Source organism: Chryseobacterium sp. HNCC26DJ240, assembly GCF_057180485.1.
In genome coordinates this window covers 57,672-288,357 of record NZ_JBXUGK010000001.1, presented here as the reverse complement: position 1 = coordinate 288,357, position 230,686 = coordinate 57,672, and the positions used below count along the sequence as shown (strand labels likewise).

The following is a 230,686-nucleotide window of genomic DNA, read 5'->3' as shown; positions in this document are numbered from 1 at the left end:
CAGGCATTTTTCGCGGTCTCCCGGCATTGCCTGCGCCGTAACAGCAACCACCGGAATTTTGGAAATTTCAGGCATTTCTTTAATGATATTTAAAGCTTGGTAACCATCCATTTCAGGCATCATCATATCCATCAAAACCACCGTAAGATTGGGATTGGCTTTCATTAATTCAATCGCTTCATGTGCCATTGATGCGTCAATCACCTCAAAACCTTTGGCTTGTAAAGTTAGTTTTAAGGCAAAAATATTTCGTGGGTCATCGTCAACAATTAAGATTTTCTTTTTCATTTCTGCCGGGTTTTAATTTTCGTACAACCAAACTCTCAGCAGTGACAAAAGCTGATCGAGGTCTACAGGTTTTGAAATATAATCAGACGCCCCGGCATCAATACATTTTTGTCTGTCTCCGACCATAGATTTTGCAGTCACGGCAATAATTGGCATTCGGGAATACTTTGGCTGTTTTCTGATATGTCTTATAGCTTCATATCCGTCCATTTCAGGCATCATCATATCCATCAGAACAACGTCTATATCTGGATTTTGTTCCATCTGTTCGATAGCCTGTTTTCCGTCCATTGCCACAATGACCTCCACCTGATATTTTTCTAATGCCTTGGTGAGCGAGAATATATTTCTTGCATCATCATCCGTTACTAACATTTTTTTTCCATGCAGAACTTCAGAAAGCGAACCGAGATTTTTGCCTGTCGAGACATTTTCCTTTACATTCTTTTCTTTCACCAAATGAAGGAAAAGCCCCACCTCATCTAAAATTCTCTGATAAGAATGTGCGGTTTTCACCACGATAGAATCTGCATATTCTCTGATTTTCAGTTCTTGTGCTGCAGAAAGACTTCTTTCTGTAAAGATGATGATTGGGAGATTTTCTAAACCTTCGTAGCTTTTTATTTCTTCGATAATTTGATATTCATTTCCTTTAGAAGCTCCGGTATCAAGTATTACGCAGTCTGCATCGTTTTTGATAAGTGCATTTACACTATCCAGTACATTATTTTCTACCGACAGAGAGATATTAAAATTACTCAGAAAGTACGACAGTGCCGAGGCGTGTTTGGCATTTTCTTCTACAATTAAAACTTTAGGAGATTTTTTCAAAGCCTCTTCCAGTTTACTGAAAACACTGGTCATCTGGTCTAAAGCAAGAGGTTTGGAGATAAAATCTATCGCACCCTTCATCAGACTTTCTTTTTTCACCTGAAGTACCGACATCATGTGCACCGGAATTTGTTTTACCGAATTCTCAGTTTTCAGAGCCGACATTACCTGCCAGCCATCCATCATAGGAAGCTGAATATCCAGCAAAATTGCCAAAGGCAAGTATTTCTTAGCTGCTTCTACCGCATGATCTCCCCGTACTACAACTACTGCTTTGTAGCCGTTTCTTCTGGAATATTTTAATAAAGCTTTAGCAAAATTGGTATCATCTTCAACGATAAGAATTACCTTGTCTTCTGCATTAATATCGTTCCTGTCATCTTCAATCTCATCCGGAATTTCATACACTGGGTTTGTAATGACTTTGATGGCATCTTCAGAACCTTCTGCGAGGCTGATAATTTCCTCAACATCCTGATGAATAACGTCCAAAAGCTCTTCCTGTGCATTCTGATGCGTCTCTGCTTTTGAACGGTGTACAGGAATCACCAAGCTGAATTCACTTCCTACATTCGGTTCACTTTCCAGACTGAGTTCTCCACCAAGAAGTTTGGCAATCTCGCGACTGATTGAAAGACCAAGACCAGTACCTCCATATTTTCTTCGGGTAGAGCCGTCTGCCTGCTGGAAAGCTTCAAAAATGACCGCCTGTTTATCTTTAGGAATACCAATTCCGGAATCTTTAACATTAAAAACAATGAATTTTTTCTTCTGAGGATGTGGATGAATTTTAAATTCTATACTTCCGGATGTTGTAAACTTTAAGGCATTAGACAATAAATTTCTCAAAACCTGATCAAGTCTCATGCGGTCGGTTTCTATTTCCTTGCCTGTATTTTCGGCCACAGAAACTTTAAATTCCAAACCTCTCTCACGAATCAGTGGCTGAAACAGTTTTTGCGTATCTTTCACCACTTCATCTATGATAACCGGCAGATATTCCAAAGTCATTTTTCCGGATTCTATTTTTGCCAAATCCAGAATTTCGTCAATCAACTGCAAAAGACTTGTTCCAGAACTTTGAATCACCTTGGCCGATTCTATCTGGTCTTCGCTCAGATTTTCTTCTGTATTTTCAGACATTAACCTTGACAGAAGGAGAATGGAATTAAGCGGTGTTCTCAGCTCATGAGACATATTTGCCAAAAACTCAGACTTATATTTCGTACTCAAAGCCAGTTCTTCAGCTTTTTTCTGAATTTCAATATTTCTTTCTGCAATAAGATGGTTTTTTTCTTCAAGACTTCTCGATCTTTCTTCAAGTTCTGCATTGATCTGCATTAATTCTTCCTGCTGCACTTTCAGTTCCTCTTCAGAAGCCTGCAGTTTTTGGGTTTGGGCTTCCAATTCAGTATTCAAAGATTCAAGTTCAGAGTGCTGTACCTGAAGTTCTTCGGCCTGAGTCTGGGTTTCTTCGAGCAATCGTTGCTCTTTCTCACGACCTCTTGCTGCAATAACGGCAGTCGCAATATTTTCTGTACTTTCTGTAAAATAATGAAGGGTATTTTCATCAAAATTTTCCGATGCCGAAAGCTCAATTACACCATAAATATGCCTTCCCGACATAATCGGCAGCAAAGCAATACTTTTAATTTTCAAATCGGTTCCGGCGAAAGATGCTGTGAAGTTTTCATCCTGCAGATTATGGAACACCTTCATTTCTTTTTTTATAAAAGTTTGCCCCACCATGCCTTCACCCGGCTCGAAGATTGGCTTCATGCTTTTTTCAAGACCGAAAGCGTAAGAAAGTTTCAAGACACCGTCTTCCAGAAGATAAATTGCACCGTTTAAGCATTTTCCGTAACCAATGAGTTGACTTAATGATTCCTGAGAAACATCTCTGAGGGTTTTATTTCCTACCAAAGATTCGTTGAGGGCGGCAAGACCTTTTGTACGCCAGTCGCTTGCATTAATTTTATCGAAAGAATCTTTCAGAGAGCCTGTCATAAAATTTAGAGACTCTGCCAATTCTCCAAGATCATCCTGTGCATGATCGATTGCCTTAACGGTGTAATCTCCGTTGGCAACACGGTTTGCAATCTCTTTTATCGCGGTAACTCTTCGTGAAATTTCGTGGTCTTTTGCTTTAAGCTGCCTTTCCAGTTTTTCTCTTCTTAAAAGGTCATTTTTAAGTTTAAAATAAAAGAAAATCGTCACTACTACTGCAGCGAATGTGGAAAAAAGAATAAAAATAATCGTTGTGGTAGTCGACGTATTGAGGTTTTTGTCTTTTTTGGTAAGAATACCTTCTTCATATTTCACAAATTCTCTTACGATTTTCCGGCAGTTATCCATATCCACTTTGCCGGTCAGCATTTCGGCTTCAGACATCTGAATACCATTCTTTCTTCGGTCTACAAACTGTTTTAATTTGCTGATTCTGTTGTTTACATTATCTTCAAGCGAAGCAATTCTTTTTTGCTGATTTACATCTGTTATTTCCTGTGCAGCAGCATTTTCCATTGCTTTTGGAAGTGCAACCATACTTGCATTATAAGGTTCAAGAAAACTTGCTTTTCCTGTGAGCTGATAACCTCTGTTCCCGGTTTCGGCATCTAAAAGCGCAATCATCACGTCCTTCATCGCCGTGATAGCACGTTTGCTTTTTGAAAGTTCTTCTCTGTTATTGATCTGACGCTGGTAACTGAAAAACGAAGCTACTGAACTCAAAATCAACACTAAAAGTGAAAAACCAACACCGTATTGTAAATTTCTCAGGAATTTTTTAGCCATAAAATTAATTTAAAGGAAGTGTAAAATAAAATGTGGAACCTTCGTTTACAATGCTGGAAAGACCGATATTGCCGTGATGTTGCTTGATGATTTCAGCACAGATATAAAGCCCGATTCCCATACCCTGAAACTGCACAGAAGATTCTTCAACCCGATAAAATTTCTTAAAAACCGCATCCTGTTTAAATTCAGGGATACCGATTCCAAAATCTGTGACGCTTACTTTTACTTCTTCGTCATCTGCAAATGTGCTGATGATAATCTGATTGTTTTTTGGTGAATATTTGATGGCATTGGTCAAAAAATTAATGATTACCTGCTCAACTCTCACAGCGTCAAAAGGAAAAGGTTGACTTGGTCTTTTCCCATGCCAATCGATTTTTAAAGCTAAATGATCATGCGTTTGAATAATTGTATCGATAGCATTCTGAATCACACTTTCGAGATTGGCAGGCTGACTGTTGATTTTGAGTTTTCCGTTATCGATTTTTGAAACATCAAGAAGATCGGTAATGAGGTTATTGAGTTTTTCGATTTGGTCTTGGGTTTTGCTGAGATAACCAGCTTCGGCTCGCTCGGGATCGAGTTTTAGTTTTCTATCCAACAATTGAATATAAGCTTTGATGCTCGTAAGCGGAGTTTTAAGCTCATGGCTTGCAATGCTCAAAAACTCATCTTTTTCTTTTTCTATTTTTTTCTGATCCTCAATATCAGTAAAGGTTCCTACCCAGTTTTTCACCACTTCATCTTCGAGCACCGGAGACATTTTAAGCAAATGATATCTGAAGTCGCCAGAATGAAGATTCTTTATCCTTGCTTCCAGCTCAAACGCTTTTTTTTTCTTTCTGAACCTTTGAAATTCTTCATCAATATTGAGATCATCAACGTGAGTTTCTGGAAATTCTGTTTCTTTATGAGAATACTGATACCATTTTCCGTTCACGAAATCAACATCTCCGTTTTGGTTTAAAGTAAATGCAATCTGGGGAAGCGCTTCAAGCATCAGATGAAAATGATCAATCCTTGATTTCATGCTCACCTGCATTTCCCGACGACCTTTGATCTCAAGTTCAAGACTTTGCTGATTTTTTTTGAGTGCCACACTCTGCTCCTGAAGATTGTTGAAGGTTTTCACTTTCAGCATCAGAATTTCAGGATCTACAGGCTTGGTTACATAATCTATTCCACCTGAGGCGTAGCCTTTTGCTATAAATCTTTTGTCGGTATTGACTGCGGAGAGAAATATAATAGGAATTTCTTTGGTTTTACTGTATCCTGAGAGAGTTTCAGCCACTTCAAAGCCATCCATATCAGGCATCTGAACATCTAAGATGATAAGCGAATATGTTTTTTTTAAAGCTTTGGTGAGTGCCTCTTCTCCTGATGATGCCGTATCCACAGGGAAATCCTGAGATTGCAGCAGTCTTTTCAGTGAGAAAAGATTATTTTCATTATCATCTACAATTAAGATCATAAGTATTAATTCTGATTGGGAGTGTGTGGCTTTGTCATCAAAAATAGTGCTAAAATTCGGAAAACCTCGAGCTTTTTTCAAGCGACTACATTCTTGCGGTATGTTATTTTCTCTTTTAAAACGAATTTATTTATTTTTAAAAGAGAAAATAACATCTGATAAACATCATTTTAAATAAAATTTAGCATTTTCATAATTCAAAAATCAAACTTATATCCTTAATTTTGAGGCGCAATTTTGTATGAAAAGTTTTTTCACATTTCTTTCTTTATGTATGATGATTTTTGGTTATTCTCAATCGAAGAGCAAAACCGTAAAGTCTGAAAACGAAAAAATTCAGGAAATCGAAATAGTGATTCTGGAAAACAAAAGTGATCAAAAAGCACTTGAAATTCTACGAAAAGCAGACCGACTTTATTACTTCAATTCCCCTCGCAGCCTTGATTCATACAGTTACAAAGCCTACGAAAAGGTTTCTCTGGATATTGATCAAGACAGTATTTCCAATTTTAAGGAAGCTTTCAATAAAAACATCCATATTTTCAACAAAAAGAAGCGTGATTCACTAAGTGATATTTCGGCAAGACAGATTTTCTCCAAAAGCAAACTTTTCCTCTGGGAACGGGCACAGGAATTTAAATATTCTAAAAGATTTGGCGAAAAAGTAAATATTTTGGACAACAGAATTTCAGGTTTAAAACAACCCATCAATGAGCTGATTACGCTTCAGAGCAACAGAAATAAAATTCCGCATCAGATCACTCAGGAGAACCGAAGTCTTTATCATTTTTTCCTTTCAGATACAATCGAACTGGACGGCAGAAAAACTTTTGTTATTAATTTCAGGGAAGTAAGCTACAAAAAGCCCATCAAAAAGAGAAAATTTACCGGAACCGTTTACATTGACACAGAGACATTCGGAATTAAAAAAATTGAAACCCTCAGCAGGGAAAATGATGAAAGCAAAATCTCCAGTACATGGACGTATTTCAATTCTAAATGGTTTCTTATCGAAGAAAGAGCAAAGCTCGAAATGAGTAGAATGGTAATGGAAGAAGATGCCGAACAAGACAAAAGTTCGGAGAAGCGTACACAAAAAAAAATAAGAAAAAGCTTCGGAACGTACGCCTATCTTTATGCTGAATATTTTGATTTTCAGTCGCCGACTGAGGAAAACAAAAATGACTTTAAAGGGTACACTTTCAATCTTAAAAATGCTGACGGAGAAACCCTTGACAAATACAGAACCAGACCTTTAAGCGACCGTGAAATGCGTACTTACAAGACCATCGACAGTCTCGGAAAAATTTACAGAATAGACAGCAAAGCCAAATTTGCAACAGGACTCATCAACGGGCAAATCAGAATAAAAAGTCTGGATTTTGATGTAGGTGAACTGGTAAATTATAACCTTTATGAAGGGATGAGACTTGGATTGAAGGCTAAAGTAAACGAAAACTTCGATGCTTACGTCTCACCAGATTACTATTTTGCTTATGGTTTCAAAGACGACAGCTGGAAATATGGTTTGGGAATAGATTTTAAAACCACACTAGAAAAAAACTCCTTTTTTAGAGTAGAATACAACGATGATGTCTATGCCTCAGGAGAATTCCACCGCAGATTATGGAATTTTAAAATGCGGATGATGAATTATGGAAACAACATCAACAACGACCGATATTACCATTACAAAGGCGTTTCTGTTTCTTATCTCAATGACGTTTCCAATGGCTTGACTTTAGCTTTTGCAGCAAGAAGAAATTACGAAGAGGCAAAATTTAATTACAATTTTAGAGACGAAGGTGCGGGGTTTCATAATTTCAACACGCTTTTTACGCTGAAATATTCCCCTAATTCAACGAATATCATGACACCCCAGGGAAAATCGATTGTAGAACAAAGAAATCCTGAGCTTTATTTTAATTTTGAAAAAAGTTTCAATGCTTTTGGTGGAGATTTCAATTATACCAGATTTGATGCGCTTTTCATCCATAATTTTAAAACTTTAATCGGAACTACAGGTTTCAGACTGTACGGAGGGATGGTTTTTGGCGACGCTCCGATCTGGAAAAACTTTACGATGAACGGGATGGCTTCCAACAGTCGGGATCTTAATTTTAACCTCACCTCATTCCTGGGTTTTGCTACTTTGGAAGGTGGAAAATATTATAACGACCGATTTTTAGCTTATTATTTTACACATCAACTGCCTTGGTATTTTAAAAGTTTCGGGCAGAATGTTTCGAGTGTAGATTTGGTTTTGAGAGGAACAATTGGGGCTATGAAAAGACCCCAAAATCATCAGTTTGAGTATCAGCAACTCGATAAACTCTATCAGGAAGTGGGTATGGAATGGAATAATTTCCTGTCAAGCTTTTTTAATTTAGGACTTTTCTACCGCGTCGGATATTATACGACAGGAAATTTTAAAGAAAATTTTGCAATTCAGTTTAAGCTTAAGCTTTTGCAATTTTAAATTTGAAATGAAATTTTTAGCTTTGCACTCAATACAATCTACAATGAAATCAATAGAAATAAAGGCCGACCCGTTTTTTGAAACTTTAAAACTGAGAGATGTTTCGATGTGGGAAATTTTCGCTCAGATGATTGATGGCGAAGAAAAAGAAATTATTTTTTTAAATGAAGACGACACCCTTCTGTTCAACTATGTTTTACCTGAAACCAAGGAAAAACTGGATGAAGACCGTAAAGAATTTTCAAAACAGTTCACTGAAAAACTTTCTCATTTAAACTAAAAATTCAGTTTAAAACTATCACTCCTATTTTGTGGCATTGTTTTTTCTTAGGCAAGAGGTAGGTCTTTCAGCAGAAAGATTTACTTAAACACCTTCAAAAAATTTATGCAAAAAATCTTTATTTTCATGTTTGCGGTATTCTGTGCGTCTCTCTATTCGCAATCCAGAATCATTGTAAAAAATGCAGCAAACCAACAGCCGATTTCCGGCGCGACCGTAAAATGCGGGAAAACCATTCTGGGAAAAACAAACGCATCCGGAGAACTTGAATTTAAAACCAAATGCAAGAAAGCTGATGTTTCGGCAAAAGGATTTTACGAAGACGAAGTAGTGGTAGACAAAGTGATGGAGGTTTTTCTAAGTACGGAAGACCCCAAAACAAAAAACATACAGACTGTAGTTCTCGAAAATAAAAGTGACCCAGAAGCGCTTAGAATTTTGCGTGAAGTCAACAACAGATATTCTGAAAATTCACCAAAAAGCCTTCCCTCCTATTCTTTTAAATCGTACGAGAAAATCTCTCTCGACATCGATGAAGACAGCATAAAAGCATATAATTCTTTTATCACAAGAAGAATTGATTCTTTGCAAAATCTTCCTGAAAAACCAATGAAAGCCGATGAGAAAAAAGATTCTCTGGAGTCTGTCAACATCATGAAACTGATCGGCACAAGCAAAATGTTTCTTTGGGAAAGAGCTTCCGAATTTTTATACTCTGAAAAACATGGCGAAAAAATAAATATTCTCGACAATAAAATTTCGGGGATGAAAGAACCGATTTATGAGCTGATCGCCTTCAGATCAAACAGGGACGACATTCCGAAAGAAATTAAAGAAGAAAACAGAAATCTGTATAGATTTTTCCTGACTGATTCTATTGAGATTGACGGAAGACAGAATTATGTTATCAGATTTAGAGAAGTTGGTTACAAAAAAATTCAGGATAACAGAAAATTCAACGGTTATATTTATGTTGATAAAGAATCTTATGCTTTGAAAAAGATTGAAAGTAATTCTAAAGTAAAAACCGACGGAACCATCACCAGCATCTGGAAACCAATTGACGGTAAATGGTTTTTAATTAAAGAAGATTTTAAACTCAAAATGGGTTCTGCAGCCATCAATTTTGATGGAACTACCAGTAAAAAAGATACCGAAGAAACAAAAGACCTCAAAAAGAAATTCGGAACTTATGCTTTTGCAACCGCTGATTATTTTGATTTTAAAACCAATACAGAAACCAATCCTAAAAATTTTAAAGGATACAGCATCAGCGTAGAAAATACAGATGGCAGCACGATAAATCAGTACAGAACCGAAGAACTTTCTGATCGTGAAGAAACGACTTACACCAAAATCGACAGCCTTAGTAATAAATACAAACTTAATCAAAAAGCAAAAGCATTAGCTGGATTGGTTCGTGGAAAACTTCGCTTGGGAATGGTGGATTTTGACCTTTCTAAAATTGTCGGATATAACAAATATGAACATTTCAGACTGGGAGCAGGAGCAAAACTGAACGAAAGATTCAACAAATACATTTCTCCAGATGCCTATTTTGCCTATGGAATTTACGACAAAGACTTCAAATTCGGTGCTGGTGTAGACATTAGAACAACGCTTGAAAAAAACTCATTCTTCAGAGTTGAATATTTTGATGATGTGATGGCGGCTGGACGTTTTTCAGAAAATCTCTGGAATTTCAGGATGAAACTGATGAATTCCGGAGTAGCAATCAACAATAATGTTTTCAACGGTTACAAAGGTTTTAAAGTAAGTTATGAAAATGATTTAACTAATGGTTTGACCTTAAATCTTTCAGCGAAAAGGACGACTGAAGAAGCACTTTTTGATTATAATTTTAACAATATGGGAAGGGAGTTTGATATGACATCTTCCACAATTACTTTAAAATATTCCCCGAACTCCAAAAATATTATGACTTCACAGGGAAAATATACTTACGATCAGCAGTTTCCTGAATTTTATTTTAATTATGAACAGGGCTACAAAACTTTAGGCGGAGATTTTAATTTCAGCAGATTGGATGCCTTGATTTCGCATAATTTCAAAACAAAATTAGGAGTTACTGGAGTTAGACTTTACGGAGGAATTATTACAGGAGACGCACCAATCTGGAAAAACTTCACCATGAACGGATTGGCAAATGGCCGCACAGGTTTCAATTTTAATCTGACTTCATACATTGGTTTTGCCACAATGGAGGGCGGAAAATACTACAGCGATAAATTTGTCGGAACGTATATTACACACAGAATTCCGTGGTACTTTAAAAGTATCGGTAAAAATGTATCAAGTTTTGATTTGATTTACCGTGGAATCATCGGCGATATGAAAAATCCTGAATTCCACCAGTTTGATTTCCAAAAACTGGATCACTTGTACAATGAAGTCGGTTTGGAATGGAATAATTTTCTTTCATCTCAATTCAATTTAGGTTTCTTTTATCGGGTAGGTCACTACAACACTCCAGGATTTAAAGATAATTTTGCAGTGCAGTTTAAATTTAAAATCTTAGGATTTTAAAATATGAGTAATGAGTAATTGGTAATGAGTAATATGAAAGCCTCTCGGAATTTAATTTTGAGGGGTTTTTATTTGAACTTTAAGGTCAGGAGGTTTTTGAGATGGATTAAGAATTTGCAGGCAAATTTAAGGAGTCTGTTTAATTTATATTTTACATTAAAAAATCTTAACAATTTAAATTTCTTAAGGTATCAATTTTTCCTGATCCTGAAAAATCTCAATCGTTTTTTTAGCTTCAGCAACATCGTGGACCCGGAGAATCTTCGTACCTCGTTCTAAAACTTTTAAGTGTAATTTCTGCGTTTCTACATTAATATCTAAAGGCGATTTCCCCAACGGTTTGTAGATAAAAGATTTTCTGGAAATACCGATGAGCAAAGGATATTTACCAAAACCAAAATATTCTGTTTCATCAATCATTTTCATCTGATCTTTCACCGTTTTTCCAAAACCAAAACCTGGATCTAAGATAATGTCTTTCACTCCTAAACTGAGAAGTTCAGCAGTTTTTTCAGAAAAATATTGGTTGATAGAAAGTGTGATATCCTGAAAATTAATTTTGTCATGCATCGTTTCATAAGACGGGTTCACATGCATCAAAATATATGGAAGTCCGGTTTTTGCGACTGTTTTAAACATTTCAGAATCAAACTGTCCGCCTGAAATATCATTCACTAAATCGATTCCTTCATCAAAACCAAACTTAACCGTTTCAGAATAAAATGTATCTATAGAAATCAAGGCTTCCGGAAATTCTTTTTTGATAGAAGAAATGATTTTTCCTAAACGTTTGATCTCTTCACTAAAACTCAAAAATTCCGCATTCGGCCTTGTTGATTGCGGACCGATATCGATGATTTCTGCTCCATCTTTCAGTAACATTTCTGCGTGTTTCAAAGCAGAAATTTCATCATTAAATTTTCCTCCGTCTGAAAAAGAATCAGGTGTGAGATTCAGGATTCCCATGATTTTGGGAGAACTTAAATCAATTAATTTTCCACTGCAATTTAATGAATGATGATTGATTGATGATGAATGATTTTGCATACTGCAAAAATACTAACTTCTGTTTAAAAAAATAAGTTGCGACTCCTGTTACCTAAAACCTAATTTGTATCTTTGAAAGATTAAGAAAATTTATGTCAAAAACTTCAGAGCAGTTCGGTAAAATCATCAGTGAATGCCGTGATCTTTTCAGTAAAAAAATGCACGATTACGGTGCAGCATGGAGGGTTTTACGACCGAGTTCTATTACCGATCAGATTTACATTAAAGTCAACAGAATCCGCACGTTGCAGATGACAGATGTGAAGATGATTGACGAAAGTGAGGAAGGAGAATTTATCGCCATCGTCAACTATTCCATCATCGGATTGATTCAGCTGGAGAAAGGTCTTTCTAACGATTTTAATGAAAATCCTGAAGAAATTTTAAGTCTTTACGACAAATATTCTGCCGAAGCCAAAGCTTTAATGGAAAAGAAAAACCATGACTACGGCGAGGCATGGAGAGATATGAGAATTTCTTCCATCACAGATTTAATCTACCAAAAAGTTTTACGCACCAAGCAAATAGAAGACAACCAGGGAAAAACTTTGGTTTCCGAAGGTTTGGACGCCAATTATTTTGACATGTTGAATTACGCTGTTTTCTGCCTGATAAAATTTTCTGAAACTCAACAAAAAGCTGAACTCAAATAATACAAAATATGATTAAAGGTTTACTGCGCATCGTTATCGCCATCATTTTCATTCTTTCAGGATTTGTGAAAGCCGTCGATTTGGTCGGTTTTTCCTTTAAAATGGAAGAATATTTTGAGCCCAATGTTTTCAACATGCCATTTTTAGAAAAATTTGCTTTGCTTTTTTCTATAATTATGGTCGTGCTGGAACTTTGGCTGGGATTGATGCTTTTGCTGAAGCTCAAACTAAAATTCACACTTTCTGCGCTCATCGCTTTGTGTGTTTTCTTTGGATTCCTGACATTCTATTCTGCCTATTTCAATGTGGTAACCGATTGCGGATGCTTCGGTGATGCTATTAAATTTACGCCTTGGCAAAGTTTTATTAAAGATATTGTTCTTTTAGTAGGATTAATCATTGTGTTTATAATGTATCGTAAAGAATTCAGAAAGACGGATGAGTACAGCTTTAATGAAACGAAAAGATCCTATGCTAAATTAAAATATGCTGTTTTAGGCGTGTGCTCTGTGGTTTTGATTTATTTTATGACGATGGGGATATTGAAGGAACCGTTAATCGACTTCAGAGACTATAAAATCGGTACAGATCTGAAAGCCGAAAAGAAGAAAATTGCTGCAAATCCTTTTGAATACAAAACGTTTTACTCAATGAAAAACGAAAAAACAAAAGAAGTAAGAAAAGTAAATCAGGACGATTACATCAAGCAGACAGAATATTGGGCAGAAAATACGCCGTGGAAAATTGAAGAGGGAAAAAATGAATCTGTTTTGGTGAAAGAAGGCTACAAATCTGAAATCGCAAAATTCAAAGTTGAAGATCCTAATGCTGTAGTGCTTACAGACGAAATCTTGAATGCTCCAGAGGCTATTATTATTTTCTCGTATCATCCAAATGAAGTTTCGCCAGAGCTTTTAAAGCAGGTGGAAGCAAAAGTGAATTTAAACAAAAACGCAGTAAAATACGGTGTTTCGACAATTCCAACGACTTTTAAAACTGTAAAAAATGCAATCATGGATGAAACTGCAATAAAAACTATTGCCAGAAGTAATCCTTTCGTTTTAACTTTAAAAAACGGAAAAATAATCGACAAACAACCTGCAAAAGATTATATCAAATAGCAGAAATTTGTTAAACTTAAATCTTGAATTTTAAATCTTAAATTATTAAAGCATGCAAAAATCTAATAAATCAATCGCCGGATATCACTTGTTAATGATCCTTTCATCTGTGGACGGCGAGTTTGCTCCCGAAGAAGGAATGTTGGTACAGCAATATTTGGCTGACGAATTTCCGTTTAAAATGAACTTAGATAACGAACTAGAAACCATCGCCCTGCTTCAACCTGAAGAATGGAAAGATCATTTTGAGTTTCACGGAAGATGTTTCCTTGAAGATTCTACTGAAAAGGAACGTTTAAATTTCATTCAGTTCGCTAAAACATTGATTAAAGCTGACGATATTGTGACCGACGAAGAGCACACTTTCTACGTTCTTCTGAAGAATCTTTGGAATTTAAACTAACACCAGAAGACAAATATTAACATGAAAAAAACTTGCCTGTCCCTCTTAATAATGAGTACAACAATGTTTCAGTCTCAGATTTTCCCTGAAATGAAAGCTCCGATTGCTGATAAAAAACAGCATCTGAGAAATATTCACGGTGACAAAGTGAACGATCCTTATTACTGGATGATTGATTATTTTAAAAAAGGAAAAGATTCTACGGAAGTTGTTGATTATCTTAAATCTGAAAATTCTTATTGGGAAGGAATGATGAAAGATACAGAACCTTTCAGAGAAAACCTTTTTAAGGAGATGAAGGCAAGAATCAAAGAAAAAGATGAATCTGTACCGGTTTTCAGAAAAGGATATTACTATTACACCCGAACTGAAACCGGAAAACAGTATTTTAAATATTGCAGAAAAAAAGACAATCTAAGCGCACCTGAAGAAATTCTTTTGGATGTAGATCAACTTGCGGAAGGTCATGCTTATTATTCTGCGGCAGGTTTCAGTATCAGTCCGGATAATTCTAAAATGATTTACGGAGTTGATGATGTTTCCAGAAGACAGTACAAATTATTTTTAAAAGACCTGAATACAGGGAAAACAACTGATTTAGGTATTAAAAATACTGCAGGTTCTGCAACTTGGGCCAATGATAACAAAACCATTTTCTACGTCGGAAAAAATCCTGAAACGCTTTTAACGGAGAAAATTTTCAGACATTCTTTAGGAACTGACTCGTCGAAAGACGTAATGGTTTATGAAGAAAAAGACAAAACCAATTACATTGGCGTTGGAAAATCGAAGAACGGAAAAATCATTATGATTGTTTCTTCGGCAACTACTTCTTCCGAAACAAGATACATCAATGCCGATGAGCCTAATGCAGCTTTCAAAGTTTTTCAGCCAAGGATGAAAGATGTTTTATATAATGTGACTGCTTTGGAAGACAAATTTTTAATCACAACCAACAAAGACGCACTGAATTTCAAAGTGATGGAAACTCCTTTGGATAAAACAGGTGTTGAAAACTGGAAAGATTTCATGCCACACCGAAAAGATGTTTTGATGGAAGGAATCAGTGAGTTTAAAAACTATTTGGTTTTCAGCGAAAGACAAAACGGACTTTCACAACTGGTAATCATTGACAGAAGAACGCATAAAAGAGAATTTTTAAAATTCGACGAAGCTGCTTACACCGTTTATCCATCAGGAAATCCTGAATATGATACAGATTATTTCAGATTCGGATATACTTCGATGATAACTCCGAGTTCACAGTATGAGCAGAATTTGGAGACAGGAAAAAGAACTTTATTAAAACAACAGGAGATTTTAGGCGGTTATAACAAAGCCAATTATGTAACGGAAAGACTTTTTGCCACAGCAAAAGACGGCACAAAAATCCCAATTTCTATTGTTTATAAAAAAGGATATAAAAAAGACGGCAACAGTCCGCTTCTACTCTACGCTTACGGTTCTTACGGAAGCTCGATGGATGCCACTTTCAGCAGTACAAGACTAAGTCTTTTGGATAGAGGTTTTGCTTTTGCCATTGCACACATTCGTGGCGGTCAGGAAATGGGAAGACAATGGTATGAAGACGGAAAAATGATGAAAAAGAAAAACACATTTACCGATTTCATCGACGCCGGAGAATTTTTAGTGAAAGAAAAATACACGTCACCAAAACATCTGTACGCTCAGGGAGGAAGTGCAGGCGGACTTTTGATGGGTGCTGTTGTCAATATGAAACCAGAACTTTGGAAAGGAGCAATTGCTCAGGTTCCGTTTGTAGATGTTATTAATACAATGTTGGATGAAAGTATTCCTTTGACAACCAATGAATACGATGAATGGGGAAATCCTAACAATAAAGAAGCATACGATTATATGAAATCTTATTCTCCTTATGAAAATATTGAAAGAAAAAACTACCCGAATTTATTGGTAACAACGGGTTTACATGATTCTCAGGTACAGTATTTTGAGCCAGCAAAATGGGTAGCAAAATTAAGAGATTTAAAAACCGATAAGAATGTTTTATTCTTAAAAACGGATATGGAATACGGTCATGGTGGTGCTTCCGGAAGATTTGATTACCTGAAAGATATTGCGCTTGAATATGCTTTCATGTTTAAACTGGAGGGAATTAATAAATAATTTAGCTCACGCAGATTAAAATTTGATTTAAAATAAAAAAACAAAAAGATAATATAGAACTATGAGACGTAAAATAGTTGCAGGAAACTGGAAAATGAACAAAAATGTGATTGACGCACAAAAATTGATGACAGAACTGCGTGATTACAAAAACAATAACACAACAAATTGTGAAGTTTGGATTGCTCCGCCAGCGTTATATCTGATGATGGCAAAAGATGTTTTTGAAAATGACGAAATCGGAGTTTTTGCTCAGGACATCAGCACTCACGAAAGTGGCGCTTACACAGGAGAAATCTCTGTCGATATGCTTGAATCTATCGATGCGGAAGGAACTTTAATCGGTCACTCAGAAAGAAGACAGTATCACGGTGAGAACGATGAGAGCTGTAACAAAAAAGTAAAACTGGCTTTGGATAAAGCCTTAGTTCCTGTCTACTGTAACGGAGAAACTTTAGAACAAAGAAAAGCCGGACAGCATTTTGACGTTGTAAAAGCACAGACTGAAACTGCTTTATTTACCTTGTCTGCAGAAGAAATTAAAAAAGTGGTAATCGCTTACGAACCTGTTTGGGCTATCGGTACAGGTGAAACTGCTACTCCTGCACAAGCTCAGGAAATTCACGCGCACATCAGAGGAATTATCGCAGAAAAGTACGGACAGGAAGTGGCTGACGAAGTGTCAATTCTTTACGGCGGTTCTGTAAAACCTGACAATGCAAAGGAAATTTTCTCTCAACCGGATATCGACGGTGGTTTGATCGGCGGTGCAGCGTTGAAAGTGGAAGATTTTTCTAAAATTATTGAGGGATTTAATTCTTAATTAAAATTTGGCTAAAGCCATCTGAAATTATTGTTCTAAAAACGGGCTGAAGCCCGTTTCTATTGAATAAAAAAAACACGTCAATCGACGTGTTTTTCTCTATTAATATTTCAGAAAATTTACCATTTTTCTTTCGATCTCTGTAAAACTTCATCCACCATTCCAAATTCTTTGGCTTCAGTAGAAGTCATCCAGTAATCTCTGTCAGATGCTTTTTCTACCCACTCATAAGTTTGTCCGGAATGCTCAGAAATGATGTCGTACAATTCTTTTTTCAGTTTCAACATCTCTCTCAGGTTGATTTCCATGTCAGAAGCAACACCCTGTGCACCACCGCTTGGCTGGTGAATCATCACTCTTGAATGCTTTAATGCTGAACGCTTTCCTTTTTCACCTGCAACTAATAATACAGCTCCCATTGAAGCGGCAATTCCTGTACAGATCGTTGCAACGTCCGGCTTAATGATCTGCATCGTGTCATAAATCCCCAAACCAGCGTAAACGCTTCCACCAGGAGAATTGATATAGATCTGAATATCTTTTGAAGGGTCAGCACTTTCTAAGAATAAAAGCTGCGCTGTAACGATATTCGCCACCTGATCGTCAATACCTGTTCCAAGGAAGATGATTCTGTCCATCATCAAACGTGAAAACACGTCCATTTGGGCAACGTTTAATCTTCTTTCTTCCATGATATATGGCGTAAGGTTAGTCGGGCCGTACATTCCCATATACTGATCGGTCACAAGACCACTGTTTCCTAAATGTTTTGTAGAGAAATCTCTAAATTCTTTTTTAATATCCATAGGTAATTAAATTATCTTTTCCTTTTGAGTGACTAATTTCGTTCCAAACAAATGTAAGGACATTATGGCAGATAGAGAAAATTTTAAATGAAATTTTTCACAAAAAGGCTCAATTTTCAGATTCAAAAATCACCTGTTTTTATAAGCTTTTTCCGTGGCGTTTTTGATTTTTTCGATGATTTCGTTGTGAGTAAAATCACTGTCAGCTTTTTCTGTCTTCAATAAAACGCCATTATCATAAAACCGCTCTGTAGACTCTTTGGTTTTTACAAAAATAATATCATTGGTCTTCTTCAATCTGTCTGCAGTTTCGTAGCATTCTGATCTCTCAATTTTTTGAATAAGAGAATCACTTTTCAGATCAAATGTGTACATTTTTTCACTATCACAAAGTTCGCCACTTGATTTAAGAACCAGATATTTCAATTTTCCATTGATGAAATAAGATTTTTGAGGCAGAAGACTATCATAGTTAAAATCAAATTCTTCAGCGTTATATTTTTGAATTGAATCTTTAAAATCACTTTTAAAATCAGAAAAAAGACTGTCATTCTTATTTCCACAATTGTACACTAAAAAAGCAAAAATCAGCACGTAAATTTGTTTCAATTTAATCATACCAATACACCTTTTTAATCGGAAATCCGGCTTTGGCAAAGGCTTTCACAAGATCGTTCCCAACATGTTCATTGTTATTAAAATGCAGATAGGTAAAAAAAGTTTCGCTGTTGGTGCTTCGGGTTTGCTGATTGTTGTTTTCGTCAATGCTTTTAGACTTGATCATGACTTCTCCCCCATCAGAATTCATGACAATATTAATGTCTTTTCCAATACTTGAAATTTTGGACAGATGAACTTCCTGTCTTTCCGTATAAGTCCGAAAACCGTTCTGCTTCCTGATTTCCACGCTCAGAATTTTATTTTTATCGATAGAAAATTCTTTTGTCAGCGTCAAGGTATCGCCATCAAAATTGGGATACTGAAATTGATTTTCGACTTCTTTCTTCAGTTCATCATTGAGGATTTTTACAATTTCTTTTTCCTGTGAAAAGCAGAATGAACTTATTAGAAGAAAAATTAAGATTGGTTTCATGGTTTTCAGTTTTAAATCAGAGATGTAATTTACTAAAAACGAAACAAATGCAGAGATATTATTTTTAGAATTAAAATTGAAAAATTACTTTCCGATTTCCTTCATCAGTTCAAAACAAAGCTGATCAATATTTCCCATTTTCGGGTTGAAAGCCGAAACATTGGATAAAATTACGACTGCCGTTTTGCTGTCAGTATCGATCGCCATTGACGAAGAATAGCCGCCTGTTCCCCCATTGTGCCAAAAGAGATCTTTGCCATTTTGGGATTTTAAAATATGCCATCCCAAACCCATTTTCATTTTTTCACTGACAGTAAAAGTGGGCGTTCTCGTCAGCGCAAGTTCTTTATTTTCTGAGTTAAACTGTGCTGCGGCAAACTTTGAAAGATCTTCAGTCGTTGATAAAATACCGCCGCCACCAAAGAGCACATCGAAATCCCAATTGGAAACCTTCTGTCCATCTGCATTCAGTCCGTCAACCAGTTTTGAACCTAAATCTTTTGAACTGGTGTAAGAATTATTCATTTTAAACCTGTCAAAAATTCTTTTCTGAAACAGTTGTGTAAACGTAGTTTTTTGCGACACAGCCATTGTATGTCCCAGCAATCCCGCTCCCAGATTGGAATACGCGTACTTTTTCTCTGCGTCAGGTTTTACATTTAAAACATTTTTCAGATAGTCATAAAGCTGCTCGCTTCCATAATTTTTGTAGGGATTGGAAATATCCGAAAGGTTAATATTTTCGGGAAGTCTCGGCAATCCAGAGGTGTGATTGGCTAAACTTTCAAAAGTAAATCGTGTATTATTTTTAAATGGAAACGGATAAAATCCGTTGATTTCCTGCGACAGTTTCAATTTTTTATCTGTAACCAAAGATGCCAGTACGGTGGAAGTAAAAACTTTCGTAAGCGAACCGATTTCAAAAACTTTATTCTGATTTTCAAATGGTTTCACGGTTTTATCTGATTTTAAAATTCCGTAATAATTTGTTTTTCCATCTTTAATGACAGCAATTGAAACCTGAGTGTTTGCGGGAAAATCTTTTGTTTTTGAAAATATAATCTCCGAAATTTCTTTTGGATAAACATTTAAACCATTTGCAGCCTGACTTTCAATGACATTATTTTTCTCAGTCACAGGCTGTATCAGAAGTCCGCTGATTTTATTGCCGGCATCCAGTGAAAGATGAATTTCCAGCTGAGCTCTATCAAAATCGGTTTTGTAAATTGCTGTTGCACCTTCTTTGGTGGTCAGCTCTTTTGAAGTGATTTTTCCGGCCTGGGATTTCAGTCCTGCAAGAAACTGTTTTGTACTTTCTAATGGCAATGCTTTCTGCATTTCAGCAGAAAACGATTTGAAAACAGCATCGTACTGATCAGAATTATACTGATTCTGAAAATTATTAATCGCTGTGGAATAATTGTCAGATTGTGCAGACAGAATATTTGACGTTAAGATCAAAACCAGTAAGAAAAACAGTTTTTTCATTGAGATTTATTTTGAATAAATTTAAACGCCAAAGATAAAATTATTTCAAAACAGAAAGAAATAATTTCAGCGATTAACATTTGATTTTTACTTTAAAATCAGACTTTCGTAATCTGCGACCACTCCAGTTTTGTAGCCATTTATCTTGAAAATTCTTTAAGGATCATAATCTTTTTACAGATTTTTTTTTCAAAGTCTAATCATTGTCTTGTTTAAAACCTTTTTATGTTGTTTTATACAGATACCACCCTTCCCCGATTTCCCGAATCATGATGATTCTACTCGGATTGGTTTCAGGAATTTTGGTCTTATCAGGTTCAAAAAAATATCCAACAGTGTTATCAAGCATTCCACCAATGGTAAATATAAAGCAACTTTCACAACGTAAATGATTATTCCCAAATGAGTTTAAATAGAGATTTTTAAGTTGGGTATTAAATTTTGAATTAAGATCTTTATTTGTCAGATGTGAATTTTTCTTTCTAAAAAGTTCTATCTCGTTTTTAAGGGCGACAATTTTTTCTTTATTTTCAGTAAAAAATTTTATCAGAAGATCGTCAGATTGAAGTGTTAATTTTGCATTCTCAATAATAAGTTTGAAATCATTTTTACTAGTTAAAGCACTATTCCCAATCTTTTTTTCAGCCTCGGCAAGTTTTTTGAAAATCACTGTCGGTCATTTTTTCAGATTCAAGAATCATCTGCTCCAGCATACCTGTCATGGCAAGCGACCGAAATGCAGTAATTTTCCAGATGCCTTCTTTTTCGAAATGAAGATAAGCATCAAAAGCTTTACCCAGCTTATCAGTTACGGTCACATTAACCACAGCAATACTGTCATTTTGATTTAATATTTTGAAATTGAGTTTTGCGTTTGGATCCAAATCACTTTTGTTGGGATGTCCCTCAAATTCATCTTTAGAATATTTTTTAATATCCGGAAAATCTGACAAAAGGAGTTTTTTCGCCAAATCTATCGGCTCATAATCCTGCCCGAAAACAACTACTGAATTCAAGATAATAAAAAGAAAAACCAACTTTATTTTCATTTCATTCCTGTTTTTAAAATTTTTATAAAAGATATAAAATTGTGACAAACATTATTTTAATCTCAGAGTTTTCTGAAATCTCAGATTTTGAAGAACAAGATTTTGAAAGAGATCAGTTTACACTTTCGTAATCGGCGACCACTCCAGTTTTGTAGCCAACTGTCTTGAAAATTCTGTAAGCATCATGATTTTCTTTAAAGAATCAAAATACTTTGCAGTATCATTTTCACCGTAGGTTTCCAGCTCTTTAGTCAGTTTTCTGATCAACAGATGAATGTAATAGTATTTGTGAATAAGGATGTTGGCTTCCACTTCATCCGCAAGATGATCACCTATGGCTGGCGGAAAAATATTTCGGGTAGACCAATCGCTGAGTTCGTCCGGAGAAAGCAATGCATCGGCAACTTTCAAAGTAATATCTTCATCCATTAAAGTGATAAAGAAGTTTCCGGCGCGGATTTCTTCATTTTCAATTCCTTCTTTAATATTTTCGATTATTTTCTGATTGGTAGGAATTTGAAATTCATAGTTTTCATCTTCAAAATGATGCAGAATCTCTTCAATTACACTGATTTCATATTTCTCATTATTAGCATCTTCTCTTTCCAGAACCATATCGCCAAACATCAGCATCGTATCAATCAGTTTATTTTCCTGGTGAATAATATTAAACTGAACAGAATCTTCCAGCTCCGTCTGCTGAGGAACGACTTCCAGCTTTGTTGGTTTCTGTTGCTCTTTCGGTTGATGCTGAGTCTGATTTTGCGTGATTTGCTTCTGAATATCCAGCTCATTAAAAAGACTCTGTTCTGAAAGTCCGAATTTACTGGAAACTTCCTTCAGGTAAACCTCTTTTTTTAAAGCGTTTTGCACAAAAGACACCGATTTTACGATGTTTCTGATGGCTTCTGCTTTTTTTATCGGGTCATTTCCGGCGTCTTTAAGAAGAATTTCAGCTTTAAAATCGATGAAATCTGTGGCTTCACTTTCGATGAATTTCTCCACATATTCCTGAGGATGTTTTCTGGCAAAAGAATCGGGATCATCACCGTCGGGGAAGAGAAGAACACGAATATTCATCCCTTCCGTCAAAAGCATATCGATACTTCTGAAACTTGCTTTTATCCCCGCATTATCGCCGTCAAAAAGAATGGTAACGTTTTCTGTAAGCCTTTTAATGAGCTTAATTTGCTCCGTAGTCAAAGAAGTTCCGGAACTTGCCACCACATTTTCAATCCCCGAAAGATGGAGTGAAATCACATCCATATACCCTTCCACCAAAAGACAGACATTCTTCTTTGAAATCGCCTGTTTGCTTTGGTTTAAACCATAAAGAACATTTGATTTATGGTAAATTTCCGTCTCCGGAGAGTTGAGATATTTGGCAGTTTTGACATTGCTTTTCAGAATTCGGGCTCCAAAACCTAAAACCCTTCCAGAAAAACTGTGAATCGGGAACATTACCCTCTCACGGAAACGGTCAAGTCCGTTCGGTGCATTTTCAGGAAAGATTGCCAAGCCGGATTTTTCTAAAATTTCTTTTGAATACCCTTTTTCAATGGCATATTCGGTGAAAGAATTTTTCTTTTCGGGAGAATATCCCAACTGAAACTTTCTGATGATATCATCTTTCAGTTCACGTTCTCTGAAATACGAAAGTCCGATACTTCTGCCTTCCTGATTTTCCCATAAAATATTCTGGAAATAATCGTTGGCAACTTCATGTATTTTATAGAGTAATTCGCGGTCGGTTTGTGCCTGTTTTGCTTCCTCTGAGAATTCCTGTCGGTCTTCTTCGATGTCTATACCATATTTTTTGGCAGCATGACGCAACGCTTCAGGATAAGTAAAATTTTCGATTTCCATTAGAAAAGAAATCGCAGTACCACCTTTCCCGGTGGAGAAATCTTTCCAGATTTGTTTACTCGGAGAAACTACAAAACTGGGCGATTTTTCTTCATGAAACGGACTCAGTCCTTTAAAATTAGACCCTGCTCTTTTCAACTGCACATATTCGCCCACAATTTCTTCAACGCGAATTGTGGAAAATATTTTATCTATGGTCTGTTTGGAAATCATTGGGGCAAAAATAGGTAAATTTATTCACTGTGATTTACATTTAGATTCACAGTTACCGAGCCATCTTCTGATAATTTCAATTGAGAAGCACATCTTTTTAAATAATCGCCTTTTTCATTTTTTGCATCAGAAGTAAAAAAAATCTCAAGTAGAAAAATAGAATTTGACAGCTTTTTTGACGAAAGATCTCTGCCACCAAAACCCGTTCTGAAATTTTCATGACCTAAAAACATTGAAACGATTTTATCATCTATCTGATTTATAATATACAGAGAAGAGTTTTTACCGGCATTCAGTTCTGCAACTATGTATTGTTTAATCTTACTCTTTTGAAAATATCCCAATACATACAGAGGAATTTCTCCGGTCATATTAGATCTTTCATAAAACTCTTCTTTAGGAATAAAAATAATTTTATCCTTTTTGATTTCTTCTAAACTTGCTCCCTCACTCAAATACCAATTAAACGATTCTTCACTTATTTCTTTTACATCAGGAATATTTTTTAATTTATTCAACTCCCTGACTGTATTATAATTGAAATACAATAAGTTCACACTTTCGCAGTTACCAATGGTAATTTTTTTCGAGCTTAAACAGGAAATATTTAAACTTATCATAAGTAGTAAAACTGTAAAACAAATATTTTTCATACATAAATCCATTTAATTTTTTGCTGAGGAAAGCTGATAATTATTAGAAATAACTTTAAGATTTTACTTCATTTTGTCATCCTGAAAGGATCTCAGCATCAACATAAATTTATATAGATTCTTTCAGAATGACAAATTAAAAGCTTAATTTACCTTAAATTTGGATATCATTAAATAAAAATTTCTGAAATGAGAAAAATCCTTTTGCTAACCCTTTCTATATTATCATTCACAAAAATTTACAGCCAGGAAATCATACCGCTTTGGGGTGAACAGATTCCCAATCAGAAAATAACTCAGGAGAAAGAAACATCCGTTGAGAAAACAATTGTGTGGATTGAAAATATTCAGAAACCGACTTTGGAAATTTATTTACCTTCCAAAAAAATTGCGACGGGAAAAGCTGTGGTGATTTGTCCGGGAGGAGGTTATAGAGGTTTAGCATATGACGGAGAAGGAACTGATATTGCCAAATGGTTTAATTCTAAAGGTATCGCAGCGTTTGTTTTAAAGTACAGAGTTCCAGCCTCGAAATCATTGATCATTCCTCACGAAGCACCGTTGCAGGACGCAAAAAGAGCAATCAGACTGGTAAGAAGCAACGCCAAAAAATGGAATATTTCAGAAAACCAGATTGGGATTATGGGATTTTCCGCAGGCGGTCATCTTGCATCCACTTTGGGAACTCATTTTGAAAGTGAAGACAAACTGCCAAAATCAGACATAGAAAGCATCAGCGCAAGACCCGATTTTATGATTTTAATTTATCCTGTAATCACAATGGAAGCTTTTGGCCATCAAGGTTCAAGAGAAAATTTACTGGGAACAAAACCGAGTCAGGAATTGGTACATTATTATTCTAATGAGCTTCAGGTGACGAATAAAACACCTCCCACTTTTCTATTGCATTGCTCTGATGACAAAACCGTTCCTGTAAAAAACTGTCTTGTTTTCTATGAAGCATTACAGAAAGAAAAAGTAGAATCAGAGATCCATATTTTTCCAAAAGGTGGCCACGGTTTTGGTTTAGCTATTGGAAAAGGTCATTTAGAAAATTGGACAGATAATCTGTATGAATGGATTTTGAGTTTAAAGTGATTTCCATCCTAAATATTGCTTATTTGAACCATTAAGAATCATTAAATTGTTAAGCTTATTAAGTAAATATCTGAAGATATTTATTAAGATGACTTCATAAATTTTGATAATTTTAATTTTGACAACCTTAACCTTAACCTTAACCTTAACCTTAACCTTAACCTTAACCTTAACCTTAACCTTAACCTTAAAATACATTTCCCTTCTTTCATAAAATATCAACCTCTAAAAGTTTTGAAAGATTAAAACGTTTCCTAATTTTACAGCCTCAAATAAATTGCATGCATTTCGAGATAAGAAATTTAGAACAATGGCAGGATGTGGTAAACGAAATTTTGCCACAATTGAAACACAATATTCTTTTACTTAAAGGAAATTTAGGTGCGGGAAAAACTACTTTCACACAGGTTTTACTGAAAAACTTAGGCAGCGAAGACGAGGTCAATTCTCCCACTTACTCGATTGTAAATGAATACAGTTCGCCAAAAGGAAAAGTTTTCCATTTCGATTTGTACCGTCTGAAAAACATCAATGAAGTGTATGACATCGGTATTGAAGAATACCTCGACAATTCGTTCCTGTGTATTATTGAATGGCCTGAAGTGTATGAAGAAGAGCTCGAAGGACTTGGCTTCCACAGCATGAATATTGAAAATAATGGCGAAAGCAGAAATATTTCTTTCGAATAATGAAGGGTTTGAAATAATTCTATAATTATTTAAATTTAAAATACTGATTTAAAACCAATAGCAAAAAGCCAATTGCCATCAGCGAGTTAATCTGTATATTTGCCCTGTGAAACCGATTGATTTTTAAATTATCAATCAAAAAAAATCATCCTGAAAAATGAGCACCACCAATATTTTCACTCCGTTTACCGAAGAAGAACTGATGCCTAAAGAAGAAAAACTTGAGGTCATTAAAAAAGGTAAACAGTTTAGTATAGGAATCCCCAAAGAGACTTGCCTCAATGAAAGGCGTACGTGTATCACACCCGATGCCGTGCAGGTTTTGGTAGAGCATGGCCACGAAATCATTATAGAATCGGGAGCGGGACAGGGATCTTTTTTCACCGATCTTCAGTATTCTGAGTCGGGAGCGAGAATTACCAATGATCCTAAAGAGGCTTTTGGGCAGGATTTAGTTTTAAAAATTAATCCGCCAACTGATGAGGAAATTGAGTATTTCAAGCCTAATACTTACCTGGTCTCTGCACTTCAAATTAATCTTAGAGACAAAGACTATTTCTGCCGACTTGCCGAGAAAAAAATTAATGCCATTGCTTTTGAATTTATCTTTGATGAGTACAAACAACTGGCTTTAGTAAGATTAATCGGCGAAATCGCAGGAACAGTTTCTATTTTATATGCTTCAGAACTTCTTGCACTTTCCAACGGTTTGATGCTGGGCGGAATTACAGGAGTAAGACCTACAGAAGTAGTCATCATCGGAGCCGGAATTGTAGGAGAATTTGCTACAAAAGCTGCTATCGGATTGGGTGCAAGCGTAAGAGTTTTCGATAATTCACTTTCAAAACTGAGAAGACTTCACACTTTGGTCGACAGCAGAGTTCCAACTTCTATTATTGACCCGAAAGAGCTTAAAAAAGCATTGAGAAGAGCCGATGTAGTGATTGGAGCACTTCCGAGAATGAATATGACGCCGATTGTGACCGAAGAAATGGTTTCAAAGATGAAAAAAGGTACTGTAATCATTGATATTACAATTGATAATGGTAAAGTGATTGAGACTTCTGAACTGACTACTATGGAAAATCCTTATATCATTAAACACGGTGTAATTCACTGCGGATTGCCAAATCTCACGTCAAAAATGCCAAGAACAACTACCAAGGCAATATCGAATTTCTTTCTGTCTTATGTTCTGAATTACGACGAAGAAGGCGGTTTCGAAAATATGCTTCTCCGTAAAAACGAAATGAAACAGAGCCTTTACATGTACAAAGGCAGACATACCAAAAAAATCATTTGTGACCGCTTCGGGCTGACGTATCATGATATCAATCTTTTAATTTTCTAAATGAGAAAAATCAAATTTTTTGCATTCGGGCTTATTCCCGGATTAATCGTTGTATTTTTTGTTCTAAATAAAAAAGGTGCAAGCTGCAGCGGATACCTTCCCAACAGCCGCGTCATCGCCGAAACCTTGTCCAAAGATTTTAAATATTCTGAAAGTTTCAAAACTGAAATGAATACTTTAAAAGTAAATGAGAAATTCTTAAAAGACAGCATTATCACTTTGGGAAAAATAGATTTTGACCGAAGCAAAGCTCAGCAAAAGCCCTGCCCGAGCTATCTGATGACGTATCCTGAGAAAAATCCGAGGTATGAAATTACGTTTGAGAAATGTGAGGAAAATGCAGTTTTGAACTCTTTGAAAAAGCTTAGGTAAATCATCTGAAATTTACTTTAAAATATGGACGGCAACCTCTATCTCATTCAGGATTATCTGATTTTTATCGGAGTTTTTGCCATTTTCATTTTTTTAACGGCTTCCATTTATCTTTTCAGTCAAAATCAAAGGCTTAAAAATAAGAATATAAAACTTTCCGAAAGCAACAAACTGATTCAGAGTAGATTGAATGAAGTTCAGCTTGAACATATCGGAACGAAACTGAATCCGCATCTGTTTAAAAACATCCTCAATTCCGTTCAGTCACATGCCTATCAGACTTACATGTCGCTTGACAAACTGGCGAATGTTCTGGATTATATTCTCTACGAAAGCAATAACAAATTTGTAAGTCCGAAAGAAGAACTGAGTTTTGCTTTAAGTCTTATCGAAATCAATAAAATCAAGGTCAATCCACTTTTTGACTTCAGAATTAAATCTAAAATTGATAAATCGGATTCCGTTTTTGAAGAAAAAGTTTTTGCTCCGCTGATTTCTGTCGATTTAATTGAAAATGCTTTTAAACACACAGATTTTCTGGCACATGATTCTTTTATCTCAATTCAATTGGAGCTCAATGACGGAATTTTCATGATGAAAGTAAGCAACAAGGCTTCACTTAAAAATGTACTTCATAAAGACCACAGCGGTTTTGGAAGCCAGTCTTTAGATCAGAGGCTGAAAATGATTTACAATAATTTCTATACCCTTCAGAAAAACTCAAAAAACGGTATCTTCACCGCAGAATTAACAATCAATTTAGGCGAATTCTATGATAAAATGCGTTATTCTTGATGATGAAATACTGGCGATAAGCTATCTGAAACTTCTGTGCGAACAAATAGAAAACGTGGAAGTTGTAAAGGCTTTCAACGATCCTAAAATCTTCCTCAGCGAAATAGAAAACATCGATTGTAACCTCTGTATTTTAGACATAGAAATGCCGGGAATGACTGGTCTGCAGGTTGCCGAACTGATTTCCGGTTCAAAAAAAATTATTTTTACCACCGCCTACAAAGAATATGCTGCCGAAGCTTTTGACCTGAATGTGGTGGATTATGTGAGAAAACCCATCAAAAAAGAAAGACTGGTTCAGGCTTTCGAAAAAGCTGCGGATCTTATGGTCACAACCCAAAGAAAAGAATTTATTGAATGGAATACCAACATCGGGAAATCCACGATTTTCACGGAGCAGATTGCCTACATCAAAACCTCTGAAATCGACAGCCGCGACAAAGATATTATTCTGAAAGACGGAACGGTGATTGTTTTGAAAAATTTAAATTTTAAATCTCTTTTGGAAATGCTTCCGGCAAAAGATTTCGCACAGGTTAACAAAAAGGAAATCATTGCCTTATCTTCTGTTAAGGTTTTATCCACCAACGAAATTATCACGACTATTTCTACAGAATCTGATCATTTTTTGAAACTGCAAATTGGGGAAACATACAGAAATTCTTTGATGGAAATGTTTGGGAAATGATTTTTGATTTTTTTTATGAATGTATGTTATTAGTAATAAATTAGTTTTAACTACTTGTTTGTCATTCCTAGGAATTTAAACTGCTTTATATTCAGCATGTTGAGATTCCTAGGGAATGACAAAATGAATGCTGATTTTTGTGTTATTATTAGAAACGGAAATTTATATTTTTTTTAAAAAATTGCGGGAATTTTTAACACAAAGTGCACGAAGTTTTCTTCATCATCTTAATGTTTTCAAGGTTTACAAAGTCGTAAACCTTGAAAAAACATGAGGTTTCACAATTAATACTTAAGAGAAATTTTACCTGTAAATAAACCGAAAATTTATACTCTCCTATATCAAAATCATTTTCATTACATTATTCCAATCATTCATTACATTTCAAGTAAAACAGGTTAAAACATCCGTTTATTCTTAAGAAATTTGCACTTTAATAAATAGACTGAATGATTATGGCGAAGTATAGAAATATTATTTTTTATGTAGCAACGATTGTCTTTTTCTCCGGATTGATGTACTGGTTTTTTGTGGAAGGTAAAACGCTTGAAATTGGTGAAAATATTCCACCTGCAAAGGCTTCGGGAAACACAATGTGGGAAACGTTTACTGATTCCTTTTTATCAAATCTTCATCATCCGTTGGCACTTTTGCTTACCCAAATTGTCACAATAATCATGGTGGCAAAACTGTTCGGCTGGATTTGTGTGAAACTGAAACAGCCTTCCGTGATCGGAGAAATGATTGCCGGAATCGTGCTGGGACCATCGCTTTTCGGAATGTATTTTCCTGAAATCTCCGCCTTTCTTTTTCCTAAAGAGTCCTTGGGAAATCTCCAGTTTTTAAGTCAGATCGGTTTAATTCTGTTCATGTATATCGTAGGAATGGAGCTTGATTTAAGTGTTTTAAGAAAAAAAGCACATGATGCGGTGGTTATCAGTCATGCAAGTATTATTATTCCGTTTGCTTTGGGTGTTGGACTTTCTTATTTCATCTATAAAGAATTTGCTCCGGAAGGCATTCAGTTCAGTTCGTTTGCTCTGTTTATAGCCATTGCGATGAGTATTACGGCTTTTCCCGTTCTCGCCAGAATTGTTCAGGAACGGAATTTACATAAAACCAAAATCGGAACCGTCGTTATCACCTGTGCAGCAGCCGATGACATTACGGCATGGTGTATTTTGGCAGCGGTTATTGCTGTGGTAAAAGCCGGATCTTTTTCGGGTTCAATTTTCGTCATCATTATGGCAATTGTGTACGTTTTCATTATGATCAAAGCGGTAAGACCGTTTTTACACAGAATTGCAGAGTCTCAGAAAGGAAAAGGTTTTATCAGCAAAGGACTTGTTGCTGTGTTTTTCTTAATCTTAATTATCTCGGCTTACGCAACAGAAGTGATTGGAATTCACGCTTTATTCGGAGCTTTTATGGCAGGAGCGATTATGCCTGAAAATGTGAAGTTCAGAAACCTTTTCATCGAAAAAATAGAAGATGTTGCCTTGGTTTTACTGCTTCCATTATTCTTCGTATTTACAGGTTTAAGAACACAAATTGGATTATTAAATGACCCGCATCTTTGGAAAATCGGTGGATTTATTATTTTGACTGCAGTTGTCGGGAAATTTGTCGGAAGTGCATTGACGGCAAAATTTTTAAAACTCAGCTGGAAAGACAGTCTCACCATCGGAGCCTTGATGAATACGAGAGGCCTGACTGAATTAATTGTTTTAAATATTGGTTATGATTTAGGTGTTTTAGGCCCTGAACTGTTTGCGATGCTGGTCATCATGGCATTATTTACCACATTTATGACGGGACCTTGTCTTGACCTTATCAATTACCTATTTAAAGGAAAAAAATCTTCATTGGAAGAAGAAGATAATCATGAAGATAACGATGTAAAATACAGAGTTCTTTTATCTTTTGAAACGCCGGCTTCAGGAAGTACTTTGTTGAAACTCGCAGATAATCTGACCAATAAAATGAACGGCAACAAAAGCATCACAGCAATGAATATCGCTCCTGTAGACGAGTTGCACGCTTTTGACATTGAAGATTTCGAAAAGGAACAGTTTAAAAACGTTATTGAAACTTCTGAGGAGCTTTCACTCGAAGTGACAACACTTTTCAAGGCTTCTACAGATTTGGAAAATGATTTAACAAATATTTCAAACAAAGGAAATTATGATTTGCTCTTAATTATGCTCGGGAAATCGATGTACGAAGGAAGTTTGCTCGGAAGACTTTTAGGTTTTACCACAAAAATCATCAATCCTGAAAAGTTACTGAATACCGTAAAAGGGAAAAGCAATATTTTCAACAATTCGCCATTTGACGATTCTACGTTGCAGATTCTGGATAATACCAATATTCCTGTAGGTGTTTTGGTGGACAGAAAATTTGATTCAGCCGACAGGGTTTTTATTCCGATTTTTAATTTAAGCGATTTTTATCTGCTTGAATACGCTAAGAGGCTGATTAATAATAACAATTCTCAAATTGTCATTTTGGATGTTGCAGGACAGATCAGAAATAATATTGAAGTAAAAGAATTGATCAGAAGTATCGAGCAGGTTGCTCCCAATCACATCACTTTATACAACGAAAAACAGATTGAGAAAGAATTTCTTGATGCTCAGAATCTGATGCTGATCAGCAAAAAAAGCTGGCGTGGGTTAATTGATTCAAAGAGTCTTTGGCTATCTGATATCCCTTCCACTCTGATTATTTCGAATCCTTAATTTTAGTTTCATATTTTCATAGAAAAGCATTCTTTTTTAAATTTAAAAGAATGCTTTTTTTATTTTTAAAAACGTTGAAAACTTTAGAGAATATTCACCTCTCTTTCCAGTTCGATCCCGAATTTTTCTTTTACAGAATTGATAATCAGCGTTGAAAAATCGTAAATTTCTTTACCTGAAGCGTTTCCTGCTGCGTTGACAATCACCAGCGCCTGAAGTTTGTGAGATGCCACATTCCCAATCTGCTTTCCTTTCCAGCCGCACTGTTCGATGAGCCAGCCTGCAGGAACTTTTACAAAATCACCGTTCGGATAACCTTGAATATTTTCAAATTTTGATTTTAAATCTTCAAACTGAGCCAAAGGAATTGTTGGATTTTTGAAAAAGCTTCCTGCGTTCCCAATCTCCTTAGGATCAGGCAATTTACTTTGTCTGATATTGATGACCGCTTTGGAAACATCCTGGATGGTGGGATTTAAAATTCCCAAATTTTCCAGTTCAGTTTTGATGGCTCCGTATTCGGTTTTGATGGCGTGATTTTTTGAAGTTAATTTAAAAGTAACCTCCAAAATGACATATTTTCCTTTTCCTTCCTGCTTAAAAATAGAATCTCTGTAGCCAAATCTGCATTTTTCAAGATCAAAAGTTTCTATCTGACGTGTTTCAAGATTTAAAACTTTACAGCTCACAAAAGCATCCTTGATTTCCGTTCCGTAAGCACCGATATTCTGCATTGGCGATGTTCCCACATTCCCTGGAATTAATGAAAGATTTTCCAGTCCGCCATAGTTTTTACTTAAACAAAAGAGAACAAATTGATGCCAGTTTTCGCCCGCCTGAGCCGTGACAAGAACTTCATTTTCATTTAAAACCTCTTCAGAAATTCCTTTTAAATTTAATTTAATAACCAATCCGTCGTAATCTTTGGTAAACAAAATATTGCTGCCACCACCAAGAAATAAGGGCTGGAGTCCTGCGACAAGCTCAGGATGACCAGTTGGAGCGTTTGAGGGTTGGGGAGTTGGAGCGTTGGAGCGTTGGAGCGTTTCAATGAGTTCTTCTGCAGAATTTACTTCCACGAAATATTTTGCTTTAGCTTCTACACCAAAAGTAGTGAAAGGTTTTAAAGAGAAATTTTCTTTCATAATGGTTTAAATTCTTTGGGAATTAATTTTTCTAACTGTGTTTTAAAATTTTTGAGCTGACGGTAATTGTATTCGTCGTTGTAGGCGTTTACAAATACATAAGAAGTTCGGCTGGTTTTGATCTGAAAAGTTTCATCTAAGCCATCGTTTGCCTGAAGGCTTTCAGAACTTTTAATAAAGGATAATTGATTAATTTTAAGACTGTTAAACAATTGCTTTTGACCATGTCTAGCTAAAGCAGTTTTCCAGAATCTGTGTGTATTTGTAGAAGTTTTACCTACATCCAAAAATAGGGAATCCTGAGTGATTTTTACAGTCTTGTAATTCCCTTCATCACCTCCAACTTTTGAAAAAATTATATATTCAATGACTTCTTCGCCAATTGATATTTTCTTTGAATCTGCAGGATTTGAACAAGAAAAAATCAGCAATAAAAACACTGGAAAGAAGATTTTCAAACCTGATATTTTTATTGCTGACATGTATTTTAAATCAAAAATTATTTCTCCTGATTGTATTTTTCAAGTGCATCTCTTAAGATTTCCGCACTTCTTCTAAGATCCTGTTCTTTAAGAACATAAGCAATTCTCACTTGCTTTTTGCCTAATTCAGGGTCAGAATAGAAACCTCCTGCAGGAGCAACCATAATTGTTTCTCCTTTGTTGGTATATTTTTCCAATAGCCACTGTGCAAAAACCTCGGTATCATCTACCGGAAGCTCGGCAACGCAATAGAAAGCGCCTTTTGGTTTCGGGCAAATTACTCCAGGAATAGCGTTCAACTGCTCTACCAAAACATTTCTTCTGTGTGTATATTCTTCTCTCACGGCTCTGATGTAAGCACCGTCATTCTGATGAGCGGCCGCTGCTGCAATCTGACCCAATAAAACAGGACTCAGTCTTGCTTGTGCAAAAAGCATCGCAGCATCATGAATTTTCTTGGAACGAGTAACCAGACAACCGATTCTTACTCCACACATTGAATAACGCTTAGATTCTGAATCGATGATGATGCAGTTTTCTGCCAGTTCAGGGAATTCCAACATTGAAATTTGCTGTTTCCCGTCATAAACATACTCTCTGTAAACCTCATCTGAAATCACAACAATATCGTATTTCAAAGCAATCGCTGCCAGTTGCTGAAGTTCTTCACGCGTATATAGATATCCTGTAGGATTTCCGGGATTACAAATCACGATGGCTCTTGTTTTTGCTGTAATTTTTTTCTCAAATTCTTCAATTGGAGGAAGTGCAAAACCCGTATCAATTGTAGAAGGAACAGCCACAACATTCACATTAAATGTGCTTGTAAAACCATTATAATTAGCATAATATGGCTCTGGAATGATTACTTCATCGCCATCATCGCAGAGTGTTGAAATAGCAAAATTTAAAGCTTCAGATCCACCATTGGTCACAATAAAATTATCAACTGTAAGATCTGTAAAATCAAGAGAATGGTAATAATCTCTGAGCGCAGTTCTGTATTCTAAATTACCTTCAGAAAGTGCATATTCTAAAACTTTAAGATCGATATTTTTTAAAGCATTAAGTGCTGTTTCCGGAGTTTCAATATCTGGCTGACCGATGTTTAAATGATAAACTTTTGTACCGTTTTGTTTTGCTTTCTGAGCAAATGGAACCAATTTTCTTACCGGTGACGCCGGCATATTCTGAGCTCTGTTTGAGATGTTAGGCATTGTTAGGATTTTGTATGCACAAAAATAGCAAATTATTTTGTCTTGCTTCAAATTTAAAATCGCAATGAAACATATACAATGCTTCACATAGAAATTATGACTAAACTGTTAATAATTACTTATATCAAAATATTTTCACAATGCAAATGATTACACGTTATTTATAATACATCATTATTGAAAAATATTTAAAAATATTTAAATTTAAAACTCATCGTATTGATATATTTCATAGTTTTACGGCAAACTTAATAAACTGTATTTTATGAACAAATTTCAACCAGCTCGTGTGTTGGGTGCATTGGGTATTGCTGTAAGCTCCCTTGCATTTGCACAGAACTATCAGACAATGCCGATTGCTTCAGGTCTCAATGCAGACGTAATCGCCAACGGTGTAGGCTCTTCAATGACATCAACTTCTACTGACGTAGATGGTGTTTCATTTGCTTTTATTTCAAGAGATTTTCAGCTCACATCCTCAAGCACAGCGCTCACTTATGGTCTACCGGTAAACCAAATTATTAATTCTGTAGTAGCCAGCACACCTGGATTAAGTTACATTTTACCAAGCTATAGCGGCAATAATTCTTTAAAGCTTTCCAATCAAAACGACAGCGGAACAATTGTTTTCACAACTCCTAAAGCAGCATTTAAACTGTACATGCTTGCCACAACAGGAAGTGGTTCTTCAACAGTAAATGTTGTGGTTAATTTCACAGACAACACTTCTCAGACATTTACAGATGTTGGAGTTTCAGACTGGTATAACAATACAGGATTTGCAGTTCAGGGCTTTGGAAGAATTAATAGAACTAATGATACTCTGGAATCCGGAAGCGGAACAAACCCAAGATTATATCAATCTTTATTAAACATTGATGCAGTAAATGTAAGTAAGCCAATTCAAAGTGTAACGATTACAAAAACCTCTTCAGCACAAGGGCATGCCAATATTTTCGCATTTTCTGCAGACGAGTTTTCTACTTGCGCTCCTCCAACCTTAAACGCTACAGGAACTCTTACTGATAATACGGCATCAGTTTCATGGACTCCTGCCGTAGGTACTACAGCGACAAGCTACGACATTTACTACAGTACCACCAATACGACTCCAGCAGCTAATGCAACACCTAACATTACTGGTGTTAATGGAACTTCTACAACAATTCCAGGATTAAATGCAAATACCACGTATTATTATTGGGTAAGAGCGAATTGTAGTGGAGCAACCACTCAAAGTACATGGTCTTTTTCCGGAACTTTTAAAACACTGTGTGGAGACATGACAACAATGTTTGAAAACTTTGATTCTTACGGTACTGGGAACATTGTGCCCGATTGCTGGGTGAGATTAGCAGGATCGGGATCTCAGACCATAACTTCAACTACACCAGCTTCGGGAACGAGGAATATTTATCAATTCACTTCCTCTACTGCAACACCTACTTATACAGTTCTTCCAACATTCAGTAATGTGAATGCAGGAACAAATCAGCTAAGATTTAAGGCTAGAGTGAGCAGTGGAGCTCCTGGCTCTATGATTGTGGGGTATGTTACCAACACTTCCGATGCCAGTACTTTTGTCGCAATACAGACATTGACTATTACCAATACAAGTTATACTGCTGCCGGGTCTGAATACATTGTGCAGATACCAAACACAGTACCTGCAGGTGCCAGACTTGCTATAAGAGGTGCAAATGACTCAAAATCATATTATTGGGACGATATTTACTGGGAAGCTGGCAACCTTTCAACGAGTGAGACCACCCGCAAAAATCAACTGAATGTATATCCGAATCCGTTCAATGATGTGATCTATATATCCGAAACAAAAGATATCAGATCAATTTCAGTATTCGACCTTTCAGGTAAAATAATTAAATTGCAGGAAGACGTATCTAAAGAAATCAATCTGAACAGCTTAAAACAGGGAATATATTTATTAAAAATTAATTTCAAAGACGGTTCTCAATCTGCGACAAAAGTCATTAAAAAATAATATTATTTTTGAATTATTATTTTCAAACGGCTGTACATTTCTGTGCAGCCGTTTTTTGTTTGATTTAAATTTTGTTAATTTGAAAAAAAATACCCGCTATGCAAATTCCGGCAGATTCTGTTGAAGAATATATTTTAAAATTACCTGAAGAAAGACAGGAAGCTTTTAGAAAACTTTACACAACAATAAGAGAAAATTTACCTGAAGGCTTTGAAGAATCCATCAGCAGTGGAATGATCAACTGGAATGTACCTTTGGAAGCGTATCCCTCAGGATACCACTGCACGCCGGGCAAATCTCTTCCATTTATCAGTCTGGCATCGCAGAAAAATTTTATTGCGCTGTATCACATGGGAATGTATGCCAATCCTGAACTTTTGAATTGGTTTACCGAAGAATTCCCGAAACATTCAAAGAGAAAACTTGATATGGGAAAATCTTGTGTAAGGTTTAAAAATATGAATGAAATTCCTTTTGAACTGATTGGTGAACTGAGCAAAAAAATGACTGTACAAAACTGGATCGAGCTGTATGAGAAAAATCTTAAACGTTAAGCTTTTTGCTTTTTTAATTCTGATTTTATCATTAATCAGCTGTGCTTCTCATCTGAAATCTAATTTAAAAAATGGTGATCTGCTTTTTGTAACGGCAAAAAACTCTGGTTTATCAGGAGCAATCAATAATGTTACTCAAAAAAATGAAACTGAAAAGTTTGATCACATCGGAATTTTAGAAATTAAAAACGGGCATTATTCTGTTCTTCACGCTTCTCCTAAGAAAGGTTCAAACAGACAGAATCTGAAAGATTTTATTAAGGATCAAAAAAAAGATCAGCAAAATATTGTAATCTACCGTTTGAAAGCTGAATTTCAGGAAATGATTCCAAATGCTTTGGCAAAGGCAGATTTAATGCTGGGCAAGCCTTACAATTTCGATTATATCTTAGACGAAAATTCTTACTACTGCTCAGATTTTATTGAAAGAGCTTTTAGAGAAAATCAAATTTTCAAACTTGAACCGATGACTTTCATCGATCCTAAAACCGGAAAAACGAATGAATTCTGGCAGGATTTCTACAACAAAAAAAATCTGAAAGTTCCCGAAGGTGAATTGGGCTGTAACCCTAACGGACTCGCCGGTTCAGATAAACTGGTACGAATCAAAGCACTGTAAATACTAAAGAAATCCAACCTGGGTTTCTTTTTTTGTTAAATTTCGTAAATTATTAGTCTACAAATTTGGTGGACTAATAATTTTTTATATTTTTGCTAAGTATTTAAAACAAAATAAAACTTTATGTACACAGGAATTGAGTCATTAATCTAAAAAAAATCACCAAAACATGATTACACGAAATCTGCAGCCTTTACCGCAAAACCTGACCATCAGCAAAAAAGAAATTGTTCTTGAAGTAGAATTGAACGGGAAAATGAAATTTGATCATCTCCTCAATGTAATTTGCAATCAGATGGGAATGTGCTACAAAGTTTTAAACGCAGACGTGGAATACATCAACGGAATCGATTTTGGCTCTTTTCAGCTTTATCTGAATACGACGACGGAAGAATTTCAAAATCTGGAGTACTTCCTCAATAAAAACAAATTACTGAATACCAATGTAGAGTACATCTGCAGAAGATATTCCTAATTAAATTCCATATAATTTGATTGAAGCGCTCGTCATCCATTTGTATGAGCGCTTTTTTTATTTTTCCCCAAAAGAGTTTCCGTTCCAAAGATAGGTTTTTGACGAACGTTTGAATTTCTCATGGTCTTTTTCATCCTTTTCCATTTCTTCCATTTTAAAAACAAAAGCATTCGGAATTCCGCCTTTATCATTAGGAAAAATAAACTTTTCTGAATGATAATATACATCTGCATCGCCCACATTCATCAGTTGAGGCAAAGTAATGAGTTTTTTATTTTTAAACAGAACATATTGGTCATAACTCGCAATACCACAGGCCTCACCGGAAACCATTGCCTTCAAAGTAAAGTCTACATCTTTCAGTTTATGATTGCTTTCAACGACGAAAGTTCCATAGCTTAAACTTTCACCTGAGCCGGTTTCAAAAGAAACTTCATCAATTAGGCTATTTCCCTCGATTACTTTTACTGAAGCATAATTTTGAGGAAATGAACCATCAAAATCAGGATTTTTTTTATTGATTGTTTTGGTTAAACCAAACAGAAAATCGTAACCATTTTTATTTCTGAAACCTACCGCAAGATTTCCGCCCCAGATAAATCCTTCGAAATTCTGATTGTCCTTCTGATACGATACTTTGTACCAGTTGGCACCTCTTTCACCTAATTTCAAAACCTTTTCTTCTTTTCTGAGAATTAAAATTTGTTGATTGGTTTTAAGAGAATCCAAAATCTGAGCGTTCACATCCGGAGATTGCCTCACTCTCGTGTAATCGGTAAAAACCTTCTGCGTTTTGTTGTCTTCAAAATGAAAAACACCGTTCGCATAAACATCATTATCCTGAGCGGAAATGGTTTGGAAAAAACAAAAGAAAAGTGTGGTGAGGAAGAGTTTCATTTTGTGAGGTTGAGGTTAAGGTTGAGGCTGAGGTTGAATTTGAATTTGAATTTGAGGTTGAGAATGAATCATTGCGGTAGCGCTTAGACTGTGCTCAGCGTGACAGCGATTACCAAAAGAATTTCAGATAATATTATCACGCTAAGCACAGATAGATTGTCTACAAACGAAGTTTACAAAGCCTCTGCAATTTCGTAAATCTATTTTTCAAGAAGAAGGCTTACCCATTCTTCACGCTGTAGTTTCTTTTTCAATTCCAGATTATTCTCTTTGCAAACTTCCAGAATATCATCCACATCAAAGAAACAAAGGCCTGAAAGCAACAATTTCCCACCTTCATTCAAGACATTAACGTAAGTTGGAATGTCTGAAATCAGAATATTTCGGTTGATGTTGGCTAATATAATATCGTAGTTTTCTTTTCCTAAATTATCGGCAGTTCTCAATTCGATATCCAGCTCTACCCCATTTCTTACAGCGTTTTCTTTTGAGTTTTCCACTGACCATTCGTCGATATCGATCGCTTTGGTATTGCCCGCTCCGATTTGTTTTGCATAAATTGCCAAAACGGAAGTTCCGCAACCCATATCCAATACTTTTTTGTCTTTAAAATCAATATCCATCATCTGCTGAATCATCAGATGTGTTGTAGGATGATGACCTGTTCCGAAGGACATTTTGGGCTGAATGATGATTTCATGCATCCCTTCCACAGAATCGTGAAATTCTGCTCTGATTAAAACTTTATCATCGATATTGATCGGTTCAAAATTCTTTTCCCATTCTTCGTTCCAGTTGATGTTGGGCATTTCCGTGAAAGTATATTCAATCTTTACTTCCTCATTCTGAAAAAGAGGCAAAGCTTTAAGGTCTTCTTCTTTAAATAAATCTTTCTGAATATATCCTAAAATACCATGAATTTCTTCTGTGAAACTGTCGAAACCAATCTCAATCAGTTCAGCCATTAATATATCTCCCCAAGGTTGAAGCGGCTGTATTTTAAAATCAAATTCCAAATAATTTTGCATGTGAGTAATTTGTTGCAAAAATAGGGAATTTGATTTGAGATTTGAGGTTTGAGATTTGAAATTAGTGAGCGGGGTGCAGGATAGGAGATTAAGGTTGAGGCTGAGGTTGAGGCTGAAAATATAAGTAGCTTGATGAGTGACGATAAATTTTGTCATTTTGTCAGTGTCTTTTATGTGCTATCGAGATACACTCGAGATACCCTTTGTATACCCTAAACTATTTTTACAGATTTCTACTACTGAACGTGATATGACAAATTGACTGAAGATGTTAAGGTTTTAAAATAGCTTTCGCAGGCAATGCCACGTGAAATTTTATAATTATGTTTGTGTAGTGGATTGACGTTTTTTTTAAATTCCAAACAGAGTAGGAAGACTTTTCGAAAACGAACGGTCACGGATTGCAAATGTGCGACATCGATCAAGACGACTTTCTATGCTCGCATCTACTTTACTATAAATAATAAAACATTATGGAAAATAAAAATATAGTGACGATAAATTTCATTAAAGAAAGTGAAAATTTATTTCATGAATGGCTATTAAGAAATCCTGATCAAGAAAAAATTGTCGAAGAAGCAATTCGAAAAAGTTGTTTTATAAAAAGAAATAATTCTGATTATATTTTTTTTGAAGATCCGATACTTGACTTAATCAAAAATTATAATGTGAATTTTTTTGATATTGGAATGATAAATTTCTATAGTGAAGATCGTATTGAATCCGGTGGCAACTTTATAATTGTAGGTCATGATGGAGCTGGTGACCTTATCGCGATAGATCGTAAATCAAATAAAATCTTTAGTTTAGATGGTGATTATGATGTTGTAGCATTCTGTAGTAATTCATCAGAAGAATTTTTGCAATATCTTATCAAAATCGGTAAAGCAAATACTGAAGATTGGTCTGAAGAAGATAGGATAAATTTAGCTAAAAGTATGGGAGATCAATCTAGTGAAGGATTTTATCTTGAGGCATTAGGTGTATTTTAAATAAATTCCCACTGCGCAAATTCTCCCGACTTTGAGCAACCTCACTTTCGTAAGATTTTATTTAAATTAAAACATTATCTAAAACCTCTTCACATAAAACAAAAAACCACAGCAAAAGCCGTGGTTTCATTTATTTTAAATTAAAAGATTCTACTTAGACGCCTCATCCGGAATCTGCAGATACTCATATCAAAATACATATAAATGGTTAAAAAATAGAATATGAAAAATTTACTTATTATCATAATTATACTATTTAGTTGCTCAAAAAAAGAGCAAAGCGAAAATTTCAATTCATTCCAAATAACTATACAATATTCAGGTCCACAAGATGCTCCATCCCCAATAATTGTTCTTAAAAACAGCAATCCAACTGAAAACATTTTTCCAGTTACAAAATGCAAAAAGAAGATTTGAAAAAAATTGAAAAAATTTGCTATTCCGAACAAACGGTAAAAAAAGGTACGCACCCACTGGTATTAGTAGAAGTAAAAAGGGATAACAATGTTCAAACATATCTTTACAATAAAACAAACGGAATGAAAATTTTAAATAAGATTGAAAAAATAATTTCCGCTTATAGCGATAAACGGTTGAATGATAATTTTTTTGGGATAAAGAATGCAACCCAACAAAACTGACATGGTGACGGAGAGATTATAGGGCAATAATTTTATATGAAGAATTTTTAAGATTTATCTAAATTAAATATCATCAAAAACCTCTTCACTTCAAAACAAAAAACCACAGCAAAAGCCATGGTTTCATTTATTTTAAATTAAAAAAATCTACTTCGAAGCCTCATCCAGAATCTGCAGATCTTCACTATCCAGATTTAATTTTGGTGCAGCAAACAAAGTTTCCAGCTGGTTTTTACCTGTAGCACTTACGATGGGTGCCGTGATGAGCGGATTGGCCAGCAGCCACGCCAGAGAAACCGTTGCCTGACTGGAATTGTGTTTTGCACTCACCTCATCCAAGGCCTTGAGAACTGCTTTTCCTTTGTCATCAAAATATTTTCTTACGCCTTCACCTCGGGTTGTTTTAGCAAAATCTTCCTCGCTGCGGTATTTGCCTGTGAGAAATCCGGCTGCCAGCGACCAGTACGTGAAAACGCTCAGGTCAAAATCTTTGACCAACTGTTCATATTGATTTTCAAATTTTTCTCTTTCCACCAGATTGTAGTGAGGCTGGAGGGCGACGTATTTCGGGAGTCCGTTTTTCTCGGCTGCTTCAAAAGATTCTTTGAGTCTTTCCGGAGACACATTGGACGCAGCGATGTAGCGTACTTTTCCGGCTTTGATGATTTCGTCGTACGCTTCAAGAGTTTCTTCCACAGGAGTTTTGTTGTCGTCAAAATGCGTGTAGTACAGATCGATGTGATCGGTCTGAAGGCGCTGCAGAGATTCGTCTACAGATTTCAGAATATGCTTTTTACTGATGTCAAAACCGTGTTCCTTTGTTTCGGAACCGACTTTGGTTGCAATCACAAGATCGTTTCTGTTGTTGCGTTCTTTCATCCACTTGCCGATGATTTCTTCGGATTGCCCGCCCTTTCCGTTGACCCACCATGAGTAGGTATCTGCAGTGTCGATAAAATTAAATCCCGCATCGGTAAACTGATCGAGAATATCAAAAGACTCTTTTTCATTAAGTGTCCATCCAAAGACGTTACCTCCAAAATTGATCGGTGCTACAGAAAGGTCTGTGTTTTTGATTGTTTTCTTTTGCATAATTATTTTTTATGATTTAGTGGTTTAGTGGTTTAGTGGTTTAGTGGTTTAGTGGTTTAGTGTAAAGTTAAGGATGAATGTGAGAACACTAAAGAAAAGACCATTGATAAAGGGTTTTGGAGTGATAGATAATAACGTTTATTGATGAGCTTATGGTTTAAACTGAACACTGAGGGCACGGAGTTTTTTTTTACCTGCTGTATGTTTTTAAGCTTCACAGAGCCGTAAACTTGTAGAAGACCACAGAGATATTTAGAATAATATTTTTGATATCGATTCTATTATATAAATTAATTCACAATATGTAATGAAAAAAAAATAGCGGACAAACTGCCCGCTACTCCTTTATAAACAATTCAAGTCTGAAAAAATCTTAAATCTTGAATTTTAAATCTTGAATCTTGAATTCTTTACGGATTAGTAGAGAAAATAGAACCGTTCGCAATCAGCGCTCTTCTGTTCATTTTCAGAATATCTCTTACCCATTCTGCGAAGTCTTCCGGCTGAAGAACTTTGTCGGGATTTCCGTCTGTTAAGCCACCTTCAATAGACATGTCAGAAGCAATTGTACTTGGCGTCAGAGTCACCACGCGGATGTTCTGTTTTCTCCATTCTGCCATCATGGATTGTGATAGTGAAACCACTGCCGCCTTGGATGCTGCGTAGGCCGACATATTCGGACCACCTTTCAAACCTGCTGTTGATGCTACATTGATGATATCGCCCTCTCCTTTTGCTTTCATAAAAGGCTGAACTGCTTTTGCTGCATAATAAACTCCGAAAAGATTGGTCTTTACTACCTGTTCCCAAACTTCGGAAGACATTTCTTCGATTGAACCAAAATCTCCGATTCCTGCATTGTTGATGAGAATATCAACACCTCCCAATTGCTCTGCGATCTGTTCGATTCCTGCTTTCACATGAATTTCGTTATCTATACTGAAAACTGCGTACGTTGCATTTACACCTAATTTCTGAATTTCGTCAATGGTCATTTTAAGATTTTCCTCATTCCTTCCGGTAATCCCAATATTTACACCTTCATTGGCAAGGATTAAAGCAACTGCTTTCCCCAAACCTCTTCCACCACCTGTGATGATAGCATTTTTTCCTTTTAAATTCATTCTTTAATTTTTGAAGGTACAAATTTACGAAACCTATTTTTTAAACACGTGTTTATGTTTTTGATTTCATAAAAATGTATTATGTTGAAATTCTATTTGGAATTTTAATGTTGATAAAAGCAGGGATTTTTGCTGAATATTGTAAGGCTTAAACGCAAGGACAGACAAAGTTTTTTTTGAGATTGATCGTGTTGATTTAAAGATAGACAAAGGCGTAAACTTATTTAGAAATACCAAGATCTAAAAAGCAGATTAATGTTAATTCAAAAGGTCTTCGACAGGCTCAGACTGACACTGCTGATAAAATTATTTACTAAAAACCATTTTCATTAAAACATCAAAACCGGCAACATTGCTGAAGCCGGTTTTGACTGAAGTATAGTAAAAAATGAAATAATTTAAGGAATCAGAACAGAATTCTGAACCTCAAATTCTTCCGTTGCGGTAAATTCGTTTCCGTACATATCGTGGGCTTTAACCTCAACTTTATGCTTACCAAGGGTTAATTTATTTCCAAATCCGCCAACCCAAATATGCTTTGACTGTTCCGGGTTTGAAGGTCTTCTTCCAGCAAAAAGTGTTTCTGTAGAATCCCATTTGAAAACCGACTGGGCAAAATTCGGGTCGATGGTTTCGTTGTACTCCATTTCTTCCCATTTTCCGCCGTCGATTCTATATTCTACTTTGTCTTTCTTGCTTCCCATGAAGAAGTTTGCCAAAACTTTAGCAGAAGTTTTTGATGGATAAGGAATCACTTTCGGAACATACAATTGAATCTGATAATCTTCAGGTTTCCCCGCAGTTTTGTATTTAACTTTATACTGATTATCACTAAAACTGATGAATGAATATCCTTTTGCAGTTCCGTCTCTCATGGTAGAAGTCGGCAAACCGATTTCGTCTGAAGTACCTGACCACCAGTCGCCGCATGTAGTTCCAACGTTGTATTCGTGCAGATCTTTTGCACCCGTCCAGCCTTGAGCTTTTCCGTAAAAAATCTGTTGCTGAATGTGCGTGTGAGCCGACAACATCAGTGCATTTTTGAAAGGTGACAAAGCATCAAACAGTTTCTGACGGTCAGCATTTCTGAAATTATCTTCATTGTTGTGTTCCAAAGGAATGTGGAACGAAATAACGATCAGTTTTTCTTTATCAACCAGTTTTAAATCATTCTGAATAAACTGAATCTGATCTTCTCTGAAACCTCCCCAATAGCCTTTTCCATCTCTCGGATCCGGATAAAGGATATCGTCAAGCACCATGAAATGTACATTTCCATAATTGAACGAATAGTTTGCCGGTCCGAAAGTAGCTTCAAAAGTTTCGTCTGAAAGCATATCTTCTTTAGCATCATAATTCATGTCGTGATTTCCCATCACGTTGTACCAAGGCAGACCAATTTCTTTCATAATATCCGCGTAAGGTTTTTGTAAACTCAAATCATCGCCTACCAAATCTCCCAGACTGATTCCGAAAACTGCATTTTTCTTATTTCTTTTCACCTCATTCACAATGGCTCTTTTGAAATAGTCCAGTTGTTTTTCTGTGTAAGGCTGCGGATCTCCGAAAACCAGAATGTCGAAATTTTTGCTTTCGTTTTGTTTAAACAATCCAAAATTCAACTCTTTTGGAAGCGTTCCCGTTGGTGCAGTTCCTTTATACTTAAAATCTGCCGGCGAACCTTTCGGCTTGTACTGGTAATAATATTGTGGAAGATTATTCTGGTTTAAACCCATCATATAACCTGAAGGTTTAATGACGAAAATCGTTTGTCCGTCTGCAATTGGCAAGCTGTACTTTCCGTTTTTATCCGTAGAAACTACTTGTGCTCCGTTGGAAACCGAAACACCTTCAATCCCTTTTTCTTTGTTATCTCTCTTGCTGTTCTTGTTACTGTCTTCGAAAACGTATCCTGAAACTGAAGTCTGTGCCAAGGCCATCGATGAGATAAGGAGTGACGGAATGATATATTTTAAATTCATTTTAATTTTAATTAAATTTTAGATAGAAAAATTATTTGTTCCACCACATTTTAGAGTTGATATTATCTCCACCCAAAGCCTGACTTGCAGCGACGTAATTGTCATAATTCTGGATTTTGGTCTGGGTAGGATACATCATTCTCTGTGGCATCTGCCCGTTGTTGAAAAGGCCACCGTTATTCGGCAATACCGGGAAACCTGTACGTCTCTGCTCATACCACTGCTGGTGATCTACAAAGAACAATCCAACATATTTCTGAAGCATGATTCTTTCTAAAGTACCATTGTATGCCACTTTCGGATTAGAAAAATACGTTGCTGGAACCGTGGCTCCCCATTGCTCTAAAGTAGCTTTCACACCATTCTCATAAAAAGTCTGGGCATTTCCGGTAATAATTCCTTTAAATGATAATTCTGAAAGGATAAACTGCAATTCTGCATACGGCATTACCAAAATCTTCAGCGGAGCTTTAGCTAAATTCTGATTCAGATTCGAAGGCTGATAATTGAAAGTTGATCCTAAAGCATATCCAGACGGAGCACCTTTATATCCAATATTGGCATTGGCCGGAATCGATTTAGCCTGAGTAAAAAACATACTAAGTCTCGGGTCATTATTATCAACCAAAGTCTGAGTGAAAAATTCTCCCGAAGCTCTGTAAGCAGTAAAATCCTGCGGTCTCGCAATTGGCGGCAAAAGCGGTGCAACACCCGAAATATCCAGTAGAGCTCCATCTGCATTGTTCTGAAATATCGGATAAACAGCTGGATTATTTACGATCTCAGCGATTCTTTGATGCACATTTACTTCACCGTTTCTTTTTAAAATTCTTGTAAGAAGTCTTAGAGACATAGAATTACAGAATTTTTTCCATTTCAGAATGTTGGCAGCATTGGAATTGGCCTGATAGAAAAGATCACCTTCGCTTAGCGCCTTAGTGGTATCAAAGAGTGCGTTTGCAGTTTTTAAATCGTCTAAAAGCGAGATATAAATATCTTTCTGCGAATCATATTTAGGTCTCATAATATCATCTTCCAGCCTTAGAGCTTCTGTCATAGGCACATCTCCGAATGCATCAGTAAGGTTAGCCATAATCCAGGCATTCAACACTTTTGAAATTGCCAGATAGTTATTATTATTTTCTTTTGTGGCAGCCTCATTAAGCTCTTTTACCTGCTTGAGCCATTTGTAGCTGGTATTCCAGTACCCGTTTCCGGTAGATTCTGTCATATAATAACGGCTCACAGTATTTCCTTCACTTGGAAAATCTAAAGCAATCTGCATGATATCAAAAGTGAAATCGTCGGCTCTGTTGTACCCATACGAACCCATTTCGTATTGAATAGGGATAAGAAAACTTCCGACAGACGGTGTTTTTATTTTACTGGTATCTGTGTTGATCTCTTCAAAACTTCTGTCGCAGGAATTTAAACTGAAAACAGACAATGCTAATGCGGTTGATAAAAGTATTTTTTTCATAATGATGATCTTAGAATTTTAAGTTAAGTTGAAAACCTACCGTTCTGGCTGTAGGCAACTGCCCGATTTCTGCTCCAGGAGTGATTGTAGAATCGTTGAGCGCAGCAACTTCAGGGTCAAACATTGGGAAGTCTGTCCACATCCAAAGATTTTTACCGAAAACTGCTATCGTAAGTTCTGTAAGTTTAAGTGGCGCAATGACATCTTTCGAGAATGAATAGGCAATTCTCGCATCTCTGAGTTTCACAAAAGAGGTATCGAAAGTGTTGGTTTCGATGTTGGCTCTTCTGTAGTAATCGCCGTAATATGCAGCCAAACCGACAGATTTGGTATTTGGGCTGTAAGTACCGTCTGAATTAAGTACAACACCATCACCTATGATCATTCCATTTGCATTTTCTCTACCCATCAACGTATGCCCCAATTTACCCTGTTCAGACATTTTGTGGTGGGTTTGCGAATAAGCTACCCCACCGTACTGTCCATCAAATGAAAAGCTGAGCTGCCAATTTTTAAACTTAAAATCATTTTGCAGACCTGCTCTCCATTTCGGAAAGGCATTTCCTACTTTTTCAATTTTATCGGGTCTTGACGGTAATCCGGTTGTAGCATCATACACTACTTCTCCGTCGGCGTTTCTTACTAATTTAAAGCCATACAAATCTCCCAAAGAACCACCCACAACTGCATTATAATATAAAACTCCCGCTACAGTAGAAATGGTATAATAGTTATCACCAGAATATTCTTCAGGTAGCGACATTACTTTATTTCTGTTCATAGACCAGTTTGCAGAGACATTCCAACTGAAACTCTGGGTCTTTACAGGATTGGCATTCAAGCCCATCTCAATACCACGGTTTCTGATTTCTCCGGCATTAATGATGCGACTTGAATATCCTGATTCTACAGGAGTGGTTACAGCTAAAATCTCATCAACTGTGGTGTTTTGGTACAAAGTAAAGTTGTAGCTCAATCTGTTTTTTAATACAGACAAATCCATCCCTGCTTCAATATTGGTATTTTCCTGCGGTCTCAGATTGGGAGTTACGAAAGTTGTAGGAGTAAGCACTGATCCTACAAAATCACTTGGTGTGTAGTATTTGTCAATATTATACGGTGTTGTTCCCAATCCTACTTTAGCCCAAGAAGCTCTCAGTTTCCAGTAATTGAATTTTGAACTGGATAAATTAAATATATCCGAAAGAATAAAACTTGTACTTACCGATGGATAAAAGAATGAACGGTTATCTTTATTTAGTGTACTGCTCCAGTCATTTCTTCCTGTGACATCTAAGAAAATCTTATTGTTATAATTGGCACTTAACAACCCGTAAACACTGTCCATCTGCTGATCGTTTGGTTTAGGAACTTTGGTAATGAGAGCCAAAGCATTATTGAGACTGTAATCTCCCGCTACTTTTAAGCCTTCAGCACGGAAATCTGTCATTACATACTGGTTGTAACGGATACTTCCTCCAGCATTAGCACTAATATTAAACTTACCGATGTCTTTTTTGTAGGTGATCAGTAAATCATTATTAAATTCATTGTTTTTAATGTACTGCTCTCTGTAGAAACCTTTCAGGTAATTAGCAGAACTGTACGGTCTTTTTACGGTTCTTTCTTCATCCAGAAGTTCCATCCCTGAACGCAACATCACACTTAAATTTTTACTAAAATCATAGGTTGCTGTTACATTTCCGGTAATCAGTTTCTTGTCTACTCCATTCAACATATTATAAGCAATCAGATAAGGATTATCGATAAATGAACTGAACGGATGTATCTGATCCACCTCTACCTGTCCCGGTTTCCAGATGGGTCTGTACCAATCCAGATCTACATTGGGATTCTGGAAAATCATGAAGTAAGAAATCGACTGATTATTATAGCCTGTCGCCGGAAGATTATCACTTTTTGTATTAGCGTAGTTTATTTTGGTGGAAATTCTGAATTTATCTGTCACCTTATGATCTAATGACACTTGCGCATTAAAACGGTCAAAACCTGTGTTTGGCATCATCCACTTATTATCAAGATAAGAAAGCGACGCTCTGAAACTCGTTTTATCTGTACTGCTTTCCACAGCAACGTTGTTGGAAGACGTCACTCCGGTTTCCCAGAAACCTTTTATGTTGTCTTTGTAAGGTCTCCACAATTGTCTTTCTGCACTTTGGCCACCTGTTGCCGGATCATACTGAAAGTAATACTGACCATTAAATTTTGGTCCGAAAGCACTACTCGTTCCCCCTGTACTGACCCCATCAGGAGATGCACCGTAGGAATAGAAAAACTGACCTGCTGTATTTTTCGCCAGTGTTCCCTGACCATACTCATACTGATAATCCGGCCATTTCAGGACTGAATCATAGCTCAAAGAACTGTTAAAAGAAACTCTAAGGCTTCCATTTTTACCTTTTCCGGATTTTGTAGTGATCATTAAAGCACCGTTGGCAGCGCGTGAGCCATAAAGAGCGGCTGCAGAAGCACCTTTCAAAATAGTAACCGACTCAATATCATCAGGATTAATACTGTTGAGACCATCACCCAAATCGACAGGTAAGTCACCTCCTGTACCTGCTCCATAAGCAGCTGTTCCGGTACCTGTGGTAGAATTGCTCAGTGGTATACCATCTACAACAATCAACGCATAGTTTCCGGCAAAACCAAATGTTTTTTCACCTCTTAAAGTAATTCGGGAAGAACCAAGAGGTCCGGCATTGGTACCCTGAACCTTTAAGCCGGCAACCCGTCCTTCCATACCCTGTGCCCAGTTGTTGTTCTGAATATTTTCAAAAACTTCCGCATCTACCTTCTCAGCAACGTAACCAAGAGATTTATCCTGTCGTTTAATCCCCAAAGCAGTGACTACCACTTCATCAATTGTTTTTATACTGTCCTGCTTTGCCGTTTCCTGTGCCGCAACATTGAGACTGATAAGTCCTAAGAGCGACAACATTATAACTTTCTGAGTCGTTTTACGCATATCCAATTTTTGTTTGCGCAAAATTAGAAAGCTATGGTGAGCATAAGTTTAATAGCGTTTTAACATATTTTAAAGGATTTTTAAACACCATATTAATTTATGATTAACGGATATGCATAAACTTTTAGCAGACAGCAGTTTAGAAAAATGAATATTTTTTAATGCAAAAAACGAGTTGTTTTGCCATATCTTTATTGTCTTTTCCTGAGAAATAAAATATACCACACGCATACCTCAAACGGAGCTTCATCGGAATTTTTTAAGTATTTAGACAAAAAAATCTGCCCTAAAAAAGGCAGATTAATCTTATTTGAAAATGATAAGTTTATTGATTTTTCAATTTATCAGGAATATTGGTGGTTACGAAATCGATTCCCTGAGCTTTTAGATCTTCGAAAATAATAAGTTCATTTACCGTCCACGAATTGGTAATTAATCCTAAAGCATTCGCTTCTGCAATCCACGTTGGGTTTTTCTGAAAAACGCTGTAGTGATAATCCATTCCGTCCAAACCATTTTCTTTGATCTGCTGAGGAGACAACTCTCCATTCAGGTATTGTACTTTAAATTCGGGAGCCAGTTTTTTGATTTGCTTGCAGATATTTAAACTGAAAGAGATGTATTCACACTGATTTTCAAGTTTCATTTCACGGATCATTTTGATGGTTTTTTCCACCATTTCATTTTCAAGCTCCGGCGTTTTGGCAGGTTTTATTTCTACAATAAGTTTCAGGGATTTATCCAGTTTTCCGGCCCTCAGATAATCTTTCAATGTTGGATATTTTTCACCATTCGAAAGTTTTACTTTTGCCAAATCTTTAAAATTCGTTTCTGAAATTTCCATTTCACCGTGATGCTCGTCGTGATTGATCACCAAAACACCATCTTTAGACATTCTCACATCGAATTCTGAACCATAAATCTTCAGACCCTGAGCATTCTGCAAAGCTTTAATTGAATTTTCGGTAGTCGGTGGATTAGTCTGGAAATAACCTCTGTGAGCGATAATTTGAGTCTGTGCATTCATAAAAGCTGTCGTTAAAACTGCAAACCCTAAGATAAACTTTTTCATATGTAAATATTCTTCTTCATTAAATTTTTCTGATCAATATAAATTTCATTTTTAAAATAAATCTAAAACCGTCAGACAAAATTAAAGTAATTGAGCGCAAAGGTAACAAGAGATTTTTTGATGTTCTCTAAAATCAGTTTAAACAATAGTTAAATTTAATCTTAATTTTTTTGCATCTGAATAGATGGTTTAGAAAAGAGGCCATAAAAAAAAACAAAAGCCGAAGCTTTCACCCCGACTTTCAAAATATATTTCAGATAATTCAGTTTAAAAAAGGATAATCTGTATATCCTTTTTCTCCTCCGCCGTACATCGTAGCTTTGTCGGCTTCGTTTAATTCCGCATTTTGTTCAAAACGTTCAGGTAAGTCAGGGTTTGCTAAAAACAAAGTTCCGTATGAAATCATTTCCGCAATACCTTTTTCCAGTTCAGCTTCGCCAGATTCTTTGTTGTAACCGCCATTTGCGATAACTTTGTTTGTAGATAGTTTTCCGAAAGTTTCCATCACATCTTTTGGATAATGTTTCAGTTCATCAATTGGGAAAAGCGGATTCATTAACTGAATATATGCCAAAGGAAGTTTGTTTAATTCCTCAATCAACTCAGAAAACTGCTCTGTCGGCTGATTGTGAATAATGCTGTTGTAAGGAATCGTTGGCGATAATTTAATTCCGGCTTTGTCCGCTCCTGTTGCATCGGTAATTTCCTGCATAATTTCCAAAACAAAACGGTTTTGATTTTCAAGGTTTCCTCCATATTCATCTGTTCTTTGGTTTGAGCTTTCCGCTAAAAACTGATTCGGCAAATATCCAAACGCAGCGTGAAGTTCTACACCATCAAAACCAGCTTCAATAGCATTGACAGCCGCCTGTCTGTAATCCTGAACAATTTGTTTTACTTCCTCTGTTTTCAAAGCTCTTGGCGTTTCATAATCTTCCATTCCGGTTCCTGTGAAATGTTTTTGCCCTTCAATTGCGATAGCAGATGGAGCAACGGGAAGTTCTCCGTTTCTCACAGAAGAATGGCCGACACGACCTGTATGCCAAAGTTGAGCGTAAATGACACCGCCTCTTTCGTGAACCGCTTTGGTTACTTTTTTCCACGCTTCGATTTGTTCCTGAGTATAAACTCCCGGCGTGTACGGACTTCCCAAAGCCTGCTCAGAAATATTGATACCTTCCGAAATAATCAAGCCTGCACCTGCTCGCTGTTCGTAATACAATACCGTCAAATCGCTGACAACGCCATTATCATCAGCTCTACTTCTGGTCATTGGCGCCATCGCCATTTTATTTTTCAGGGTAATATTTCCCAACTGTATTTCTTCTGACTGTCTCATATTTTTGTTTAATAATTTAATTTATAATTTGTTTCCGCTGTACATTCCTCCTTTAAAAACTTCCGCATTTTCGTCTGTCACAAACAAAACCAATTCAGAATCTTCACTGGCTTTAATGGTAATATTTTCATTTTTGATTAATAGGCTGTCTTTTTTTTCTAAATTTAAATCTGAATTGACGATTACATTTCCTTTAAATACATACAGCAACATTGTTAACCTTTCTTTTGCTGACTCAGGAAGGGAAAGTGTGTTTTCTTCTGATAATTTGGCATCGTACAACCACGTCTGGCTGCTGAACTGAAATGTAGTTTCAGCGTCTGGTGAAGCAAGTAATCTCCATTTATTTTCACTGTGAATTTCATCCAGTTCAAGAAAAACAACTTCCGGTTTTAAATCCTTTTTACCCGGACGGATGAATATCTGTAAACCTTCCATTGGTTCTTTATCACCAAAAATTTTCTCTTCGTGCTGAAACATTTTCCCGGCTTTCATCAGCATTAATGTCTTTTTTGCCGATTGTCTTTACGAAACCTTCAGAATCGCTGTGTTCAGCAGTTCCGGTTCTGAAATAAGAAAGAATTTCGTCATTAATGTGTGGATGCATTTTTATAATCGTGTTTCCGTGAATTTCAGGATGGTCGATTCTACCTATGCTGCCAATTCCGGTATCTTCTTTTGAAATTTCAAGACCTGGATACAGTATTTTAATGGGACCGTGACCGGTAAATTTTGTGTTGCTTATTTTGTGTAACATTGTCTTTTTTGTTTAAATGCTATTGCAAATTTAGATACAATACTTTACTTTTGCAAGTAGTTACACATTTGTACAGTAGTAACAAATTGTAAAGCATTAAGCAAAATCAACGGTTATGGCGGTAAAAAAAAATAAAAATATTGAATTCAAGTGTTCTCTGAAAGATGTTTTAGATATTGTGGGAGGCAAGTGGTCGATTCCTATCATTTATACCTTATTCGATGGAAAAAAACGTTTCAGCGAACTGGAACGCACAATTCCCAACATCAACACGAGAATGCTCGTAAAGGAACTGAAAAAATTGGAGGAAAGCAGAATTGTGAAACGTGAAGCCTTCGCCACCGTTCCCCCAACTGTAGAATATTCGCTGAACCATAAAGGAATGATGCTGAAACCCATCATTATGGATTTACACAAATGGGGCGAGGAATTTGTCGACCAATAGCCAACGTTTTTCACAAAATACTTTTAGTTCAAAATTCACTTTTGAACTTTTATTCTAATTACTACATTTGTAAAAATTGATATCCAATGTCCGAAAACATTCAGCAAAAAATAGAACAGCTCCGCAAAGAACTCAACCAGCACAATGAAAACTATTATCTGATGGATGAGCCGGGCATTTCTGACCTTGAATTTGATTTATTATTAAAAGAACTTCAGGATCTGGAAGCCAAATATCCCGAATTTCATGATGACAATTCCCCGACCGTGCGTGTTGGTGGCGGTGTGACAAAGATTTTCCCGACCATTCAGCATCAGTTCAGAATGTATTCTCTGGATAACTCTTACGATTATGATGATTTGGCAGACTGGGAAAAACGCATCATTAAAACCATCGATGAACCTGTAGAATTTGTTGCTGAATTAAAATACGACGGTGCCTCAATTTCTATTTTATACGAAAACGGAAAACTGGTTCAGGCAGTGACGCGTGGCGACGGTTTTCAGGGAGATGAAATTACTTCCAATGTTAAAACCATTTCAGATATTCCCGTGAAACTGAACGGTGATTTTCCTGAGCGTTTTTTTATGCGGGGTGAAATTTATCTTACGAGAAAAAACTTCGATAAAATCAACAAACAGCGTGAAGAAGACGGTCTTGACCTCTTTATGAACCCTAGAAATACGGCAAGCGGAAGTTTAAAAATGCAGGACAGCGCGGAGGTGAGAAAACGCAGGCTGTCTTCGGTTCTCTACCAGTTTGTTTCGCAGGAAGTTCCGGCTGAAACCCATTGGGAACTGCTTCATCAGGCAAATGATTGGGGTTTTACAATTTCGGCTCAGGCAAAACTCTGCAAAACACTTCAGGAAGTTAAAGATTTCATCAGCTTTTGGGATACAGAAAGACATAATCTACCTTTTGAAATTGACGGAATTGTACTGAAAGTTAACTCATTGAAGCAACAGAGACAGCTCGGTTACACGGCAAAATCTCCCCGTTGGGCGATGGCTTATAAATTTAAAGCCGAAAAAGTAGAAACTGAACTTGAAAAAGTAACTTATCAGGTGGGAAGAACCGGAGCAATTACTCCTGTCGCTAATCTGAAACCTGTGTTATTAGCCGGAACAACCGTGAAGCGTGCTTCTCTTCACAACGAAGACATTATTAAAAAACTCGGTCTGCACGAGCACGATTTCGTTTACGTGGAAAAAGGCGGTGAAATTATTCCTAAAATTATTGGCGTTAATGAAGAAAAAAGAACTTCTGACAGCAAAGAAATTGAATACATCAAAAACTGTCCGGAGTGCGGAACTGAATTAATAAAACTGGAAGATCAGGCGATTCATTTTTGTCCGAACGATTTGCATTGTCCGCCACAGGTTGTAGGAAGAATGATTCATTATGTTTCAAGAAAGGCTTTGAATATTGATAATTTGGGAAGTGAAACGATTGAGCAACTTTATAATTCAAAACTTATTGAAAATCCTGCTGATTTTTATGCTTTAACGAAAGAACAGATTCTGCCTCTGGAAAGAATGGCTGAAAAATCGGCTCAGAATATCATCGACGGAATTGAAAAATCGAAAGAAATTGCTTTTGAAAAAGTGTTGTTTGGAATTGGGATTAAACACGTTGGGGAAACGGTTGCGAAGAAACTGGTAAAGAACTTCAACACCATTGACGATTTGAAAAAAGCGACTGCTGAAGAATTGTGTCAGGTGGAAGATATTGGGATGAAAATCGCGGTGAGCATCGTTGACTTCTTCAATAATCCTGAAAACATTTTAATGCTTGAAAGATTAAAATCTTACGGCGTTCAGCTGGAAAAAGGCGAAAACACCAATGAAGTTTTATCGAATACTTTAGAAGGAAAAACATTTTTGTTTACAGGTAAATTATCCCTTTTCACAAGAGAATCTGCAGAAGAAATGGTGGAAAAACACGGCGGAAAAAATATTTCTGCGGTTTCTAAAAACTTAAATTATCTTATTGTAGGCGAAAAAGCTGGAAGCAAACTGAAAAAAGCACAGGATATCGGGACAATCGAGATTTTGGATGAGCAACAGTTTTTGGATTTGATAGAAAAATAATATAATCCTTAATAATTTAACATAATATATCATTGAGTTTCAATCTTAATGGTATATTTTTGTTTTTCACGCTGTAAAGAATTTAAAATTAACCATTTATATGAAAAAAAACTACTTCCTGATTTTACTATTGCTGTTTTCTGTATTTCAGGCACAAATTGTAAGCATTCCCGATGCAAATTTGAAGGCAAAACTTCTTGCAGCAGATATCTCAAATACTATCGCAAAAGACAATAATCTGAACAATATCAAGATTGACATCAACGGTAACAACGAAATTGACATCAACGAAGCTCTTGCTGTTTATAATCTAAATCTTTCTGCATCACAAAACCAAGGAGTTAATTTAATTTCAAACATTTCAGGACTAAATGCATTTTCAAATCTAAAATCTCTGAATCTGGACTTTAATAATCTAACTTCAGTTGATGCTACTCCTTTTACCAATTTGCAGATATTGCATGTTTCATTTAATCAAATTACTTCTTTAAACGCAAATAACCTTCTAAACCTGAAGACTTTTTGGTGTCGCGGTCCTATGAATCTGACCACCTTGGATATTTCCAACTTACCAAATCTGGAAGATTTTCGCTGTAACAATAATCAGTTAACTTCACTAAATCTCAGCAATAAACCAAACTTAAAATACCTCTACTGCTCAAATAACAATTTCACCAGTCTTGATGTGAGTGGTCTTACCAATCTGGAATATTTGGATATCGGCAACAATCCCATTTCTTCTATAGATTTGTCTGGCATATCAAAAATTAAAACATTCGGCTGTATGTTTACCAATATACAGACCGTTAATGTAATGGGACAACACAATTTACAGGATCTTCTGGTAGGAAATAACCCAAATTTGGAATATGTTTTTATGAAAAACGGCAGTTATGAAAGCGGTCGCAATTTTGAATATCTGCCTAACTTAAAATACGTCTGTATAGACAGCAATAATTATCTGGAAAATTACTACATGCAACTCATTTCTACCACAGGCGGAAATAATTTTGTTGTAAATTCTTACTGTAATTTTTCGCCTGGTGGCGCCTCAAACCTTCTTAACGGTAATGTAAGATATGACATCAATAATAATGGTTGCGATATAAATGATCTGAACAAAGCATTTCAAAAATTCAATATTTCAGGTTCAGGTGGAAGCGGCAGCTTTTTTTCTAACTACGCAGGGAGTTATTCATTAGCTTTGCAATCAGGCACACACACCATTACTCCTGTTTTGGAAAACCCTAACTATTTTACTGTTTCACCAACTACGTTAAGTTTAAATTTCCCTGCCCAGACAAGTCCGGTAAATCAAAATTTCTGTTTATCTGCCAATGGAAATCACAATGATTTGGAAGTTGTAATCATCCCGATAAATGCTGCAGCTCCCGGTTTTGATGCAAAATATAAAATTATTTATAAAAATAAAGGAACAAACTCGCAGTCTGGTACAATCGCTTATAACTTTGATGATAATCTGATGAACTTTCTGAGTTCTACTGTCAATACAAATTCTCAGTCATTTGGAGTTTTAAACTGGAATTTCACCAATCTTCTTCCATTTGAAACAAGAGAAATCACAGCTACATTTACTTTAAATACACCAATGCAAACTCCACCTTTAAATGGAGGTCATGTTTTAAATTACACTGCGCAAATTAATGGTTTAACTGACGAAACTCCCGCAGACAACTCGTTTACTCTAGCTCAAACGGTTGTAAATTCTTTTGATCCGAATGATAAAACCTGTCTCGAAGGAGCCACTATTGCGACTACAAAAGTTGGAGATTATGTACATTATTTAATTCGTTTTGAAAATACAGGAACCGCAAATGCCCAGAACATCGTTGTGAAAGACGTGATTGACACTGCAAAGTTTGATATTACTACTTTACAGGCCTTGTACGGAAGTCACAGTTTTTTAACCAGACTTACCAACCCAAATACGGTAGAATTTATATTTGAAAATATTCAGTTGCCGTTTGATAATGCCAATAATGACGGTTATGTAACTTTCAAAATCAAAACAAAATCTACTTTAACAGCAGGACAAAGTTTCAACAATACAGCAAATATTTATTTTGATTATAATCATCCGATTGTTACCAATACGTACACTACAACTGTTGAAAGCATGCTGGGAACATCCGAAAATATTAAAAATGATTTAGAATTGGTTATTTACCCAAATCCGGTAAAAGACATTTTACATTTTAAATCAAAAGAGAAAATACTGAAAGCTGAAATTTTTGATTCATCGGGACGGATTTTAAAATCTCAAAGTCTAAATGATGACTCAATCAACGTTTCCGAACTCTCAAAAGGAAATTACATGATTAAACTTTGTACAAAAGATCGGTTTATCACTCAGAAATTTATAAAAGATTAATCTTAAATTTTATACGAAATAAGACTGCCAATGATGACAGTCTTATTTTTTTATACTGAAAAATAATTATCTAAAAATAAAATCTATCTTTCTGAAAACACCAAACTTTTAGCAAAATTAAAGAGTTCAAAACTTTAAAGCTCTCGAATAACTTTACATGGATTACCAACTGCCAGAACATTTGCCGGAATATCTTTCGTAACTACACTTCCTGCACCAATAACGGTATTATCACCAATTGTAACGCCCGGAAGAATGCTGCATCCAGCACCAATCCAAACATTATTCCCAATGGTAATTGGATATGCGTATTCCAAAGCTTTGTTGCGGTCTTCCACATCGAAAGGATGTCCTGCAGTGTAAAACCCACAGTTGGGAGCGATGAAAACGTTGTCGCCAAAAGTTACTTTTGCACAGTCTAGAATCACGACGTTGACATTGGTGTAAAAATTTTCTCCAATCTCAATATTGTAGCCGTAATCACAGTAAAATGGTTGCTCGATATGGAAATTTTCTGTGGTTTTGCCGAAGAGTTTTTTTATTAAAGTTTTTCTTTCCTCAATTTTTGAAGGCCGAAGATGATTGTAATCAAAACATAAATCTTTGGAAATGTTTCTTTCATGTGTTAAAACTTCGTCTGTGGCATCGTAAATTTCTCCACGCAGCATTTTTTCTTTTTCGTTCAGATTTTTCATTGTATTTTTACTTTTATTGAAACAAATTTATGGTCTTTAAATCAATAATTGTTGTAATTTTAAATTAAACAAATCAAAAAATGGATTTCCTGAAAGACCACTCCATCCAAAACGAACTCGTGCTGATCTTCATTTCGGTATTTCTCGGTCTTTGCATCGGTGCAGAAAGGGAATACAGAAATAAATCTGCAGGATTGAGAACTTTTATTCTGGTTTGTTTTGGCTCTTGTCTTTTCACAATTCTTTCCATCAAAATAGGAGTTAATGATCCCGACCGTCTTGCCGCCAATATTATTACGGGAATTGGTTTTCTGGGAGCAGGAGTCATTTTTAAAGGTGATAACAAAATCGACGGAATCACCACCGCAACCACGATTTGGGCAACAGCTTCTATCGGTATGGCGATAGGTGCGAGCTATGTTTATTTATCACTTTTGGGAACAGTCTTGGTCTTGCTGATTCTAAGCTCTCTTACTTATTTCCAAAATTTTATCGATCAAAATCATAAGATACGGGAATATAAAATTGTGGTTTCCAAACAAAAAGACATTCAGTATTGTGAAGATTTGTTTAAACAGAATAACCTGAGATTCACTGTGGTAAAACAGTTATTTACAAAAGAGAACTCAAGTACAAGTTGGTTGTTGACGGGTAAAAACAAAAACCATGAAATCCTGATTCAGCAGATGATGCAGGACGAAAAAATCAGTTCTTTTCAATTTTAAATTACACTGAAAACTCCATTCCGAAAGTGGCTTAAAAAACATTTGCGAAAAATTTTAACTGAAAAGTAAAAATTAATGAAAATTTTTGTAGTTTTAAATTATTAGAATTATTTTTGCTGTTCTAAAACACCACATTCATCATTCTTTCATGCAAAAATTACTAAGTATTTACAACAGTATCAAAGACATATCTCAGGAAGAAGCTCAATATCATGTGAGTAAATTTAAAAAAATCATTTTTCCGAAGAAACAGCTGATACTCACAGAAGGAATGACGGAAGATTATCTCTACTTTATTGACAGGGGAATCATTCGGTTCTTCGTTAATAAAAAACATCCCACAGAACCATCAAAGCAAGTTACTTTTTCATTCATTGCCGAAAACATGTTTTGCAGCGCATACGATTCATTTATTACAAGAACTCCCTGTGCTTACAATGTAGAAACGGTACAGGAAACAACTGCTTACAGAATTCATTTCGATGATTTGCAGGAACTGTACAAAAGATCTGCAGTTGGAAACTATGTGGGAAGAATTTCAGCAGAAAATCTATACGTGAGAAAAACACAACGTGAAATATCGTTGCTTACGCACACAGCCGAAGAGCGATATCTAAATCTTGCAAAAGCCTATCCGAGTTTTATTTCAGACATTCCGTTAAAGCATATCGCTTCTTATATTGGCATCACTCCGCAAGCGCTAAGCCGTATCAGGAGGCGGATTGCGTTAACTTAGGTTCATTTTATTTCAGCGAAATATTTCATTATTTTGTGCCGTCAAAATGATGATGAAATATACTGTTGATGAATTTCTGAGACTGTTCCCACCGTTGAAGTATTTTTTATAAATTTTATGGTCTAAAAACACACAGACAATGCAAAAACCCTTTGGAATTGAAAATTCAGGAGGGTTTTTCTTTTATCAGAAAATTTTAAATGCGTAAATTAGGCAAAAATTTTTCCTAATGATAAAACGTAATATTCTGATTGCCTCTGCATTCTTCAGTTTCTCTCTGGGAATCGCTCAGCAATACGGCGGAATGTGGATCCCGACTGAGCTTAACGAAAAAGAGATGAAGGATCTGGGCATGAAAATTTCTGCCAAAGATATATTTAACACTCAAAAACCAAGCATCAAAGACGCTGTTGTACAGTTCAACGGCGGATGTACTGCCGAAATTATTTCCCCGAAAGGACTTTTACTGACCAATCATCACTGTGGGTACAGCCAGATTCAATCGCATTCTACCGTTCAGAATGATTTACTCTCTAACGGTTTTTGGGCAAAAAACACTGGCGAAGAATTGGCAAACCCAGGAGTTACCGTAGATTTCATCGTTGATATTAAAGACGTTACCAAAGAAATTCTTGAAGGAAACCCTCATTTGGAAATGGCTCAAATTAATACCAATATTCAAAAAGTACAGTCAACCATCAAAACCGAGCCCGGACAGAAAGTAATGTTGAGACCAATGTATTACGGAAACAAATATTATGCTTTCGTGATTGATACTTTCAAAGATATCCGTTTGGTGGGTGCACCGCCGCAAAGTATCGGGAAATTCGGTTCAGATACAGACAACTGGGTTTGGCCGAGACATACGGGAGATTTTTCAATGTTCAGAATTTATGCTGACAAAAACAACAGACCTGCAGAATATTCTAAAGACAACGTGCCTTACGTTCCGAAACATTACCTTCCGGTTTCCATTAAAGATAAAAAAGAGAACGATTTCACTTTCGTGTACGGATTTCCGGGAAGAACTACAGAATATCTTCCGTCGATTGCGGTTGACAAAATAATGAGAGACACCGACCCAGCGAGAATTGCAGTGCGTGATGTTGCTCTGAAAACTTTGGATGAAAAAATGCGTTCTGATGATGCTACCCGTATCAAATATGCTTCAAAATATGCTTCAGTTGCCAACTATTGGAAAAAATGGATTGGTGAAGTGGAAGGTTTGAAAAAATCTAATGCCGTTCAGAAAAAAGCAGCTTACGAGCAAACTTTGATTGCGAAAAATCCTGACATTAAAACGACTCTTGATCAGTTAAATCAGCTTTATAACGAGCAGGCACCTTACGCTTTAAACAACGCTTACTACACTGAAACCATCAGAAATGCGGAAACTTTAACCCTTGCCAATCTTTATTCAAGCTATATCACAGCAGTTGAATCCGGGAAAATGGATGAGAAAACAACCGCTTCTTTCAAGAACAGATTATCATCATTCTACAAAGATTACAGCGAAGAACTGGATGCAAAAGTTACGGCTAAACTTTTAGCTCTATACGCTAACAAAACTGCAGCAAAATATCTTCCTACAGGATTTGACAAATATAAAAATGAAGCTCAAAACCTTCAGACTATCGAAACGTTGTCTAAAAATTCTGTGATTACCGGAAGATCCGAGGTAAATGGCGCAAGTCTTTCCGCAGATATTGACAAAGCTTTTTCTAATCCGGATAAATTGGTGAAAGCTATCAAAAAGGATGAAATGTATATTCTTTTCAACAGCTTAAAAGATACTTATTCTAAAACTGCGGATATTCAATACACTTCATTGCAAGCTAAAATTGATGTTTTGCAGAAAAAATTTATGGCTCAGCAGATGGAAACGGATAAGGACAGAAAATTCTTCCCTGATGCCAACTCCACCATGAGGGTGACTTACGGAAAAGTGAAAGGTTCAAGTCCGAGAGATGCTGTTTCTTACGATTACCAGACTCATTTGGCTGGTGTTGTGGAGAAATATGTTCCTGGAGATTATGAATTTGATGTTCCGCAAAAACTGCTTGATCTTTATAACAAAAAAGATTACGGAGTTTACAAAGACAAATCCGGTGACGTTCCTGTAGGATTTACAGCAACCAATCATACCACTGGAGGAAACTCAGGTTCACCGGCTCTGGATGCTCAGGGAAATCTTATAGGCCTGAACTTCGACAGACAGTGGGAAGGAACGATGAGCGACATCAATTATGACCCGAGATTCAGCAGAAATATTATGGTTGACACGAAATATATTCTTTTCATCATCGATAAATTTGCCGATTCTAAATGGCTGATTGATGAAATGAAAATTGTGAAGTAATTTTCGACACATAAAACCTCAGAATCTGCTCAAAACATTGCTTTTGAGCAGATTCTTTTTTATTTTTACATCAGGATGCTCAAAAAGAAAATCATAGACACTCTGGCGCGTTTTGAAAATACAGAATTTTCAGAAAATTTTCCTTTGGATTATTGTCTGCCCGTATATCACAACGTTTCTAATGAATATCTTCCCCACCTCAAACAAATCGTCAATTACAAAAATGAAAAAGATTTTGAAGCAGATCTCGACTGCCTTTCTCAGAATTTTCAGTGGGTAACATTTGATGAATTTAAAGAATTTGTAAAAGGTAATTTTAAGCCTAAAAAAAAGATTGCCCTGCTCACTTTTGATGATGGTTACAGAGAATTTTATGATGTTGTAATTCCTATTCTGGAAAGGAAAGGAATTTATGCGATGAACTTTGTGAATCCTGCATTTATAGACAATAAGGATTTGATGTTCCGCTGCAAAGTAAGTCTGTTGCTTGAAGTGATGAATGCGATGAAGATTACAGACAATTTTCTGCACAATGTTTCATTTAAAGAGAAGTTTTCCCTGGATAGAATTGCACCCACTTTTGGAATCGATTTTAAAACGTATCTCGCTGAAAAAAAACCGTATCTTACTTTTGAACAGTTAAATAAAATCACAGAAAAAGGTTTCGGGATTTCTTCGCACGGCTGGGATCATCCGCTTTATAACAATTTAGCTCTTTCAGAACAGATTGAAAATACAATAAAAGGTTATAATTACATGAAAGAAAACAATTTTCATCACGAAAGTTTTGCGTTTCCTTTCACAGATTTTGGAATTGAAAAAGTTTTTTTTGACGAACTATTTAAAAATGATGATATCTTCTGTACTTTCGGAAGTGCAGGTGTAAAAACAGATTCTTTTGCCCGAAATTTCCAGAGAATTCCGATGGAGACAGGTGAAAATGCGGAGACTATTTTAAAAAAGGAAATTGCCTATTTCAAACTGAAAAAACACCTCAATAAAAACCATATCCAGAGAAAATGATTGAGCTGAAAACGCTAAATAAAAGTGCGCTGCGGGAATTTATTTCTTCAGGAAAATACCGTTCTGATGCTTTCCTTCCCATCACAAAACACCGCGCCGAATCTCAGATTAAAAACCCAAAAGCGGATGAGGATCAGACGCTTTTAATTTTAGCTTATGAAGGCGAAAAACTGGCAGGCTACGTTGGCTGTCTCCCTGATTTTTTTCTGATTGAAAGCGAAAAGTTTAAATACGCATGGTTAAGCACTTTGTTTGTGAGCAGCGATTTCAGAGGTAAAAGAATTGCACAAAAGCTTTTGGATAAAGCTTTCGAAGAGTATAACGGAAATATTGCCATCACAGAATTTACTCCCGAAGCCGAAAGTTTATATAATAAAATTAAAGTTTTTAAATATATTCCGGCAAAAACGGGCAAACGATTTTATCTAAAAACAGATTTTCAAAACATTATTCCGGCGAAAAAACCTCAGTTAAAAAAATTGAAACCCCTTTTCAGATTGTCAGATAGTATTTTTAACAGTTTAATTTCATTTAAAAATTCTTTTCAGGAAAAACCTGATTTTAAATTTGAAATCCTGTCTGAAATCGATGAGGAAAGTAAAGATTTCATTACTCAATTTCCTTCCAACCGAAATGCTGATGAAATCAATTGGTTTGTCAAAAACCCATGGATTCTGGAAGGTGAAAAACCTGATTCTGATTATCTTTTTTCAAGTTATTCAAAAGAATTTAAATATTTCTGGATTAAAATTTTCGATTCGCAAGATCAACTGGAGACTTCTGCACTCCTGCTTTTGCGTGACGGACATTTAAAAATCCCTTACCTTTTTTCTAAAAATAATCTCAAAAATATCACAGAATTTCTCGCTTATTTTTCACAAAAAAACAAAGTAAAACTGATGACAAGTTATCAGACTGATTTAAACGATGAAATTGAAAACAATGGAAACTTCCCGAAAATTCACAGCAGAAATACAGAAAGACGTTATATGTTTCACGAGAAAATGCTGAATCATTTACCTGATAATTTTACATCAAACTTTCAGGATGGAGACGGCGATTGCGCTTTGACCTAATTTTATTTTCGCTTTCAGCATCACTGCAAACTATTGATTTTCAATTTAAAAAAGTGGCTTTAATAAGATTTTTTTCGTAATTTGCTGATATCCATCATTAAAAATCGATCTTATGAAAACAAAATTACTTTTAGCAGCAGGCTTGTTTCTGTTTTGCCATCTGCATCATTTTGCGCAAAATGTAATTCTAGCAGTAAACTCGACCACCAAAACAGTTGCACAACTGAATGCCACCGACGGAACGGTGATCAATGCCAATTTCATCAACCTATCATCTCTGAGCCCGGGAACTATTAAAGGAATCATCCGTGTGCAGGATAAAATCTGGATTTCTGACCAGACCGATAATGTGATTTACATTTATAATCTTGATGGAACTTATTCTTCTACCATCCCATCAACAGTAGGTTTAAGCAACATCCGCGGTTTGAATGTTGTTAATAATGAAGTTTGGGTAACGAATGCAGGAACAGCCAACGGAGCTACTGCCAATTCGATACGCAGATTAAGTTTTGCGGGTGCATCTCTGGGAGTTTATCCTACGCTCGGCTCCCCTTTTGACACGCTAGATACAGGAAGCGGGACAGCTTATATCACATCTTTTGATTCAGCAGGAATTCAGACAATGAATTATGCAGGAACTGTGACCGGAAATTTTGTGAATTCAGGGGTTTTCACAGGAATTCAGCAGATTACAAAGCTTCAGAACGGAAATTATCTGATATCTGTGTTTTCAAACAACAGCAGTGCCGGAAACAATTCCGGAGTCTATCATCTTTCAGCAGCGAACGGAGCTATTCTAAACTATTATGCTGTTGGTGGAGCAAGAGGAAGTGCGCAAACCGGAAACGGAAATTATCTGTACACCACAGGAAGTGGAGTTTTCAGTATCAATGCAGCTACAGGAGCAACGGCGTCGGTTATTTCAGGAAGCTATCAATATCTGAAAGCCCTTGATTTAACTTTAAGTGTAAGTGAAGCAAAAAAAGAAGTTGAAGCAAAAATTTATCCCAATCCGACCAGTGGAATTGTAAATGTTTCGGCTGAAAACGAAATTGAATCTATCATAATTTATTCTCTGAACGGACAAATTTTAAAAACTGAAAAAATCAACCGCGAGAAAAAAGTCAGCGTTGATATTTCGGGAATTTCATCAGGAACTTATCTTTTAAGGGTAAAAACTAACAATGGTGAAAAAACAGTGAAAATTATTAAAAAATAATTCTGATTTTATTTCATTTAAAAACAAATTAAAGGCGACAATTCAATACTGTCGCCTTTAATTTTTAATGTTATCCGGAAAATCAATGTCCGAAAATATCTTTTAAATCCAGTTCTTTAAATGTTCCCATTTTTGAAACTGCCTCCATATTCAGATTTTCTCTTTTTCCGATTAAAGCTGTGTTGAAATTCAGAGTTTTGACATGAGAATTATAAAAATCTTTCATTTCATTAAAATCAAGATTTTTAATCTGACTGTAAATATCTTTTCTGATATCGTAATTCACACCTAATTTCTGAAGCCTCAAAGTATTAAAGAAAATATTGGTTCTGGTAATTCTTGTGGACGCAATCTGCTTTAAAGCTGCACTTCGTGCATTTTCAAACTGAACGGGAACTTCGGGAAGTTCAGACATTAGTTCAGACATCGTATCAACTGCAATCTGGAGTTTGTCTGGCTGTGTTCCGATGTAGGAAGTCACATAATCAGGATGCGCAAGCTCAGAATTCGGACTGTAAGAGACGTAAGCTGAGTACGCTAAACTCTTACTCTCACGAATTTCCTGAAACACGATGGACGAAAGGCCACGGCCAAAATATTCATTAAAAATATTAATCTTACCAAAATTGGAAAGACTCACCTCCTTCCCTTTTGCGATTTTACTCATTTCCATCTGAACCATATCATAGTTCATAAAATAAACATTCCCTCCCGTTTCAGGCTCTGGATATTCCCTTTTTACAGGTATTGACAGAGTTTCGTCCGAAATGTAATCCGCAATATAATTTTTAAAACTGATGAAATCCTTACCGTAGAAAAAAATCTGATACGGATAGCTGAAAATATTTTTAATCCTTGCCGTAAATTCTTCCACATCGGAACCCAAAAGTTCTTCCTTGGAAATCACGTCGGTAAATCTGGAATACGCTCCCAACTTTGTATAATTGGTAAGCGCCTGCATGATTCGGTTTTTATCTTTTTTTACCGCAATTCTGTTTTCCAAAACAGTTTCTGCAAACTGATTGTAAATTTCCTGATCCGGCTGCACATTATGCATCCAGTGTTGAAGCAGCTGAATTCCCTTTTCAATATTTTCCTCCAAACCTGAGATTGAAATCGTCAGTTGATCATTTGTGGTTTTAAAGTCATTACTGATTCCGATTTTGTAGAATTCTTTCTTCAGCTCATCCGGCGAAAAACGGTCTGTTCCCAAATACTGCAGTACCTGTGTGGCCATACCCAAATCTCTGTCGTGATCGCTCCCCAAAGGAAAAATAAAATGCACCTGTGCAATTTCGTTGTATTTATTTTTAACGAAACTGAGTTTTTTTGAAGCGACAACGTCGGAACCGATTTCTTTCTGATAATCAATAAACTCAGGCTGAATGTCTTCCGTTTTATCTTCCAGAATTTCTGTAAGAAAATCAGACTGGTCATCACGGTTTATTTTAACAGCTGTAATTCCGGGGTTTTCAACTCTCAGAAGATTTTCGTTAATGCCTTTCTCTTTGTAAATAATGACATAATTATCTTTAAAAAATTCCTGCGCAAAAGTGACAACATCAGCTTTTGTAATTGCTGCATAGTCATTCATTTCATTGAGCTCCTGTTCCCAGGTTCTTCCTTTAATAAAAGTGTCATAAAGATTGGTGGCCAAACCTTCGGCAGTTTCAAGGGCTTTCATTCTCTGAAGTTTGAAGTCGCTGATGATTGCAGGAAGCATCCAGTCCGGAAATTCACCTTTTTTAATTAATTCAATCTGCTCCAGCATCATTTCTTTGGCCTCATCCAAAGTCTGAAATTCTTTCGGAACGCCTACGAGAGAAAAGTAGCCATACTCTTTCAAACCTAAAGAATACGCCTGTGCCCAAAGTAATTTTTGGGTTTGATTGATATTTAAATCCAATAAACCTGCCTCGCCTCTGTTGCTGAGAATATTGACAACGACATCGGCCAGAATCGCTTCCTTTGTACCATAGCTGTCTGTACGCCATGCCAGCTGAACTCTCGGCGTAGTGGGACTTGCGACTGTTCTCCTTATAATTTCAGTAATCGGCTTTTCTGCAATTTTATTTTTTGGAGGTAGCTCACGATACGGAATATTTCCAAAATACTGATTGATCAGCTGTATGGTTTTGTCGAAATCTAAATCACCAACCAAAACAAAAGCATAATTGTTGGGAACATAATATTCTTCAAAATACTTGTGAATGGCTTTCATTGAAGGATTTCGCAGATGCTCGGCCTTTCCGAGTGTCGTTTGCTGACCGTTGGGATGCGTTGGAAAAAGTGCATCCATCAGTTCATAATTCACCAGTCGGGAATCATTATCCTGAGCTCTGTTGAATTCTTCGTAAACCGATTCCAGCTCGGTATGGAAAAGCCTTAACACCATTCCTGAAAAACGTTCTCTTTCTACCTTAAGCCATTTTTCGAGCTCGTTAGCGGGAATTACATTTTTATAAACTGTTTCATCAAACCACGTGTGGGCATTTGTTCCGGAAGCTCCGAGAGATGAAATTGCCTTGTCGTATTCATTGGCAATCGCAAATTTGCTGGCTTCCTGAGAAACCTCATCAATTTTGCGGTAAATTTCTTTTTTAATTTCAGAATCCTGTTCTGCCTTGTGCTTTTCATACAAATCTGAAATTTCGTTGAGCAGAATTTTTTCTTCTTCCCAATTTTGGGTTCCTATTTTTGCAGTTCCTTTAAACATCATGTGTTCAAGGTAATGGGCCAGCCCGGTATTGTCTGAAGGATCGTTATTGCTGCCCGTTTTTACAGGGATAAAAGTCTGAATTCTGGGAGCATCAAAATTCTGTGCAAGAAATACCTGAAGTCCGTTTTTCAGAGTATAAATTCTGACTTTATTTTCGTCATGACTTACCGTTGTGTAAGGAAAATCTGATGACAAAGTGGTATCTTTAATTTCTTTATGTATAATCGTGTTCATTCAATTTAAATCAATGGATTAATACAAATTTACCGAAAAAATAGGACTTGTGATAGATAAAATTTTTGAAATAACTCACAACTAATTGGTAAATTCTATTTAAAAACTACTTATTTTTATCAAAATTTTGCTAAATTCACAAATCGGAAATTTTCGAAACACCAAAACTAAAAACTAAATTCATGACCCAAAAAAAACTATCAGAAAATAAAACTGAAGAAATTCTGAATATTCTGAAAGTAAGAATTCAGAAAAACAGATTCAATCTGAAAAATCTGGAATGGGACGTTATCGAAAAAAAACTGCTTTCTAACCCTGAAAAACTGTGGAGTCTGGAGCAAATGGAAAAAACAGGAGGAGAGCCAGATCTTATTGAAGCAGGCAAAGAGTTCATCTTTTGTGACTGCTCCAAAGAAAGCCCTTCGGGAAGAAGAAGTTTTTGCTACGATCACGAAGCGCTTTTAGCCCGAAAAGAAAACAAACCACAAGATTCTGCTGTAAATGCTGCACAGGAAATGGACATCGAACTCCTGGATGAACAGCAATACCGACAATTACAAACCCTTGATAAATTTGATGAAAAGACTTCCAGCTGGATTAAAACACCACCCGAAATAAGAAAATTGGGAGGTTCATTATTTTGTGACCGAAGATATGATTTTGTCTTCCTTTACCACAATGGCGCGCAGTCTTACTATGCAGCGAGAGGCTTCAGAGGTTTGGTAAAAATTTAAATAAAAAAAAGCTGCGTTCTACAACGCAGCTCCAACTAAAAACTAAAGCTTATAAATTTATATTATTTAAAAACTTTATCTAAAAAAACATTTCTTTAAAATAAAAACAAGTTACCTTATCAACTTTTCTGCCAAACTATGGCAAATCTAATCTTGTGTTTTTAGAATTCCTCTAAGAATAAACTTGTTGATGCAAAAATAATCCGAGGTTGCATTACTTCATTTGCAAAAATTTACAAATAATTTGTGATTTTAAACATATTATATACACAAATTTTGCACTATTTTTTAAAGATATCTGAAACATAATTGAAAATTTATAATCCTAATTACATAAAGTGTGTAGATACTTTGCGAAGAATTTTAAATTGTAATTTTAAAATTACAATTATCGCATACTCTAAATATTTTTTAAAAATTTTAATACCGGAAAAATAATTATTTAAAACACCTTCAATTTGTAATTTTTCGAAGTTTTTGGAAGACATTGAGTATTATTATACCTTTGAGTTTTCAAATTGATATTATGAATGTACAGACTTTAGATTTTTGGGTAGGAAATTTCAGAACGGAAGAAGATTTTTTCCACTTTGTGGAGGAAGATGAAAATTATTACATCGAAGAAGAGTCTGACGACACATACATTTCAAGCTTTGCCGAAACACAGGAAACCCTTTGGTTTGATCAGGATTTGATGGAGTATGGTTTTGAACAGAGCATCCAACATTTTTCGGAATATTCTTTTGCCGAGCAGTGGCTTCCCGTTTTATACAACAGAATCAACGAAATGAATCTGAAATTTGATATTAACTCGCTTATTTTCGTAAGCCAGGGTCAGATTCCGCAACCTAAATCTGTGGAAACTGATGACTTTTCTTTGGTTTATTTGGGTGGGATTGAGTTTGAGTATTAAAAATGATAGTATCATTTGATACTATCATGACTCATAAATATGAAAAAAACTTCCGCATTTAAGTGGAAGTTTTCTTATAATTCTTTAAATAAATTTTCTGGAGTTGATTCTATGAATTCTAAAATATTATTCTTCATAAATCTCTCAATTTTTTCTTTCTCAATAATTCCTAAAAGATTTTTAAGTTGATCTCCTTTTGCAGAAATAGAATGATAAAATATTTTGATTGTACTACCATCACTATTTTCCACTAAGTCAAAAACCTCTTTTATATACTGCCTATCGGAATAATCTAAAGAATGTCCCCAAAAATAAAAAGTATATTTATCTCTTGATTTTGTACCATTCGTTTGTTGATAATCTTTCAAAAATAGATAGTCAGTTTGTTTATGAAGTTTTTGAAAATATTTTGTGAATTGAAATAACTTATGTTTTTTAAGTGATTTATCAATATCATCAACACCTAAAACAATTTTCATTTTATTCAAATTATGGATGTGATTTTCGGGCACTAAATCGTTCCAATTATTGACTGAACTTCCATGAACAAATTGATGAAAATTCTTTCTTTTTTTACTTTTAAATTCCAATTTCTCTAAAAACTCGTCATCAAAATCAATAATATCAGTTTTATAAAATTTATCGTGAGTTGAAGTATAATTAAAGCTGAAAACTTGATTTACATTCTTAAAAAGAAATTTTTCATTCCTTGAAATAAAATTTTCCTTTCTTTCTAATTTGATATTTTCATAAAAAACACCAACGATATTAACTATATAGTCATTGAATATTCCAACAAAATCTTCTAATGATTGATATATAAAATTAAAAAAATCTTTTTCCTTGTAATATTGAATTTCCTTCGAAATTGATACAACATACAGGTTATCGATAGAATAGGTATGATATGTCTCTGAAAGAAACTTAAAACTTTTCAGAAGAAAAATTTGCAATCGGTTTTTAAAATGTTTTTGATACAAATCTTTCGGAACAAAAAAGCCAGGTTCATTACTTTCCATAAGTCCATGTCTTGGTTTGGACTCAAAAAAATCATTATTAAAACCATCGAAATATTCTAAAACAGAAAGTAATACCCTTTCAATTTCCGTTTCAAAATCAATCCAAGTTTCAATTTTATTCTCATCAAAAGATTTAAAGTAATGAAACCAAGAATTTTCTGTTAATCTGTTTTGAATTGATTTAATAGCTTCAACATCAAAGACGAATTTATCAGTATGATAATAGCTATTAATTTGATTGTGAAACCACTCATTCTTCTCCTTAAAAACACCATCAAATAAATCTGAAAAAAAGAAATAGATTTTTTGTCTTCAGGCAGCTTTTCAATCTCACATAAAATTGAAATCAGATGATTGTAAGAAGTTGGTAAAAAATATCTTAAATCAAAACCATTTCCAAGAATAACGATTTTTTCCTCCATAATTTAATGCGCTTCCAGCCAGTTCTTCCCTACCCCAACCTCAACCAGTAACGGAACCTGCGTTTCAATAGCGGTTTCCATTTCGGTTTTAATGATATGTTTGGCGACTTCTACCTCATCAATGGGAGATTCGAAAATTAATTCGTCATGTACCTGAAGCAACATTTTAGTCTGTAGTTTTTCTTTCTCTAATTCCTTCTGAATTTTAATCATCGCCATTTTTACAACGTCTGCAGCACTTCCCTGAATGGGAGCATTCACGGCGTTTCTTTCGGCGTGAGCACGCACTACAAAATTACCGGAATTGATGTCTTTTAAATGACGTTTTCTTCCTAAAATGGTTTCCACATAACCTTGGTCACGAGCTATCTGTACTTGTGAAGCCATATAAGCTTTTAATTTTGGATAAGTTTCATAATAGGCTTCGATCATTTGTTTGGCTTCAGATCTTGACAAACCGGTCTGCTCTGCCAAAGCAAAAGCGCCCTGACCATAGAGAATTCCAAAGTTGACGGTTTTTGCCTGTCCACGCTGCGTTTTTGAAACTTCTTCCAATGGAATGTTGAATAATTTTGCAGCCGTAGAAGCGTGAATATCTTCACCATCCTGAAAGGCTTTAATCATGTTGTCTTCACCTGAAATTTCGGCAATCAAACGCAGTTCGATCTGAGAATAATCGGCAGAAATAATCTTTTTTCCTTCCGCAGAAACAAAAGCTCCACGGATTTGCTGACCTCTCAGTGTACGGATTGGAATATTCTGTAAATTCGGATTTACACTTGCCAGACGACCTGTTGCAGCCGTAGTCTGTGAGAAATTGGTGTGAACCCTGTTGTCGGTTGTTTCAATCTGCGAAGGCAACGCATCAACATAGGTAGATTTCAACTTTTGATAGGTTCTGTATTCTAAAATATGCTGAATAATCTCGTGTTTTGAAGATAATTTCTGCAATACATCTTCGGAAGTAGCGTATTGACCGGTTTTTGTCTTTTTGGCTTTTGGGTCGAGCTGCATTTTTTCAAACAAGACATCACCCAGCTGTTTCGGCGAATTCATATTAAATTCTTCACCGGAAATTTCAAATATTTTAGATTCTAGCTGTCTTAAATCATTTTCAAGATCGATGCTTTCCTGTGCAAGCCATTTTTCGTCTAAAGAAATTCCTTCCAGTTCCATTTTTGCTAATACTTCCATCAATGGCATTTCGATGTTGAAGAAAAGATCTTCTAAGTTTTCTTTCTTCAATTGTGGTGCAAACAACTCGTAAAGTTGGAATGTAATGTCAGCGTCTTCCGCAGCATAATCTGTCTGCGTTCTTAAATCTGCATCTCTGAAATTGCCTTGATTTTTTCCTTTTTTGCCAATAATGGTTTCAATGGAAACAGGTTTATAGCTTAAATACACTTCCGAAAGATAGTCCATCCCATGTCTTCCGTCTGGATTTAAAAGATAATGAGCAATCATTGTGTCGAACATCGCACCTTTTACGGTAAGATTATATTTTTGAAGAACTTTATAATCGTATTTTAAGTTGTGAGCGATTTTTACTAAATCTTCCTTCTCAAAAAACGGTCTGAAAATTTCTAAGGTCTGCAAAACTTCGCCCTGATCTGAGGAAAGCGGAACGTAGTATGCCAATCCTTTTTTATAAGAAAAACTCATTCCAACCAGTTCAGCTTCCAGTTCATTTAAGGAAGTCGTTTCTGTATCGAAACAAACTGCTTTTTGATTTAATAAATTCTGAACTAATATTTTCTGAGCTTTCGGATTGTCTACAAACTGATATAAATGGTCATTTTCTGCAATGGTAGATTTTGTGGAAGTTACCTGATCCAATTCTTCATAAGTCGCAAAAAGATCGAGCTGTCCAACATTTTTCGCAACTTTCTGTTGTGGAGTTTCTTCTGTTTCTCCTTCTTTTTCTTTGCTTTTATCGCTAACATCATTGGTTATCAAACCCGTTTGGGTAGGAGCGAAAGCACGATAGAGATTTTCATACAATCTTCTGAATTCAATCTCGTCAAAAATTTCTTTTACTTTTTCAAAATCTGGAGTTTCGAGGTCGTATTGTTCCTGATGAAATTCTACGGGAGCATCACAGATGATGGTGGCTAATTTTTTAGATAAAATTCCACGCTCTGCAGAGGCTTCAATTTTTTCTTTGATTTTTCCTTTAAGCTGATGCGTGTTGGCCAAAAGGTTTTCTATGCTTCCAAATTCCTGCAAGAATTTCATTGCTGTTTTTTCGCCAACTCCATCCAAACCTGGGATATTATCCACGGCATCCCCCATCATTGCAAGGAAATCAATTACCTGTTTCGGATCCTGAATTCCGTATTTTGCTTTTACTTCTTCAACACCTAAAATTTCGATTTCGCCACCTTTCAATCCTGGTTTGTACATCTTAATTTTATCTGTTACCAATTGAGCAAAATCTTTATCCGGCGTTACCATGAAAGTGGTATAACCTTCTTTTTCCGCTTTGCAGGCAAGGGTACCAATTAAGTCATCTGCTTCATAACCTTCCACACCCAAATGCGGAATATGCATGGCATCTAAAATTCTGTGAAGATATGGAATAGCAACTCTGATGGCTTCCGGAGTTTCACTACGGTTGGCTTTGTATTCTGCAAAATCGTTGGTTCTAATGCTTGCTTGTCCGACATCAAAAACTACTGCCAAATGGGTTGGTTTTTCACGTCTTATCAATTCAATCAAAGAGTTGGTAAAACCAAAAATCGCAGAAGTATCTACTCCTGCACTTGTGATTCTCGGGCTTCTGATCAATGCGTAATATCCTCTAAAAATCATTGCATAAGCGTCGATGAGAAATAGCCTTTTGTCCTGTGTTGCGTCCATATTTTGAATAATGAACAAATATAAGAAAATGGGACTGGCTGGTAAATTTTTTATTGATGAAAAGAAAAATAACAAGTTGCGATTGGGATCAGGTGAAAAATTGATGCGCATGAGTTGTAATATTCATGCGCATAAATCTTACAACTTATGCGGGTGATTTTTATAAGGTATGCGGGTATTTTTTTTTCGATGAGGATCATTATCTTCGATTTTTCATTTCTTCCCAACACTTATCGTTTGCATAGTACATTCTTAGAAAACGAATTGCATTAAATAATTATCTACAAAATTATCTGTATTTTTTACAACTTGTTTGTTACCGACTTTATTTGATCTAAAAAAACTGGTTATAAAGAATATTAACACTGCTGCTAATATCTAGCCTTAAAAACACTAATTCCTGCTATTTATCTGGTTTTGCCACAATACTGATTCCATTTCCAGCATCTTCCGCCATGGCATTGGCAAGAGCTTTTCTGGAATCTTCAGAGAAATACGTTGCAATAAAAGGAAAAGCGAATGCAATGAATCCGCCACCTTTTACTCCGGCAGTTCCTATATTTTTAATGTTTTGGAGCCGTACTTTAGGTAAATCCTCAGCTAATGCCGGTAAATTTCTTGGTCTTACATTCCCTTGTCCGTCTTTTGATGTTGCAATCATAGAATTCGGATATTTTCCTGAACGAATATTTTCTACAATCTGCTTTCCTTCAGGAGTTTTCCAAATTTCCCTTGAATCAACATTTTTTAAAACTTCCAAATCTTTTGCCAACTGACTTCCCTGTCGAATTTCTATTACATTACCTTTAATATCTTTTATATACCAGAAAGGATTGACGAAATAAGGAGCCGACAAACCCTCTTTTCCTACATTCAAAATATCGGGGCTCCCCAAATCTCCAGGGGTGGAATTTAGTGGATCGTTAACATAACCGGGAAATAAACTATTGGGATCAACTTCATTGTTCATGTCTTGATAATGCGGATTGTTTTCCAATGAATTTTCTCCGATAAGTTCTTTTTCACCGGTAGTTGCAACATGCATAAAAGCCATAGTTCCTCCCATCCACAGCAATGTTTTGCCAATTCCTATTTCTACAGCAGCCACTACAAATCCTGCTCCTCCGAAAAATGATGCAACCGCATTAAAAGCTATTCCTTACTGTTATTATCATGAATTTCCTGAGCATATTTTTTGGCTACTGCATAACTAAAAACCGGGGTAATTATTCCTCCCGCATCACATGAAAGCATTGAATTTTGAGTGATTGCATTACTTTTATCAAAATATACTTTCTCATGTTTTATCTTCCAATTTCCTTTTTCCAGAGAACCGGAACACATGTGATCTATTTTTGTTGCTTTGTAAGCACCGTAAGCCATAAAGCCTACACCAACTGCGAGAACTGCCCATCCCACTGGTCCTGACAAAACCAAAGCTGCACCAACAATAAGTCCTGCCCCAAAACATAAAAAGCTCCACATTGCGTTCTTTGGACTTTTGCAGGGAAACTCTATATTTATATTCTTATCATCAACATTTAATAATGGTCTTGTTTTATCATCACCATAAAAAACAGTTATTGTTGCTCTGGTAGGAATTAACATCCTTGGTTCTGCATCTGTCTGGAAAGTACAGATGGCATAAATATTTTTTGGTATGTACGAAGCACTCATAGTGAATTTTTATTTTGGTTTTGGTTTTGAATACCAATACATATTTGACATTCCAATACTTTTTACTTTTTTGAAACCTAATTCAGATTGTGTTGTTTGAATTAAACTTTTCAATACGCTGCCTTTTTCATCATCGTATTTATTGCGATACCCGGAATCATTCAGGTAAATAATTTTTCCATCTTTAAATTCGAACTTTATTTTTATCAATGATTTTTTCAGTAAAACTGATGTTGTTTAATAATCATAACTGTAAAAACCAGATATATCATCTTTTAAATATTTTTGTTGTTTTCCATCTCTTTCAATAAACATATATTGCTCACTAAACCATATAGATATGTTTCTCGAACTTTTCTTTATAATAAGTACAATTGTACCAAAACATAATCCTATGAAAATCATAACAAAACCAAGCCTGAAATTATCTCCAAGAAATATGTAATACAAAAATCCATATAAAAGTAGGCAAGGTAATGCAATCAATACACCCCACGCATCGTGGTGCATGTATACATTAAAAAGTACATATTTTCTATTACTGGACATACATCCTATTTTCTTAGAATTCAATTTTTTTTAAATCAAACTGGGTAACAAACTGATAATTATTTTTAACCTCTTCTTTCATAAATGCGGTTGCATTGATTATAAAACCGTTTTTTTTATCTACCATTCTTCGGATACGGTATTCATAGTTGTATTCACTGAAACTATATTCTATGATTGGTCTGTAAAATTTATTATATTGCTCTTCCAAAACTCGATTGTCAATCTTTTCTCTCAAAAGAGTTCCTACGGTTCTGTATTCTACAAAATAATCATCCTCTCTGATCACTGAATGTTGGAGTTCTATTTCCAACGGAATATTGACGAATATTTGTGAAATGAACTTTAAAACTGCACTTTTCTCCCTTTTTTTATGAGCATCAAAATCATTAAACAAGACATGAAATAGAAGCTGTTTGTCATACGTTTTTCTTAGATTTGATTCACTTTCAAATTCAAGTTGCCCGCCTTTTAAAATATCTTCAGCTGCCTTAGAATTAATCTTCTCAATCTGACTGTAAAATTTTGAAGAACTTAGTTTTGGCTTAAAACTGTGCCATTTTTTTTTGATTTCTTCAAAATTAATAACTTCTTTGATTGTATTATTTTTCCTAAAGAGAAAGTATGGATAACAAAAGGTTATATGGCACTATCTTAATTAGATCTTCTGCAAATATCGAAATTTCATCTCATTTACTTTTTAAGTCTTGGAAAGCATTTCTATTAGAATCCAAAGTTTTCAATGATGAAAGTTTTAGGATTTATTTTCTAAATAGATTTGCAATTTTTTAATAATTTGCAAATCTGATGTTAAAAACAGATTGGCAATAATTTTTCATAAGCAAATCCGAAAGATCCTGTATATCTTGTATGTTTTCTACAACATACTTAGAGTTTTTATCAATGTAATTTGTTTTATCCAAAAAATACTACATCGGGAAAACGTAAGTTTCATCTAAAATAGTCAATTTCGTGCTTCAGCATAAGTTTGTTCCACATCCACTAATCTGATGAATAATGTCATTTGATAGTAATATTGAGGTTATCTCTCTACATACGAGAATCCGTATCTGATATTTGCATTTTCAAACGATTTTATATAATCAATATCTTTTTTAGAATATTTAAAAACCTTTCTCTTTGAAAAAATTTTAAGTTTGATTTTGGACTAATTGATTAATTCCTTTAGGGTTTATTTTCACTTCAAAAAATTGCGATTTGGCGGATCGTTATTAAATTAAATCCTGCAAAGATTCGTTAAGAATATCAACTTTAATCATATTGGGCAAAACATTTATTTCATTTTCTTCGAAAGTTTTGGTGATTATCTCGATACACTCATAGAAGGTTGCAAATTTCTGATCATTTATAAGACTCGGTAAATTGGGGATTTCCACCAACCATTTGTCTTCATCTTCTAACAGAAACTGCATTGCTTTTTCTGAATTATCGGTGATTCCAAAAAAGTTTTCTGTAGAATTGTTCAATTTAGTGAAAATTTCTAGTGCCTGTATGACACTTGCATTTTGAGAATTTTCTGAATGTATTCCCTCGTTGGTCATGTAATTGTGAAAGTAAATTTTCATGTATTTCTTTGTAATTATTTAAGGTTTGAATACAACATCATTTTCTATCAGCTCAGCTGCTAAATTTTTAAATTTTATTTTTGCTTCATTACTCAGTGATTCAAATTTTTGTATGGGATCTGATGAATGATCACAACTAAAAACCTTAGGTAAATAGATATTTAATACCGATAAATAGGTGATGTAATTCTGTTCCATTTTTAAACAATTTTCTAAATTTGATTCTCCGTCCCAAGAAACAGGCGTTAAATATTCATTTTTGATGTTTTCATATACTTTCTTGGTTTCGGCAACAAGATTTGCTTTTTGAAGAAAGAGATCTATATTAGTACCTAATACATTTTCGACACTATTAAAATAGAAATCAATATATGGAATATTTTCAACAGTAAAAGCATACGTATGTATCAAAAAACAATCATTGTAGAACACGAGATCGCCTTTTTCGAAAGTATAAATTTTCAAATTGTTATCATGAGCAAATTTTTTGCTGACTGCTAAATCTTTTAATTGATTTAAATTTCTGAGTTTCATAAATATATTTTTTAAAACCAACCTTTAATTTTCGTCCATTCTGCAACGGAAATATTGGCGGGTTTATAATCTTTATCTACTAAATATTTTAATTCTTTAGCGTACATCCCTTTTAATTCTCCAGTTGCAGTGATGTAGTCTGACCTATCAATGGGTCGAGTTGCTAAAATTACTTCATCCCCGCGCTGTATTGCATTATCAAGCCAAGGTCTATTGTATTCGCTGAAAAAATCTGTTGAACTGTTTGCAACGTCGTCTGGAATATTTAAAAAATTGAATCCTCCATTCTGAGTTGGGGCTGTTCCATAAGCAGAACCTACATTCATTTCAGCATCCAACATTCTTTTCTTAACTTCACTCATATCGGGGTTCCATCTACCCAAAATTGTAGTTGTTTTATTTCTTGTACCAACTAAATTTGTTCCACTGGATGGGGTAAAACTTCTAACATTTCTTAATATATTCTCTGGATGCGGATCTACAACAAATCTACCAGTTTTTTCATCACGCAATCTACCATTTTTATCTCTTTTAGTTCCGGGTGGATCACCACTATTGTCTTCAAATGCCTCACCCCTTTCGGAAGTTGGTGTTCTGGTGTTCTGGTTTGGTATATTAGGTCTTACAGAATTTTCATTTTCAGAATTAGTTTCAGATTCGGCGCTGTTATTATCGTTTGTATTGCTTTCAGAATTGGTGTTCATGAGAATTTGTTCCATCTCCGTTGTTACTGTGCGAACCATCTGCTTGATTGGCTGCATCACATCTTGCGCCTCCGCCTGGTGCAAGCAACATTACTGCACCTTGCCAATCTTCGCTTGTTCCACCACTAGTTACGATATTTTTTAATGCATTTGCATCTTCTAAAGATGAGTCAATATAACCACTTGTAAAATCTCCAACAACATTCCAGTTTCCGGAATTGCCATAATTTTGAAGAACATTTGCAGAAGCTTCAACGGATTTTGATCCTGCATCTAAAAAGAATCCTTCAGCCAGATTTTTTCCTATTCTTACCAATCCCTGTAACGTGGCTCTTCCTATATTACCTGCGATAGCACTTCCACTTCCGGAGAATATTGTTCCTAAACTTCCTACTCCAGCAATTGCTGCACCTCCTAATCCAATTAGAGCACCTTTAGTCATGCCATCTAATACATCTTTTATGTATCCTGCCGATGCAAGAGCAATCGCTTGTCCCCAACTTTTAATATGAGGGGCAAACGATATTTGACCGCCAATCGGACAAGTCATTTTATAATCTCCTGTAACTTGTGGTTGGCCTTGAAACAGGGTTTTATTCTTTTTCGGAGTAGGAATCCACGTTCTTTTAGATGCCATTTTTTGACCGCACAGTAAGCCACCTACCACTGAGCCTACCACTGCTCCAACTGCACCCGCCAAAGCTCCCAATGCAATTAAAGCTGCACCTCCGGTTGCTACTGTTATTACTCCAATTAATGCCAATGCAACTACTGCCACTGCGGCAGCAATTGCAACAGGCATGGTATATTTTTTACACCCAAAATCCATACAGCCGACAGTTGCTTTATCGGCTTCTACAATATATTTTTCACCTGTTTCTTTTTTTTGCAGATTATGCGTACCTTGAAACTGCGTAGGTATATTACCTTCGGTGCAAATCCAAAAATCTTTTTCTGTAATTCTTTTATTGCCCATCTCTGGTGATATTATGAATTTTTATGTGCCTCTAAGTATTTTTCTATCTGCTTTTTTATAAAGTAGTTTCTTCCTAAAACCAAAGCTAGCATCATCACCATTAATGGTAAAAAAAAGTTTGACCCCAATTCTTTAAAAAAATTGAGACTTCGTGCAATAAGACCTCCGCGTTCCAAACCTTTATACTCCAAAATATTATCAAGATTAAAATACAAGAACAAATCCTACGAAGATTACAAACAAAAATATTTTATATGAAACAGAGCTAAATGCACTTTTAAAAACAGTTAAACGATCTGCATAAGGTATTTTACTTAATGCAGGAATTTGTTTAGTTAGTTGATCAATTTTTTGATTTGGATCTTTTGCAAACATAAATTTATATTTTTCTTAATATTTGTTTTCTAATCAAATACTGAATTTTATTATTACCATCATTATTTATCAATTTAAATCCAAGAATGTAATTATTAAATAGCTCTTGACTTCCTCCTAATTTTGGGCTTCTAATATTAAGGCACCACAATTTAGTTTCATGATTCCCATCTGTATTTTTAAACGAATTAAGGGAGAAGGAACATCCGAAGATGGTAAAATTTTTCTTTTTTTCTTGAGTTTCCATTTTTATTAATATTAATAAACTTTAACTTTTAATATTCTTTATTGATAATATTTCAATCCTGATTAATTGAGTAATTAAACTTGATAAAAAGCTGTTTATCATCTGCAATTTCTTCCTTTTTTATACTGGCTTTTAGTAGTTTACCTCCTTCAAAACTGTATGTATGTTCAGCTTCTTCGGTAATTTTTGCATTAAGATTGTAGATATTAAGATGCTCTTTAAATTGATCGTAAGCTTTATTATTAAAACCTACATTCAGTTCGCTATTCTCTCCTCTGGTTTTGATAACCGCATCAAAGCGATCATTACTTCTTGATAAATGACCATCAATATTGTATTTCCAAGTGAGCAAAGCAGTACTGAATAAATTGGGTGCGGTAAAAGATTTATTTGAAATTGGTAAATCTTTTCCGAAAAAATGGCCAAAATAAATGATGAAAAATTCTTGAGCCTGAACGGCAACTTTCACTTTTTCTGGATCTTTAAAAATTTCATCATTCAAACTGATGCTGTTTTCTAAATCAACATTACCTGCGATGTGTTTTTGCATTTCTACTTTCGTTTCTTCCCATTTACTAAGGATTAAATCTGTGTTTAAAACATCCAAAACTCTACCTTCATGGCTTAATCTTACTTTTATATTATTATACATTCTCCCAAAAACTAAACTTACTTGCTGAATCTCATGTATAATCGGATTATTGGCTTCTAACAGTTTCTGATCAGTTTTTATCAGATTACAGATGATGCTGTTTTCTTCAATTTTTAACACCTGAAAATTAAATCTCATTCTCACTTTAGAATAAGTTTCCATGGTAATTGCTTTGGTAATAGACTCAACATCTAATGTATAAGATTCACTAAAAGGCTGTAGTACTTTTATAATTTTTTCAGACATAAATTATTTTTTAATTAATGAAAACATCACCACCATCAATTTTTGTTTCTTTAGAATTAAAATGGCTGGATTGTGAGGCGACAATCATGGCTGTTTCTGTTCCAAGTCTGAATTTTTTTCCATTGATGATTATGGTCCCATCTGCATTCATTGTTATTTTAGAAGACCCTACAGTTATTGTTAATTTTGTTTTCGCAGAGATATCAATGTTTCCTCCGCTATCCATCGTCATTTTTGCTTCGCCGCCTTTTCCTACTTTGATAGAAGAATTTGTACCAACATTTAATTGGTGGTTATTTGTAACATCATTAATTGAGTCATTCCCAATGATATTGTTTTGATTATTACTAACTTTTGTGGAAATATCACCTTCACCGTTAAGGATAACAAAATTACCATTGCGGTCTCTGTTTGTAATTCCTCCAGCATCATTTAGTTCCAAAACATTGCCACTTTTACTGCTTAAACTTTTCACATTATTTCCGGCACCGCCGCCGCCACCCACTCCACCGTGGAACATTCCTCCCATTACAAAAGGTCTGTCCGGATGCTGATGAACGAAATTAACAACCACCTGATCACCAATTTCGGGAATCGCCATAAATCCTCTGTTTTTACTTACCTTATCGCTTCCACCAGCGTCCGGAGTCATTACGCGGATAAACTCTGAAGTATCAGAACCGTTTTGCCAGTCAAACTGAACTTTCACCCTTCCCTGATTTTTAGGATCGGCATTTTCTGTGACTTTTGCAAACTGAGCTTCGGCTTTAGGGCTTTCAAATTCGGGTCTTGGAAGATAACCGCTGTCTGCTGCGATGGCTTCAAAAGTTCCGGTATAGTAACCTCTGGCATCTACCTCATGTGTGACATCGGTAATCAGTAATTTTGTGAAATATGCTGTTTCGCTGCTGTCATTTTTACGCATTTCGATATCAGCGGCACAGCCGGGATACAGAAACGGAACAGTAGTATTGCCCGAAGTAATAAAAACATCTGAAGCTTTACTTCCTGCTGTTCCTTTTTGGGAGGCATCAATATCAGTAAATGATGCTGCTTTAATAGGTGCAACTCTTAGGGAAGGTGTTGTAAAAGTTTTTTGTGAAATATCGTATGCTCTTTTTGCAATATCTGACGCATGCGAAATTGAAGATTTTCCTGTTGTCAGTTTTCATTTTTACTATTGTTGTATCCGTAGAAGGTAGGATTTACGTGCTGTGCTTTCATGGTAATGCTCACATCACTTACGCTGCTACCGTATGTTTCAGCTTATCTTTTTTCAGCATTTATTAGAGAATCCAAAATCTGTAAATTTCTTCCACTGTCTGGATTGCCTTGTTTTTCTGCTTCCACTAAAAAATATTTTGATTTTGAGAGATTGCCGATCTGCATATAACAAATGCCTAAAGAATTAGTTATCTTATCAAAATACCCTTCTTTTTTGCCAATCCCGTTATTGTACGCGGATGTAAGATTAGATATTGCATTCTGATAATCCTTCTTTTCCATATATGAAAACCCGATGAGTGCAACAATATCGGGATATTTGTCTTTATCAACACGATTAAGATAAAACAATGCCAAATCATACTGCTTATTTTCGTACGAATCCCAACCATCTCTATAAAATTTACTTTCGCTGTCTGTAAAAAAGTTATATTTAATGATTACGATGAAAAAAAATATTGAACCAATTAATAAAATAATCTGTACTGCTCTTTTCATAAAATGAGTTTGGTTTTAAAATATAAAGTTTTACCAGAATAATAATAACAACAAATAAATTAGATCTATGAAAAAAATAAAACCAGCTGTTTTCAATTGAGTTATGCCTCCATACTGATCTATTATCCATCCTGCGCCGAAGATGTACAGTAAGAATATCACAAGAAAAACAAAAAAATATTTCTCTTTGATAAACTGAAAAATATCAAAATAATAAGAAAAATTTTTATTTGCATTATTCAAACTAAAAAAAGAAATCTTTTCCTTATCAGATTGATTTTGACTAATTTCTCTGTAAAATGTTAGGGTACTGCTATTTTCAAGTTTTCTAAGATTCTTAAAAACATTCCAATTAGTAACAAATCCTCTATAGTTTCTTTCATATCTATGCTTTTCTGAATCATTTACATAAAAGTAAACTCTTCTTTTACTGGCATGCTTATCTATGGTTAATTTTTTTTTAAGATTTCCTTGTAGAACTGGATTTTCTTTAACCAACTCTAATTTTGAATCGACTTTGATAATTCTTGTAATAAAAATAGCTGTAACGATTAAAGGAAAAATAAAAATGAATGTAAATACTAAATTTTTCATAAAATATTAAACTGTTTATTCTTAATCCTTTCCTGCTATTACAGTAATTTTAGCTCTTGCAGCAGCCTCTTCATTTGCCATAGCATTATTAAGGTCACTAATTTGTGAAGCCAATGCCCAATTTGAAGTGGCTCTTAGGACATCGATACCAAAATTAATTGCTAAGCCTTTAAGTGCACCGCCTAAAGTTGTCTTGACACCCGTAGAAGCGTTACTTCGTAGAGAATTATTGTATTGAGTACCATGTACAGAATTCACATTCGTTGACGAAGCTGTAGTTGTATTTTGAGTAATTCTAACACTTGTGCTTGAAGCGTTTACATTTATTTGGGAGTTTCCAATACTAGAATTGGGCAACCGATTATTAGCAGAGATTGTTGTATTCGTAACTGTGGTTCCCGGTGGAGTGACATTACCTCTGCTGTCAGCAACAAATACTCTGTTTTGTGATATCGTAGATTGATTAAAAGTAGTACTTTGATATCCCGATGTTTGAGCTTGTATAATGTCTTTACCAGATCCTAAAGCATCGGTAGCCGCACCGTAAGATTTGTCCGTAGCCTCTGCCATCACCTGATTTTCAGGCATATCATTTAGATTGTACGCTTCACCTGTTACATAATTTTCAAAACCTGTTGCATCTTTTACCTCATCATACAAACCGTTTATCAAAAATGAAGTTCCAAAAACTGTTGCCATACCAGTTCCTTGCGCAAATGCTGAAGCCAAACCAAACTCAGCATAAGTTGCCATTATTGATGTTCCTGCCGCACCGACACCAATAACAAATGCAGAAGCTAAATAAGAGACACAGACTATTGCTCCCACAGTTAATGCTGTTTCAGCAATCACTTTGTCGGTAAATTCATCAGCTGCTTTCTCAGAATAAAGAATCATTACATTACCTCCTAAAGTACAAGGTATCATTGAGTTCTCTAATAATGGATGTTTTCCTACAGTAAGTATATTTATATCGTAAGGCATCCAGTCTTTCAGTAAAATTCCACATATAGAAGGTATCATTGATATACCAGCGCCAGCTGCTGCGCCAGCTGCCGCACAAGCAGCTACGGCCAAAGCACCTCCTGTAAGTACCGAACCTGCAACTAGTGCAGCACCAACAATAGCACCAACAATAGCACCAGCAATAACCATTTTCGCACACATAAAGTTACCTCCAGGCCTATCATCAATTGTGGCTTTAAAATAACCTCCTGCGATAGTTACCCTATTTTGGCTGGTAACTTTTATTTGTTGTTTCTTCATTCCGTCAGAACATACTAACCATGCTCCATCAGGCACATATAATTTACTCATTTGTTTCAAGTTTATATTAGCTCTATCTTATGCTCCATCGAATGGATGTAACTATTGCCGGCACATTCTTTTATTTTAGATTGACAGAAAAGCATCATTCCTTTGTCTATATCAAAATGATATTCAATGGACCATATTAATGAATAATCATAGTTTTGTTTTAAAAATTCCTTTAATCGAGAATTGTAAATTTCTTTCAAATGTCGATTATTCTCAGCATCACTTTCACATAAAAATTTTATTTTAGCAAGGTTTCCTTCCTTTTCTGCTTTTCTTTTTACTGTAATACTGACTTTTTCATTATTAAATGCTTGAGAATTATACTGACTTTTTTCCTCTTCTATAAATTTTCCTGTTTGAATATAGTCATGGTAACAATCGTTGAAAAACAGATTATACAGGATATTATTTTTTATAAGTGGTAGTGTATCTTTAAAATCTTTGTCTCCACCCTCCAAAATATTTTTTTCTTTAATTGTATTATTAGTTTCTGTTTCTAATAATTTTCTGAGTAAAACCCAATTAGACCATATTTCATCTTGGTTAACGACAGAATATATACTACCTGCATTTGTCATTTGTACCACAACATGCTCAAGAGGCTTATTAAATTTCTGCATATATTCTGCAAACTGACGATAGATAGATTTAATATATTTAACCTGATGTGAAACTTGCTTTATATCACTAAAAAAAGAACCTTGCTTTTTTTGTTTACTAACCTCCCAAATAATTTCTGTTTCAGAATCAATCATACTGTTTCCAGAAATTTGGAGATCGATTTTCTGATTGATTTTATATTTACTTTGATTAATTTCTTCCTGTTTTAAACTTACAAAATCTGAAGATTCTCTTTGTCTTTTATTCTCAATCAAATTGATTTCTGAATCAGGTATATATAATTGTTTAAGCCAAGTCGGAAATTGATTATCATCTTTAATCCATTCATGCGGAGACGAATTTGCGTTATGAAAATCCTTAAGCTGTTTAACCTCTAAGCCTAGAATCTCCGCAATTTTTTGAAGATTAAATGATTTATCAATATGATATGTATGTAAATCTGATTTCATTATTAGTTTTCAATAATTTTCCCTCCTTTAATAGTGACATCTCCATCAATTTTCATACCTGCATCTGCTCCCTTTTTACCGATTTCCGTAAGAGAGCTGCCAATTATTTTTGTGGTAGTGCCTTCTACAGTAATATTAATACCTTTTATAGTAATATTTCCATTTTTATCCATTATAATTGAACTGCTTCCAGTTTTGAATTTAATTTCTTTAATACTTTCAACAGAAATTACCCCTTCGTCATCCATTGTGATGATAGATTTTTTGTCACCTACGTTTATTGTAGTTTTTTTCTTTACATTGGTTGTATGAGTATTCCCAATATCCTCTTTATTATCATTGGTCACAAAAGTGGTTACATCGCCCGTTCCACTCAATGTAACATGATTTCCATTTCTGTCTTTAATTTCAATTCCGGCACCATCATTTAAACAGATAATATTTCCACTCTTGCTGGAAAGACTTTTCACATTATTTCCGGCACCGCCGCCACCGCCCACTCCACCGTGGAACATTCCTCCCATTACAAAAGGTCTGTCCGGATGTTGATGAACGAAATTAACAACCACCTGATCACCAATCTCGGGAATCGCCATAAATCCTCTGTTTTTACTTACCTTATCGCTTCCACCAGCGTCCGGAGTCATTACGCGGATAAACTCTGAAGTATCAGAACCGTTTTGCCAGTCAAACTGAACTTTCACCCTGCCCTGATTTTTTGGATCGGCATTTTCTGTGACTTTTGCAAACTGAGCTTCGGCTTTAGGACTTTCAAATTCGGGTCTTGGAAGATAACCGCTGTCTGCTGCGATGGCTTCAAAAGTTCCGGTATAGTAACCTCTGGCATCTACCTCATGTGTGACATCGGTAATCAGTAATTTTGTGAAATATGCTGTTTCGCTGCTGTCATTTTTACGCATTTCGATATCAGCGGCACAGCCGGGATACAGAAACGGAACCGTAGTATTTCCTGAAGTAACAAATACATCTGAAGCTTTACTTCCTGCTGTTCCTTTTTGGGAGGCATCAATATCTGTAAAAGATGCAGCTTTAATAGGTGCAACTCTGAGGGAAGGTGTTGTAAAAGTTTTTTGTGAAATATCGTATGCTCTTTTTGCTATTTCTGACGCATGTGATATAGTGGAACTTCCTGTTGTGAGTTTCTCGTTTTTGCTGCTGTTGTATCCGTAGAAGGAAGGGTTTACGTGCTGTGCTTTCATAGTAATGCTCACATCACTTACGCTGCTTCCGTATACCAGTTTTACAGGTTTTTCCTGAGGTGGAAGTTTTCCGAAATGCAGCACTTCGCCGTCATAGAAAAACTGCTCGCCATAAGCTTCTGCAATTCGTGCAAGATAATTGTAATGCGTTTCTTCGTATTGTGAGCTGTAAGAAACATTGCCATACTGAGCATCTACTCTGAAATCAAATTTATTGGAACTGAAGGCTTCTTTAATGACCTGATCTGCAATTCTGTTGAGACTTATTTCCTGTGCACCACCAAAGCTTTGGATATGTGGAGCTGCATCAAGAAGCACCGTCGGGCTGTATCCTTTCAATACAATATTTCCCAGACTGCCTTTTTCCTGACTGAAACCTACTTCTGTAATGACACCGACAAAGTTTCTTTCGGGACCACTTTCAACATCCTTATATTTAAAAATGACAGTAAGTCTCTTTCCTAAAAAATTCTGAGCCTCGCCGAGCTGGTAATTTTCTGCGTTGCCCAAGCTGTCGTGAGCAAGAGTAAGGCTGAACTGATGATGTTTTACAGCGCTTTGTTTCAGGGTGAAATGCTTGAAGTGTGCGATGGTGTTACCCTCTACTACAACTTCAAGTTTTACCACTCTGTTGATTCCCAAAATCTGACTTGTAGAGATTGAGCCTGCATTAAGAATTTTGGAGGTCGGCTGATTTGACCATAATTTATCATTCGCAACAGCTTTATTGTCCGGTAGCAAAGGCTGGTTCATAAACATTCCTGATGCAGCCGATGCCGTACCCGCCGCAGACTGAGCCTGAGAGAATTTCTGAGTGACTTTCTGAGCTTTACCGCCTGCCTTCTGCAGCTTCTCATTGGTTTTATTAACAGCCTGTGATGTTACAGTGTCTTTAATATTCTCTATCTCCAAAGACGGTTCTACGCCTTTTGGAACTGTTACTTTTGCAGATGTATTGTCTTTGAACATAGCTGATTTTTCTATTTGTGAATTTAATTTTATCCTCTAAAAGAAGGTGATTAGAAATTTCTACAAATTAAAAGATGCACAGACCGAAATCCTGAATCATTTGAAATCACCTTAACCAAAGAATAGCCCACTTTTTACAAGCATGCTATTCTTTTTAAATTTTGATTTTTGCGGAACTGATTTTCTGCTGTTAAGATGATGGCCAAAGCCCTTCGTAAGCAGAGTTTCCATAGTTGATTTTTTCTGCTGTGATCACGAAACTTACGTACATTGAGTTTTCGTCTGTACCATCAAAATCTACTTCATGCTGGATTACGTAACCGTTTTCCCAGTTTAAAGTAATTAAAGTTCCTTCTTCGTGAGATTTGTTGAAAGTAATTTCTCCTGTTGTTGGTTTGTATTTTCCGTTAAGGAGAGATTCCAGAATATCAGATTTTTCTGTTGCTTCTACCGTAACTTTGATGATTGCATTGGAAGGATCTGATGCCACACGTCCTGAAACGTCTGTCGATCTTGAAACACTGTAATGCAGTTTCAGTAATTTCTGTCCTTCACCGCCGTTGAATTTTAAGATTCCTCTTGAATTGAGTGCCATAATGTAAATTTTTTGATATTAATATTCTGTATTGTTGTGGTTACCTCAAAGATAAAGCCATATAATAAGAATTATGGCTTAGAAGAGACATTTTTCGAAAATTGTAGTAGAACTACGATTCCAAATCATAAAAACTGTTAAACATTAATTATCAGATTTTCACAACTAAAAAGGCTGCCGAATAATTCCGACAGCCTTCGTTCCCTTAATAACTATAAAACTCTGATGATTTCTTTTTTAAGCTGACGGCCAAAGACCTTCGTAAGCAGAATTGCCATAATTGATCTGCTCTGCACTGATCACGAAACTGATGTACATTGAGTTTTCATCTGTACCGTCAAAATCTACTTCGTGTTGGATAACGTAACCGTTTTCCCAGTTTAAAGTGATTAATGTACCTTCTTCGTGAGATTTGTTGAAAGTGATTTCTCCGCTTGTTGGCTTATATTTTCCGTTTAACAAAGATTCTAAAATATCAGACTTTTCTGTAGCTTCTACAGTTACTCTGATTAAGGCATTTGAAGGGTCTGAAGCCACACGTCCTGAAACATCCGTAGATCTTGAAACGCTGTAGTTCATTTTTAAAAGTTTCTGTCCTTCGCCTCCGTTGAATTTTAAGATTCCTCTTGAATTAAGTGCCATAATGTAAAATTTTTAAATTAATATTTGTAATTGTTTGTTTTAATAATTCAAAGATAAAACCACATTTTGATTTAGAGACCTTAAAAATCAATTATTTGAGATTTTGTAGTAGAACTACGATTTTGTGTAGTAGAATTACGATACGGGAAATTAAATCTCAGAATTGTAAAAATTATCTACTTTAAATTTCAGATAAAACTTTAACATCATACCGATATTTCTAAATCTCAGTTGGATTTTTTTGAATATTTGCTATTTGTAATAATATCTATTTTACCGCAAAGGGAAACAATGAATATTAAATTGTAATCGTTTTAAGTTATACAAAGGTGTAAACTTAATAATGAAATACAAGGTATTAATTATAATTACTTACAATAAAAAAATCTTTAAAAATAAGAAGACCGCCAAACGAATTCGGCGGTCTTCTTCCCTTAATAACTATAAAACTCTGATGATTTCTTTTTTATACCGTTGGCCAAAGACCTTCGTAAGCAGAATTACCGTAATTGATTTTTTCTGCAGTGATTATGAAACTTACGTACATTGAATTTTCATCTGTGGCATCAAAATCAACGGCGTGCTGAATCACATAACCGTTTTCCCAATTCAAAGTAATCAATGTTCCTTCTTCGTGAGATTTGTTGAACGTGATTTCTCCTGTTGTTGGCTTGTATTTTCCGTTAAGCAGAGATTCCAGAATATCTGATTTTTCTGTTGCTTCTACGGTTACTTTGATGATTGCATTGGAAGGATCTGAAGCTACACGTCCTGAAACATCTGTAGATCTCGAAACGCTGTAATTAAGCTTTAATAATTTCTGTCCTTCGCCTCCGTTGAATTTTAAGATTCCTCTTGAATTAAGTGCCATAATTGTAAATTTTTAAAATTAATATTTTGTGATCTGTTGTTTTTGGTATTCCAAAGATAGAACCACATTTTTAAAAATTAATCCTAAAAATCAATTATCTCAGATTTTGTAGTAATTCTACGATTTTGTGTAGTAGTTCTACGACTTTTCTATTTCTCTGGCTTTAAAAACAGTGGTGTATAAAGTTCCAAATTCCTTTTCCACAAGGGTAAAACGGTAATTCTGAATTATTCCGTTTTCTCCATCGAGATGATATTCTGAGGTAAATCTAATTTGATCTTCCTGATTTTTCAAAGCAGAATTAAGAACAATATGATCATCCTGAAATCCTTCCTGCAAGAGCGTGAGCGGCAAGTATGAAAAAGCCATTGGGTATTCTGACGTACCATTAACGAAGTGCTTTCTGAACTGGGCGAAATAGGTTTTTAAAAACCAGTCACCATTCATTTTATCATTAAAAATCTGATTATTTGAGATGCTGAATTCAAATTTATCCAAATAAATCTTCGCAAATTCATCAGGAAACTGATCTTCAAGACCAGATTTTATATAATGGAATTTTCTTTTCACCTCATCATTAAGTTTTGCTTCAAGAAGCTTTCCGTTCTCCGAAACTGCCAATTCTATTGGATTAATCGACTGAGTACATGCAGCGGCAAGCGTAGACATTTTTGTCTGGTTCTGCTCCTTAATTTCAGTCTTTGAAAAATTAAAATAATGTATATTTCCGACCTTACCTTTCCATTGCAGATTTATGGTGTAAGAAAATTCAGAAACTTTCTTTCTACCATCGGTTTCTGAAGTTTGTACAACCGATACTTGGTAGCTTTTATTAAGATTTTCGGGATTAAAACTGATTTTGGGATTACGGTTGGCAAGCTTGAAAGGTGCATCATTTTTGGAGTTGTAAAAACTCACTTTATTGAGGTCAGGGATGAGTAGTTTTCTGCCCGGCAACAGATCATCCTGTATGAAATCATACGGCACACAGTGTGAATTGTGAAATTCTTTCAGGTAAACCGGATTTTCAAGTTTAATCTTTTTCGAAATGTTTTCCAGTGTTTCGCCTGGCAAAATAAAATGAATAATCATGCCTTAATTTTCAGAATTGATGTGTAAAAACAGGCAACAAATTCTGAACCTCTTTTTCTAATTTATTTCTTTATTAAAAGATAAGTTTCTTTTGCACCAACCGTTTTATCAATGTAATTGCTTTTCAGAAAATATTGATTTTCCTTTTTATGAATGATAAAGGTTGAATCTTTTTGGTTTTTTAATGACAAAATAATTTCGGAGTCATTTTGATTTAAAATAATCAATTCTTTTGAAATTTGCTCGATATAGGATTCTAATTTAAATGTTGCCGATTCCCTTTTCACGTCAATATAAATCATTCCCCAACCTCTGGGATCGCCCGATTCTTCTTTTATTCTGAGAAAATTGCAGGAATAATTTCCGAACCAATCTGCATTTTTCTTTTTAATTACCTGTATTTTTTTCCGATCAATTAATGAGTCGTCCAAATCTGTTTGTGATTTGACTGCAACTTTATCCAATGAAGAATCTATGGTTGACTCATGCTTTTCCGATGCTGTTTTTTCACAGGAAATGAGAGCTGTCAATGAAAATATAAGGTAAAATCTTTTATTATTCATCAAAAACTTAATCCAGATTATAGACTATCTGTCTCTTTACATTTTGACCTTGTTTTACCAAATGAATCTCAGTAATTCCACCTTCATAAAACATTTCGATGTCGATTTTGTTGTTGCCTGGTTTGTATTTGATGTCAATAATTCCGTTTTTGTCAATTTTTTGTGTAGTTCCAATTTTTGGCAGTTTTTTTAGAAGAAACTGAGCATCCTTAACAAGAGATTTTTGTATAATTTCCTCATAAACTTTCTCTAAAGAAGCATCAGAAATCACACATTCCTCGCCCTGAAGCATTGTACCCTTGATTTCTTTACAATCAACATTGGCTGTGAGAGCAGATTTATTCTGTATTTTTTTTTCACTCAGTCCACAGATGTTCCTGTAATCAGAATCTTTGAGAATATTTTTATCAAAACTCAACACCATTGGATCTTCAGGATCAGATGTAATGTCGAGAAGTTTATCGCTATCAGGTAAAAAATGAAGCCAGGCGACTGTATTTTCAGTGATGCGTGTACCTACAGATCCTTCACTATCTGTATTTTTTACGTATATCTCCAGAACGATTTTAGTTTCAGAAATATCTTCAATTCTGAGGAAAATATCTTTGTAACTTTTAAGTGCTGCAAGATTACTTGAAAGTACAATTTTCTTAAAAAACCCTTCGCAATCAAGTTTAGACTCTTCAGTAAAATCTTTTTTAGTTTCAGAATTTTCTATTTTTTGTACCGCTTCTGTGATTTCTGTTTTGTCAGCTGCTTTCTGGCAGTTTAACATGAGAAGTGTAAAGAATACAATTAGGATTTGTTTCATATAATTCTGTTAAATATCGTTATTCAATTGCATCTAAAAATCTTGCCCGAACGTTTACTAAAGAAGTTCTGTAAGCAGATTGGGCGGTAGTATCGGTTGCGTTAAACCATCTTTCATACTTACCGTTATATTTAATAATGTATTTGGCCTTGTATTCCATACCGGCAATAACTGAAGGTAGTTTAACAAACTCTTTTTTCTTATCTGTGACCTGTGCATTTCCGCCTGCACCACTCAGACCTGCACCTTCAAATGCACTCCATGTTCCAACCGGTTGTTCTGTGAAGAGCGTAGAATCCCATCCATAGTATGGCGCTGCGCCAAAAACTTCCATACCTCCTGTTCCACAGTTTTGGTATTGTTTTGAGCCGAAATGAGCAGTTTCTAATCTGTACATTTTCTCAACGATTTTCACCAAATCTCTACCTGTAACTTCTACTTCAGTTTCAGAACCTTCCCACTTCCAGTTCCATTTACTGTCTTTGTATCTGTTATAAAGTTCCTGAATAGCTTCCCTGCCATCTTCTACTGTAAACAATTGCCCGTCACCAGTATCTTCCCCGAAGGTATTTCTATATCCTTCCTGTAAAATTTCCAAAGAGTCTACCAAATCGGTTCTTCTCAAAAACGGAACGTCGCTCGTCGTTAATCTTGTTGCAAGATCATACCCTTTTTCACCTGTAAAATGCTCGAAATGCAACATGTAAATAGTGTGACCACTGATGACCGTAATCCCCACCAAATGTCCGGTTACGCCTAACTCCAACCCTTGGGTAACATCGTCACCAGCTTTTAGTTTTATACTGTTCGGTGCCAATTCACCATATCTGATAACAAATTTTCTACCATCATTGGTTTCATGCAGAACAGTAATCTGATCGGTCTGCGCATAAAATCCTCCTACATCCAATACTTTTCCTTTACAAATTGCTACTACAGCAGTTTCCGGATTGGTATAAAGATCTCTTCCAGCATGTTTTCTGGTTCCGCCACCTCTATTGGATCTGAATGTTGTCTGGTTAGCTCCCTGTGCCGCTGCCCAGTAATAATTTCTTTCCCACTTATGTTCCAGATCATTTTCAGGTTTTACCCTTAATGGAAAAATAATCTCTTTTGATTTTCCGACAACAAAATAAGCTCCGTCGGTTTTTAAGAAATTTTTATTATGTTGTTTCTGGCCCTGAGCCTGAACGTTTAAATATACTAATTCTGCCTCTCTTTTGTACTTCGGAAATTCAAATGAGTTGGTCGTATTATAACTTGCACCATCCCTCAGAAGTGGAACAATATCACTCTTGTAAACTCTGTGGGTCTGGCCAAGTGCCTCATTGCTTTTCTTTTCAATAGTTTCTGCAATTTTATCGAGATCACCAGATATTGTAAAAGGATTTTTAACTGTGTAGCGATGCGTTCCATCCTGTTTTCCTTTCGTTATTTTTTTCTGCCACTCACCCAATTCTTCAGCAGATTTCGGTCTCAAATGAATTGGTATTTTAACCAGACCATTTTCAACTGTTCCCTTGAATTCTGTTTTTTCAACTCCCGGTACTTCTCCCGAAGTTGGCGTCGCAGCTTGCATTTCTTCTTCTGTAAGTTGTAAAGCCGGAAGTACAGCATCTGCAGAGCCTTTAATTAAACCATCCTTTTCTTTCATAATGATGGTCGCCTGCTTTCCGTTTAAACCTGAAGTTTTTGCTACCAGATACAGTTTTGCATCTAATGGTGCGCTATTTACTTTCTTAAATTCTTCACCTAATTTAAATGTCTGAAAAGTTACCTTTTCATCTTTATTGTAAACATCCTTTGTTAGACCAGCTTTTATAGCTTCCAGTGTAGTATATTCCTTTTTGGAGGCTAATCCTTTTACGTTTGGTTTCGCAAGAATTATATTGGCAATTCTTGTTTTCTCTGCATCCGTAGAAGTTTTGTTATTATTGCTGCCAATGGTATATTCGAAAGTTCCTGCTGCTTCACCCGTTTGCTTTGTAAATTCTTTTTTAGCAAAATAAGCATCAATTACATCTTCAACGGTAGATTCCTGAACGATGCTCACCGTTCTTCCTCCAGCTGCTGGTGGTGTTGGCGGTTGCTGAGGCTTCACCGTACCTCTCGCTTCGCCCCAGTCCCAAAGTTCAAGATTATTCCACCAGTTGCGTACGTTGTCCATAATTCCCTTTTCCTCTTTTTGGGATTGTGGTTTTTCAGCAGCCGGAGAATTCTGAGCCCGTGGTGGCGTATTTCCGTTTCCACTCGCGTTTTGGGCAGGTTGATTATTCGTTGTGGGTCTTGGCTGAGGTCTTGGCGGTGTACGAAGTGGGTTGTCTACATTTACGTTGTTTGTAGCATGTTTGTTGTGCGAAAAATATTCTACTGTGACATAAAACTCCAATTTTCCGGGATCGGTTTCTCCCTGCATTGCTTTTTGCATCAAAGCTCTTGTTAACATAAATTCTGCCGTGGCAGTTCCCTGTCTGTTTACGGTTGCTTCTTTGTTTTCGATTAAAAGATTTCTTGAATTGTGACCATCTCCGGTAGAATCATCCTCCCAAAGACTGAATTTCAGTTTTTCACCTCCGAGATTAGTCGTTTCAGCACTTGCCACAAGCTTTTCTGTATAGCTGAAAGTCGTTCCGGGCGTATCGTCAACATATTTTAATTCTACTTTATTAATTCTTGGAACGACTGCCGGTTGAGGATTGACTTCTATCGTTGAAGCACCATCGCCTTCAGATTCGTAGAGGTAAGCCTCGATTCTGTAAGTATGGCGATGTGCAACTTCCCCAAAAGTAAAAGTTCCAACACCAGTTTTTTTGATGTTGGTCGTTGTAAATCTGCCGTTTTCTCTTTTTTTAAATAATTCCCAAGTAACGTTGGCTGAATTTCTCTGGTTTTGCGGGGTCGCTGGGTACCAATCTGTAATAGTATAAGTGGTAGCTTCTCCAATTTTTGGTGAAGCATTTCCTGAAATTCTTGAAACTCCTTTTTTTGACATGGTGAAAAGAAAATTAGGTTAATAAGCGTCTATTTCACTTTCTGAAACAGTTTCCTGATAGTCATTCATATCCACCAAAGGATTAATGTGCTGAGCCGTTTTTACATCAGCATTTTTCACATTACTTTTACTCATTTCACCACGCTGGCCGTGATCTTTAATAGTAATTTTCCCTCCCGTAGTGCATTGTAATTCAGAAATTTCTGTGACTGCTTTCTTACCCATCACCAAAACTTTATCATACGTTTTTTGCCATTTTCCGGCAGGACCATAAGCGCATGGAAGATAACCTCCCGAACTTGGCTTCAGTTTGCATTTTCCGAAACTTGGACCTGACGGATTAAACTGCAAGTCGTCTTCAGTCACAGCAAGATAATCTGATTCTCCCGCAGAATCGTTCCAGTAATGTTTTTGGTGAACACTTACGATATGTTGAGGAAAAAGATCCCCTTGGTCACACTGACACGTTCCCTTTTGAACGACAAAGTGTTTGCCATCATGGGATGATGATTGAGTAGACATATTTTGCGAAATTTGGTACTCAAAGATAAATAAAAGTTATTTAACATAAAAAAAACGGAAACAAAAATTTCCGTTTTAACATATTATTATTGAATTAGATATAAATTTTAATGCTTATTGTATTTCGGTTCCTGAGTTGGAAGCATTGTTGGCGTAAAATACTCATTCAACCAGTAAAATGTCTGCCCGTTATGTTGAATTTTAACTGCCGAATTATTTCTATGAGTAAGCATTCTTTCAGACAAAAGTTTGTATTGCTTGAAATACGATTTTGCTGCAGCAGGATCAATAATATCAGATTTTTTCCACGCTTTGAGTTTGTATTTTGCCATCATCTCCTCTTCAGTAAGATCAAAACCTGTAGAAATACCAACTGCGTAAGCCATTGGTTGCTCATAGATATCAACATCTTTAGCAAACTCTAAAGTCGGATTGTATTTTTTCAGCAATTTCACATATTCTTTTACAGCTTTGGACTGTTTAAAATCTGTACGTGCTGCTCCAGTATTTTCATAAACTTCCTGATAAAAGTTTTTAAGCTGATCATATTCTTTGTCTGAAATCAAAATTCCTTTTTCTAATCCCTGTTTGTAATCTCTCAGCTCTTTTGGAATATAACCTTTAGCCAAAAACGGATTTCCGTAATTGATTAACTGAGCCGCAATACCGTATGGTACCGGGTTGATAAGACCAGGATATAAATATTTGTATTTAAAATCTACATCAGTATGCCCCGCTCCTACAGAAGAATGAAAGTTTTTGTGAAGTGATTCGTCAATAATTTGGTTATCTAAACTTACCTGTGCAATAAGGCTGTCAACTGATTTTTTCAAATATCCCGGTGCTGCTATATCTCCTTTTTTAGGGAAAATCACAAATCCCTGAGACATACTTTGCTTAGGAAAATCTAAAGAATAAAATCCTTCATCACCTTCTACCAGATTGAAATTATTTTTGGTCAAAACGTCTTTCTGATCGATGATTTTCTGCTTTTTAAGCTCTGCAGAATTTTTAGCAGTATTGGTTACAATATTTTCTGCCATCAGTACAAAATCATTATAAGTATCAGCCGATCTCGCATTGGTTTGGAACATAATAAGACGGGCCTGAGCCAGCGTAAGAGAATTGATGACATTGTACATATTTCCACTGCGGCTTGCTGAAGAACCTATTGTAACTACAATATTAGTCTCATCGGGAACTCCTGAAAGCAGATTTCCTGCTGCAGTAAGTCCTTCCGTAAGAGGTTGATTGGTGTTGCTTCCTGGGCAATTCATTTCATTCATCTTATCGTCGATGAACTTTGTAATGATATTGTAATCTGCCGACAGACCTGAAGGAGCAACATTTTCGCCACAAGAATTGTTTTTATACAAAACTGAAGCATATTTTACTTCATTAAAATAAGAAGGTTTCTCAAATCTCAACTGCAAATCCTGTAAAAGAGATTTTACAATAGGAGCATACGAAGCATTGGATGGACTTATATCAAGAACAAAAACAATGTTTAATTTTCTGCTTTTCTCAGTAATTTCTTTATATCTGTCAAAATAAACCGGCTCACCCAAAACGTTAAAAACGTAATTATTACTGTAATCTAAAACATTGGTAAAATATTTTGTCTTATACTGTGGCGTTTCGGTTCCGCTTAAAGTTAATGTGACAGGGAAAATATTTTCCAGCGGCGGTCTTTTGTTGACATCTGTAAGCAATACTGCAGTTCTGTCTCCAGTAGAATCTACACCAGGAGCACCTTCATGTATTCCCAAAGCTGATTCTTTTATACCAGCAGTATTTTTCATTTTAACAGCAGATCTTTCACCCCATGACGAAATTACGTTTGAGCTAACCCAACCGTAGAGCCCACTGCTAATGCTGTCAATATCTAAAGTAGGTTTTTTACCTACCAAAAATCTCTTGTTGTTTTCTGCCTGTTTATAAACATAAACCATTTGTCCGTTTGGAATTTTTACTTTAGCAGCTTCAGTGAGAGCGGGAGAATTAAAAACTAAAATTGAATCGTTTTTGTAATAATTTTCAGAAGTACGGATGACATCACTACTGCTGGGAAGTACAGCTACTCTTACAGGATAACCGGTTTTTTCGCTTTTCAGAGAAGAAGTCCAAAGCAAAAGTTCAGATTCCGGGATCCACCCGTACGTTTTAACTGATTTTGGAGCCACTTTTTTGGTCATCAGCGCATTGGCATTATACTCTGCTACTTTCAGCATTCCGTCACGTTTTTTCAAAACCATCAGAGGTTCTAAAAATTTCACATCTTTATATGATTTCTCATCATTTTTATCGATGTAGGCCGTATTTCTTGAGCGGTCTGAAATAACAATCCACGGAACAGATTTCTTTGGAAATCCATTTACTACGGGATTCATATCTATATGCCCATATCTTTCAGGATCTGGAGTTTTTGTAGAGGGAAGTTTTACACTGCAGGCTGTGAGCAACATGCCTATTCCTGCATAATAGGCGGCAAGAGGAAGTTTATTTTTCATCTTAATGATCTTTATGAGTGGTATAACAAAACAGAATCAGTTTTGCTGTATTTATTATTTGGATTGGTTGATTTCTACTTTGGTAACGCAGTTTTGTGAATCGTCGAAATTAAGTTTCACAGTTTGTATTACATTATTTTTATCAAATTGTAAACCGGCGCAATAAAGGTAAAAGTTATTGATTTTACTGTCATTCACACTTACAGTTGCGTTTTCGTTATTGCACAAATACTTATTCAGAAGATAGTTGTAATTCAGATTAAAACTGTTTCCGTTGGCGATCTGCTGAAGACGGTATTTAAAATCGTTATCCATCTTCTGATAATTATCTTCAATTTTCAGTTCTGCATCATCCAGTTGATCATAGGCAGGTAAAATTGTAATTGCATGCTGGATGGGTGCTGTATTTTCGTCTGTGGAAAGTGTGACAACATAATTTCCAGGTTTTGAATAAGTAAAATAAGCGAGTTTGTCTTTTGAATCGATATTTCCTGTCTCCCCAAACCTCCAAGTAAATTGTTTAGCGTCTGAAATAGCTTTAAACTGTACATTTTCAAACTGCCGCGCCTGTGAAACGGCATCGATCCTCGTGAACGAAGCAACGCTGTCATTTTTGACAGCTTGCTGCTGAGAAACTAAAATTCCGAAGTTTTTAGAATATTTATTGTCAATAATCAAAGTAACCTGATAATAGCCTGGTTTTTTATAGAAATGTACTCCATTTGATTTATCTGAAGTGCTTCCGTCACCAAAATCCCATCTTTTTGTTTTCGCAAAAGCGGTTTTGTCTGCAAAAAACAAACTATCACTTACATTCACCGTTTTAGGATAAACTTCTGCAACAATATCGTCGGCAGAATTTATCGTTTTTTTCTGGAACCATAATGCAATCAGTGCCGCAATGAGCAATGTCGCAATAACACCGATAACGATGTTTGTTCTGTTTTTCTGAAAATAGTTCATAATAAATTTTTATAATATAGTTTGTGTTTGTTATTTGCGGTTGTTATAAGAATTTCTGCGGTCGATGAGCTGATCTTTATTTTTTTGAAAGCCAATAGTACATTCTTCGTACTCTCTTTCGTATTTGATCACGTTTTCTTTTTTCTTGGCAAGCCATTTTTTGTCTTCAAGAAACATTTTATAGAATTCAGCAATTACGGGATATCCCACTTTTCTGTCATCATTAATACTTGCGTTCTCAAAAGAATTTTTAATTGTGCTGATATCATAGTCAATCTGACTTTCCTTCACCGGATCGGGATTTTTTTCTGACAGCGAAGCTATTTTGGCAAAAGTACTATCCACAATGGGTTGTGTGATTTTTTGCTGAATATCAAATTTATTTTTTTGTTCTAAAGTCTGCACCTTCAGTATATCTGCCTCTGAAAACGGCGATCTGAAATGATTTAAAAATATAATACCCAAAAGTATAAGCGCCAAAAAAAGCATCAGAATTAAGTACAAAAACTGATAGCGTTTTTCCTGTTTTGATAATGTAATGTGAGCCTGCATAGTTTAATTTTAAAAAATTAACGTCTCCGTCCTGTAAAAACACGTGAAGGATCCTTTCTAAGAGCACCAATAATCTGCTGATCTTTGTTCTGGCAATTATTTAAAAGCCTGAGAATTGACTGCTCATCATTATTAGCAGTAATTATATTGCTTTTAAGCAAAAGCATCTGATCTACTTTTTTGATGAGAACATTGTAGTGTTTGAAATTTGTTGCGCTGTCTTCACCCATGATGGCTTTTGCTTCACGCATTTTGCGCATAACAGATTCACGCAGATAAAAGTCATTTTCCACCTGATTTGATCCCAGAAGTGACATGTTGTACTGAATACTGTCAAGAGAGATTTTAAGAAGCTGATTTTTGTTGAGAAGTTCTTCGTAATCCCTTACTTCTTTGGCAATACCTGCTCTTTGTGTATCATAACTTTTGAAAAAGAAATAAACTGCTGTAAAGGAAACAGCAGAGAGAACAATAAATGAAATAACAAATCGCAAGATCCCTGTGCGAACGTCACTTCTGTTTAGTTTTTTACTATTGTAAACAGACATATTATGTATTTGGTTTTTTGGTAGCTGAAAATTATAAAAAAAAAACAAACTCACAAAAAAAATTATTATTAATTATTGTTTTCATGGAAGATTTATCTTTTTAAAAAGTATTTAATAAAGTTTTTTCTATGGATTTCGCAGATTTTTCTTAATTTGTGCTCACCAAACCACAGAAACATTAAATGAATAAAATTATCGCCAGCACCGTTCGGTTTTCTATTGCGGACAGTGATTATTACTTTAAAAAAATAATGGTAAAATCATTGTTAGACAATCCGTTTTACATGTTGCTGAACGACTGCAACAATGGCCACGAGTTGATTAACAGAATTTACCGCCGTCAGGAAGATGTCTTCATTATTGAGCTTTTCATGCCAGTCTTAAGTGGTCTTGAAGCCATTAAAATCATCCGTAAAAACAATACCGAAACCCCCATCATCACCTATTCCGGGATGTACCAGGAAGATATTGCAGAGATTCTATCCGAAATCCCGAATGTTTACTACTGCCAGAAAAACAGTCTGATCATTAGAGATATCATCAAAGGCATGACAAAAGCGGAACTCTTCGACTATGCTGCTTATACAGAACAATGGAAGCAGCAACCGCTATCTGTACAGGAATATATGACGAGGCAAAAAAACAGTCAGGATGAGCTTTCACCCTCAGAAATACAGTTGATGAAATTCTGCTATGAAGGCTTCAGTAATAAGGAAATAGGAGAAAAACTGAATCTCAGCACCCGCACAATCGACACTTACATCAACAGACTTACAGAAAAACTGGGTCTTAAAACCAAACTGCACCTCATCCGATTCTGCGTAGAGAACGGATATTACAACAGCAGCATGTAATAATTAAAGAATATTTCACATATCCTTCACCTCATATTCATCTTGGAAAACTAAAAATATTTTTCACTAATTTGCTAATATTCAATTTTTTTAACTAAATTTGCACACCTAAAATTTAAAATTATACAGGAAATGACAAAGGCAGAATTGGTAAACACCATCTCAAATAAATTGGGAACAGAAAAGAATGAAACACAGAAAGTTGTAGAGGCGTTTATGCAAGAAATCAGAACTTCTATGTACAATGGTGATAATGTTTACTTAAGAGGTTTTGGATCATTCATCGTTAAAACCAGAGCAGCAAAAACGGGAAGAAACATCTCTAAGAACACTGCAATCGAAATACCTGCACACAATATTCCTGCTTTCAAGCCATCAAAATCTTTTGTGGAGAAAGTAAAAACTAAAGTTGCAGTAAAATAAATTAATAGAATATTAACTAGTTATTAAAAAATTAAAATTATGCCAAGCGGAAAGAAAAGAAAGAGACACAAGGTAGCGACTCACAAGAGAAAGAAAAGAAGAAGAGCGAACAGACATAAGAAGAAATAATCTCCGTCGGGATTTATAATATAATAATATAGTTGGTGTTTTATTTTTATAAATAATCACCGACTATATTTTTGTTTGTGCAAAGTGTGATACTGAGGATATTGAAAAAATTCGTTAAAGATTTTTCAATAATTTAACAATTTTATTAGTAATTTTAAAAATTAAGATTTCTAAAAAATCCTCAATCTAAAAAAATATCTTACAACAAAATGAAGAAAGAACTGTTGGTTTCGCATGAAGACGATTTTACCAAAATTGCTTTGCTGGAAGACGGAAAACTCTGCGAACTTCATGAGGAAGAAGACAAAAATGACTTTGTAGTAGGCGACCTGTTCATCGGAAAAGTAAAAAAGCTGGCTCCGAATCTTAATGCAGCATTTGTAAACATCGGTTACGATAAAGATGCATTTCTGCATTATCAGGATCTTGGGCCACAGTTTCTTACCTATAAAAAATTCCTGAAAGACAGCATTTCGAAAAAACAGAGTTCTTCAAGTCTGAAGAATTTTGAAATTCAACCCGAAATCGACAAAAACGGAATTGTAGACAAAGTAATTGCAAAAGATGACATCGTAATCCTGCAGATTACCAAAGAGCCAATCTCTACAAAAGGCCCCAGAATTTCTACACAAGTATCTCTCACAGGACGGTTTTTAGTACTTATACCTTTCGACAACAAAATTTCGGTTTCCAAAAAAATCAGAACTACGGAAGAAAAAGAACGTCTGAAAACCCTTATTGACAGTATTAAACCTGAAGGTTTCGGTGTTATTATCCGTACTGTAGCTGAGGGTAAAAAAGTTGCCGATCTTCATAATGACATGAATCAATTGGTTCAGAAATGGGAAAGCACTTTTAAAAACATTCAGAAAAATAAGGTTCCTTCAAAGATCCTGAGCGAAGACGATAAAGCGTCTGCAATCCTTAGAGATAATTTTAATCAGGACTTTGTGAATATCATTTGTGATGACGAACAGATGGTTTCTGAAATGAAGGCATACCTCGAAGTCATCGCTCCGGAACGTAAAAACATTGTGCAGTTTCACGGTTCACACATTCCTCTTTTGGAACATTACAACGTAGAAAAGCAGATGAAACAGAGTTTTGGGAAACATGTAAATATCCCAAGCTCGAAAGGTGCTTATCTGGTAATTGAACATACTGAAGCTTTGCACGTGGTAGACGTGAACTCCGGCAACAACATCAGCCTTGGAAACACCGCCAACCGCGAGCACGCCCTAAATGTCAACAAAATGGCTGCTACAGAGATTGCAAGACAGCTTAGGCTTCGTGATATGGGAGGGATCATCGTTGTTGATTTTATCGACATGACGAATCCCGAGCACAGAAAAGAGCTATACGAGCATTTCCGTAATGAAATGAGCAGAGACAAGGCCCGTCATAAAATTCTTCCTCCGAGTAAGTTTGGACTGATCCAGATTACCAGACAAAGAAACCGCCCCGAAAAACAGATTGAAACCAGCGAAGAAAACCCGAATAAAGACGGTGAAATCGTTGCACCAATCGTAATCGTTGAAAAAATGGGTGATACCCTGAGAACGATTCTACAAAAAGAAAAAGGAAAACTCTTCCTGCATGTACATCCATTCGTGGAGGCTTATCTTACGAAAGGAATTAAAAGTATTCAGATGAAATGGTTCATCAAGTACAAAAAATGGGTAACAATCATCCCAAGAGACTCTTATAAATACCTTGAATACAAGGTTTATAATTCTAAAAAAGAAGAGCTCGCAAGTTACTCGAACTAAGCAAAATCTACAATCCGTCTCTCATTTGAGACGGATTTTGTTTTGATCTGCATTTTCCGTCAAATGCTTCAGTTCAAATTTAATTTATTATATCACGATTGCAACCGAAATCCTGACCTGTTACACACAGAAAATTGTGATTGAAATTGCTTCTTTTAAAATCCAGCAGACATGATCACTCAGCTTAAACAAAATGGTTTTGGAAACTCTTTTTCATATTAAAGTTAAATGTATTTTAAGTTTACCTGTTTAAATTCCATCAAAATTTATTTCCCCGATCCTACAGGCTCTCAGATTAGAACCGAAAATATTTTTAAACCTGATTTTAGACCTGTGTTTTTGTAAAAGCTATTTTATTCAAAGAACTCAATTTTTAAATTACATAGAATTAAAATTAAATTTTGCTAATCTTGAAGCACAAAATCCAACATGCATATCCATTTTAGCATTAATATAACAATCTTTTAAAAACCTTTTATTAGAAAGCTTTTGCATTGTGATTCAGAATTTATATTTTTCCTTTATCATTGGTTAAATATTAAAATATACCATAATATAATTATTTTTATATAATATTTTTATTAAATATTTGCCAATTAAATAAATTTTATTAATTTTAAAAACTTCTAACGCACACCTAGATGAAATCAAATTTAATAATCTTTGATCAGCCTGCAATCTACGCAGAAGGTCTTTCTAAACTTCTCTATCAAACAAAATTTATTAATCAAATTCAGGTTTGTAGTTGTCCTTATAACCTACAGGAATATCTGAAGACCGGCGAGTTTGATTTGCTGATGTTCAGCTCGAATATGATGGTGTTATCTGAAATCTATCAGGTTACTGAAGAGATGAAACAAAATAATCCCCGCCTGAAAATTATCATTATAGGAAACGATTACGACGTCACTTCCATCCGGAAACTTTTCAACAAAGGAATTACAGCTTATCTGGACAAAAGAAGTTCTTTTGACGAGTTTACAGACTGTCTGCAGGCTTTGGCAACCGGAGAAATTTTCCTTTGCTCTCAGGCCAAAGAAAAGATGATCAGTTTTGTAAGCAACGGCAAAAATTTCGAAGCTACCCAAGCGAAGGATTCACTCACAAAAAGAGAAACAGAAATTCTAAAACTGATCTGCGACGGTCTTAGCAGTAAAGATATTTCCGGGAAACTTTTCATCAGCATTAACACTGTGGAAACACACAGGAAAAAGATTTTGACCAAACTGAATGTGAGAAATTCTGTAGGAATCGTAAAATACGCACTTGAAAACAATATTATAGAATAGATGCTTTTGTTTTTTAAAGCTTACTCAACTAAAAAAGTCAAAACCATTTTGGTTTTGACTTTTTTTTGAAGTATGAAATTATTGTGTTTTATTCCCAATCCGGCATTTCTGCGTCGGTGAAAAGAACTGCACGAGGATAATTTCCGTTGGTAGCCGTGAGGGTAATTTTAATAACATTTCGCACAGAAATATTATCGTTTGAAGTATTCACCAAAATTACCTCAGCATCATTAGGCGAAAATCTTGGATCGAGGTCATTCGTTCCATTCACTTTTTGGCTCATCGCAGAAATATCCTGCTGTGTATTGTTATCAAAATCATAGATGAAAATTCTGGAATCAAGCTGTCTGTACTGAACGTTTTCAAATCCTGCCATATCCCTCGTGTAAAGCAGTTTCTTGCTGTCTGCAGAGAAATTAAGACCTCCTGCTCCACCATTTACTCCACTTAAAACACTTTGAATTACAGTTCCTGACATATTAATGATGAAAACTTTCACTCCATATCCGCTGAGATTATTGGTTTTTAGGGCGATTTTACTTCCGTCATAGCTCCAGTCGCATTCGGAAATAAGGCTGCCATCTGCAGTTGAGTAAATCTGAGTAAGGCCTGTACCGTCTGAATTGATTCTGTACAGTTTATCAAAATTGGCGTAGATCAACTGACTTCCCACTTTATTCCATGAAAAATCAATTTCAGCATTACTAAATCCTGTTGCCGGAAGCGTTGTCACCTGCATCATATCTGAGCCATCCCTTCTGGAGGTAAAGATCTGAAAATTACCGCCTACATTTCTGAGAAAAGCTACTTTGTTGGCATCATTATTCAATCTTGGTCTGAAAGAATTTTGTGAACTGCTTGTTAGGTTAAAGTTCGTATTGGATTCATTGGCAGAAACAATGTGATAATTTCCATTCGAATCTTTTTTCACGTAATGAAATCTGTTGGTAGGCGTCACAACGGTTTTAAATTGTCTTGTTTCACTGAAAACCTTAGGATTTACCCCATCTGAAACTGCTACCTGCCAGAAATAGGTATTGTTGTACTGAAGATTGGTAACGTTATAATTTTTTACTTTAATCCCGTTGATATTCTGAACTACAGTATTATTGGCATTTTTCAAAATTAAATCAAATTTCAGGCTGTCATTTTCGGGATCAGTTGCCGTCCACGATAAATTGAGTGATAACGGTTGCTCAACAGAATTGTCTGCCGGACTTACCAAAAGAGGTATTGAAGGTGAAGAATTTAAACTTGAATCATCCGACATCTCAAAAACTACAGTTACGGTCTGCCCGTCATTTTTCAGGTTAATTCCCTGATAATTGGTTACATAACCCGTGTATTCCGCTTTTACAGAATAATCTCCGACAGGAGCATCGGTAATGGTAAAACTTCCGTCTGTACCTGTAAAAACTGTAGTTGTGGTAGGGCTGGTAGAAATTTTCACATTGGCAATCGGATTGTTGGTTCCTTTTTTTACAACGGTCCCTTTGATGACTGCTTTGGTGCTTTCACCTACAAGATCTTCGCTGCAGCTTGCCAAAACGCCAAGCATTAAAATCAATATATATTTTAATATTTTTTTCATGGATTTACTGTTTTTAAAGGTTTTGCAGATTTTCGGTTGAGGTAAACATTAAGTCCCAAACCAATTCTCACACTTTGATCTTTTCTTGTTCCCTGCACCTTGAAATCCCAATCATCGTTGAAGCCAAGATCGTACTGCGCATTCAATCGTACTGCAAATGTGCGGTTGATGAGGTATTCAAGACCTCCACCAAACTGAGATTTGAAGTAATTTTTGTCCCTGTAAAATACAGAGCCTACACCACCATAAGCATAAGGAGTGAGTTTACTTTTTGGGAGAAGCATGTATTCAACATTTGCATCCATAGCAATTGCCCGTCGCCAGAAGATATTTTTATTTTCAAAAATGAAATAACTTGCATTTCCGTCGATATTAAAATGGTCACTTACGAAATATTTTAAGCCACCTTTTATACCGGGATGCATTTTAGGATTTACATAATCACCACGAATCTGAGTTCCTTCTGCCAATCCGTACATCGACACTTTTGCCCGCTGATTGTCTGCTAATTTTTTACCTAAAACATTCATATCGTTGTCGGTCTGCTCAACATTATAATCAGTAATCAGTTTGGTGAATTTATTGGGATCCTGAACTGTACTTCCCCAGATATTATCTCTCACGCCTTCTACAATCAAACCATAAACTGCTTTTTCAATAGCTTCTGTAACGGCAAGATGCACCGGTTCGTTTTGGGTAATTCCTACCTCAGCTTCCATTAATCTTTCCGTATCAACATACCGGAAAAAACTTCCGCTGATGGCTGTAGAAAGAATGGTTTTTGAAGTGTAAACAGTTTTCAGAATTTCACCACTTTGCGTGGAAACCGCACGGAGATAGACCGTGATTCTGTCCTGACGGTAATTTGTAGAAGCTCCGATTCCGAAATATCTTGCTCCCAAACCGCCTGTAACGACGTTGGTATCGTAAGAAATTACACCTCCTTCAAGAATAATTCCTGCATACAAAAGCGGTGGAAGGTTTCCCGATTCATTGATCTGGCCAGGCATATATTCTTTTCTGGTAGACCGGATAATCTGTCTTTCATTTAAAAGGTTTCCGATATTCTCTCTTTCAATAGGTCTGAACCATCGGCTGTCTTCCAATGCTTTGATGAGAATAGTAGTTGTTCCCTGAGGAATTGCCGTACTCCAGTTGGCTCCGTTATCAGCAGCTTTATATTGACCCGTCTGATCACGGAATTTATAAACTCCCACCACCACTTTATCGTTGGGTTCCGGTAAGTTTTTTATTTTTGAAGTAAAATTGGTGGTTTCACCTAAAGTAGATTTCTCGCTGTGGGAGGGATAATTCAGTAACGAATTGCACCCAATCATTACCAGAAAAAACACAGGTAATACTACCCAAAATTTTGGATATTTGTATGTTGTTTTCATGGTAAATTAGTTTTGTCCGGGAATTACAATTTCAGATTGTTCGCCGGTGCTTGTGTTCAGAATTTTAATCAAAAGACCTCCGTTAGCCTGTGTTACTTCAAGATACATTGAGCCGAAAACGTACGTGCCCGGTTTCAGTTCGCCCTCTCCAAACTGATTTCCAAAAAGTTTTGTGGACAACTGACTTAAAAGCTGTCTGTTTAAACTGTCTGTAAAGTTTGAAAGTGAATTTGAATTGGAAGACAATGATGAAAGACCATTATTGTTGTCAAATTGATTTTGTGCAGCCGCCGAACTCAGCAACCATTGATAATTGAATGTATCACCGCCGAAAGCGGGATTTATGGGTTTGTAAACCAGCTGTTGTCCGTTTACGGAAAAGCCGATTGTTGATAGAAATAATATTGTAGTAGTATAAAAGAGTTTCATTTTTTAAAGTTTTTAGGTTGAACTTCTTAACAATTCATTCTTTGGAAGAATCATTTCTTTGAGAATCTCTAAAGTAGTCTGAGCTTCCTGATTCATCGCTTCCTCATCCGGAGATGTGTTGAAGAGATAAATTTCCTGCTCGTTGTACAATACGGAAATTCTGGTACTCTGTCCTAATCCTGGGATCTCAATGATTTTTACAGTGCCGGGAAATTTCTCATCGGTCTGCAGATACTTCATGTAAAACTGATCGTAGTAGTACTTACCGTTTCTGCTTCTGGTATCGTCTATGGTAAGCCCCGCTAGCTCGATATCGTTTTCAGATAATGATTTTGTACTGTTCTGAGCAATTTTTTCCGGTCGTATCTCTAGACTGTCTTTAGAAATCACCTTATCGCTTTCTTCGTCTTTGATAAAAAGAAAAACCTTGAGAACATCCTGTTTGTCGAGGTTGGTTTTCACCTCAGAAAGTTTTAAAGTTTCTTTTGGTTTTACGACAAATTTGCCTTCCTGTTTGTTGGAAGAGGTGTTGCCACTGGCTCCTCTTTTAATTGATAGCAGAATATAATTTATTGGGTAATGGAAATCTGATTGATTTTCTGCTGTAGCAATTATATTGTAAAGACCGTCTGCGCTTTCTGTAATTATTTTGGCTTGAAAGCCTTTCTCAGTTTTAGTCTGTGAGAGAAAATTACAGTAAAAAAGTATTGAGATTATCCATAGAAATTTAATTTTCATTATTAATAATTTCTGATAAAAATAATCATGTTGTTGTCTCTGATATTGATTTTCATATTTTCTGAGATGCTGTTGCTGCCCACCATATCCACATAGTTTTTGTTGCCTACGGAATTGATGGTTGCCTCACTGGGTTTGTTGGAAGTATTGATGAAAACTGTTTTATTTTCATTCCCAATCTGGCTTATAGAAACCTGCTTAGGATTAAGATCATAAATCTGCACTTCATTATTGTTCCCAATCTGCACAACATTTGAATTGAAACCCGTTGCTGCATTCACAGTAGAATTGCCTACACCAAAAAGCTGTAATACATTCTGAGAATTAAGCTCTTCGAATGAAATATTTTTCTGTGCCTTAAAAAAAGTGCAGAAAAAAAGCAGTGTTGATATGTAAGCCAGTTTTTTCATTTCAAAAAAATATAATGTATAGGAGATTGCTCTCCTATACATTTGAAGAAACTCTAATAGTTAGATTGTGTTACTACAATAGAATTTCCACTACCTTGCTGTACTCCGATATGTGATTGCGTTGTGTTGTATTGAAATACCTTAGCATCGTTTAGGCTACCCCCTTGAGTAGTTGACAAATAGTTGTTGTCACCTTTTTGCTCTGCATAAGATTTGTTATCTGTTCCATTCTGGCTAACGGTAAGATTATTTAAATTCCCAACGTGCTGATAAGTTCTGGATTCGTTACCGCCAACTCCTGCTTGTGTAACAGTAGCAGTATTATTAGAAGTCCACTGGTATGACCATGCTTTATTTAAATCACCAGAATTTTGATTCATGGTTAATGTATTATTGTTTCCAGATTGATCACCATGCTGAGTTCCGTTGGTTCCGTAAGCATTTTGTGCGGCAGTATTGGCATTACCAATTTGGTATAAATTACTTGTATTTGATTCACCACCCTGAATTTGGTCTGCTTTATTCGTATCTCCTCTTTGATAAGCCATTACTGTGTTGCCAGATCCATTCTGAGCCTGAGTAATACGGTTGTCTACAGAATTAGCTAACGCCCCTTTCTCTTGTGTCGCAGTTGCAGAATTGGTCATAGAACCTGTCTGAATCTGAGTCTGCGAAATCGTACTTTTAGGAGTGTTCCAAGCTACACCCTGATCAGTTTGAGTAGCTACGGCAGTGTTCATAGAATTGTACTGACTTTGCACTATCATACCGTCTCTACCACCAGTCTGTGTAGCGGTACTGCTGTTGTTTTTTCCCCAATATTGATTTTGAGTAATGTCAGCATTAGTAGTAGTTTGTGTAGCCTTTACTGTGTTTTTTTCCGCTAAAGACGTTGCAGTAGAGTACTGATTTTGAGTAACTTCATTGGCCCAACCATTTTGATATGTATTTGCGTCGTTATGATTAAAATACTGCTTAGTAGTATTTTCGTTACCTGATTGTCTTTGAAAAACAACTCCTTTGTTATTATCTCCACTTTGCACAAAGTCACTGATATTCTTTGAACTGTTAGGATTTATAGTTCTTCGTTCCTGAGTAACATCTAATGTATTATTACTTCCACTTTGATTAGACTTACTTTCATTACTTAAAGCCTGAGCATACGTAGCGCTCACTGCTAATAGTGCAAAAGCACCGGTTACTAATTTTTTCATTTTTTTTTAATTTTTTATGGTTTTAAACTTCTACAAATCTACTTTTCCCAGCTATGCAAAAAATCATGTCTAAACGGTAAATTTTAAAAATCACTGTTTCAGTTACTTATTACAAAGATTTCAGTCATACCATAGTAACGGTAAACCGTTATATTTTTAACCGTAGAAATACGGTACGTTATTTGAAAAACTTTATCTCGGATTTTCTATCTTATATTATTATTTTTACCCTATGAAAAGTTTCGGAAAAGACCTTTTAAATAAAATTAAAAAGACAGAGCTCAGCGGTGAATATGCACATGGCATTTTTTCACCCCCATCACGTCCTGTTTTTACCTACGAGCAGGTTTTAGAAAAAAATCCAAAATTTGCAGCTGTCAATATTGTGATTTATTTAAAAGATGATGAATGGTATTTTCCACTTATTCAACGTACAGAAAATCAAAGAGACAGACATAGCGGACAAATATCTTTACCGGGAGGAAAAAGAGAAGAACTCGACAGAGATTTTGCCGAAACAGCCATCCGCGAAACTTCCGAAGAAATAGGTTTGGAAAAACCTTACGTAAGAATTATCCGTGAAATGTCACCAATTTACATTCCTCCGAGTAATTTTTATGTTTATCCGTTCATTTCCTATTCCAAAAGAAATCCCGAATTTATTCTTCAGGAAAGTGAAGCTGTGGAAGTGATAGAATTTCCTATCTCTTCATTTTTAAATTTACCCGATACACCCGAACTGATGTCGCTTGATGCCGCCGGCGGGAAAGAAGTTCCGGTAATCAATTTCAACGGATACATCATTTGGGGTGCAACTGCAATGATATTGAGCGAATTCAGCCAATTACTTAAAAAAATGTAACTTTGCACAATCGTTTTTACTGAAGCATGGCCAAAAAAAATATATTTACCGATGCATTCGGAACTCCTTACTTTTTAAAAAGGATTATCATCTTTATTCTCGGTATCGTTTCCTATAGAAGATTTAATGGTTTTAACAAACTTAAAATCACAGGAACAGAGCATTTGGTGGATCTTCCGGATTCCAATGTACTTTTTGTATCCAACCATCAGACCTATTTTGCTGATGTGGCTGCAATGTACCACGCATTTTGCTCGGTAAACAACGGATATTTAGATACCATCAAAAACCCAATTTACCTTCTTAATCCCAAAATCGACTTTTATTACGTAGCTGCCGAAGAGACAATGAATAAAGGGATTTTACCTAAAATTTTCAAAGTTGCCGGAGCAGTTACCGTAAAAAGAACCTGGAGAGCAGAAGGAAAAAATGTCAACAGAATGGTAGACCTTACAGAGGTTGACAACATTATGAAAGCTTTACAGAATGGCTGGGTAGCTACATTTCCGCAAGGTACAACGGCTGCTTTTGCTCAGGGAAGACGTGGAACCGCAAAACTGGTGAAAAACCAGCGACCGATTGTAATTCCAATAAAAATAAATGGCTTCAGAAGAGCGTTTGACAAAAAAGGGCTTCGTGTAAAAGTAACCGGAGTAAAACCAACCATGGAATTCAAAGCGCCACTGGACATTGATTACGACAAAGAAAATTCTCACGACATTCTTCTCAAAATAATGACTGCTATTGAGCAGACCGAAGATTTCAACATCCTTCACACCTACGATGAAGAGCTGAAAGCAGCTAAGAAATCGCAACAGGATAATTCTTAAATTTTAAAAAAAAATGAAAAAAATATTCTCAGTTTTTCTGATACTCACTTTTCTCATTTCCTGTAATACGCAAAAAGCGTTTTCAGAATTCGACTTTAGCTACTCCAAAAGTGGCGGGAAATTGTCTGCCTACGAAAATCTTTTGATAAAAGACAACAAGGTCTATTATTCACTTGAGTCTAATGGGAAGAAAACCAGAAAAAAGTTTAAAATTACTGATGCTGAACTTCAGAATATCGACAAAGTTTTAGGTGAAAATCAATTCAGAAAAATCATTGAAGACCGAAAAAAAATCTACGACAAACCTGCAGTGATTATTACTGTAAAAAAAGGCGAAAACTCCGGAAGCAAAACAGACGCAAGCCTCATAATGGCTGTAGATCAGACCAAATGGGAAAATGTAGTAGAAGTTTTCCAGAAAATCATAGACAACAACGTAAATAAGACAAAATAATTTTGAAAACCCATTTCATTGCCATTGGTGGAAGTGCGATGCATAATTTAGCCATCGCTCTTAAAGATAAAGGATATCAGGTAACCGGATCAGACGATGCTATTTTTGAACCTTCAAGATCAAGACTCGAAAACAAAAATATTCTTCCCGAAGAATTGGGTTGGTTTCCGGAAAAAATCACTTCGGATATCGACGCTGTTATTTTGGGAATGCATGCCCACAACGATAATCCTGAACTGGCAAAGGCAAAAGAATTAGGTTTAAAAATATATTCTTATCCTGAATTTCTTTACGAACAGGCTAAAAACAAAACCAGAGTTGTCATCGCCGGATCTCATGGGAAAACTACGATTACATCAATGATTTTGCACGTCCTCAATTTTCATCAGAAAGATGTAGATTACATGGTTGGTGCACAATTGGAAGGTTTTGACTGTATGGTAAAACTTACCCAAGACAACGATTTTATGGTTTTGGAAGGTGACGAGTATCTATCTTCTCCTATTGATTTACGTTCAAAATTTTTATTGTACCAGCCAAATATCGCCTTGCTGAGCGGTATTGCATGGGATCACATTAATGTTTTTAAAACGTTTGACGATTATATCGAGCAGTTCAGAAAATTTGTAGCAAGCATTACGCCTGGTGGAGTTTTGGTTTATAATGAAGAAGATGCCGAAGTCGTAAAAGTAGTGGAAAATGCTGAAAATTATTTCAGAAAAATGCCTTACAGAACTCCTGAATACGAAATCAGCAACGGAAAAGTTTTACTCAAAACCGATGTGATGGGCGATGTTCCGCTTTCTGTTTTTGGAGCTCACAATTTATTAAACCTTGAAGGAGCAAGACATATTTGCCACACTTTAGGCATTATGGATGAAGAATTCTATGAAGCAATCATGAGTTTTAAAGGTGCTTCAAAACGTCTGGAGAAGGTGGAAAGAAATGACGGCGGAACCCTTTACAAAGACTTTGCACACGCACCAAGTAAAGTAAAAGCTGCTGTAAAAGCGTTCTGCGAGCAGTTTAAAAATGAAAAAAAACATGCTTTTCTTGAGCTTCATACGTATTCAAGTCTGAATCCTGTATTTTTGGAGCAATATGATCATGCGATGGACGGATCGGAAGATGCGGTAGTTTTTTATTCTGAAGACGCTTTGAAAATCAAAAGGATGGAAGCTATTTCTCCTGAATTGATTAAGGAAAAGTTTAAAAATGAAAATCTGAAAGTCTTTACAAACGCTGAAGATCTTCATGAGTACTGGAATACTTTAGATAAAACCGAAGGTGTTTATATGATGATGAGTTCGGGGAATTTCGGCGGACTTGATTTAACGAAATAAGTTTTAGATTTTAAACCATTAAGGTTATTAAAATTTTAAGATAATTGATTAAGATTGTTTGAGTTTCATCAAAGATGAAAATTAAGTTATATGTAAATCAATTAGTATTGATAATTAATAGTTCGAACTTATTAAAGTCTAAATTTATATAAAATTCAAAATCCTTTTCTCATTTGAAAGGGATTTTTTCGTTAAAAGATTCGCAGTCCTGAATAAAATTTTTTAAAATAACTTCCGTAAAATCTTTACTGTATTTTTGAATGGACTGTCCCAGCCAAAGATTGACAAATTCGGCATTTTTGGCTTCTCTTGCAGCGGTTCTGAATGCACCGGTCAGTTTGTTCATGTAAGGATACGGAAGGATGTAAGAAGACTCATCCAGCGTTTTTGTAAAAGTATTTTGAATTCCCCGCGCAAATCTTCCGGAAAAAGATTTCGTCAGAATAATCTCGTCCTCTTTTACTTTAAACAAACGGTGTTTTTCAAAATCTTGTAGGGCACTTTCCTGAGAAGCCAAAAGCATACTTCCAATCTGAAATCCCTGAGCTCCCAAATCTTTTGCAGCATTTAAAGTCTGGGCATTATAAATTCCGCCTGCGTAAATCAGAGGAACTTTTACCGCATCAAAAACCTGCGCTAGTAAAGAAAAACCGCCAATCTGCGGAATATTTTCATCATCGAAACTTCCACGATGTCCACCAGCTTCCCAACCCTGAACACAAATAATGTCGATTCCGGAATTTTCAAGCTCTTTTGCTTCCTCAATAGAAGTGCAGGTTCCAATGACAAGGACGTTATTATTTTTTAGTTTAAGAATACTTTCAGAATCTAAATTTCCAAACGTGAAACTTAAGATTCTGCATTTTTCAGAGATTACTGCATCAATCTGTTCGTGGTAAGAATTTAGTTTAATATCGTCAAAATCAGGTAACTGAACTTGAATATTATTTTCTAAAGCGAAATTTTCCAAAAACATTTTAGTTTTAGAAAAATCGCTTTTCAGTTTTTCATTAACCTCAGGAATTTGATGAACGAAAATATTGACGGCAAAATCACGATTGGTGAGTTTTTTCGTTTTTTGAATTTGTTCTAAAGATTTTTCAGCGGACAAATCTGCCAAAGCCAAAGAACCAAGACAGCCAGCAATATTCGCTGCCGCAGCCATTTCCGGAGTACTTACCCCAAACATCGGCGCCTGAATAATTGGAAATTGAGTACGAAGTTTCTTACTGAGATCGTTTTTTAAATGCATAAAAATCGGTTTCAGTAAAATTAAAAATTTTAAATAAGAATTTCTTGGGTTTAAAATTAATTCTCGGAGTTGGCAACAACCCGGTTTCTTTCTTTTGCCAACATTACTATGGAAATTGCCCCCATAATCATCATTAAAAATAATTGCAGCGGTAGAGATATAAATGAGTAAGTAATGCCCAATTCGCCACCTGCATCGCCATCTTTACCCATGGCGAGAAATAGCGTCATAAAACCATATTTCATGGCAAGATTAAAAGCACCAATTCCTCCGCTGGCAGGAACAATCATTCCTAAAGTACCGACAACAATGATGAAAAAGCCATCAGCAAAGGTAAAATCAGAAGTTTCCGGAAGAGCGAAACAAACCAGATAGGCTGCAAAATAATAGGAAATCCAAATAGCCAAAGTGTAGAAAATAAATTTTCCTTTTTGCTCTAATTTTGAAACGGAGGCAATCCCCTCCCAAATCCCTTTGGCAAAATTAATGAGCTGTGCTTTTTTAAATTTAATCAAATAGACCACAACAGCCACAAAAAGTATAGCCACAAAAATTTTGACAGTCATATAGAAGAATGCAAAATCCTGTACCCCAATCTTCATCAAAAACTCTTCGAAACCGCTTGGAATGTGTTTTTCTGTAGTTGTTTCTTTTTTAGCAGTGACGTAATCATAAAAAGAAATAATGGTATCAAATTTAAAAATTACCGTTAAAAGAAGGAAACCCATCATACAGACAAGATCTATCACTCTTTCCAAAATAATTGTGCCGACAGATTTGCTTACAGGAACTTTTTCGACTCCATACAAAGCTGTAGCACGAGCCACTTCCCCACTTCTTGGGATGGTAAGATTCATCAGATATCCGAAAGAGATGCTCCACAAAGCGTTTGCACTGGAGATTTTGTGACCCATCGGCTCCAACAGCAGATTCCAGCGAACGGCACGAAACCAGTACGCCAACAAACCGAAAACACCGGCGAAAGCTACCCACCAATAATTTGCTTTGGACAGGGATTTTTGAATAGCCTTAAAATCAAGTCCTTTTGTAGCATACCATAAAAAGAAAGCTGCAAAAGCCAATGAAATAAGGATCGTTGTAAAACTTTTGAGGGGACTTTTTTTCTTCTCTTCCATTCGTTTTAGGTAAGAAGATTTGTTTTTTCGTCAGGAAAAACAATTTTTGGCTGGAAATCCCTGGCTTCTTCAGGGCTCATCTGAGCATAAGCAATGATGATGATAATATCGTCACGCTGTACTTTTCTTGCTGCAGGACCATTCAGACAAACCTCTCCGGATTTTCTTTTTCCTTTGATAACGTAAGTGTCAAAACGCTCGCCATTATTCACATTTACGATATAAACCCTCTCTCCTACTACCAATCCGGCAGCATCAATAAGATCCTCATCAATGGTAATACTTCCTATATAATTAAGGTCTGAAGCTGTAACTCTTACCCTGTGAATTTTAGATTTGAAAACTTCTATAAACATGGTGCAAATTTATTAATAATTTTCCAAAATGTAACTCTTTATAACCAGTCAGAAAAGATGATTTTAAACTTATTATAATTAATGAAAATTAACCTATAATACAGTTATATTAAAAGATTTTCAAACATATTTTAATATTCATTAACAAATTATACCGATTTAGGATTTAATAAATTTATAATAAAATTGAATACAATCTGTAAAACATTATGTTTAGGGCATTTGGCACAATTTTAGCCGCTGTAAATGCGTATTTTTCGGCAATTTTCAAATTAGCAAAATGTAACGAATTTTTGAGTTTTATGAAAATTTCAATAAGTTTTATCAAAAAATTTGCACAATATGAAAATTGTATTAAATTTGCTTTTATAACAAACTAACTTTTAATATTACAAATTATGAACAAGTCTGAATTAATCGACGCAATTGCAAAGGATGCAGGAATTACTAAAGTTGCAGCAAAAGCTGCTTTAGAATCTTTTATGACCAACGTAACTTCTACGTTACAGCAGAAAGACGGAAAAATCTCATTAGTAGGTTTCGGCACCTTTTCTGTAGCTGAAAGAGCTGCAAGACAAGGAATTAACCCTGCTACTAAGATGCCAATCAAAATCGCTGCCAAGAAAGTAGCTAAGTTTAAAGCGGGTGCTGAGCTTGCTACTGCCGTTGCCGGTGCAAGTGATAAGAAGAAGAAGAAATAATCACCTGATTATAAAAAATTAACCTCATCGTTTGATGAGGTTTTTTTGTGCTGTAAAAGTAAAAATTAAGGAGCCAAACGTGAAATTTGCCAGTCTAAGTCTTCCAACCGGTATATAATTCTATCGTGTAAACGGTTGGGTCTTCCCTGCCAGAACTCAATTTCGTAGGGTTTTGCAATATAACCGCCCCAGTTTTCGGGTCTGGGGATTTCTTTATCTTTAAATTCCTCCTGAAGATTTTTTAGTTTTTCTTCAAGAAACTCACGGTTGGGAATAATTTCGCTCTGAGGTGAAACCGCCGCTCCCAACTGACTTCCTTTTGGTCTGGAATGAAAATATCCGTCGCTTAAATTCTCAGCAACACGCTCTAGATCTGCTTTAATGATAATCTGTCTTTCCAGTGACGGCCAGAAAAAATGAAGACAGGCTTTATGCGTTTTCTCAATAGACTTTCCTTTTCGGCTGTCGTAATTGGTGTAAAAAACAAAACCTTCGTGACTGTAAGATTTCAGAAGAACCATTCTGCTCCTCGGGCAACCGTCTGCTTCTACCGTAGACACAGACATTGCGTTGGATTCTGATACCGCAGGATTGTCTGTAGCCTCCAAAAACCAGTCTCTGAACTGCTCAAAAGGATTTTGTTTAATCTCATTTTCAATAAGTTGTGATTTTTCGTAAATTTTTCTCCTGTCGTGCAGATTTTCCATAAAAAATTTTTATTACATTTGAGTATGAATTACGCTTACAAAGGTAAAATATTAATCTCTACACCTGATATTTCGGGCGATATTTTTTCCCGGTCTGTGGTGCTCATAATCGATCACGATGAGAGTGGAAGCTTTGGGCTTATTCTCAACAAAAAAAATTCCAAAATAAGCACACGGTTCAAAAGCCTTTTTGAATTTAAAATCGATGTTTACGATGGCGGTCCCGTGGAAAATGATAAGGTTTTCTTCATTATCAAAGGTGAAAAAGTTACCGAAAACTATTCCGAAATTACAAATGAGTTTTATCTTACCGAAGATGTGGAAAATGTAATCGCCTCTGTTTTGACCAACAAACTCAGCGTGAATGATTTTAAGATATTTTCAGGATATTCCGGCTGGTCTGCAGGTCAGTTGGAGAATGAAATATCAAACAAAGTCTGGACAGTTGTGGATGTTTATAATCTGGATTACACGCTGCCAAACGATCAGACTTTGTGGAAATCTATTATGCAAAATCTGGGTGGTGAATTTCTGCTTTGGGCTAATTCGCCTGAAGATATTTCAATGAATTAGATCTACAATAGATTGAAATTCAAATATTAACATTTTTTTAAGTAGTTTTTAACGCAGTTTTAAGAAAGGTTTCACGTTATTTGGATAAATAAAATTCTAATTGGAATGAAGGCACTTAAACTTTTTGGCTGTGCTCTTTTTGCAGCATCTTTTTTATCTTTCACACCTCCCAATAAGAAAATCATCATTCTTGATGCAGGCCATGGAGGAAATGATCTCGGGACTAACAGAGAAAATATTTTCGAAAAAGATCTGGTTCTGAATATCGCTCATGAAATCGTAAATCTCAACAAAAAGAATGAGAACTATGAAATCATTATGACGAGAACTGCTGATGAAAATATTTCCTTAGCAGAGAGAACAGAAAAAATCAACCGACTGAATCCTGCTGCCGTTATTTCACTCCACATAAATAGCACTGCAAAGCCTGAATCTCTAAGATCAGGACATGAGATCTTTACCCAATCTTCTGAAGAATCAAAAAATTTAGCGAAAATTATTTCTAAAAATCTTGGTGAATGTAATATCGAAGAGAAAAATCTTCATATATTAAGGGAATCGAAATCTCCTGCTGTGTTGGTTGAGCTAGGCTTCATCAACAGTACAAAAGACAGAAAATACCTGTCGAGCGAAGAGGGACAGAAAGAGGTTGCGGCTAAGTTTGGAAAGATTTTCAGCGATTTATAAATTTAAAAATACAATTCTGACCAGCTCAGAAAAAAACCCGGTAAAGGACTTGAAACGTTGTTTACCGGGTTTGTCAATTATCAGAAACCAGCTTTCCACTGATTTACCAATGCTGTAAATCTTGAGTTGGTGAAGGTTTTATTTCGAATTTTTCCGACTGAAAAAATTCCTTTTTCATCGGAAATTAATAAGATCTCTTCCGCTTTTTGAGATTCGAAAGCAATCATTTCGCTTTCCTGAATCGTTACCAGTTTATTTTTATCTAAAAACGTTACAAAATTTTCAAGCAGCGGCGAAATGTAAGCACCTTCCGTATGTTTTGGGATTTTAATGGTGTCTTCTTCCAAGAAAAGAAGATTTCCCAATGTGGTTCTGGCAATTCTCTTATTGGGATTCAGAAAAATCACATCATCCAAATCATTTTCTTCAGCGTAAATGCTTCCATAAATATTTTCAGGAGAATGCACTCTGATATTGCTTAAAAGATTGGTGTTGACGTTGATTTCTTTAATCAGATCCATTTCAAGTGACCGTTGATGAATGTCTAAAACATCATTCACTTCCGAAACTTCGTAAAAATAAGAAACGGAAGATTTTGAAAGCGTTATTCCATCATTATTTCTGAAAGCCAAAAAATTGATGATTCCGTTTGGTACAGATTTTCCCTGAATAACTTCGGTATTGAAAAGATTCTGAAAAAACTCTAATGTATAACTTAAAGGAATATTAAGTCTCATTTTCCGCATGGATGCCATTAAAAAGAAATAGCATTCTTCATCGATAATCAGCTTGGAATTTCTGATAAAAAAAGAAACTTTCACGGCATCACCCAAAGTAAAAGCTCTGTTGGCTTCTTCCATCGCACCGGAAGTAAAAGTATAATTTTTCAATTTTTCTTTGATTTAGCTAAAAAAATAATGAACGATAAATCGTTCATCAGTTTTATCCATTGATATTTTATTCTTAAGCAGCGCCTAATTTTATTCTGAGATTTTCGATCAGATTTTCCCAGTACATTGCGTTTTCTTCCTCATCTCCTTCTTCGCAGAAATCGGTAATATTAAGAGCTAAATCTTCTGTAATATCATCAATTGTAATGGTCATTTCAAAGAAATTTTTGGTTCCTTCATCCTCTTCCCATCTGAAACGCACAAAACCTTCAGGCTTATATCTGATCAGCGTAGCCTTTTCAGCAGGACCACCGCCCCAGCTGAAAAAGAAATCGTCTCCCTTCTCTACCACATCCTCTGCAAACCATTCTGACAAGCCCTCTGCTGTAGCCAGATATTCATATAAAATCTCTGACAGACAGTGCATTGGAAACTCATAATGGACTTTATTTTTCGCCATATATTCTCTGTTTTAATCGTGTCGCAATATATAAATTAATTTTTTTATTTAACAAAACAGAGGTTACTTTTTTATAAAAGGTTTATGATTTTTATCATAACACTTTGCAAAGCTTTTACTGACGGTTAATTTTCATTTAAAGCTTCCAGAATAACCGCACATCCTTCCCTGATTTCATCTTCAGAAATCGTTAATGGTGGTGAAATTCTCATGTATTCATTTCTGTAAAGCTGCCAAAAAACAATCAGACCTTTTTCCATGCATTTTTTAGCAATATGAATTGTGAAGTCAGGTGAACCTAAATTTACGGCAAGCATTAAACCTTTACCGTTGATATTCTTAATTTTAGGATGAACCAGAAGTTCTCTGAAAAGTTTTTCTTTGGCATCAGTCTCATTCATCAAACCACTTTCCAGAACTTCTTTTAAAGTAACGTGACTTGAAGCTGCAATCAGCGGATTTCCTCCGAATGTTGTAATGTGACCCAGTTTAGGTGAGTGAGACAACGTCTCCATAATTTCTTTGGAAGTCATAAAAGCACCTACCGGAACGCCACCGCCCATCCCTTTACCCATCACGAGAATATCTGGAACAATTCCAAAATGTTCGAAGGCAAATAATTTTCCCGTTCGTCCAAAGCCCGGCTGAATTTCATCTAAAATTAAAAGAGCACCAACTTCTTCACAACGTTTTTTAAGATTTCTAAAATAGTTCTCCGAAGGCATCAGAAACCCTGCTGCTCCCTGAATTGTTTCGGCAATAACACAAGCTGTTTTATCCGTGATTTTAGAGAAATCTGTTTCATTATTAAATTCAATAAAATTCACCATCGGCAGCAATGGTCGGAATTCTCTTTTGTGATATTCATTTCCTGCAACAGAGAGTGCACCGTGGGTATTGCCATGGTAAGCGTCTTTCATGGAGATAATTTCCTCTCTTCCGGTATATCTTTTTGCTAATTTTAAAGCACCGTCAATGGCTTCTGCACCACTGTTGACAAGGTAGGTCACTTCCAAAGGATCAGGAACGGATTCTGCTAAAAGCTGACAAAGCGCAACCGGTTTTTCCTGAGCATATTCTCCGTAAACCATGACGTGAAGGTATTTTTCTGCCTGCGCTTTAATGGCACTGACGACTTTCGGATGAGAGTGCCCCAAAGTATTGGCAGAAACTCCGGCTACAAAATCAAGATATTTTCTGCCGTCGGTTCCGTAGATGTAACTTCCTACTGCTTTTTCAACTTCAAAACCTGCGGCAAACTGCGTAGTCTGTGCCTGATATTTAAAAAATTCCTTTTGCATGATTTTATTTAAAAATGGTTGGGCAAAGATAATAAGATTGGGAGGAAAGTGTTTTAGAAATTGGGAGATAATAAAAGCTCCGAGATTGGTTTTTTAAAAGAAAAGCCGCACGAAAGGATTCGTGCGGCAGCGGAGATGGCCATACTGCTTTAGGTTGTATTTGGGTCATCTCATTCAGTATTTTTGAAAATGGTTGACCAATATAGTTTGCTTTATTTACTTCGAATTGTTTTAGATAGCTTAAAGTGTCCAGCCTTTCCTTGTTTTGAATATAAGTAATATTTTTTTCTCAAAGTTCTTTTTTTTCTTACCTCCACATAACCCACCCGTTACAGTAATTACTTTTGTTGTATCTATTTGTGCAAAAGCCTTATGAGAAAATCCCACAAGGCAAATAATAATTAGAAGTTTAAAAGCTGGTTTCATCGATATACTTTAATGTCTTTCATGATTTTGTTGCCATAGAAAGACTTTTCATCATTAGTAAAATAAAAATGATTTAACTGTTCATAGTATTTTGTGTCAGTTCTTGTGAGCGGGGACTGCATGTAATTTAGGTTATTTACCTGAATAATCAGGGTTATCATATCCTCTCACACCGATAAACTTAATACTTTCAATCTTCATATTTGAAAAGAATTGCAAAAAAGTATTGTTCCATTGTCCGTGACTTTGCAGAGTCATATCTTTAATCTGACTGGGGATTTCACTTTCAAACGTTATGGCAATCCAAGGGTACTGATAATCGTATTTTGATGCTGCAGCCCAAAATTCTGAATCCGCATGGTAAAGATGCAGAACATAATATTTAGGTGATGTATCACTTTTAGAAAGGCATCCAAAAGCAACAATAGGAATATTTTTGGTGATTAATTCATTATAAAAGTTAGAAAAATTCTGCCCGTAAAACTGTGTTTTGTATGGTACAATTGAATTCATTTTAGGTACGACATCATTATAAAAAGTTATGTAGTCACTCGTTGTTTGTGCTTTGCAGTTACTGAAAAGAACTGCAAGCATAATAAGGAATATTTTGGTTGTTAATTTAATTTTATATTTTTTTAAGTGTTAATTTAAGGGCATTTTGAGATTTTCACCCCTTCTTTTTTAGCTCCTCCACTGTAGGGAACTGTTATTTCCTGTACATTCGCAGTGATTTTTTTTAAATTGCCGTTACTGTCTACAAGAGCAATGCTTAAGCCTGTGTTATACTTTTCCAAAATATACGCCATTGCTACTGCACGATCTGAATAGTCTTCTCCTGATGAATTTTCTGATCTGCCTGATGTATAATGGTCAACAGCAGTGTAATAATCTTTTCCAAGTTTACTGTCGCTTTTAATTGAATGATTTATTTCATCGTAATTCTGGTCTCTGGGATGTTGCGATAAAAAATCTGCAATCATGGAAGCATCGTTTAGCACCAAAGCATATACTTCTGGGCTACCATCTCTTGTGCCATATACATATCTGTATTTCAAGTGTAGGTTTGTAGCAATTAAGCCTAAAAAACCGTACAAGTCTCCACCCGAAGGTGATCCAAATCCACCTGCGTGAGAATGACCGTCTGCTACATAATTGCCTGACGGCAATATTGCATTGCTTAAATCGGTTTGAGAGGATGTTCCTTCAACTAAATTGGAATAGCTATAAGTAGAATTACCAGTATCACCAATTTTAAGTCCGTACTCAAGAGGAGCTGAAACTTTACCTCGTAATACATCATCCATTTGTGTCTTTACTGTAGGATGTTTCAAGACGTTATTTGCGTTGGTTATTTGTGCTTTTGTTTTTTTACATGGATCATCAATTAAATCCCCATCGTCACCGGTACCTGTACTGCCACATGCCGGCATCATTCTGTAGAAAACATTGTCTAGTGCACAAGGGTCTTTTGGTGGTGGATTGCCAAAAGTACCGCCACCTCCACCGCCTTGCGGTGGTAGGTCATATATAGGAAAAGGTATATCACCGTTACCGTCATCTAAAATAATATGTGTACATTTATGCTTTTTCAGACATGTAGTACATTTATCACATTCTTCCCAAGATTTATTTTGTTTGCAGTTCCACGTAACAAGGCATTGAGTAACAATAGTTTTATTGTTTGTGTTTTCATGTTCCACGTGATGATCACTTGAAGTAATATCAAGCCTGTTATATTCGCCCTTTGTAGCATCCTGAAATAAATCTTCCGGAATATTGGTAAAATTCTTTGTTCCGAACGTATGCTGGTCCAGCATAAGGAAACTACCTAGAAGAGACTCTCTCATGTTTTGCTCATAACGTTGATCATTGATAATCTTTTCCAGTGCCAGGTTATCAATATTTCGTAAATCGTTTACTCTGGAATTTTCATCAACATTTACAAAAAGAGCAGAGCTTATGGTATTATTATCGAAAGAAAGCGGAATTATCAACGAGGTTTTTATTTCAGTGCCAAAAACCATCATCTTCTCCCAAATTGGCATTCCTTCTTGATCGGGCATTGTTGCCAAAAAATTACGCTCTTCGTTGTAAGCTTCCAGAACTCTCACATAATCTACTCCGCCACGATTGGCAAGCCCTCCGGAAGAAGAATGTTTAAAAAATTCGGAATTGTTTCGTTTGGGATTGTTTTCAGCAAGATTAAAGTCTTCGCTACTGCATTGCCATAAAATGCAAACCAGTGCTGCCATCATCATGCTAAGCCATCTGCGCCTGTGTGTGTGTGTGTGTGTGTGAATTTAAGGATTTTGTTTTTCTCATATTTGAAATAAATTTAAGTTTCATCGTTTGATTCACAAAAATAGGATATTTACGGTTTTATACAATGGTTTGTGAATTTTTATTCAAATTAAAGAGAATAATTTCAGAAATTATTACATGTTTCGTTAGAATCTATATCTAAAATACAATTAATATTTCTGAAAAATGTATTATTTAGATTCTTTCAGAATGACAAAGAAGCTGCTGAGCTCAAAAAAAATCTAATATTAAATCTTGATATTCTAATGAAGTCTTAAACAAAAAAATCAGAGCCAAAAGCTCTGATTTTCTATATTTATTTACGTACTCTTTTCGGTTTTTTTGCTTCTTCTTTTGCCTTGGCATCATCGGTGATCTTTTTGGCGGTATCGTACAGCGTAGTTTCGGGTTCATATTTTATTTCCTCATAATTTGGTGTATCTACGAGAATATCCTGCCATTTCCGTATTCTGTCTTTGGTGTTCCAGTTGAAATCGGGAAATTTCCGTTTGGAAGGTTCTATCATACTCATGGGGTACGTGTCGTCTGTAGCGCCGATGTTGCAGGATAGAATCTGAAGTTGCTGCTCTTCAAATAAAGCACCGATAATTCCACACGATGAAAGGTTGATCCCGATTCTGACCGGCTTTTTCGTTGCCGAATCTACATCATCCACATAAGCAATAGACTGTGCATTTCCAATGACCCTAACTTCTTTTATTTTTCCTTCTTCGTAGAAAACAGACATCAGCTTACCTTTTACCTGGTTAAACTCATCTTTCATATTTAAAGAATCTGCTTTACTGATGGCTAAGGCATTTCCTATAACTTTCAATGAATCCAGATTTTCGTTTTCAGAGTTGAAATACGCTTCAACTTTATCACCTGTCACCTGTTTCTGATCACTCCAGAGAATAGGATCTTTGTACATGTGCATAATGCCGTCGGTCTCGTCGAACGCAATAGAATCTGCTCTTCCCTGCGCATTTGATTTGTAAATTCTCGCTTTCTTAAATGCTCTGATAAAACTTTTCTTTTTGGTAGCATCTGCCGTGTCAGGCTTCTGGTAAGAAAGAATTTTTTCTGAAGCAAAATAGATGGAATCTTTTTCTAAAATCTTCACTGCATAAGGCGATTTGGTCATCATAGAAGAATCTTTTTTCTCGTAAATTTCGCCATAGCCTCCTTTGATGTATCTTTTTTCTAAAGGATCGTCTAAAGTTACATTTCCCGTTGCAGTTCCAAAACCTGAAAGTTGGTTGAAGTACATTTCATCTCCGGTAAGGATTTTATCGTTGTAGTAAATTCTGGAATTTTTATTTAAAAAAGCTTCCTTTGAATTCATTTTATACGTTCCGTTTTCGGTGTAGATTCTGTTTTTGCGATTCTTTTTATTGATGATATTGGTAGGCCCTTTAATGTCTACCACATTGGTATTTTGGTTCTGAACAACGTTTATTCCCTCTAAAATATAATCTTTGTCTTCAATCTTCACATTATCTGTAAGATTTATCGCTCTGGTTGTAAGGTTGTAGGTTGCAGATTTTGAATAGGTAACGCTTTTACCGTCATTGATTGTTCCTCCAGTATTGTAATACGCAAGATTCGCGACCCTGTCGTAGTACAAGGTTTCAGTTTTGATGATGGTGCCTTTAGAATCATTCAGAACAACGTTTTTTTTGGCAACACCTTTTTGGGTATTACCATCGTACTCCATTTCTGACGAGGTGATTACTGAGCCATCGGGATTTTCCAGCCTCGCATTGCCAATAGCTCTGGCAAAGTTTTCTTCTTCGTAAATAACGATGATATCAGCACTTAAAATAGATCCCTGATGCTCAACTTTCACATTTCCTTTCAGCGTCTGATTACCATCATATATTGTTGGGTCTTTGATGATTTCATCTGCATTGATGATTTTCACCTTCTTTCCAGGACCGGATGGTGTCTTTGCAGATTTGTTTTGTAAAAAAGGATCTTTTTGTACAGGTTTAGGTTTTTCCTGTGCCTTAAAAAATACAGCAAGGAAAAGTAACAAAAAACAGAATATCTTCATTAATTAATCATTCTTAGTACCGTAAAAATACAGCGAATGAGAATCAATTTTTACGCCAAAAGCCTGCTCAATTGCTTCTTTAATCCCCTGAATACGAGGATCACAAAACTCTATAATCTCCTGAATCTCTTTGTCTGAATCTTTTTTGTAGATCACCAAATGGTCATGCTGCTTATCAAAATAAGATTTCTCATAAGAAGATGAAGTTAAAGTTTTTTCACCAAACTGATGCTTACGGATCAGCCCTGCATCAAGGAAAATCTCAATTGTATTGTAGATTGTGGCTTTTGAAACATGGTATTTTTTCTGCATCATAAGCAGGTACAAATCATCAACATTGAAGTGATGATCCATACTGTAAATTTCCTCTAAAATAGTGTAACGCTCAGGTGTATTCCTGAAGCCTTTTTCTAATAAATAGTTGCGTAAAACATCTTTTATCAGCGTTATATTTTTTTCTTTCTGTAAAGTATCCATTAAAAAATTTATACTACAAATTTACCGATTTTTTATTGAATAGAAAATCGGTTATTTTTGATGAACTTATTTTAAGAATCATGACGTTCAAACTTCGCCTGCTGAATTCTGTCTTTATTGGCTACTGCTTCTTCGGTGAGCGGTGCAGATTCCACCACTACATTGTGTGATGTAACACCCCACGACTTGAAATCATCACTACCGATATATTTCACGAAGTTGTAAATATTGAGCGTAATTTTATTTTTCACCGTAAGAAGCATATCGTTGATATAGGTATTATCGATGATTACATATTTCAGATCTGGCGGAATGTTATATGCTCTCAAAGATGGATGACTGCTTCGTGAAGGGATTGTACCGTCTGCCATCAGATCTTTCAGAACCATATTAAAGTAATCGTTGATTCTTCTGTCTTTTTTAAATCCAAGAAGGAAATTCACTTTGAAAATAGTTCCGGGTAAAATCTCATCCACTGTATATTTAAAAGTATAAGGATCCTCCTGATTAACGATACTTAAAATAAAATAATGATCTGCTCTTTTCGGCTGTTTTTTAATGATGGAATAGATGATTTTAGATTCCACCTCATCATTTTTCTTAGCTCTGGAAAGATAAGCGAGATTCGTACAATATTTCGGAATTGTATTATCCAGCTTCATGTCTTTGATGATTTCTACGTACTTACTGATTTTTACGTACTGAGTAAAGGTAGCCTTCAAAAGTCGGCCGTTGTACCAGGCATACATACAGACTGCGATAAATCCGCCCAACACCATTGTCAACCATCCGCCATCCATAAATTTGATGACGTTGGCATAAAAGAAACCGGATTCCAAAATGAAATAAGTAGCAGCGAAACCGATAATGAAAATTTTATTTAATCTTGTACGGCTGAGCCAATAAGTCAATAGAATGGTTGTCATCAACATTGTAATGGTTATGGTAAGACCGTACGCCGCTTCCATCTTTTCAGATTCCTGAAAGAATACGACAACGATGAAACACAAAATCATTAATCCCCAGTTTACTTTAGGAATGTACATTTGGCCTTTTACCCCAGATGGGTATTCGATGTGCTGATTTGGCCAGAAAGAAATAGACATTGCTTCAGAAAACATTGTAAATGAACCCGTAATTACCGCCTGACTCGCAATGATAGCAGCTAAAGTTGCCAAAATTACTCCAGGAAGAACAGCCCATTCCGGCATAATACCAAAAAACGGATTGGTACCGGCATATACTTTTTCATAATTATCTAAAAGCCAAGCTCCCTGACCAAGATAGTTCAGAATAAGCATTACTTTAACGAAAACCCAACTGAACTGAATATTTTTTGCTCCACAATGCCCCAAATCTGAATATAATGCTTCTGCCCCTGTCGTACAAAGAAACACAGCACCCATAATCACGATTGCACTTGGCGAATGCGTGATCAGATTATACGCATACATCGGATTGAAAGCTTTTAAAATTTCAACATGATCAAAAATATGCATGAAACCAAAACCTCCCAACACCAAAAACCACGTTACCATCACAGGTCCGAAAAACTTCCCGATAAAAGAAGTGCCGAATTGCTGTACGACAAATACAATAAAAAGAATGATTAAAGTAATGGTTACAACAGGCGTTTCCGGATTATAGATTTTCAACCCTTCTATGGCTGACATTACCGTTAGTGACGGCGTAATGACACTGTCTGCAACCAATGTTGAGGCACCGATGATCGCCACTACATAGAGCCATTTTTTCTTAAGTTTTTTGACTAAGGAATATAAAGCCAAGATACCACCTTCACCTCTGTTGTCGGCTTTTAAAGCAATAATTACGTACTTGACCGTAGTCTGCAAAGTAAGCGTCCAGATGATACAGGAAAGTGCTCCTTCAATATAATCATTGATTGACATGGATGAGCCTCCACCCTTCCGTGCATTTACAATGGCCTTCATTACATACAAAGGCGAGGTTCCGATGTCCCCGAATACAATCCCTAAAGAGACCAAAACCCCAACAAAAGAAAGCTTTTTGAGATCAATATGATGACCGCCTTCTGTAACTTCTGCCATATCAGCAATTTTAATTTTAAACGGGCAAATTTATACTAAAATTATAACCCGAAGAATTTTTATCGATGAATAGAATAAATGAAAAAACTTCCTTTCGGAAGTTTTTTTCTATAATCGTTTAATATTTACTTAACGTACATTGCGTTTTTGATTTCCTCTTTCACTTTTTCAAGTTTCGGGAACCATTCTGCAAACAGAGCTGATGAGTAAGGAGCAGGAGCATCAGGAGTAGTAATTCTCTTGATTGGAGCATCCAGATAATCAAATGCTTTTTGCTGAACCATATACGTAATCTCTGAAGATACTGAACCAAACGGCCATGCTTCTTCCAAAATTACCAATCTGTTTGTTTTCTTTACTGATGTTAAAATCGTTTCGAAATCTAGAGGACGAACCGTAATTAAATCGATTACTTCTACAGAAATACCTTCTTTAGCCATGTCTTCAGCAGCCTGAAGAGCTAGTTTCATGATTTTTCCGAAAGAAACCAAAGTTACATCTGTCCCTTCTCTTTTGATATCAGCTTTTCCTATTGGTAAATAATATTCTTCTTCAGGAATTTCCATTTTGTCTCCATACATCTGCTCAGATTCCATGAAAATTACCGGATCGTTATCCTGAATTGCAGATTTTAATAATCCTTTTGCATCGTAAGGATTTGAAGGAACCACAACTTTAAGACCAGGAATGTTTGCATACCAGTTTTCGAAAGCCTGAGAGTGTGTTGCTCCCAACTGACCTGCAGAAGCTGTAGGACCACGGAAAACGATTGGGCAATTCCACTGTCCACCACTCATCTGACGGATTTTTGCAGCATTGTTGATAATCTGATCAATCCCAACAAGAGCAAAGTTGAAAGTCATATACTCTACGATTGGACGGTTTCCGTTCATCGCAGCACCCACTGCAATACCTGTAAAACCAAGCTCAGCAATTGGTGTATCGATTACACGTTTCGCACCGAACTCATCCAGCATTCCTTTAGATGCTTTGTAAGCACCGTTGTATTCTGCAACTTCCTCACCCATTAAAAAGATAGATTCGTCTTTGCGCATTTCCTCGCTCATTGCCTGTGCAATCACCTCACGAAAAGTATATTCTGCCATAGTAATTTTAAAAATTTAGATACAAAAATAATGTTTTTATTTATTAATCGAAAAAAAAGGCTTCTTTCAATATTAATTTTTAGGAAAAATTATCTGAAAAACTTCCATTTTGGGATAATTGCCAGCATTCCGAAGCCTGTAAACAGAAAAAGATTGGTAACATCTGAGTACAAAAATGTAGAAAGATAATAGTTGTGCATAAAGAAATGCATCAACAACATGAAAGGGAATAAAAAAATTCCGATTTTTCTGTAGAAAAAAATCAGGACAATTCCTAAAATCATCAATATATCAACAGAGAAAATCAAATAAAAATAACCTTCAGGAATATTTAATGTTTTATGTTGCAGATATTCATCAAAATCGAGCCCGATTCCCATAAATGTAAACAGCATCAAAGAAGCCAATGCTAAAATAAAACCCCAGCCTTTTTTTGGGTCTTCATCGAAATAACTGTATTCTTTATATTCCTTTTCCATGGTGCAAAAATAAAGAACTTATGAAAAAAATCATAAGTTCCTTTGAATATTTATATCGTTAAAAAAAATTAAATCGAGATTGCGTTGATCAATCTGTTTTTGTCGCTAAGGAATTCTTCCATAGAAATCATACTCTCAGTTCTCATAACATCTTGAATATCATCTATCTGATAGATAATTCTCTTGGCATCGTCTGTATTTTTAGCTCTTACTTTACAGAAAATATTATATTTTCCTGAAATTACGCTCGCTTCAATTACATTCGGTAATGTAGAAAGTTCTTTTAAAACCTCCTGCGTACGGTTTGATTTTGTTAATAAGATACCGATGAAAGCTGTGAAGTGATAATCTAATTTACCATAATCAATGCTTAGTGATGATCCTAGAATAATACCCGCATCTTCCATTTTCTTTACTCTTACGTGAATTGTACCTGCAGATACATCCATCTGCTTAGCAATTTCCGTAAAAGGCATTCTTGTGTTTTCTACTAAGAAGTCAAGAATCTTCTTGTCTATTTCGTCCAGTTGATAGTTCATAATAGTGAAATTATATTTTTCCTAAAAAATCCATAAATTTTTTACAAAATTAGGAAAAATTATTTAACTGAAAAAAAAATATCAAATATTAACTATAATTAACAGATATGATAAAAATCATTATGATTTTAGGATTATTTCTTTGCTGAAATTACGGAATCTGTTTTTACCGAGTCAATCTTAGCTGGTGGTTTTTTATCTTTTTTCTTCTTTTTAAAGAAAGAATTAAAACTTTTACTCCAGACAATACCGCCACCATACGCCTGATTTGCAGAACCGTTGGTAATCACTGTTCCGTTGCCCATTCCAATGTTGGTAGGTTTGGAATACCCTCTTAAAATAAGCGTTCCGTCATTCTTTTTAGAAATATCATATTCAATAGAGCCTTCACCGGACAAATAATTCTGGGTAGTTCCTTCGGTCTGATTTAAAGGAATTCCAAGACCTGTTTTAACTTCAATCCTAGGTGAAAGGGCAAAGCTCAAACCTGCATTGGCACGGTCTCCTGTATTGGATCCTACATCACCCCGCACATAATTTAAATCTATCTGAAACTCACTGCTCATGGTATTAATGATAGATCCAAGCTGCTTCAAAGCCAAATTATATCCTGATGACTGCGCCAAGCCTGCGGCATCTAAAGCAACAGTACTACTGGTTGTATTAAAACTGTTTAAAAGAAGAATAGAACCAAACTGCAAAACATCTTCCCCTTCTGCCTGATTAATCCTTGTTGCCAAAGCCTCTTTCACCTGACTGGAAACATCTAAAGCCGTTACTCCCAATTTTACATCAGGATCATTTAATGTTCTCGTAATTTTAGCCTGAAGCAATACACTGATTGGCCCTACCCCCATATTTAAATATTCTCCAGCATTGGAAACCATCCTCACATAGTTGGCGGTAATATCCAGCGTTGGTGTCATTGCATTGCCATCCCAACTAATACTGCTTCCTTTCTGAATCTGGAAAGTTCTGTTCAGAATTGCTTTTGAGACGAAAGTTCCGTTTTCTACGATATAATCTCCACTGAGTTCGATATTTCCAGTGCGGCTCATTTTGAACCTCAAATCATCGGCAACCCCTTTTACATTGATATTTCCTACATCATCACCTACCAAAACATTTACATTGGTACCTTTATCAACATCAAGAGTAAAATCGATATCCATATTGGCACCACTCTTTTTCTTTTCTTCCAAAACAACGAATCCGCTTTTGTTTTCCTGAAGGAATCTCAGCATTTTAAATTCTTCCACATTGGAAGTAGAAGCAGAATTAAAGGTAAAATTACTTCCATTCAACGCTTTCATGTTTGGAGTAGAAATACTTAAACTGGAAACAGGACCATCCACGAAAAGTTCGCCCTGACCGTACACCCTTCCCCAAAAGAGATCATAATCTTTCTGTGTGGTATCAAGCATCAATAAATTATCTGCTCTCATCAGCAACGAAACCCCCATCGAAGACAGTGTTTCAAATCTGATCAATCCTGAAATTGTTCCTTTAGAATTGGCTCTGCCATCATGTACACCAATATTGTTCAGAATTGCCAGACCTTTCGTTAAATCAATAGTGGTGTTGTCAAAAGAATAATCAACTCCGGTAAATAGAAGTTTTAAACCGAAATCTTTTAATGCAATATTTCCGCTGTAATCCAGGTTTTTCATCGTTCCGTTGATTTTTAAATCTCCGGTTGCTTTACCTCTCATATTACCAAAAACGGTTTGTACAAACTGCTGTGTGAAAGAAAGATCAAATTCATCCAATTCCGCATTCAAATCGATGGTTGGTGTCGAAGAATTGTTATTAACCGTTCCTGTAAGATGAAGGTTATTGTTTCCGATAATCCCTGCGGAAGCTACTTTCACATCAATATCATAAACATTTAATGAAAAACTATTGGTTGCAGAAATGGTAATATCGCCCATATCGTTTCCGTTCATCATAATATCATCCACCGTGAGATCTACCAATGGCTGGAGCGTGTTCTGATCCATTTTTATTTTCACATTACCATTGGCCAAACCTTTAATATCCATTGTATTACCGTTTGGAGTCATCTCAAGAATTTTTCCAATGGCAAAATTGCTGACATCAGCATCTACGTAAAAATCTTTTGCAGATTTAAAGGTTGATTCATTAATTTGAAGTGAGCTTTCATCAGAAAAAATCCTCAGATTCCGTATTTCAAAATCGGCTGTTTTTTTCCTGTAAGTAATGGAATGATCAAGAGAAGGATTAGTATCAACCGCCCATTTCACATTGTTAAAATTAACCTCAGTTGGTTCAAACCTGAAAACATAATCTCCAAATTCATTGCTGGACTGGTTAAAATTTACTGTATAATTTTTCAGATTATCGTCTTCTTCATCCTGCGGACTTCCATGTTTAAAGCTTGTAGCTATTTTCAGCAAAGAATTATTTTCGTTTTCACCTGTAATTGTAATGTCTTTGAGGATATTCTGATTGTACTGCAGCCTATTGATTTTTGCAAAAATCTGCTGATCCAGACTTGCTGTATTGATTCTTACCTTTACACTGTCTATCATCGCACTGTCACGGGTAATCACAAGACGGTCATTGATTTTATAATCAGAATTTGCTTCAGCCAAGGTACGGTCTGCTTCCGTAATTTCCTGCTGCTTTGTCATCACATATTTCATGGAGGCAGCATCTAAGTCTAAAACTAAATTATTGCTATCCCCATCATATTCTGCAGAAACTTTTGCCCCTTGTGAAAGCTGAAGGTCAGGCATAAAAAGTGCCACTAAACCTTGCTCAACATCAAAATCAAGGTTAAATTTCTGCCCACGATATAGTTTTCTCGGAGCAGGACCCACTAAAATTTTAGCCAGACCATTCTGTACCATTCCAGAAAGATCCGCCAAGTTATATTTCCCTGAAATCTGCCCATTAATAGCTCCGGGAGCATTTACATCTATAATTCTGTTGCCTCCTTCTACTCTTGTATTGATTTTAGCGTGAGGAATATGGTATTGTTTTCCGGCATTCGCAAAATGAACGTTGTCTACACTTACATCTAAACCTAAATCATTAAGATCAGACATCGCCATTTTTCCGTTGATTTTTCCACTTACGATTTGTTTACCTGCTTGACCTGTGAAATAATTTAGATTTAATGAAGAAATATCCGCATTCACATCAGCAAAAATTCTTTTGGTACTGAAATCAATTAAACCTTTTACATTACCTTTTACCTCTTCATCATTTATCGTAATCAGTCCGTTGTATTTTCTATGATCAAGCAAACCGTCGAGATAGAGATTATTAATCTCCTTATCCATAATTTCGATGCTTGAAATCTGAGATTTTGTGGTAAGTTTCATGGTATTGACATCGAAACTTTGCCCATTGATATCAAACCTCCCCGAAATCAGACCTACAGCTTTGCTTTTGGTGATAACTGACGTATTTAAATCTTTCACAACCGCCAAACCTGAATATTTAGGCATTGGTGAACTGTATTCCCGTAAAGAAAAATTGGTTATTTGCGCCTGCCCGATTCCTGTAATAAGATTTCCAGATGAAACAAAAACCTCTTTAGGATTCACTTTTGCACTTCCGTTGTATTTTAATTTACCAAAATCGTCTGCAAAATTCTTCATTTTAACCGAAATAAATTTCGGCATCATAGCTTTTAAATCTTTGTAGGTAAAGTCCGCAGATAAATCTTTGGTTTCAATTATAAAATTGCCTTTGAGAAGGTTCTTCACCTCCATTTTTTTGGTGGCAATGTTGACTGACGGGTTTCTAATGAGGAAGTTATCAAGCGTAAAATTATTCAACGGACCGGTCATTTTACCAGACACATTAAAAGGAATAAAATTGTCCCAATTCGTTACAAAATAGCTGATGTCGTAGCCACTGATCTGGCTTCCGAGCTTCATATTCATGTCCCATTTTACTTTATCTGCAAAATCTGCCCATGAGCCATCATGTAAATTAAATTTTATATCACCCTGAAGAAGTGAATGATCTGTATTAAAAGTTAAATCCTTTAATAAAAGGAAATCTTTGGTCATCGAAAAATCCGTAGAAAAAGTTTCTACAATGTGAGATTTACCCCATCTTTTGGTTGTAAAAGAGAAATTATTGATGGTCGCATCAATATTTACTCCATTTACTTTTACTTTTGGAGCGATAAGATTCACATTCGTTGCGGTAAGCCATTTCCCTGGCTCGCCGGGAGAATTCTGATTGACGATTGAAACTTTAGAATCTAATATTTCCAGCCTGGAATTTAATTGAAATGGTGGTTTTGTAGGATCTTTCTTTTTTCCACTGTCGAAAAGTTGGGTAAAGCGAATAAAGTTTGAGATGCTGTCGCCTTTGTAAGTAATCACTTTAATATCAGCATCAATCAACCTTAAACCATTAAAACTTAAAGAATTATGTTTTCCGATATTGGTAGCCAAAGAAAACCAGTCTGAATTGGCTTTAAATTCTCTTGCTTTAATGAAATCAACATTTTTATAATCTTTAATTCTCAAACCTTTGATTGTAACGTCGCCGAAGAAATCCACTTCAACGCTTTCCGTAGACATTTTAGCTTTGAAATCTCTGTTGACAATCTGCAAAGCCTGATCTGCAGCCCATCTTTTTGTTACCGGCAAATTGATGGCGATAAAAACAAGAACAACGACCGAAAGAACTGTCCAGAAAAGAATCAGTAGGAGTTTTGCCCACCAGGAATAACTTATAACATCTTTTGCAGCCTGCTTTCCAAGTTCCTGAGCAGTATCTATAGGATGTTTAATGGCTTCCGCAGCAAAATCTGAAGCTTCTTTTACCGATTCCTGAACATTTTCTACGGTTTTCTGCACCTGATCTCCCAGATTTTCACTTACCGATTTTTTGTTCTTATTTTCGTTATTATTCTCTAACTTTGCCATTATAATGAGCGACTCTATAATATTAGGTATCGAATCGTCTTGTGACGACACTTCAGCGGCGATTATCAAAGGAAATACCATTCTCTCCAACATTGCAGCCAATCAGGAAATTCATAATGAATATGGTGGTGTGGTTCCTGAACTTGCTTCCAGAGCACATCAACAAAACATCATTCCTGTTGTTGAAAAATCTTTCGTCAAAGCAAATATACAACAAAATGCAATTTCTGCGATAGGTTTCACGAGAGGCCCCGGTCTTTTGGGATCACTCCTTGTGGGTACTTCGTTTGCTAAGTCTTTGGCGATGAGCCTTAACGTTCCTTTGATAGAAGTAAATCACCTTCAGGCACATATTTTGGCACATTTCATCGACGATGCAAATCCCGTGCCTCCGAAATTCCCATTTTTATGCCTTACCGTAAGCGGTGGACATACCATGATTGTGCTTGTAAAAGATTATTTTGAGATGGAAATTATCGGTAAATCAATAGACGATGCAGCTGGAGAAGCATTCGATAAAATAGGAAAAATTCTTGATCTTGATTATCCTGCAGGTCCGATTATCGACAGACTGGCAAAAGAAGGAAATCCTGATGCTTTTAAATTTAACAAACCAAGATTAGAAAATTACGATTATTCTTTCAGCGGAGTAAAAACTTCGGTTTTATATTTCATTCAAAAAGAAGTGAAGAAAAATCCTGATTTTATTAAAGGAAATCTCAACGATATTTGTGCTTCTGTGCAGAAATGCATCATTGAAATCTTAATGAATAAGCTTGAAAAAGCGGCTATAGATTTAAATATTAAAGACGTTGCTATTGCTGGCGGAGTTTCTGCCAATTCTGAGCTCAGAAAAGTAATGCAGAATAATCACGATAAATTAGGTTGGAATATTTACATTCCAAAATTTGAATATACTACTGATAACGCTGCAATGATTGCCATGGTTGCTCAATTGAAATTTGAGAGAGGAGAATTTACGGATTTGAGAACAACAGCAACTTCAAAATACGATTTGTAATGAAGATACTTTTAGAAGAAAAAATATTAGGAACTCAATCTAAGAAAAATTCAAAATATTATTGGGTTTTAGAAACTATTACCGGTAAAAATGATAGTTCGGCAGAATTTGATGAAGATAATTTTCAAATGATTTGTTCCGAAACAGGATTTATCCAAAATGTGAAGGAGGAAGTGATTGAGAAAATCAATTCTGAGAATGTTTTCAGTTTTTCTTATGAACCGAAAGAAGGAGATTATTTATCCATCAAAAATAATTTAAGAAAAAACGAATATTTAAATTTAATTTTCCAGAATAATCTTTGGGTGGAAGAAATCTATATGTGTTCGTACAGAGATTGTGAAGGCGATATTTACACGACTATAAAAACGGGAGTGGCATTTGTGAGTGAAAATGAAATTATACTTTAAAATCTAATTCTTTTCTATGAAACTTTTTTTTGGCGAAATCAATAACGGACAAGTCACAATCAACGATGAAGAGCAACAACACATTTTAAAAGTGCTCCGTATGAAGGATGGTGAAGAAATCCATGTAACTGACGGAAACGGAAATCTCGCTTCGGGGACTTTATTTATTGAAGGAAAAAAAGCTGGAATCAATGTTTCTGAAATAAAAAATGACACTCCGGATTTCAGCCCGAAACTTCACATTGCCATTGCTCCGACAAAAAATATAGACCGCATCGAATTTTTCGTTGAAAAAGCCGTTGAAATGGGAATTTCTGAAATTACCATTCTTCAAACCGAAAAAACAGAACGCAAAAATATTAATATCGATAAAATCAGGAAACAAGCGATTGCGGCTTCAAAGCAAAGTTTGAGATTCCATTTCCCTGTGATTAATGATTTGGTAAAACTTCCGGATTTTCTTAAAAACACTGATTATGAAACTACTTTTGTGGCGCATTGCAACGAGAATTTGGAAAGAATTAATTTGAATACGCTTGGACAAGACAAGCATGACAAAATGAATGAAATTACTTTTCTGATTGGCCCTGAAGGCGATTTTTCGGATAAAGAGATTCTGTTTTTAGCAGAAAAAGGAATTAAAGCCGTTTCTCTTGGAAATCAAAGACTAAGAACGGAAACTGCCGGCGTTTTTGTTGCAGCATGGAATTACAATAAGATGATTTAATAATCATCTCCTTTCACATCTGAGTAAACTTCTACAAATTTTCCATCTATAAATTTATATCCAAAATAAAAATAGGTCACAGGACCAGCGTGATAGGATGATGTGATTTGTTTATTTTTCTTGTCAACAACAGGATTTACAATCTTGCCGAAAGAGGGGCAGAAATCGTATTTTCCAGTTTTCTTGTTGTATAGCCACAGATAAAATTGAGCATCAACCATTCCGTGAAATTTCAATAATTTCACATCAGGAAAACCGTCAAAATTCCAGTCTTTATCGGCAGAGAAATCATATTCATAGTCATAATAGATATATGCGGAATCTTTTTGTATATCAATATTTTGTAAAAACTTCCCACCTTTAAAAATCTTAATTTTCCTAAAACCAATCATTTCAGATTTTTCTTTTTCGCAGTAAATTTTGTATTTAAAGTCTTTATATTTCTCCTCAACAATATACTTTGAAACGACCTTTGAAAGCTCTTTTTCTCTATCTTCTTGCTCCTTCAATATCTCTTCATTACTTAGTTGTGGCTCACGTTTTTGTACGCTAATTGAAGAATCCTGTTTGATTTTGCGCACTTTGGGATTTGATCTTTCGTTCTTTTGACAGGAAAAAACAAAGAGAAAAACAAAAACGGCTACTGAAAATTTCATTCTCTAAAATTATTTTAAAATTAAAACTAATTCTCAGTGGTTGTTTTAGACTTATTTTTATTTGCATTAAAGACAGGCAAAGTTACTCCAAGATTCAAAGTATTTACCGGTGTAAATTCAGTTTTAGAAAATCTAATTGGAAAGCTGATAAATAATTTAAAACCATTGACTCCCAAACCTATAAATGGACTCAATCTTGGCGAGAATTTTTCAAAATCGGTATAAAAAACCATTTCAGAGCCAAAACTTAATGCGCTTGCACTGAAATTAACTCCGAATTTCGGACCGATGATGAATTGTTTAAAATTGATTATAAAATCATTACCCACATAATAATTGAAAGATGCAGGATGCCTTCCTCCCCTATCATAAATCTTTGAATAACTGACTTCTACAATGTGTACCGTTTTCAAAATATCATAGTCGTCTTCATCTTTTTTAGGATCGAATGATGCCTGATAACCTACTAAAATAGCATTGGCTTTAGACGGATTTGAAAACTTTGAACTATTCGTTTGTGAAAAACAAAAAACAGGAAAAAACAGCAGGATTAAAAATTTCATTCTCTAAAATTAAAAATTTTCACGTAAATATTTTTCAAAAATCTGCTGTCCACTCTTAATGGAGTTTACAGCCCAGCGGATTTTCATCTGCAAGAGTTTTTCTTCATTAAGCTTATAATCAATATGCGATTTTATCAGTTTCTGTTTTAATTCATACATACAGATTGAAGCCGCAACAGACACATTGAAACTTCTCGTAAAACCGTACATTGGAATCGCTAAAGTCTCGTCGGCAAAATCAAGAATTTCTTCAGTTACTCCCTGCATTTCGGTTCCGAAGACCAAAGCAATTGGTTCGGTAATTTCGTATTCGGGAAGAAATTTTGCATTTTTTTCTAACGACACAGCCACCATTTTATAACCCCTGTCTTTAATCTGCTGAAAAGATTCCATATTTCTTGGCATTTTTTCTACTTCAACCCAAGTATCTGCACCTTTTGTGACTCTCAAATTCGGTTCGAAATTATTGTCTTCCTGTAGCGCCACCACTTTATGAAAACCACAAGCTTCAACAGAACGAACGATTGCGGCTGCATTTCTGAACTGATAAATATCTTCAATCACCGGAAGTATAAAATCTGAACTTTCTGGAGCAAAATGCTCTATTTTTCTTAATCTTTCTTCGGTTAAAAACTGTTTCAGGTAGTCGTAAATCTGCTGTTCTTTCATTTCGCAAAAATAAGAATTTTCCAAAGGCAAAACGAGTGATAAAATTTGGGAATATGTTGTAAAATAATATGAGATTGATGGCTAAAAAACATCGGTGAATAACAAAAAAATCTGCGCCCCGGCTTGAGTGGAGCTCCTTTTTTAAGGAGGTACGACGAGCAAAAAGCGGGAACGGATGACATAAATGAGTAAAAAGCGAATGCTTTTAACGAAATTTACGAACGTAGTTCTGAGGCGCCCTAAAAAATCAGCTCAGTAATTATGTTAAAAATTGTATTTTTGAAAGCATGAAAAGAAAAGTCCTGCTTATCTACACCGGCGGAACCATCGGTATGGAAAAAGATTATGAAACCGGAAGTCTGCGTGCGTTTGATTTTGGAAATATTTTTGAGAAAATGCCCGAAATGAAACTCATGGAATGTGAAGTTTTTGTACATCCATTTGAAAAACCGCTCGATTCTTCAGACATGGGACCGAATGAATGGCGCATGATTGCCAATCTTGTATTTGATAATTATAAAAAATATGACGGCTTTCTGATTCTTCATGGTACAGATACAATGTCTTATACGGCTTCAGCGTTGAGTTTTATGCTAAAAGGTCTTAATAAACCTGTGATTTTAACGGGTTCTCAACTTCCGATTGGTGATTTGCGCACGGATGCGAAAGAAAATCTTTTGACGAGTTTGTATTATGCGAGTTTGTACGAATTCAACGATGCGGTAATACAGGAAGTTGCGATTTATTTTGAATATAAGTTGTTGCGTGGAAACCGTACTTTAAAATATTCTGCGGAGTATTTTGATGCGTATTCCAGCCCGAATTATCCTATTTTGGGGCAATCTGGAGTGCATTTGAAAATTGAAAAAGACAATTTATTCAGACCTGATTTGAGAATTGAATTTCATGTGGATGAACATATTTCTGAAGATGTTTTATTCTGGAGAATTTTTCCGGGAATGAATCTGAATCACTTTAAGGAGATACCGAAAATGAAAGTTTTGATTTTACAGGTTTTTGGTTCGGGGACTATTTTCAGCAGCCCGAAAACTTTGGAAACACTGCAGCAAATCAGAAATAACGGAACTGAAATTGTGGTGGTAAGCCAATGTATTTCAGGTGGAATTTCTTTTGGTACATATGAAAATTCTAACGTCTTCGCAAAGATTGGAGCCATCAGCGGACGGGATATGACTGCGGAAGCGGCAATCACAAAAGCAATGCACTTGATTGGTAACCCAAATTACAGCGGAACATTTGCCAATAATTTCTCATGGAATATTTGTGGAGAAATAAGCGACTAATTGACTAAATTATTTGGATATTCGCCGAAATAGTTTACTTTTGCAGTCTCAAATAAAGAGAGGTGTCCGAGTGGTTGAAGGAGCTACCCTGGAAAGGTAGTATGCGGGTAACTGTATCGAGGGTTCGAATCCCTTCCTCTCTGCTAAACCGTCTGTAAACAGACGGTTTTTTTGTACTTACACCTCAAATAAGAATATCACATTCGCATAATATTTTAGTTTTATTATAAATTATTCGTTATTTTAATAAAAATTAACATTTATTAGCATAAAATGTTGTATTTTTGCATCACACTAAATCTACAAAATAAACACAATATGTCATCAAAACTATTCATCATCATGACGGCTGTCGTCTTATACAGCTGTACCGCGCCATCAAAGGATCCCGACATTCAGATTCCTCAACAGGAGGCTAAAACGAACGAGGAAATCGTTTTCCAGGATTACACAGATAACCTTGGAGATAAGCTATCTGTAGGAACTCACAAAGAAAACAAGGCTAAAACGGTAAAATACAACGGAAGCGTTTACGTTCTTGAGAAAGATTTTGAGAGCAACACCTACTCCACGTCTGATAACGAATATCAGTTTACTGAAAACAATAAGGAAGTAACTTTTCTGAAAAAGAATTACAATATGGTTCTTTTTACATCAAAGAAAAATGCTGAGCAGGCGACACCTCAAATGCAGTAATCGAGTTTTCTTGAGAACTTTTAACTTAGAAATCTTTCTAGCGAAATTTCTTCAGGCAACGGGATATCTTTCTCAATAAAATCATAGAGGTTTTTTGAGATAAAACATCCGTTGAGGATTCCGCGTGCCCCTAAGCCATTGAAAACATAAAAATCTTTATGACTCTTATGTCTGCCCGCAATTGGTCTTCTGTCTTTGACCGTGGGTCTGAACCCGAAGCTGATGTCTTTCACTTCAAAATCATACGGATAAACTTCTGCTAAACCATTGACAAGCTGCTCCACAGCAGAATCGTCAATTTTAGAATGGAGCTGATCTCTGTCGTAAGTTCCACCGTAGAAATACAGTCCGTTATTTAGAGGAAATAAAAAGTGTTTCTTTTTAATCGTTATGCTCGTTTTCAAATCATTCTGAAGCTTAACTTTAATATGATGACCCTTGTTAGGAATCACAGGAATATCTTTGAAAAACGGGTTCTCTGTTACTTCCATTCCTTCGCAGAAAAGTATATTTTTAAATTTAAATTCTTTGTAAGTATTATCTGTAAGATTGATTTGACTGTAATCAAATTTATCTTTAACTAAATATTCTTTTGAATTTAAATAATTGAGCATATCACTAAAAAAAGAAGCAACGTCTAAACGTGCTGACTGACTGACACTACCGGTTCCAAAAGGATTTCGCACATCAATTAATTCAGAAAACTCTGTATTCAGAAAATTATTTAATTCTTCAGAAGACGATTTTTTCAACCATAAGTTTTTTTCATTTTCATCATGGAAAATACGATGGATGGGTTGTTCAATTAAATAGTTTTTGCCTGTGTAGTTTTCAATATCTGAAAGTACCGTTTTTAGATAATCAATCTGTTCCTGAGCTTTCCAAAAGGTTGTGAACTTTTTGAGAACAACGGGATTGATAATTCCTGCAGAAACCTGTGACGCACCTTTTTTGCCTTCTGAGAATATCTTAAAAGACTTCTGCTCTTTAATCAAATGATGAGCAAAAAAAAGTGCTGCGTAACCGTCTCCGACGATAATGTAATCTACATTTTCCATAATAAAAAAACCTGAGTAAAAGTACTCAGGTTTTTTATAAATATCAAGTGGATTATTAATAATTCCACATATCATTTTCCATTTGAAGAATCTGTTCTTTGATTCTCTGGCTTTCAGCTAGCTGCTCTTCTGCGTTTCGAGGAATGTACTCAGAAATTGTACCTTCACCCGTTCCTGTAGAAGATTTGTAGATGATAGAAGAGAACCTTCTTGCATTGATTACATCATCAAAAGAAATATCTGCTGAAGAGTTTTTCTTGTTGTAAACATAATTGTTTGCTAAGATATCACGAGCTTTTGGATAGTAAACCCAAAATAAGTCAACAAGATCATTAGCTCCATCCATTAGCTTACCTTCTGCATCAACTCTACCAAGAGATGTTGGATCTGGTCCCATTGCAGCAATTCCCAAAGGTCTGTACTTCATTTGTCCATCTCTTTTATCGATGAACCACATACCCATAATTTTCAAAACTTTCACTTTATCAGTTGTAGTTCTGATTTTATCTATCAATCTTACTTTTTCTTCAGCTGTAAGGCTTCTACCTGTATTTAGAATCTCAATTGCTTCATCATCCATTCTTTCACTTTCCAATTTACTCTTAATTCCATCAGGAGTAAGTTTCGTAGTGAAATTTTCATCATCATACACCTCATCAATCTCACCATTCATGGCTGCATCTAACAAAATCTGATAAAGAGATTTTGTTGTTTTAGAAAGTAATCCATTTGGATTATCATAATAGAATGGTTGATTGATTTTATCGTTCATGTCGATAATTTCCCAAACCATCATGCTTTTAAGGATGTCTTTATCATCAACAAAGCCATATTCTAAAGGAGCAACTTTATTGCTGATTACAGTATCTCCTACTTTTCTCATGTTATCAGATCTCATCTGTCTGAATTCTTCAGGAGATGAAGCATTTAGAATAGTCTGAGAAAAAGCAAACCCAGATGCTATAACTAAAAGACTGCTTATATATTTTTTCATAATATGATTTTTCAAATTATAATCTTATTGAACATTTATAGTTACAGGAGAAAGTTCTTTCAACACCTGATTACCCAAACCAGTAGCAGTAACTTTTATGTCATAAATTTGTACAACATCACCAGATCTTAAATTTCTAATCAATCCTTCAGCAGATGATAATGAATTCCCTTGAATCATAGTACCTGCTCTTCCTGGTAATTTAAGAATGAAACTATTTACAGTAAACGAAACTGGGAAGTCAAAATCAGGCAATGTAGCTGTAACAATCTGATTTGCAATTGAAGTTGCCGGCATAAAGTTTACGCTTTTCCCTCTGATCTGACCTTGTGGTTTAGGAATACCTTTAATTCTATACTCAAACACCTGCGAAACAGATTTACCATTTGGCTCAGTACCTGAAAGAGTAAGTTTAACTACAGTACCTGTTGTAGGAATAACATTCCATTTACCTTGACCCGTACTTTTCACTGTTGCTCCAGCAGAAGCACTTAGAGAAAGTTTAGCATTATCAGCACCTAAGATTGAACCAGATACAGGGTTTTCTAAACCTCTATACATTACATTCATCTTATCAGCAGATAGCAATAATCCTTTTTCAAGTTTTACTTCCTGAGGACCTGCAATTACATTATAAGTATGTGTGAAAGGGAAAGACTGTACTTTACCTTCAGCATCTGTCAATGTGATAGCTCCTCCAAATTCTTTCTTACCAATTCCTCCAGTATTCAACGGTAAATAACCTTTACCATTTTCCTGTCTGCTAACCCCTTGGATTCTGATTTTATCACTGTTAGAATAAGATCCTAACATTACAACAGCTTCAGCTTTACCTCCAGCAATAATGTCTGTAGGTGCAGAAACGATAGCTTCGTACTGATTAAACTTAATGCTTGCATCCACTTTTTCAGAAAGCATCATTGCCAATGCATCAGACTGTACGTTTCTTGCATCATTCTGAATAATTTCTAAATTCGAAATTGCTGCAATAAGCGGCTGGTGATAGAATTTATTCTGAAACCAGGTTTTTCCGTTTGGAGATTTCCCATTTGGATATTCAGTAGTAATAGATTTATTTGCTCTGTTTACTACATCAACCAATTGAGGATTTTTCCCGAAAGTAGTATTGATATAATTTCTTACATCATCCATTTTAGCTTTAAGATCTGCTGCACCTTTCGATGTAGAGTTCTCATCACCTTCCTTGAAGAAAAATTCTGTTGTAGCCTCATTGTTGTTCAGTGCAGAGAAATTCTCACTAACATCCATGATTTTACCAGTTGCAGGATCTGTATCAAGAAATTCCGATTTCTTTTTCAGATCTACTTTTACAGTTTCAGCGAATTTTACCAACTCATCGATTTTTGTTTTAAGGACACGGTACTGCTTCAAAGGTTCTGCATAAGTATCTGGTACCTGCATAGCTTTAGCTTCAAGTGTTTTTTCAAAAATCTTTTCGTTTTTATCTTCAGTTAAGCTTCTAGTTTCATTAAGAGCTCTTGTAGAATCGTAATATGATCTGATGATTTCAACATCAATGTTTAGGGCCATCATTGCGATGAACACCAAGTACATTAGGTTGATCATCTTCTGACGTGGAGTCTGTTTTCCTTTTGCCATTATCTTTTCTTTAGTTTTTGATTAAATTAATGGTTAAGGATTATGACTTCATAGCAGTTAACATACCACCGTAAACTCTGTTTAAGCTGTTTAGGTTGGTTGTTAAACCTTGTAATTCTTGGTTAAACTTCTCAGACTGTTCTGCTGACTTCTGCATATCATCAACATATTTTTTAGCAAATTCAGACTGTCTTTGACCGTTTTCTAACTGCATTGCATAAAGAGCATTCATGCTTTCCATGTGTGTTGCAGCTTTGTTCAACTGGTCGTTGTATTTGTGAGTAGAAGCAGAAACATCTACAGTTTGGTTGATCTGATCAACTGAACTTGAGAATTTATCGATTCCTGTTCTTAATCTGTCGAATAACTGTACATCCAATTTAGCATCCTGAAGCATTTTATCTAATTTACCAGAAAGAGAATTTTCTAATTCTGCAAAATGATCTACAGTATTTTTAGCTGAAACATTTGAGTGTAGAGGGTTTGGGTTTGCATGCTTATCCAATAGTTCAGGGTAAACATTCTCCCAGTGGTAAGATTCTTCTGCTGCAGGTGGATCGAAAGCGAAGATAATGAAGATAATCGCTTCAGTAACCAATCCCACAGTAAGTGCGATATTACCATTAATAGGTCCCAGAGTAATGTGAGTAATTTTAAGCCACGCCCCAAGAATTACAATTGCCGCACCGAATGAATAGAAGAAATTCATCCACGCATCTTTAGTCTTAAACATATACGTTAGTTTTTTTTAAAATGAGTTGTTAATAAATGAAATATAAATTAAATGGTAATATTATTTGATTACTCTTTTTGCTTTAACTGCAGCTTCCGGAATATCCTGTACTGTTCTGAAACCAATGTAGCTTCTTGCAGAATCTTTTCTTTCCCAATCTCTAGCACCGTTCATCAACATGTATCCTACATCCTTCCAAGAACCACCTCTTACAGATTTCTTAATATCAGATTTATCTTTAGTAGAAGGGTTTAATGTAGAAGAGAATGTGTAAGATGAGTTGTTATAAGGAGAAATTGTCCATTCAGAAACGTTACCAGCCATATCAAACAAACCGAAACCGTTCTTTTTGAATTTTTTAACAGGAGCTGTATAAGTATAAGTACCTTTTACATCATCTTCCATGTAGTTACCTCTTTTTGGTTTAAAGTTTGCCAGGTAGCATCCTCTGTCATCCATCAAATAAGGACCACCCCAAGGGTAATCTGCATTTTGCATACCTCCTCTTGCAGCATATTCCCATTCGAATTCGTTAGGAAGTCTGAATTTGATTGGAGCCTGCTTTCTTCTTTTCAAGCTTTCGTTGTAATCAGACTTTAATTTAGATCTGAAGTTACAGTAAGCTCTAGCCTGATCCCAAGTAACTCCTACTACAGGGTAATCTTTGTAAGCTTTGTGCCAGAAATACTGTTCGAACAATGGCTCATTATAAGTAAAGTGGAAATCTTTTTTCCAAACAGTAGTGTCTGGATAGATTGCAATGCTTTCGCTTCTCAAGAAGTTTGCACCTCTCTGATCTTCAGCTACAGCAGCATCCATATCTCCCCATCTGTATTGATATTTTAATTTACTAACATCCAAAAGTCTTTCACTTCCAACTCTAGAAGAAGCCGGTAAATACATAGACTCAAGAACTTCAGCATATTCTACATCAGGATATTTAGAAGTACTCCAATGCAATGGAATTTTCCAGTCTAATCTCTTAGTTGCATCGAAACCATCATCTCTTCCACCTGCACCATCAAGATATTCCTGATAAGGCGTAAGGTTTTCTTCTTTTTTAGCAAGATAAGCATAATCTCCGATGCTCTGGCCTCTGCCACCACCGTCACCACCTTCACCGGCAGCTTCAGCAAGCATTGTTCTAGCGATAGAATCTCTTACATAATTAATGAATACTCTGTATTCAGCATTTGTAGTTTCAGCTTCATCCATAAAGAATGAAGAAACAGTAACTGTTTTAAGAGGTGCTTTCTCAGGATTGTCTGTTAAGTCTTTACCAGACATACCAGCAATAAATGAACCTCCGGGAATAGCCACCATACCGTATGGTCTTTCCGCTACAAATGACGATGTTTTTTCTCTAGGTATCAATTCTCCTTTTGTTCCTGGCTTCCCAACAGAAGAAGATCCACCACCTGAACAAGATACCGATGCTACCGACGCAGACACTAATAAAAGAAATATCCTTTTCATGTTAATTTTTATAATTAAGCCGTAAATATATAATTTTTTTAAGAAACTTTTAAGATTTTTTTTAGAATAACGAAAAAAAACTAAAGTTATTTTATTTCCAAGTCTTTTTTTTACTCAACAGTTACAGATTTTGCCAAATTTCTTGGCTGATCCACATTTGCTCCTCTATAAACTGCTATATAATAAGAAAGCAATTGTAAAGGTACTGACGCCACTATCGGAGAAAAACATTCTGAAGTTTCAGGGATTTCAATCACGTAATCTGCCATGGCACTTACCTGAGTATCTCCTTTATTAACAACAGCAATTACTTTTCCTTTTCTGGCTTTAATTTCCTGTACATTACTTACTATCTTATCATAATGTCCTCTTTTTGGTGCTATAATTACGATAGGCATATTTTCGTCAATTAAGGCAATAGGACCATGTTTCATTTCAGCTGCCGGATACCCTTCCGCATGGATGTAAGAAATTTCTTTAAGTTTTAAAGCTCCCTCCAAAGCCGCTGGATAATTATATCCTCTTCCTAAATAAAGGAAGTTTGTAGCATTAATAAAATCTTTTGCGATTTCCTGAGTTAATTCGTGTGTTGCACTTAGAACCTCTTCAATTCTTTTAGGAATAGCATCCAGTTCTGCAATAAGATTCATGAATTCTGCATTACCCAAGTTACCATTATGTTTTCCTAGTTTAAGTGCTATCAAACTTAATATAGTAAGCTGTGCTGTAAATGCCTTTGTAGAAGCAACACCAATTTCAGGACCTGCGTGAGTGTAAGAACCTGCATCTGTAATTCTTGCGATAGAAGAATCTACCACATTACAAATACCATAAATAAATGCTCCTTTTTCTTTTGCCAATTTTAAAGCAGCCATTGTATCAGCTGTCTCTCCTGACTGAGAAATCGCAATTACAACGTCTTTATCTGTAATAATAGGATTTCTGTATCTGAATTCAGAAGCATATTCTACTTCAACAGGAATTCTTGCAAATTCTTCAATTAAATATTCACCAATTAAACCTGCGTGCCAAGAAGTTCCGCAAGCGATAATGATAATTCTGTTTGCATTTTTAAACTTTTCAATATGATCCCAAATCCCGGCCATTTTAATGACACCTTCATCTACTAAAAGTCTACCTCTCATAGTATCCTGGATAGATTTTGGCTGTTCGAAAATTTCTTTCAACATGAAATGCTCGTATCCGCCTTTTTCAATTTGCTCCAAACTTAATTTAAGCTCTTGGATTTCAGGCTCAATCTTAGAATTCTCTACAATTGTTCTTATATCAACACCTGTTTCTAAAGAAATAATTGCCATATGACCTTCCTCAAGATAAATAGCTTCTTTGGTAAATTCTACAAAAGGCGATGCATCTGAGGCGATGAAGTATTCTTTATCTCCTATTCCGATAGCAAGAGGTGAACCCAGTCTACCAACCACCAAAACTCCAGGATAATCTTCATGCATTACAGTGATTGCATAAGCTCCGTAAACCTCATTTAAAGCAAATCTTACTGCAGTAGGAAAATCTGTTTCTGCATTGATATCCATAAAATATTGGATAAGATTTACTAAAACTTCTGTATCTGTTTCAGATTGGAAAGTAAATCCTTTATTAGTAAGCATTATTTTGATGGTATCATAATTTTCAATAATACCATTATGAATAATTGCTATTTTTCCGCTATTTGATAAATGGGGATGTGAATTTCTGTCGCTTGGAACACCGTGGGTAGCCCATCTTGTATGTCCCATCCCAATTTTTGCAGTTCCTTTGAGCTGACTTGCAATTTTTTCCAAGTCCTCCACTTTACCCTTGGTTTTTTGTACCTCAAGGCTGTGATCTGGTTTTTCAAGTACAATACCTGCACTGTCATATCCTCTATACTCCAGTCTTCTAAGGCCATTGATTACAATTTCGTAAGCATCCTGAAAACCTGTGTATCCTACAATTCCGCACATAAATTATATATTGTGTTTTGTTTATTAAAATTATTTAGATCCGTAAGCTAATATCAATTGAACTTTATCTGCATTTGAAGAGTCAGATCCAACAAAAATCATCCTTTCTTTCGCAAAAGGTCTTGTTGTAAGATTGTATCCTGCAAGCGATGCTCCGTCTGAACTTAATAAGAACTGTGCAAGATCAATTTTGAAATATTTATCCGCATATTTTTTATCAGCTTCAACAATATCTTTCAGAGACTGGGTAACTGTAAAATCGTAATAAGCCGGATTTTTATCTAGATTAAAAGCTTTTAAATAAGCAAAATTAGGAGCTCCACTCAAAGTAGTAATATCAGTAGTAAATGCCGTTGTAACTTTACCATTATCATTTTTATCTTTCTGAACTATAGTTAATTGACTTGGTTTCAAAAGAGAATTGTTCCAATTTTGAGAGTCTGTGTAAAGCCTTATTTTCGCAGTAACAATAGCAGCCTTATCCTTTTGAAAACGCTGTCTTAATGTCTCTATTACTTCTGGTTTAAATTTAATTCCTATAGATGGTCCTCCCATTCCTTGAGCATACAGTTTAGCATGACCATTTGTTGCATCAGCATCAATTGCTGTTGTAAAAGCCGTTGGCCTTGTATACTTTATTAAAGAAGAATGTACGTTTCCAGATCCTAAAGAAAAACCATAGGTTGCCTGTGGTCTAGTAGTGGTTCCGTTTTCAGTTTTGTCGTATTTATAATACATAATAACCTGAGTTCCGGTATCGTTAGGATTGATTGAAAATAAATATCCATCGTTTTCCTCAACAGAAACCTTCAAACCTTTGAAATATCTGATGAAGTTTGACATATCCTTAAGTTCAGGCTGACCTTTCTTTGCAATAATTTTATTCTGGAAGAATGTTTTATTCAAAGGAATTCTGATATCATTGGTAGAAGCAAAAACCTGCTCGTTATTTGAATCTTTCGTAATGGTTACAGATTTTGCCAGTCCGTTAAATACTTTTCTGCCAAGTTCTACACCTTCAGCAAAATCTTTATTGGAGAAAACACTATCTGTATAGCTTCCCATAAACTCATCCACTTCATGCACTTTAAGCGTAAGCGGTGTAATACTTCCAGCGGTTTTTGTTCTGCCATATTTAGTTACAGGGATAGTCTTCAGCTCAAGTTTAGCATCAACGTTTCCGTCAGGATATACATAAGATTCGTTGGTAGTAGTTACTAAAGAATCTGAACTCTGCGGATAATTTGGCTTTAATACCAACACAACAGAATCTACTACAGCATTAGTACCGAAATCAGGATCATAAGCAGACATTCTGATTTGTGTAAAATAAGATGCCTTCTGGCTTCCGAACTGAGGTTCATTAAAAGCTCCGATTACAGCGCTTCCCAATGTAGAAAAGTCAGCTCTGATGACATCATTATTGCTAATATTGTAAGCAATAACATCATAAGAAACTTCATTTCCGTTAGTTCCGTCATTTAAAAAAAGCTGTTCACCCAAGCTATCGATTTCAGGTTCGCAATTATAAAGCATAGCACTCCCGAAAACCATCAGAGACAAAACAGCAAATGCTCTTTTAATATTGTTGATCATTAAATATGTTTTAATATAAAGTATTGATTGAATCTACATCAAGATATTCCGACTTAGTTGTGGAAGTTTCATTGAAAGCTTTATCCAGATTTTCATTTAAAAACTCGTCACCTTTTACGATTGTATCAACATAATTCATGCTCTCGATAACAAAACTTTCAAAACTTGGATTTTCTAACGATTTTAAATCTGAAATATTATCAAACTTCAGTTTTTCAGAAACAGTAGAACTTAAAGCTGCATTTTTTTCATTGTAAACAGAAAGTACAATTTTTGCATCTTTAAAGTAGGTATCAGAACCGTAGTAAGTTTTAAGATAGACAGGAACAAAAGAAGCCATCCATCCATTAAGATGAATTACATCGGGTACCCAATTGAGCTTTTTGATTGTTTCGATGACACCTCTTGCAAAGAAAATTGCGCGCTCATCATTATCGTCAAAAGCAGTACCATCATCATCGAAATAAGTCTGTTTTCTTTTGAAATATTCTTCGTTATCTATAAAATAAACCTGAAGCCTTTCTCCCGGTAAAGAAGCTACCTTGATGATAAGAGGCTGATCTAAATCATTAATAATAATATTCATCCCGGAAAGGCGTATCACCTCATGCAGTTGAAATTTCCTTTCACTTATCTGTCCAAATCTTGGCATAAAAACTCTTACATCATTGCCTTCATTGTGCATTTTAAGCGCCATTTTGTTTACCACCGAAGCTAAATTTGTATCTTCCTGATAAGGGTACATCTCTGTGGTAATGTACAGTATTTTCTGATTGGGCATAAATTATTTTCTATATTTAAAAATGCTATAATGTGCAAAATTACGAAAAAACATTCAACATTATTTTAATTAACATTTTTTTACGATAAAAGAACCTTGATCTATCAAACAAATCATCCTAATTACAGCATTATTTATTATTTTTGAATAAACTATTAAAATATTATGGAAGTTTTAAAAAGCAGAAAAATTCTTCAGGATTTCATAGAGAGACAGAGAGAAATGGGAAAGCGGATTGGTTTTGCACCAACTATGGGTGCATTGCACGACGGACACCTTTCGTTATATAAGGAAGCCCGCAAAGAAAACGACCTTGTAATTTCGTCTATATTTGTAAACCCCACTCAATTCAACAATCAGGAAGATTTAGCAAAATACCCAAGAGATGTTGAAAGAGATCTTGATATTTTGAAAAAATCTGGCTTGGTAGATGCCGTTTACATACCAGAAGTTTCAGATATTTATCCTGAGCAGGCAAAAAGCAAACATTACGATTTTGGCGGATTGGAAAATGAAATGGAAGGAAAATCCCGTCCCGGTCATTTTGACGGCGTGGGAACAGTGGTAGAAGAACTTTTCAGACAAGTAAGACCACATTGTGCCTATTTTGGAGAAAAAGATTTTCAGCAGCTTGCCATAATCAGAAAAATGGTTGAAATGCAGAATCTTCCTGTAAAAATTGTGGGAGTTCCTACCTACAGAGCAGAAAACGGTTTGGCTTTAAGCTCAAGAAACCAACGTCTAACAGAAAACAGAAGAGATGCCTCAAAAGTAATTTTTGAAACATTAAAGAAAGTGCAGACTTGGTTTAAAGAAGATTCTTACGAAATTATAAAAAAGAAAGTTGAAGATATTTTTGATGATCAGCAAAATATGCAGCTTGAGTATTTTTTGATTGCAGATGAAAAAAATCTCCAGGAAGCAGAATTCTTTTACGCGGATAGAAGTTACAGAGCATTTATTGTTGTGATGGTAGATGGTGTAAGATTGATTGATAATCTACCGCTTTAAATAAAAAAATCAAAGGCTTCTGGAAAGAAGCCTTTGAAACACCAAATCACAAAATATTAATATGAAAAAAATTTACTTTTCAGTAAACTCGTGACCCGGCTGGGATTCGAACCCAGGACCCATACATTAAAAGTGTATTGCTCTACCAGCTGAGCTACCGAGTCGGTCACGTAAGATTAACGTCGTAAATATATAATTATTTTTATAAAACTTACAAGTTAACAAACATTTTTTTTTGCTTGTGCCTGCGACTGGACTCGAACCAGCACATCCTTAGGAAACCACCCCCTCAAGATGGCGTGTCTACCAATTTCACCACGCAGGCAAAAAAAATTACTAAAAGTAAATATTTTTTTGCTAGTGACCCGGCTGGGATTCGAACCCAGGACCCATACATTAAAAGTGTATTGCTCTACCAGCTGAGCTACCGAGTCGGTCACTTTATTATCAAGTTTCATTGTTAAGTAATGTCCCTTGTTTTTAGTGGTGCAAAGATATAGCTTTTTTCGTTATCTCAAAACTTTTTTGCAAATTTGTTTAAAATAAATTCATGATAATTTCACTTGTAGGATACATGGGAAGTGGCAAATCTCACATTTCCAAAATCTTAAGCGACAAAATAAATTTTAAACTTTTAGACCTCGATAAAGAGATTTGTAAACGTTTGAAGATGACAATACCCGAAATCTTCGAAAAAAAGGGAGAAATTTTCTTTAGGAAGACAGAAAGGGAAGTTTTGGAAGAAATCTTGGCAAGCGATGAAAATATCGTTTTGAGCCTTGGTGGAGGAACTCCGGCTTATTATAATAATATGGAAATTATCAATCTAAATTCTAAAAGTATATTTCTAAAAGCCAACATCAGCACTTTAGTCGCCAGACTTTCTAAACAAAAAGACAAAAGACCTTTGGTAGCAAAAATTCCAGACGAAGATTTGCCTGAGTTTATTGCAAAACATTTGTTTGAAAGAAATGCTTTTTATTCCAAATCACAATTTATGATTACTACAGATGATAGAAACCCCGAAGATATAGTATCTGACATAAAAGAAAAACTTTACCTCTGAGGTAAAGTTTTTTGTATCTATTCGTCATTTTTTTCATCAGAACCAGATTCTCCGAAGAAATCGTCCCAATCTGTAAAATCCGGATCAATATCATTCCCGGAGTAATCATCAATGTCACGGCGGTCTTTCTTGGTAGGTCTTCCCTCACCCTTTCCTCTGTAATAGTTTTGAGATTCACGGCGAAGCTTGAGCAAGTCAATCTGTTCTTTATCTGTGATGTCTTTAATATGCAAAGGAACCAATTTGGCTCCCATTCTGCCTGTAGGGATTTGTAAAACTTTAATTTTATAATCTATCTGGTTTTTCCTGATTTGAATTACATCACCTTCTTTCACCTCCTTAGAAGACTTCACTACAGAGCCTCCGATAGTAACTCTGTTTTTCTTAATCTCATCAGTGGAGACTGTTCTTGTCTTATAAAAACGAATACTCCACAAAAATTTATCTATTCTCATATTTTTTTTTATACTTTTGTCGATAATTATTTGTAAAGTAAGTAAAGTTTTTAAAATGAAGAAAATATTTTTGTATGTACTCGCCGGATCACTTTGTTTTTCAGCATGTAAAAAAGACGATGAAGTAGAAACTTATAAAGAGCCTGAAGACATCAACGTTCAGAATAATTATGACAATGAGGCTATCCAAAAGTTTCTGGAAAACAACTATATGGATTCCCGCGGAAATGTAAAAGCATTCAGTAGTACAGATACAGCCGATGACAATGAAACAAAACTGAAAGACCTGAATCCTCAAACCACTCCATCGGGAGCAATATATATCATCAGAACTACAGGACAGCCTGATCCGGGAACTACAATCGGCAACACCGATGTGATGAGAATCATGATGAGAGCAAAAGCATATCTGGCAGGTGTAAGTGATGGTAACGTTACTTTTCTTACGAATGCAAATTTTTCAGGATACAGCACTCTTGATGAAACAGGAAGCTCAGTTTCTGACCCAATCTTCTACTACGCTAAAACATCTACGAAAACGGCAAGTGGGAAACCAAGCAGCTATTACGAAATGGAAGGTTTTCAGGAGGCAATCAGAAAGTTTAAAGCATTCAATCAGTCTGATGCTGAAAACTACAACCTTCAGGGAGTAATTATTGTTCCTTCGAGAGCTGCTTATGCCAGAGATGAGCATTATGCATTTGGTACAAGCTACACTTCCCCGTTTAGAAATACAACTTTTATCTTTAATCTTCAGGTTTATAAATCTACACCAAGAGATATGGCTACTCAGGATTAAATTTCAAAAAATATTTACAAAAAATGCTTCGCCAAAAACGAAGCATTTTTTTATGATTAAATCTGAAACCGAATCCATCACGCCCCGACCTGAATGGAGCTCTTTTTGTAAGCAATGGGAAAGCAAAGGCACAAAAAAGCGGGAATGGAGGGCGGAAAAAGGCGCATAAAAAAAATTAAAACCTACATGTTATTTTCTCACATTTCCTAAAATATCCGGAAAATAATGATCTGATAAGTGCTCAAACTCATCGCCCCGCATAAACATTGAGGCATCTACTTCTTCATACGAACTTCTTCCAGCTGCAGCAATTAACTCATTGCAGGTGTGTAAAGTATTTTTATGAAAATGATACACCCTCTCAGCTTTATCTGTTACATCAAGACCTTTGATTAACATTTTGTCCTGCGTGGCAACGCCAGTCGGGCATTTATTGTTATTACATCTCAAAGCCTGGATACAACCTAAAGAAAACATAAATCCTCTCGCATTATTACACATGTCTGCTCCCATTGCGACCGCTCTCAGGATATCTAAACTCGTGAGCACTTTTCCGCTGGCAATGATTCTCAATTTATCTCTTAAATTATAATTTTTCAGCGTTCTGTTGACAAAAATCAAAGCAGGTTCCAGAGGCATTCCTACTCCATCAGAAAATTCCGGCGGAGCAGCTCCTGTTCCACCTTCTGCTCCATCGACCGTAATGAAATCCGGATAAATCTGCGAAACGTTCATCTGAACACAGATGTCTTCAAACTCTTTGGTATCACCGATGCACAATTTAAATCCGACTGGTTTTCCGCCAGAAAGCTCTCTTAAATGCTGAACAAATTTCAACAAACCTGCCGCATCAGAAAAAGAGGAATGTGATGGTGGAGAAATAATCGTCAAACCTGGCTGTACATGACGGATTTTTGCAATTTCAGGTGTATTTTTCACGCCAGGTAAAACTCCACCGTGCCCGGGTTTTGCGCCTTGGGATAATTTAATTTCAACCATTTTCACATTCGGCAAGGTTGCATATTTTGTGAATAATTCAGGGTTAAATTTTCCTTCGTCATCTCTGCAACCGAAATATCCCGTTCCGATTTGCCAGCATAAATCTCCTCCTTCCAAATGATGCGGAGAAATTCCACCTTCGCCTGTATTGTGGTAGAAATTTCCTTTTTTAGCCCCTCTGTTTAGCGAAATCTGTGCTCTGTCGCTCAATGCTCCAAAACTCATCGCAGAAATATTAAAAAGTGAAGCGTGATAAGGTTGCGTACACTGTTCGCCACCCACCCAAACTCTCGGCAGTTCTTCTTTCGGAGATTTCGCATAAATGGAATGTTTTATTCCTTCATATTTTCTGTGATTCACTTCAAGCTGAGTTCCGAAAGGCACCGTATCACTCAGGTTTTTTGAACGTCTGTACACCGCCGAACGCTGATTTCTCGGAAAAGGTTTCCCATCGGTTTCTCTTTCAATAAAATACTGCTGCATTTCTGGAGAAATATCCTCAAAAAAGTATCTGAAATATCCCAGAACAGGAAAGTTTCTAAGAATGGCGTGTTTCGTCTGATAGGTATTATAAACTCCCAGCGCGTAAACAGCTGTTAAAAATATTGGGATCCAGTAATGGGCTTTGATAAGTAATGCGACAACCCATGTTGCAATAACCAACGCCAATCCCCAGGATAAAAACTTATCTCTCATGAAAATGTGGTTTTAAAAATTAAATATAGTATTATTTAGATTAAAAGAATATTCTTCCCTTAAAAAAACAGACAATCATGCAGAAAACACGCCATTTCTTCATATTCTATTTTATTAATCACTGAATTTATAAACCGAATAATTATCTTTGGAAAAATATGCAATGATGAATTTAAACAGAATGATCATCAATCAAAAATTTCTATATATTTTTATTTTCTTTTTCACTCTGTCTATAAATGTTTTTGGACAAAAACTACTTCCTTACCAGTTCAGTAATGATCTTTCGATTGATTTTCCACAAGAATTCAGCATTGTAGATACTTTGGGGCAAAAATCGATACAGTCCGCTTTGGGAGATGATCTGATTTTAGTGATGCAACCCAAGGATAAAATAAATGATTATCTGGAAGACAAGAGTGAACTTCTAAAATTTTATGAAAGCTTTCTTGAAGGAATGGTGGATAAAAGTCAAGGCAAACTCATCAAAAAAGAACTTGTTACAATAAATGGATTTCACTTTTTCAAATCAAGTTTCAGCACGAAAATCACTGGTACGGAAAACATTTGGACAAATTACGTTTTATTACTTAATCAAATCCCATACTCGTTTTTACTGATAAGTCCTTCTGAAAATGATGAAAACACAGCATTTTTTGAAAAGAAAATTATTAATTCTATAAGAATAAAAAATAATCTCACGGCACAGAATCAATTCAATACAAATCAGGAAGATTCTCAGGCTTATAAGATTGGTAAACTTGTAGGAAGTCTTTGTTTCTACGGACTAATAGGCGCAATGATTGTATTTTTTATTGTAAAAGGTAAAAAGAAAAAAATGGATTAGATTTTCTCCAAAAAACTCTCAAAAGAATTCATGACAGAAACCGCACCGTCTTCAGTAATTTTTTCAAGTCTTAAAAACTCGATTTGATTGACAGAGGCAGGGTCAAAATCTTTCTGTACCCTCACATAATTTTCTGTGAAGCCGTACATTTTTCCGTCTTTATTTTCGTGTTCCCAAAGTACGGGAAGCGTTTGCCCAAGCTGAGTCTGGTAGAAAGACATTTTCTTTTTCTCGGAAAGAATTCTCAGCATTTTGTTGCGTCTTTTTCTCTCAGGAATCGGAACCGCACCGTCCATTTCTGCAGCTTCGGTATTTTCTCTTTCTGAATAAGTGAAAACGTGGAGATAACTTATTGGAAGCTTATTCAGGAAATCATAGGTTTCCATAAACAGTTCCTCCGTTTCTCCAGGAAAACCAACAATCACATCAACGCCAATTGCGGCATGAGGCATGACTTCACGAATTTTGTTAACTCTTTCGTTGTACAATTTCGTAAGATAACGCCGCTTCATTTTTTTCAATAACTCATCACTTCCAGACTGCAAAGGAATGTGGAAATGCGGAACAAAACTTTTACTTTTAGAGACCAGTTCAATGCTTTCATCTTTCAAAAGATTCGGCTCAATCGATGAAATACGGATTCTTTCGATACCTTCAACCTCATCTAATTCTTTAATTAAATCTAAAAAAGTGTGCTCGTGTCTCTTGTTTCCAAATTCACCTTTTCCGTAATCGCCTATATTTACACCTGTCAAAACGATTTCTTTGATATCTCTGGCGGCAATTTCTTTGGCATTTTTCAAAACATTTTCGATGGTGTCTGAACGGGAAATCCCTCTGGCTAAAGGAATGGTGCAGTACGTACATTTATAATCGCAACCATCCTGAACTTTCAGAAAAGCTCTGGTTCTGTCTCCAATTGAATAGCTTCCGATAAAAAAATCAGTCTCTTCGATTTCACAAGAATGGACAACACCTTCACTTTCAGACTTTTCCAAATCATCCAGATAACTCAGGATGTTGAATTTTTCTTTCGCTCCAAGAACCAAATCTACTCCCGTAATCTGAGAAATTTCTTCCGGTTTTAACTGAGCATAGCAACCGACAATCACAACCAAACCTTCCGGATTAGCTTTCATGGCTCGTTTTACATGCAGTTTACATTCACGGTCTGCATTTTCTGTGACTGAGCAAGTATTGATTACATAAATATCTGCTCTATCATCAAAACTTACCTTATCATAACCTGCATCTGTCAGTTGACGGGCAATAGTAGATGTTTCTGCAAAATTTAATTTGCAGCCAAGGGTATGAAATGCGGCAGTTCTGTGAATATGAGACATTTATTGTTCTGAATTTTGTGGGTGCAAAGATAATAATTTAAATATGAAAACTAAATTGATTCAATCTATACTTTGTAATCGTCCCGCACTTCGGGGCTGTTGGCAAAACAAACGGAAGACGAATTTTGAATTTCGTTGTCATCATTTTCCTGTAAGTCTTTGATGCATTGTTCTCTGATATTCCAGATTTCATCTATATTGTAAGAAATGTCCTCATCAAGAATCCATTTTTTAAGGAAATCTTTGTGGAATGAGATCTTCTCATTAACAATTTCATTAAACTCTATTTCCTTTTCAATCAATAATTTAGATTTAAATTGAAGATAATCTGAATTATGTTTGGTAAAATCAAAATATTCATCATCGATTTTCAGATAATTGTGAGCTTCGGGAATGTAATTCAGATTAAATTTTTCTAAAGTATTTTTAATTTTTGCGGTGTATTCTGAATCTATTTTAAAGATACCGAGAATCAATTTCACATCTGACTGATTGTTTTCCAAAGCCAGTTTTCGCAGGGTCGCGTGTTTCGTACTGCAGGTTCCACCCAAATCATCAAAAACACATTGAATGTTATTTTTATCTGAATTTCTCTTGTACGGCAGTTTTGAAATATATTGACAGGCAGCATGAAAATCGCGAATACTTCTATTGAAAAATTGCTCAGAAATAACTCCACTGTATTTATTAATTGGGAAGTTTTTCATTTTTATTTGATTTGAAAATTCAATTTCATTTCATCATTAAAATCCTGCGATTTATTTCTTGCGATGGATAGCGTTTCCCAATCTTCATTTTTAAGCATTTTTGCAATGAACACCATCTGACCAATATGATAAGGATAATGTGCTAATTGTCTGAACACTGCATCAATGACCGAATGCGGCTCATTTCTAATATAAATTGTGGAGTATAAATTTCCGTCATTAATTTGATTTAAAGCTTCGAAAAGGCAAGCCCAGCCTTTCTCCCAATAATCAAGAACTTCAGATTTTGTTTTAAAAGTATTTTGAAACTCATCATCACGGTTTCTCCACGGTTTTTCGCCATCTTCAGTTAAGAAATTGGTCCACCTTGACAGCATATTTCCCGAAACATGTTTGATGATGACAGCAATTGAATTGCTCTCTTCGTTAAACTGCCAAAAAACATGCTCATCAGAAAGTTGTGATAATGATCTATCTCCGAGCATTTTGTAATACTCAAAACGTTTAATGAATAAATCTTTCATGATTGGAGGTTTATAGATTTTTAAATTTAAAACCAATTTACCATTTTTAACGTATATAAGTGTAAATTGTCGCCTATGAATTGTAAGATAAGCCATTTTATGCAGGATTTAAACTCCTTAAATCTTCAGGAACTTGAAAAATGGTTTAATGATGAAACTGTAATCTGGATTCCTCCTGCCAAAGAAATTTCAGGAAAAACCCGTGTTTTGGCGTTATTCAGAGCTATTTTCAGACGGTATGAAAACATAGAATGGAACGTTTCTGAAATTTTCAATTTGGGAAATGATAAATATTTCTACCTGACTGATTCTTTGGGAAACCTTTCAGGAAGAGATCCTTACAGAAACCAAATCTGTACAGTTATACAGTTTTCAGAATCAGGCAAAATCCTTTATTTATCAGATTATTTCAAAGATACTGAAGCTTTCAGCTAAAAAAAGCCATCTCTTTTGGAAATGGCTTTTTTCAATCAATTATTTATAGTTATTCCCGGTTTTTCAATAAAATCCATCCTGAATATTTTACAGGGGCGTTATTTCTTTTTGGCTCATTCCATGTGAATGAGAACCAGTAATTTCCAGTCAGCACTTTTTTATTCCCTGCTGTACCATCCCATCTGTAATCATTGAATTTGTCGGCTTCGAAAAGCTTGTTACCATACCTGTCATACACTGTGAAAACAAGATTTGTTTTGTATGCCAAAGCAGAATAATCGACATAATCATTTAGTCCGTCTCCATTTGGAGTGATGGCATTAACGATATTCGGAACCGTAATTTCTATATCTACTTCATTACATTCGTTGGCATCTTTCACATAAACAGTCTGTTCCCCTCTTTTTACGCCTGTAAAAGTATTTGAATCCTGCCAATTTGTGCCATCCATTGAGTATTTGTAAGGTGCTTTTCCTCCGCTTACATTCACAACAACTTTTTGGAAAGTTATATCAACACTCGTAATGACAGGTTGAGCATAAGACAAAACGCTCACATATTGAAGGGCAAAACAGTTTCCTGTCTGAAGCTTTACCCAATAAGTTCCCACTGGAACACCAGAAATCACCTGCGTTGTATCACCTGTACTCCACTCATAAGATGTGAAATCTGGCCCTGCGTCTAATGTAGCACGATCACCAATACAGATTACCTGATTTTTTAAGACCGTTGAATATTTCGGAGGAATTACTGTTAAATTAATTTTATAGATTGTATAACATTGCGTCGGATGATAAACTCCTAAGTAAACAACCCCATTAGCTGAAACATAAGCGGTAGCTGGATTGATTTCATTCGTTCCCGACTGCGCACTCGCCAGCGAAGGATAATATTTTTTGATAGCTCCCGTCGGTACCGTAATATTTGCCAGTTCCAGATTGAAAGCCCCTATAGTCGGAGTTCCGGGATTGGAACAAGACTCTAAACTCGCCTCAACAGTTGAATATTTCGGAGGGGTTACTTTCAAAGTAATTTGAGCAATATTGTAACATCCTGCAAGACTGGAAACTCTTACATAAACCACTCCATTTGCAGAATTATATGCTGTAAAAGGAATAATCTGACCGGTTTCAGCTTGTGCATTTGCCAGTGTAGGATAGTATTTTTTTATTGCTCCAGACTGCATAGTAACATTTGCCAGATCCAGATTGAAAGTTCCGATATTCGGAGTACCAACATTCGGACACACCTCTAAACTCCCGTCATAAGAAGAAATTGACCCCAGTTTAAATTTAAACCTACCTATTTCTCTACAGGAATTAATTGGATTGGTTGGATTGGTCGGATCCTGATAATGTACACTGTAATAGTAAACTGTTGTTGTATTTACTGCAATTGGAGCGGTGATTGGACTCGCTCCGGAAAGTGCATCATTTTGATTAAGATGATAAGAAACTACAAAATTAGTGTTCCCATTTAAGATCCCTGGTGTTAAAGTACTGAAATCAAAAACTGCAGGATTTAAACAGATTAAAATCTCTCTTGGATCAGAAGGATTTGCTGCCGGAGTACCTGGTGGCACTAAAGGAAACTGCAATATTGCAGGATCTGTAAAAGGTGACGCCAACATAGCAGTTCCACCCCATGTGAGTGTAAATGGCGAAGTATTGGTACTTGCTCCTCCCTGAAAATTATCTAAGTATAAGAAATAGGTTTCTCCTGCAACAACATCCATGTATTTACAGTAGGGTGTATTGGATCCGCCCGCTGCACTGGTAATTGTGCTTGTCATGTTCAAACCTGTATCCGGACTTACGCCAATCACTGTTGCTGCGTTGCATCGGATGGGAAAGCCAAGACTTCCGCACGAAGTATTGGGTCCGTACACAGCCCAATCATAGTCTACGGTAGGATCTGCGGGATTTATAACAAAGGTTAAAGTTCCGCTCGTGGCAATTTTAAATTTATACCAAATCGAATTATGCTCGCCTGTACTGAGACAGTCGCCCAAGCTTTCGTTTGTAGCTCCAATCCCAGTTGGACTGTAGGTAATGCTCGAATTTCCGCAGACCCCCAATGCCGTAACACAGTCTCCCTGAGAAAAGTAAAAATTTGAAATTAATATAAGTAAAAACAGTATAGCTTTTTTCATACCCCCGTGTATTAGTTCGTATCAAATTTAAACAAATATTTAAACCTTTACAACAAACGGACTTAAAACTTACACAAAATCAGTTAATTTCTAATAATTTATCAATTTTCGAAAATAGAAATCATTCTTTTATACTGGTTAAATTTCCGCAAAGGTTTTCCAAATGGAAAATTTTATGAAACGGGCTTTTAACTTCATCAAGATTTTCCCTGTTCTGTATAAAAGTATATCTGGATGCCAGAGAATTCATATCTGAAACGATTACAAGCCAGCATTCATCCACAGAAGTATCGTAGTATGGGAATTTTTCGTTTTTCTTTTCAATCAGTTCCAAAATTTTCTCCGAACACAATTCATCAAAAAGATTGAGATTATATTCATGAGTAATAAAAACATTTCTGCGATGAGAAGATTTTCTGATTTTTTTCACACAACCCACTGGCTTTTTTTTACGAATGCTTTTGTAGATATCCAAAATAATTTCCTGCTGATATTCGGGATTATCCAATTTAAAATGTTGGGTAAATTCCAAAAAATAAACACCACGATATTTCGTAGTGTCTTCCTGTTCTAATAATATTTCGGCCTGACGGAAAATCTTGTTCAAGCAGCTTTCTACTTTTTTCATTTCCAGATGATTGATCACTTCGGTAAGCTCAATACCAATTTTCTTGTCGTTTAATTTTGCAATAAAATCCGGACTTTCGCAGGTGAGGTTTTCAAATTTCACGTCTGGAAAATGATGCATGAAAGAATTCAGCAGTAAAATCTCGGCTTTCTTTTTGTATTTCTCACGGTCGTGCAGTGCAGAAGCATCTATGCTGCGGTGGTACTTTTCCATAGGCTTCTTTTTGAGATGTCTGTTGAGATGATACAAACTGAGATTTTTCACAAGATCTTCATCGGAAAAAGTCTTTTTCATGAGCATAAATTTTAGCAGAATTACAAAACTGACTCAAGCATAAACATTTTGATTATCAAAAATTTACAAGTTAAATGTAGTGATTTTTTCAATTGAAATGATTTTAAAATTTTAAATTATTAATTATTTAACAATCAATTTATTTCGATAATAATTACATTTGTTTAATATCTAAAATATTTATTAACACAAAATGGATTTCAAAAACTTCAAAATACCTTACGCTGTAAACCAGCAATACACAAAAAAAGTCGCTTATTTTTCAATGGAATTTGCCATCGAGCAGGTTCTTAAAATATATTCCGGAGGTTTAGGATTTCTGGCTGGCTCGCATATGAGAAGTGCCTACAATTTAAAGCAGGATCTCGTAGGAATCGGCATTCTCTGGAAATTCGGTTACTACGATCAGGCAAGAAACCATGATCAGACATTGCAACCAACGTGGACAAAGAAAATGTACAGTTTTCTGGAAGATACAGGCATTAAATTTCAGATTGAAATTCACAGTGCACCGGTTTGGGTAAAGGTCTTCTATCTTGACCCGGAAATCTTCAACACAGCACCCATGTTTTTCCTTTCCACGGATGTTCCTGAAAACGATCATGTTTCAAAAACGATTTCTCATAAACTGTACGACGCCAACGAGTCTACAAAATTGGCTCAGTACATTCTTTTGGGAAAAGGTGGTGCAAGACTTTTAGAAGAAATAAATTTAGACAGAGATATTTATCATTTAAATGAAGCTCACGGTTTGCCGGCAGCTTTTCACTTGTTGAAAAAATTTAACGGAGATCTAAAAAAGGTAAAAGAGAAACTGGTTTTCACTACTCACACGCCTGAAGAAGCCGGAAACGAAAAGCACAACCGAAGACTTTGCTATGAAATGTCTTATTTTTCGGGCTTAAGTTTAGAAGAAGTAAACAAAATTGAGGGTTCTGATGATGAGCGTTTCAATCACTCATTGTGTGCTCTGAAAATGGCAAAAATTGCCAACGGAGTTTCTCAGCTTCATGGTGTTGTTTCCCGCGAAATGTGGAGCAAATACGATGGAATCTGCGAAATAAAATCGATCACCAACGCCCAGGAATTCAAATATTGGAGTGATAAGCCTTTGTACAACGCAAAGGATGAGAACAACGAAACGATGTTTGATTACCGCAAGAAACTTCTGAAAAAGAGACTTTTCAAAATTGTAGCAGACCAAACCGGAAATCTTTTCGATCCGAATATTTTTACAATCGTTTGGGCAAGAAGATTTGCAGGTTATAAAAGAGCAGATTTGCTTTTGCATGATAAATCAAGATTTTATTCACTTTTGAATCACTCAAAATATCCTATTCAGGTAATTTGGGCTGGAAAGCCTTATCCGATGGATTATTCTGCGATTTCTACCTTCAATTCTCTGGTGGAAGAAAGCAAGAACAATAAAAATATGGCGGTTCTCACGGGTTATGAATTGGCTTTAAGCAAATCTTTAAAACAAGGTTCAGATTTATGGTTAAACAATCCCCGTGTACCAAGAGAAGCTTCGGGAACCTCAGGTATGACAGCGTCTATGAATGGTAGCGTAAACCTTTCTACCGATGACGGCTGGATTCCTGAATACGCAAAACATGGAGAAAACTCTTTCGTTGTTCCCAAAGCGGATTATGCTAACATGAGTATTTATGAGCAGGATAATTACGACTTAAATAAACTCTATGAAATTCTTGAGAAAGAAATTCTTCCGACCTATTACGACAGTCCGGATAAATGGAGAAAAATTCAGTACAATGCCATGAATGATGTAAAAGACCAATTCAATTCTGACCGTATGGCTGATGAATACTACAAAATGCTGTATAATCTTTAGGTTAAGGTTAAGGTTAAGTTTGAAAAAGCTTTATAAATAAATGAGCCCGAACGTTTTGTTCGGGCTCATTTTATGATGATAATAATTTAATTTTCTAAAGTTCTGATTTGGCTTTTGAAACCGCAATTTCGTAGACATTGGCATGTTTCAGATATTTTGAACGCTCTCTTGAGGTTACAGATTCAAATTGATCATTTTTCAGAACAACTATGGGATCTTCGGCGTTTTCAATTTCAAAATTTGCCAGATATCTTTCATCCGGCGGAGATTGATTCAATTTTGCTTTAATTTTCTGCAACTCATCTGCGTACTGTTTAAAACCTTCGTCAGATGAATGTATAAATTTATATTCTGGTCCTGCATCAACAAAATAGTGCAGCTTTTTCTCAATTAAACCTGCTTCCTGAGTTTCAACAGGATTATCATTCCCATCTTTGAACGCTACTTCCATCAATTTCCCGTTATTTTCTTTTGCATAAAGTTCGGCAGCTTTAAAATCTGCAAAACCTGTATATAAAACTTCGTTTGCCAGTTCGTATCGGTTCAGTTTTTTGTCTTTGTTCGTTTCCATAATTATTTATTTAATTAGAATTTTAATTCAATTTTTTTGCCAAAACGGAACTAAAATATTGTTTGACCAAAATTTTATTAAAAATGTTATATTTGGAATCCTTTTATTTTAAAAATGAAAAAACTTATACTTACACTCAGCATCGCTGCTGTATTCCAAAGCGTGAATGCGCAGGAAATTACTTTAGACAAAATATATTCAGGTTATTACCGCGGAAAAGGAATTGCAGGAATTGCATCCATGAAAAACGGTGAAAATTATCTGGTCATTGAACAGGGCGGCATTGCAAAATACTCTTACAAAACCTCTCAGAAAGAAGGCAATTTGGTAGACGGAAATTTTGAAAGCTATGAGTTTTCTGATGATGAATCTAAAATTCTTTTACTAAAAGAAAGTCAGCCAATTTACAGACATTCTTTTTTAGGAAAATACGATATTAAGGATTTAAAATCAGGAAAACTAATGAGCCTGAATGAAGGAAAAGCCGTTCAGGAACCAAGATTTTCTCCTGATGCGACGAAAATTTCTTTCATTGTTGACAATAACTTGTTTTACCAGGATTTAAATTCAGGAAAAATCACTCAGATTACGCAACACGGCGTGAAAAATAAAGTATTGAATGGCTTGGCTGATTGGGTTTATGAAGAAGAATTCGGTCATGCAAGATTATATGAATGGACGAAAAATTCGGCAGATATTCTATTTGTAAAACTGGTTGAAACTGATGTTCCGGAAATCTATATTCCGATGTATGGAAAATCGCTTTATCCAACGGAAATGCGTTACAAATATCCAAAAGCCGGAGAAAAAAACTCAATTGCTACAGCGCATATTTATCAACTTTCTGACGGTAAAAAAACCAAAGTAAACCTAGACAGTTTTAAAAATTATTACATTCCGAATGTGATTCAAACTTCAAATCCGGATGAAATCGTTTTAATTACTTCTCAGAGAACTCAGAATGCATCGGATGTTTTAAAAGTAAATACCAAAACCGGACAGGCGACAAAATTGTTTACCGAAACCGATGAAAAGTGGATTGATACTGATAACGTAACTTTAGAATTCATGGAAGACAATTCTTTCCTTTGGGCTTCTGAAAGAGATGGTTTCAGACATTTGTACTGGTACGACAAAGATGGTAAACTGAAAAAACAAATTACAAAAGGAAACTGGGAAGTCACTGAATATTACGGATTTAATCCAAAAACAAAAGAAGTTTTCGTTCAGACAACTGAAAAAGGAAGCATCAATAAAGTCGTTTCTAAAATCAATATTCAAAACGGAAAATCTCAGTTGATTTCCAATGCTGAAGGAAACAACGCTGCAAATTTTAGCAAAAATTATAATTATTTCATTGAAACTTCTTCTACGGTTGCAAAACCTTACACTTTTGTTTTAAAAGATGGTAACGGAAAGCAGTTGAAAGAACTTCAGAACAACGAAGCTCAGCTTCAAAAATTGCAGCAGGATAATTTCACTGTAAAAGAATTCATCACGATTCCAAACGAAGCCGGAGATCAGATGAATGCATGGATTATTAAACCTAAAAACTTTGATAAAAACAAAAAATACCCTCTATTCATGTATCAATATTCCGGTCCGGGCTCACAGCAGGTTTCCAATTCGTGGGATAACGGAAATACATTCTGGTTTGAAATGCTGGCTCAAAAAGGTTACATCATTGCCTGTGTAGATGGTCGTGGAACAGGTTACAAAGGTGCGAAATTTAAAAAAGTTACTTACAAAAACTTAGGAAAATACGAAATCGAAGATCAGATCACTGCCGCAAAATGGTTTGGAAATCAATCGTATATCGACAAATCAAGAATCGGAATTTTCGGTTGGAGTTTTGGTGGATATATGGCGAGTTTAGCATTGACGAAAGGTGCTGATGTTTTCAAAACAGGGATTGCTGTCGCACCGGTGACGAACTGGAGATATTACGATTCTGTTTACACCGAAAGATTTTTACTGACTCCACAGGAAAATCCTGCAGGATATGATGACAATTCGCCTACAACTTATGCAAATCTGTTGAAAGGTAAATTCCTTTTAATCCACGGAACTGCTGATGACAACGTACATTTCCAGAATTCTATGGAGTTTTCTGAAGCTTTGATTCAAAACAAAAAACAGTTTGAATTTATGGCTTACCCGGATAAAAACCACGGAATTTATGGTGGCCAGACAAGACCGCAACTCTATCAGAAGATGACAGATTTTATTTTGGAGAATTTGTAGGGAGATGGAAATTGGAAGTTGGAAGATAAAAATTCCGAATCTCAGATTGAGGTTCGGAATTTTTATTTTTCTAAAAGATATTGTTTAATTTTTCTTTTAGCTTCTTCATGAGAATGCATTCTTCCATTTTTAATATCGTCAATCCCTCTCTCAATCGACTGCTTTTGAGCATCAGTTAAATGATCAGCCCAATCAGTTTCGACATTTGCTTTAGATTTTAACAGATCAATATAGTCATTAACCTGTCCAAAAAATTCTTTTGGAAGTGATCTCAGATTTTTTTCTATTTCTTCAATTGTAATATCCATGTCACTTAAATTTTACTCAAAGTTAATAAAATTCAAATATTGTTTTAAAAAAATTATATTTGTGAAATTGTAAAAAAATTATATTCATGAAAAGCAAACACCCAAAGGGACTTCCCTATTTATTCTTCACAGAAATGTGGGAACGTTTCGGATATTATCTGATTCTCGGAATTTTTGTACTCTACATGATCGACAGCGAGAAAGGCGGACTGGCTTTTGACGATAAAAGTGCTGATGATATTTTCGGAACTTTTATAGCATTAACCTATTTGACCCCATTTTTAGGTGGATTTTTGGCCGACAGAGTTTTAGGATATGTAAAAGCAATCTATATCGGAGGATTTCTAATGGGATTGGGCTATCTTGGGATTGGTCTTTTTAAAGAATTGCCTCTGTTTTACGCTTCTTTAGCACTAATCATCGTTGGAAACGGATTTTTTAAGCCAAGTATTTCGACTCTTCTGGGAAATTTATACAACGAAGAACCTTACAAAGCCAATAAAGATGCGGGTTACAACATTTTCTACATGGGAATCAACATCGGTGCATTTGTCTGTAATATCATCGCTGCCTTTATGCGAAATAAATATGGATGGGGACCGGCTTTTATGACGGCAGGAGTAGGGATGTTTGTTGGTTTAATAGTTTTTACCATCGGCAGACAACATATTCTTCAGGCAAACATTTTAAAACCTGCTCAGGATGGTGATACCAAAATTTCTGATGTTTTGGTGAAAGTATTTTTACCTGCAGTAATTTTTGGTTTGATTGGATGGTTTATTCCAAACAATATTTTCGGAAGTGACAGCACAGACGCATTTATTTTCGCCTGTGTTCCGGTGATTTATTTCTACGTAATGCTTTATGTAAAAGCCAATTCAGAAGACAAAAAACCTATTGGTGCATTACTGGCAATTTTTGCAGTAAGTTTAATGTTTTGGGCAGTTTTCAAACAAAACGGAACAGCATTGACCCGTTGGGCTAAAAATTACACAGACAGAACCATTCCTGCCCCACTCGAAAAACCGTTGGAATCAATTTATCTGGTTGATATAAAAGATTATAAAGATCAGGAAGTTTCGGTCTACGATAATCAGTATCAGGTGAAAAAGAATGAAGCTGGCGATGCGATCAAAGAACAGGGGAAAGATATCTACTTTAGAAATATTTCAGCGACAGAGAGAGCCAAACTTGAGGCAAATCCTGCACAACAAGTGAGTTTATACAATACAGAACTATTTCAGTCCATCAATCCGGGTTGGGTTATTTTACTGACTCCAGTTGTGGTTGCATTTTTCATGATGCTTCGCCGAAAAGGGAAAGAACCAAGCACGCCTTCAAAAATTGTTTTGGGACTTTTCATTTCAGCATTATCTTGCCTGGTCATGGTGGGAGCCGTATATGCGGGACAAAACGGTCTGGTAAAAGTTTCAGCTTTATGGCTCGTTGCAGCTTATGGTGTAATTACAGTCGGTGAACTTTGTCTTTCGCCTATGGGACTGTCTTTGGTATCAAAACTTTCTCCGCCAAGATTGACAGCATTAATGATGGGAGGATTTTTCCTTTCTACATCTATCGGGAACAAACTTTCGGGAGTTTTAGCCAGTTTCTGGTATGATTACGATAACAAAGCCAATTTCTTTATCGTTAATTTTGGATTGTTATTGTTAGCAACACTTTTAGGCTTATCCATTTTAAAAAGATTAAATAAAATAATGAAGGAAAAAGGAGTTAATTAAATTCTTATTCTCAATCAACATAACCTAAGCTGCAGATTCTTCTGCAGCTTTTTTGTTTAAAATAAAAATTAAAACTTGCCAAAAACCCAAAAAAAACTATATTTGTGGGTCTTAACAAAAATTTAACAAGTATATATGGATACAGCACAAAAGAAAGGTCATCCTAAAGGTCTTTACTTTCTATTTTTCACGGAAATGTGGGAGAGATTCAGCTATTATGGAATGAGAGCAATCTTCATTCTGTTTATGACCAAAGTATTACTGATGAAAGATGCGGACGCATCTGAAATATACGGAAGTTACACGGGATTAGTTTATTTGACACCACTTTTAGGAGGGTATCTATGTGATAAGTTTTTAGGAAACAGAAGAAGTATTGTTATTGGTGGTTTATTGATGGCAATCGGTCAGTTTTTTATGTTCTTCAGTGCATCTGCCGGTACGAATGGCGGAATCACTTTAATGTGGATAGGTCTTACTTCCATCATCATCGGAAATGGTTTTTTTAAACCGAATATCTCTACAATGGTAGGGCAGTTATATCCGGCAAATGACAGAAGGATTGACAGTGCGTTTACCATTTTTTATATGGGTATTAATCTGGGAGCATTTTTCTCTCCTTTGGTTTGTGGCTCTATGGATTTCAAATGGGGTTTCTTAGCTGCAGGTGTCGGAATGTTGCTTGGTTTGGTAGCATTTATTTTAGGTCAGAAAAAATATCTTATATCTGAAGAAGGAAAAGCGATTGGTTTGCCCGTTAAAAAACTTGATGCTAAAAGTATTGGTATGATTGTAGGTTCAATAGCAATCATATTTTTCATGTTGAACTTCAAACAGATGTTTAAAAGTGACATTGATATTATCAGCTACTTTATATACGGTGCTATGGTAGCAATGCCAATACTTATTTTAACTGATAAAAGTCTTACAAAAGTTGAGATGCAGAGAATAATGGTAGTTTTCATTTTGGCATTCTTCGTAATTTTCTTTTGGGGAGCTTTTGAGCAGGCTGGAGCATCACTTACTTTATTTGCAGACCGTCAGACAGAGAGAAGTCTTTTTGGCTGGGAAATGCCCGCTTCATATTTTCAATCTGTTAATCCTTTGGCTGTTATCGCTTTAGCTCCAATATTCTCACTGATTTGGGGATTTTTATACATTAGAAAACTGGAACCTTCTTCTCCTAAAAAGATGGCTTTAGGTTTAGCCTTAGTTGCTTTAGGATATGTCGTTATTGCAATTGCCGTGAAGGGACTTGGAATAGATGATAAAGTTTCAATGTGGTGGCTTATTTCACTTTATATAATCCACACAATGGGGGAACTGTGTTTATCCCCAATCGGATTATCAATGGTTTCAAAATTAGCACCACTAAGACTTTCATCTTTATTGATGGGAACATGGTTTCTTGCTAATGCTGCCGCAAACAAATTCGCAGGAACCCTGAGCGCCTTGATACCTCCCACTGCTGGTGCTGAAGCCACGACAGGTCCGGTTGTAAATCCATCAATTTTAGGTTATCAGATCACCAATCTTTATGAATTCTTTATGGTGTTCATTGTAATGACAGGTGCAGCCGCTGCAATCTTATTTGTAATAAGTTCTTGGCTACAAAAAATGATGCATAACGATAAGTTGGGTATGGCTGAAGAATTAGCTAAATAATTTTAAACAAATTTTAAATTATACAAAACCTCTGATTTTTCAGAGGTTTTTTTTACATTCGTAAGATGGAAATTTTCGAGGATATTTGTTTTAAATTTAATACCTGTTCTTCGATAAAAAATTCATGACCCACTGAGTCACAAATCAATTATCAATAATCATTCATCAATTATTACCCATGAACCTAACCATCGACGAAATCCAAAATTTCAAAGGAAAATACCCAAAACAAATCTGGTCACTCTTTTTCTCTGAAATGTGGGAAAGATTCTGCTTCTACGGAATGCGCGGAATGCTGGTTTTCTTTATGATTTCACAGCTCAATTTCCACGAAAAAGAAGCCAATCTTCAGTACGGTGCGACTCAGGCATTTGTATACGCATTTACATTTGTAGGTGGACTTTTCGCTGATAAAATTTTAGGGTTCAGAAAATCGCTGTTTTGGGGAGGACTTCTGATGATTGTCGGTAGTTTGATTCTAGCCGCAGATCCACATCAGTTTTTCTTTTTGGGAATCGCTTTCACAGTAGTTGGAACAGGTTTTTTCAAACCCAATATTTCCTCAATGGTTGGACAACTTTATAAACCAAACGACTCACGAGCCGATGCAGGTTTCTCTCTTTTTTATGCCGGAATAAACCTTGGTGCGTTGCTGGGTGGTTATTTATGCATCGCCATTGGAAAAGGTGAATTGTTCGGCAGCATTATTCCTGAAGGACTGAGATGGAATGTGGCTTTCGGTTTAGCAGCAATTGTGATGGTAATCAGTTTAATTAATTTCGTATTTACCCAGAGAAGTTTGGGAACAATTGGTTTAGAACCTGAATTGGTACAGCTTTCAATAAAGAAAAATGTTAAAAAGTTTGGCATCATTGCAATTCTTGCCTATTTATTTATGGCAAGAATGTTTATCAGATTTTTAGACAGCAGCATCTTTAAAGATGACGCTGTGAAAATTGTTTTAAGTCTAGTAGCTTTTACTGCATTATTTGCTGCAACATCTTATCTGATTTATTTGGGAGGGAAATTTTTAAAATATGCCGTCTATCTTATTTCTCTGGCATTAATCCCAGTCATCATGCTGATGGTTTCCGTTCCTGAATACACCGATTATTTTATGTGGACCGTGGGACCGCTGACATTGATTTATCTGTTTTACGAAATGTCAAAAGTAACTTCAGCAGAGAGAAATAAACTTTGGGCAGCTCTGATTTTTATTATATTTTCAATCCTTTTTTGGGGAATTTATGAGCAGAGCGGCGGCTCGCTGAGTATCTTTGCAGCAAAAAATTTAAATAAAGACCTTTTAGGTTTAGATCCTAATGGGGTTAATAATTCCGGAGGTGCTTTCTTTATCATTTTTCTTGCGCCTTTACTCGGATTGTTGTGGATCTGGATGAGCAAAAAGAAAATAGAGCCCAATACCATTATCAAATTCGGTCTTGGTTTTATATTTTTGGGCTTAGGATATTACGTTTTGTTTGCCACAAGATTATTTGCGGATTTGCAGGGAATTACTTCATTAAACTTCTTCACCTTAGCACTTTTAGTTATTACTTTAGGTGAATTATGCCTTTCCCCAATTGGTCTATCAATTATGACCAAACTTTCCACCAAAAATCTTCAGGGAATGATGATGGGAATGTGGTTTCTCGCCTCTGCCTACGGACAGTACGTTGCCGGAATAATCGGTGCTGGACTTGCTGATGCCAAAGAAGGCTCTACCAATCTTGATGCGCTCATCACGTATACCGAAGGCTACAAACAGCTCGGCCTCTACGCTGTGATTGCCGGAGTGGTACTGATTTTGATATCTCCGTGGGTGAAAAAACTGATGCAGGAAGTCCGCTAACGATTTAATTTTAAATTAATTATGAAAAAAATATTCGCTTTACTCTTCATTATTCAATCTGTTTTCGCCTTTTCTCAGGTAAAATGGATGACGATTGAAGAAGCACTTGAAGCCCAGAAAACACAACCCAAAAAAATACTCATCGACTTCTATGCAGACTGGTGCGGACCGTGTAAAATTATGGATAAAAAAACCTACGGAAACGCCGTGATATACGATATTCTCAACACGAGTTACTATCCTGTAAAATTCAATGCTGAGGATAGAAAAACGATAGAAGTTTACGGAAGGAAATTTTCAAATGAAAACACTTCTCAGAAAAGAGGAAGAAATTCACTTCACGAATTTACTCAGTTTATGAATGTGAATGCAGTTCCCACAACGGCTTTGTTGGATGAAACCGGTCGTCCGATTACCATGTTACAGGGCGAACTGACTGCCAAAGAGCTGGAGCCTTACCTTGTTTTCATTTCGGGAGATCTTCATAAAAAATTTAAAACTCAGGCTGAGTGGGAAGATTATCAGAAAAAATTTAAGTCTAAGATAAAAGAGTAGTTGGCGGATGGCGGATCGCTTTTAGCTTTTGGCTGTAAATTGCCACGAATTCACGAATTAAATTGTTTTGAAATGTTTCAAACTCATTCGTTTATTCGTGGCAATATTTTTAAAGAAACATTTTAAATTTAAATTGATTTTAGTTGACATCTTTGCAATTTCATTCAATTTAAAATCTGCTCTATCTGCATGATCTGCGAGAGAAGTAAAACAATCAAGCTTTCAATCGAAAGCTTTTTTTATTACTAAATTTTCCCGAAATTCGTGCTTCAAAAAATTCAGTTCTGACTTTAGAAACTCCCATAGAATTTGTAAAAGGAATCGGTTCCGAACGCGCCAAGCTCATCAAAAATGTGCTGGGAATTTCTGTTGTGGAAGATTTTCTGAACTTCTACCCTATCCGATACTTGGATAAAAGTAAAATCCTGACAGTTTCAATGCTTCAGGAAAGCAATATTGAAGTTCAGCTGAAAGGAAAAATAACATCTGTTCAGGAAATTCAGACGGGAAAAATTAAAAGACTTTCAGCAAGATTTAACGACCACACTGGAACGATGGATTTGGTTTGGTTTCAGTATTCAAAATGGCTGAAGGAGCAGATTCCTGTGAATAAAGAGATATTTATTTTCGGAAAAATTAATGCTTTCAACAACCAGTTTTCGATGCCCCATCCTGAAATTGAAGCTGAAGAAAACAAGGAAACTGAAACAAGATTAACTCCCATTTATCCAAGTTCCGAAAAACTCAGCAAGAGAGGTTTAAGTCAGAAATTCTTCCAAAATATTTTAAAAATTATCTGCAGAGAAATCCCCAATCTCATTCAGGAAAATCTTCCGGAATACATGATTCGGCACTATCATTTTTTATCGAGGCAACATACGTTTCTCAATATTCATTTCCCGAAAAATCAACAGCATCTTGACAAGGCAGATTCCCGTTTGAAGTTTGAAGAATCATTCTTTTTTCAACTGGGTTTTGGTTTAAAAAAAGCACATCACAAAACAAAATCACACGGAAATCCATTCCCGATCGTCGGTGATTATTTTACGGGATTTTACGAAAATCATCTTCCTTTTGAACTGACGAATGCGCAAAAAAGAGTTTTAAAGGAAATCAGGATTGATATGAAAAAGCCTATCCAAATGAACAGATTGTTGCAGGGCGACGTGGGTTCGGGAAAGACGATGGTTGCTTTGCTGACGATGCTGATTGCCATGGACAACGGTTTTCAAAGCTGTCTGATGTCTCCGACAGAAATTCTTGCCCAGCAACATTTTGCCGGAATAAAAGATTTATTGAAAGATACGGAAATCAAAGTCAGCATTCTAACGGGTTCTGTAAAGGCTTCTGCAAGAAAAATCATTCATGAAGAACTTGAAAACGGTGAACTTTCCATTTTAATTGGAACGCACGCTGTTTTGGAAGATAAAGTGAAATTTAAAAACCTTGGTTTAGCCATTATTGATGAACAACATCGGTTTGGAGTGGCTCAAAGGGCAAAACTTTGGGCAAAGAATAAAATTCCGCCACACATTCTGGTCATGACTGCAACGCCGATTCCACGGACTTTAGCGATGAGTTTTTATTCTGATCTGGATGTTTCTGTGATTGATGAAATGCCTGTCGGAAGAAAACCGATTATCACGGCTCACAGAAGAGAAAAAGATAGAGCTTACGTTTACAATTTCTGTCATGAAGAAATTCGGAAAGGCAGACAGATTTATTTCGTGTACCCATTAATCGAAGAATCTGAGACTTTGGATTACAAAAATCTCATGGAAGGTCTGGAAAGCGTGATGGATAACTTTTCAAACTACAACGTCACGATGCTTCACGGAAAAATGAAACCTGACGAAAAAGATGCAGCGATGAATTATTTCGCATCCGGAAAATCGCAGATTATGGTTGCTACAACGGTAATCGAAGTCGGTGTGAATGTTCCAAATGCTTCTGTGATGGTGATTGAAAGTTCGGAAAGATTCGGTTTGTCACAACTTCATCAGCTGAGAGGCCGCGTTGGAAGAGGTGGTGAACAGAGTTACTGCATCCTAATGACATCGGATAAATTGTCCTCAGACAGCCGAACGAGAATTAAAACCATGACCGAAACCAATGATGGGTTCAAAATTTCTGAAGTTGATATGCAATTGCGTGGTCCCGGTGATATTTTGGGAACTCAACAAAGCGGCGTGGTTGATTTTAAAAAGCTGGATTTGGTGAATGATTCGGCGATTATTAAAAATACCAAAAGTCTGGTTGAAAAAATTCTTGAAACCGATCCATTACTGTCGAGAAGCGAGCATCAGATTATTAAAAATTATTATCTGCAGTATTATAAGGGGAAGAATAAGTGGAGTAAGATTTCATAAAAACAATTAAAAATCCCTCCTTGTCTTTAAATCTCTCCTGCCGTCCCAGAGAGATAAAACCTTTATTTGAACATCCGAAAACTCATAGAAAAGCAGATAATTTCTAACAATTTTAACTCTTACATTCTTAAAATCCGTTTCGCGACCAATTTTTGGATGTTCTGCAAGTTGCTTTAGAGCTTTTATGAATAGTTTATTCAATTTAATACTGTAAGTTTTAGATTTATTATGATCAATCCAAAACTCCAGAATCTCTTTTCTTTCAGAATTCGCTTCTTTTGTCCAAACTATTTTTCTTGAAGCCATTTTTCAATCTCATTATTTGCTTCATCTTCTGTAAGAATTTCATCATTCTGAGCTTTTAAAAGTCTGGCTTTTTGCTCATCACTTAATTGAAAAACTGTGGTATCCTGCTCAAAATCTAAGAAACTTTTAAGTTCTTCTATAATGCGGGATTCTTTTAAATTTGCAATTCGATTTATTAAATCCAATTTCACTTCTGCTGCATTCATTTTCTTATAATTTATTCAAATTTACAAATTTTACAATAACATAATCAACATCTTATATCATTTTCTCCATCAGATAATCATCCATCACATATCCATTTCCAATATCAAAAACACCTTCATCATAGACTTTATAACCTTGTGATTCGTAGAATTTCTGAGCGGAATTGTATTTATTTACATTTAAAATAATTCTGTTATCGCCACTCTCTTTTACTTTTTCATTGAGAAATTCCAGAGTTTTTTTGCCTAAACCTTTTCCTTTGCTTTCAGGAACGAGATAGATTCTATGCAATTTTGTAGTCTTATTTTCATAATGATTTTCGTAGCCTAAAAATCCATCAAAAACATTTAAAACTTCATCAAAAACCAAGTAATAATGGTAATTTGGATTTTTTAAGTGGTCTGAAATTTCTGCTTCCGAATACATGGTTTCTAACATAAATTTCATCTGTTCTTGCGAAAGAATTTCGGCATACGCGTTTTCCCATGACCTTTTCGCCAAGTCCTGAATTAAGGGAATATCTCTTTCTGTTGCTTTGATTAGTTTCATATGATAAAGATAGATTTAAACACATTAGTCACAAAGATTTTAAATCAATCCTGAAAATATTTCAGAACACATTAGAGAGAAAATCAAAGATTTTCAAAACTCATGTGTTCTAAAATGTTTTCAAACAAGATAACTAAAAAACTGATGTGACTAATGTGTTAAAGTTCAATTTTTTAGATTAAAAAAGTGAAAAGCATCACACCTTTCACTTCAATTATAATTTCAAACCTCAAATTTCAAATTTCAAATTTTACTCATTTCAGCTTTAATCTTTGCATAAAGTCCTTCTGAAGCAGGAACCAATGGAAGTCTCAGATAGTTTTTAATCAAACCTTTTTCTGCCAGAACGACCTTTATTCCGCAAGGATTTCCTTCAGCGAAAATCAGTCTTGTGATGTCAACCAATTTATTGTGAATTTCGTAGGCTTCATCCACTTTTTTATCAAAAGCCAGCTGAACCATTGTCGAAAATTCTTTCGGATAACCTTGTCCAATTACAGAAATTACTCCTGCTCCACCAGCTAAAGTTACGGGAAGCGTAAATTCATCATCTCCGGAAACCAGATTGAACCCTTCAGGTTTTTTTCTCAAAATATCGAAATACTGAAGAATATTGGGTGCAGCTTCTTTGATTAAGAATAAATTAGGGAATTCTTTTGCCAAACGCAAAGTCGTTTCAGCCTCAACGTTTTGTCCGGTTCTTGAAGGAACGTTGTAAATAATAATATTTTTTCCGGTAGAAGCCAACATTTTATAATGCTGGTAAAGCCCTTCCTGATTAGGTTTGTTATAGTATGGAGACACTGATAGAACCGCTGTAAAATCAGATAAATCTGCATCTTCAATCTGCTGTTTGACTTCAAGAGTATTGTTTCCGCCGATTCCTAAAACCAAAGGAAGACGTTTATTATTAACCTTAATGATGTGCTCCACTACCTGTTTCTTCTCGTCTGAAGAAAGTGTAGCAGCTTCCGCTGTAGTTCCCAAAACTACCAAATAGTTGGTTCCGTTTTCGATGTTGTACTCAATGAGTTTCGTCAAACTTTCGAAATCTACGGATAAATCTTCATTAAAGGGCGTTACCAAAGCAACACCTACTCCTTTTAAAATGCTCATCTGTTCGAATTATTTTCCCCAAATTTAATAATTTCACACAAGAATTTACAATATTAATCCTGTTTTATTATACATATAATTATATTTGCATTATACTAAAGAAATTATGCAAAATAAATTCTTATTGATAGGAATTGGCCTGCTCTCGCTCACAGCCTGCAAAACGACTTCGTTGCAGGTCGCAAGTGTGCAGACGCAGAAGAATATTTCTATTAATCAGGACCTGAAGGCGAATGAAGATTTTGCTCAATTTATCGAGCCTTACACCGAGAAACTCAACAAAGAGATGAATCAGAAAATCTCTTACACACAGGTTGATCTGACGAAAGAAGGCGACAACAGCAATCTTGGAAGCCTTTTGGCAGATTACACTTTTGACGGAGCCAATGTCTGGGCAAAAGCTAATTTGAATAAAAACATTGATGCAGCGTTAATCAACATCGGCGGAATCCGCACCACGATTGGGAAAGGCGATATTCTTCTGAAAAATGTTTTCGAAGTAATGCCTTTTGAAAACGAAGTGATTATTGTAAAATTTAAAGGTTCGGATTTGCAGGGACTTTTTGATTACTATGCAAAAAATCAGAAAAATAATCCGGTTTCACATCTGTATATCGAAACGAATAATGGTTTAGCATCTAAATCTTTAATTAATGGCAAAACTGTAAATCCAAATCAGGATTATTATATTGCAACGTCTGATTATCTGGCTTTGGGTGGTGATAATATGAAGTTTTTTGCAAAAGGAGAATCAATTCCGACAGGTATCAAACTGAGAGATTTGTTTATTGAATATTTTAAGAAAAATCAGCAGATTAATCCTCAGGAGGAAATCCGTTTAAATTTTATCGGGAAGAAATAATGGATAGAAAAAGTTTTTTAAAAACGATAACTGGCGGAACTTTAGCGATGACTTTAGCTCCGAATCTGGTAATGGCGGAAGAATTAAATTTAAATTTGTTCAGTTCAGCCAACAAATTAACCATTCTCCACACCAACGACCAGCACAGCAGAATTGAACCGTTTGATTCGAGCTACACCAGAAATCCGAATCAGGGAGGTTTTGCGAGAAGAGCAACTTTAATTCAGAAAATCAGAAGCGAAGAAAGCAATCTTTTGCTGCTCGATTCAGGAGATATTTTTCAGGGAACACCTTACTTTAATTTTTTTGGAGGCGAACTGGAATTTAAACTGATGTCAATGATGAAGTACGATGCTTCAACAATGGGAAATCATGATTTCGACAATGGTTTAGACGGATTTTTGAAAGTTTTGCCAAACGCTAAATTTCCTTTTATCTGTTCGAATTATGATTTTAAAAATACCATTTTAGACGGAAAAACATCTCAGTATAAAATTTTCAACAAAAACGGAATTAAAGTCGGAATTTTCGGAGTCGGAATTCAGCTTGACGGTTTGGTTGGAAAAAAACAATATCAGGAAACCATCTGGAATGATCCGATTGATGTGGCGCAACATTATTCAAATTTCCTTAAAAATGAAAAGAAATGTGACCTTGTGATTTGTCTTTCCCACATCGGGTACGATTATCACGACGAACCTGAAAAACTCAACGATAAAATTTTAGCTTCAAAAACAGAAAATATTGACTTAATTTTAGGCGGTCACACCCATACTTTCTTACCTGAACCCCAAAGTTTTAAAAACAGACAAGGCAAAAATGTTTTGGTTAACCAAGTAGGATGGGCAGGACTTCTTTTAGGAAGAATAGATTTCTTTTTTGATCATAATAAAAATATAAAACAGGTTTCCTGGAACAACCAGGCGATTGACAGCACTATAATAGCGTAATATGAAAAAACTTTTAATTTCCTTTATCATTCTTGCGACGTCGCAGTGGGCAGATGCTCAAAATATTACTTCCAAAAAGTGGGCAGATTTGTTTTCTTACAATAACGTCCTGGCTATGAAAGAAGACAATGGAAAAATAATTGCTGCAACAGAAAACGGAGTTTTTTATTACAATATTTCAAGCGGAGAGATTTCAAAACTGTCTAAAGCCTCTGGTCTTCATGAAGTTAAAATTTCTGCATTCGATTACGATCCTCAGTCTAAAATTGCATTGGTGGGTTATCAAAGTGGTGCTTTGGATGTGATTGCTCCGGACGGAATTACCTATATCGTTGATATCCCGCTTGCTACAGGATATACAGGAAGCAAAAAAATCAATCACATATCAATTACCGGTGATCAGGCTGTAATTTCTGTTGGCTATGGTGTTTCTATTTTTAAACTTAAAAAGAAAGAATTTGCAGACTCTGCTTTTTTTGTAACTGGCGGAACTTTTGAAGCCAGTAATGAAGCTACAATTTTTGGAAATAAAGTTTATTCGGTTACCAATACAGGACTTAAAAGCCACGAACTCAACACAACATTCCCCGTTTTCACGACCTGGGTTACTGAACAGGCCGGGAATTTCAAACATATAGATTCCGAAAGTATTTTGTCATATTCAAATACTACGACAGCGTATCTGTACAATAACGGAACTTCTACACCTATTTCACAGACATTCACAAATGTGAAAGATTTGGTAACATCTGCCGGCAATGTTACAATCACAGATAACAACAGAGTTTATTCTTACGCTGATAACGGAAATTTTGTTGGCAGCGCTTCTCCGGGTGAAGAATGCAATACTGCTGTAAGAATTTCCGGAAAGTTTTTTTTCGGAACAGCTTTGTCGGGCATAAAGAATGAAAGTAATAACATTTTTAAACCAGATGGGCCTGCTTTCAACTATTCTTATAAAATCAGACCATTTAACGACAATCAGTTACTTGTATCTTCCGGAGGTAGAGAGGGTGGTTTTAATTCCAGATTAGACAATCCCAGAAATCCAGGATTTTATTATTTTAACGGCAGTGAATGGATTTATCCATCTTACTTTACAACTAACCCCACCAAATATAATGTTTTAGATGCTATAATTGACCCTCAGGATCCTACAGTAGTGTTTTTTACCAATTACAGTATCTGGGCAGAAATGGGAGTATTTAAAATGAAGTACAATCCTGCAAACAAAGATTTCGATTTTGTAAAGTTTTATAATTTAAACCGACCGGATGTTTACGTTGAAAGACCAGTAGGATTTGCAGTGGATGATAAAAACAATATTTTTCTGGCGATAGCATATAATGTTGACGGTATTAATGTTGCCATGGCTCCCTACAAAAGAGATACTGATCAGTTTTTGGTAAATACGATTACATTAACCAGCAGTGCAGTACAGGCTCCAGTCTTTCATGATGGACTTTTGTGGACAGCCTTGCCCCGCTCTCAGCATATTTTAGCATACGATTATAAAGGAACGGTAAGCATTTCAGACGACACTTCTTACATCTTGGGTGCTGAAAACAACCTGCCTGCGAACTCAATCTCCGTAGCTTTTGACAAAGATGGTGATGCCTGGATTGGTACCGATTTGGGAATCAGAATTCTACCTAATGCAAATGCAGAAGTGAAAAATAATCCAACCCTTGAGGCAGTAGTAATTGAGCAAAACGGTTTAGCAGAGGAGCTTTTCAGAGATTCTCAGATTCTGGCGATAGAAGTGGATGGAGGAAATCAAAAATGGGTGGCTGTAGATGGTGGTGGTGTTTATTACCTTTCAGACAATGGCGAGCGTACAATAAAGCATTTTACCAGAGAAAACTCTCCTTTGCCTACAAATTCTGTTACAGATATTAAAATTGATAAAAAGACAGGGAAAGTATATTTCGTAACCTATGACGGAGTAGTAACCTATCAGGGAGATGTGGCAGATGTAACTTCCAATTTCGGCAACGTTTTAGTTTACCCTAACCCAGTAGTTTACAACCAGTTTAAAGGAAACGTAACCATAAAAGGTTTGGCGGAAGTTGCCAATATCAGAATTACAGATGCCGCAGGAAATATCGTTCATTCTGCACAGGCAAGAACGGGATATTATGAGTGGGATCTTAATAATCAAAAAGGCAAAAGAGTAGCATCAGGAATTTATTTTGTATTGATGACCAACGAAGACGGAAGCGATAAAGCAACTGCGAAAATAGCTGTTGTTAATTAATTTTCATGATTTCTCAGACGGGTTTTATACTCTCATTTCTAAAATACGGAGACAGTGATGCAATTCTGCATTGTTTTACTTTAGAAGAAGGCTTTCAGAGCTTTTTTCTAAAGTCTGTTTTCACTCAGAAGAGTAAGAAAAAAGCACTTTTATTACCCTTGAGCATGCTCAGTTTTAATTGTAGAAAATCTAAACCCGGCATAGAGATCAACTCTGTATTAAAATTTGAACTTGAGCAGTCTTACGATTTTTACACTGATGTAAAAGCAAATACCATCGTCTTTTTTATTTCAGATTTTCTGAATCAGGTTTTGAAACATGAAAATTCCAATCCCAATATTTTTAGAGCAATCATCGAATTTAATCAGAATCTTGATGCTCAGAATTACAGATCGCATTTGGTTTTATTGATTCTTTTATTGAAAATACAGGGAATTGCCCCACTTAACAGCCATTTGGAATATCTGGATCCGGAGACAGGAAACTATAATGTAAACGCAACACATCATCTTTTTACAAAAGAAATTTCTTCAATATGGAAACAGATTTCAACCTCAGAAAATCCTTATGAGATTAAAATAAGAACTGCTGAGAGAAAACAATTACTAGACAGTATTTTGGTGTATTATCACTACCATTTTACAGATTTTAAAATACCAAATTCTTTGGAAATCATTCAGCAGATTTATGAATGATTTAAAATTATCCTCCTTTTGAAAAACTTTCTAAAACAGTCATTCCGCCATCAACGAAAATGCTGGTTCCAGTGATGTAATCTGCAAAATCGCTTGCTAAAAATACAGCCAAATTTCCTACATCTTCAGGCTGACCAATTCTGTCATACGGAATCAGTTTTAATAAATCATCCATCGCTTCCTCAGTTCCCCACGCCTCTTCATTAATCGGCGTCTGAATCGCTCCCGGACAGATAGAATTGATCCTGATTTTTTTCGCACCGTATTCCTGAGCCAAAGACTGCATCAGAAGCTTTACACCGCCTTTACTGGCAGCATAATTCACATGTCCAGCCCAGGGAATGACCTCGTGTACCGAACTGATGTGGATGATTTTTCCGCAGGCCACAGATTTAGACAAATCAATTCCGCGTCTCAGAAATTCTTTGATGGCTTCTCGGGCACAGAGAAACTGGCCTCGCAGGTTGACATTCATTACCGTATCCCAATCTTCAACTGTCATTTCAGTAAATTCTGCATCTTTCTGAAGTCCTGCATTATTAATTAAAATATCTACCGTTCCGTATTCAGAAATTGTTTTTGAAAACATGGCTTTCACCTCATCTTCTTTGGAAACATCGCACTGAAAGACCATTCCGTCACCTCCGGCATTTTTAATTTCATTTAAAATTTCTTCAGCTTCGTCTTTTGAATGTTCTGATGAATGATTGACAATAACCGTAGCTCCTGCAGCAGCCAGAGATTTTGCAATTCCGGTTCCAATTCCGCTTGAAGCACCTGTAACAATGGCAATTTGATTTTTAAGAGAGATTTGCATAGAATATTTTTGTGATGTTCAAAACCAATTGAAAGTATCACGCCAAACTCAAACTAAAATATCTACAATCCTAAAAATTTTCAGTTCCCTTAAACTTCTCTGGTATTGTAAAAGGACGTTTTATAAGTCTTTTATATTAAACAGCGTTTAGCAGTTTTAGGGAATTATCCCGTAGACTCCGGGAAGCGTTCCGTAGACCTAAAGTAGCGTTCCGTAGACTCCGGGAAGGCTTCTTTTGAGCTTCGGAATGATGCGTAAAGGCTTATGAATAAAGAGTTGATGTTAATTTTTAGTTTTTTGCGATTTCGGAATAGTTCAGATTTTTAAATTAGATTTAAAAAAAAATTTTTGAACAAAGAAGATTAATTAACATACGAAATATTGAAACTTATATCTTCGTTTTCATATCAAAAATTGTATAAAGCAAGAAGTCTATCCTACCAGAGTTTTTATTTTCTGTCCTTCTTCCCAAATAGAATGATGAATTAAAGCTCCATCTTCATTCCATTCTTTCCAATGACCATGCGGTTTTGCAAAATATTTATAATACTCTTCTCTCATTTTTCCATTCTCATAATATTCCCTTTGAACTCCTCCGATATGTCCATCGGTATATTCAGCCTCATCCTGCAGTTTGCCATTTGAATAAAAGATTCTATAATCCCATTAAAAGGATGACCCTGATATCTGTAAATAGGTCCACCTGCATTATCTATCCCAGCAAACTCAAGGATTTTTTCAACATCTTTATCTTCAATTCTTATCATATTTTAAATTAAAAGCAATTGCGTCTGACCGTTTTTTCACCACACTACAAAATCAACAATCTATTGTCATTCCGTAGGAATCTAAATCACCTTATTTTAAGTGCATTGAGATTCCTACGGAATGACAAACAAACTGTTAAAATTAAGTTATTCTCAGTTACAGACAATCGTAAAAATAATTGAGAAATTTAAAAGTGTTTATAAATTTAATCTAAAATTTTCGCCATCACCAATTGCGGTCCGCTTCTGCCCTCCTTGATTTTTCCTGTTAAGTGATAGCCGGTTTTCAGGTAAATTTCTAATGCAGAAATGTTTCTTTTGTTGACTGACAAAACGATTTCTTTACAGTCATGAAAATGCTCTTTTACAAAATCATCAATCGCATTCATTACAGAAGTTCCGATTCCTTTTCCCTGAAATTTTGGATTTATTGATAATGATCTCAGTAAAACTGAATCTGATTGGGCGGTAAATTCAAATTTATCATTACCAAAATCCAGAACAAAGAAGCCTGCAATTTTTCCCTCAGCGAAAACGGTAACGGGATAAGCGAAAAAATCATCGTTTAGATTTCGCTCTTCAATTCTTTCCAAAGCCAGTTTCGGAAGGGCAGAATAATCGGATTGAATTTCGTCCAATTGAAAATCGAGATCAGCTAAATCTTTGGCTTGATAAAAATTTAAACTTACCATAATTTAATGATGATAAATATCTTCATACATCACGCCCGCTTTGATTTCCACGGAAAGTCTGTTTTCCTCAGGAACAATCGGGCAACTGTAATCATAGGCATTGTAAGCACAGTATGGATGATAAGACTGATTAAAATCTATAAGAATCGTATCGCCTTTCGGAATGGTGAGATCAACATATTTTCCGCCACCGTAGGTTTGATTATTATTAGTTGCGTCGCAAAATGGAAGAAAGAGGTCATTTTTATATTTTTCCTGCTTCATCAGATCCAGACTTTGGTAAATATTTACAACAAAATCTTTTCCACCTAAATTAAAATAAGCCTTTCCAAATTCCTGATACTTTTTTGTGTGTCCGGATGAAGTTGGAAAATCAAATGGTTCCGGATTCTCATTTTTAATAAATTTGGCTTTAATTCTATATTTTAAATCGATAGGAAAGAAAGGGTGAGCTTTAAAATTTTTAAAATTATCATCTCTCAAAGGTGTTTCTTTTGGATTTAAATAGCCTTCGTTAAGCTCTTTCTGAAATTTCTTTATTTCTTTAATCTCCTTTTTCTGCGAAAAACCACAGACCGGAATTAGAAAAATTGAAAGGCAAAAAATTATTTGTTTTATCATTATTCTGAAATTTTTATTCTGTAAACATCTGAAGAATTTCTCTTGATTGATTTCACAAAGAATCCACCTTCCTCGGGAATGACTTCCTGGAAATCAAAGCTTTTACAGTCTTTCGGCAGTCCTGAAAAAATTAAGGTAAACCAAAAATCTTTCATAAACGGTACCGGCGTCCAGTAAGGAAAAAGTGAAATATTTTCTGCATGAATAAGCCCACTTCTGTGATCCGAATGATTATCGATGAGATAAGTAGTGCTCCAAATCCTGATCAGATTTCCCAAAAATGGTGAAGCAGGAAAACAGCAATGCACAATCACCTGTTTCTCCTCTTCTACTTTGGTTTTCAGAGACTCAAGCAATTCTGTTGCAATGATTGGTTTTACAATGACTTCCATTTTTGATGAGTAATGAGCAATAGGTAATGAGCAATTTACGCAATTCCCAACATTGCCCATTACTCATTACCCATTACTTATAGTTAATGTTTGAGTTGCAGTTTTTCTTTGCTGTAGGCACGGAGCATTGCGGTCATCTCAGGATTTTCAGAGAGTTTCGTTCCGTATGACGGAATTATTTCTTTCAGCTTATCATGCCATTCACCGTTAATTTTTTCAGGGAAACATTTTTCGAGAACGTCAATCATTGCACTCACCGCCGTCGAAGCACCAGGAGATGCGCCAAGTAACGATGCGATTGTTCCGCTTTTGTTGGTCACTACTTCGGTTCCAAATTCAAGTTTTCCACCTGCTTTATCATCTTTTTTAATGATTTGCACTCGCTGTCCGGCCACTTTCAGTTCCCAGTCTTCTTCTTTGGCATCTTTCACAAATTCTCTCAAATGCTGAATTCTCTGAGCTTTATTCATAGCTACCTGCTGAATTAGATATTTCGTCAACGGAAGGTTATGCCACCACGCACCAAAAAGAGATCTGATATTTTTTGTATTTACACTTTCAGGAAGATCGAGATAGCTTCCTTCTTTTAAGAATTTAGTTGAGAAACCTGCAAAAGGACCGAAAAGCAAAGCCTTTTTACCGTCAATTATTCTGAGATCCAAATGGGGCACTGACATAGGTGGTGCTCCTACCGGTGCCTGTGTGTAGACTTTGGCTTCATGTTGCGCTACCAATTCAGGATTATGAGTTACCAACCATTGCCCTGAAACGGGAAAACCACCATAACCTGCACTTTCTTCGATATCCGAACTGTCCAAAAGCGGCAAAGCGTAACCGCCTGCTCCGATGAATACAAAATCTGCCGTAACGTCGTGTTTAATATTGTGCGTACGGTCTTTCACTTTCATTTTCCAACCGTTTTTGATGGGATCGATATCTTTTACCTCCGTATAAACAAATATTTCAACGTTAGTATTGGCCATCAGATGGCGACCCATTTTTCTTGTGAGCGTTCCGAAATTTACGTCTGTTCCGGCATCCATTTTTGTGGCTGCCAAAACTTCAGACTGATTTCTTTTGCTCATGACCAAAGGGATCCATTCTCTGAGTTTATCGTGGTCTGTGGTAAATTCCATGCCTTCAAAAAGAACAGATTTCGACATATTATCGAAACGTTTTTTAAGAAATTCAGCATCATTTTCTCCAAAAACGAGGCTCAGATGTGGACAGGAATTAACGAAATCCTGAGGTCTGTTTATATAGTTTTTATTGATCAGATAAGACCAGAACTGTTTTGAAACTTCAAATTGTTCAGCAATATTTTCTGCTTTTGAAATTTCTACGCTTCCATCTGCCTTCTGCGGAGTATAATTGAGTTCACAAAACGCTGAATGACCTGTGCCTGCGTTATTCCATGCGGCGGTACTTTCTTTTGCAAACCTTCCAAGTCTTTCGAAAATGGCAATATTCAACTGAGGATCAAGCTCATGAAGTAGTGTGGCAAGTGTAGCACTCATAATACCTCCGCCGATCATCACGACATCATATTTCGGTTTTGGAGTTACGCTGATTAAAGTGTGTGGCATTGTTCTAAAAATTTACTACGAATTTCGGGAAAAGTTTTCAAAACTGGCGATCATTGCTTCAGTTTAAAACTGATAATACTCATAATTTATCTGAATTCTGTTTAATACAAATGAAGTTTAAATGAAACTCTGTCCATTTTCTGTTTCAAAAAATCAGATATCAAAAAAATTTAGCTCTTATTTAAAGCCTGTTTAAATTTCATCAAAATTTTAGTTCAAAATTGACTTTAGTTAAATACCAAAAAAAATCTCCCGAAAAAGGAGATTGTTATTGAGATTAATTCAGCTTCGCTGTAAGTTTACGATATTGTTTTTCGGCATTTTTACCTTCGTAGAGAATTCCGTAGATGGTTTCGATAATCGGGAGTTTCAAACCTTTCTCCTGAGCGGTCTTGTAAATAGAATCTGCAGCATAATATCCTTCCGCCACCATGTTCATGGATTGGATGGCTGATTTCACCGTATATCCTTTTCCAATCAAGTTTCCTAAGTTTCGGTTTCTGGAGAATAAGGAATAAGCTGTAACGAGTAAATCTCCCAGATAAGCACTTTCATTCACGTCTCTTGGAGCTTCGTAAATGGCTTCCAAAAACGTTTCCATCTCACGGATGGCGTTGGATACGAAAACAGCGGTAAAGTTATCCCCGTAGCCCAATCCACTTGCAATACCTGCTCCGATGGCAAAAATATTTTTTAAAATTGCGCTGTATTCATTGCCTAAAATATCTTTGCTCGCACTTACTTTGATGAAATCTGATGAGAAAATATCTAATAATTTTTTTGAATTTTCTTCTTCCACGGTAGCCACTGTAAGATAAGAAAGTCTTTCCATGGCGACTTCTTCTGCGTGACAGGGCCCTGCGATCACCGCCTGATTCCTGAAACCTATTTTAAATTCATCTTTCAGATAATGGGCAACCACATCATTCACTTTAGGAATAATACCTTTGATCGCAGAAACGAAAATTTTATCGCCATACTCACAATTCAGCTTGTCCATAGAATCTGAAAGGTAAATGGAAGGTGTTGCCAGAACTACAATGTCACAGGCAGAAACCATTTCGTTGATATCCGTAGTAAGTTTTAAATTTTTTAAATTGAAATTAACCGCCGTAAGATAAGTCGGATTGTGACCTCTAAGCTCGATTGCTCCTTTTACAAACTCATTTCTTACACACCAATGTACGGTTTTGCAGTTTTCAACCAGCATTTTTACAATTGCTGTTGCAAAACTTCCGCTTCCGAGCACGCCAACTGCGATTTCTGTTTTGGGTTGTTTTGAGGTAGAATCTGAATTTGTTTTTTTCTTCGCCATAATGATACTCTGAATTGCAAATATATTAAAACCATGAAATAATGAAAGACTGAAATGCATATTATCAAAATCTTTGCTAAAATTTAATATGGAAAACAATTTTTTATAAAAAAATGCGTTTAGTAACGACAAAAAGCTATTTACAGGCGAAAGTTTTCAAGAAAAATATTTTAAGTAAATTTGCAGGCTTTTACTGTAAGTGACTTTAATGAAAGAAAAATGAAGAATTTTTTATCAAATAAAAAGAAAGTAACCGTTCTGATTGGTCTGCTTTCTACTGCTGTGTTCGCTCAAAGTATATTTATTGCAAAACTTTTTAATCAAAAAGACGACAAAACCTACGAGGTTAATCTTGTAAAAATAAATACCGAAAAAGACAGCGTAGACTATCTGAAAATGAAAACTGATCTTGGAATGGTCGACAAAACCATTACCGAACTCAACTCTTTTCTGAAAGCCAAAAATATTAACAACGGAAGACTTGAGGTGTTAGATCAGGACAGCCTTTCTAATTCTGTTTATCTTTCAAAACAGGCTAACAGGTACAGTGAATATCTAATGAATCTGCAGGAAAAGCTACAGCAGGTTCCTTTGGGAATGCCTTCTGCAGGATATATTTCGTCAAATTTTGGGATCAGAAAAAACCCTATTCCTTTCAAGCGAGTTTTGGCTTCTGTTTCCGCACCAAAAAATGATGCTCCGGCTGCTGCTCCGGCAGTTTCGGCTCCGGAAGTGAAAGCAACACCTGTAGAAAAGATTATTGAAGTGACCGACAGCTACGGAAATAAGAGAGAAGTAAAAGTGATGGTAACTCCGAAAGCTCCCGCTACAGCAAAAACAGCTTCAGCACCAACTTCTACTGCTACCACTCAAAATGCAGTTGCTAAAAATCAACCAATTGAAAAAAACAATCCCCCTGCGGAAGCTGATCAGATGCAGTTTCACAAAGGTTTGGATATTGCTGTTCCGTTTGGATCTGATGTAATTGCGACGGCTGCCGGAACAGTGATTTTTTCAGGACAAAAAGGTGGATATGGGAACTGCGTGATTGTTTCTCACGGAAATGGCTTGGCGACACTTTACGGACATTTATCCCAGTTGGTTGCCAAAACCAATGATAAGGTAAAAGTTGGACAGGTGATTGCAAAATCCGGTAACTCAGGGCGATCTACGGGACCGCATCTTCATTACGAAGTACACAAAAACAATACTCCGGTAAATCCTAAATTGTTTATGAACTTTTAAACTTCAGTTGTTCATCAGGATTTATTTTGCTTTGTTAAATCATCCTTTTGGGGCTGAAATTAATATTATAAAACAAAAATTTCGGATCAGCTAAATGCTCATCCGAAATTTTAATTTAAAACCTTAAAAGTTAATAAGCAGCGGTAAATCTTTCTCTGATGTGATTGTTCTGCTCCAGCTCATCTACCAAGACTACCGCAACATCTTCCACAGAAAGCACGCTTCTGCCCTCTTCGTTAAAAACAGGATTTTCAAGAGCTGTTCTGTATTCTCCAAGTCTTACGCCCGCCGTTCCCTGATGCATTTCGATGGCAGGGCTGAAGAACGTCCAGTCGAGCACTGTGTTTTTCTTAATTACATCCAGATAATCTCTGGCAGCAGTTGCTCCAGGTTTGATGTCTGCAGGAAAATCCGGACCGTCTACCAGCTGATTTCCGTCGATGTATAAACTTCCAGCACCGCCTACGGTAATAAATCTTTTCACTCCAGAGTTTTCCACAGCTTTTTCGATGGCGATTGAACCATTCAAAAAGTCATCGTACAGATTAGGATTCGTCCAGCCTGGATTGAAGGTGTTGATCACCGCATCATTTCCTTTTAAAGCTTCTGAAAGTTCTTCTGAATTATTAATATCCACACTTTTTGCTGAAACATTATCCAACGCAGGAACTTTTGAAATATCCCTCGCCAGGGCTTCAACCTGATATCCTCTGTCTGATAATTCTTTTACTACCTGTGCTCCAACAAATCCTGTTGCACCAATTACTGCTACTTTTTTGCTCATAATTCTTTATTTTTTTTAATTATTTTATCAACCTTTCGGTTCACTTTTCCATGTTTAAATTGTAATATTTTTTATTACATTTAAAATCAAAAAATTTTATTTGAATTGATCAGCAAATTCTTTCAGGTTTTTGTTTCCCAAAAAGTCAACAACGAGCTGATCTGTTTCCACAAATAAATTCTTTAAATTTTCATTGATACATTTTCCTATAGGACAGACAGGATTCGGATTCTGATTTTTCTTGCCTAAAACCTCAGAGTTTTTTATGGCTTTATAAATATCTGAAATTTTAATTTTTTCAGGATCTGAGGCAATCTGGCTCCCTCCTATTTTCCCTTGTCTGCTGACCACAAGATTTGAATCTCTCAGGATTCCCAATTCCTTACGAACAATCACAGGATTGATGTTGATGCTTCCTGCAATCCAGTCAGACGTAAGCCATTCTTCCGGACATTTGGCCAGAAGAGTCATGATGTGTATCGCAGTTGCAAATCTTGTATTGCTCATAATTATACTGCAAAGATACAAATTTTTTTAATGTAACATATTTTATTACAATTTATATTTTAACTTTATTAACTTTCAATTTAATATTATCTGGTTTCAATCTCAACAATTTTCTTCCCGATATTTCCCAAATAGCGTTTGATGATTGGTTCATAAATACGATTTCCATCATCAACGTTAGTAAAAATTACCAATCCCTGTTTTGTCTTTGGAAGCATAATAAAAATGGTATTAACACCCTGATCTGAACCTCCATGCGAAAGTGCTATTTCATCATTTCCCAAATCATAAATTTCGAAACCCAGCCCGAAAAATTTATTTTCTTTCGTTTTAATCTGCTTTGTTTTCATTTCTTCAAAAACCGACTTTGAGAGCAAACTATTATTCATCACCGCAATTAAAAATTTACTGTAATCTTCTACAGAAGTCGTTAAATCATCTGCTGCACTGGCAGTATTATTTTTTACAGTTTCATAGGATTTTCCGTTGTTGTCGTAGCCCATTACAGTTTTTCCGGCTTGCTTTTTCTCATTCCAAATATAGCTTGTATCGTTCATATTCAATGGTTTGAAAATAAGTTCTCCCGCTAATTCTTCCAGACTTTTGTTGAATTTTTTCTCGATGGCTTTTCGCAAATATTCATAACCTTCACCTGAATACTGATATTTCGTTCCCGGTTCGAATTCAAAATTGAGTTTTTTGTCATTATTCATCCAGCGCCAATTCGGGAACCCTGTTTGATGGCTCAAAATCATTCTCGTGGTTAATTTTCTGTACCTCGGATCATTTGCAATCTCCGGATCAATCCAGTATTTTTCAAGGGTTTCATCAAGGTTCCATTTTCCTGAACTCACCAAACTTAAAACGGTCATTGCAGTTACTGGTTTTGTTAAAGAAGCTACATTAAAAAGGCTGTTGTAAGGAGCTCTGGTTTTTCCGTCGAGCGTTCCGTAAACTTTGATTTCTGTTAATTTTCCTTCTTCAATTACACCTAATCCCAAAGTGGGAATATTATTGTCTTTCAATAATTTTTCTAAACCGTCTGTAAGTTCTCTTTTATTTGCATCGCCATGATCATAACTTAGAACGTCGCTCATTAGCCATTTTCCTTCTTTTTTTGTCCAAACTGTGGTAAACTTTGCCTGCCCGCCCAAGACATCTGCCCGATTTTTTTCACGGATATAAAACTGATGTTCTCCGGTTTGAATTGCACCGTATAGCTTGCCTTCGTTATATAGGGGGAAAACTTCTAGACTGCTTTCAATGCCTTTCCTGATGGGCTTTTGGTTTGGGTTTCCGCAGATATTCTGTCTGGTTCTTTCCATAAACAGTTTCTTATTTTGAAAACCGCCGTTATCATGGTAGAACTTTAAATTCTCATCCACATTTTTATCCAAGAAAACCATATCGCACTGGTTAAAACCACGCTCAAAAAAGAGGCTGTCCTGTTTTTTTAATTCTAAAAATAATGGTGAATTTTTACTGATTTGAGCTTTAAGATTCCCAATGAAAATGAAGAGAATTATGATGCCGAGGCAGAACTGTCTTGTCATGAATGAATTTTTGACAAAGATTCTGAATTTATCAATTAAAATTCAAAAAAACAACCCGACAAAAACCCGACAATCGGCTGACAGAATTTATATAATATTGAAATTCAGGCAATAACGAAGCTTTTGTTTCCTGTCAATTTCGTAAGTATTCCTTAAAATAATGAAGACATTTGCGAGGGTCAATCCACACATGGTGAGCATTACAGATCCCGAACCGAGTTTCAGGAAGGCAATGATGAGAAAAATAACAGGACAGATTACAGCTAAAAATATCTGAAGCGAAATGATTTGTTTCACGATGAGTGTTTTCTCTTTTGTGAAAATCATCAACAGCAAAGGTGGCAAAAAATTAACAACCGGAAACCATGCAAAAGGTAGGGAAGAAAGATTGATGATTTTAATTATTGTGGAATTGAAAGTTTCTACTTTTTCTGTCTGTAAAACAGGTTCTGCACTTTCAATTATGATCTCAGTTTCACTGCTGAAATTATCAGCATCTGATAAGTCCTTTTCAGAGATATTAAGAGTTGCAGTGAGGGTTTTCAGGGTATATCCTTTTGGTTCAGTTCCTGCTTCAACTCTTTGTATGGTTCTCACCGAAAGTCCGGATTTTTCTGCCAATTCTTCCTGAGTGAGATTTTGTTCTTCCCTGATTCTTTTTAATGCCGACATTGCTTAAACTTTACGAGAGCAAATTTACTGATTCAAACTATTTATTTAAACAAAAAATTACCCGAAAAACAGGTAATTTTAATTTAATATATGAGCTGAATTTACTTGATATCCAATAATTCAACTTCAAAAATCAAAGTAGAATTCGGTCCGATTTCTTTGCTGATTTCCTGCTCGCCGTAAGCTAAATGCGGAGGAAGAATTAATCTCCACTTGCTGCCAACAGGCATTAACTGCAAAGCTTCTGTCCAGCCTTTAATCACTTTATTCAAAGGAAATGACGCAGGAGTTCCTCTTTTTACAGAGCTGTCAAATACTTTTCCGGTAATGGTTGTACCGTGGTAATGACATTTTACAGTTGATCTTGGGCCTGGTTTTTCACCGTCTCCTTCCGTGATGATTTCGTACTGCAAACCGCTTGGCAATTCCACAACACTTTCTCTTTTTCCGTATTCAGCCATGTATTCCTGACCGTCTTTCAGGTTTTTTGCGGCCTGTTCTTTTTTACGCTTAAATAACATATCTGCTACTCCCATAATATTTTTTTTGCAAAGATAGGGATTTGGCGGGAAGTGGGAGTTTGGGAGTTTGAGGGTTTGAGGGTTTGAGAGTTTTAATGGGTTAGTGGATTAGTGGATTAGTGGGGTAGATCTTTGGAGAGAGGAATTTTTAGGTCAGGATATTTTTTTTTAAAAAACTGCTTCTCAACGCTTCTGTTTACAGCATACCAAACATTAAAAAACGTTTAATATTCTCGTAACGTAGAATTAAAAACTTGGCGTTATCATTGACTTTTAAAATTATGTTGAATCCCCTGAAATACAATAAGAACTTTGACAAGCTATCTTACGATGAAAAACTTCTGCTTGACGAGGCTAAAAAGAGCATAGCCGACTTTGTAGAAAGTTCGCCGGAAATCAGCGATGTAAATTTTGCGACGAGAAATGCTCATGCAAAGACGCATTCCGTATTGCAAGGTGTTTTGGAAATCAATCCTGATCTTTGTCCGGACATTAAATATCTTTTTGATAAAGACCAATTTGACATTATTGCAAGGGTTTCCAATGCCAATATGAAAATAAGTAAAAAGCAGAAACAGATTCCGGCTTATGGTTTTGCTTTTAAGATTAAAGATGACGCAGGACGTACCATTGCTAATTATCCATTGGTCAATTTTCCTTTGTTTCCGGTTAATTCTCCGTCAGTTTTTCTGAAATTATTTACCAATATCAACAGGTTTTATTTAAAAAAAATCAGAACTTTTTTTCCGCTTCTCACCAGTTTGTACAAAATTTTACCATCATGTTTTAATGGAGATTTTATTTCTGAAGTTTTTAAATTTATAAAAAAGAGAAATAATTTTATTCTTTCTCATGAATTTTACTCAGTTGGAGCCTACAGATTAGACGAAAAAATCGTCAAAATAAAAATAGTTCCGGTAAACGTTCCGACGAAATTTATAAAGAAAGTGAGTAACAGAAAAAAGATCCGAACCTATTTTAAAGACCTTGATTACACTGCCGATGTTTTCATTCAGATATGTTACGACCTCAAAAATCAACCTGTCAATAAGCTGAATGTACATTGGAAAAACTCTCCGGATATTCTTTTAGGTCAAATAAAATTTGAAAAAAATTCGCTTCTTAACCCAAACATTTGTGAGCAGGAACTTCTGTCGTTTAATCCGTTTGAGAGTGCGGCGATCTTTCAGCCTGTTGGTAAAATTCAGAAACTGAGGGATGAGGCGTATAAAGTGTCGCTGCAGACGAGGAAGAAAATTAATAAGCTTTTGAAATATAAGTAAGTTAGGGTGAGGGAAGATGGAAGATGGGAGATCGCTGAAAAACAAACTATTTTCCTGAAAAATTTTGCATAAAAAACTTTCAGGGTTTTGGAAACCTTGAAGGTTTGAATACATAAAAAAAGGCTCTACACATCGTAAAGCCTTTCATTGTTTATTATTCTAATGTTTCCTTTTCGTCTTCCTTTTTATCAGGGAAAATGATTGAAAGCAAAACCGAGATGACCAAGACACCACCTACGATTCCCAGTGAAACCGGTGACGAGATGTGATACCACGGTGCAATCAGCATTTTTACACCGATGAAGGCTAAAATAATTGCCAAACCGTACGGCAGTTTGCTGAACATGTGAATGAAATTTGCCAGTAGAAAATACAGTGATCTTAATCCCAAAATCGCAAAAATATTCGATGTGTAAAGGATAAAAGGGTCATTTGAAATAGCAAAGATCGCCGGAATAGAATCCACCGCAAACAATACGTCGGTAAACTCAATTACAGCTACCACAACCAAAAGCGGAGTGGCCATTCTGATTCCGTTTTGTACGGTGAAGAATTTGTCGCCATCGTAGTTATCAGAAACTTTCCAGAAACTTTTGATCAGTTTAGCTCCGGCAGTATCGCTGTAATCTTCGTCATCGTCATCGCCGCCGTCGCCCCAGGATTTAATTCCTGCATAGATCAGGAACAGTCCGAAAAGCGTCATCACAACGTTGATTCTTACTGCATGACCAAAAATATTCATTTCCGGTAAATAGGTTAAATCAATCAACTCAACTCCGGCAAAAATGAAGATCGCCCTGAAAATCAAAGCTCCGATGATTCCCCAGAACAAAACTTTGTGATGAAGAAATTTTGGAACTTTAAAGAAGCCGAAAACGAGGATAAATACAAATAAATTATCTACGGACAGTGCTTTCTCAATCCAGTACGCAGCCTGATATTGCGTAAACTTCTCTACAGCAACAGCATGACTTGTCGCCGAGCCGTCGGTATTGAAAACCCAATACACAACGCCGGAAAAAATCATCGAAAGTGAAATCCAAACGACTGACCAGATGGTTGCCTCCTTAGAAGAAACTTCATGACTTTTTTTGTTGAAAACTCCCAAATCCAGGAGCAGCATGATAACGACTGTTACCGCAAATCCCCACACCAGGCCTGGATGAAGATCTAAAATATTGTGTTGTTCCACTATTTTTTTGTTATTATATGATAAAAGCAATAGCTGTAAAGATACAGGTATTGCTTAATTCATGAGCCTAAAATTATTTATTTCAGACAATTTGTTAAATGTTTTTACAGGTATTTCTGTTTTACCGTTTCAATCGTCTGCTCCAGTTTTTTATCGCTGGTAGGATCTCCGATGGCATTGAATTTCCATTCGTTGTTTCTTCTGTAAAAAACGCCCATCACCATCGCAACGTGACCGTTGAAAGATTTGTCATTGGCAATGTCATACTTCGCAAAAACTTCTCTCACATTCGTCGGAGTTCCTTCGTAAATACGGATTGACGCAAAAGGAATTGTTCCGAAATCCTGACCTTTGTAGCTGTTCAAAACCAAGGCTACGTGCTCAACATTTGAATCCAAATTGGCAAAATCAACAGTAATTACCTCATTATCCAAACCGTCATCGCCGTTTATATCACCTGTTAAATCGTCTCCGCTGTGTTTTACAGAACCGTTTTTCGATTTTAAATTTCCAAAATAAATTACTTCAGTAGCATTTTTGTTTGAATCGTATAAAATGCAGCTTCCATCCAAATCTACTGCTTCTTTTGAAACGCCACCGAAGAAACTTTTCTTCTCGATTGCGCCCCAGTTGATCCCGACACAAGCCTGCAAAAGCGTTGTCCCGTTTTCTTTAGTAAGGTTGATCCTCTGACCTTTTTGTAAGTTAATTGCCATTATTTTTTGTTTGTTTTAGTTATATTTTTGAAGAAGTGAAAAAGTGAATTGTCAAATGTGAATTTTGAATTCAGCAGTTACTATAAAATTTACTTTTTACTTTTTACTTTTTACTTTTTACTTTAAATCAATTATTTAAATTTAAATTCAACATTGCCCGAAGAATATTGGTCTCTTCGTTGACGTCGAAAATTTTGCTCATAATATCGATGCTTTCGAGGTTTCGCAGATAATCTTTCAAAACAGACTGCACATCTTCAGGAATGGTTTTTCTTCTCATTTCCATTGTTTCGGTCAGTTCATCGTTTTTCTCGGTGAGCTGGCTGATGATGGAACTTTGGTTGGATACATTCTCAGAAATATCCAGTGAAGTCAATTCATCATCAATGAGATACAGTTTCTTTTCGTCTACATTAAAAATGAAATATTCATCACTCTGAAAAATCCTGAACAGTTCATATTCATTCCTTTCCAGTTTATATCCGCAGACAAAACGTACCTTAAAATTCTGAATATTCAGTTTCCCTAAAAGCTTTCTCTCAATACAGTAATCCTGATATTGATAAAATGGTGCAGACTGAGGTTTCAGCTTGTCTTCATCTGCTTTTGTACGGTAAAATTCGCTTCCGTATTTCTTGTGGAAATACAAAACCTTGTTCCAGTTCAGCGTATTTTTTTCCTCGATCAATTCATTATACAGATTTTTGAGATATTCAGAAAAAACACCACTGTAGATTTTTCTGTCCATTTCAAAACTGTCGGTTTTCTTCTCTTCAAAGTTGGAAATATAACTTTTATTGATGTTGATTTCGTTGATCACAGCCAGCAAATCGTTTTCCTTTTTCTTCTTGATCTTGGTTAAAAGTTCAATCAGACTGTCAGTGTACTGAAGATGAAAAAGTTCCAGTTTGTTATAATCCAGCGTCTTATTGTTGTCAAAAAGCTGATGAATAATGTCGGTTTTGATGTAGATTGCAATGATATCAACATTTTCAAAAAAATTGGAGAGAAGTTTAAGCCTTGTTAATCTTCTTGTACTCTGAGACATTATGTTTGCAACCTCTTCATTCACGCCTTAAACTGTTTTTACCCTCTGATATTTGCTTTTAATTCTGATTCTAAAGTCTGTAGATCCTGATCCAGTTTTCTTCTGCTTTCCGTTCCCTGTTTCTGAATCTGTTTTACCTCATTCAAAGTGCTGATCAGTTTTGCAGTAGTCTCCTTCAATGTTTCAGCAGAGACAATAGTTTGTTCGTTAGCTCTTGCCACATTGATTGAGTTTTGACCCAAACGTTCCGCATTTTTTCTCAAAATTTCCTCTGTTGTAGACGAAACTTTCTGCTGAACTTCAATATTCTGCTGCTGTCTGTGCATTGCAACTGCAAGTGAAAGCTGATTTTTCCAGACCGGTAAAGTCGTAGTCAAAATCGTCTGTGCTTTTTCAGCAATCGAAACATTGTTATTTTGCACCAGTCTGATTTGCGGAAGCGACTGCATCATAATCAAACGAACGACTTTTAAATCAGCCAATCTTCGGTCTAATCTGTTGATAAAATCTCTCTTATCAGCAATTTGATAATCAGCAAAATTCTGAACATTATTTTCCATATCTGCTAATTCTCCGGTTGCTTTTTCCATTCTCAGATTCCCTGCAATCACCAGTTCTTCAATGGCTTTGATTGAATTGACATTACTGTCGAAAATGGTCTGCAAAACTGCATTATCTTTCGTAGAAGTGATGATTCCTGCATTTACTTTATGAGAAATCTGATCGATATTTCCTGTAATCTTATCGTATTTCGCAAAAAGATTATCCATTTGGTTCATTACCTTTTTCATGAAAGGAAGTCTGCTCAGGAAGCCTTTCACACCACCGTTATTAATTTCGTCTACGTCAACATAGTTCAATTCAATCAATAAATTATTGATTAATTCTCCTACTTCACCGGAATTTGATCTTCTGACATTTCCGAGAAAACTGTCACTCTGATTCGCTAAAGTTTTCTGTAATTCTGAACCAAAATTCACGATAGAGCCAGGGTTGGTTTCATCGATGGAATTCGCCATCAGTTCATATTTCTTACGGTCAGCTTCCTGAATCTGATTTAAATTTACGTTCCCATCCCTGTCCACCAATACTGCCGGAGCCGAACTTTGCGTTGGCTGTGCAGGCTGAAGTGGTGTCGGATCAAATGTTTTTAATGGTTCAATTGACCCTAGCGGATCTATATTTTGATTATCCATAACTGATTATTGATACATTGATACAAATTTATCCAGGCCATCTCTCTGACCGCTTCCTACCGCTTCAAATTTCCATTCTCCGTTTCTGTTGTAGATTCTTCCGAATTCTACTGCAGTTTCGATTGAGAAATCTTCGTCTAATTCATACTTCAAAATCTCTTCGTTGGTATCTGTGTTGAAAATTCTGATGAAAGAATTTCTCACTTGTCCAAAGTTTTGTCTTCTCGCATCGGCATCATGAATCGTCACAACTACGGTAATTTCTTTTACAGCATCGTCAATTTTAGTTAAATCTATCTTGATTTGCTCATCATCACCGTCGCCATCTCCCGTAAGGTTATCACCTGAGTGAATTACTGCTTTATCCGGAGATTCAAGGTTGTTGTAAAAAATAAAATGACTGTCTGAAACCAGTTTTTTGCTGTCATTCAATAAAAATAAAGAAGCATCCAAATCGAAAGCTCCACCGGTTGAAGTATTGTTGGTATCCCATCCTAAACCAATCGTGAATTTAGGTGCGTTGATGTTTTCTCTTTGTCCTTTCTGTAAGTTAATAGCCATAATTAAGTTCTGTTTGCGTTAAAGTGTTTATATTATTTTCGTATTCTTTTATTAAATGATAATTGTTGCTGATGGCCAACTCCAAAAGATGATCCATCTGCTCTTTTTTAATTTTAGACGTAAGATAATCAAAATTACTTGAATCTAATCCTAAAATATATTTTACAATTCTGGTGTTGAACTGAAAACTTGGTTTTACCATGACCTCCGCGATATCCTGAATGTTTTTTACGGTGTAATAGTTAAAGAAATTTTCAATCTTCGGATCTATTTCAAAATTAGTCAGTTCTGCGTAATACATAAACAGAAAATCTGCTTCTACAGCGTATTCATTTAAAATTTTATTCACTGTAAACTCATGACTTCCTGTGATTTTTATATCATCGATGAAAATACAGAGCTTCCCTTTCAGAAAATCTTTATCAAGATAGTAAGTATCATTGCCAATCAAATTCTTACGGTCTTCGAAGCTGAGATTTCCGTAATCGGTTGTATAAGTATGATTTCTGTTGATTTTTGAAATTATGCTTGAACGCTTTCCTTTTTGGAAAAGATAAAAATCGAGCTGTTTCTTAAAATAAAAACACAAAAAATTAGAAGCCGTAGGAATTGCCATAAATGGACTCGGCAATACGACAATCTCTTTGTCTGTATCTAAAATCTCCTTATGATTTACCAAAAAACCATCGAAAAGCTCTCTTGCAAATTTCTCCGCATAAGATTTATCTCCGTATTTGAAATAACTGTATTCTGCAGGCGAAAAAGTAAATTCTGTGGCGGAATCTATTTTGTGTAAACTATAACGTCTGTTCATATTTGTATTTGTGGTTTGATTAAATGGGCGTTGAATCCGAAATCTTTTGCACCTTTATAGTCAGCAATAGGATTGTCGCCAACGTGCAGAATTTGGTTCATTTGTAAATCTTTATTTTCAATTAAATTTTTCACTTCCTGAAAAACCAGAGGATTGGGTTTTGAAATCTTCAACTCGTCAGAATAAATATGGAAATCTATGTACTGATCAAGGTTTTCATTCATCAAAAATTTTCTCATGGTTCTACCTTTGATGAAACCTGTGTTGCTCAGAATATTAATCGTCTTGCCCTGATTTTTAATTTCATCAAAAAACTGATGCAAATTTTCAAAAATTACAACAGGCTTATATTCCAGAAACAAGGCTTCACTTTTCAAATAAAACTCATTCAATTTCTCTTTACTAATCGATTTTAAATCGACATTTAAAGCACCTAAAATCAAAAGATAAATTTCAAAAGTATCCACATTTCCGCCAATCACTTCATTGATGGTATTGCATAAATCGTCGTAATATTTTACAACTTTCGCAACGTCTTCAATCGGTTTTTCAACTCCAAAAAATGAAGAGAAAAGCTCAACTCTTTTTGCTTTGAATTCGGGATGAGATTTTATTAAAGTAAGCCACAGATCAAAAGAAAAATGAGCGTGGTTTTGGATGTCGATATCTGTTTTCAAAATGTTTGAAATAAAATTATTTTTAGCTTTTATTGAAAAAGATTTTTAGTTATAAAAATTCTTTTATCATTATTTTGTGTCTTATTTTAAACTCAAAGATAAAATTTTTCTTTCAATCTGAATTTATTTTAAGATTATTTAAGATTTGGCTCATCTTAAAATCTGATTTGAAAAATTAATTTGAAAAAATTTTGTGGTTTAAATATTTTTTATAATTTCACAACCGATTAACAATCAACAATGTCAACAAAAATGATAAATATTATAACTTTAAGCAATCCTATCAGAGCTGTGTACTTTGGTAGCACTGAATATTTATCTGAATAAAGATCGACCTTATAAAAATATAACGAAGGCCTGTCTGTTCAGATAGGCCTTTTTTGCTACCCAATTTCCAGCTTTTGAAATTCAAGTTGGTTGTCTGAAATTTTTTAACGCAGAGAAATTTTCTTTTTTAAATTTAATTTAAGAATGATAAAACCTTGTGTTTAAAATTAAAATACAGCCTTAAAATCAACAATTTAAATTTAACAAAATGAAATACAACACAAGAAATATAGGGATTATAGCACACGTCGACGCCGGAAAAACTACGCTCACGGAAAGACTGCTTTATTACACGGGAATGATCCACAAAATCGGAAACGTAGACGATGGAAATACCACGATGGACAAAGACATTCAGGAGAAAAACCGAGGAATTACGATTTCATCTGCGGCGATTTCCACACAATGGAAAAAAGATGATAATGTATTTAATATCAACATAATCGATACGCCAGGACACATAGATTTTGCAGTGGAAGTTGAACGTTCTTTAAGAGTTTTGGACAGCGTTGTTGCCGTTTTCTGCGCTTCTTCGGGAGTGCAGCCACAAACAGAAAACGCTTGGTTTCAGGCAGAAAAACATGGAATTTCCAAAATCTGTTTCATCAATAAAATGGACAGAATCGGGGCTGATTTCTTTGCTGTTTTAAATGAAATTAAAATCAAACTCAATGCAGTTCCACTGGCTTTGCAAATTCCGATGGGCGCTGAAGATGATTTTGAAGGCGTTATTGATTTGATCAGACAAAAAGCTTTGTATTGGATTGATGAAAACGGAGAAACGATTGCCGAAAAGGAAATTCCCGAGAATTACAAAGCAGAAGCAAACGAATTCAGACTAAAATTAATGGAAACGTTAGCCGAATTTGATGAAAATTTCTTTGAACAATTCATGAATTCTGAAGCGAAAATTTCCGAGAAAATTATTTTTGAAGCGATACAGAGAGCCTGTCAGTCAAGAAGTTTGGTTCCCGTTTTATGCGGTTCTGCTTTTAAAAATAAAGGCGTTCAACCTTTGCTTGATGCAATTGTAAGTTATTTCCCTGCTCCGAATCAATTGGCTTCGGTAAAAGCAAAAGATGCGAAAACGGAAGGAACGATTGAACTTGAAAGAACCGAAGAAGAAACTTTTTCAGGATTGGTTTTCAAAGTTGTGATCGAAAAACACATGGGTAAATTGGCGATGTTGAGAATTTATTCAGGAAACATAAAATCCGGAGACACGGTTTTGAATGTAAGAACGGGTGAAAATTTCAGAATTTCAAGAATTTTACAGATGCAGTCGGACAAAACCATAACGATTGAAGAAGGAAAAGCAGGCGACATCGTTGCATTAACAGGAATAAAAGATGCGAAAACAGGAGATTCTTTATCTTCCATTGAAAGGCCTGTCTTGCTTGAATCCATCACAATTCCGGCGCCGGTTATTCGTGTTTCGATTGAGCCGAAAACGAATGCGGATGAGAAATCTTTTGGATTGGTTTTAGCAAAAATTCAGGAAGAAGATCCGTCGTTGGTGGTTGAAAGAGACAGACAAACGGGCGAAACTCTGTTGAGCGGTTTGGGAGAATTACATCTTGAAGTAACTTTAGAAAAAATCAGGTTAAATCATGGTATTGAAATCAATCAGGGAAAACCTAAAGTTTCGTATCGCGAGATTTTAACCGAAACCAAAAGACATCGGGAAAAACTTTCAAAACAAAACGGCGGAAGCGGACAATTCGCCGACATCACTTTTGAAATCGGACCTCGTAAGAATGATGAAACCGGTCTGGAATTTATCAACCAAATAAAAGGCGGTGTAATTCCTAACGAGTTTATTCCTTCGATTGAAAAAGGCTTCAGAGAAGCCATGGAAAACGGAGCTTTAAGCGGAAATCCTCTGGAAAGTATGAAAATTACACTTCTGGATGGCTCTACTCACAGCAATGATTCCCATGCTTTGGACTTTGAACTTGCCGCGAGAGACGGCTTCAGAGAAGTTGCGAAAGCCTGTAAGCCAAAACTTTTAGAACCGATTATGCAGATTGAGATTCAAAGTATCGAAGAATACACAGGAGCCGTGACTGCTGACATCAACAGACGAAGAGGAATCATCACTTCGATTGATGAAAAATCAGGAAGAAAAATTTTCGCAGCAGAAGTTCCTTTGGCTTCTACTTTTGGATATATTTCTGATCTGAGAACGTTGACAAGCGGTAGAGCTTCAATCAGCATGAAATTATCACACTATGCTTTGGTGCCTGATTTCATTGGAAATACATTATTAACCTAAAAAATAAGGGCTGTAAATTTATTTTGCAGTCCTTGTTTGGTTAAAATAACTTTGATAACACCAACACGAAACAAGAAATTAACCTAAATTCATAAAACGCAACATATTTAAAATTTTAACACACCAATAAACAAAATTAACACCCATAATCAAATAAATATTCATAAAATACCCCTTTTAAATGATATTAATATAAATTTTATAAGTATATTTGAGAAACCATTAAAAATTAATACTTATGAAAAGAATCTTTCTACTCTCTTCAGTTCTGTTTTCTTTATTCGCAAAAGCACAAACTCCGGCGTATGTTCCTACCAACGGATTGGTTGCTTGGTGGGGTTTCAGCGGTAGTGCAATCGATTCCAGCGGCAACTCTAACGACCTTACCGTAAACGGAGCAACCCTTACAACAGACAGAGACGGCAATGCTAATGCTGCTTATCTGTTTAACGGAACCAATGCCCACCTTACCAAATCATCTCTTTCTTACAATTTCGCTCAGGGTGGATCTTACTCTATCTCATTCTGGATGAAGAAAACAGGAAACTCCGAAGGTGTTGCCATGATGAGCGGTTCTAATACCGGAGGAAGTTTTATCTGGCTACTGCAATGTGATAACGTAAAAACTATTTTCGGAACTAACAAGCAGGGAGAATCGTGGACGTGGGCAAACGGACCCAACTACTCTACAACAGCTTGGGAACATTTTACAGCTGTTTACAACGCACAAACCATGCAACTTTACAAAAACGGAGCATTGGTAGCGACCTCAACCAATACCTACACTAATTCTACCTCCGCAGCAATGCCTTTCTATATCGGAAGAGCAATTGGTGGCGGTAATATTGCAGCTTCTATAGATGATGTAGGTATTTGGAACCGAGTGTTGACTGCAGCAGAAATAGCTCAAATCTACAGCAGCAATTTATCTGTTTCTGAAGCAAAAAACACGAAATCAAATGTAGGAATTGCACCAAATCCTGTAAGCGATGTTTTATATGTTAACCTACCTTTGAAAGGTAAAAATTCATATAAAATTATTGATCTCAACGGCAGAACTTTAATGACTGGAGAATTAAATGATTCTAAAAACATCAACGTTTCTTCTCTTACAAAAGGCACTTATTTTCTTGATATAGAAGGGGTATCCAGCTTAAAATTTATTAAAAAATAAAAAAACAACCGTCTTAGTCAAAAAAAACTGAGGCGGTTTTAATCTTTTATCTTTCTTATTTTTCAGGCATCACTTTATACGTTGGATCTTCCTGAATATTTACCTCGATTACGGCTTCTGCATTTTTCAGCATTTTGATACAGTCTTCGCTCAGATGCTTTAAAAGCAATTTTTTATTTTGTTGAGCATATCTTTTTGATAATTTATCTAAAGCATCAATTGCGCTCATATCAACAATTCGGCTTTCTTTGAAATCGACAACAACCTGTTCGGGATCGTTTTCAGGATCAAATTTATCTGTGAAAGCTGTAACAGAACCGAAGAATAACGGCCCCAAAATTTCATAATATTTGATACCATTTTCATCAAGATACTTTCTTGCACGAATTCTTTTTGCATTGTCCCAAGCAAAAACCAAAGCAGCAATCACCACACCAACCAAAACAGCTAATGCTAAATTATGAAGTAGAATCGTAATTAAAGCAACCGTCATTCCGACAAAAATATCAGATTTCGGCATTTTGTTAACAATCCGGATGGAAACCCACTGAAATGTTGAAACCGCAACCATCATCATCACGCCAACCAGCGCTGCCATCGGAATTTTTTCTATAAAAGGAGCACCTACCAAAATTATGATAAGGATGGTAATCGATGCAAAAATTCCCGACAATCTTGCTCTGGAACCTGCATTCAGGTTTACCAAAGTTTGGGCAACCATCGCACAACCGCCCATTCCACCGAAAAAACCGTTGGTAATATTAGCCAAACCCTGCGCAACAGATTCTTTGTTGGCACTGCCTTTAGAGTTGGTAATTTCATCGACCATTGACAGCGTCAGAAGCGATTCAATCAAACCAACGCCTGCCATAATCATGGCGTAAGGGAAAATAATCTGCAGGGTTTCAAGGGAGAAAGGAATTTCAGGAATATGAAAAACAGGAAGATTTCCGCTGATATTTGCGATATCTGCGACCGTTTTGGTATTGATATCAAATCCTAAAACAACCGCAAAAACCACAATTATTGCAACCAAAGACGCGGGAACCGTTTTTGTGATTTTAGGAAAGAAGTAAACAATCGCAATCGTCAAAGCCGTTAAGCCTGCCATAATGTATAAAGATGAGCCTTGCAGCCAGTTTACAGTTCCGTTCGCATCGGTAAATTTAAACTGTTCAACCTGTGCCATAAAAATAATGACCGCCAAACCATTCAGAAAACCGTACATCACAGGTTGCGGAATGAGTCTTACAAATTTCCCAAGCTTGAAAACTCCTACCATCAACTGAAAAATACCCGCCAGAACTACAGTCGCAAAAAGATATTCCACACCGTGAGATTTGATGAGTGCTATTAACACAACTATTGTAGCTCCTGCTCCACCGGAAACCATTCCGGGGCGACCGCCTAAAACAGCTGTTACCAGTCCCATCATAAATGCGGCGTAAAGACCGATCAGCGGAGAAAGTCCTGCCAGAATTGCAAACGAAAGAGACTCGGGAATCATCGTCATCGCGACTGTGAAGCCGGCAAGAATCTCGTTTTTATAGTTTATTTTTTTCGAGAAGTCGAAAAGTTGGAGCGTGTTTCTCATGAAATGAATCAGACTTGTAAAAGGATATCAATAATTAAGTAATTTTTTAATCATTTCCGGCAAAGATAGTTACTTGCAAATGAATATTAATCATTTTTAAAATCTCTTTATTTCACGAAAAAGACCACAGAAATCTGCGGTCTTCATTTTCTATTTTCTTTAAATTTAATCTCTTTTCAAAACATCTTTTATTCCATCCAAACCTTCGCTGAACTGCGCCAGCAAAGCAACAATCTGCGTCATTCGGTCATTTTCCCCCAAACCTTTGATCATTTTATTTTTGACGAAGGTTTTTTTGATGTCTTCCCAACGCAATTTTTCATCTTCAGAAATCAGATTCATCAGCTCTTTCAGTTTCAGAATATTCGATTCTGCTCCGGTTGTCAACGTCTGAGATTCGTTTTGGTAATGATTTAAAACAATCTGCGTTACTTCTTCTTCTTTTAAAATAGGCTGAATCTGCGAAATCAACTTATTCATATTCCGGTAAGAACCCTGCAGTTTGAAAGCCGGTTCGTTTCTGTAGTCGTCAGCCATTGCAGCGGAAGCAATGTATTGTCTGTTAACTTTTAAAACAATATCACGCACTTTCAACGAATTTTCCAACACCTTTCTGAAATCTGAAATTTCATTGGAGCTAAAGTTTCCGGCCAGATCCACATTCGGAGAATTGGTTTGAATACTTTTGTATAAACTGTAAAGATTCTCCATTCCCTGATTGGTTAATCTTGTAAGATAATCGTTAGACATTAAGGCATTTTCAATTAAACTTAAATCAAACAATTCTGTTTTGCTTCCTGAAATTTCACCTAAATTATACGTATCAGAACGGTTCGCCAACATATCCGGAATTTTGAATTTCTCACCACTTTCCGTGTACGGATTTCCAGCCATAACGAGGCAGAAACGTTTTGATCTTAAATCATAGGTTTTACTTTCTCCGTTATAAATTCCCTCGATTTTTCTTTGTCCGTCGGCTAAAGAGATAAATTTCTGTAAAAACTCAGGATTACAATGCTGAATATCGTCAAGATACAGCATCACATTATCTCCCATTTCCAAAGCTAAATTCAGTTTCTCCAGTTCCTGTTTTGCTCCTGCATTTTTAGCTTCATTCGGATCGGTGGAAACAATATCGTAACCGATTGACGGACCGTTGATTTTCATGAAAACCAATCCCATCCGGTCTGCCATGTATTCCATCAAAGTTGTTTTTCCGTAACCCGGCGGTGAAACGAGAAGCAGCATTCCCATTCTGTCGGTGCGTTTGTCGTTTCCGACAGTTCCTAACTGTTTGGTTAAATTTGCTCCTATCAACGGGAAATAGACATCGCTGATCAATTTATTTCTTACAAATGAGCTCAAAACCTGAGATTTGAACGTATCGATTTTCAGACTTTTCTTTTTATCATTGACCCATTTTGCTTTCAACTCCTGCAATTGCTTGTATTTTAGGACAACCACTTCATTGAAATGAGTCAAACGGGAACTGAATTCATAATAATTTAAATGATAATCCAAGTCTTTTTCTAATGATTTCAACCCTTTTAAATCCGCTTCATACGTGACATGCAGAATATTTTCAGGATTGAACTGTTGGGTCACAAAAAACACGGCGGTTTCTTTTTTAATATCATCTTCAAAAGTCAGTTCTGAGTTTATTAAGAACGCATTCAAAGCACTTTCAGCAATGGAGAAGCAGGCTGAAGGATAGGTTTTCAAAGCATTCAGCTGATCGATAAATTCAAGATCTTTTCCTTTTTCTTTTATATTTTTTAAAAATGATTCGTACAGCAAAGCCGCTTTTTCAGAAACCACAAACGCTGATTTATTTTCTCTTTTTAAATAAACAGCAGCATTGAAATCATTGACCTCAACAAAAAGATGATGGGTTTGGGCAAACGATTTTATTTCATTTGAAAGTTCCTCATTGAGATATTGAAAACCCTTGTCCGTGACGAAAGATTTTGAAATTAAATTGGCTGCTTCAAACTGTTTCTGATAATATTCTTTTCTTTCATTATTCAAAAAATACCAGAACAGTTGAGCCAGTCCCCTTTCAGAAGGCGTAAACTGCATCAATCCCAATTCATCGTGCATCTGCTGAAGTTTTGAAACAATCGTAAGCGCGTCTTCATCGTGAATTCCTTTTACCAAACCTTCGCCAAAATGTTCCGTCATAAACTGCTGGATCGCATTTCTGTTCTGCTCTTCAGTATTAATATTTTTATTTTTTGAGAAAATATTCCAGGCTAAATATTCAAAACGTTTTACATTTGAATTTTCTGAAATATATTCCTGATTCCAGACGTCTTTGTACTCAGAAATTGCTTCAAAATTCAAAGGTTCGTAAAATCCGGTTCCTGTTAAATGGTAATAATATTGGGCATTTCTAAGAACTAAGGTAAGATCTAATTTCTGACGGTTGACCGCAAATTTATAATCACCCAAAGCAATTACATTGTCGCCGTCTGCGTAAATTTCTTTTTTATCCTTAAGTTTTCGGACTGCTTCCTGCTGCGAAGTTTTCAGTAAAGTCTGAATTTCCTCCGCCTTGGCTGAATCTTCCATTTCCATCAGCTGTCGGGAAATATCACGGACTTTTTCAACCATTAAATCGGTCGCAAAGTAGCCGTTGATCTCATTTTCAGCATCGAAAGATTCGGTTTTTGTTTTTACAGACTGTAAAATCCTTTTTGCGGAATCATACAAATTCTGCGTTCTTTTGTTGCGCGATTCCGTAAGTTGAACTCTTTTGTTTTGAAAATGACCGTAAGCCTCTTCTCTTTTTTCGCCAATCTTTTGAATAAACTCATCAAAATCAATGAATTTCGTTTCCATTTCTTCCAACTGAATGGAAAGTTTGGTCAGATATTCATCACACTTTTCCGGAGTCTGAGAAAGCTCAAGAAAATTAATCACCGACTGATCAAACAACGTCATCTGAGCCTGAAAATCAGCAGATAATTCCTTACCCGAAATCTCTCTTTTTCTTTTTGAAAGTTCCAATCGCTCCTGATTTAATCTTGCAAAAATCACCGAAATATTTTCAATAATCTGAGTGGACTGCGAAGTATCTTCAATTTTTAAATTATTAACGATATCCACCAAAAGCTCGAGCTGTGAAGACAAATTGGTAATTTCTTCTTCAATCATTTTAGCATCAATCGCCTTCTGCAAATTGATAATATTTTCAGAAATGGACTGCGCTCTGGTTTCGTAAGGCGACAGAGAATTTTCCTGAAGCAGGAAATTCACACAAGCATTTGAAAGTTCTTCTGATCTCGCAGCCAGAGACTGATCTAATGCATCGAGAATTTTCGTATCCACATATTTCAGATCTCTCGCTCCTGTAATTTCACCGCGCAACGCTCTGATTTGCGAAAGCATATCGATATATTCTGTCAGTTCAGAATAGTGAATCCGTTTCGTATCATCCAGAATTTTTTCGCAGGAAATTTTAATTTTTTCAACTACTTCAGCGGTATTTTTTTTCTGCTCGACCACTTTTTCAAACTCATTAATCGCCGAATGGGCAATACTTCTGATTTCCTTTAAAGGCTGATCCAGATTTTCGACCTCATCGTCACCGAGAAAATAGTACGCGTCTAAAATCGTCGTGGAAAGTTTGACAATATCATCATACAATCCGCTGTAAGAATCTTCTTTGTTCAGCAAAGTGATCAGCTCCTGACTTTCTGCCATCACACGAACGATATCCTTGTTCCCGATTTTGTAAATCAGCGTGTCTGATTTTTCGGTATTCGGTAACAATTCTTTTGCGTACGGCGTCTGCCAGATCTGAGCTAAATGATGTTTGGTGGTTTCAACACTTTCTCTCAGATAAATAAGTTTCCCTTCATTTAAAATTGAATATCCGCTACAACGAATCGGTGTTTCGATGGTTTGTGTGATGATATTGTAGGAAATCAGCTGATAATTATTGGTTTTATCATCGTAAAAAACGTACATGAAATTTTCACCGTTCGGCTCCTGAATCGTTTTAAGATAATGAAGCCGGTTGACATCCTGAGAAATCACCTTTAAACCTCCCGTCTGCAAAGCGTAGCCGTTCGAGAACAAAACACCCTGATTTTCCGGAAGCAAAACTGCCGAATGCTTCAAGGTATCAACTCGCGAAACAATCTTTTCTTTGTGATTGTAAATGAAATAGCGTTCCGTTTCCTGATAAGGTTTAATTTTAAATAAAACCAGATTATCAAGGTCGCAGAAGTGAATTTCAGCATCATCGAGATTCTGATCTTTATGAATGACATCTTCAGAATAAATTCCTTTTCCGGTGTCGGTATTGTCTTCGATTTTTATGGTTAAATCTCCACCAATCGATTCCACAAAAACTTTATCCGCTAACGAAACATGCGGAAATTTCCCGCTTCGCTGCATATCTCGGGTCGCTTTCGTCCATGCAAAACCGTGCTGTGGCGGATATGTTACATCCGAAGCGCTTCTGGAATCGACATAGGCAAGCTCACCATCTTTAATCAACCATTTAAAGGCTTTGATATCTGACGGACTTTCAGACAACTGAAAAACCATGTACAAATAGTTTTCTGTAAAATGAAAGCGTGCAAAGAATGTATTTCTGTAATATTTATAGAGATTTTTAAATTCTTCAACGAAGATTTCATCATTGATTAAAGACGAATCACGGGGTTCAAAACGGTCGTTATTAATCGTGTAAATCGAGAATACATCCGTAATATTGATTTCGCTCTGTAAACCTAAATGCGCATTTGATCCGAAAATCAACGTGTTTTTCAGTGAAAAAATATCTTTGGCGACGCAGTTGTGCTCCGTAGAAATTCTTTCGTTGGCGATGAGTGAAAAATCTACACCCCCGAAAATCTCTTTACGGTTTTCGTTCAGCTTCTGAAGCCTTTGAATGAGGTCGTTTTTCTGCTCATTCAGACGATTCTGAATTATTTCGTATGTCCCTGAATTTAATTTTTCTGACATAGGTTTTAATGTTTGGTGATGGATGATGGGTGTTTGATGCCAACATCGTTCTGTTATTTTTTTTAACCATTAAGGCTTATTAAGTAATTAAGAATCATTAAGTTTAGCTTCGCTTTAAGTTTCACGCTTATAAAAAATCTATTGATTTTCTTAACTAAGCTTAACCCCTTAATAATTCTTAATGGTAAAGTTTTTAAAATTTATATTGAGAAAAAAAACTCTCAAAGCATCATTGAAAATCACACAATGAGAGTTTTACAATATAATTTAGTTGTTGATTAGCTCGTTATTTTTTTGATAGGATTGCATCCTATCCTTTGTTAAATCGTCCCTTTGGGATTTTTTCGGTAAATCAAAATAACGTTCACAATTTTATCTGATTGGTTTTTGTTCGATACCTAGATTTTTCGCCATGTCCATTGCTCTTGCGAGAAGACCTTTTTCCTGTTGGTCGGCAACGCCATTGAGTTTGAAAATCAGGCTTGCGATGCTCATGTTTTTGATGTCTTCGGAAGAAATATTGTATTTATCAACCATTCCCATTACTTTTCCGATGATATTTTCGCCGTCTCCCAAAAGATTTTCTTTGACCAAAGTTGCGTTTTCGCTGTGGCTGATGAATTTATCCAAACCTTTTCCTGCAGAAACCTGACGAACCACATTGTCAAAGAAAGTATTATCTCCACCAACGATATCAATTTTTGCAGACTTGAACGCTTCCGCTAAAACTCCAGCCTGAGCCTGTGCAATGTCTTTCTGAATTGAAATGTGAGCCAATTCCACTTCTTTTTCTTTCGCTAAAGTCAGTCTGAATTCTTCGTGATCTTTTCCGGCATCGTTCAGTTTTTTCATTGCTTCTGCTTTTTCGGTAATTCCGGCTGCTTCTGCGAAAGCTTTTTCCTTAATCACTTCCGCCTGAGCAATACCTTCTTTTCTTTCCGCTTCTGCTTTTTTCTCAATAACAATTGACTCGACAATCCCCTGTCTTTCAGCAGCATCGGCTTTTGCGTGAAGAACCTGAGCTTCAGATAATCCTACGGTTGCTTCTTCTTTTGCTTTTGCATCAGCGATAATTTTGCGGGCTTCCGCTTCTTTTTCGGCTCCGTCACGTTTTGCCTGCGCTTCGATGACGTATTTCTGAGCGTCTTTTTCCGCAGCTAATCTTCTTGATTCTGCAGCTCTGGTTTCCTGAATTAATTTTTTTTCCGCTTCCTGAGTTGCTAAAGTAATTTCAACCTGCTTTGTTCTGTCTGCCGTTTTGAACGCTTCCAAATCTTTAATTCCCTGCTGCTCTTCAACCACCGTTTTCTCCATTGTCAAACGCTCACGGATGGCATCCTGAATATTTTTCTTCTCCAGTTCGATGGCCTTTTCTTTTTCAATTTGAGCCAAAGAAACAATTCTTTCTCTTTCGGTTGCTTCCAACATTTGATCCTTCTGCACTCTTTCAGTTTCCACCAAATCGGCACGTTCTTTATTTTTAGCAGCGATAACAACTTGTCTTTGTTTGTTTTCTTCTGCAATCTGAAGCTTTTCTTCGGTTGCAATACGAACGGTCTCATATTTCAATCGTTCTTCTTCATCCACTTTTAGAATTTCCGCATTTTCTCTGGCTTTAATATTGGCAACTTCTCTTTTTTGAGATTCTTCTTTTTCAGCTAATTGTTTTTCCAGTTCTAAAATCGCTTCACGGGCTTCTACATTTTGTTTGGTGATGGTTTTTTCTTCATCTCTACGAACCTGATTGGCTTTAATATTTTGCGTAGCCGTTAATTCGGTAATTTTTTTGATCCCTTCAGAATCTAAGATATTGTCTTTATCTAAATTTTCAATTTTTGTCTGTTCCAGATAATCGATCGCACAGTCATCTAAAACATAACCGTTTAAATCTGTTCCGATAATGTGAAGGATTTCCTGACGGAATTCGCTTCTAGCTTCGTAGAGTTCAATAAATTCAAACTTTTTACCAACCGTTTTCAAAGCTTCAGAAAATTTAGCCTCAAATAATTCTCTCAACGTATTGATATCAGATGCCCGTTGGCAACCAATCGTCTGACCCACATTCACAATGTCATCCGCCGATTTATTGACTCTGATAAAGAAAGCCACCTGAATATCAGCTCTCATATTGTCCTTACAGATCAGTCCTGCACGGCCTTCTCTGGCGATTTCCAGTTTTTTCACAGAAATGTCCATCGATTCCATTCTGTGGATGACCGGAATCACGATTCCAGCGTTGAAGAAAACCTTGGTTCCTCCATAACCTGTTCTTAAAATTACGATTCCCTGAACCGTCTTTTTATACATCGATAAAATCCAGAAAATCAATCCGAGAGACGCCACCACGGTGACTACAATCCCAACAATCAAAGGTGTATTCATATTTTTATAGTTTATTTGTTTAAATGTGTTTAATTTTTTAAACGCAAAAGGCGCAAAGATTTTGTTTACATATAGTTCTGCATATTTTCGTTCGCAAAGGCGTTTGACTCAGCAAAGACACCTAACAATACAAATGATTAATACTAATTACAGAAGTAATTCTAAAATATAGCTGAACATCAGCATAAAAAAGGTGACCATAATTTCATTTAAAATTTAATTTCCTCAGCGACGTAATAAATTCTTTTCTCACGGTCTTCGTCTACGATGTAAACCGTTGTTCCGTGTTTTATTTCTTCACCGTCTTTGCTTCTTACCATCAGAATCATTGGGTCTTTGTTTACAAAAACTTCAAGCATTCCGGTCTTGTCACCATGTATGGTTGATTTCAGCCTTCCCTGCCGACCCAGAAAATCATGTGATATCTCGCCTTTATGGTTGATTTCTCTGAAGAATGGATTTAAAGGTTTTAAAATTATTTTCGTTAATAAAATACTGACTAAAAATATTGGAATGACCAGTAAAGCAGAAACCCAGATTTCAAAAGAGAAAAACGATTCGAGATAAAATGATCCCAACCACGTCAACAAAAGTGAGAGTGTGAGAAAGTAGGTAATCGGTACAATATCTAAATTCAGGAATTTCAGAAACTGAAGCCACCCCGAAGCATCATCCGGAACATGAACGTGACCATCAGGACTGTCGACATCGGCATCAAAATCCGCATCCAGTCCGATATCAATATCCAAACCCGTGATAATGGTGAAAAGCCAGTAAATGACCGACAAAATAAGCAATACACTTAAAACCGTATTAACCGGCGAGAAAGCTATCTGTAAAAAATCCTGATCAATCATAATTCATTCTTAATAGATTATTCATTTTACAATAAATCTCTAAATACTCTTAAATATTTAAAACATTTCAACCCTAAAACTTCATTTATTAACTCAATTTAGATCGGTTGTTCACAAATATAATAAAATTATTTCAAAATGCAAATATTATTAGCAAATTAATTAAAATTAATCTTACATTTGCAAAAAAGATTAGAACCCATGAGTTATTTCGGAGCTAATATTAAAACAATAAGACACGCAAAAGGATTAAGCCAACAGGCGTTCGCAGATTTATTTGAATTAAACCGAGGCGTAATCGGAGCATACGAGGAAGGACGTTCAGAGCCTAAAATCGCTACATTATTAACTGTAGTTCACTATTTTAATCTCGATCTGGACAAATTCCTTACTGTTCCGCTGACGATTGATGATTTAAATAAACCAGAAAATTTTGAGAAGCATCAGCTTTCTTTCAATTCAGATTTGCCTTATCAGGAAAATACTATTGACAATAATGAAAAATATAATTCACTGCAAAAAGCATTGGCAAATATCGATTTAATCTATGGATTCGAAGATGATAAATTGCTTTTATCTAATTATAAAGTTGGTGATTTTCTGTTTCTAATGAAGTCAAATATTGAGGAAGAAAATCCTGAAATGCTTCTTTTTATAGACAACGGAAATCTGCAGTATCTTTCAGCGATTGACAAAGAACTATTTTCTGAAAAAGAAGTTTATAGAATCGCAGGATATCTTTCTTCTGACCAAAAAAATATCCTCTCCAGCATTTTGGAAAGGATTGAGATTTTGGAGAGAAAGGGAAAATAAAGAAGTTTAAAATCATTTTTTTCTCTAATTCTTATTGCGGTTTTTAAGATTTCTGACTAAAAAGATAACTGCAAATAAAAACGTGCAGAGATAGAGAATGCTCAGTCCGATTTTGTCTACGGTCATGGTTTTAAAATCGATCTGCTTCCACAAAGCACTTCCTACGATGATTGCGATAATGACAAAGAAAAATATTCCTCCTTTTTTGTTTTCCATGGTTTTGTTTTTTATTTTGTAAAAATTAAAGCCGAAAGCTCATTTTCATCAATGACAAAACTAAAAATAAATTTCACTTCAATAAGATAAATTTTACAAAAACCTAAAATAAAAAAATCCCTTCCGGATATCGGAAAGGATTGAAACTATAAAAGGTAAAAGCGAGAAAAGAAAAGCGGGGCAGCGTCTTGCCGGAGTCGAACCGGATAATCTTGCAGTAATTATCTGCTTCATTATTCCTCCCCTTCAAATGTTGACGAAGTATCTTTTCTCTACGACACTTTTATTTTTATAAACAAGGCAACAGTCAAAAAGCGTATCGTGCTCTATCCATCTGAGCTACTCTCCCAAAGAAATTGTATTTTATTTGTGGAAGAGACGGGATTCGAACCCGCGACCCCGTCGTGATATCGAAGTAACGCTATTCTACGGCACTTGTTTTTTATTTTTAAAAAGAGGTAAAATTTGAAAAAACTACATTTAACAGGACTTTACAGACCCGCGTTTTGGAGTTGAACCAAGATCGTTAGATTTACCGAAGTAAGTTTTCTCTACGACACTCTTTATTTTAAAATCAAGGTAAAAAGTATAGAATCTTTCAGTGCTTTGCTCTACCAACTGAGCTACTTTTCGCTAAGAAAAGACAGGGCTTGAACCTGTGCCCCAAAGTTTGGATATCGAAGTATGATTCTAAAACGACACTTGATTAGTTTTTTTAAAACCGAGCAATTGATAAAAAGAGTTTTTTGTTCAATGAAAGTCGAAGGAACTCTTTTTTACGGCGTCGGATATTTTTAAAGTAAGGTAAAAAAATCAAACAGAGACTTACTGACAGAGTGTTACCGTTACACCATCCTGCTTAACGAGAACAGGAATTGAACCTGTATTGCTGTCCCCAAACGAAGAAATTCTGTTTTACGACACTTACTTTTTATTTTAAATTTTAATTATTATTGTTTTTTGTTGTTGCAAAATTATTACGTTAGTGTGCGTTGTTTTTACGCAGTTGAAATTATTTTAAATTAAAAACCAAGTAACAGGTTATAAGAGTTTTGAATGTTGTTCAAATTTTAAGTTTGACGATGGAACTCTTATTTTACGACATTGGTTAGTTAAAACCGAGCGATTTAGCGAAAAGACTCTATGTCAATTGGAAGTCGAAGGATTTCTTTTCTTACGGCATCGGTTTTTTTTATTTAATGATTGTCATCCTGAAAGGATCTAAAATGCAATTTTAAGTTGTTGAGATGCTTTCAGCATGACAAACTAAGTGTTTTTTATCAAATATCTCTTCGAATTGCTAACTAGCCCCGATTGCAGCGGCATCCTTTTTTGTTATTGCGATTGTAAAATAGTTCAACTATTTACTCCACTTTGTTCGCAATAACAAAAAAGATACAGCGGAAAGCGGGAAATAGCTCCTAAAAAATTCGTTCTTTCTATCAATTATCACTGATAATTCATCAATTATAATATAAAGCAGTGCCTTTTACAGCACTACTTTTTTTATCATTTCCACTGCAGATTTTCGGTCTTCCAAAGCATTCAGTACATCGAAAATTTTGTCGGACCAGCCTGCAATAAGATAGACATCATTTTTTCTGACATCCAATGGTGGTTTTCCGTAACCTGCCAAATCAAAAATATACAATTTTGCGTTTGGATTGATTTTTTTGTATCGGCTCCACGAGTTTTCGAAAGCGTTGGTAAATCCACCGGTATCCCACATTTGAGTATCGGTAAACAGCATAATTTTGTCGGCAATTTGCCGCTTGTTGATCAAATCTTCAAGCACGAGATGACCGTTTGTGGCATAGCCCACTTCGCCTTCTCTTTTGTAGAACGCATCTACGTTTCTCAGAATACCGTTTTTCGGCATCGGAACTCTTTTCCAACGGTCACCAAACATACCTGTGATCACGTTTTTGCACTGCGACTGCAACATCATCGACAACAACAGACCGATATCGTACAGCAACACTTTAGATTTCGGAGAAACAGGCTGTTGCATCGAGCCGGAAACGTCTGCCGCAATCACGACCGAAGTTTCGAAGCCAAAACCTCTGATGTTTTTTGCGCTCACCATCACCGCATCTTCCAGTGCTTCCAGAATTGATGAGATGTATTTTGAATCGATGTTTTTCAATTCTCTGTACGCCGACAAAAATCTGAATGGCAGTTGTTTTGAGTTTCTTACCGCTTTTTCATCTGACAAACAGCTGCACACTTTGTACATCGCATCTGAAGAAACGTTGGCTTCCAGGATATTTCTAAGGTTTCTCAAAGTCGCCATATAACCAAGTTTATTGCTAAAAATCAGTTCTTCCCATTTGTTTTTGAAGGCTAATTTTCTTTCTCCATCATCGGCAAATTTCGTCTGACCCAAAACAGAAAGCTCAACTTCCCAAGTGTAAGGAGTTTCCAACGAATCGTTGACGATCTTATTGAAAATTGCCTGCTGATTTTCATCTTTTGCTTTTGGATGAACCAAGAACAGGGCATCTTTCAAAGTAACTTCTGCTTTTCTGTTGTATTTTGCGAACTGGTATTCATCAAATTTGTTAAAAGATTTTACCAAACCTTTTTGGATCTGCTTTGAAAGTCTGTTCAGTTTTTTAACATCAGTTCTTTCGTTTGCCAATTGGTAATACGCCAGCAATTCTGTGATTTCATCAGCTCTTTGGATTACGCCATCAACTGTTTTGCTAACCAGGTCTGTACCTGAAGTCTGCTTCGCCAATTCTGTCGTTAAAACCAATGGAATTGAACGCAAATACATATCTTTTCTCGCATAAACCGCCAATTTTGCAACGAAATCCGGGTCGTTTTTCTGAATCAGAGATTGAATTCTCGCCAATCTGTCATTTCCTTTTTCATAGGTTGCGTTGGATAATCCTGTTGTAACAACAGCACTGTATAGTTCTTCTGCAGGTGTCATGGTATAAGCTTTCGCACCTTCGTAGTTGGTTACTACGTTATTTGATTTTCTTAAAAAATTAAATTTCATGGTTACTGTTTTTATAGTTAAACATTTTGGACGATTATCGCTTCCTCTCTAATTTCTGATGCAAAGTAAGGATGGTATTGCGCATTGTTTTTGCGTAGTGAAAATTTTTGTGAAAAAATTTTATTTTTTTGTTGGAAAATCGCAAAGACGCAAAGTTTTATTTTGTTATAAACTGCTTTTAAGGCGCAAGTATTTTATCTTCGATAAAATTGATTGTGTTGTAGTTGTGAGGAATAACACAATGATTTTTAAATAAATATTCACAAAGTTTGTCATTCCGGAGAAATCTAAGTGTGGTAGGGATAAATTAGATTCCACGCTCCACTTCGTTTCGCTCTGAATGACAAACGACCGTTGAATTTTTTCGCTTTTGAATTAATTAAAACAACTATCAACCAAAATAAAATCTATCTATCATTCATTTCATTTAAAGGAATTGCTAATTTGGAGTTTTTGGAAATCTCTTTTCTAGCTTTGTGTACATTAAAATGTAAGCTATGATAAAAGGATTATATGAAACTCATGTTCAGGTAAGCAATTTGGAAAATGCAATAGAATTTTATACAAAAGTTCTGGGATTGGAATTCGCTCATCAAGATGAAACTCGTCCGATTGCCTTTTTATGGATTGGAAAAAATAAAGAAGCCATGTTGGGTTTGTGGGAACAAAAGGAAAATCTACAAACAAGACATTTTGCTTTTACTGCCGATAAAGAAGATATTTTAAATTACTCTGTTGAGTTTTTAAATAATAAAAATTTAAAGCCTTATAACTTCCTAAAAGACGAAAGTATTGAGCCTATGGTTTTCGCCTGGATGCCGGCTTTGGCAATTTATTTTAATGACCCTGATGGAAATCAATTAGAATTTATCTCTATTTTGGAAGGTGAAGGGAAACCTGAATTGGGTGTGCTTTCTTATGAGGATTGGTTGAAAAAAAATAAAAGTCAGATTTAAATCTGACTTTCTGTTGCATATCATTTGATTAATTAATCGGATTATCATCCGATTCTATAGTAAATCGTCCCTTCGGGACTCTTTTGATTAAAAAACAAGACAGGCTTTGTTTTCACAAAACCCATCTCTATAATAATGGTTATTGGTTTTATTTAGCAAAGATCTCTTTCAGCTGGGAAACGATGTTGCTGTTTCCGGAAACGGTGATATCTCCAATTTTGTCTGCGATTTTCTCCATGTATTCCATTTCTTTCAGCTTCCAAAGGGTTTCGTTTTCTTCCATCAATTTTGCCGTGTTCAGCAAACTTCTTGTGGAAGCAGTTTCTTCACGTCTCATGATGCTGTTTGCCTGAGCTTTTTTCTCAGCAATCAAAACCTGATTCATGATTTCCTTCATTTCGCCTGTCAAGATCACATCACGGATTCCTGCATCAGATGCTTTCAGACCTAGATCTTCGGCTTTGTTTCCAAGATTTTCAAGGATTTCTTTTCCTACAGAATCTTTTTTCAATAGTAATTCATCCAACGTCAAGGCTCCTACAAATTCACGCAAAGCCAATTGCATCAAAATATATAATTGCTTATCATGCTCTTTATTTTCAATCAATGCTTTTTCGATGTTTTCCACCTGAAAACGTACATAGAAATTGATACGAAGCATCGCTTTATCCTTTGTCAAAAGCTCCTGACCAGCAATTTCCATTTGCTGCATTCTCATATCGATAGATTTTACATCGATGGAAATTTCGTTGTTCCAGAAATAGTAAGTTCCCGCTTCCAAAATCTTGGTCAATTTTCCATCAATTAATAAAAGACCTTTATATTGATTCGTCAAAACAAATTTTCTGGTAAAATTTTTCAATTTCATGTTTTCCAAAATCGTTTTGGAAATTTTTTCTGTAATCTCAACCTTCGTCAAGTCAATTTTTTGAAATTCTCTATTCAAAATTCCTTTCCAGAATGCATATTGACCAACGTTTAATACTTCTTTGAAAATTCCGTTTTCGTACATTAGAACGATTTCACCGTCTTTTACTTCAATTATTTCAAGTAAGCTTTTTAAATTTTCATTTTTCAATAAAAGATTTAAATCTTCACCTATTTTAAACTGATCCTTTGTTTCAAAAATCTCTACAGATTTGTTTCCTAAAATCCAAAAGTTACCTTCTCTCAAAATATCAATCAAGTTTCTGTTTTTGAAAACCAAACCAATTTGGTAAGCTTTAATTTTTACATTCTTTATCATCGTTTTATATTTTATAATGTTTATTAATTTCAATTAAAAAAGGAAAATCCGAGGTTCTTTCTTCCAAAAATGGCGGAAGAAAAGGAGTTCAGAAAAATTCTTTGAGTTGGGAACAATATTTTTAAACTTATTTCAAAAATTCTGATTTTAAATATTTCATTTAACTTCTATTATTTGCGAGCAAAAAACATCTGTCATTTCATTTATATTAAAATTTTAACTTTAGAAAATCCATCTAAGAATTATTGATTTTTTACTTAAATTTCATTTTTCAGAAAACATCTTTTCTTGCAGGCTTTTTCAAAATATTGATTCAACAACTGAAAAAATCCAAGACTTTCCTATGGTGAATATTTTTTATGAGATATTCAAACTCGCTGATAAAATAGATTTTGAGTCTATTTTCAAACTACATTAAAAGTGTAGTGCTCTAACCAACTGAGCTACTTCACCCGAAGTGAAGACAGGATTCGAACCTGTGCTAAAATTCTATTGTTCTACCACTTGAACTATATTCCCATTTTGGAAATAGAAGGACTTGAACCTTCAACCTATAGAGCCTTATGAAATTTTTTGGGAAATTCCTAAACCTTCAAGTCAAGCTGAACAGAACGAAATCATGTTTCTCAACAATTTCTTCTGCAATGGTGATATACAGAAACACTCAACTGGACCTGCCTGATATTTTTACAGAAATATTTTTAAAATATTTCTTTGATTATTGTATGCTCTAAACTAAAATGTAAAAAAGCTGGATATTCTTCATATCATTTAGTTTGATGATGCAAAGTAAAAACCCCATTACGCAATCATTTTGCGTATTAGAATGATTTATTAAAATTCTTACATTTTTTCTAATCAGATTCTCTGCAGACACCAAAAAAGAATCTTTGCAATGTTTTTCACATCGTCAATTCCTCTGTGATGTGTACCTTCCAAAGGGAATTTCAGTTCTTTCAGAGCTCTGTCCATTCCTACACTTTTTCTGATGGGATGCAATTGAGCAAATAATGTTTTTACGTTAATGTGGTCATCACTCAAAGGATAATCAAGATTGAATTTTCTTGTCTGTTCTTTAAGCATACTCAAATCGTAGTTTCCGTAGCTTGCCCAGGTCAAATCTTCAGGACTGTATTTTTCCCTCAGAATATCCAGAGCATCTTCCAGCAAAACGCCTTTTTCATCGAGCATTTCCTGTGTAATGGAAGTCAGTTCCGTACAAAACGGACTCACTTTTGAGTATTGAGGTTTTACTAAAATTCCCTCATTTTGCGAAATCTTACCGGTTTTTGTATCCATAATACAAACTCCAATTTCTATGATTTCACTTTCCTGTCCTCTCGGCGGTCGGTCATTCCAACACGTGGCTTCGAGGTCTATAATTAATATTTCGTCTTTTGTTTTCATTTGTTTAAAAAATTTAATTGTTAATGGATGGAAGATGGATGCGGGAAGATGGAAGTTTTTGGAGTACGCAATTGACTTCCAGACTTCAGATTCAGACTTCCAGCCCAAATTCATCGCAAAATTTCTCTCAAAATTTTGGCGGCATTGTAAGCATCGTCTGCTCCGCTGTGATGATTTCCTTCAAAATCCATATTCATATATTTCAAGGCTCTTTTTAAGCCCATCATTTTATGAAATCCGATATGATTTTTAAATTGATACATCACATTAATATAATTTTCTGAGAAAGGATTTTTGATTCCGAGATAATCACACTGTTCCATCATTTGCTCTTTATCAAAAGTCCCAAAACCGGCCCAAGTAAGCTGAGTTGAATGATATTCATCTTTGATTTTTTCGCAGGCTTCCTCGAAATAGATACCTTTTTCTTCAATTAATTGAGGCGTAATTCCGGTCAGTTCTGTACAAAATTTATTGATTTTTGACCTTTCGGGAATTACATAGATACTTTGTTTATCGGAAATTGCTTTTGTTATTCTGTTTAATTTGCAAATTCCTATTTCTATAATATCGACTTTTTGTCCGGCGGGAATTCTATCGTTTTCCCAACACGTGGCTTCCAAATCGACGATTAATATTTCATTGGTTGTTTTCATTTTTACTGTTTTTTATTCTACATAATTCTTACTCATTTGTATTTGGTTTATTTCCTGGAGGAGAAAGCGGGAAGAAATACCCTTGGAAAAGAATTGCTGCTAAAGCTCTGCAAAGATAAAACCGGTAGTACGCATTCTATTTACGCAGTAAAAAAAATAATTCAAAAAAACTCCCCGAAGGGAGCATTTCTAATTTCTCGGTGCAAACGGTGGCGTCCATTTTTTGTTTTTCATAATCTCTTTGACTTCTTCGTAAGAAATCGGATAAAAATTATGACAATCGACTCCTACATCAATACTTAGAGCCATTTCATCATCCGGTAAAGTTCCGTGAGAATGGCCGTAAAGTTGCCAAGTTCCTCGATGTGAGCCGTTCCAAGTCCTCATTGCGTAGTGGAAAAGAATGATTTTCTGTTTGCCGTTGCTATTTTCCGGTTCATCAATTCTCAATTCGTGGTAATCTCTTATCGAATCAAATCGTTTCGGATACGTCAAGGTCGCACCTTCGTGATTGCCTCTTATCAAATGGATATTGCCATTCAGCCTGTCCAAAGTTTCCTTGGTAAAATCCTGTTTTCCCAAACTGACATCGCCTAAATGATAGACTATATCGTTGACACCAACTTTCTCATTCCAGCGTTTGATGAGTTCTTCATTCATCTGTTCCAGCGACTCAAAAGGCCGTTCGGAAAATTTTATAATATTGGCGTGACCAAAATGATGGTCTGCCGTAAAAAATATATTTTGTTTCATTTTTAGAATGCTGGAAGATGGAAGCTCGGTGCTGGAAGTTTTAATTTGTTTCTAAAACTTTCAATGTTCAACTTCCTTTTCCAGGCTTTTTTTTAATTTTTAATACAACTTTTAATAATTACATCAAGCGCTTTTTCAGCATTACAGGCGTATAAACCAGAGCACCAAGCTGGATTTGCTTCTATCAATGCCCAGCCGTTATCTTTTATGATTCCAAAATCCAATACAATTGAAGTTGGCAAAGAATCTAAATTATCTTTTACGAAACTTTCGAAGAAACTGAAAAGTTCTATTTCCTCAGAATCAGATAAACCATTGGTATCAAATTGATTATCTCTCCAATACGTAGAATAGGTTTCTATTTTTCCGTTTAAAACAAAGCAACGAACTTCCAGTAACCATTCTACAACATCAGAAATAAACACCATACTTTGTTTATCAAGGCTGTCAAATCCTTTAATATCAGAAACATTCTCATAAACTCCGGCTTTGAAACTTTTAAAATCTGAACACTTAATAAAAATATTCTGATGATTTATAAATTGCTCCAACTGACCGTATTGAATAGTACGTTTGGTAAATTTTTCTGAAATATTTGACAACCAATTATCTTCAGTTTTCAGTAACGTCAAATCGCATTGACTGGAAACGATTTCAGCATAAATATCTTCGCCATAGACTGCAATCACATCATTTCTGAACTCTTCTGGAACATTCCATTTTAAATTAAATCGATTCAAATCGTAATCTGAGCCAATTGATGCGTGTTTCAAATTGATACTGTCCTCAGTAAAAACAGGCGATAATGCAACTATACTTTTCATAATTATTAATTGTAGATATTTATACAAATCAGTTCCGATTTAAACTTTTCGAAACTAAACTTTAACAGTCATCAATTCTTCTTTTATAACATCAATGACCAAAGAATTCAATTTTTTATTGATTCTTTTTTGCTCTTCTTTTTCTACGGTTTTGAAAGCGTTCGGAAAATCTTTTTCAAAATCCTCCAAAATGTCCTTTGAAAAAAGACCAATCACTTTTCCAATCATTTTTGGGTCGAATTCTCCAATCTTGCTCACAACGTTATTCAATCTGTTTACAGTTGTATATTTTTGAATTTCTTCCCAAATATTCTTAGCATTTTCGCTGAAACGAACTTCTTTTTGAATTGGTCTTTCTTTTCTAATCATTTTGGATTTCTCGGTCCATTTTTCGTTTTTATTTTTCAAAATGATCCTTGAACCGTTTCCAAAATATCTGGTTTTTAAAGTTTTGACGATTGTTCCTTCACACATATTATTTTCGATTTCAGGCAATCCCAACCAAGCCGGAATTTTAGAATCGAAATCGTTCGGGAATTTCAAAGCTTCTTCCAAAGTTCCCTGAAACAAGATTTTAGCATAGAAAAATCCGGTTTCATCGAAAATTTGATTGACCAAATCCGTATCCAAATAAGTAGTGCCGTTCAACTTAATATCGAATGCATAAAATTCATTATAAGGAGAATATTCTACACCTTTCTGAACTTTTATCGCATCTTTTACGGGCTCTACTTCTTTATGTTTGTAACCTCCACCAAACAATTCGCCGTAGATAACAACGGTTTCAACATCCGGATGAATGGTTTTTACTTTTTGGAAAACGTCTATTACATTTTTTCTGTAACGTTCCAAAATCTGATGTGCATTGTAGAATTTTTCATCATCCTCAATGAAAGCAGTTCTTTTTGCGATTTTAATTTCCTTTCCATCTGTGAAGAAAGAGAAATTAGCACCGTGAACTTTCTCCTGCACAATGAAAATCTCCTTTCCAAAACCCTGCAATTTGATTTGGTCAATCACACGGGTTTGGTAAGCATTTTCTATGGAGTTATATGTTTTGAAAATCATTTTTTTTTAGTTTTAAATTATTAAAGATGGAAGTCAGAAGTTTGAAGATGAAAGTCATCTATGCTGGAAAAAACTTCCGGCTTCCCTCTCCCATCTTCCCGCTTTTATACCATCATATCAGCACAATTGGAACTTGCGAATGCAAAAGGTTTTGCCTTAAAAGTGTAACCCATTCCCAAAATATATCCCATTGCATCTTTCAAGGCAACGTTGGATTTGAAATCCGGATCGGTGTTAATGTCTGCGTGTACCTCCATTTCTACGTTATAAGT

Annotated in this window: 209 protein-coding genes and 5 tRNA genes (2 of these 214 only partly in view); 71 read left to right on the top strand and 143 right to left on the bottom strand. The window is 35.7% G+C overall.

Annotation, left to right across the window (positions count from 1 at the left end; all coding sequences use genetic code 11):
• The 3 genes in view from AC2A1G_RS01365 to AC2A1G_RS01355 are tightly spaced (at most 12 nt apart) and all read right to left on the bottom strand, a layout consistent with a single transcriptional unit that may run on beyond the window.
• On the bottom strand, positions 1-288 hold the 5' portion of the coding sequence (locus AC2A1G_RS01365) for a response regulator (RefSeq protein ID WP_484045163.1). 78 nt of this gene lie to the left of the window's left edge; only the first 288 of its 366 coding nucleotides appear in the window; its start codon is at positions 286-288; the stop codon falls past the left edge of the window.
• Between the two features lie 12 nt (positions 289-300).
• Entirely contained in the window at positions 301-3,912 is a 3,612-nt protein-coding gene (locus AC2A1G_RS01360) for a response regulator (RefSeq protein ID WP_484045162.1), read from the bottom strand.
• 4 nt (positions 3,913-3,916) lie between these two features.
• Complete coding sequence (locus tag AC2A1G_RS01355; protein ID WP_484045161.1) at positions 3,917-5,386, bottom strand: hybrid sensor histidine kinase/response regulator; 1,470 nt, start codon at positions 5,384-5,386, stop codon at positions 3,917-3,919.
• A 241-nt stretch (positions 5,387-5,627) separates the two neighbouring features.
• On the opposite strand from AC2A1G_RS01355, the gene AC2A1G_RS01350 reads away from it, so the two are divergent.
• From AC2A1G_RS01350 to AC2A1G_RS01340, 3 genes are all read left to right on the top strand, one after another.
• Positions 5,628-7,865, top strand: coding sequence for a hypothetical protein (locus AC2A1G_RS01350; protein WP_484045160.1), 2,238 nt, complete (start codon positions 5,628-5,630; stop codon positions 7,863-7,865).
• Between the two features lie 43 nt (positions 7,866-7,908).
• Entirely contained in the window at positions 7,909-8,145 is a 237-nt protein-coding gene (locus AC2A1G_RS01345) for a hypothetical protein (RefSeq protein ID WP_262151859.1), read from the top strand.
• 105 nt (positions 8,146-8,250) lie between these two features.
• Positions 8,251-10,692, top strand: coding sequence for a DUF5686 family protein (locus AC2A1G_RS01340; protein WP_484045159.1), 2,442 nt, complete (start codon positions 8,251-8,253; stop codon positions 10,690-10,692).
• 183 nt (positions 10,693-10,875) lie between these two features.
• Here the strand turns inward: AC2A1G_RS01340 and folP are convergent, their stop codons facing one another.
• Positions 10,876-11,739, bottom strand: a complete 864-nt coding sequence (folP, locus tag AC2A1G_RS01335; protein WP_484045158.1) for a dihydropteroate synthase — start codon at positions 11,737-11,739, stop codon at positions 10,876-10,878.
• Between the two features lie 92 nt (positions 11,740-11,831).
• Between folP and AC2A1G_RS01330 the strand changes: the two genes are divergently transcribed.
• The 5 genes from AC2A1G_RS01330 to tpiA all read left to right on the top strand — a co-directional run bounded on the left by AC2A1G_RS01330 (position 11,832) and on the right by tpiA (position 16,887).
• On the top strand, positions 11,832-12,392 hold the full coding sequence (locus tag AC2A1G_RS01330; protein ID WP_484045157.1) for a DUF1599 domain-containing protein: 561 nt from the start codon (positions 11,832-11,834) through the stop codon (positions 12,390-12,392).
• An 8-nt stretch (positions 12,393-12,400) separates the two neighbouring features.
• Positions 12,401-13,513: a BT_3928 family protein gene (locus tag AC2A1G_RS01325; protein ID WP_484045156.1), complete on the top strand. Its 1,113-nt coding sequence runs from the start codon at positions 12,401-12,403 to the stop codon at positions 13,511-13,513.
• Between the two features lie 52 nt (positions 13,514-13,565).
• Positions 13,566-13,916, top strand: coding sequence for a tellurite resistance TerB family protein (locus AC2A1G_RS01320; protein ID WP_484045155.1), 351 nt, complete (start codon positions 13,566-13,568; stop codon positions 13,914-13,916).
• A gap of 21 nt (positions 13,917-13,937) precedes the next feature.
• Positions 13,938-16,064, top strand: coding sequence for a S9 family peptidase (locus tag AC2A1G_RS01315; protein ID WP_484045154.1), 2,127 nt, complete (start codon positions 13,938-13,940; stop codon positions 16,062-16,064).
• A gap of 61 nt (positions 16,065-16,125) precedes the next feature.
• Positions 16,126-16,887 (top strand): triose-phosphate isomerase, encoded by a 762-nt coding sequence (gene tpiA, locus AC2A1G_RS01310; RefSeq protein WP_484045153.1) that lies wholly within the window; start codon positions 16,126-16,128, stop codon positions 16,885-16,887.
• 119 nt (positions 16,888-17,006) lie between these two features.
• Here the strand turns inward: tpiA and clpP are convergent, their stop codons facing one another.
• The 8 genes from clpP to AC2A1G_RS01270 form a co-directional block, all read right to left on the bottom strand.
• Positions 17,007-17,693, bottom strand: a complete 687-nt coding sequence (gene clpP, locus AC2A1G_RS01305) for an ATP-dependent Clp endopeptidase proteolytic subunit ClpP (RefSeq protein WP_484045152.1) — start codon at positions 17,691-17,693, stop codon at positions 17,007-17,009.
• A gap of 129 nt (positions 17,694-17,822) precedes the next feature.
• Positions 17,823-18,311 (bottom strand): hypothetical protein, encoded by a 489-nt coding sequence (locus AC2A1G_RS01300; RefSeq protein WP_484045151.1) that lies wholly within the window; start codon positions 18,309-18,311, stop codon positions 17,823-17,825.
• Positions 18,304-18,786, bottom strand: coding sequence for a hypothetical protein (locus tag AC2A1G_RS01295; protein ID WP_484045150.1), 483 nt, complete (start codon positions 18,784-18,786; stop codon positions 18,304-18,306). The genes AC2A1G_RS01300 and AC2A1G_RS01295 overlap by 8 nt, the downstream gene beginning before the upstream one ends.
• A gap of 84 nt (positions 18,787-18,870) precedes the next feature.
• Positions 18,871-20,274 (bottom strand): serine hydrolase domain-containing protein, encoded by a 1,404-nt coding sequence (locus AC2A1G_RS01290; RefSeq protein WP_484045149.1) that lies wholly within the window; start codon positions 20,272-20,274, stop codon positions 18,871-18,873.
• A gap of 223 nt (positions 20,275-20,497) precedes the next feature.
• Entirely contained in the window at positions 20,498-20,944 is a 447-nt protein-coding gene (locus tag AC2A1G_RS01285; RefSeq protein ID WP_484045148.1) for a hypothetical protein, read from the bottom strand.
• Positions 20,916-21,323 (bottom strand): hypothetical protein, encoded by a 408-nt coding sequence (locus AC2A1G_RS01280; RefSeq protein WP_484045147.1) that lies wholly within the window; start codon positions 21,321-21,323, stop codon positions 20,916-20,918. Before AC2A1G_RS01280 ends, AC2A1G_RS01285 begins: the two co-directional genes overlap by 29 nt.
• Before the next feature lie 117 nt (positions 21,324-21,440).
• Positions 21,441-23,402, bottom strand: a complete 1,962-nt coding sequence (gene dnaG, locus AC2A1G_RS01275) for a DNA primase (protein WP_484045146.1) — start codon at positions 23,400-23,402, stop codon at positions 21,441-21,443.
• Between the two features lie 20 nt (positions 23,403-23,422).
• Positions 23,423-24,055, bottom strand: a complete 633-nt coding sequence (locus AC2A1G_RS01270; RefSeq protein ID WP_484045145.1) for a hypothetical protein — start codon at positions 24,053-24,055, stop codon at positions 23,423-23,425.
• A 189-nt stretch (positions 24,056-24,244) separates the two neighbouring features.
• Between AC2A1G_RS01270 and AC2A1G_RS01265 the strand changes: the two genes are divergently transcribed.
• From AC2A1G_RS01265 to AC2A1G_RS01235, 7 genes are all read left to right on the top strand, one after another.
• Positions 24,245-25,153 (top strand): alpha/beta hydrolase, encoded by a 909-nt coding sequence (locus tag AC2A1G_RS01265; RefSeq protein WP_484045144.1) that lies wholly within the window; start codon positions 24,245-24,247, stop codon positions 25,151-25,153.
• A 281-nt stretch (positions 25,154-25,434) separates the two neighbouring features.
• On the top strand, positions 25,435-25,842 hold the full coding sequence (gene tsaE / locus AC2A1G_RS01260) for a tRNA (adenosine(37)-N6)-threonylcarbamoyltransferase complex ATPase subunit type 1 TsaE (protein ID WP_484045143.1): 408 nt from the start codon (positions 25,435-25,437) through the stop codon (positions 25,840-25,842).
• Between the two features lie 157 nt (positions 25,843-25,999).
• The gene (locus AC2A1G_RS01255) at positions 26,000-27,193 is read left to right on the top strand and encodes an alanine dehydrogenase (protein WP_484045142.1); all 1,194 of its coding nucleotides are present in this window, start codon (positions 26,000-26,002) and stop codon (positions 27,191-27,193) included.
• On the top strand, positions 27,194-27,565 hold the full coding sequence (locus AC2A1G_RS01250) for a hypothetical protein (protein ID WP_484045141.1): 372 nt from the start codon (positions 27,194-27,196) through the stop codon (positions 27,563-27,565).
• Between the two features lie 24 nt (positions 27,566-27,589).
• Positions 27,590-28,360: a histidine kinase gene (locus AC2A1G_RS01245; RefSeq protein ID WP_484045140.1), complete on the top strand. Its 771-nt coding sequence runs from the start codon at positions 27,590-27,592 to the stop codon at positions 28,358-28,360.
• A complete protein-coding gene (locus AC2A1G_RS01240; RefSeq protein ID WP_484045139.1) occupies positions 28,338-29,048 on the top strand; it encodes a LytR/AlgR family response regulator transcription factor in 711 nt (236 codons plus the stop codon). Before AC2A1G_RS01245 ends, AC2A1G_RS01240 begins: the two co-directional genes overlap by 23 nt.
• Before the next feature lie 455 nt (positions 29,049-29,503).
• Complete coding sequence (locus tag AC2A1G_RS01235; RefSeq protein ID WP_484045138.1) at positions 29,504-31,789, top strand: cation:proton antiporter; 2,286 nt, start codon at positions 29,504-29,506, stop codon at positions 31,787-31,789.
• An 83-nt stretch (positions 31,790-31,872) separates the two neighbouring features.
• Here AC2A1G_RS01235 and murB read toward each other — a convergent pair whose 3' ends face one another.
• The 3 genes from murB to AC2A1G_RS01220 are packed head-to-tail and all read right to left on the bottom strand — an operon-like array spanning position 31,873 to position 34,633.
• On the bottom strand, positions 31,873-32,934 hold the full coding sequence (gene murB / locus AC2A1G_RS01230) for a UDP-N-acetylmuramate dehydrogenase (RefSeq protein ID WP_484045137.1): 1,062 nt from the start codon (positions 32,932-32,934) through the stop codon (positions 31,873-31,875).
• Positions 32,931-33,416 carry a hypothetical protein gene (locus AC2A1G_RS01225; protein WP_484045136.1) on the bottom strand — a complete coding sequence of 162 codons (486 nt, stop codon included), beginning with the start codon at positions 33,414-33,416 and terminating at the stop codon, positions 32,931-32,933. Before AC2A1G_RS01225 ends, murB begins: the two co-directional genes overlap by 4 nt.
• Before the next feature lie 17 nt (positions 33,417-33,433).
• On the bottom strand, positions 33,434-34,633 hold the full coding sequence (locus AC2A1G_RS01220; RefSeq protein ID WP_484045135.1) for a pyridoxal phosphate-dependent aminotransferase: 1,200 nt from the start codon (positions 34,631-34,633) through the stop codon (positions 33,434-33,436).
• A gap of 265 nt (positions 34,634-34,898) precedes the next feature.
• Between AC2A1G_RS01220 and AC2A1G_RS01215 the strand changes: the two genes are divergently transcribed.
• The 4 genes from AC2A1G_RS01215 to AC2A1G_RS01200 all read left to right on the top strand — a co-directional run bounded on the left by AC2A1G_RS01215 (position 34,899) and on the right by AC2A1G_RS01200 (position 38,283).
• A complete protein-coding gene (locus AC2A1G_RS01215; RefSeq protein WP_484045134.1) occupies positions 34,899-36,635 on the top strand; it encodes a T9SS type A sorting domain-containing protein in 1,737 nt (578 codons plus the stop codon).
• Between the two features lie 98 nt (positions 36,636-36,733).
• Positions 36,734-37,189 carry a DUF1801 domain-containing protein gene (locus AC2A1G_RS01210; protein WP_484045133.1) on the top strand — a complete coding sequence of 152 codons (456 nt, stop codon included), beginning with the start codon at positions 36,734-36,736 and terminating at the stop codon, positions 37,187-37,189.
• The gene (locus AC2A1G_RS01205; protein ID WP_484045132.1) at positions 37,167-37,808 is read left to right on the top strand and encodes a YiiX/YebB-like N1pC/P60 family cysteine hydrolase; all 642 of its coding nucleotides are present in this window, start codon (positions 37,167-37,169) and stop codon (positions 37,806-37,808) included. Before AC2A1G_RS01210 ends, AC2A1G_RS01205 begins: the two co-directional genes overlap by 23 nt.
• A 169-nt stretch (positions 37,809-37,977) precedes the next feature.
• Positions 37,978-38,283, top strand: a complete 306-nt coding sequence (locus tag AC2A1G_RS01200) for a cysteine methyltransferase (protein WP_484045131.1) — start codon at positions 37,978-37,980, stop codon at positions 38,281-38,283.
• Positions 38,284-38,340: 57 nt separating this feature from the next.
• Here the strand turns inward: AC2A1G_RS01200 and AC2A1G_RS01195 are convergent, their stop codons facing one another.
• Positions 38,341-39,180, bottom strand: a complete 840-nt coding sequence (locus AC2A1G_RS01195; RefSeq protein WP_484045130.1) for an SH3 domain-containing protein — start codon at positions 39,178-39,180, stop codon at positions 38,341-38,343.
• A gap of 200 nt (positions 39,181-39,380) precedes the next feature.
• The gene (prmA, locus tag AC2A1G_RS01190) at positions 39,381-40,208 is read right to left on the bottom strand and encodes a 50S ribosomal protein L11 methyltransferase (RefSeq protein WP_484045129.1); all 828 of its coding nucleotides are present in this window, start codon (positions 40,206-40,208) and stop codon (positions 39,381-39,383) included.
• Positions 40,209-40,681: 473 nt separating this feature from the next.
• On the opposite strand from prmA, the gene AC2A1G_RS01185 reads away from it, so the two are divergent.
• The gene (locus AC2A1G_RS01185) at positions 40,682-41,200 is read left to right on the top strand and encodes a hypothetical protein (RefSeq protein ID WP_484045128.1); all 519 of its coding nucleotides are present in this window, start codon (positions 40,682-40,684) and stop codon (positions 41,198-41,200) included.
• Between the two features lie 398 nt (positions 41,201-41,598).
• Complete coding sequence (locus AC2A1G_RS01180; RefSeq protein ID WP_484045127.1) at positions 41,599-41,841, top strand: hypothetical protein; 243 nt, start codon at positions 41,599-41,601, stop codon at positions 41,839-41,841.
• Between the two features lie 147 nt (positions 41,842-41,988).
• Here AC2A1G_RS01180 and AC2A1G_RS01175 read toward each other — a convergent pair whose 3' ends face one another.
• The 9 genes from AC2A1G_RS01175 to AC2A1G_RS01135 form a co-directional block, all read right to left on the bottom strand.
• Complete coding sequence (locus AC2A1G_RS01175) at positions 41,989-42,933, bottom strand: aldo/keto reductase (protein ID WP_484045126.1); 945 nt, start codon at positions 42,931-42,933, stop codon at positions 41,989-41,991.
• 410 nt (positions 42,934-43,343) lie between these two features.
• Positions 43,344-44,057 carry a 3-ketoacyl-ACP reductase gene (locus tag AC2A1G_RS01170; protein WP_484045125.1) on the bottom strand — a complete coding sequence of 238 codons (714 nt, stop codon included), beginning with the start codon at positions 44,055-44,057 and terminating at the stop codon, positions 43,344-43,346.
• Between the two features lie 398 nt (positions 44,058-44,455).
• Positions 44,456-46,039, bottom strand: coding sequence for a calcineurin-like phosphoesterase C-terminal domain-containing protein (locus AC2A1G_RS01165; RefSeq protein WP_484045124.1), 1,584 nt, complete (start codon positions 46,037-46,039; stop codon positions 44,456-44,458).
• A gap of 31 nt (positions 46,040-46,070) precedes the next feature.
• Positions 46,071-47,519: a SusD/RagB family nutrient-binding outer membrane lipoprotein gene (locus tag AC2A1G_RS01160; RefSeq protein WP_484045123.1), complete on the bottom strand. Its 1,449-nt coding sequence runs from the start codon at positions 47,517-47,519 to the stop codon at positions 46,071-46,073.
• 10 nt (positions 47,520-47,529) lie between these two features.
• Positions 47,530-50,481 (bottom strand): SusC/RagA family TonB-linked outer membrane protein, encoded by a 2,952-nt coding sequence (locus AC2A1G_RS01155; RefSeq protein WP_484045122.1) that lies wholly within the window; start codon positions 50,479-50,481, stop codon positions 47,530-47,532.
• Between the two features lie 352 nt (positions 50,482-50,833).
• Entirely contained in the window at positions 50,834-51,580 is a 747-nt protein-coding gene (locus AC2A1G_RS01150) for a glycerophosphodiester phosphodiesterase family protein (RefSeq protein ID WP_484045121.1), read from the bottom strand.
• A 262-nt stretch (positions 51,581-51,842) separates the two neighbouring features.
• Positions 51,843-52,919: an alkene reductase gene (locus AC2A1G_RS01145; protein WP_484045120.1), complete on the bottom strand. Its 1,077-nt coding sequence runs from the start codon at positions 52,917-52,919 to the stop codon at positions 51,843-51,845.
• A gap of 21 nt (positions 52,920-52,940) precedes the next feature.
• On the bottom strand, positions 52,941-53,414 hold the full coding sequence (locus AC2A1G_RS01140) for a pirin family protein (RefSeq protein ID WP_484045119.1): 474 nt from the start codon (positions 53,412-53,414) through the stop codon (positions 52,941-52,943).
• A complete protein-coding gene (locus tag AC2A1G_RS01135; protein WP_484045118.1) occupies positions 53,368-53,676 on the bottom strand; it encodes a pirin family protein in 309 nt (102 codons plus the stop codon). The genes AC2A1G_RS01140 and AC2A1G_RS01135 overlap by 47 nt, the downstream gene beginning before the upstream one ends.
• A gap of 115 nt (positions 53,677-53,791) precedes the next feature.
• Here AC2A1G_RS01135 and AC2A1G_RS01130 point away from each other — a divergent pair, with 115 nt between their 5' ends.
• The 3 genes from AC2A1G_RS01130 (at position 53,792) to AC2A1G_RS01120 (ending at position 58,603) form a co-directional block, all read left to right on the top strand.
• The gene (locus AC2A1G_RS01130; protein ID WP_484045117.1) at positions 53,792-54,121 is read left to right on the top strand and encodes a winged helix-turn-helix transcriptional regulator; all 330 of its coding nucleotides are present in this window, start codon (positions 53,792-53,794) and stop codon (positions 54,119-54,121) included.
• Positions 54,122-54,207: 86 nt separating this feature from the next.
• Complete coding sequence (gene ligA, locus AC2A1G_RS01125; RefSeq protein ID WP_484045116.1) at positions 54,208-56,211, top strand: NAD-dependent DNA ligase LigA; 2,004 nt, start codon at positions 54,208-54,210, stop codon at positions 56,209-56,211.
• A 100-nt stretch (positions 56,212-56,311) separates the two neighbouring features.
• Entirely contained in the window at positions 56,312-58,603 is a 2,292-nt protein-coding gene (locus tag AC2A1G_RS01120; RefSeq protein WP_484045115.1) for a DUF7619 domain-containing protein, read from the top strand.
• Between the two features lie 134 nt (positions 58,604-58,737).
• On the opposite strand, the gene AC2A1G_RS01115 is transcribed toward AC2A1G_RS01120, so the two are convergent.
• Positions 58,738-59,298 (bottom strand): sugar O-acetyltransferase, encoded by a 561-nt coding sequence (locus AC2A1G_RS01115; protein WP_484045114.1) that lies wholly within the window; start codon positions 59,296-59,298, stop codon positions 58,738-58,740.
• An 80-nt stretch (positions 59,299-59,378) separates the two neighbouring features.
• Here AC2A1G_RS01115 and AC2A1G_RS01110 point away from each other — a divergent pair, with 80 nt between their 5' ends.
• The 6 genes from AC2A1G_RS01110 (at position 59,379) to AC2A1G_RS01085 (ending at position 66,439) form a co-directional block, all read left to right on the top strand.
• On the top strand, positions 59,379-60,023 hold the full coding sequence (locus tag AC2A1G_RS01110) for an MgtC/SapB family protein (RefSeq protein ID WP_484045113.1): 645 nt from the start codon (positions 59,379-59,381) through the stop codon (positions 60,021-60,023).
• Positions 60,024-60,171: 148 nt separating this feature from the next.
• On the top strand, positions 60,172-60,759 hold the full coding sequence (locus tag AC2A1G_RS01105) for a Crp/Fnr family transcriptional regulator (protein WP_484045112.1): 588 nt from the start codon (positions 60,172-60,174) through the stop codon (positions 60,757-60,759).
• Positions 60,760-60,988: 229 nt separating this feature from the next.
• Positions 60,989-63,118 (top strand): S46 family peptidase, encoded by a 2,130-nt coding sequence (locus AC2A1G_RS01100; protein ID WP_484045111.1) that lies wholly within the window; start codon positions 60,989-60,991, stop codon positions 63,116-63,118.
• 75 nt (positions 63,119-63,193) lie between these two features.
• Positions 63,194-64,141 (top strand): polysaccharide deacetylase family protein, encoded by a 948-nt coding sequence (locus AC2A1G_RS01095; RefSeq protein ID WP_484045110.1) that lies wholly within the window; start codon positions 63,194-63,196, stop codon positions 64,139-64,141.
• The gene (locus tag AC2A1G_RS01090; protein ID WP_484045109.1) at positions 64,138-65,217 is read left to right on the top strand and encodes a GNAT family N-acetyltransferase; all 1,080 of its coding nucleotides are present in this window, start codon (positions 64,138-64,140) and stop codon (positions 65,215-65,217) included. Before AC2A1G_RS01095 ends, AC2A1G_RS01090 begins: the two co-directional genes overlap by 4 nt.
• A gap of 112 nt (positions 65,218-65,329) precedes the next feature.
• Positions 65,330-66,439 (top strand): T9SS type A sorting domain-containing protein, encoded by a 1,110-nt coding sequence (locus AC2A1G_RS01085; RefSeq protein ID WP_484045108.1) that lies wholly within the window; start codon positions 65,330-65,332, stop codon positions 66,437-66,439.
• An 82-nt stretch (positions 66,440-66,521) separates the two neighbouring features.
• Here AC2A1G_RS01085 and AC2A1G_RS01080 read toward each other — a convergent pair whose 3' ends face one another.
• Positions 66,522-69,392 carry a M16 family metallopeptidase gene (locus AC2A1G_RS01080; RefSeq protein WP_484045107.1) on the bottom strand — a complete coding sequence of 957 codons (2,871 nt, stop codon included), beginning with the start codon at positions 69,390-69,392 and terminating at the stop codon, positions 66,522-66,524.
• A 182-nt stretch (positions 69,393-69,574) separates the two neighbouring features.
• Here AC2A1G_RS01080 and AC2A1G_RS01075 point away from each other — a divergent pair, with 182 nt between their 5' ends.
• Positions 69,575-70,126 carry a DUF4256 domain-containing protein gene (locus tag AC2A1G_RS01075; protein ID WP_484045106.1) on the top strand — a complete coding sequence of 184 codons (552 nt, stop codon included), beginning with the start codon at positions 69,575-69,577 and terminating at the stop codon, positions 70,124-70,126.
• A 526-nt stretch (positions 70,127-70,652) separates the two neighbouring features.
• Entirely contained in the window at positions 70,653-71,039 is a 387-nt protein-coding gene (locus AC2A1G_RS01070) for an immunity 22 family protein (RefSeq protein WP_484045105.1), read from the top strand.
• Positions 71,040-71,113: 74 nt separating this feature from the next.
• Here AC2A1G_RS01070 and AC2A1G_RS01065 read toward each other — a convergent pair whose 3' ends face one another.
• The 31 genes from AC2A1G_RS01065 to tssO (AC2A1G_RS00915) all read right to left on the bottom strand — a co-directional run bounded on the left by AC2A1G_RS01065 (position 71,114) and on the right by tssO (AC2A1G_RS00915) (position 102,438).
• The gene (locus AC2A1G_RS01065; RefSeq protein WP_484045104.1) at positions 71,114-72,058 is read right to left on the bottom strand and encodes a hypothetical protein; all 945 of its coding nucleotides are present in this window, start codon (positions 72,056-72,058) and stop codon (positions 71,114-71,116) included.
• A gap of 161 nt (positions 72,059-72,219) precedes the next feature.
• Positions 72,220-72,480, bottom strand: a complete 261-nt coding sequence (locus AC2A1G_RS01060; protein WP_484045103.1) for a hypothetical protein — start codon at positions 72,478-72,480, stop codon at positions 72,220-72,222.
• Between the two features lie 3 nt (positions 72,481-72,483).
• Entirely contained in the window at positions 72,484-75,339 is a 2,856-nt protein-coding gene (polA, locus tag AC2A1G_RS01055) for a DNA polymerase I (RefSeq protein ID WP_484045102.1), read from the bottom strand.
• Positions 75,340-75,742: 403 nt separating this feature from the next.
• On the bottom strand, positions 75,743-76,447 hold the full coding sequence (locus AC2A1G_RS01050; protein ID WP_484045101.1) for a hypothetical protein: 705 nt from the start codon (positions 76,445-76,447) through the stop codon (positions 75,743-75,745).
• 44 nt (positions 76,448-76,491) lie between these two features.
• Positions 76,492-77,016 (bottom strand): hypothetical protein, encoded by a 525-nt coding sequence (locus tag AC2A1G_RS01045; RefSeq protein WP_484045100.1) that lies wholly within the window; start codon positions 77,014-77,016, stop codon positions 76,492-76,494.
• A gap of 562 nt (positions 77,017-77,578) precedes the next feature.
• Positions 77,579-77,878, bottom strand: a complete 300-nt coding sequence (locus AC2A1G_RS01040; protein WP_484045099.1) for a hypothetical protein — start codon at positions 77,876-77,878, stop codon at positions 77,579-77,581.
• Between the two features lie 919 nt (positions 77,879-78,797).
• A complete protein-coding gene (locus tag AC2A1G_RS01035; RefSeq protein ID WP_484045098.1) occupies positions 78,798-79,151 on the bottom strand; it encodes a hypothetical protein in 354 nt (117 codons plus the stop codon).
• 18 nt (positions 79,152-79,169) lie between these two features.
• Entirely contained in the window at positions 79,170-79,685 is a 516-nt protein-coding gene (locus AC2A1G_RS01030; RefSeq protein ID WP_484045097.1) for a hypothetical protein, read from the bottom strand.
• Between the two features lie 11 nt (positions 79,686-79,696).
• The gene (locus tag AC2A1G_RS01025; protein ID WP_484045096.1) at positions 79,697-80,404 is read right to left on the bottom strand and encodes a hypothetical protein; all 708 of its coding nucleotides are present in this window, start codon (positions 80,402-80,404) and stop codon (positions 79,697-79,699) included.
• A complete protein-coding gene (locus tag AC2A1G_RS01020; RefSeq protein WP_484045095.1) occupies positions 80,373-81,365 on the bottom strand; it encodes a hypothetical protein in 993 nt (330 codons plus the stop codon). The genes AC2A1G_RS01025 and AC2A1G_RS01020 overlap by 32 nt, the downstream gene beginning before the upstream one ends.
• Before the next feature lie 204 nt (positions 81,366-81,569).
• Positions 81,570-81,740 carry a hypothetical protein gene (locus AC2A1G_RS01015; protein WP_484045094.1) on the bottom strand — a complete coding sequence of 57 codons (171 nt, stop codon included), beginning with the start codon at positions 81,738-81,740 and terminating at the stop codon, positions 81,570-81,572.
• A 4-nt stretch (positions 81,741-81,744) separates the two neighbouring features.
• Positions 81,745-81,987 carry a hypothetical protein gene (locus AC2A1G_RS01010; protein WP_484045093.1) on the bottom strand — a complete coding sequence of 81 codons (243 nt, stop codon included), beginning with the start codon at positions 81,985-81,987 and terminating at the stop codon, positions 81,745-81,747.
• A gap of 52 nt (positions 81,988-82,039) precedes the next feature.
• Positions 82,040-82,885: a hypothetical protein gene (locus AC2A1G_RS01005; RefSeq protein ID WP_484045092.1), complete on the bottom strand. Its 846-nt coding sequence runs from the start codon at positions 82,883-82,885 to the stop codon at positions 82,040-82,042.
• 10 nt (positions 82,886-82,895) lie between these two features.
• Complete coding sequence (locus AC2A1G_RS01000) at positions 82,896-83,810, bottom strand: phage baseplate assembly protein V (RefSeq protein ID WP_484045091.1); 915 nt, start codon at positions 83,808-83,810, stop codon at positions 82,896-82,898.
• 341 nt (positions 83,811-84,151) lie between these two features.
• Positions 84,152-84,607 (bottom strand): tetratricopeptide repeat protein, encoded by a 456-nt coding sequence (locus AC2A1G_RS00995; protein WP_484045090.1) that lies wholly within the window; start codon positions 84,605-84,607, stop codon positions 84,152-84,154.
• Between the two features lie 30 nt (positions 84,608-84,637).
• Positions 84,638-85,201, bottom strand: coding sequence for a hypothetical protein (locus tag AC2A1G_RS00990; protein ID WP_484045089.1), 564 nt, complete (start codon positions 85,199-85,201; stop codon positions 84,638-84,640).
• Between the two features lie 21 nt (positions 85,202-85,222).
• On the bottom strand, positions 85,223-86,518 hold the full coding sequence (locus tag AC2A1G_RS00985) for a PAAR-like protein (RefSeq protein WP_484045088.1): 1,296 nt from the start codon (positions 86,516-86,518) through the stop codon (positions 85,223-85,225).
• Between the two features lie 11 nt (positions 86,519-86,529).
• Positions 86,530-87,588 carry a hypothetical protein gene (locus AC2A1G_RS00980; protein WP_484045087.1) on the bottom strand — a complete coding sequence of 353 codons (1,059 nt, stop codon included), beginning with the start codon at positions 87,586-87,588 and terminating at the stop codon, positions 86,530-86,532.
• Between the two features lie 2 nt (positions 87,589-87,590).
• A complete protein-coding gene (locus AC2A1G_RS00975; protein ID WP_484045086.1) occupies positions 87,591-89,777 on the bottom strand; it encodes a type VI secretion system Vgr family protein in 2,187 nt (728 codons plus the stop codon).
• Between the two features lie 190 nt (positions 89,778-89,967).
• The gene (gene tssD / locus AC2A1G_RS00970) at positions 89,968-90,372 is read right to left on the bottom strand and encodes a type VI secretion system tube protein TssD (RefSeq protein WP_262151734.1); all 405 of its coding nucleotides are present in this window, start codon (positions 90,370-90,372) and stop codon (positions 89,968-89,970) included.
• A 237-nt stretch (positions 90,373-90,609) separates the two neighbouring features.
• Entirely contained in the window at positions 90,610-91,014 is a 405-nt protein-coding gene (gene tssD, locus AC2A1G_RS00965; protein WP_484045085.1) for a type VI secretion system tube protein TssD, read from the bottom strand.
• Positions 91,015-91,480: 466 nt separating this feature from the next.
• Positions 91,481-91,885 (bottom strand): type VI secretion system tube protein TssD, encoded by a 405-nt coding sequence (gene tssD / locus AC2A1G_RS00960; protein WP_484045084.1) that lies wholly within the window; start codon positions 91,883-91,885, stop codon positions 91,481-91,483.
• A 138-nt stretch (positions 91,886-92,023) separates the two neighbouring features.
• On the bottom strand, positions 92,024-92,977 hold the full coding sequence (locus tag AC2A1G_RS00955; RefSeq protein WP_484045083.1) for a hypothetical protein: 954 nt from the start codon (positions 92,975-92,977) through the stop codon (positions 92,024-92,026).
• A gap of 62 nt (positions 92,978-93,039) precedes the next feature.
• Positions 93,040-93,540 carry a hypothetical protein gene (locus AC2A1G_RS00950; protein WP_484045082.1) on the bottom strand — a complete coding sequence of 167 codons (501 nt, stop codon included), beginning with the start codon at positions 93,538-93,540 and terminating at the stop codon, positions 93,040-93,042.
• A gap of 7 nt (positions 93,541-93,547) precedes the next feature.
• Complete coding sequence (locus tag AC2A1G_RS00945) at positions 93,548-94,351, bottom strand: hypothetical protein (RefSeq protein WP_484045081.1); 804 nt, start codon at positions 94,349-94,351, stop codon at positions 93,548-93,550.
• A 19-nt stretch (positions 94,352-94,370) separates the two neighbouring features.
• Positions 94,371-97,343 (bottom strand): M23 family metallopeptidase, encoded by a 2,973-nt coding sequence (locus AC2A1G_RS00940; RefSeq protein WP_484045080.1) that lies wholly within the window; start codon positions 97,341-97,343, stop codon positions 94,371-94,373.
• A gap of 18 nt (positions 97,344-97,361) precedes the next feature.
• Entirely contained in the window at positions 97,362-97,865 is a 504-nt protein-coding gene (locus tag AC2A1G_RS00935) for a DUF4280 domain-containing protein (protein WP_484045079.1), read from the bottom strand.
• A gap of 107 nt (positions 97,866-97,972) precedes the next feature.
• Positions 97,973-100,375, bottom strand: coding sequence for a type VI secretion system protein TssR domain-containing protein (tssR, locus tag AC2A1G_RS00930; RefSeq protein ID WP_484045078.1), 2,403 nt, complete (start codon positions 100,373-100,375; stop codon positions 97,973-97,975).
• A 54-nt stretch (positions 100,376-100,429) separates the two neighbouring features.
• Positions 100,430-101,338, bottom strand: a complete 909-nt coding sequence (locus AC2A1G_RS00925) for a PKD domain-containing protein (RefSeq protein ID WP_484045077.1) — start codon at positions 101,336-101,338, stop codon at positions 100,430-100,432.
• A 30-nt stretch (positions 101,339-101,368) separates the two neighbouring features.
• Positions 101,369-101,890, bottom strand: a complete 522-nt coding sequence (gene tssO, locus AC2A1G_RS00920) for a type VI secretion system TssO (protein WP_484045076.1) — start codon at positions 101,888-101,890, stop codon at positions 101,369-101,371.
• 17 nt (positions 101,891-101,907) lie between these two features.
• Complete coding sequence (gene tssO / locus AC2A1G_RS00915) at positions 101,908-102,438, bottom strand: type VI secretion system TssO (RefSeq protein ID WP_484045075.1); 531 nt, start codon at positions 102,436-102,438, stop codon at positions 101,908-101,910.
• A gap of 182 nt (positions 102,439-102,620) precedes the next feature.
• On the opposite strand from tssO (AC2A1G_RS00915), the gene AC2A1G_RS00910 reads away from it, so the two are divergent.
• The 4 genes from AC2A1G_RS00910 to AC2A1G_RS00895 all read left to right on the top strand — a co-directional run bounded on the left by AC2A1G_RS00910 (position 102,621) and on the right by AC2A1G_RS00895 (position 106,902).
• Complete coding sequence (locus tag AC2A1G_RS00910) at positions 102,621-103,292, top strand: LuxR C-terminal-related transcriptional regulator (protein ID WP_484045074.1); 672 nt, start codon at positions 102,621-102,623, stop codon at positions 103,290-103,292.
• A gap of 84 nt (positions 103,293-103,376) precedes the next feature.
• Positions 103,377-103,715: an HU family DNA-binding protein gene (locus tag AC2A1G_RS00905; RefSeq protein WP_228417183.1), complete on the top strand. Its 339-nt coding sequence runs from the start codon at positions 103,377-103,379 to the stop codon at positions 103,713-103,715.
• Positions 103,716-104,053: 338 nt separating this feature from the next.
• Positions 104,054-105,613 carry an Rne/Rng family ribonuclease gene (locus AC2A1G_RS00900; protein WP_484045073.1) on the top strand — a complete coding sequence of 520 codons (1,560 nt, stop codon included), beginning with the start codon at positions 104,054-104,056 and terminating at the stop codon, positions 105,611-105,613.
• Positions 105,614-106,254: 641 nt separating this feature from the next.
• On the top strand, positions 106,255-106,902 hold the full coding sequence (locus AC2A1G_RS00895; RefSeq protein ID WP_484045072.1) for a LuxR C-terminal-related transcriptional regulator: 648 nt from the start codon (positions 106,255-106,257) through the stop codon (positions 106,900-106,902).
• Between the two features lie 88 nt (positions 106,903-106,990).
• On the opposite strand, the gene AC2A1G_RS00890 is transcribed toward AC2A1G_RS00895, so the two are convergent.
• Genes AC2A1G_RS00890 through AC2A1G_RS00865 form a run of 6 tightly spaced genes read right to left on the bottom strand, consistent with a single transcriptional unit; the run spans position 106,991 to position 112,681 of the window.
• A complete protein-coding gene (locus AC2A1G_RS00890; protein ID WP_484045071.1) occupies positions 106,991-108,493 on the bottom strand; it encodes a carboxypeptidase-like regulatory domain-containing protein in 1,503 nt (500 codons plus the stop codon).
• Positions 108,490-109,890: a CsgG/HfaB family protein gene (locus AC2A1G_RS00885; RefSeq protein ID WP_484045070.1), complete on the bottom strand. Its 1,401-nt coding sequence runs from the start codon at positions 109,888-109,890 to the stop codon at positions 108,490-108,492. The genes AC2A1G_RS00890 and AC2A1G_RS00885 overlap by 4 nt, the downstream gene beginning before the upstream one ends.
• A gap of 6 nt (positions 109,891-109,896) precedes the next feature.
• Positions 109,897-110,319 (bottom strand): curli assembly protein CsgF, encoded by a 423-nt coding sequence (locus tag AC2A1G_RS00880; protein WP_484045069.1) that lies wholly within the window; start codon positions 110,317-110,319, stop codon positions 109,897-109,899.
• Between the two features lie 12 nt (positions 110,320-110,331).
• Positions 110,332-111,057: a CsgE family curli-type amyloid fiber assembly protein gene (locus AC2A1G_RS00875; protein ID WP_484045068.1), complete on the bottom strand. Its 726-nt coding sequence runs from the start codon at positions 111,055-111,057 to the stop codon at positions 110,332-110,334.
• Between the two features lie 2 nt (positions 111,058-111,059).
• Entirely contained in the window at positions 111,060-111,467 is a 408-nt protein-coding gene (locus AC2A1G_RS00870) for a hypothetical protein (RefSeq protein ID WP_484045067.1), read from the bottom strand.
• Between the two features lie 53 nt (positions 111,468-111,520).
• Positions 111,521-112,681 carry a hypothetical protein gene (locus AC2A1G_RS00865; protein ID WP_484045066.1) on the bottom strand — a complete coding sequence of 387 codons (1,161 nt, stop codon included), beginning with the start codon at positions 112,679-112,681 and terminating at the stop codon, positions 111,521-111,523.
• A 232-nt stretch (positions 112,682-112,913) separates the two neighbouring features.
• On the opposite strand from AC2A1G_RS00865, the gene AC2A1G_RS00860 reads away from it, so the two are divergent.
• Genes AC2A1G_RS00860 through AC2A1G_RS00845 form a run of 4 tightly spaced genes read left to right on the top strand, consistent with a single transcriptional unit; the run spans position 112,914 to position 116,170 of the window.
• A complete protein-coding gene (locus AC2A1G_RS00860; RefSeq protein WP_484045065.1) occupies positions 112,914-113,543 on the top strand; it encodes an NUDIX hydrolase in 630 nt (209 codons plus the stop codon).
• Positions 113,544-113,569: 26 nt separating this feature from the next.
• Complete coding sequence (locus AC2A1G_RS00855; RefSeq protein ID WP_484045064.1) at positions 113,570-114,373, top strand: lysophospholipid acyltransferase family protein; 804 nt, start codon at positions 113,570-113,572, stop codon at positions 114,371-114,373.
• Between the two features lie 13 nt (positions 114,374-114,386).
• Positions 114,387-114,827 (top strand): hypothetical protein, encoded by a 441-nt coding sequence (locus AC2A1G_RS00850; protein WP_484045063.1) that lies wholly within the window; start codon positions 114,387-114,389, stop codon positions 114,825-114,827.
• A gap of 2 nt (positions 114,828-114,829) precedes the next feature.
• Positions 114,830-116,170 (top strand): UDP-N-acetylmuramate--L-alanine ligase, encoded by a 1,341-nt coding sequence (locus AC2A1G_RS00845; protein ID WP_484045062.1) that lies wholly within the window; start codon positions 114,830-114,832, stop codon positions 116,168-116,170.
• Positions 116,171-116,339: 169 nt separating this feature from the next.
• Here the strand turns inward: AC2A1G_RS00845 and AC2A1G_RS00840 are convergent, their stop codons facing one another.
• From AC2A1G_RS00840 to panD, 3 genes are read right to left on the bottom strand one after another with little or no spacing between them, the layout of a single operon-like run.
• A complete protein-coding gene (locus AC2A1G_RS00840) occupies positions 116,340-117,422 on the bottom strand; it encodes an NAD(P)H-dependent flavin oxidoreductase (RefSeq protein WP_484045061.1) in 1,083 nt (360 codons plus the stop codon).
• A gap of 56 nt (positions 117,423-117,478) precedes the next feature.
• Positions 117,479-118,558, bottom strand: coding sequence for a lysylphosphatidylglycerol synthase transmembrane domain-containing protein (locus tag AC2A1G_RS00835; RefSeq protein ID WP_484045060.1), 1,080 nt, complete (start codon positions 118,556-118,558; stop codon positions 117,479-117,481).
• A gap of 5 nt (positions 118,559-118,563) precedes the next feature.
• Complete coding sequence (panD, locus tag AC2A1G_RS00830; RefSeq protein WP_056033595.1) at positions 118,564-118,914, bottom strand: aspartate 1-decarboxylase; 351 nt, start codon at positions 118,912-118,914, stop codon at positions 118,564-118,566.
• A gap of 398 nt (positions 118,915-119,312) precedes the next feature.
• Between panD and AC2A1G_RS00825 the strand changes: the two genes are divergently transcribed.
• Positions 119,313-119,615: an HU family DNA-binding protein gene (locus tag AC2A1G_RS00825; protein WP_262151677.1), complete on the top strand. Its 303-nt coding sequence runs from the start codon at positions 119,313-119,315 to the stop codon at positions 119,613-119,615.
• Between the two features lie 65 nt (positions 119,616-119,680).
• Here AC2A1G_RS00825 and pdxH read toward each other — a convergent pair whose 3' ends face one another.
• Positions 119,681-120,322: a pyridoxamine 5'-phosphate oxidase gene (pdxH, locus tag AC2A1G_RS00820; protein WP_484045059.1), complete on the bottom strand. Its 642-nt coding sequence runs from the start codon at positions 120,320-120,322 to the stop codon at positions 119,681-119,683.
• A 24-nt stretch (positions 120,323-120,346) separates the two neighbouring features.
• On the opposite strand from pdxH, the gene AC2A1G_RS00815 reads away from it, so the two are divergent.
• A complete protein-coding gene (locus tag AC2A1G_RS00815) occupies positions 120,347-120,895 on the top strand; it encodes a YqgE/AlgH family protein (RefSeq protein ID WP_484045058.1) in 549 nt (182 codons plus the stop codon).
• A gap of 105 nt (positions 120,896-121,000) precedes the next feature.
• A complete protein-coding gene (locus AC2A1G_RS00810) occupies positions 121,001-121,582 on the top strand; it encodes an N-acetylmuramoyl-L-alanine amidase family protein (protein ID WP_484045057.1) in 582 nt (193 codons plus the stop codon).
• Between the two features lie 80 nt (positions 121,583-121,662).
• On the opposite strand, the gene AC2A1G_RS00805 is transcribed toward AC2A1G_RS00810, so the two are convergent.
• The 13 genes from AC2A1G_RS00805 to AC2A1G_RS00745 form a co-directional block, all read right to left on the bottom strand.
• Positions 121,663-122,442, bottom strand: a complete 780-nt coding sequence (locus AC2A1G_RS00805) for an aminotransferase class IV (protein WP_484045490.1) — start codon at positions 122,440-122,442, stop codon at positions 121,663-121,665.
• 103 nt (positions 122,443-122,545) lie between these two features.
• Positions 122,546-122,932: an START-like domain-containing protein gene (locus tag AC2A1G_RS00800; protein ID WP_056033608.1), complete on the bottom strand. Its 387-nt coding sequence runs from the start codon at positions 122,930-122,932 to the stop codon at positions 122,546-122,548.
• Between the two features lie 125 nt (positions 122,933-123,057).
• Complete coding sequence (locus tag AC2A1G_RS00795) at positions 123,058-124,233, bottom strand: aspartate aminotransferase family protein (RefSeq protein WP_484045056.1); 1,176 nt, start codon at positions 124,231-124,233, stop codon at positions 123,058-123,060.
• 240 nt (positions 124,234-124,473) lie between these two features.
• A complete protein-coding gene (locus tag AC2A1G_RS00790) occupies positions 124,474-124,659 on the bottom strand; it encodes a hypothetical protein (protein WP_484045055.1) in 186 nt (61 codons plus the stop codon).
• Between the two features lie 132 nt (positions 124,660-124,791).
• Positions 124,792-125,253: a hypothetical protein gene (locus AC2A1G_RS00785; RefSeq protein ID WP_484045054.1), complete on the bottom strand. Its 462-nt coding sequence runs from the start codon at positions 125,251-125,253 to the stop codon at positions 124,792-124,794.
• Between the two features lie 53 nt (positions 125,254-125,306).
• Complete coding sequence (locus tag AC2A1G_RS00780) at positions 125,307-126,917, bottom strand: hypothetical protein (protein ID WP_484045053.1); 1,611 nt, start codon at positions 126,915-126,917, stop codon at positions 125,307-125,309.
• A gap of 359 nt (positions 126,918-127,276) precedes the next feature.
• Positions 127,277-129,016 (bottom strand): OstA-like protein, encoded by a 1,740-nt coding sequence (locus AC2A1G_RS00775; protein ID WP_484045052.1) that lies wholly within the window; start codon positions 129,014-129,016, stop codon positions 127,277-127,279.
• 3 nt (positions 129,017-129,019) lie between these two features.
• Entirely contained in the window at positions 129,020-129,493 is a 474-nt protein-coding gene (locus tag AC2A1G_RS00770) for a Fur family transcriptional regulator (RefSeq protein ID WP_191736411.1), read from the bottom strand.
• A gap of 71 nt (positions 129,494-129,564) precedes the next feature.
• Positions 129,565-131,562 (bottom strand): KUP/HAK/KT family potassium transporter, encoded by a 1,998-nt coding sequence (locus AC2A1G_RS00765; RefSeq protein ID WP_484045051.1) that lies wholly within the window; start codon positions 131,560-131,562, stop codon positions 129,565-129,567.
• A 125-nt stretch (positions 131,563-131,687) separates the two neighbouring features.
• On the bottom strand, positions 131,688-132,668 hold the full coding sequence (locus AC2A1G_RS00760; protein WP_056076751.1) for a pyruvate dehydrogenase complex E1 component subunit beta: 981 nt from the start codon (positions 132,666-132,668) through the stop codon (positions 131,688-131,690).
• 89 nt (positions 132,669-132,757) lie between these two features.
• The gene (locus AC2A1G_RS00755; RefSeq protein WP_484045050.1) at positions 132,758-133,147 is read right to left on the bottom strand and encodes a hypothetical protein; all 390 of its coding nucleotides are present in this window, start codon (positions 133,145-133,147) and stop codon (positions 132,758-132,760) included.
• Between the two features lie 68 nt (positions 133,148-133,215).
• The gene (locus AC2A1G_RS00750; protein WP_484045049.1) at positions 133,216-133,686 is read right to left on the bottom strand and encodes an Lrp/AsnC family transcriptional regulator; all 471 of its coding nucleotides are present in this window, start codon (positions 133,684-133,686) and stop codon (positions 133,216-133,218) included.
• A 134-nt stretch (positions 133,687-133,820) separates the two neighbouring features.
• The gene (locus AC2A1G_RS00745) at positions 133,821-138,602 is read right to left on the bottom strand and encodes a translocation/assembly module TamB domain-containing protein (protein ID WP_484045048.1); all 4,782 of its coding nucleotides are present in this window, start codon (positions 138,600-138,602) and stop codon (positions 133,821-133,823) included.
• Between the two features lie 4 nt (positions 138,603-138,606).
• On the opposite strand from AC2A1G_RS00745, the gene tsaD reads away from it, so the two are divergent.
• The 3 genes from tsaD to AC2A1G_RS00730 are packed head-to-tail and all read left to right on the top strand — an operon-like array spanning position 138,607 to position 140,760.
• Positions 138,607-139,623 carry a tRNA (adenosine(37)-N6)-threonylcarbamoyltransferase complex transferase subunit TsaD gene (tsaD, locus tag AC2A1G_RS00740; protein ID WP_484045047.1) on the top strand — a complete coding sequence of 339 codons (1,017 nt, stop codon included), beginning with the start codon at positions 138,607-138,609 and terminating at the stop codon, positions 139,621-139,623.
• On the top strand, positions 139,623-140,033 hold the full coding sequence (locus AC2A1G_RS00735) for a hypothetical protein (RefSeq protein ID WP_484045046.1): 411 nt from the start codon (positions 139,623-139,625) through the stop codon (positions 140,031-140,033). Before tsaD ends, AC2A1G_RS00735 begins: the two co-directional genes overlap by 1 nt.
• Before the next feature lie 16 nt (positions 140,034-140,049).
• Positions 140,050-140,760 carry an RsmE family RNA methyltransferase gene (locus AC2A1G_RS00730; protein ID WP_484045045.1) on the top strand — a complete coding sequence of 237 codons (711 nt, stop codon included), beginning with the start codon at positions 140,050-140,052 and terminating at the stop codon, positions 140,758-140,760.
• On the opposite strand, the gene AC2A1G_RS00725 is transcribed toward AC2A1G_RS00730, so the two are convergent.
• Genes AC2A1G_RS00725 through AC2A1G_RS00715 form a run of 3 tightly spaced genes read right to left on the bottom strand, consistent with a single transcriptional unit; the run spans position 140,757 to position 142,648 of the window.
• On the bottom strand, positions 140,757-141,416 hold the full coding sequence (locus AC2A1G_RS00725; RefSeq protein WP_484045044.1) for an XAC2610-related protein: 660 nt from the start codon (positions 141,414-141,416) through the stop codon (positions 140,757-140,759). The two genes, AC2A1G_RS00730 and AC2A1G_RS00725, sit on opposite strands and share 4 nt — an antisense overlap.
• 26 nt (positions 141,417-141,442) lie before the next feature.
• A complete protein-coding gene (locus tag AC2A1G_RS00720; protein ID WP_484045043.1) occupies positions 141,443-141,979 on the bottom strand; it encodes a hypothetical protein in 537 nt (178 codons plus the stop codon).
• Positions 141,980-141,988: 9 nt separating this feature from the next.
• On the bottom strand, positions 141,989-142,648 hold the full coding sequence (locus AC2A1G_RS00715; protein ID WP_484045042.1) for a TrmH family RNA methyltransferase: 660 nt from the start codon (positions 142,646-142,648) through the stop codon (positions 141,989-141,991).
• Positions 142,649-142,935: 287 nt separating this feature from the next.
• Between AC2A1G_RS00715 and AC2A1G_RS00710 the strand changes: the two genes are divergently transcribed.
• The 3 genes from AC2A1G_RS00710 (at position 142,936) to AC2A1G_RS00700 (ending at position 144,648) form a co-directional block, all read left to right on the top strand.
• Positions 142,936-143,952, top strand: coding sequence for an asparaginase (locus tag AC2A1G_RS00710; RefSeq protein ID WP_484045041.1), 1,017 nt, complete (start codon positions 142,936-142,938; stop codon positions 143,950-143,952).
• A 56-nt stretch (positions 143,953-144,008) separates the two neighbouring features.
• A tRNA-Ser gene (locus tag AC2A1G_RS00705) sits at positions 144,009-144,095 on the top strand.
• Positions 144,096-144,270: 175 nt separating this feature from the next.
• Positions 144,271-144,648, top strand: coding sequence for a hypothetical protein (locus AC2A1G_RS00700; RefSeq protein WP_484045040.1), 378 nt, complete (start codon positions 144,271-144,273; stop codon positions 144,646-144,648).
• 20 nt (positions 144,649-144,668) lie between these two features.
• Here the strand turns inward: AC2A1G_RS00700 and AC2A1G_RS00695 are convergent, their stop codons facing one another.
• The 8 genes from AC2A1G_RS00695 to AC2A1G_RS00660 form a co-directional block, all read right to left on the bottom strand.
• Positions 144,669-145,706 carry an NAD(P)/FAD-dependent oxidoreductase gene (locus AC2A1G_RS00695; RefSeq protein WP_484045039.1) on the bottom strand — a complete coding sequence of 346 codons (1,038 nt, stop codon included), beginning with the start codon at positions 145,704-145,706 and terminating at the stop codon, positions 144,669-144,671.
• Between the two features lie 55 nt (positions 145,707-145,761).
• A complete protein-coding gene (gene porN, locus AC2A1G_RS00690) occupies positions 145,762-146,700 on the bottom strand; it encodes a type IX secretion system ring subunit PorN/GldN (protein ID WP_484045038.1) in 939 nt (312 codons plus the stop codon).
• A gap of 24 nt (positions 146,701-146,724) precedes the next feature.
• On the bottom strand, positions 146,725-148,320 hold the full coding sequence (gene porM, locus AC2A1G_RS00685) for a type IX secretion system motor protein PorM/GldM (protein WP_484045037.1): 1,596 nt from the start codon (positions 148,318-148,320) through the stop codon (positions 146,725-146,727).
• A gap of 40 nt (positions 148,321-148,360) precedes the next feature.
• A complete protein-coding gene (porL, locus tag AC2A1G_RS00680; RefSeq protein ID WP_262151634.1) occupies positions 148,361-149,053 on the bottom strand; it encodes a type IX secretion system motor protein PorL/GldL in 693 nt (230 codons plus the stop codon).
• Between the two features lie 60 nt (positions 149,054-149,113).
• Positions 149,114-150,529: a T9SS ring complex lipoprotein PorK/GldK gene (gene porK, locus AC2A1G_RS00675; RefSeq protein ID WP_484045036.1), complete on the bottom strand. Its 1,416-nt coding sequence runs from the start codon at positions 150,527-150,529 to the stop codon at positions 149,114-149,116.
• A gap of 110 nt (positions 150,530-150,639) precedes the next feature.
• Positions 150,640-152,493 carry a glutamine--fructose-6-phosphate transaminase (isomerizing) gene (gene glmS / locus AC2A1G_RS00670; RefSeq protein WP_484045035.1) on the bottom strand — a complete coding sequence of 618 codons (1,854 nt, stop codon included), beginning with the start codon at positions 152,491-152,493 and terminating at the stop codon, positions 150,640-150,642.
• A 30-nt stretch (positions 152,494-152,523) separates the two neighbouring features.
• Positions 152,524-154,089 carry a DUF4270 family protein gene (locus tag AC2A1G_RS00665; protein ID WP_484045034.1) on the bottom strand — a complete coding sequence of 522 codons (1,566 nt, stop codon included), beginning with the start codon at positions 154,087-154,089 and terminating at the stop codon, positions 152,524-152,526.
• Positions 154,090-154,099: 10 nt separating this feature from the next.
• Positions 154,100-154,870 carry a glycogen/starch synthase gene (locus tag AC2A1G_RS00660; RefSeq protein WP_484045033.1) on the bottom strand — a complete coding sequence of 257 codons (771 nt, stop codon included), beginning with the start codon at positions 154,868-154,870 and terminating at the stop codon, positions 154,100-154,102.
• Between the two features lie 165 nt (positions 154,871-155,035).
• Here AC2A1G_RS00660 and panC point away from each other — a divergent pair, with 165 nt between their 5' ends.
• On the top strand, positions 155,036-155,881 hold the full coding sequence (panC, locus tag AC2A1G_RS00655; RefSeq protein ID WP_484045032.1) for a pantoate--beta-alanine ligase: 846 nt from the start codon (positions 155,036-155,038) through the stop codon (positions 155,879-155,881).
• Positions 155,882-155,972: 91 nt separating this feature from the next.
• On the opposite strand, the gene AC2A1G_RS00650 is transcribed toward panC, so the two are convergent.
• The 3 genes from AC2A1G_RS00650 to AC2A1G_RS00640 all read right to left on the bottom strand — a co-directional run bounded on the left by AC2A1G_RS00650 (position 155,973) and on the right by AC2A1G_RS00640 (position 156,315).
• A tRNA-Lys gene (locus tag AC2A1G_RS00650) sits at positions 155,973-156,045 on the bottom strand.
• Between the two features lie 78 nt (positions 156,046-156,123).
• A tRNA-Leu gene (locus tag AC2A1G_RS00645) sits at positions 156,124-156,206 on the bottom strand.
• A 36-nt stretch (positions 156,207-156,242) separates the two neighbouring features.
• Positions 156,243-156,315 (bottom strand) — tRNA-Lys (locus AC2A1G_RS00640).
• Positions 156,316-156,431: 116 nt separating this feature from the next.
• On the opposite strand from AC2A1G_RS00640, the gene AC2A1G_RS00635 reads away from it, so the two are divergent.
• A complete protein-coding gene (locus AC2A1G_RS00635; protein WP_484045031.1) occupies positions 156,432-156,947 on the top strand; it encodes a shikimate kinase in 516 nt (171 codons plus the stop codon).
• Between the two features lie 17 nt (positions 156,948-156,964).
• Here the strand turns inward: AC2A1G_RS00635 and AC2A1G_RS00630 are convergent, their stop codons facing one another.
• Positions 156,965-157,402, bottom strand: coding sequence for an RNA-binding S4 domain-containing protein (locus AC2A1G_RS00630; RefSeq protein WP_484045030.1), 438 nt, complete (start codon positions 157,400-157,402; stop codon positions 156,965-156,967).
• 55 nt (positions 157,403-157,457) lie between these two features.
• On the opposite strand from AC2A1G_RS00630, the gene AC2A1G_RS00625 reads away from it, so the two are divergent.
• Positions 157,458-158,201: a hypothetical protein gene (locus AC2A1G_RS00625; RefSeq protein WP_484045029.1), complete on the top strand. Its 744-nt coding sequence runs from the start codon at positions 157,458-157,460 to the stop codon at positions 158,199-158,201.
• Between the two features lie 189 nt (positions 158,202-158,390).
• Here AC2A1G_RS00625 and AC2A1G_RS00620 read toward each other — a convergent pair whose 3' ends face one another.
• Positions 158,391-159,896 (bottom strand): FMN-binding glutamate synthase family protein, encoded by a 1,506-nt coding sequence (locus AC2A1G_RS00620; RefSeq protein ID WP_484045028.1) that lies wholly within the window; start codon positions 159,894-159,896, stop codon positions 158,391-158,393.
• A gap of 163 nt (positions 159,897-160,059) precedes the next feature.
• Here AC2A1G_RS00620 and AC2A1G_RS00615 point away from each other — a divergent pair, with 163 nt between their 5' ends.
• The gene (locus tag AC2A1G_RS00615; protein WP_484045027.1) at positions 160,060-160,743 is read left to right on the top strand and encodes a hypothetical protein; all 684 of its coding nucleotides are present in this window, start codon (positions 160,060-160,062) and stop codon (positions 160,741-160,743) included.
• Here the strand turns inward: AC2A1G_RS00615 and mtaB are convergent.
• The 3 genes from mtaB to AC2A1G_RS00600 form a co-directional block, all read right to left on the bottom strand.
• Positions 160,740-162,086 (bottom strand): tRNA (N(6)-L-threonylcarbamoyladenosine(37)-C(2))-methylthiotransferase MtaB, encoded by a 1,347-nt coding sequence (gene mtaB, locus AC2A1G_RS00610; RefSeq protein WP_484045026.1) that lies wholly within the window; start codon positions 162,084-162,086, stop codon positions 160,740-160,742. The two genes, AC2A1G_RS00615 and mtaB, sit on opposite strands and share 4 nt — an antisense overlap.
• Positions 162,087-162,151: 65 nt before the next feature.
• Complete coding sequence (locus AC2A1G_RS00605; RefSeq protein WP_484045025.1) at positions 162,152-162,793, bottom strand: hypothetical protein; 642 nt, start codon at positions 162,791-162,793, stop codon at positions 162,152-162,154.
• A 2-nt stretch (positions 162,794-162,795) separates the two neighbouring features.
• On the bottom strand, positions 162,796-163,317 hold the full coding sequence (locus AC2A1G_RS00600; RefSeq protein ID WP_484045024.1) for a DUF1572 domain-containing protein: 522 nt from the start codon (positions 163,315-163,317) through the stop codon (positions 162,796-162,798).
• A gap of 75 nt (positions 163,318-163,392) precedes the next feature.
• Here AC2A1G_RS00600 and AC2A1G_RS00595 point away from each other — a divergent pair, with 75 nt between their 5' ends.
• The gene (locus AC2A1G_RS00595; RefSeq protein ID WP_484045023.1) at positions 163,393-163,752 is read left to right on the top strand and encodes a nuclear transport factor 2 family protein; all 360 of its coding nucleotides are present in this window, start codon (positions 163,393-163,395) and stop codon (positions 163,750-163,752) included.
• A 49-nt stretch (positions 163,753-163,801) separates the two neighbouring features.
• Here AC2A1G_RS00595 and AC2A1G_RS00590 read toward each other — a convergent pair whose 3' ends face one another.
• Together AC2A1G_RS00590 and AC2A1G_RS00585 are read right to left on the bottom strand one after the other, a co-directional pair.
• A complete protein-coding gene (locus tag AC2A1G_RS00590; protein ID WP_484045022.1) occupies positions 163,802-165,904 on the bottom strand; it encodes a T9SS type B sorting domain-containing protein in 2,103 nt (700 codons plus the stop codon).
• 121 nt (positions 165,905-166,025) lie between these two features.
• A complete protein-coding gene (locus AC2A1G_RS00585; RefSeq protein ID WP_484045021.1) occupies positions 166,026-166,826 on the bottom strand; it encodes a hypothetical protein in 801 nt (266 codons plus the stop codon).
• A gap of 193 nt (positions 166,827-167,019) precedes the next feature.
• On the opposite strand from AC2A1G_RS00585, the gene glgP reads away from it, so the two are divergent.
• Entirely contained in the window at positions 167,020-168,678 is a 1,659-nt protein-coding gene (gene glgP, locus AC2A1G_RS00580; protein ID WP_484045020.1) for an alpha-glucan family phosphorylase, read from the top strand.
• 94 nt (positions 168,679-168,772) lie between these two features.
• Here the strand turns inward: glgP and AC2A1G_RS00575 are convergent, their stop codons facing one another.
• Positions 168,773-169,249 carry a hypothetical protein gene (locus AC2A1G_RS00575; RefSeq protein WP_484045019.1) on the bottom strand — a complete coding sequence of 159 codons (477 nt, stop codon included), beginning with the start codon at positions 169,247-169,249 and terminating at the stop codon, positions 168,773-168,775.
• A 114-nt stretch (positions 169,250-169,363) separates the two neighbouring features.
• On the opposite strand from AC2A1G_RS00575, the gene AC2A1G_RS00570 reads away from it, so the two are divergent.
• Positions 169,364-171,493 (top strand): S9 family peptidase, encoded by a 2,130-nt coding sequence (locus AC2A1G_RS00570; protein ID WP_484045018.1) that lies wholly within the window; start codon positions 169,364-169,366, stop codon positions 171,491-171,493.
• 62 nt (positions 171,494-171,555) lie between these two features.
• On the opposite strand, the gene AC2A1G_RS00565 is transcribed toward AC2A1G_RS00570, so the two are convergent.
• A complete protein-coding gene (locus AC2A1G_RS00565; protein ID WP_484045017.1) occupies positions 171,556-171,801 on the bottom strand; it encodes a hypothetical protein in 246 nt (81 codons plus the stop codon).
• Positions 171,802-171,887: 86 nt separating this feature from the next.
• Here AC2A1G_RS00565 and AC2A1G_RS00560 point away from each other — a divergent pair, with 86 nt between their 5' ends.
• The 5 genes from AC2A1G_RS00560 (at position 171,888) to recG (ending at position 179,981) form a co-directional block, all read left to right on the top strand.
• Positions 171,888-173,540, top strand: a complete 1,653-nt coding sequence (locus tag AC2A1G_RS00560; protein WP_484045016.1) for a peptide MFS transporter — start codon at positions 171,888-171,890, stop codon at positions 173,538-173,540.
• A 135-nt stretch (positions 173,541-173,675) separates the two neighbouring features.
• Entirely contained in the window at positions 173,676-175,205 is a 1,530-nt protein-coding gene (locus AC2A1G_RS00555) for a peptide MFS transporter (protein WP_484045015.1), read from the top strand.
• Positions 175,206-175,383: 178 nt separating this feature from the next.
• Positions 175,384-177,057: a peptide MFS transporter gene (locus AC2A1G_RS00550; RefSeq protein ID WP_484045014.1), complete on the top strand. Its 1,674-nt coding sequence runs from the start codon at positions 175,384-175,386 to the stop codon at positions 177,055-177,057.
• Between the two features lie 21 nt (positions 177,058-177,078).
• Positions 177,079-177,612 carry a thioredoxin family protein gene (locus AC2A1G_RS00545; RefSeq protein WP_484045013.1) on the top strand — a complete coding sequence of 178 codons (534 nt, stop codon included), beginning with the start codon at positions 177,079-177,081 and terminating at the stop codon, positions 177,610-177,612.
• 260 nt (positions 177,613-177,872) lie between these two features.
• Entirely contained in the window at positions 177,873-179,981 is a 2,109-nt protein-coding gene (gene recG, locus AC2A1G_RS00540) for an ATP-dependent DNA helicase RecG (RefSeq protein ID WP_484045489.1), read from the top strand.
• A gap of 6 nt (positions 179,982-179,987) precedes the next feature.
• Here recG and AC2A1G_RS00535 read toward each other — a convergent pair whose 3' ends face one another.
• The 4 genes from AC2A1G_RS00535 to dapA all read right to left on the bottom strand — a co-directional run bounded on the left by AC2A1G_RS00535 (position 179,988) and on the right by dapA (position 182,159).
• Positions 179,988-180,287 (bottom strand): type II toxin-antitoxin system RelE/ParE family toxin, encoded by a 300-nt coding sequence (locus AC2A1G_RS00535; protein WP_484045012.1) that lies wholly within the window; start codon positions 180,285-180,287, stop codon positions 179,988-179,990.
• Entirely contained in the window at positions 180,269-180,493 is a 225-nt protein-coding gene (locus AC2A1G_RS00530) for a hypothetical protein (RefSeq protein WP_484045011.1), read from the bottom strand. Before AC2A1G_RS00530 ends, AC2A1G_RS00535 begins: the two co-directional genes overlap by 19 nt.
• 52 nt (positions 180,494-180,545) lie before the next feature.
• Positions 180,546-181,043, bottom strand: a complete 498-nt coding sequence (locus AC2A1G_RS00525; RefSeq protein ID WP_484045010.1) for a GNAT family N-acetyltransferase — start codon at positions 181,041-181,043, stop codon at positions 180,546-180,548.
• A gap of 243 nt (positions 181,044-181,286) precedes the next feature.
• On the bottom strand, positions 181,287-182,159 hold the full coding sequence (dapA, locus tag AC2A1G_RS00520; RefSeq protein ID WP_484045009.1) for a 4-hydroxy-tetrahydrodipicolinate synthase: 873 nt from the start codon (positions 182,157-182,159) through the stop codon (positions 181,287-181,289).
• A gap of 106 nt (positions 182,160-182,265) precedes the next feature.
• Here dapA and AC2A1G_RS00515 point away from each other — a divergent pair, with 106 nt between their 5' ends.
• From AC2A1G_RS00515 to recO, 4 genes are read left to right on the top strand one after another with little or no spacing between them, the layout of a single operon-like run.
• Positions 182,266-183,021: a 5'-nucleotidase C-terminal domain-containing protein gene (locus AC2A1G_RS00515; protein ID WP_484045008.1), complete on the top strand. Its 756-nt coding sequence runs from the start codon at positions 182,266-182,268 to the stop codon at positions 183,019-183,021.
• Positions 183,021-183,971: a bifunctional metallophosphatase/5'-nucleotidase gene (locus tag AC2A1G_RS00510; RefSeq protein WP_484045007.1), complete on the top strand. Its 951-nt coding sequence runs from the start codon at positions 183,021-183,023 to the stop codon at positions 183,969-183,971. The genes AC2A1G_RS00515 and AC2A1G_RS00510 overlap by 1 nt, the downstream gene beginning before the upstream one ends.
• Before the next feature lies 1 nt (position 183,972).
• The gene (gene porZ / locus AC2A1G_RS00505; RefSeq protein ID WP_484045006.1) at positions 183,973-186,228 is read left to right on the top strand and encodes a type IX secretion system anionic LPS delivery protein PorZ; all 2,256 of its coding nucleotides are present in this window, start codon (positions 183,973-183,975) and stop codon (positions 186,226-186,228) included.
• A 5-nt stretch (positions 186,229-186,233) separates the two neighbouring features.
• Complete coding sequence (gene recO / locus AC2A1G_RS00500; protein WP_484045005.1) at positions 186,234-186,923, top strand: DNA repair protein RecO; 690 nt, start codon at positions 186,234-186,236, stop codon at positions 186,921-186,923.
• Positions 186,924-186,930: 7 nt separating this feature from the next.
• Here the strand turns inward: recO and AC2A1G_RS00495 are convergent, their stop codons facing one another.
• The 8 genes from AC2A1G_RS00495 to AC2A1G_RS00460 form a co-directional block, all read right to left on the bottom strand.
• On the bottom strand, positions 186,931-187,740 hold the full coding sequence (locus tag AC2A1G_RS00495) for a glucose 1-dehydrogenase (protein WP_484045004.1): 810 nt from the start codon (positions 187,738-187,740) through the stop codon (positions 186,931-186,933).
• A 432-nt stretch (positions 187,741-188,172) separates the two neighbouring features.
• Complete coding sequence (locus tag AC2A1G_RS00490; RefSeq protein ID WP_484045488.1) at positions 188,173-188,394, bottom strand: toxin-antitoxin system YwqK family antitoxin; 222 nt, start codon at positions 188,392-188,394, stop codon at positions 188,173-188,175.
• Positions 188,298-188,507: a hypothetical protein gene (locus AC2A1G_RS00485; protein WP_484045003.1), complete on the bottom strand. Its 210-nt coding sequence runs from the start codon at positions 188,505-188,507 to the stop codon at positions 188,298-188,300. Before AC2A1G_RS00485 ends, AC2A1G_RS00490 begins: the two co-directional genes overlap by 97 nt.
• Positions 188,508-188,713: 206 nt before the next feature.
• Positions 188,714-189,199, bottom strand: coding sequence for a GNAT family N-acetyltransferase (locus tag AC2A1G_RS00480; protein WP_484045002.1), 486 nt, complete (start codon positions 189,197-189,199; stop codon positions 188,714-188,716).
• Positions 189,200-189,202: 3 nt separating this feature from the next.
• Positions 189,203-189,820: a DUF1684 domain-containing protein gene (locus AC2A1G_RS00475; RefSeq protein ID WP_484045001.1), complete on the bottom strand. Its 618-nt coding sequence runs from the start codon at positions 189,818-189,820 to the stop codon at positions 189,203-189,205.
• Positions 189,820-190,212 (bottom strand): hypothetical protein, encoded by a 393-nt coding sequence (locus AC2A1G_RS00470; RefSeq protein WP_484045000.1) that lies wholly within the window; start codon positions 190,210-190,212, stop codon positions 189,820-189,822. The genes AC2A1G_RS00475 and AC2A1G_RS00470 overlap by 1 nt, the downstream gene beginning before the upstream one ends.
• 83 nt (positions 190,213-190,295) lie before the next feature.
• Complete coding sequence (mqo, locus tag AC2A1G_RS00465) at positions 190,296-191,798, bottom strand: malate dehydrogenase (quinone) (protein ID WP_484044999.1); 1,503 nt, start codon at positions 191,796-191,798, stop codon at positions 190,296-190,298.
• A gap of 277 nt (positions 191,799-192,075) precedes the next feature.
• A complete protein-coding gene (locus tag AC2A1G_RS00460; protein ID WP_484044998.1) occupies positions 192,076-193,113 on the bottom strand; it encodes an NAD(P)H-dependent glycerol-3-phosphate dehydrogenase in 1,038 nt (345 codons plus the stop codon).
• Positions 193,114-193,332: 219 nt separating this feature from the next.
• On the opposite strand from AC2A1G_RS00460, the gene AC2A1G_RS00455 reads away from it, so the two are divergent.
• Positions 193,333-194,358, top strand: coding sequence for a M23 family metallopeptidase (locus AC2A1G_RS00455; RefSeq protein ID WP_484044997.1), 1,026 nt, complete (start codon positions 193,333-193,335; stop codon positions 194,356-194,358).
• A gap of 130 nt (positions 194,359-194,488) precedes the next feature.
• Here AC2A1G_RS00455 and AC2A1G_RS00450 read toward each other — a convergent pair whose 3' ends face one another.
• From AC2A1G_RS00450 to bamJ, 5 genes are all read right to left on the bottom strand, one after another.
• Positions 194,489-195,142, bottom strand: coding sequence for an NAD(P)-dependent oxidoreductase (locus tag AC2A1G_RS00450; protein ID WP_484044996.1), 654 nt, complete (start codon positions 195,140-195,142; stop codon positions 194,489-194,491).
• Between the two features lie 96 nt (positions 195,143-195,238).
• Entirely contained in the window at positions 195,239-195,649 is a 411-nt protein-coding gene (locus AC2A1G_RS00445) for an Rrf2 family transcriptional regulator (protein ID WP_484044995.1), read from the bottom strand.
• Positions 195,650-195,735: 86 nt separating this feature from the next.
• A complete protein-coding gene (locus AC2A1G_RS00440; RefSeq protein ID WP_484044994.1) occupies positions 195,736-197,202 on the bottom strand; it encodes a serine hydrolase domain-containing protein in 1,467 nt (488 codons plus the stop codon).
• An 87-nt stretch (positions 197,203-197,289) separates the two neighbouring features.
• Complete coding sequence (locus AC2A1G_RS00435) at positions 197,290-197,874, bottom strand: helix-turn-helix domain-containing protein (RefSeq protein WP_484044993.1); 585 nt, start codon at positions 197,872-197,874, stop codon at positions 197,290-197,292.
• Positions 197,875-197,975: 101 nt separating this feature from the next.
• Complete coding sequence (gene bamJ, locus AC2A1G_RS00430) at positions 197,976-198,410, bottom strand: BamJ family beta-barrel-assembly machinery protein (RefSeq protein WP_262151551.1); 435 nt, start codon at positions 198,408-198,410, stop codon at positions 197,976-197,978.
• Between the two features lie 266 nt (positions 198,411-198,676).
• On the opposite strand from bamJ, the gene AC2A1G_RS00425 reads away from it, so the two are divergent.
• Positions 198,677-199,678 carry a catalase family protein gene (locus AC2A1G_RS00425; protein ID WP_484044992.1) on the top strand — a complete coding sequence of 334 codons (1,002 nt, stop codon included), beginning with the start codon at positions 198,677-198,679 and terminating at the stop codon, positions 199,676-199,678.
• 154 nt (positions 199,679-199,832) lie between these two features.
• Here AC2A1G_RS00425 and AC2A1G_RS00420 read toward each other — a convergent pair whose 3' ends face one another.
• From AC2A1G_RS00420 to AC2A1G_RS00390, 7 genes are all read right to left on the bottom strand, one after another.
• Positions 199,833-200,870 carry a TerC/Alx family metal homeostasis membrane protein gene (locus AC2A1G_RS00420; protein WP_484044991.1) on the bottom strand — a complete coding sequence of 346 codons (1,038 nt, stop codon included), beginning with the start codon at positions 200,868-200,870 and terminating at the stop codon, positions 199,833-199,835.
• 104 nt (positions 200,871-200,974) lie between these two features.
• The gene (locus AC2A1G_RS00415; RefSeq protein ID WP_484044990.1) at positions 200,975-201,586 is read right to left on the bottom strand and encodes a TerD family protein; all 612 of its coding nucleotides are present in this window, start codon (positions 201,584-201,586) and stop codon (positions 200,975-200,977) included.
• 127 nt (positions 201,587-201,713) lie between these two features.
• Positions 201,714-202,634 (bottom strand): hypothetical protein, encoded by a 921-nt coding sequence (locus AC2A1G_RS00410; protein ID WP_484044989.1) that lies wholly within the window; start codon positions 202,632-202,634, stop codon positions 201,714-201,716.
• Positions 202,635-202,672: 38 nt separating this feature from the next.
• Positions 202,673-203,830, bottom strand: coding sequence for a toxic anion resistance protein (locus AC2A1G_RS00405; RefSeq protein WP_484044988.1), 1,158 nt, complete (start codon positions 203,828-203,830; stop codon positions 202,673-202,675).
• Positions 203,831-203,836: 6 nt separating this feature from the next.
• Positions 203,837-204,391: a TerD family protein gene (locus tag AC2A1G_RS00400; protein WP_484044987.1), complete on the bottom strand. Its 555-nt coding sequence runs from the start codon at positions 204,389-204,391 to the stop codon at positions 203,837-203,839.
• Entirely contained in the window at positions 204,381-205,205 is an 825-nt protein-coding gene (locus AC2A1G_RS00395) for a phosphoribosyltransferase family protein (RefSeq protein ID WP_484044986.1), read from the bottom strand. The genes AC2A1G_RS00400 and AC2A1G_RS00395 overlap by 11 nt, the downstream gene beginning before the upstream one ends.
• Positions 205,202-205,882, bottom strand: a complete 681-nt coding sequence (locus AC2A1G_RS00390; RefSeq protein ID WP_484044985.1) for an HAD family hydrolase — start codon at positions 205,880-205,882, stop codon at positions 205,202-205,204. The genes AC2A1G_RS00395 and AC2A1G_RS00390 overlap by 4 nt, the downstream gene beginning before the upstream one ends.
• Positions 205,883-206,417: 535 nt before the next feature.
• On the opposite strand from AC2A1G_RS00390, the gene fusA reads away from it, so the two are divergent.
• Both fusA and AC2A1G_RS00380 read left to right on the top strand, forming a co-directional pair.
• Entirely contained in the window at positions 206,418-208,484 is a 2,067-nt protein-coding gene (gene fusA / locus AC2A1G_RS00385; RefSeq protein ID WP_484044984.1) for an elongation factor G, read from the top strand.
• A 238-nt stretch (positions 208,485-208,722) separates the two neighbouring features.
• Positions 208,723-209,658, top strand: coding sequence for a LamG-like jellyroll fold domain-containing protein (locus AC2A1G_RS00380; RefSeq protein ID WP_484044983.1), 936 nt, complete (start codon positions 208,723-208,725; stop codon positions 209,656-209,658).
• Positions 209,659-209,713: 55 nt separating this feature from the next.
• Here AC2A1G_RS00380 and AC2A1G_RS00375 read toward each other — a convergent pair whose 3' ends face one another.
• The 4 genes from AC2A1G_RS00375 to AC2A1G_RS00360 form a co-directional block, all read right to left on the bottom strand.
• Complete coding sequence (locus AC2A1G_RS00375; RefSeq protein WP_484044982.1) at positions 209,714-211,252, bottom strand: SulP family inorganic anion transporter; 1,539 nt, start codon at positions 211,250-211,252, stop codon at positions 209,714-209,716.
• Positions 211,253-211,417: 165 nt separating this feature from the next.
• A complete protein-coding gene (locus AC2A1G_RS00370; protein ID WP_484044981.1) occupies positions 211,418-216,229 on the bottom strand; it encodes a DNA repair ATPase in 4,812 nt (1,603 codons plus the stop codon).
• Positions 216,230-216,601: 372 nt separating this feature from the next.
• On the bottom strand, positions 216,602-218,611 hold the full coding sequence (locus tag AC2A1G_RS00365) for a flotillin family protein (protein WP_484044980.1): 2,010 nt from the start codon (positions 218,609-218,611) through the stop codon (positions 216,602-216,604).
• 209 nt (positions 218,612-218,820) lie between these two features.
• Positions 218,821-219,468 (bottom strand): hypothetical protein, encoded by a 648-nt coding sequence (locus AC2A1G_RS00360; RefSeq protein ID WP_484044979.1) that lies wholly within the window; start codon positions 219,466-219,468, stop codon positions 218,821-218,823.
• Positions 219,469-219,669: 201 nt separating this feature from the next.
• Between AC2A1G_RS00360 and AC2A1G_RS00355 the strand changes: the two genes are divergently transcribed.
• Positions 219,670-220,281 (top strand): helix-turn-helix domain-containing protein, encoded by a 612-nt coding sequence (locus AC2A1G_RS00355; RefSeq protein WP_484044978.1) that lies wholly within the window; start codon positions 219,670-219,672, stop codon positions 220,279-220,281.
• 24 nt (positions 220,282-220,305) lie between these two features.
• On the opposite strand, the gene AC2A1G_RS00350 is transcribed toward AC2A1G_RS00355, so the two are convergent.
• Positions 220,306-220,497 carry a hypothetical protein gene (locus tag AC2A1G_RS00350; protein WP_484044977.1) on the bottom strand — a complete coding sequence of 64 codons (192 nt, stop codon included), beginning with the start codon at positions 220,495-220,497 and terminating at the stop codon, positions 220,306-220,308.
• A 1,489-nt stretch (positions 220,498-221,986) separates the two neighbouring features.
• Entirely contained in the window at positions 221,987-223,504 is a 1,518-nt protein-coding gene (locus AC2A1G_RS00345) for a TROVE domain-containing protein (protein ID WP_484044976.1), read from the bottom strand.
• 497 nt (positions 223,505-224,001) lie between these two features.
• On the opposite strand from AC2A1G_RS00345, the gene AC2A1G_RS00340 reads away from it, so the two are divergent.
• The gene (locus AC2A1G_RS00340) at positions 224,002-224,460 is read left to right on the top strand and encodes a VOC family protein (protein ID WP_484044975.1); all 459 of its coding nucleotides are present in this window, start codon (positions 224,002-224,004) and stop codon (positions 224,458-224,460) included.
• Between the two features lie 148 nt (positions 224,461-224,608).
• On the opposite strand, the gene AC2A1G_RS00335 is transcribed toward AC2A1G_RS00340, so the two are convergent.
• The 8 genes from AC2A1G_RS00335 to AC2A1G_RS00300 all read right to left on the bottom strand — a co-directional run.
• The gene (locus AC2A1G_RS00335; RefSeq protein WP_484044974.1) at positions 224,609-225,706 is read right to left on the bottom strand and encodes a slipin family protein; all 1,098 of its coding nucleotides are present in this window, start codon (positions 225,704-225,706) and stop codon (positions 224,609-224,611) included.
• 458 nt (positions 225,707-226,164) lie between these two features.
• Positions 226,165-226,225: transfer RNA gene (locus tag AC2A1G_RS00330), tRNA-OTHER, on the bottom strand.
• Positions 226,226-226,564: 339 nt separating this feature from the next.
• On the bottom strand, positions 226,565-227,113 hold the full coding sequence (locus AC2A1G_RS00325; protein WP_484044973.1) for a 3'-5' exonuclease: 549 nt from the start codon (positions 227,111-227,113) through the stop codon (positions 226,565-226,567).
• 110 nt (positions 227,114-227,223) lie between these two features.
• On the bottom strand, positions 227,224-227,769 hold the full coding sequence (locus AC2A1G_RS00320; RefSeq protein ID WP_484044972.1) for a 3'-5' exonuclease: 546 nt from the start codon (positions 227,767-227,769) through the stop codon (positions 227,224-227,226).
• 189 nt (positions 227,770-227,958) lie between these two features.
• Positions 227,959-228,522 carry a metallophosphoesterase gene (locus tag AC2A1G_RS00315; RefSeq protein ID WP_484044971.1) on the bottom strand — a complete coding sequence of 188 codons (564 nt, stop codon included), beginning with the start codon at positions 228,520-228,522 and terminating at the stop codon, positions 227,959-227,961.
• Positions 228,523-228,614: 92 nt separating this feature from the next.
• The gene (locus AC2A1G_RS00310) at positions 228,615-229,346 is read right to left on the bottom strand and encodes an ATP-grasp domain-containing protein (RefSeq protein ID WP_484044970.1); all 732 of its coding nucleotides are present in this window, start codon (positions 229,344-229,346) and stop codon (positions 228,615-228,617) included.
• 54 nt (positions 229,347-229,400) lie between these two features.
• Positions 229,401-230,414: an RNA ligase, Rnl2 family gene (locus AC2A1G_RS00305; protein ID WP_484044969.1), complete on the bottom strand. Its 1,014-nt coding sequence runs from the start codon at positions 230,412-230,414 to the stop codon at positions 229,401-229,403.
• 104 nt (positions 230,415-230,518) lie between these two features.
• Positions 230,519-230,686: the final stretch of a ribonuclease H-like YkuK family protein gene (locus tag AC2A1G_RS00300; protein ID WP_484044968.1), read on the bottom strand. Its footprint extends 318 nt past the window's final position; 168 of the gene's 486 nt are visible here — the last part of the coding sequence; its start codon lies beyond the right edge, outside the window; its stop codon occupies positions 230,519-230,521.

Excerpts from the sequence above, each read along its gene's own strand:
- AC2A1G_RS00945 (WP_484045081.1), bottom strand. The coding sequence starts at position 94,351 with ATGAAACAAATCCTAATTGTATTCTTTACACTTCTCATGTTAAACTGC.
- AC2A1G_RS00865 (WP_484045066.1), bottom strand. The coding sequence starts at position 112,681 with ATGAAAAAATTAGTAACCGGTGCTTTTGCACTATTAGCAGTGAGCGCT.
- AC2A1G_RS00365 (WP_484044980.1), bottom strand. The coding sequence starts at position 218,611 with ATGAATACACCTTTGATTGTTGGGATTGTAGTCACCGTGGTGGCGTCT.
- AC2A1G_RS00835 (WP_484045060.1), bottom strand. The coding sequence starts at position 118,558 with ATGGAAGAGAAGAAAAAAAGTCCCCTCAAAAGTTTTACAACGATCCTT.
- glmS (WP_484045035.1), bottom strand. The coding sequence starts at position 152,493 with ATGTGCGGAATTGTAGGATACACAGGTTTTCAGGATGCTTACGAAATT.
- AC2A1G_RS01235 (WP_484045138.1), top strand. The coding sequence starts at position 29,504 with ATGGCGAAGTATAGAAATATTATTTTTTATGTAGCAACGATTGTCTTT.
- AC2A1G_RS01355 (WP_484045161.1), bottom strand. The coding sequence starts at position 5,386 with ATGATCTTAATTGTAGATGATAATGAAAATAATCTTTTCTCACTGAAA.
- AC2A1G_RS00440 (WP_484044994.1), bottom strand. The coding sequence starts at position 197,202 with ATGACAAGACAGTTCTGCCTCGGCATCATAATTCTCTTCATTTTCATT.
- ligA (WP_484045116.1), top strand. The coding sequence starts at position 54,208 with ATGTCCGAAAACATTCAGCAAAAAATAGAACAGCTCCGCAAAGAACTC.
- AC2A1G_RS00910 (WP_484045074.1), top strand. The coding sequence starts at position 102,621 with ATGAATAAAATTATCGCCAGCACCGTTCGGTTTTCTATTGCGGACAGT.
- AC2A1G_RS00990 (WP_484045089.1), bottom strand. The coding sequence starts at position 85,201 with ATGAAAAATTTAGTATTTACATTCATTTTTATTTTTCCTTTAATCGTT.
- AC2A1G_RS01160 (WP_484045123.1), bottom strand. The coding sequence starts at position 47,519 with ATGAAAAAAATACTTTTATCAACCGCATTAGCATTGTCTGTTTTCAGT.
- prmA (WP_484045129.1), bottom strand. The coding sequence starts at position 40,208 with ATGCAAAATTATTTGGAATTTGATTTTAAAATACAGCCGCTTCAACCT.
- AC2A1G_RS00395 (WP_484044986.1), bottom strand. The coding sequence starts at position 205,205 with ATGAACAGACGTTATAGTTTACACAAAATAGATTCCGCCACAGAATTT.
- AC2A1G_RS01065 (WP_484045104.1), bottom strand. The coding sequence starts at position 72,058 with ATGGAAAGTAATGAACCTGGCTTTTTTGTTCCGAAAGATTTGTATCAA.
- AC2A1G_RS00735 (WP_484045046.1), top strand. The coding sequence starts at position 139,623 with ATGAAGATACTTTTAGAAGAAAAAATATTAGGAACTCAATCTAAGAAA.
- AC2A1G_RS00665 (WP_484045034.1), bottom strand. The coding sequence starts at position 154,089 with ATGATCAACAATATTAAAAGAGCATTTGCTGTTTTGTCTCTGATGGTT.
- AC2A1G_RS00710 (WP_484045041.1), top strand. The coding sequence starts at position 142,936 with ATGAAAAGAAAAGTCCTGCTTATCTACACCGGCGGAACCATCGGTATG.
- AC2A1G_RS00795 (WP_484045056.1), bottom strand. The coding sequence starts at position 124,233 with ATGCAAAAGGAATTTTTTAAATATCAGGCACAGACTACGCAGTTTGCC.
- AC2A1G_RS00925 (WP_484045077.1), bottom strand. The coding sequence starts at position 101,338 with ATGAACTATTTTCAGAAAAACAGAACAAACATCGTTATCGGTGTTATT.
- AC2A1G_RS00555 (WP_484045015.1), top strand. The coding sequence starts at position 173,676 with ATGGATACAGCACAAAAGAAAGGTCATCCTAAAGGTCTTTACTTTCTA.
- AC2A1G_RS00985 (WP_484045088.1), bottom strand. The coding sequence starts at position 86,518 with ATGAGTAAATTATATGTGCCTGATGGAGCATGGTTAGTATGTTCTGAC.
- AC2A1G_RS01140 (WP_484045119.1), bottom strand. The coding sequence starts at position 53,414 with ATGAAAGCCGGGAAAATGTTTCAGCACGAAGAGAAAATTTTTGGTGAT.
- AC2A1G_RS00695 (WP_484045039.1), bottom strand. The coding sequence starts at position 145,706 with ATGGAAAATGTAGATTACATTATCGTCGGAGACGGTTACGCAGCACTT.
- tsaE (WP_484045143.1), top strand. The coding sequence starts at position 25,435 with ATGCATTTCGAGATAAGAAATTTAGAACAATGGCAGGATGTGGTAAAC.
- AC2A1G_RS01150 (WP_484045121.1), bottom strand. The coding sequence starts at position 51,580 with ATGAAAAAGTTTATCTTAGGGTTTGCAGTTTTAACGACAGCTTTTATG.
- AC2A1G_RS01245 (WP_484045140.1), top strand. The coding sequence starts at position 27,590 with ATGGACGGCAACCTCTATCTCATTCAGGATTATCTGATTTTTATCGGA.
- porL (WP_262151634.1), bottom strand. The coding sequence starts at position 149,053 with ATGTTTAAGACTAAAGATGCGTGGATGAATTTCTTCTATTCATTCGGT.
- AC2A1G_RS00350 (WP_484044977.1), bottom strand. The coding sequence starts at position 220,497 with ATGGAAAACAAAAAAGGAGGAATATTTTTCTTTGTCATTATCGCAATC.
- AC2A1G_RS00625 (WP_484045029.1), top strand. The coding sequence starts at position 157,458 with ATGAAGAAAATATTTTTGTATGTACTCGCCGGATCACTTTGTTTTTCA.
- AC2A1G_RS00700 (WP_484045040.1), top strand. The coding sequence starts at position 144,271 with ATGTCATCAAAACTATTCATCATCATGACGGCTGTCGTCTTATACAGC.
- tsaD (WP_484045047.1), top strand. The coding sequence starts at position 138,607 with ATGAGCGACTCTATAATATTAGGTATCGAATCGTCTTGTGACGACACT.
- folP (WP_484045158.1), bottom strand. The coding sequence starts at position 11,739 with ATGCAAAATCATTCATCATCAATCAATCATCATTCATTAAATTGCAGT.
- AC2A1G_RS01010 (WP_484045093.1), bottom strand. The coding sequence starts at position 81,987 with ATGGAAACTCAAGAAAAAAAGAAAAATTTTACCATCTTCGGATGTTCC.
- AC2A1G_RS00545 (WP_484045013.1), top strand. The coding sequence starts at position 177,079 with ATGAAAAAAATATTCGCTTTACTCTTCATTATTCAATCTGTTTTCGCC.
- bamJ (WP_262151551.1), bottom strand. The coding sequence starts at position 198,410 with ATGGGAGTAGCAGATATGTTATTTAAGCGTAAAAAAGAACAGGCCGCA.
- AC2A1G_RS01295 (WP_484045150.1), bottom strand. The coding sequence starts at position 18,786 with ATGAAACCAATCTTAATTTTTCTTCTAATAAGTTCATTCTGCTTTTCA.
- AC2A1G_RS01270 (WP_484045145.1), bottom strand. The coding sequence starts at position 24,055 with ATGAAAAATATTTGTTTTACAGTTTTACTACTTATGATAAGTTTAAAT.
- panD (WP_056033595.1), bottom strand. The coding sequence starts at position 118,914 with ATGTTTATAGAAGTTTTCAAATCTAAAATTCACAGGGTAAGAGTTACA.
- AC2A1G_RS01255 (WP_484045142.1), top strand. The coding sequence starts at position 26,000 with ATGAGCACCACCAATATTTTCACTCCGTTTACCGAAGAAGAACTGATG.
- AC2A1G_RS00335 (WP_484044974.1), bottom strand. The coding sequence starts at position 225,706 with ATGATAAAGAATGTAAAAATTAAAGCTTACCAAATTGGTTTGGTTTTC.
- porM (WP_484045037.1), bottom strand. The coding sequence starts at position 148,320 with ATGGCAAAAGGAAAACAGACTCCACGTCAGAAGATGATCAACCTAATG.
- AC2A1G_RS01045 (WP_484045100.1), bottom strand. The coding sequence starts at position 77,016 with ATGAGTGCTTCGTACATACCAAAAAATATTTATGCCATCTGTACTTTC.
- AC2A1G_RS01225 (WP_484045136.1), bottom strand. The coding sequence starts at position 33,416 with ATGTCAGCAATAAAAATATCAGGTTTGAAAATCTTCTTTCCAGTGTTT.
- AC2A1G_RS00355 (WP_484044978.1), top strand. The coding sequence starts at position 219,670 with ATGAGTTATTTCGGAGCTAATATTAAAACAATAAGACACGCAAAAGGA.
- glgP (WP_484045020.1), top strand. The coding sequence starts at position 167,020 with ATGGATTTCAAAAACTTCAAAATACCTTACGCTGTAAACCAGCAATAC.
- AC2A1G_RS01200 (WP_484045131.1), top strand. The coding sequence starts at position 37,978 with ATGATTACACGAAATCTGCAGCCTTTACCGCAAAACCTGACCATCAGC.
- AC2A1G_RS00630 (WP_484045030.1), bottom strand. The coding sequence starts at position 157,402 with ATGAGAATAGATAAATTTTTGTGGAGTATTCGTTTTTATAAGACAAGA.
- AC2A1G_RS00870 (WP_484045067.1), bottom strand. The coding sequence starts at position 111,467 with ATGAAAAAACTGGCTTACATATCAACACTGCTTTTTTTCTGCACTTTT.
- AC2A1G_RS00800 (WP_056033608.1), bottom strand. The coding sequence starts at position 122,932 with ATGGCGAAAAATAAAGTCCATTATGAGTTTCCAATGCACTGTCTGTCA.
- AC2A1G_RS01080 (WP_484045107.1), bottom strand. The coding sequence starts at position 69,392 with ATGAACACGATTATACATAAAGAAATTAAAGATACCACTTTGTCATCA.
- AC2A1G_RS01350 (WP_484045160.1), top strand. The coding sequence starts at position 5,628 with ATGAAAAGTTTTTTCACATTTCTTTCTTTATGTATGATGATTTTTGGT.
- AC2A1G_RS00760 (WP_056076751.1), bottom strand. The coding sequence starts at position 132,668 with ATGGCAGAATATACTTTTCGTGAGGTGATTGCACAGGCAATGAGCGAG.
- AC2A1G_RS00565 (WP_484045017.1), bottom strand. The coding sequence starts at position 171,801 with ATGGATATTACAATTGAAGAAATAGAAAAAAATCTGAGATCACTTCCA.
- AC2A1G_RS01215 (WP_484045134.1), top strand. The coding sequence starts at position 34,899 with ATGAACAAATTTCAACCAGCTCGTGTGTTGGGTGCATTGGGTATTGCT.
- AC2A1G_RS00530 (WP_484045011.1), bottom strand. The coding sequence starts at position 180,493 with ATGAATGCAGCAGAAGTGAAATTGGATTTAATAAATCGAATTGCAAAT.
- AC2A1G_RS00410 (WP_484044989.1), bottom strand. The coding sequence starts at position 202,634 with ATGTCTCAGAGTACAAGAAGATTAACAAGGCTTAAACTTCTCTCCAAT.
- AC2A1G_RS00775 (WP_484045052.1), bottom strand. The coding sequence starts at position 129,016 with ATGAAGATATTCTGTTTTTTGTTACTTTTCCTTGCTGTATTTTTTAAG.
- AC2A1G_RS01175 (WP_484045126.1), bottom strand. The coding sequence starts at position 42,933 with ATGCAAAAGAAAACAATCAAAAACACAGACCTTTCTGTAGCACCGATC.
- AC2A1G_RS01290 (WP_484045149.1), bottom strand. The coding sequence starts at position 20,274 with ATGAAAAAACTGTTTTTCTTACTGGTTTTGATCTTAACGTCAAATATT.
- AC2A1G_RS00495 (WP_484045004.1), bottom strand. The coding sequence starts at position 187,740 with ATGCAAATCTCTCTTAAAAATCAAATTGCCATTGTTACAGGTGCTTCA.
- AC2A1G_RS01195 (WP_484045130.1), bottom strand. The coding sequence starts at position 39,180 with ATGAAACTCTTCCTCACCACACTTTTCTTTTGTTTTTTCCAAACCATT.
- AC2A1G_RS00765 (WP_484045051.1), bottom strand. The coding sequence starts at position 131,562 with ATGGCAGAAGTTACAGAAGGCGGTCATCATATTGATCTCAAAAAGCTT.
- AC2A1G_RS00570 (WP_484045018.1), top strand. The coding sequence starts at position 169,364 with ATGAAAAAACTTATACTTACACTCAGCATCGCTGCTGTATTCCAAAGC.
- AC2A1G_RS00850 (WP_484045063.1), top strand. The coding sequence starts at position 114,387 with ATGAAAAAAATATTCTCAGTTTTTCTGATACTCACTTTTCTCATTTCC.
- AC2A1G_RS00535 (WP_484045012.1), bottom strand. The coding sequence starts at position 180,287 with ATGGCTTCAAGAAAAATAGTTTGGACAAAAGAAGCGAATTCTGAAAGA.
- AC2A1G_RS00895 (WP_484045072.1), top strand. The coding sequence starts at position 106,255 with ATGAAATCAAATTTAATAATCTTTGATCAGCCTGCAATCTACGCAGAA.
- AC2A1G_RS01135 (WP_484045118.1), bottom strand. The coding sequence starts at position 53,676 with ATGTTACACAAAATAAGCAACACAAAATTTACCGGTCACGGTCCCATT.
- dnaG (WP_484045146.1), bottom strand. The coding sequence starts at position 23,402 with ATGATTTCCAAACAGACCATAGATAAAATATTTTCCACAATTCGCGTT.
- AC2A1G_RS01210 (WP_484045133.1), top strand. The coding sequence starts at position 36,734 with ATGCAAATTCCGGCAGATTCTGTTGAAGAATATATTTTAAAATTACCT.
- AC2A1G_RS00415 (WP_484044990.1), bottom strand. The coding sequence starts at position 201,586 with ATGGCAATTAACTTACAAAAAGGTCAGAGGATCAACCTTACTAAAGAA.
- AC2A1G_RS00975 (WP_484045086.1), bottom strand. The coding sequence starts at position 89,777 with ATGTTCAAAGACAATACATCTGCAAAAGTAACAGTTCCAAAAGGCGTA.
- AC2A1G_RS01095 (WP_484045110.1), top strand. The coding sequence starts at position 63,194 with ATGCTCAAAAAGAAAATCATAGACACTCTGGCGCGTTTTGAAAATACA.
- fusA (WP_484044984.1), top strand. The coding sequence starts at position 206,418 with ATGAAATACAACACAAGAAATATAGGGATTATAGCACACGTCGACGCC.
- AC2A1G_RS00400 (WP_484044987.1), bottom strand. The coding sequence starts at position 204,391 with ATGGCTATTAACTTACAGAAAGGACAAAGAGAAAACATCAACGCACCT.
- AC2A1G_RS01120 (WP_484045115.1), top strand. The coding sequence starts at position 56,312 with ATGAAAAAAAACTACTTCCTGATTTTACTATTGCTGTTTTCTGTATTT.
- AC2A1G_RS00425 (WP_484044992.1), top strand. The coding sequence starts at position 198,677 with ATGTTGAATCCCCTGAAATACAATAAGAACTTTGACAAGCTATCTTAC.
- murB (WP_484045137.1), bottom strand. The coding sequence starts at position 32,934 with ATGAAAGAAAATTTCTCTTTAAAACCTTTCACTACTTTTGGTGTAGAA.
- AC2A1G_RS00525 (WP_484045010.1), bottom strand. The coding sequence starts at position 181,043 with ATGAAACTAATCAAAGCAACAGAAAGAGATATTCCCTTAATTCAGGAC.
- AC2A1G_RS01165 (WP_484045124.1), bottom strand. The coding sequence starts at position 46,039 with ATGAATTTAAAATATATCATTCCGTCACTCCTTATCTCATCGATGGCC.
- porN (WP_484045038.1), bottom strand. The coding sequence starts at position 146,700 with ATGAAAAAATATATAAGCAGTCTTTTAGTTATAGCATCTGGGTTTGCT.
- porZ (WP_484045006.1), top strand. The coding sequence starts at position 183,973 with ATGAAAAAACTTTTAATTTCCTTTATCATTCTTGCGACGTCGCAGTGG.
- AC2A1G_RS01145 (WP_484045120.1), bottom strand. The coding sequence starts at position 52,919 with ATGAGACAGTCAGAAGAAATACAGTTGGGAAATATTACCCTGAAAAAT.
- AC2A1G_RS01320 (WP_484045155.1), top strand. The coding sequence starts at position 13,566 with ATGCAAAAATCTAATAAATCAATCGCCGGATATCACTTGTTAATGATC.
- AC2A1G_RS00485 (WP_484045003.1), bottom strand. The coding sequence starts at position 188,507 with ATGATAAGAATTGAAGATAAAGATGTTGAAAAAATCCTTGAGTTTGCT.
- AC2A1G_RS01360 (WP_484045162.1), bottom strand. The coding sequence starts at position 3,912 with ATGGCTAAAAAATTCCTGAGAAATTTACAATACGGTGTTGGTTTTTCA.
- AC2A1G_RS00615 (WP_484045027.1), top strand. The coding sequence starts at position 160,060 with ATGATGAATTTAAACAGAATGATCATCAATCAAAAATTTCTATATATT.
- AC2A1G_RS01075 (WP_484045106.1), top strand. The coding sequence starts at position 69,575 with ATGACCCAAAAAAAACTATCAGAAAATAAAACTGAAGAAATTCTGAAT.
- dapA (WP_484045009.1), bottom strand. The coding sequence starts at position 182,159 with ATGAGCATTTTAAAAGGAGTAGGTGTTGCTTTGGTAACGCCCTTTAAT.
- AC2A1G_RS00340 (WP_484044975.1), top strand. The coding sequence starts at position 224,002 with ATGATAAAAGGATTATATGAAACTCATGTTCAGGTAAGCAATTTGGAA.
- AC2A1G_RS00360 (WP_484044979.1), bottom strand. The coding sequence starts at position 219,468 with ATGATTGATCAGGATTTTTTACAGATAGCTTTCTCGCCGGTTAATACG.
- AC2A1G_RS00575 (WP_484045019.1), bottom strand. The coding sequence starts at position 169,249 with ATGGAAACGAACAAAGACAAAAAACTGAACCGATACGAACTGGCAAAC.
- AC2A1G_RS00620 (WP_484045028.1), bottom strand. The coding sequence starts at position 159,896 with ATGAGAGATAAGTTTTTATCCTGGGGATTGGCGTTGGTTATTGCAACA.
- AC2A1G_RS01340 (WP_484045159.1), top strand. The coding sequence starts at position 8,251 with ATGCAAAAAATCTTTATTTTCATGTTTGCGGTATTCTGTGCGTCTCTC.
- AC2A1G_RS00900 (WP_484045073.1), top strand. The coding sequence starts at position 104,054 with ATGAAGAAAGAACTGTTGGTTTCGCATGAAGACGATTTTACCAAAATT.
- AC2A1G_RS00745 (WP_484045048.1), bottom strand. The coding sequence starts at position 138,602 with ATGGCAAAGTTAGAGAATAATAACGAAAATAAGAACAAAAAATCGGTA.
- AC2A1G_RS00955 (WP_484045083.1), bottom strand. The coding sequence starts at position 92,977 with ATGATTATTCATTTTATTTTGCCAGGCGAAACACTGGAAAACATTTCG.
- AC2A1G_RS00940 (WP_484045080.1), bottom strand. The coding sequence starts at position 97,343 with ATGTCAAAAAAAGGAGTTTCAAGAATTTCAGGAAATGCTTCACCAAAA.
- AC2A1G_RS00875 (WP_484045068.1), bottom strand. The coding sequence starts at position 111,057 with ATGAAAATTAAATTTCTATGGATAATCTCAATACTTTTTTACTGTAAT.
- AC2A1G_RS01250 (WP_484045141.1), top strand. The coding sequence starts at position 27,194 with ATGAGAAAAATCAAATTTTTTGCATTCGGGCTTATTCCCGGATTAATC.
- AC2A1G_RS00785 (WP_484045054.1), bottom strand. The coding sequence starts at position 125,253 with ATGCTTGCAGTTCTTTTCAGTAACTGCAAAGCACAAACAACGAGTGAC.
- AC2A1G_RS00590 (WP_484045022.1), bottom strand. The coding sequence starts at position 165,904 with ATGAAAAAAGCTATACTGTTTTTACTTATATTAATTTCAAATTTTTAC.
- AC2A1G_RS00315 (WP_484044971.1), bottom strand. The coding sequence starts at position 228,522 with ATGAAACAAAATATATTTTTTACGGCAGACCATCATTTTGGTCACGCC.
- porK (WP_484045036.1), bottom strand. The coding sequence starts at position 150,529 with ATGAAAAGGATATTTCTTTTATTAGTGTCTGCGTCGGTAGCATCGGTA.
- AC2A1G_RS00950 (WP_484045082.1), bottom strand. The coding sequence starts at position 93,540 with ATGAATAATAAAAGATTTTACCTTATATTTTCATTGACAGCTCTCATT.
- AC2A1G_RS00885 (WP_484045070.1), bottom strand. The coding sequence starts at position 109,890 with ATGAAAACAACATACAAATATCCAAAATTTTGGGTAGTATTACCTGTG.
- AC2A1G_RS00380 (WP_484044983.1), top strand. The coding sequence starts at position 208,723 with ATGAAAAGAATCTTTCTACTCTCTTCAGTTCTGTTTTCTTTATTCGCA.
- AC2A1G_RS00605 (WP_484045025.1), bottom strand. The coding sequence starts at position 162,793 with ATGAAAAACTTCCCAATTAATAAATACAGTGGAGTTATTTCTGAGCAA.
- AC2A1G_RS01170 (WP_484045125.1), bottom strand. The coding sequence starts at position 44,057 with ATGAATTTAAAAGGAAAAAATGCTATCATCACAGGTGGTGGAAGAGGT.
- AC2A1G_RS01000 (WP_484045091.1), bottom strand. The coding sequence starts at position 83,810 with ATGCGTAAAAATGACAGCAGCGAAACAGCATATTTCACAAAATTACTG.
- AC2A1G_RS00445 (WP_484044995.1), bottom strand. The coding sequence starts at position 195,649 with ATGAGCAATACAAGATTTGCAACTGCGATACACATCATGACTCTTCTG.
- AC2A1G_RS00860 (WP_484045065.1), top strand. The coding sequence starts at position 112,914 with ATGAAAAGTTTCGGAAAAGACCTTTTAAATAAAATTAAAAAGACAGAG.
- AC2A1G_RS00305 (WP_484044969.1), bottom strand. The coding sequence starts at position 230,414 with ATGATTTTCAAAACATATAACTCCATAGAAAATGCTTACCAAACCCGT.
- AC2A1G_RS00475 (WP_484045001.1), bottom strand. The coding sequence starts at position 189,820 with ATGATAAAACAAATAATTTTTTGCCTTTCAATTTTTCTAATTCCGGTC.
- AC2A1G_RS01090 (WP_484045109.1), top strand. The coding sequence starts at position 64,138 with ATGATTGAGCTGAAAACGCTAAATAAAAGTGCGCTGCGGGAATTTATT.
- AC2A1G_RS01035 (WP_484045098.1), bottom strand. The coding sequence starts at position 79,151 with ATGAAAATTTACTTTCACAATTACATGACCAACGAGGGAATACATTCA.
- tssD (WP_262151734.1), bottom strand. The coding sequence starts at position 90,372 with ATGGCACTCAATTCAAGAGGAATCTTAAAATTCAACGGCGGTGAAGGA.
- mqo (WP_484044999.1), bottom strand. The coding sequence starts at position 191,798 with ATGCCACACACTTTAATCAGCGTAACTCCAAAACCGAAATATGATGTC.
- AC2A1G_RS01115 (WP_484045114.1), bottom strand. The coding sequence starts at position 59,298 with ATGAAAAATCTGAACGAAAAAGAAAAAATGCTGCGTGGAGAAATTTAC.
- panC (WP_484045032.1), top strand. The coding sequence starts at position 155,036 with ATGGAAGTTTTAAAAAGCAGAAAAATTCTTCAGGATTTCATAGAGAGA.
- pdxH (WP_484045059.1), bottom strand. The coding sequence starts at position 120,322 with ATGGAAAATCTGCACGACAGGAGAAAAATTTACGAAAAATCACAACTT.
- AC2A1G_RS00810 (WP_484045057.1), top strand. The coding sequence starts at position 121,001 with ATGAAGGCACTTAAACTTTTTGGCTGTGCTCTTTTTGCAGCATCTTTT.
- AC2A1G_RS00935 (WP_484045079.1), bottom strand. The coding sequence starts at position 97,865 with ATGTCTACTCAATCATCATCCCATGATGGCAAACACTTTGTCGTTCAA.
- AC2A1G_RS00855 (WP_484045064.1), top strand. The coding sequence starts at position 113,570 with ATGGCCAAAAAAAATATATTTACCGATGCATTCGGAACTCCTTACTTT.
- AC2A1G_RS00455 (WP_484044997.1), top strand. The coding sequence starts at position 193,333 with ATGAAGAATTTTTTATCAAATAAAAAGAAAGTAACCGTTCTGATTGGT.
- AC2A1G_RS00790 (WP_484045055.1), bottom strand. The coding sequence starts at position 124,659 with ATGAAACCAGCTTTTAAACTTCTAATTATTATTTGCCTTGTGGGATTT.
- AC2A1G_RS00320 (WP_484044972.1), bottom strand. The coding sequence starts at position 227,769 with ATGAAAACAACCAATGAAATATTAATCGTCGATTTGGAAGCCACGTGT.
- recO (WP_484045005.1), top strand. The coding sequence starts at position 186,234 with ATGATTTCTCAGACGGGTTTTATACTCTCATTTCTAAAATACGGAGAC.
- AC2A1G_RS01025 (WP_484045096.1), bottom strand. The coding sequence starts at position 80,404 with ATGGAACAAATTCTCATGAACACCAATTCTGAAAGCAATACAAACGAT.
- AC2A1G_RS00755 (WP_484045050.1), bottom strand. The coding sequence starts at position 133,147 with ATGGAAAAGGAATATAAAGAATACAGTTATTTCGATGAAGACCCAAAA.
- AC2A1G_RS00600 (WP_484045024.1), bottom strand. The coding sequence starts at position 163,317 with ATGAAAGATTTATTCATTAAACGTTTTGAGTATTACAAAATGCTCGGA.
- AC2A1G_RS01155 (WP_484045122.1), bottom strand. The coding sequence starts at position 50,481 with ATGTTGTCGCTCTTAGGACTTATCAGTCTCAATGTTGCGGCACAGGAA.
- tssD (WP_484045085.1), bottom strand. The coding sequence starts at position 91,014 with ATGGCACTTAATTCAAGAGGAATCTTAAAATTCAACGGAGGCGAAGGA.
- AC2A1G_RS00375 (WP_484044982.1), bottom strand. The coding sequence starts at position 211,252 with ATGAGAAACACGCTCCAACTTTTCGACTTCTCGAAAAAAATAAACTAT.
- AC2A1G_RS00470 (WP_484045000.1), bottom strand. The coding sequence starts at position 190,212 with ATGGAAGTCATTGTAAAACCAATCATTGCAACAGAATTGCTTGAGTCT.
- AC2A1G_RS00510 (WP_484045007.1), top strand. The coding sequence starts at position 183,021 with ATGGATAGAAAAAGTTTTTTAAAAACGATAACTGGCGGAACTTTAGCG.
- AC2A1G_RS00560 (WP_484045016.1), top strand. The coding sequence starts at position 171,888 with ATGAAAAGCAAACACCCAAAGGGACTTCCCTATTTATTCTTCACAGAA.
- AC2A1G_RS00345 (WP_484044976.1), bottom strand. The coding sequence starts at position 223,504 with ATGAAATTTAATTTTTTAAGAAAATCAAATAACGTAGTAACCAACTAC.
- tssD (WP_484045084.1), bottom strand. The coding sequence starts at position 91,885 with ATGGCACTTAATTCAAGAGGAATCTTAAAATTCAACGGAGGCGAAGGA.
- AC2A1G_RS01265 (WP_484045144.1), top strand. The coding sequence starts at position 24,245 with ATGAGAAAAATCCTTTTGCTAACCCTTTCTATATTATCATTCACAAAA.
- AC2A1G_RS01205 (WP_484045132.1), top strand. The coding sequence starts at position 37,167 with ATGAGAAAAATCTTAAACGTTAAGCTTTTTGCTTTTTTAATTCTGATT.
- AC2A1G_RS00550 (WP_484045014.1), top strand. The coding sequence starts at position 175,384 with ATGAACCTAACCATCGACGAAATCCAAAATTTCAAAGGAAAATACCCA.
- AC2A1G_RS01130 (WP_484045117.1), top strand. The coding sequence starts at position 53,792 with ATGGCGGTAAAAAAAAATAAAAATATTGAATTCAAGTGTTCTCTGAAA.
- AC2A1G_RS00815 (WP_484045058.1), top strand. The coding sequence starts at position 120,347 with ATGAATTACGCTTACAAAGGTAAAATATTAATCTCTACACCTGATATT.
- AC2A1G_RS01345 (WP_262151859.1), top strand. The coding sequence starts at position 7,909 with ATGAAATCAATAGAAATAAAGGCCGACCCGTTTTTTGAAACTTTAAAA.
- AC2A1G_RS00720 (WP_484045043.1), bottom strand. The coding sequence starts at position 141,979 with ATGAAATTTTTAATCCTGCTGTTTTTTCCTGTTTTTTGTTTTTCACAA.
- AC2A1G_RS01060 (WP_484045103.1), bottom strand. The coding sequence starts at position 72,480 with ATGGAGGAAAAAATCGTTATTCTTGGAAATGGTTTTGATTTAAGATAT.
- AC2A1G_RS00805 (WP_484045490.1), bottom strand. The coding sequence starts at position 122,442 with ATGGAAGAAGCCAACAGAGCTTTTACTTTGGGTGATGCCGTGAAAGTT.
- AC2A1G_RS00880 (WP_484045069.1), bottom strand. The coding sequence starts at position 110,319 with ATGAAACTCTTTTATACTACTACAATATTATTTCTATCAACAATCGGC.
- AC2A1G_RS00480 (WP_484045002.1), bottom strand. The coding sequence starts at position 189,199 with ATGGTAAGTTTAAATTTTTATCAAGCCAAAGATTTAGCTGATCTCGAT.
- AC2A1G_RS00515 (WP_484045008.1), top strand. The coding sequence starts at position 182,266 with ATGCAAAATAAATTCTTATTGATAGGAATTGGCCTGCTCTCGCTCACA.
- AC2A1G_RS00310 (WP_484044970.1), bottom strand. The coding sequence starts at position 229,346 with ATGAAAAGTATAGTTGCATTATCGCCTGTTTTTACTGAGGACAGTATC.
- AC2A1G_RS00450 (WP_484044996.1), bottom strand. The coding sequence starts at position 195,142 with ATGAGCAAAAAAGTAGCAGTAATTGGTGCAACAGGATTTGTTGGAGCA.
- AC2A1G_RS01280 (WP_484045147.1), bottom strand. The coding sequence starts at position 21,323 with ATGAAAATAAAGTTGGTTTTTCTTTTTATTATCTTGAATTCAGTAGTT.
- AC2A1G_RS00725 (WP_484045044.1), bottom strand. The coding sequence starts at position 141,416 with ATGAAATTTTCAGTAGCCGTTTTTGTTTTTCTCTTTGTTTTTTCCTGT.
- AC2A1G_RS01325 (WP_484045156.1), top strand. The coding sequence starts at position 12,401 with ATGATTAAAGGTTTACTGCGCATCGTTATCGCCATCATTTTCATTCTT.
- AC2A1G_RS01180 (WP_484045127.1), top strand. The coding sequence starts at position 41,599 with ATGCAAAAAGAAGATTTGAAAAAAATTGAAAAAATTTGCTATTCCGAA.
- AC2A1G_RS01085 (WP_484045108.1), top strand. The coding sequence starts at position 65,330 with ATGAAAACAAAATTACTTTTAGCAGCAGGCTTGTTTCTGTTTTGCCAT.
- AC2A1G_RS01105 (WP_484045112.1), top strand. The coding sequence starts at position 60,172 with ATGCAAAAATTACTAAGTATTTACAACAGTATCAAAGACATATCTCAG.
- mtaB (WP_484045026.1), bottom strand. The coding sequence starts at position 162,086 with ATGTCTCATATTCACAGAACTGCCGCATTTCATACCCTTGGCTGCAAA.
- AC2A1G_RS00750 (WP_484045049.1), bottom strand. The coding sequence starts at position 133,686 with ATGAACTATCAACTGGACGAAATAGACAAGAAGATTCTTGACTTCTTA.
- AC2A1G_RS01005 (WP_484045092.1), bottom strand. The coding sequence starts at position 82,885 with ATGTCTGAAAAAATTATAAAAGTACTACAGCCTTTTAGTGAATCTTAT.
- AC2A1G_RS01240 (WP_484045139.1), top strand. The coding sequence starts at position 28,338 with ATGATAAAATGCGTTATTCTTGATGATGAAATACTGGCGATAAGCTAT.
- AC2A1G_RS01015 (WP_484045094.1), bottom strand. The coding sequence starts at position 81,740 with ATGTTTGCAAAAGATCCAAATCAAAAAATTGATCAACTAACTAAACAA.
- AC2A1G_RS00585 (WP_484045021.1), bottom strand. The coding sequence starts at position 166,826 with ATGAAAAAGACTTTTTCCGATGAAGATCTTGTGAAAAATCTCAGTTTG.
- AC2A1G_RS01185 (WP_484045128.1), top strand. The coding sequence starts at position 40,682 with ATGGAAAATAAAAATATAGTGACGATAAATTTCATTAAAGAAAGTGAA.
- AC2A1G_RS00660 (WP_484045033.1), bottom strand. The coding sequence starts at position 154,870 with ATGCCCAATCAGAAAATACTGTACATTACCACAGAGATGTACCCTTAT.
- AC2A1G_RS00370 (WP_484044981.1), bottom strand. The coding sequence starts at position 216,229 with ATGTCAGAAAAATTAAATTCAGGGACATACGAAATAATTCAGAATCGT.
- AC2A1G_RS00840 (WP_484045061.1), bottom strand. The coding sequence starts at position 117,422 with ATGCATTTAAAAAACGATCTCAGTAAGAAACTTCGTACTCAATTTCCA.
- AC2A1G_RS00770 (WP_191736411.1), bottom strand. The coding sequence starts at position 129,493 with ATGGATACTTTACAGAAAGAAAAAAATATAACGCTGATAAAAGATGTT.
- AC2A1G_RS00635 (WP_484045031.1), top strand. The coding sequence starts at position 156,432 with ATGATAATTTCACTTGTAGGATACATGGGAAGTGGCAAATCTCACATT.
- AC2A1G_RS01100 (WP_484045111.1), top strand. The coding sequence starts at position 60,989 with ATGATAAAACGTAATATTCTGATTGCCTCTGCATTCTTCAGTTTCTCT.
- AC2A1G_RS00405 (WP_484044988.1), bottom strand. The coding sequence starts at position 203,830 with ATGGATAATCAAAATATAGATCCGCTAGGGTCAATTGAACCATTAAAA.
- AC2A1G_RS01030 (WP_484045097.1), bottom strand. The coding sequence starts at position 79,685 with ATGAAACTCAGAAATTTAAATCAATTAAAAGATTTAGCAGTCAGCAAA.
- AC2A1G_RS01070 (WP_484045105.1), top strand. The coding sequence starts at position 70,653 with ATGAATGTACAGACTTTAGATTTTTGGGTAGGAAATTTCAGAACGGAA.
- polA (WP_484045102.1), bottom strand. The coding sequence starts at position 75,339 with ATGGACGCAACACAGGACAAAAGGCTATTTCTCATCGACGCTTATGCA.
- AC2A1G_RS01300 (WP_484045151.1), bottom strand. The coding sequence starts at position 18,311 with ATGATTAAATTGAAACAAATTTACGTGCTGATTTTTGCTTTTTTAGTG.
- clpP (WP_484045152.1), bottom strand. The coding sequence starts at position 17,693 with ATGGATATTAAAAAAGAATTTAGAGATTTCTCTACAAAACATTTAGGA.
- AC2A1G_RS01220 (WP_484045135.1), bottom strand. The coding sequence starts at position 34,633 with ATGCCTAACATCTCAAACAGAGCTCAGAATATGCCGGCGTCACCGGTA.
- tssO (WP_484045076.1), bottom strand. The coding sequence starts at position 101,890 with ATGCAGGCTCACATTACATTATCAAAACAGGAAAAACGCTATCAGTTT.
- AC2A1G_RS01315 (WP_484045154.1), top strand. The coding sequence starts at position 13,938 with ATGAAAAAAACTTGCCTGTCCCTCTTAATAATGAGTACAACAATGTTT.
- AC2A1G_RS00460 (WP_484044998.1), bottom strand. The coding sequence starts at position 193,113 with ATGGCGAAGAAAAAAACAAATTCAGATTCTACCTCAAAACAACCCAAA.
- AC2A1G_RS01020 (WP_484045095.1), bottom strand. The coding sequence starts at position 81,365 with ATGGGCAATAAAAGAATTACAGAAAAAGATTTTTGGATTTGCACCGAA.
- AC2A1G_RS00595 (WP_484045023.1), top strand. The coding sequence starts at position 163,393 with ATGAATTGTAAGATAAGCCATTTTATGCAGGATTTAAACTCCTTAAAT.
- AC2A1G_RS01110 (WP_484045113.1), top strand. The coding sequence starts at position 59,379 with ATGGATTTCCTGAAAGACCACTCCATCCAAAACGAACTCGTGCTGATC.
- AC2A1G_RS00890 (WP_484045071.1), bottom strand. The coding sequence starts at position 108,493 with ATGAAAAAAATATTAAAATATATATTGATTTTAATGCTTGGCGTTTTG.
- AC2A1G_RS00980 (WP_484045087.1), bottom strand. The coding sequence starts at position 87,588 with ATGAAATCAGATTTACATACATATCATATTGATAAATCATTTAATCTT.
- AC2A1G_RS00995 (WP_484045090.1), bottom strand. The coding sequence starts at position 84,607 with ATGAAAAGAGCAGTACAGATTATTTTATTAATTGGTTCAATATTTTTT.
- AC2A1G_RS01330 (WP_484045157.1), top strand. The coding sequence starts at position 11,832 with ATGTCAAAAACTTCAGAGCAGTTCGGTAAAATCATCAGTGAATGCCGT.
- tpiA (WP_484045153.1), top strand. The coding sequence starts at position 16,126 with ATGAGACGTAAAATAGTTGCAGGAAACTGGAAAATGAACAAAAATGTG.
- AC2A1G_RS00715 (WP_484045042.1), bottom strand. The coding sequence starts at position 142,648 with ATGAAAGAACAGCAGATTTACGACTACCTGAAACAGTTTTTAACCGAA.
- AC2A1G_RS00435 (WP_484044993.1), bottom strand. The coding sequence starts at position 197,874 with ATGTCGGCATTAAAAAGAATCAGGGAAGAACAAAATCTCACTCAGGAA.
- AC2A1G_RS00730 (WP_484045045.1), top strand. The coding sequence starts at position 140,050 with ATGAAACTTTTTTTTGGCGAAATCAATAACGGACAAGTCACAATCAAC.
- AC2A1G_RS00780 (WP_484045053.1), bottom strand. The coding sequence starts at position 126,917 with ATGATGATGGCAGCACTGGTTTGCATTTTATGGCAATGCAGTAGCGAA.
- AC2A1G_RS00325 (WP_484044973.1), bottom strand. The coding sequence starts at position 227,113 with ATGAAAACAAAAGACGAAATATTAATTATAGACCTCGAAGCCACGTGT.
- tssR (WP_484045078.1), bottom strand. The coding sequence starts at position 100,375 with ATGAAAAATAAACTTCCTCTTGCCGCCTATTATGCAGGAATAGGCATG.
- tssO (WP_484045075.1), bottom strand. The coding sequence starts at position 102,438 with ATGTCTGTTTACAATAGTAAAAAACTAAACAGAAGTGACGTTCGCACA.
- AC2A1G_RS00825 (WP_262151677.1), top strand. The coding sequence starts at position 119,313 with ATGAACAAGTCTGAATTAATCGACGCAATTGCAAAGGATGCAGGAATT.